Here is a 230686-nt window from a genome sequence, read left to right as displayed (position 1 = left end):
TTTGCGTTGCCTATCCGGGTATGGATGCTTTTTTTCCGGCTGACAAAATTAAATTGACTGGTAATCCGGTGCGTAGCGATATTCAATATGCCGACCAGCAAATCGATGCCGGACGTATATTATTTAGCCTGGAATCTACCCGACCAACACTGTTGGTTATCGGCGGTAGCCAGGGCGCGCGAACCCTAAATGAAAGTCTGGAAGCAGGTCTTCAGCGATTTGTTGATGCAGGTGTTCAGGTCGTTTGGCAAACAGGTCCTGCTTTCATCGAACGGGCACGAACGGCCATTGCAGCCACCGGATCGCCACTGATCAAAGCCTACGATTTTATTTATGAGATGGATAAAGCCTACGCCATTGCTGATGCGGTGGTGTCAAGAGCGGGTGCATTGTCTGTATCAGAACTTTGTTTGGTAGGCAGACCGGCTATTCTGGTACCTTTGCCCACGGCTGCTGAAGACCACCAGACAAAAAACGCAATGAGTCTGGTGGAACAGAATGCGGCCTTACTGGTCAATGACCGCACTGCTCGCGGAGAACTCATAACGGCAGCCTTGAATTTATTGAACAATCCAGTGCAACGGCAACAACTAAGTACAGAAATTAAGACACTGGCTAAACCAAATGCTGCCCGTGACATTGCAGAAGAAGTAATAAAACTTACCAAATAAGGGGAGTGGCAATATAGAAAAGGAAGCAATAACCCTTTCTATATTTCCTTTCCGCACGTATAGAATGACATTAGATCAGTTTAAGTACATTTATTTTCTTGGTATTGGCGGCATCGGTATGAGTGCGCTGGCCCGCTGGTTCGGCGTGAACGGGTATGAAGTAGCCGGTTATGACAAAACGCCTACTGCGCTGACGAACGCGCTACAAACCGAAGGTATGGCCATCCATTTTTTGGAAGATGTTGAGCAGATACCTGTTTCGTTCCGCCAAAACCCGGACGAGACGCTTGTCATCTATACGCCAGCCGTGCCAAAAACGCATCAGGAGTACATCTACCTGACCGAAAATGGCTTCACCTTACAGAAACGGTCGCAGGTACTGGGCTTGTTGGCGGGTCAGATGAAAACTGTTGGGGTAGCAGGAACGCATGGTAAAACGACAACGTCGTCGATGGTGGCTCATATCCTGCGTCATTCGGGCGTAAATTGTGCTGCTTTTCTGGGAGGAATCACCAATAACTATGGTACGAATTTTCTGCTCAATGAACCGGCCAGTGACCTTCGCTCGGTTGTTTGCGTGGTTGAAGCGGATGAGTTCGACCGCTCATTTCTGACACTGTTTCCGCATCTGGCAATTGTTACCTCTACCGATGCCGACCATCTGGACATCTACGGTGCGCATGATGCTGTGCTTGAATCATTTGGCAAATTTGTTGGTCAGATTGAGCCGGACGGAATGTTGTTCATGAAAAAAGGGCTATCGTTAGCTGATAAAACAAAAGCAACGGTTCGGCAGTATTCTCTTCAGGAAGGCGATTACTATAGCCAGAATCTGAAGATCGAAAATGCATCGTTTATCTTCGATTTAGTGCATCCCGAGGGCGTTATTTCTGGTATTGAACTGATCGTGCCAGGATTCCATAATGTGGAGAATGCTGTAGCAGCTGGCGCTGTGGCGCTCAAGTTGGGGGTATCGTCAGAGGCTATTCGAGATGCGCTGAACAGTTATTTAGGGGTTCGCAGGCGGTTCGAGTATGTGCTTAAAACGGATGAGGCTGTTTTGATCGATGATTATGCTCACCATCCGGAGGAAGTTAAAGCCTTTTTATCATCGGTTAAAGCATTGTATCCGGATCGCGAGCTGACAGCGATATTTCAGCCACATTTATTCAGTCGAACCCGCGATTTTGCTGCTGGTTTCGCCGAAAGTTTGTCATTGGCCGATAATGTGATCCTGCTGGATATTTATCCCGCTCGCGAATTACCGATCGAAGGTGTGTCCTCAGAATTGATTTTTCGCGATATTCGGTCTAAAAATAAACGATCAAGTACCAAAGCCGACCTACTCGACGTTGTGCGGGAAATGAAGCCTCCGTTACTTGTTACTATTGGTGCTGGAGATATTGATCAAATGTTACCAGCCTTGAAAAGTGTCTTAAAAGACCAATAGATAAAAATATCTGGATAACGACTTAGCTTATACACAGATGTTTTCTACCTTTAAATCAATCAAGAAGTGGTTGTTCGCAATCGGAGGGCTTTTTGTTCTATTTATCTTGATTGCTTTTACCGAAATTCGGCATAAGCAGAAACGAGTTAAAGCGGTTGTTGTTCATATCGATCAGGTCGATGGACATTCTTTCCTGACACGACGGGATGTTACAGGTTATCTGACCAATGGCGGAGCAGATCCGGTTATCGGTAAAGAATACACGGAGATTGACTTCCATCAATTGGAAGAGCGGTTGCGGCAACATGGTTTAGTCAGAGATTGTCAGGTTTTTCGTGATCTCACGGGCGACCTGCTCGTCTCGATCGAACAACCTCGGCCAGTAGCCCGTTTGATGGCTTCGGGTGAGGGCGTCCGAACGGTATCGGGACAATATGTAAGCGAAGAAGGACGGTTTTTTCCAGTTTCGATGAATTATTCGGCCCGCGTACCTATGTTAACAGGCAAATATTTTGCCAAAAATCGTTCGCTGGCGAGCGAACGGAATCGGCCCCTGCTGGAATTGCTGAAACGAGTCCATGACGATCCGTTTTGGCGAGCTCAAATCGCTGAATTATCAGTAGATGAGCAGGGGGAGGTGATAATGTGGCCGCAGATGGGCAACCACCAGATTGAAGTAGGACCACCAACCGATCTGGAGGCCAAGCTGAAGAAACTGAAATTATTTTATACGGACGTTCTACCGGCAAAAGGGTGGGACCGATACCGCAGGGTGAGCGTCCAATACAGAAATCAAATCGTGTGCGAATGACGACGACAAGCATTGGCGACAAAATTGTAGTAGGCCTTGACATCGGTAGCACAAAAGTATGTGCAGTGGCAGGCCGGGTAGTCCGAAATAACAAAGATCAGGAAACGCTCGAAGTGCTGGGCGTTGGAGAAACACCACTGGCAGATGGTGTTACCAAGGGATCGGTGGTGAATGTTAATAATACGGTGAGTGCTATTCGGCGGGCTGTAGCAGAAGCATCGAACCAATCGAATCTGAATATCCACCTGGTTAATGTAAGCTTTAGTGGAGCTCATGTTTTATCTGTCAAATCGAGCGGCAGCATCACTCGTTCGTCGTCGGGCGATGAAATTCAGGTTGAGGATATTGATCACCTGCTTAGCGATATGTATCGCACATCGATTCCGGCCGATAAAGAGATCATTCATGTGCTGCCAATGGATTTTGTGGTCGATGGCGAAACAAACGTCAATCAGCCCGTTGGTCGGAATGGCGTTAAACTTGGTGCTGATTTTCAGTTGATTACGGCTCAAGCAAATGCGGCCCGGAATGTTCGCAAGTGCATCATGCGGAATAATCTTCAGCAGGAAACAATGATGCTGTCCCCTCTGGCATCGGGGCTGGCAGTACTGACTGATGAAGAGAAAGATGCTGGTGTTGCGCTGGTCGATATTGGAGGAGGAACTACCGAACTGGCTATTTATTATCGGGGCGTATTACGGCATGTTGCGGTATTCCCCTGGGCAGGTAATAGCCTGACTGCCGATATTCAGTCGGGTTGTAAAATCATGCCTGACCAGGCCGAACAACTGAAAAAACGGTTCGGTAATGCTGATCCATCTGAATACAACATTAATGAAGTGGTGGCTGTGCCTGGTTTGAGTAATCGCAAACCGAAAGATGTTCTGCTAAAGAATGTAGCCGTCATAATTGAAGACCGGTTGCGTGAAATTGCAGCTCTGGTGCAGGCTGAGGTCATTCGGGCCGGGTATGAAGGTAAATTGCTGGCCGGTATTGTGCTGACTGGTGGAACTGCTCTTGTGCCAGGTGTTGAACATATTTTCAGCCGTGTAACCGGTACAGAAGCAAAGGTTGGCTATCCAGAACATCTGGAACCCAACGGGCGGGCCGATTTAGTGGGTGATCCCGCTTATGCGACTGCCGTTGGTCTGGTATGGGCAGGCTATAAAACTATAGACAACCGCATCTCGTTCATCAGCGATCCGGCTCGGGCAGCATATATCGAAGAACAAACACCTGCACCTGTTCGGCCACCTTATCACAATCCAGTACTAAGCGGTCGTGATAAACCACTCGAGAAAGAACCGCCTAAAAAGGAAAAAGGATTCTTGAGTTGGCTTAAGGAAGCGCTACAGCCAATTCGGGGTAGCGAAACCGACCCTTATTAGCGGGTTAGGGCTCAACCGGTGTCAGGCCGGTTTAATCGTATACAGGCAGTTTTGTTAATTTACACAAAAAGACACCACCGAATAAGATGCTTAGTCAGGGCTATAGATTCGAAATACCAGACGATAATCCAACAATAATCAAGGTTGTGGGCGTAGGAGGCATGGGAGGTAATGCCGTCAAGCATATGTACAACCTGGAAATGAAGGATGTAAACTTTGCTGTTTGTAACACGGACCGGCAGGCGCTTATGAGTAACCCTGTGCCAACCAAGTTACAACTGGGCGATGGGCTGGGCGCGGGAACGGAGGCTAAGGCTGGTGAAGATGCTGCTCGTGCTAGTATCGAAGAAATTCGAAACCTGCTGGCTCCGCCTACCAAGATGGTGTTCATCACGGCGGGTATGGGTGGTGGTACGGGTACGGGTGCCGCTCCCGTAGTGGCCGAAGTGGCCCGCGAAATGGGATTGTTAACGGTAGCCGTTGTAACCGCCCCCTACTACTTCGAAGGCACAGATAAGAAAGAGCAGGCTCGTGAAGGTATTGAGAAGCTTAAGAAAAGTTGTGACACCGTGCTGGTTGTTCTGAACGATAAGCTGGCCGAATTGTATAGCGAACTTACTTGGACGGATGCCTACGCTCATGCTGATGATGTATTGGCTAACGCGGTGAAAAGTATCGCTGAAATCATCACAACACAAGGTGATATCAACGCGGATTTTGCCGATGTTAAGAAAGTCCTTGAAGGAGCCGGTCAGTCAGTGATGGGATCTGCCGAAGCGGGTGGCGAAGATCGGGCGCTTAATGCTATTGAAGCAGCCTTGAATTCTCCCTTGCTCAATGACCATGACATTCGCGGAGCGAAACGTATTCTGCTTACGATTTCGTCGAGCCGGGAACATGCCATGAAGCTGAAAGAGCAAATGGCTATCTCAGAACACGTTGCCAAGAAGATTCAGGCCGAAGCCCGAATGTTTAAATTTGGCGCTATTACGGATAAAAACCTGGGCGATAGTTTGCGGGTAACAATTATTGCGGCTGGTTTCGATAGTACGAATGCACTGATGGAGCAGCTTAAAGGACCAACGAGTCCTGAAGCTGAGCAGCAGCCTGAAGTGGAAGAAGTTTCGGAGCCTGACACAACACTTGTCGATGTTCTGGATCAGGAGTTGCCAGCAGACGAATTAGTGCCTGTTGAGAGCGAACCCGAGGAAACTACACCTGAACCGGTAGGGATTACCACAAAAGTTGATGAACGTCAATTGACGCCTACAGGGCTCAATGGGGCAACTATCGTTCGCCCTGAACCGATAAATGGCTTCCGGCCAACCCATGATGACAATGGGGGTACGCTGGTTATGGATGACGAAGAACGGCATGATGATGCTGACCTGATTAAACGCACAATTGACGCGTTTGTTAAAGGGCAGTATTCGGCTTCTGATCTTGATCGCCCAGCGTTCGAACGGAACAAAACCGTGCTTTACTCAACACCGATGTTGCCCGAAAATGAATTCGTGCGCTCGAAGTTGAATGATTAAGCAATCTTATCTTTATACAAAAAAGGGCTTCCATCAGGAAAGCCCTTTTTCTTTGCAATAATTAACCAAAACAGCGAAAGGCAAGAGCCTGTGACCTATACGGACGTAAAAACTAACTTACTGGCCCATGCTGACCCCGAACGGGCAAAAACTTTGGCGTGGTTTTTTAAAACCAAGCCCGGTCAATATGGAGAGGGCGATCAATTTCTGGGGCTTTCTATGCCGCAGCAACACAGTATAGCCAAACAATACCTGCGTCTTCCAATGGATGATGTCGAACAATTACTCCGTGAACCATTTCACGAAATGCGGATGACCGGGCTCTTGATCTGGGTCTATCAGGCCAGAAAAACAAGTTCGATAGAACAGGAAGTCCTGATGGATCGATATGTGGCGAATCGACGTTACATCAACAACTGGGATCTGGTTGATGTCACTTGCCCGCATCTTGTTGGTCGGCCCTTGCTCCAGAATGATCGGTCTGTCTTGTATGAACTGGCTCAGGAAGATCATTTGTGGAGTCAGCGGATTGCTATTGTTTCGACAATGGCTTTCATTCGGGCGGGTCAGTTTGCCGACACATTTGCTATTTCGGAGGCTTTATTGGCCCATAAACACGATCTGATTCACAAAGCAGTGGGCTGGATGCTACGTGAAGTTGGTAAGCGTAATGTAGATGCACTGGAGGAATTTTTGCACGATCATGTTCATCAAATGCCTCGTACGGCACTACGCTATGCCATCGAAAAATTTGAGCCAGCCCGACGAAAGTATTATCTGACCTTATAGATGGGAGATTGGTCAATGGTCTTCGTATCTTTACGCCCCATATTGGCACTGTCAACTAAAAACCGGCCTGTCTGACAGCAGGCTATCAACTGTAAACTTAGACTATGTCTTGGTTCGTCCGAAAAGATAAGGGTATTCAAACCCCGACCGAAATGAAACGGGAGGCTCCCGACGGTCTGTGGTATCAATGCCCAAACTGCAAAAAAGCAATGCATACCCGTGAGCATAAGCTCAATGCATACACCTGTGTTCATTGTAATTATCACGAAAAAATTGGCTCAGAGGCCTATTTTTCTATCCTGTTCGATGATAACGAATTCACCGAACTCGATGCGAATATGACGTCTGCTGATCCACTGAAATTTGTCGACACAAAAGCCTATCCGGATCGGGTAAAGTCAACGATCGCCAAAACGGGGCTGAAAGATGCTGTTCGGACGGCCTATGGCCCAATGAATGGTAGTACGGTAACGATGGCGGTCATGGATTTTAACTTTATTGGCGGTTCGATGGGATCGGTCGTTGGCGAAAAAATTGCCCGCGCCATCGATTATGCCATTAAAAATAAGACGCCTTTCCTGATGATATCCCGATCGGGTGGTGCGAGGATGATGGAAGCTGGTTTTTCGCTCATGCAAATGGCCAAGACGTCCGCTAAACTAGCCCTGTTATCGGAAGCTAAAATACCTTACGTGTCGCTACTGACAGATCCTACAACAGGTGGTGTTACTGCGTCCTATGCGATGCTTGGCGATTTTAATATTGCCGAGCCAGAAGCGTTAATTGGTTTTGCCGGGCCGCGTGTTATTCGCGAAACCATCGGTAAAGATCTGCCCAAAGGTTTCCAAAGCGCTGAGTTTGTTCTGGATCATGGCTTTCTCGATTTTATCGTTGATCGGAAAGATTTGAAAGATAAATTGACGAACCTGTTCAGAATGCTTCAATAGCGTGGAGCGAGGAGCTCGGGGCAGAACGAGTTATTCCGCCCCGTGCCCCATGTTCCTCGCTCTCTGCTTATGCGCCTTGTCTCCCATCCGGTTTTATGTAATTACTATGTGACGTACCGCTGTAACGCCACGTGTAGTTTTTGTGATATATGGGAGCGGCCTTCACCTTACGTTACGCTGGATAACGTGCGTGACAATCTGCGTGATCTGAAGAAACTGGGCGTCCGGGTAGTTGATTTTACAGGTGGCGAACCTTTGCTTCACCGCCAGTTACCCGAACTACTCCAGGAAGCGAAGCGGCTTGGTTTCATCACAACTGTAACGACCAACGCCCTTCTGTATCCAAAATACGCCGATCGGTTGCGGGGATTGGTCGACATGCTCCATTTCTCGCTCGATTCGCCCGTGGCTGAAGAGCACGATCAGTCGCGGGGAGTGCGGTGTTTCGACAAGGTGATGGAGTCGATTGTCCTGGCTCGTCAACTGGGTGAACGTCCTGATATTCTATTCACCGTATTTGATCGGAACATTCAGCAAATCAGGCAGATGCACGAGGAAATTTGCCTGCCAAACGATCTGGTGCTAATCCTGAATCCTGTTTTTGACTATAATGCGGTTGAAACCGGTTCCCGTTTGTCTGATCAGGCGCTGAGCGAGTTATCGTGGTGGGGCAAACAGAAAAACGTTTACCTCAATGAAGCGTTTATCCAGCTTCGACTCGATGGGGGCAACCATATTGAGGCCCCTATCTGTAAAGCGGCCAGCACAACGATCGTTATTTCTCCTGAAAATAAATTAGTGCTGCCCTGTTATCACTTAGGTCTGAAAGACTTCGCCATTGATGGTCGTTTGCATGACCTGTACCGTTCCGACGAAGTTCAGAAGTTAGTAGCGCTGGAAGGCCGATTACCTGACTGTGAGGGTTGTGTGATTAACTGCTATATGCAGCCGTCATTTGCCGTTGAGATGAATAAATACTGGTGGAAGGCTTTGCCCAGCACACTCAAATACAACTGGGTAAAAGGTACCTGGAAACAATTAGTCTAGCTATTTTTCAGGATCTTTTGGATCATCGATTGCCTATCAACGTCGGCTTGCAGTAGATAAACTCCGGGCAAGACTCCCATTTCAATGGCTAAGTAACAGGCATAAAATCGTAAACGGTAATTCACTACTTTTCGCCCATGTTTTACACCGTCGATCAAACCGCTCAACTACCTGTCAACGGCTTTCGTTATCTACTGACATCGCTCGATGACCATGTGCTGACGATAACGCTTAACCGGCCAGAAAAGAAGAATGCCCTGAACCCGGCTATGCTGAACGAACTGGCTTTTGCGCTTACCCATGCCCATCATAATACAGCCGTTTGGCTAGTTGTTCTGGCGGCTGCAGGCGACACGTTTTGCGCCGGTATGGATCTGAAAGCGTTATCGGTGGGAGAGGTGGAACAGGCTACTGTGCCTGAACCGTCGGAGCCGATTCGGTTAGGAGAGCTACTGGCCGACCTGCACAAGCCATGCATTGCCTGCATACAGGGACCTGTTTATGCGGGTGGTTTTTTGCTCGTTGGCGGCAGTACATATGCGATTGCGGCTGAATCGGCTACGTTTAGTTTGCCGGAAGTTAAGCGCGGATTATTCCCGTTTCAGGTACTGGCTGTTCTGCTTGAGATTATGCCTGCCCGAACGGCTATCGATTTGTGTTTACGGGCCCGAATACTGTCGGCTTCGGATGCGCAGGCGTTGGGTCTGGTAACTCATCTAGTGCCATTCCCTGGATTGGACGCTGCAACTAAAGAATTGACCCATGAGCTGAAGCAGTTCTCTCCAACGGCTATGCAGTTTGGCCTGCGAGCTTATCAGCAACTAAAAAACCTGCCGTCGAATGAACAGCAGGCCTATCTGTACGAGCAATTTCAGCAGCTTCAGCAGACTCCCGATGCCAGAGAAGGAATGGCTGCTTTTCTGGAAAAACGAAAGCCCAACTGGCAGATGTAGGCTCGCTATGAATCGGTCTACGGACAGCCCTGCTTTCTTCGGGTGTCGATAATGTTCTGAATTTTCCAGATGCCTGCCATTTTTACCAGTGTAAACGCATTGACTCCGCAGTGACTTTGCTGCCCATTGTAGTAAAACGAGTAGGGCGTCCAGGCGGTGGCCAGCTCACCATCAATTTTGATATCCATGCCGGATAGCCGCTCATCCAGAGCGCCGGGTTTTGCCTTCCCGACCGATGATATAAATTTACCAATAGCGTCGTCCTGTACGGATACTTCGCCCTGCTTATTGACAACCGTTTGTAAGCGGGCACCCGGTGTAAAGATGAGCTTTATCATTGTCGAGTCGGCTTTTTTCATACCCTCAAACAATTGATTGACAGAAGCCCGAACAGCCGCTTCATCAGTACTGGATGTTTGGGCGATGGCCGGACAAAAAGCAAGGGTTATCAGAAGTAGCAGTACAATTTTCATAGGACGAAAGATAGAGTCATCATTTTGGAATAAGCTGTGCCACGGTTTGGAACCGTGGCACAGCTTATTCCAAAACCTGGTTAAATATACTGATTAAGAATCATTTCGTATAGCTCCTGCTTGCCGCTGAGCTGTTTAGGCTCGCCATTGGCCAGGGCATACGCCCGCAGGTCGTCCAGAGTTAGCTCGCCCTTTTCAAAACGAGCACCCTCCCCGCTGTCGTAGCTTGCATACCGATCGGCCCGCAACTGCTTGTATTTTGACTTGCCCAGAATGGCTTCGGCGGCAATTGCTGCACGCGCAAACGTGTCCATACCGCCAATGTGAGCAATAAAAATATCCTCCAGATCCGTCGAATTTCGGCGGGTCTTGGCGTCAAAATTTACGCCACCTGATTTTAAACCACCTGCTTCCAGAATCACCAGCATGGCTTCGGTCAATTCATACACATCCACCGGAAACTGATCGGTATCCCAGCCATTCTGGTAGTCACCCCGGTTAGCGTCAATCGATCCGAGCATGTTGTTGTCAGCGGCTACCTGCAACTCGTGTGCGAAGGTATGGCTGGCTAAGGTGGCATGGTTTGTCTCGATGTTCAACTCAAAATCATCCTGCAGGCCAAAACGGTTCAAAAAGCCTACGACCGTGGCTGCATCAAAGTCATATTGGTGTTTCGTGGGCTCCATCGGTTTAGGCTCGATGTAAAAAGCACCTTTGAAGCCCTGCTTACGGGCATAGTCGCGGCTGATTTGCAGGAATTTGCCCAGGTGCTCCTGCTCCCGTTTCATATTGGTATTGAGCAGAGACATGTAGCCTTCACGACCACCCCAGAACGTGTAACCCCGGCCACCCAGCTCAATCGTTGCGTCGATAGCGTTCTTCACCTGCCAGCCTCCGTGCGCCAGTACATGAAAGTCTGGATTGGTCGAAGCACCATTCATGTAGCGTTCATGAGAGAACAGATTGGCAGTACCCCAGAGCAGTTTAACGCCACTCGCGGCTTGTTTCTGTTTGGCATAATCGACAATGGCACGGAAGTTCTTCTCGAAATCAGCATTGGAGTTGCCTTCGGGAGCCACATCGACATCGTGGAAACAGTAGTATTCCATGCCGATTTTGGTGATAAACTCAAAGGCTGCATCCATTTTGTCGTGGGCAGCTGCGAGTCGATCCGCGTTCTGGTCCCAGGGAAAGTGTTTAACGCCGGGGCCAAACGGATCAGCGCCAGTTCCGCAGAAGGTATGCCAGTAGGCGGTAGCAAATCGGAACAAATCCTTCATGGGTGTTCCGAGGATGGGCCGGTTAGCGTCGTAAAATTTGAAGGCTAGTGGGTTGTCGGATTCGCGACCTTCGTACTGGACTGGTTTTTCCAGAAATGGGAAATACGTTTTTTCGCCAAGGGTTAATTTTGTACCAGACATACTTATAGGGTTTTGAAACAAATAAAGTCCCAAAGGTCAGTAGCTCTTGGGACTATAGCAACTATAGGAAGACTGGACTTTCAGGTTTCTTATTTACGCGCTAAATCCAGATATTGGTAGAAATTAATACTCGACTAATGTGCTTTATTCGTCAGAGGTTTTGCTCTTTCCGGCGTCGGTCATGGCACGGCTGGGCTGACGTGTCATTTTTTTGATATACTCAACCCGGCGGAAACGTAATGCACTCCAGTCATTGTCAATCGCGATCATCCGAACACTTTCAAAACCGAGTTTACCCAGTGTGGTCCAACCGGTGTCCCGATTGAAGTCACATGTATACTTTTTCGATGAGCCTTTCGGGTAAGCGAACCATAGCAGGCCATCGCCCTGAATTTTTTGCGCTACCAGTTCGCTGATTTGATCAACTTCCTGCTGCGTTTTTACAAAGGCAATGAGGAAACCACCCTCCCGAATTTCCTCCGGATTCGTAATGATAGCGCCGAATGGCCGCATCGTATCAACAACGGCCGCAAACTCTTCAGGAGCGTTGATGACCGTAATTTCGGGCTGGGATTTATAGTTGAGTTTAGCAAAGGTGGGGTGCATGACGATGTTCGGGAATGATGACTACTCAGTAGGCAGGTTTATATAAAATCCGTCTGGTTTTTTGAAGGATACGGGCAAGGTATATGTACCATTGAACTGAGAAAATACCTGATCGCGGGGGAGTATTTGCACATCTGAAGCCCAAAACTTTGTATCGATGTGAAACTCACTTTTAAAGTCTTTATCGGTAGAAAGCGTTAGATAATTCCGAAACGTGAGCGGAGATTGGGGCGCAGGGTACTTATAGTTGCTTATAACGACTGGTTTTTTACGACCAGGATTCCACGTCGGTTTTTCTTCTATAAGTTCCGGTGTTCCGGGCAGGCTTAATATTCCGTTTGGGTATACGACAAATTGCTGTTTACTGACCTTCGTTTGAGGAGGGATAAACGTAATTTGTTCCTCTTTGGAGACTGTGCCCTGAATGGAAGAGATGGAATAACGGCTATATCGAGAACCATAAGTAGACTCTGTCAAATCAATACTGGCGACATCGTGCCAATAATCCAGTTTTTCCTGCCCAATGATAAATGATGAGCGTTTCCAGTCAACGTATAAAGGTTGATTTAATTTATTGACCAGTGAAATATTCATTTGCCCACGTTCGCTCGAAAAACTATAACGCAGTGTCAGCGTGTCATTGTCCAGCACTAAACCTTCCTTGTCGGGTTGGACATTTGAGCCCCGTAGCGTAACAACTTGGATCTTAGGAGTACAGCTTGACACAACAGCAATAAGCAAGACAAAGAAAGCCGACAATTTCATAAATAGTATTTTTATGTTACGGTGAAAAACAACTATTAATCATTTTGATGTAATACCTCCAGCCATCGTTCATACGTATCGCGGTAGGCTTCCTGCGCCCGCATGTCTGGCTCGATGGTGCGGACAACGTGCAAACCGGCAAAGGCTTCAGTGGCATTTTTATAATAACCCAATCCTATACCGGCTCCGCGGGCTGCGCCTTGTGCGCCATCGGTGTTGTAAAGTTCGATAGACGCACCGGTCAGGTTGGCGAGTGTGTCGCGGAAAAGAGGACTCAGGAACATATTGGCCTCACCCGCTCTGATCGTTTGCAAACCCACACCAACGCTCTCCATGATCTGGATGCCATAATATAACGCAAATACTATCCCTTCCTGAGCGGCACGGATGAAATGCGGTAAACCATGCCGGGTTAATTGCAGACCATGAAATGAAGCGCCTAAATCGGCGTTTTCAAGAATACGTTCGGCTCCATTGCCAAAAGGCAGGCATAGTAACCCGTCAGCGCCGATGGGGGCTTCATGAGCCAGAACATTCATCTCATCGTAACCAATGCTGCGACGTAATACCTGGTTGCGTAGCCAACTGTTGAGAATGCCAGTTCCGTTAACGCACATCAACACACCATAACGGGGTGTCTGGGCCGTGTGGCTGACGTGCAAAAAGGTGTTGACCCGCGATTTTGAATCGTAGCTAATCTGGTCGCTGACGCCATAAACGACACCTGAGGTCCCGGCAGTGGCCGCAATCTGACCTGGCTCCAATACGTTCAGCGAGAAGGCATTGTTGGGTTGATCGCCAGCGCGATAGGTAATGGGCGTTCCGGCAGAGAGACCAAGCTCGGCTGCTGCCGACGCACTTAACTCACCCTGCGGAGCAAAGGTTGGTTTGATCGTTGGAATTAGACCTGAATCGAAGCCAAAATAATCGAGTAAGAATTTGGCTGGCTGATCGTCCTGAAAATCCCAGAACACGCCTTCCGACAGGCCCGAAGCCGTTGTTACAATATCACCAGTCATACGGGCCGCCAGATAATCGCCAGGAAGCATAAATTTATGCATCTGAGCGTATACATCGGGTTCATGAGCTTTCACCCAGGCGAGCTTGGCCGCCGTGAAGTTGCCGGGTGAATTGAGTAGATGTTGAAGGGTACGATCATGGCCAAGATCATCGAACGCACGATTGCCAAAAGGAACCGCCCGGCTGTCGCACCAGATGATGGATGGGCGTAGAACCGTAAAGTCTTTGTCGACAACAACCAGTCCGTGCATCTGGTAAGAAATACCGATGGCTTTTACGTCGCCGGGTTGAACATTGGCTTTTTTCAGAACAGCTTTACTGGCCAGACAGGCGTTTTTCCACCAGTTTTCGGGTTGTTGTTCGGCGAAACCCGGCTGAGGAGCTTCGATTGCCATTTCGGTTTCAGGAAAAAAAGCAGAAGCAACGGCAGTACCGCTTTCGGCATTAACTAAACACGCTTTAACGGACGAACTGCCCAGGTCGAAGCCAAGGAAATACATAAGGTATGTGATTGAGAGGGCTTATCTAATTTGTTTTGTAGTTGGTGAACAATCGCCTATCCAACTCTCGCACAACAAAGATTGCCAATGAGTTTATTTCTTAAAGGTTCTTGTCTGGATTATTTCTAATATCCTGCTAAAATAATCCTCAGGAAGCATTTGACAGTGAGGAATGGCATTGAGTCTGGTTCTATTTTTAGTGAGGTACGTTGCATAGCAATGAGCCGACAGTGGAACGGGAAAGCCAGGTAAGTCAGTGGTATAAACTGTGTTTTTTGTGAAAACGTCTCTTTAATAAAAGCTCAATATACTTTTTTCGTATCGTTCAGGCAAAGCGCGTTTTGGGAGGCAAGTTTTATTGAAAGATGCAGCAGCGAGGCTCCGCTTCCTCAATCTACCAGACTCCGTTCGAAAATCACTGCTGCTTTTCGTTTCTTTGTATCCTGAAACAAGATGATTTGCGCCTATGAGTCCGGTCCTGGATATGACCATTGACGAACTGTTCGACCAATTCGATAAACTGCGCGTCCTGATTATAGGCGATGTAATGCTCGATTCTTATGTGTGGGGGCATGTTGAGCGCATTTCGCCCGAAGCGCCTGTGCCTGTTGTAACCGTCGACCGGCGCGAACTTCGGCTCGGGGGAGCCGGTAATGTGTTACTGAACGTACAGGCATTAGGCGCCGAAGCGATCATCTGTTCGGTCATTGGAACCGACGAACCCGGTGACCGACTGATTGGGCAACTCAATGAACGAAAGCTTAACTGCGATGGACTCATCCGTAGTAACGACCGAATTACAACGATTAAAGAGCGTATTATTGCCAGCTCTCAACAGGTCGTGCGGGTCGATACAGAGACCGATAGATACATCACCAGCGAGGAACGGAATCAGTTGATCGCCAAGGCTAAAGAGCTGATCCCAACCTGTCATGTTATTATTTTTGAGGATTACGATAAAGGGGTATTGAGTAAAGAAGCCATCGCTGAAATCACTGACTTTGCCAATGAGCAGGGAGTGCCCACGGTGGTTGATCCGAAAAAGCGAAACTTCCTGTCCTACCAAAACACGACCCTGTTTAAGCCCAACCTGAAAGAACTACGCGAAGGATTGAAACTTGAATTCGATGTAGATAATGCCGAAGAGTTTCAGGCGGCTGTCGAAGAATTAAAAGACAGACTTAATGTAAAGGGAGCCTTAATTACGCTTTCTGAGCGAGGTGTATTTATTGATTTCAACGGCGAAAAACGCCAGTTGCCAGCGCACATTCGTAAGATTGCCGACGTGTCGGGAGCGGGCGATACGGTCATCAGTATTGCCGCCTGCTGTGTGGCTTTGAAGCAATCGGCCAGTATTATTGCCGGATTGTCGAATCTGGGCGGTGGACTGGTTTGTGAATCAGTAGGTGTTGTACCGATTGATAAGGCCCAATTGAAAGAAGAAGCAAAAGAGAGCTTATAATGTAAAGGCTTTCGCTTCGAGCCGTGCCACGGGATCCTACTTGTGATAACCACCGTCCGCAGTTGCGGTGGCAAGGCTCGAAGCGAAAGGCCTGAATGTAAGTTGTCCAAGAAGTCGCCGGTTAAGCTGTAGAGCAACTCATTGTCTACACCTTAACCGGCGTTTTGCCAGGTTACATTTCTTTCACTGCATCAACAAAGCACCGCGCTTTGTCGGGGTCGGTGTCGGGGTAAATGCCGTGCCCCAGGTTGGCAATGTAATGCTGATGCCCAAACGAATTGAACATTTGCTTCACTTCAGCCCGAATCTGGGCAAAATCGGCGTAAAGCACACAGGGGTCGAGGTTACCCTGAAGGACACGGTCCGGAATTAACTGACGCGATTCATGTGGGTCCATGTTCCAGTCCAGGCCGACCACGTCGCAACTCAACTGCCCAATATCATGCCGGGCAAAAAAGGCTCCCTTGGCGAAGACTGTTATTGGGACATCCGTTATCAGATCGCAAATCTGTTTGATGTAAGGCAGAGAGAAGGTACGGTATTGTTCTGGCGACAGAATGCCCGCCCAGGAGTCAAAAATCTGAACCAAATCGGCTCCTGCCCGAATCTGAGCCTGCAAATAACCAATCGTACTGTCGGTAATTTGCTGAAGGAGTGCGTGGGCGAAGTCGGGATCGGTATAGAGAAGTTTCTTGGCAACCGAAAACGTTTTGGAGCCTTTTCCTTCGGTCATGTAGCAAAAAATGGTGAAGGGCGCACCTGCAAAACCGATCAGCGGAACACGCCCATTCAGCTCTTTTTTTGTCAACTTGATGGCATCCAATACGTAACCCAGATCACTTTCGGCATCGGCAACCCGCAGACGGCTCAAGTCGGTCATCGTGCGGACAGTTGATGGAAACACTGGCCCCCGACTTTCGATCATCTCATACGGAAGTCCCATCGCTTCGGGCACGACCAGAATATCGGAGAAAATAATGGCAGCATCTACGTCGAATGCATCGACCGGCTGAATCGTCACTTCTGCGGCCAGTTCGGGGGTTTTCGCCAACGTAATAAAACTCCCGGCCTGCTCCCGAACAGCCCGGTATTGAGGCAGTACACGGCCTGCCTGCCGCATCATCCAGACCGGAACTCGTTCCGTCAATTCACCCCGAGCAGTACGGAGTAGCAAGTCATTCTGTAAAGTCATGGTGCAAAGATAGTCCTGAACAAAGATGAGTTAATCGTTGATCGATTGAATATTGCTCGATTACTATACATGTAGTAGATTGCCCATTATTTCACAATATTTCCAAATTTTTGAAATAATGGGAAAAATAGAACCGACGCCAACCTATAAATCATATATAGAATACTTTCAGGACTTTATTAAAAAAGGGCGTCTAGATGCTCATGCAGCGCTGTATCAGAAGGGTATTATTCGAAAAATTAACGATGACTATCTGTATTGGAGCGATGTAAAATATAAGGTTCCGGTTGAATATAAAGATGTCTTGACACCAATAGATCTTTGGTCTATTGTTAAGGAAGATCGTTTCCATAATAGGCGTTATTTCGAAGTTGGCCACGAAGGATTCTATTTTACAAAGACAGATTCGCTGGAAAAGCAATTACACGAGTTTGACCTTCATCTGGCGGGCGCATCTGGTAAACAAACAAAGGCTGCTAGTGAAGTGGATAAACACCATTATCTGATTGGATCAATCATGGAGGAATCGATTGCATCCAGCCAGATCGAAGGGGCTATAACATCACGGATAGTAGCTAAAGAAATGCTTCGCAAAAAGCGCCCGCCAAAAAATATGTCGGAGCGAATGATTGTCAATAATTATTTAACCATTCAACACATTATTGACATAAGAAAAGATTCTTTAACCAGTAACAATTTAATGGAATTACATCGGCTAATGACGGCTGATACACTAGACAATCCGGAAGAATCAGGTCGAATTCGATCACACGATACTATTTATGTGGTCGATGCTATTAATGGAGATATTATTCATACTCCTCCCTCTCATTCATCACTGCCAACATTTATTGATGATCTATGTCGGTTTTTCAACGATGAAACACCTGATTTTTTTGTACACCCAGTAGTTAAAGCGAGTATTATCCATTTCTTGATTGGCTATTTTCATCCGTTTACTGATGGCAATGGTCGAACGGCCAGAGCCTTATTTTATTGGTATCTGTTACGCAAGGGCTACTGGCTAACCGAATACTTATCTATTTCCAGAGTCATCATGCAGTCAAGAGCGCAGTATTACCGGGCGTTTCAGTATACTGAAGCTGATGAAAACGACCTTACTTACTTTGTACTCTACCAGGTAAAAACGCTTAGTCGGGCGTATGATGAACTGAAGAAATACATTGATCGAAAAAATCAGGAAAAACGTCAATTACTCATTCTGCAACGCCAGGAAAAGTTATCGCCCCGTCAAGCCCAGATTGTTGAATGGCTAAGGCAAGATCCTAACAGTATATTGTCTATCAAGGAAGTAGAGACACGATTAGGGGTTTCAAATCAAACTGCCAGGAATGATATTCGTATGTTAGTGAAGGCAAGATTTCTGGAAGAGTTGCCTATCAATAGTAAAGAAAGGCATTACATTCGGGGAGAACGTTTAACGGGGGAAGTGTAACTTTGCCGTTAAAATGTCTTTATGCCTTCTATTTTTATCGATGCCGAGCGTCTGCGCGACCTGAATAGCGGCCTTGGGCAGGTATGTCTGCATCTTGGCCATGAACTTGTTCGCCAGCGCCCCGACTCATGGAACATAACGTTTCTGGTACCGAAAGGCCAAAGTGGTGTTTTCGGAAATGCGGTAAATTATATCGAAGCATCCTGGCGGCAGAAGCTATGGATTTCCGGAAACTATGATGTCTGGCACTGTCTGCACCAGGATTCGATGTATTTGCCATTGCGGTCAAAGCTGATTCTGACAATTTATGACCTTAATTTTCTGGAGCGGGCTGATTATTCCGTCGATAAAAAAGCGCGTAAACTGGCTCGTCTTCAGCGTAAAATAAACCGGGCAGCGTTGTTAACGGCTGGATCGGCCTACACAGCCTCGGTCGTGCGGGAGCATTTGCGGATTCCGGAAACATTGCCACTTAAAGTCGTCTATACTGGTGTTGCTGTCGATCCTGCTAAAACACCAACTGAACTACCATCCGATTTAGCCATTCGCTCCTTTACCGATTCGCCCTTTTTTCTATTCGTGGGTGTTATTCATCCGAAAAAAAACGTTCATACGCTGCTACCGTTACTCGAAGCTTTTCCCGATTATCGACTCGTGTTGGCTGGGCCCGACCGGCATCCTTACGCGGAACACATTCGCGAACAGGCTCAAAAACTGGGTCTTTCCGACCGCCTGCTGATGCCCGGCCCAGTGGATGAAGCGACCAAATTATGGCTCTATGAACACTGTGAAGCGTTTTTGTTTCCGTCGTTGTCGGAAGGGTTTGGCTTGCCCGTTGCCGAAGCCATGACGTTTGGGAAACCCGTATTCATTTCCAATCTGACGAGCTTACCCGAAGTTGGGGGCAAAGAAGCCTATTACTTTGAAAACTTCGAACCGGAAAATATGGCTAAACTCATCCATGATGGATTGCATGATTTTGGGCAGAATGAGCTTCGGCAGGAGCGATTACGCAAACGGGCCGCCGGATTTAGCTGGCCAGCCGTGGCCGCAGAGTACTGGAAGTTGTATGAAGGGTTGATAGCTGGAGATAGATTACCTTTGCATAACCAATGAAAACATATCTTCGCTTACTCTCGTTTGCCAGGCCGCTGGGTCGCTTCCTGACGCCATTTGTGCTGACGTCGCTGATGTCCAGTGTGTTTGGTGTTTTGAATTTTGCCCTCCTCATTCCGTTGCTGAGTACCCTGTTCAACCAGGTCGATACCAAACAGATGCAGCAACTATTGAGCCAGCCAGCGCCCTCGCTGATTTCAGTGGTTACCTCGCCAGCCCGTGTCTTTAATTACTATTTTGCGCAGGCTTTTTATACATACGGCCAGGTCGGTACGCTTCGGTTCGTTTGTGTCGTTATTGTTCTGTCTGTATTGTTCAATAACCTGTTCAAATATTTGTCGGTACGGCAGCTTGAGTCCTTTAAGGTACGGATGGTGGCTAAACTTCGGGAAGCTGTATTTGGGCAGACACTCCGCTTACAACTTGGGTTTTTCTCCAATGAGCGCAAAGGAAATCTTATTTCCCGCATAACGACCGATGTACAGGAGGTCGAAAACTCCATTGCCAACACACTCTCGGCGGCTTCGAAAGAAGTGTTTTTGCTGATCGGATACATCATTGCCCTGTTGAGCATTTCGGTCAAACTGACTCTGTTTGCTATCATCGTGATTCCAATTTCCGGCGGTTTTATTGCTACGCTTGTTCGTCGGATGAAACGTGATGCGCAGGAAGGCCAACAGCGATTAAGTAGTCTGGTGAGCTTACTGGACGAAACCTTCGGCGGAATGCGGGTTGTTAAAGGGTTCGTGGCTGAAGGGTTCATTCTGGATAAGTTTCGGCAGGAAAACGAAGGGTACCGACAGGCTGTTCGGTCGCTGGCCAATCGGCGCGAATTGGCATCGCCGTTTTCGGAAGTGATGGGCGTTGCCGTCGTTGCTGGAATTTTGCTCTATGGCGGATCATTGGTACTTAATGGCCAATCGGATTTAACCGCTGCTGAATTTATCTCCTACATTGCCATTTTCTCGCAGGTGACACGTCCGGCTAAAGACATCTCCAATGCGTTTAGCGGCTCGCAGCGAGGGCTGGCTTCGGGCGAACGCGTTCTGGAGTTGATTGATACGCAGCCAACTGTTCGGGATAAGCCGGGTGCGGTAACTCTGAACAACTTTCAGAAAGAAATTTCGGTCAGGAATGTGTCGTTTGCCTATAACGCTGATACGCCGGTTCTGCGGGACATAAGTTTTGATCTTTCGAAGGGAAAGACGATTGCGCTTGTTGGATCGTCAGGGGGCGGGAAGTCGACCATTGCTGATTTAATTCCTCGATTCTATGATCCAACGGCAGGTCAGATTCTGATCGATGGCGTGGACCTGCGCGATTGCACCATGGAGTCGTTGCGGACACAGATGGGCATAGTAACCCAGGAAAGTATTCTGTTCAACGATACGATTTTCAATAATATTGCATTCGGTAGTGCGGCCACTGAAGACGAAATAATGGAAGCTGCCCGGATCGCCAATGCGCATGATTTCATTATGGCTCAGACGAATGGTTACCAGACTATTATCGGTGACCGCGGAGGGAAACTGTCGGGTGGACAGCGGCAACGCATTAGTATCGCCCGTGCCATTCTGAAAAATCCACCAATTCTGATTCTCGACGAAGCGACATCGGCTCTCGATACGGAATCGGAAAAACTCGTTCAGGAAGCCCTGACCCGCCTGATGGCCAATCGGACCACACTCGTGATTGCGCACCGACTCAGTACGATTCAACACGCCGATGAGATTCTGGTCGTCAATCAGGGACGTATTGTTGAGCGTGGTCGCCATGACGAATTACTGACACTCGACGAAGGATTCTACCGGAAGTTAAGTACGATGCAAAGCGTTTAAATCTGTGTGATCTCTTTTGCTGCATTTTATCTCCATTGTTCTGTTGTAACAATCGGTTAGAGACGACGAAAAACTGCATTTTGCGCGTATCAAATAGTATAATTTTTTTCTGGTAATCATTACTGAGCGGTTGTTTTTAGGCCACTTGCTCAATAACTCCTCCAAAGGTCTCCCGACGGCAGAAAAAGCAAATCCATTGAGCCTGTTTTCGAGTAGTTAGTGCAGCTTCTCGACGGTCGGGAAGTAACTCCACTAAACAATAAAAATGCTCAATGGAAAAACTACAAAATGACCCAACGGCAACTCCGCAGGGCCTGACCGGTAAGGCATCGGCAGCTTTAGGACGCCGTGTGTTCATGCGCTATCTGGGCGCCACCGCAGCGGCTGGTGTTGTATTAAGTGCTTGCCACGATCAAATTGTTGACCCAACCGTTGCCACAGGCTCAGCTCGCGCTGGTGAAGCAATCGACTTGGGCGACATTGGTTCTAAGGACGTGAACGTATTAAACTATGCTTACGCGCTGGAACAATTAGAAGCCGCTTTCTACACCCAGGTAATCAAGACGCCTTATTCAGGAATCAACGGGTATGAAATGGCGATTCTGAGTGATATCCGTGATCATGAGATCGCTCACCGTGAATTATTCAAGGCCGCTTTGGGGAGTGCTGCCATTCCGGGTCTGACCCCGAACTTCAGCAGCATTAACTTTGGTAGCCGGGCATCTGTACTTGGCACCGCCCGTGTTTTTGAAGCAATCGGTGTTTCGGCCTACAATGGAGCTGGAAAGTACATCACTACGCCCGATTACCTGCTGCTGGCTGGTAAGATTGTGTCGGTAGAAGCTCGCCATACGGCAATTATCAGTGAGCTGGTGAATCCTCAGACGACCTCTTTTGCCGGTGACGATATCGTTGCAGCAGCATCTGGTCTGGGTGAGGCACGGACACCGGAAGAAGTTCTGTCTCTGGTTCGGCCGTTTGTTCTGGAAATTATTAATGGTAAAAACGGACGTCGTGCCTAAACATAAACAGCCATGAATCTACAAAACATACTTACTGAAATTGAGAAGGTTGATGCTGACGTGTACGAACGGCTTGACCATGTATCGCGTCGTCACGTTTTCCATAATTTCCTCAAAAAAGCACTGACAGGTGTTGCACCAGTAGCCTTTGGAGCCATTCTGAACAAAGCCTATGCGCAAAGCAGCGTTGTTACAGATGTACTCAACTTCGCGCTGACGCTGGAATACCTCGAAGCTGAATTCTACAATCGGGGTCTGGCCTCGCCAAATCTGATTACGGGTATGGAAGGCTGGAATACCTTCCAGCAAATTGCCAAACACGAAAATGCGCACGTTGCCTTGCTGAAATCAGCGTTGGGCGGTGCAGCTATTCCGAAGCCTAATTTTGATTTCTCTGCCAAAGGAGCCTATCCTGATACGTTCTCGAACTATCGGACTTTCATGGCTCTTGCCCAGGCATTTGAAGATACCGGTGTTCGTGCTTACAAAGGCCAGGCTGGTAATTTGATCAGCGCACCGGATATTCTGACTGTAGCTTTGCAGATTCACTCTGTAGAGGCTATGCACGCAGCTAAAGTTCGGTATCTGGGTGGCAGCAGAGGCTGGATCATGGGTGCATCTGGTTCGCCATCAGCTGTTTATTCCGGTGAAGATGTACGCGTTGAAGGCGGAGTCGATGTTGTCAATCTGACCGGGCTTGGTGTCGATCAGGTTACAGGGGCATTTGATGAGCCACTGACGAAAGAGCAGGTGCTGGCTATTGCCACTCCGTTCTTAGCGTAAGTAAGTGGAGTGAATAGTTGGGTAGTTGGTGAGCAGGTTTCCTGATCAATCAACTACCCAATTGTTTTTTTACAGGTTTTTGATCGTTGGTTCCGTCCAAGGTTTTTATATTGACAGAATAACCGTGCATGGGCCAGACCCGGCTTTATTGGACAGGAGCAACCGTAACGCTTTTTAGCCTCATTCTTGAGCCTTTCTCAAGGTTATTCTGTGGATTGAGCAGACAGATTTGATTAATAAGGCCGCTCCATCCCGAATGACCACTCAGATTAACTTCATAGGTTCGGAATTGACCATCACCCACAATTGGGAAGTCGATCTGCCGATCCGGACCATCAAGAAAATCGTAATCTTCAGGCTTCCGCCACACCAGTCGGGCTGTAGTCGCTTTTGTCGTGAAAGCGGCCTGAATATAAATTTTAGGAACATCGGTCGGCTTCCAATAAACAAATGGACTGCATACCCGGAAATTCGCTTTGGTCGTGTCGGCGCGTTGCCAGTTGACATTCAATTCATTTTGAATAGGCCATCCTTTATCGGTTACGTTGTAGTAAAACCAACCCTGGCGATCCTTGGTAAACTTAAAGTTCGGAACCGTTTCCGGGCGTGGCTGGGCGTAGGCGTACTGCCGGATATCGGCCAGCGTTCCAAGGATAAGTGTATACTCGAACTCATAAACGCCATTGTGATCTATTTGCAGGAAGGGGTCGGCATTCATGTAATAGCTGGTCACATCAAATTCTTTCCCGACATGCCCAGAACCGAAGCCGTTCGTTTTGAACCGGAACTGATTTGGCTGGTATAAGCCTACACCCCGTCCTTCATCGTTGAGCAGTGCGGTCCAGTTTTCGGTGGTATAATGACTAAGCATCTCAAGCTTTGAGAATTCGGTTACGGCCCCATTGGTAAACGGCTGTGTACCCGTGTAGGTAACCATGCGATACCAGGGAGCATTTAGGTAGACGCAGGGCATTTCCTGGGTTCTGCCATCGTATTGAGCCGTATCGGCACGATTGATCGTACTGCGGATTTTCACGTGTACAGTATTGCCCTGAAGCTCAATCCAGTGTTCCATAAAGCAATCGGCCGGTTCGTCAAAGAGCGGCCAGATAAGCGGAATCGTCTTAACATAGAGCGAATTCTGCCCTTGCTGATAACTGACAATACGAGCCGGGTGGTTGTAATAATCGCCTGTCTGAACTGGGTTCCACCCCAGGTTGCGCCAGAAATAAACGGGATCTTTTCCGTTCACTGAATAGGGGAAAGGCCCGCCATAAAGTGCAGTTTGTAATTGCCGACCCCAATCATAGTTGTTAACCATGTTTTCCGAACTGCCTGCTTCGGAGAGATAATTGATAGCCCCGCCCATGTTCAGATCGATTGCCACCCGAACTTTATCATTACCGATAAATAGTCGATTCTGCGCAACGGGCTGGGTTTGTGGCGGTAGATTCCCCGGATTGGTAGGTGTAGTAGGAGGGGTATAAGGAGCTGTTGCTGGATACTCGCGTACACAGGTAAAAGCCAGCATGCTAACCGCTACACACAGGAAATAAAGGTAAAATCGAGTTCGGAACATATATTAAAAACTTGTTAATCAAAAATACGAGCCTACCCGACGTTTTCCAATTATTATTATTTACTGACCTGCCAATTTCGTTGCGCTAATTGGTACCTTGATGCAAAAAAATAGCGTCTGCTGAAGCTGAACCTAAGTCATGGCCATTTCGTAGTTGCCGGAATACGAGTGACCTATATCGAATAATTATATCGAATCGGCCTATTTCTAAAATTCCCCTTTTCCATTCCCGCTGAAACCCCTAATTTTGCAGGATTTTTGACCACCCCATAACGGATTGGTTGTCAATTAGCCACAGTTCGTCAATAGTTAATCGTTCATCATTCATTCGGGACCGCCCACGCGGTTCATTGTCCCGCTGAAAAATGCCCAAAAACGCTCAAATCCGCTCGGTTCTTATTATCGGTTCTGGCCCTATCGTTATCGGACAGGCCTGTGAATTTGATTATGCCGGTTCTCAAGCGGCCCGTTCTATTCGGGAAGAAGGTATTGAAGTTGCATTGATTAACTCCAATCCGGCTACCATCATGACCGACCCTATCAACGCCGATCATGTCTATCTGCTGCCGCTGGAGAAAAAGTCCATTGTTGAAATCCTGAAGAAACATCAGGAAATGGGACGGCCCATCGATGCTGTTTTGCCGACGATGGGTGGCCAAACGGCGTTGAACCTGGCTATCGACTGCGAAAAGGCTGGTATCTGGGAGAAGTTTAATGTAAAAATTATCGGTGTCGATATTCGCGCCATCGAGACGACCGAAGACCGGGAGAAATTCCGGTTACTGATGCTGAAGCTTGGTGCAGGCGTTTGTGAAGGACGCACCGCCCGGTCTTTTCTGGAAGGGAAAGAAATTGCACAGGAAATAGGATTTCCACTCGTTATCCGGCCATCGTTTACACTCGGTGGCACGGGGGGCGGCTTTGTTAATCATCCTGAAGATTTCGATAAGGCACTCACCGCCGGTTTGCACGCATCGCCTGTTCATGAGGTGCTGGTTGAGCAAAGCGTGATGGGTTGGAAAGAGTATGAGCTGGAGTTGCTGCGTGATAATAATGGCAACTTTATCATCATCTGCTCCATCGAGAACTTCGATCCAATGGGTATTCATACCGGCGACAGCATCACTGTTGCTCCGGCCATGACCCTGCCCGATACCCTCTACCAGAAAATGCGTGATCTGGCCATTCGGGTAATGGCCGGTATCGGACAGTTTGCGGGAGGCTGTAACATTCAGTTTTCGGTGAATCCGCAGACCGACGATATCATCGTTATCGAAGTAAACCCACGTGTTAGCCGATCGTCGGCGCTGGCGTCGAAAGCAACGGGTTATCCGATTGCCAAAATTGCCGCTAAAATGGCCGTTGGTTACAACCTGGACGAGTTGATAAACCCAATTACGGGCACGACATCAGCGTTTTTTGAACCTGCTATCGATTATGTGATCGTGAAAGTGCCGCGCTGGAATTTCGACAAATTTCCGGGTGCCGACCGTTCATTAGGTCTGCAAATGAAGTCGGTTGGTGAAACAATGGGTATTGGCCGTAATTTCCAGGAAGCCCTGCAAAAAGCCTGTCAATCGCTGGAAATTCGCCGGAATGGTCTTGGCGCCGATGGCCGTGAACTGACCGACCGCGATGCGCTGACCCAGAGTCTGGCTCATCCGAGCTGGAACCGTCTGTTCCACATCTACGATGCGTTCAAAGCCGGTATGTCTTTCCGGACTATTCAGCAGCTAACCAAAATAGATCCGTGGTTTCTACACCAGATCGAAGAGTTGATTGAGCTGGAGCGCGAGATTGAACAGTACGATCTGGATGATCTGCCGCCAGAACTGCTTCGTATTGCCAAGCAGAAAGGCTATGCTGACCGCCAGCTTGCTCACCTGTTGCAGGTGAAAGAAAGCAAGATTTATGACTACCGCCAGACGCACAATATCCGGCGCGTGTTTAAATGCGTGGATACCTGTGCGGCTGAGTTCGAGGCAAAAACGCCCTATTACTACTCAACGTTCAACAACCAGCTGCCGATCACAACCGACCGGCCGGAGCCTGTTTCTGATTTGCCGGGTAATGAATCGGTTCGGAGTAATCGGAAGAAAATTGTCGTGTTAGGTTCGGGACCAAACCGCATTGGGCAGGGCATTGAGTTCGACTATTCCTGCGTGCATGGCGTGTTGGCCGCTAAAGAAGCGGGTTATGAGACGATCATGATCAACTGTAATCCGGAAACTGTCTCGACCGACCCCGATATTGCCGATAAGCTGTATTTCGAACCTGTCTTCTGGGAACACGTTCACGCCATTATCATGCACGAACAGCCCGAAGGCGTCATTGTGCAGCTAGGCGGCCAGACGGCGCTCAAAATGGCCGAAAAGCTGACTCGCTACGGTATCAAGATTATCGGTACCAGCTGGGAAGCACTCGATCTGGCTGAAGATCGGGGCCATTTCTCCGATATGCTGCGCAAACTCGATATTCCGTATCCAAAATTCGGAACAATTCGCGAGTCGGAAGGAGCCATTGAGCTATCGCGGGAGCTTGGTTTCCCGCTCCTGGTTCGTCCAAGTTATGTGCTTGGTGGGCAGAATATGAAGATCGTCATTAACGAGAACGAGCTGGAGCAGCACGTGATGAAGATTCTGAAGGATATTCCGGACAATAACATCCTGCTCGATCACTTCCTGGAGAATGCGATTGAAGCTGAAGCCGACGCAATCTGCGATGGCGAAGATGTTTATATTATCGGCATCATGGAGCATATCGAACCGGCTGGTATTCACTCGGGCGACTCCTACGCGGTTTTACCAACGTTTGACCTGAGCGAGAATGTGATCCGACAAATTGAGGAGCATACCAAAAAGATTGCCGTTGCCCTCAAAACGGTTGGGCTGATCAACATCCAGTTCGCCATTAAAGACGAAGTAGTTTATATCATCGAAGCCAATCCGCGCGCGAGCCGGACGGTGCCGTTCATCTGTAAAGCGTATCAGGAACCTTATGTCAACTATGCAACGAAGGTGATGCTGGGCGATAAAAAGGTGAAGGATTTCGACTTTAAGCCGGTGAAGAAAGGCTACGCGATCAAGATTCCGGTATTCTCATTCAGCAAATTTCCGAATGTGAACAAGGAACTTGGCCCCGAAATGAAGTCGACCGGTGAAGGCATCTACTTCATCGATGATCTGACGGACGATTATTTTCAGAAAATATATTCCGAACGGAATCTGTATCTGAGCCGGTAAAATACATACGGCTTGTTTGTTAGGGTGTCAGTTTCCTAAAACTGACACCCTATTTTATTGTAGCTTTTTGTACATGACGGACTATTCTTCCGCGACTTTAGTATCGAAAAAGCCAGCTGCCCTCTACGCACACTCTGTCTGGTAAGCTGCCTACGTTGCGCACAAAAAAGCCCAACCTACTCACGCAGATTGGGCCGATAATTAATAGTTGGATTATGTCGTTAGAAACCCAGGCCAACGGCGAAGCCGCGAACCGATGGGTTGCCTGTGAGATTAGCGTTGAATGATGCGGCCCCTGACGACAGGTTGATCGTATAGACTTTAGTCGAACCGCCCGAACGCAGCAGCGCATAACCCATGTTCGAGGTACCACCGATATCGAAGCCGTTACCTCCTTCGATCTCAACACCAAGCGAACCAACTGGCACCAACGTTCCATTGTTGGGAGGTGTCTGCATCACTAACCAGGCACTGCCTGTACGGGTATCAATGTCGTAAAGGGTTGTTGCCGTTGAGCCTGCGAAGTTGTTTGTATAGGCGGCTGCTGTTACGTTTGGTGAGCCCTGTCCTGACGCAAAAGCCAATGTGCCATCCACACCGACTACGGTTCCATCATTAGGATTGAGCCGCAGATCCTGACCATTGAAACCGACAAGCCGGATACGGTCAACCGTCGGGTTGAAATCAAATCCGAAGTCACCTCCTGCACTTGGAATCGCTGGCGTAAATGGCCCTGAACCTACTACTGTAGCGGCACCATTCGAGGTGTTTATGGTATAGAGACGACTTGTGCTTCCCAGCGCAAATAACTGCCCATTGGCTGGTCTGAAATCAATTCCATACAACGTCTCACCGCCTTGTAATCCCGTAATGGCTTTGGTCACGGACGAGCCTGTCATTGGATTGAAGATATGCAGTGCATTGGAACCATCGACGGCGTAGGCAACCGGCTCCGTTGGAATAGCTACTCCAACAATACTGGTTGAGCCTGGCAGGTCGCCTAAACGCTCGGCACGGCCGCTTGCCAGATCAATCTGATAAAGTCCTTGCGTAATGCCGCTAATTAAGGTTGCAATGGCACTGCCATCGGGAGCGATGTCGAAGCTACCCGTACCGGCAATGTCAATACCCAGTGAACCGACCTCTGCCAGCGTTCCATTATTGGGTGGGTCCTGGCGATACAGCTTGTCGGTAATGGGGTCAATGTCATATAAGGTTGTCGTGGTAGATCCCGAACGGTTGTTGGTGTAGGCAACTCCCGAAACGGCCACATTGGCTACACCATTGATGGAACCATCAACAATCATTACCGTTCCTGTCTCCGGATTTAAGCGCAAATTCTGCCCTTTATTCGTAACAAGCCGAATTCGATCAACTGTTGGGTTAAAATCAAAGCCAACCACATCGCCGTTAATACTGGGTGAGAATGCGACTGATCCCAGGGCTGTAGCCGCGCCATTGGCCAGATTAATGGCATAAATTCTGCTACCGTTGCTGACGCCATATAACTGACCCGTTGCTGGCCGGAAGTCAATGGCTACCAGCCGTTCGTTGTTTTGAACACCTGTTATACTGATCGTACCCAGATTGACACCAGGGTTCTGCGTATTTAGTTTCAACAACTGATTGTTGTCGGTTAAGACATAAAACATAAAATCAGCAGACAGACGGGCATTGGCAGCAGGGAGGCCACTTTGCGGCTCTAGCTGTGGTTGCATATTCTGACAGGCGTTGAGGGTCAGTAGCGTACCCAGAGTTAGCATACCGATCAGAGAACGGAGCGATTTTTTATAAAGCATGGCTGTTGATTGTGGAAAAAAGTTTCATAGACGTGTACGTAATAAAAGCCTATACGCTCGTACAGGCTGAATGGATTTCGGCGAATTAAAAAAAGATTAAAATTGTATCCAGTGGCCTTTTGATGTACTTATTTTTCGATTAAAAGGAGTGATTTTAAGTGTACTAACGGATAACTATTTTCTAAAGGCCAATAAAAAAGCTTCGCTGTCTGAACAGCGAAGCTTTTTTATTGGCATGCTTTTTCGGTGGCTCTACCGCCGATACCGACTACGATATTCAGGACCAACACCAAAACCATAGCCCAGGGTTAAGGTAATTGTCGAATTGTATATGTTTTGGCCTCCAATGCCACCTGAGATTGGCTGGCTTGTTACATCAGCCAGGCCATAGGTGTACCGAGCATCGATCAAAAAACGTTGCCGTTCACCCAGACCAGGGAAGTTTAGCTGAAAACCGGCAAATAAGCCAAGATCGGGATTATTGAACGCTTCTGAGTTCGTTACATCGGGCTGGGTTGATCCGCCGATCTTTTGATTGACTCGTTTGGCGCTTAATGGTATCGCCAGCGTTGGACCGAAGAAAATATTAGGCCGGAAATTGCCGCTCAATGTCAGAAAGTAGCGTAATGCCACCGGAATTTCCAGATAATTAATTTGCTGTTTCAGTTCAACGGGTACGTTTCCTGGGTTGACTCCCGTGAATTTACCACCGCGCTGAGAATATAATACGTCGGCGGAGATGCCGAAGTGATTTAATGAACTGTACATCAGAAAAGCCCCTGCTACAAGACCAGGAGTCATTTTGTAGCCGTCCACATCACCCCGCAATGTGGATAAATTCAAGCCAACGCGCGGCCCTGCGCTGAAACGTTGCTGTGCGTAAGTAGTTGATAAGCAAGTTAAAAGGGCTACGCATGGAATGGCGAGTGAACGTAGCGAAATTGAGCGAAACATAGACTATAGAATGAGTTGTTATGCCGGGTTAACGTCCTAACTTTCCTAAATGTTTTACTCTATTAAACTACTTCTTATGTTCCGGTTTTACATATCCGACCTAAGATGGGGTTTTATTGAGAATTAACTGTAAAAATTCATGAGCGTTTTCACTCGATAAACTATTTTTTCTTTCTTTTCTGACGAACATGATCTCGCTCATCGGCCTATCTTCAATGATAAGAATAGGCTTGAAGAGGTGCCATCTGCGAGTTTATGTGCCTGATTTGTAGTGTCGTTTTAGGTTTGTTATTCGGTTTCTGTCTGGTCGGATGCTTGGCTACAACGAATATGATATAAATGGCTACGGCCAGCATAAGCAGAATGGCAGCAGAAGTTGTGGCTATCCACAGCGGCCAAAGCCTTTTTTTCGTCGCCGATGCGTGAATACGCTCTTGAAGCGCATCTCGTAGGTTCGCTAGTTGTTGTGTTGTTGGTGTGGCGGTTTGCTGCATCGCTTCTAAACCGGCCAGGGCATCGGCATAGAAGGGGTCTTCGAGCAGTAACCGCTCGACCCGGTGCCGGGCAGGACCATTCAGCCGTCCGGCCTGATAGGCTCGCAAATCGTCAAAGGTCAATTGGTCATTCATGTTGGTAAGGCAAACAGGCGTTCCAGATTACTTGCTCATACAAAGTTTCAGCATTCGTCGGCCGTTTTGCAAATAACTTTTCACTTGCTTGAGGTCATATCCCGTCAGGTCAGCGACTTCCACATAACTTTTTTGGTCAAGATAAAATAAAGTCAGGCATGTGCGCTGTTCGCTCGGTAACGTTTGAAGACACGCTTCCATTCGGCTGAGATCTTCTTCAAGATCAAGCGTTCGGTTGTCCGACTCATCCGTTATAGTTGCCGTAACCGGATTATCGTCCATATCATTGTCTGCGGTTAGGCCGGTTAGCTGAACTGCTTTCGGGTGTGCCTGATTTTTGCGTAACTGCATCAGGCAGTAGTTCCTGGCAACACTGTGTAGCCACGACTGAAACTGTTGTACATCATGTTTGCGCAGATCCGTAATTAACTGCTCAAAAAGGTGCATAACGGCATCTTTAGCTTCGTCTTCGTCGCGCAGATAGTTATAACAGACGGCATAGACCAGTTCCATATGTCGTTCATACAACTCCCCAAGCACGGATAAATCACCCGTGGCGCGGTAAGCCGCAACATACTCCGCATCGGTAGTAAGTCTTGATTTACGAAACCGTTTGAGAAACATAGACCTAGTTGAACGATATAATGCTGTCGATGCCGTCTATTAATTGCACATCTATAAAACGGATGTAATACTGTCCTAAATTCCATACAGGCCTGAAAACTTTCTTTGCTGGATGGTGCGTAGCAGCCATCCGTGACCTAATCCCAAAAAGCTAAACCAACTGCTGGCTTAAGCTCAGAGAAAAAACAGATGAAGAGGGTAAGTGCTAGCTGGTATTTGCCCGGCCCGGTTTCCGAAGGCAAGCCTGAGCACTTGATAGATAACCCGCCTGTGAAATAACCTTCTCGGTATGGCATTCGTTGAGTATAGACACAAATACTCAATGTTATGAAACGGATCGTGTTTAGTACCATCCTGTTATGCGCTGGCTTAACAGCTAGCGTCTACGCGCAAAGTAATCAGTCGCCGACCTTACAACAGACTACATCGACGGAGGATAATCGGCAGGCCAATCCGCCTAAACCAAGGCTAAAAAAGGTAAGTGCCCAGGAGCAGAAAGAACTGGAAAAGGGCATGGACACCACTTTACCCAAGAACCGCACTAAGCCTGACCGGAAGCCACGCCGACTTCGGCCCGATTCACTCCGGCGGGGAGGAGCTACACGTGTAGATACGATTCGGTAACGAAAAGCAACCACATGGTTTGTTCCGACGATCAATTCGTGAACTGCTAACGCAACAGAGCATATATTCCCAAACAGACCCTGGCTAAAACAGTCAAACAAATTAGCTGAAACAGAGTCGTGTTTAGATAAACCAGTAAAACGTTATGATTAAATTGATGATCGGTGCCATACTGATAACGGCCACAACGTTGGCCCAGACGGCCCCACAAGCAGCAAAAAGTAGCTCGACGAAATCCGTATCCGCTTCAACGGCCACCAGGCCATCGAAACAAACGGCGACATCGGCTAAATCGACAACGAAAAGTAACTCTACGTCTACGGCGGCTGATGCCTCCCGGCGTTCCTCGAAACCAATACCAAAGCCGTCGTTAAGTGATAATCTGGAGAGTAAAGACAACGCTATTCCCAGCTATAAGAAAGCGAAGCAGGCCGGGGAGCACAAAGTCAAACCCAAGTTTTCGCCACGCCGAACGGCATCGGGTGCTCGTCCAGACACGATGAATCGCAGGAAACAGTAAGAAAATAATCAGGTAGCGTGGCCTTGTGGTCATGCTACTTTGCTAAAAGCCCTGTAAGGTTTTGTATGGTTAAGAGGACGTAGTTTTTCATGGTACTTGTTGTTTACTCATAAAGCTTACGTTAAAGGTTCAGGACCCAGTTCCGTATCTGGGCAAGCGAACCTGCGAAGAAACCCGACGGACTTTTGCCCATCCCTGGTCGGTTAACGCGTTTAATTGTACAGAACAGAAAATATGGCCAGGGTATCTGCGTAAATGCATTTCGACGGTTGAGTCGTCGAGCCACGTTACGTCTGATGCCGACCAGGGATCGCCATTGAGATTAAACAGCTCAACGTCATCACTGACCCGAATCAGATAAGGTTGATCGACCCAGTGACTCATTTTTACCTCATAGCTACCGATTGCCACTTTAAACGTTTTTTGGGGAGAAAATAGCTCTTCCAGCATAATGGTGTTATACTACTTATTGGTATTGGGATATGTCTGTTGAAACTTGTCGTCGGGTGTTAGTTGATAGATAAGCGTAGCGATTTTGGGTTTACCATCTTCGTCATACGTTTCTGTTTTTACAATTGCTCGTTGCTGTTGCGGAAGCCACCGGGTTTCGGTTTGTGTCATTCCTTCGGCATTGTCATAATACACTTGCAGTTTATCGAGCTGCTGTTGAGTTGATCGATTGACGGTGACGAGCCATCCAATGGTTTCATTCGAATAGAGCCGGCTAAACAGGATAACATATGCCTTGTTGGTAGCAGCCAGCGTATCGGCTTTATAAACGGGCTTTTCTGGTTCATTATCCGTAAAGCTTTTTACATCATCGCGGGTAATGGCCTGATCTGTCGGATTGAACCGTGTGCCTTCGTTCAGCCTGGCTTCCGCGATAAGAATGGTATCGGCAGGGGGGGGTTTGTCTGCCGTGTTAGTGGTCAGTTTGTCGGTCGATTGACAGGCCGAACTGATTAAGCTGGCTGTCAGTACATAGCAAATTGTCGGTAAATTCATTGTAATACAGTAGTTAAGGTGCTCTGGAGTATGGTTTGACTGGTTACTGTATCCAGTTTAAGAATTCGGTTGACCTGACTATCGTCGTCTACTTGACGTTCGGGCACGTAGTAAATTCGTACGATTAACCCGTTTTGGATCGGAAAATGGTGAGCCTCAGCGTTGTGAAACCCGGCCATTTCAACCAGTCGGTGGTAACCAAACTGAACCGTATCTACCCGAAACGATTCATAGCTGTAGCTGCGATGGGTGTCTTTTTGATACCAGTCTTTCCGCCAATAGCCCATTATTTTACCCTCTGACACCTTACATTCAGGAGTCGATAACTTACTGACCAGACGATGGTGGTCCCAGTAAGGCATGACGAGCGTAAATAGAATAAACAGCAGGGTAAATGCCAGCAAACTGTACCGTCCGGAGGGCGAGTTTGTCGCGAGGAAAACGAGGAAGGTGGCTATAAGCAATCCAGCAGAAATTCCCAGAAAGACTCGGTCTATTGGTGGCTGACCCGCTATTGAATAAACGGTCTTGTAAGGCATGTGTCAACGATTGGTATGGCTATTAAAACCTTCAGCTATGACAAAAAAGCCTCGATAATGCTGCATTGAGTCATGAGTTTCCTCACTATTCGGGAGCACACTGGGCAACCATAAGGTTTCGCCCTGAATAATCTGGCAGATAGCCCACACGACAGTAAAAGCCAGTAATGGATAAGCCAGGCAGTATAAAAGGAACCCCATCCAGAACGGCATGCCGCTTTGTTTTACAGGCTGGGTTTTGTAGCCTAACCAGGTTAGTAACGAGGTCCGGAGATTTAAGAAATACAATTTCATTGTAACGACTTTCTGCAAAGGGACGATGTGGTAAACGGTTGTTATTGAGGTGCAAAGTTGGTTCTGACTAAGCTGTTTGGCCAATTTTATCCGTGTAAACAGCACGAATTTGTCAATGAAACGTAGGGGATTGTCAATGAGTCGTTTCGACGGAAAGCCATTCGCGGGCAATGGCGAACGGTTGGTTCGCCAAAAGCAACGTTTCAGGCGATTATGTTTGGTGAAGAGGGGGTATGAGCTGGTTTTTTGTGGTGTAGTTAAACCAGATAAATGTACTCATGAACCCATTTGCCCGAAGGCTAGGCGCCGGATTCGGTCTACTTGGCATCGGTTTATTGACCGGTGCCTTTTTCAGCTATAGAAACATAAGACAATGGCTCAGCGATACCGATAAAGCGACTGGCCGTGTGATCGGTCTCGATAAACGGCAGTCTGTTGATCGTTTCAATGATCGTGATAGTTATTCTACGGCCTATTACCCAGTTGTTCAGTTTAGTGGTCCATCCGGTCAGTCAATCACATTTCGCTCATCGGTTGGGTCGTCGTCGCCCGATTACCAGATTGGCGAGTCAGTATCCGTCTTATATGACCGGCAAAATCCAGATAGTGCCCGAGTTGATGCCTTCATGAGCATTTGGCTGGTGCCGCTGGTTCTGGGTGTTCTTGGCATCGTTTTCATGATCGCAGGCCTTTCACTGTCTTTCTTCAACTCCGTAACCTATGTGTACACAAATGGAGCCTGGCATCGGCATACACCGTAGGAACACTCCTTGTTAACTGGTTAAAGTAGCTTGTTGGGTTTCTATAAATTCATTATCAGTACTATGAATCTTCTGCTAAAATTTATTTTCAGTGCCGCCCTGGCTATAAATGGGTTGATTGGGGTATTTTATTTTATTATGACGTTTTACTCAATACTATTTCCACCAGGGCCTGCCTACAGGAGAGGTGACAGTTTGATTTTTCTGGCAGGCTGTACTGGTATACTGGCGCTGCTGGCCTGGGCTTATTGGCTGACTATGGTTCAGGGAAAAGTTGGGTTCGGCTTTGCTGTTTTAGCGGGATCGTACCTGTGCTGGCTGGGCGTACTGGTTATAGGAATGGTGTTTAGTAAAGGCGGTACCTGGCAATAAATCCGTTAGCGGGCTTTTTCACGTTTGCGTGCCTCCCGCTTTGCCTTGCGTTCAGCCTTGCGCTCTTCTCGTTTCTCTTTTTTTTCAGCTTTGCGTTCGGCCCGCTTCGCTTTGTAATCGTCTTTGAAGTCCTTGACGGCATCCTGCAGGGTAATAGTATTATCGAATTCACCCTTGAAGGCTTCAATATAAGCGTTCCGTAGCACACCGAAGATAGTAGGCCAAATGGCGGTCTTAATTTCTTCAACCGTACCGTTGAGTGGAATTCGTGTTGCCACCTGATCGTGCTTCTGATTCTTAAGCACAGCGGTTCCGGCCTGTGCGACCAGTTCGGTGAAGAATTTTCCAACCGAGCGACCTTCGTGTTCATTGATCTTGAAAATTTTCATGCCTTTTGTCAGCGGCTTCAGGTAACCATTCAGCTTGCTGTCGAGCATGGCCATTTCGCTGTAAACGCTCATCGTTCCCTGTTCAAAGTCGAGGTTGGCATATTCGCGGGCTAGTGGATTGATTTTTACCAGCTGTAAATCGCTAAAACGAAGGTTGTAATCAAAATCCGGGACAACTTTCAACAGGTTCATGTTAGCGCTGAAGGCCATGGAGCCACCATAGCCCGGTACATCGCCCGAAGCCACTACCGGAGAGGGTAGTTTTTTGTCTTTATCCTCCACATTGCGAATGTTTCGGATTTCACCCTGAAATTTTTTGAGGGATAAATCAGCGCGAGGCTGGGTAATTAAACTTGTCAGATTAATCGTGCCGTCGATAACCGCGAATCGGTTTATGCTGATCGGCAGTAATTTTTTCAGGAAAGCTGTCCAGTCGACCTCGGCTCCGGTCTGATTGCTCGCTTCATTGTCACTGAAGGCAAAGTTAAGTTCTGGATTATAACACTCGACTTCGCTTACCAGCCTACCTCGAAACAGTGATTTCCATTCAACGGATAAATCGGTTTTCGGAATAAAAACAAAGGGTTCTTTGATGTTGCCGTTGATCTTGCGAACCCTCAGATCATCGATCTGGTAAGCGCCCCGAATCAGCTGAATATCAATATCTTCGACGTGACCGGTATACCCGCCCATGTCGGCTAGTGTTTTATTGACATACCGCAATACAAAATAAGGCAGCAGTAAGCGGGCGATGATCAGCAGGACAACAAGTGCTAACAGGATCTTTGTAGTGCGTTTCAAAACGTTGCGTAGTTGATATAACGTTTTGATAAACAAGCAATCTGGCTGATTGTTAGTTGATATGAAAAGGCAATTAGGTAATCAAGGCCATCCGAATGATTGGACAATTGAGGTTTTAAACCTTTCCAGCCAGTCGCAATAGATCCCCTGATTACCCAATTCTCTTCACTTGACAATTATCGACTACCGGCCATTCGGTGAAAATTTCCGACCGTCCAGTGTAGTGTATTTAAAGTCGGTTGATCCTTCGAAACGGGCGTCATCGAAGTTCGTCCCACGTGGCAGATGGGTATATTTAAAATCAGCGGAGCTGGTGAAGCGAGCCTGCCGAAAATCAACGCTTTCGTCAAATTTTGTGTATTTGAAATCAGCATTTCGTTCAAAAACGACTTTTTGGAATGCCGAAGACTCGTCAAACTTCGTGTACTTGAAGTCAGCATATCCTCTGAAGGTCGATCCGCTGAAGTCGGCGGCATTGTTGAATTTGGCGTATTTGAACAGCGCAATTTCGCGGAAGGTATTGCCCGTAAAAATAGCCCGCTGCTGGAAATGGGAGTATTTGAACGTGGCATCGTCGTCGAAAGTACAATTCTCGATGGTTACGGCTTCGTTAAAATCGGCATTATAGACTGTATTGTTTCGATTGATGAGCCGTCTTTCTTCCGTCTCATCGGTGTGATAAGCAAGAAATTTGCCTTTAAATGTGCAGTTTTTGAATGAGATCGGCGATTCGACGGTACTCAAAAACTCCCGAGAATCGCCTTTCCAACTACCTTCCCTTACTTCCTTCCGATTAGCTAAGTTAGTCAGATCAAGATCGCCGGTTATGGTTGCGTTCTGGTACGAAACGGTTTCCTTACGGTTGATTTTGGCAATTATGTCTTTAGCATCAACGGTCGTTTGGGCTAGCGCGGGGGCTAGTGCGACGACTGTGAGCAGGAGAGAGGTTACGAATGTTTTCATGATGTGATTTCCGGAGTTGTGTTTTGGTAAAGATGCAAATGCCGTTGAGAACGTTGCGTGGGCACAAAAACTATTATACATGGCCGGATCAGCTACACATCCCGGTTGCCCGAAACCTGGCTTGAACTCATTCGGTTTTGATTGTCTTGATTAAACTCGGTTGACTCAATGTACTAAAAAAAAGAACCCGCCAGCTTTTGAGGAAGCTGGCGGTTATTAATGGGGATGATTTCTGCAATCTGAACGTCGTGTAAAGGCTAGTCCAGCCACATAACTTTCTCATATGCAATCTCATAGTCCATTTCTTCGAGCGGAATCAGTTCGGCAAAATGACCCGTTTCATCGGTTCGGACGGCGTTCCAGCAGCCCGACGCATCGCGTAGCAGGAGTCGGTAACCGTATAGTGGATGCAACGTACTGCCATCGGTGCGATGATCCCAACCCGTTTGCAGCTCAATCGCGAACGCGATCCGGTCCATAACCTCATTCATCTGTCCGGCCAGACTATCAACACCGTCCAGTTCTTCAATCCACAGCACTAATCCGTCAGTCCCCCAGTCGAAGTTGAGGGGAGTGGGCGTTAGGGTGATAATGGAAGCGTTCATATCCGTTAAGTTTTTAATGTGTAGTTGCCTGTATGTGTCTCAGGCCGTTTTTAAAAGCATCTGTGCCGGAGATCCGTTGCCGGTCGACAACTGGCTAGTAGTTGCAACAGATTGTTCTTCGCGCCATTTGCGCAGCCAAAAGCGGTATTTTTTTCGGCCGTAGTCCATAAAGCCAGGTATCGACGTGGCATCGACGGCAAAAAGCCGGTGAGGGCGTTGCTTCATCACCCCTATGAACACAAACCGAAATTGACGGGTCGAGGCCCATTCGGCCAATTCGCTATGACGAGCGTCGGCATAGCGGAGGCTGTCGATATAAAAAGCCGCCTGTCGGTCATAATCGTAGGTATAGCACGATTCCAGAAACTGCGATTGCGTGCGCGCCGATGTTGTTTTTATATCGATAACCAGCGCATTCCGGCGTTTTGGACTTGTATAAACCATATCCAGCCTTGCTTTGCAGGCAACACCGGTTGTAGGTTCCGTAAAAAGTACCACCCGTTCCCGCTCCGATTGCCGCAGGTAACGCCGACAGAACGTATCCTGTTTAATGGTACGCATCAGGGTATTTAGCTGCTCCGTTTGCGCTGGCCCCAGCGTATCATGGTCGACCATATCGGGTAGAAATTGCTCCAGTACTGTGCCGACCGTTTCGGGTTCCAGCAGGTGCTGGTGAAAGGCACGTCCAAACACTTTCGTCTTTTCGGGGATAAACCGCGCCGACGGAACCGACCAATAGCCCAGATGCTCTTCTTTGAGTCGAGTCAAATCGGAATTCGATACGCGCATCAGAGCGCGATAATCGTCGCCGGGGCTAAGGAGCGGCTGTGGTATGGTGATTAGCTGTTGAGAAATCATTCAGAATGGTTGATTGGATACTGTAAATGAGGTGATTGAGTGATTTATGGCAAATGCTGAGGCACGATTTACCATAAATCACTCAATCACCTCTTGCAAAGGCGTACTAGACTTGTCCAACTGGCAGTAGCCGAAGGTCGGCTTCGTCAGCTTCTTCGGTTAGATTAGCGAATGGGTTATAGTAGTTCATTGCCGTCTTGATGTTGGCAATATCGGTCAGGGTTTCCTGCCGGAAGATTTTGACGTCAGCCGCGAACTGTTTCAATTCGCTGGTTTTCTCGACATCACCCATTTTATAGGAGAACGTGGCAATGTAATAGACGCCTTTAGGTTGAATTTTAGCGTTCTCCTTCTTTTCGGCAACAGCCGTAATGACCACATCGGCCAGCGTCAGGTCGTCGTAATAGAGTGGTTCGATGAGCCGAAAAATATTGTCGACCGAGTATCCGTGAAAAAGGACCGCCGAAACACAGTTTTTATCGTCGATAAAAAAGATTTCCGCCCAGTTTTTGGTACCCATGTTCAGAATGTTGTCGGTAAAGATCCGCCAGGCGATCGGCTGAAAGGTCAATGTGCGTCCTAACTTCTCGGTGCCGTTGATGTTAAACACACCCTCTTTGGCATCAAATCGATACTGACGCGGGTGTCCCTCCAGATATTTATACTTATTTATGACCTCATTTGTGAGTTCATGAATCTTTTGATACGGTTTCAGGGCGTTACCGCTTTGATTTGTCTCGATTTGGCTTTTGTTTTGTGTGTTCATTAGTATTTGTTGTTTACTGTTCAAGCAGGGGGCCCATTTTGCGGTCCCTTTTGCCTTTTTAAAGGAGGTGTTTACTGGTTTAAAATTACACAGTTTTGCGTAAAAAGCAAACCCATTCTGTAAGTATTTTTAAACGGTATTCGTGTCGGAAATGAGCTTGTCTTGGCCTGTTTTCTGCGTGTTTGCTCCACTAATTCATAGGCGTTGCCTTTGGTTGAATTTTTACATGGATTTGTGTAAAATCTACCCTTTTCTATGACTATCCATCTTCGTTTGCAGCAGCTGATCGATACGCTTGATATCAGTGTACTTGAATTTGCCCGGCAGTTGGGCGAGCATCGGGGCGAAAAAGTTTATCATATTTTGCATGGCCGCCTGAAACCACGCTTCGATACGCTCGAAAAAATTCTGGTAGCCTACCCTCAGGTTAATGGCGACTGGCTATTGAGGGGAGAAGGCATGATGTTTAAAGCCCTTAATTCACCATCGGCTGCCATTACAACCGAAGAGCGATTGAGAAACGTGGAGTTTTTACTTTTTCAGCTTAATGAACGCATGGCGTTACTGCAGCAGACAAACGACCAATTAATGGCCGAACTATTGACTCTAAAAAGCCAGTCGATAGCCGGGTTTAAAACAAACCAATAGCTGTAGCCTTTGCGGCTGCCTGTTTCGCCTGACTAAACAACCTAATGCCATTTCGGGTTATATGTTGAAAAAACACGTAACGTTATGGCAACGACATCACCATTCGATCCCGATAAAGTTGATCCCGAGTTCTATTCGCATGACCCTAACCAGCATGGTGACTCTGATTATGGTCGCGAATCGGAAGGCGTCGGTACAAATGCCTACAAAGACTCAACGTCGGGTATGGACATGGATACCGAAAATATGGAAATTACCCACGATACGCGCGAGGCTAATCTCGGTGTAGGCCGTGTGGGTGAACCGAAAGGCGATAAATACGGAACCACGGAAGAGTGGGACATAGAGCCTGAACTGATTAACGATCCGAAGAAGCCCGAAAGTAAAATGATAAGCGACGAAGCGGCTGACAAACTAAGCCAGGTAGCCGAAAATCCGTCGGATGATGCACTATTTCACCGGGCAGATGCCACATACCTCGAAGAAGGCGATAACCCCAATGAGGGCTATGATCCGCACAATGTCGGCTATGATGGCAAAGACAAGTCGAATTCACAATAAGTCTGATAGTACAGTGATTCAACCAAGGGAGCGATCGGTTATTGACCGATCGCTCTTTTTATTGATGGGGTAAATGGTTATATCGCCGTTATGAACAGAATTCTTTTGTAAACTTGCTTTTCAATTAAAAAGTCGCCGGGTAAATTGCCCGCCCCACAGTCTTGCTTATCGAAACCCGTGCCTATGCCCGGGCGGGCCTGCTTGGCAACCCGTCTGATGGCTTTTTTGGCAAAACCATTGCCATTACCGTTCGCAACTTCGGTGCGTCCGTAACGCTTTATCCATCGCCGGAGCTGACTATTGAAGCGCAACCGCAGGATACAAACGTTTTCCGGAGCCTTCATCACCTGCGCGATGCCGTTAGTACGCTCGGCTATCATGGCGGTGTTCCTCTGTTGAAAGCAGCCATCAAAAAATTCGCTGAATATTGCGAAAGCGAACAGATCCGGTTGCCGAATCAGAATTTTTCGATTCGCTACAGCACATCTATTCCACGACAGGTTGGGCTTTCTGGCTCCAGCGCGATTATCGTCGCTACGTTTCGGGCGTTGATGCAGTTCTATAATGTCGAGATTCCGTTGCCGATTCTGCCTAATCTGGTACTAGCAACTGAGGCCGACGAACTGGGCATCACGGCTGGCTTGCAGGATCGTGTTATTCAGTGTTATGAGGGTTGTGTTTACATGGATTTTGACCGGGAAACGATGGAGCGCCAGGGCCACGGTCAATACGAACCGATCGATCCACACCAACTGCCTAAGCTGTACATCGCCTACAATACCGATCTCGGTAAACAATCGGGACGGGTCCATAACGATGTGCGGTCGCGTTGGTTGAAAGGAGAGCCTCTTGTCGTCGAAACGATGAGCTCGATTGCCGATGTTGCCCGCCAGGGCCGGGAAGCCTTACTTGGGCAGGATATCAAATCATTAAACGAGCTGGTCAACCGTAACTTCGACCTGCGCGCTCAGATTTATACGATCAGCGACAGCAACCGGAGCCTGATCGAAACGGCACGTGCCTGCGGAGCTTCAGCGTCTTTTACCGGTTCGGGTGGTTCAATTATTGGCCTCTACCGCGACGATGCCATGCTCAACCGGCTCTTTATCGAACTCAGAAAAGTGAATGCCCGCGTTATAAAGCCTTATGTAGTTTAATTGTGAATGAGCCAATGAGTGATTGAGTGAAAATATATGCGTCAGCTGTTCACTCAATCACTCATTGGCTCATTCACTCATTCAAAAATGATAAAGAAAGCCGTTATCCCCGCTGCCGGACTTGGAACCCGGTTTCTACCTGCCACCAAGGCTCAACCTAAAGAAATGCTGCCGATCATCGACCGACCTACGATTCAGTATGTTGTTCAGGAGGCTGTCGATTCGGGTATCGAAGATATTCTGATTATTACCGGGAAAGGTAAACGCGCCATTGAAGACCATTTCGATCGCAACTTTGAACTCGAAACCCGGCTTGAAGAAAAAGAAGATCAGTTGCTTCTGGACGAGATGCGCCGGTTGTCGGACATGGCCAATCTCCATTACGTTCGTCAGCGTGAACTGAATGGCCTTGGTGATGCCATTCGGTATGCCAAGCATCATGTGGGTAACGAACCCTTTGCTGTTCTCCTGGGCGACACCATCATGGACTCGGTGATTCCGGTTACGCAGCAATTGATCGATACGTATGCGCAATATGGCGGATCGGTAATTGCCGTTGAAGAAGTGCCCCACGATAAGGTTAATCGCTATGGAATTGTTGGCGGCAAACCGTTGAATAACAGGATTCTGGAACTGACAACGCTCGTAGAAAAACCAGCTATTAATGAAGCGCCATCGAACCTGGCCATTGCCGGCCGTTATGTACTGACACCGGAGATTTTTACCATGCTGGAGCAGACACCAGTTGGAAAAAATAACGAAATTCAACTGACCGATGCGCTTCTATTGTTGCTTAAACGCGAGAATCTCTATGCGCATCGGATCGAAGGAAAACGCCACGACATTGGCAACAAGCTTGATTTTCTGAAAACAACCGTTGAGTTTGCGCTTAAACGGCCAGAGTTCGCCGATAAGTTTCGGGCATTTCTGAAGGAGATTGTTGGTAACGATTGAGGTATTTTTTTACGGCCAATGCCTTTTGGTATACAGTGGTATGTCACGACAGATTGTCGTTGTTTTTTCGTTAATAGTTTGTTTCAGTAAAATTCAACCAATTCATTTATCATGAACTACCTGCGCTTATCTGCGGGCCTGCTGGCCCTCGCGCTAACCTTTAACATACAGGCCGAAAATCTTCCGGGAAAGGGGAAGTGGGAGACGCTTTTTGATGGCAAGGATCTTAAAGGATGGCATACATACCTTAAATCAGGTCAGCCTGTTTCCGACAAGTGGGGTATTGACGATGGTGCTATTCACCTGAAAGCAGGAGGTGCCGGAGATCTTGTAACGGACAAAGAATACGGCGATTTTGAACTGGAAATAGAGTGGAAAATTGCCGAAGGCGGCAACAGTGGCATTATTTTCCACGTTCATGAAGATCCTCAGTTTAAGGCTACCTACCAGACTGGTCCTGAAATGCAGGTTCTGGATAACGAACGTCATCCAGATGCCAAACAAGGGCGCGACGGCAACCGGACGGCGGGGTCGCTTTATGACCTCCAGAAACCAGTTACGCCTGGTGCTGCCAAACCTGCTGGCGAGTGGAACAAAGCCCGACTGGTTATTCATAACGGGAAAGCCGAACAATATCTAAACGGTAAAAAAACAGCCGAATACCCCACCAGCGGCCCGGAATGGGACAAAATGGTATCGGAAAGCAAGTTTAAAGGATGGCCGGGCTTTGGTAAATATTCTACCGGCCACATTGCCTTACAGGACCACGGCAACAAGGTTTGGTACCGCAACATCCGGATTCGCGAATTATAATTATTGCAGAAATGCAATACCTTGCGTTTCTGCAACTAAATCCTAAACCACTATGACCACCCGCCGAACGGCCTTGAAAACCCTGACTGGTAGCGCACTGGCGCTGTCGTTGACCGATTCTTTAGCTACTTCTATGACTCAATCCGACGCTGCGGCTCCCATGCTGAAGGGCCGTATTAACCACTCGGTTTGCCGGTGGTGTTATAGCAAAATCCCGCTGGATGATCTTTGCAAAGCGGCTAAAGAGATGGGGATCACATCCATCGACCTGACCGGACCTAATGAATGGCCCGTATTGAAAAAACACGGCCTGACATCGGCGTTGCCGCAGGGAGCAGGAAAGGGTATTCCTGATGGATTTAACGATCCTAAATTCCACGACGAGCTGGTAGCCAGTTATGAGGCTATTTTTCCCAAGCTTAAAGAAGCAGGATTAAACACTGTGATTTGTTTTTCAGGAAATCGCCGGGGCATGAGCAACGAACAGGGCCTCGAGAACTGCGCGGTGGGCCTGAAACGCCTGATGCCAAGTGCTGAGAAACATGGTATTACCATGATCATGGAACTGCTCAACAGTAAAGTCGATCATAAAGATTACATGTGTGATCATACCGCCTGGGGCGTAGATCTGTGTAAACGCGTCGGTTCCGATAATTTCAAGTTGCTGTACGATATTTACCATATGCAGATCATGGAGGGCGACATCATTCGTACCATCCGTGAGCATAGTAAATACATTGGTCATTATCACACGGGCGGCAATCCTGGCCGAAATGAGATCGATGAAACGCAGGAGCTTTACTATCCGGCAATTATGAAGGCCATCGTGGATACAGGGTTCAAGGGCTATGTAGCCCAGGAGTTTATTCCGAAACGCGATCCGCTAACGAGCCTGAAAGAGGCCGTTCTGCTGTGTGATGTGTAGCGGGTAACCACGAAACGAGTTAAACTGGTAAAGATAGGGTTGGGTAAATGGGCCAAAAATCAGGAACCATTTACCCAATTCCTTTATTTACCCAATTATCTACTAACTGATTAGCTGATTTGGAACCCGTCGATAGCCATTTGTTTCTGATTGTCGGAGCCGCTTTGTTTGCCATCGGACTCGCCGTTGTGTTGCTCAAACGACACGCTATCGTCGTGCTGATGGGTATCGAACTGATGCTTAATGCCGTCAATATCAATCTGGTTGCCTTCAGTCAGTACGACCCCGACCGATTGCAGGGGCAGATGCTGAGCCTGTTTGTCATGGTAGTGGCGGCTGCCGAATCGGCGGTGGCACTGGCAATCGTGTTGCAGGTTTATCGGCATTTTCGCACGGCTCAGCTCGATGAGTTGAATGAAATGAAGAACTAGGACGTTGGGAAAGAACTATTGGACGAACAAGCGAACGCCCATAGTCAACGATCCAATAGCGCTATACATGAATTCTCTATTTGAACCGATTATCGATGGTATTCTGGCTGAAGGTTACGGCATTGTCGATAATTTTTTGACGGCTAACGAAGTATCAGCCCTGGCGAAACGACTTCATGAGCGCAGGGAAGCTGGCCAATTCAGAGCGGCTGGAATTGGAAATCAACAGAGAACAGTTGAAAACACGATCCGGGGCGATGAGATTCTGTGGCTCGAAGAAGCTTCGGCTACACCGGAAGAAACCATGTTTCTCCAGCGTATCGGCGAGTTTGTGGAGTATGTAAATCGGACCTGCTACCTTGGCCTGCGCGATTACGAATTCCATTATGCACTCTATCCTCCCGGCACTTTCTATAAGCGTCACCTTGACCAGTTCCGGAGCGATTCGCGCCGACGACTCTCTGTAATCTGCTACCTGAATACCGACTGGCAGGAAACAGACGGTGGGCAGCTGGCTTTATTTCTCCCTGAATCAGATGGCTCTACCGAGCACGAACTAACCATTCAGCCCATTGGCGGGCGGCTGGTCTGTTTTGAAAGTGGTCGGCTCGAACACGAGGTCCGGCCTGCCGGTCGCGAGCGGCTAAGTGTAACGGGTTGGTTGAAAACGGCCTGATAACCGATGCGGGTTTAGCCTCAGCGCTTGAGCATTTTGATCAGAAAAGAAGGTACGAATCGCCCCATTCGCCGAATCGATAAAGGAATAGTAAAGCGTTTGGGATACCCTTCATTATCATAGGCTAAAGTCTGGTCGAAGTATTTATTATCAATAGTCTGACCGGTTGCGATATTGGTAATCTTGCGAATGTAGAGTTTGTCAATCGTAGCGTCGGAGCGTAAAGGGGTGTAATAAACGCAGTTTTCGAAGAAATAATGGGTTACCTGACTATGGCGGGATGAGCCGGGTGTGAGGATTTTCTCGCCCCCGTGTAATAGATTGGCCGACCAGATGATCGCCTTACCTTTGGGCATATTCAGCGTCTCTTTTTTCAGGCCATGCGCCTGAATGATTTCGTCCAGCCTTTCTTCGTATTTTTTGTATGTACCGCCATAAATCTCCTCTACCGTTTGCGCTTCCGAGCCTTTCAGGCCCATATCAATCAAGTCGTAGAAGGGTAATTTATGACTGCCAGGGTAATAATGAAGCGGTCCATTATCAGCACGAACATCTTCCAGCGCAACCCAGACACCACACATAAAGCGCTGGGGAATGGAATTGAAGTGAATCGAATCGGAGTGCGTGCGCTGCTGAGTGCCAACCGGAAAATTGAGGGTCTGGAATGGAATTGGCTCGCGACGATAGAGTACCCGGAGCATTTCCATAATTTTAGGTGCCGTGGCAATGGTTCGAACGGCCGAAACGGTCTTCCAGGCGTCCTGTTTCCGAAGTTCGTTACCGTAGAGCGGTTCAACTTCCCGGCGGGCCTCATCAAGCACTGATTCATCAATCTCCGGATCAAAAATCAGATACCCGTCTTCGGCATATCGGCGAATCTGTTCGGCAAGTACGGGGTCGAGATTGACTTGTTGTAATTCCCTGTTGAAAAAAGGCGATTCAACCCAGGGGAGATTAATGGTTTGGGCAGTAGTCATAATAAGGTAGGGATGGGTTTTTTTTTACAAATATGCCTAAAAAGCTAATATGGTTTACATGGATAGTAATTTGCTTCCCCACGGGATAATGGGGATATTTGCGGCCAATTCTGACCAATAACGAATGCCTGACGACACTCCCCAACTAAGTTCCCTGCTGATGATTGCCTTACTGGGGCTCCCCTTCGCCGGATTTCTGGCGTTGACGGGCCTAAGCCGACTGGTTTCGGGTAAGCTGGCAATTCTGTCGACAGGAATTGGCCTGCTAGTGTCGGTGTTCCTGGCGGCAACAATGCCCGAACAAGCGGTTACGATCCAGACCGACTGGGCAACGGTGTCGGGTGTATCGTTTGGCGTTAGTTTCCGGCTGGATGTGCTCAGTGGGCTTATGCTCGTAGTAGTCCATTTTGTGGCTTTACTGGTGCAGGTATATTCGCTCTCCTACCTGCATGATGAACCGAAGCTATCCCGCTATTTCGCTTACCTGCAATTATTTATCGGGGCCATGCTGGGAATCGTCCTGGCTGGTAATCTGCTGGTAATGTATGCCTTCTGGGAACTGGTTGGTCTGGCGTCTTACCTGCTGATTGGCTTTTATGCCGAACGCCCTGCCGCATCGAAAGCAGCTAAAAAGGCTTTTTTGATGAACCGTGTGGGCGACATCGGTTTTTTGCTCGGTATTTTCCTGACGTACTATTATTTCGATACACTTGAATTTAATGCTTTATTGGCCAGTGGCATACAGGCCATTCCGCCAACAGCTATCGGTTTATGCCTGTTTATGGGTTGTGTTGGAAAATCGGCACAATTTCCGCTGTTGACCTGGTTGCCCGATGCCATGGAAGGGCCAACACCCGTATCGGCCTTGTTGCATGCCGCTACGATGGTGGCGGCTGGTATTTTTCTGCTGGCCCGAATTCATCCACTGCTGTCACCGGATGCGCTGGTTTTCATTGCGGTCATTGGCACCACAACAACCATTTGGGGTGGCTATTCGGCTGTTTTTCAAACCGACATCAAAAAAGTGCTGGCCTTTTCAACGGTCTCACAACTGGGTCTGATGGTGGCTGGTATGGGTACCGGCAATGTTGGTGGAGCCATGTTCCATTTGCTGACTCATGCATTTTTTAAAGCCGGTTTATTCTTGAGCGCTGGCGCTGTGATTCACGCAGTCAACACGCAGGATATGCGTCTGATGGGCGGCTTGCGGAAGGCGATTCCAACAACATTCATTGCCTACACGGTTTGTGCGGCAGCCCTGGCTGGATTGCCTTTCTTTGCCGGATTTTTATCGAAAGAGGCTATTCTGGGCGGTGCTTTTGGCTGGGCCAATGTACAGACCAATAAACTGGCTTATCTGGTGCCGGTACTTTTGGTAGGAACTTCTGGTTTGACCGCTTTATACATGGCTCGTCAGTGGCGGCTGATTTTTTTCGGCGAATACCAGAACCGGTCCGAGCCAATAACGCACGTTCATGAACCAGACTGGCTCATGCGGGGACCAGTCGTAATTTTAGCCGTGTTGTCTGTATGGTTCTGGTTTGCCCTAAATCCGTTATCGGGGCATTCGAGCTGGTTTTTCCGGTTAGTGCCCGTAGCAGAAGAAGCGGCCAGCTGGTGGCTGGCTCCGGTTTCCATTAGTCTTGTACTGGCGGGCGGCTGGTTTGGCTTTCAGATGCGTGAACCCAGTTATACCCGAAGCTATGTGCGTCTTTCGCTTAAGTATGGTTTTTTAGATACGGTTTACCAATACTTCATTATTAGGCCGATACACAAACTGGCGCTGCTTCTCAACCGTACCGATCAGCGTGTGGTCGATGGAGTCGTGAACGGTGCAGGTGTGACAACGGTGGTTCTGGCGCAGATTACGCATGTCGTTGATCGTTTTGGTGTCGACGGCATTGTGAACAGTGCTGCCTGGTTGGCCGGTCAGGCCGGACGGTTAACCCGCTCCGTTCAGAATGGGCGTGTGCAGTCGTACATTACGGCAGCTGTAGTGGGCCTGCTGGTGTTGCTTTGGTGGATTTTGTAACACGGGTTGAAGCCCGCGATTTAGGTCAATGACTGCGGATTCGAATCCGCGCTACGTATGGTTCTTTCGTTACTTATTTTTCTGCCGTTGGTTGGGTCTTTACTGGTTGCATTGCTGCCCGCGAGTCAACGAACGCAATTTCGGTTAATTGCCCTGATCGTTACACTGGCTAATCTGGTGCTGGCGGGCGTTGCTTATTCGCTTTTCGACACAACGATAGGGGGCTATCAATTACTGGAAAAAGCGGACTGGATTACCTTGCCGCTTGGCAACTTAGGTATTGCATCCATCGACTATTTGGTTGGTGTCGACGGCTTTAGCCTGCCATTGGTTATTCTGTCGGCAGTGGTTATGGTTATTGGTGTGGTGTCATCCTGGAACATGACGAACCGCCTGAGAGCCTATTATTCGCTCTATCTGTTACTGACCGGCACCATCATGGGCTGTTTTGTGGCGCTTGATTTCTTCCTGTTTTTCCTGTTTTTCGAATTTATGCTCCTGCCGATGTATTTTCTCATTGGCCTGTGGGGCGGACCGCGCCGGGAGTATGCATCCATCAAGTTTTTCCTCTATACACTGCTCGGGTCATTGTTGATCTTACTGGTCATGATCGGCCTATATCTGTCGGTTATGGACCCTGTCAGTACGGCAGTTGCCGCCGGGCTGATTCCTGATTCATTGACCGTGACCGATGATACCATCCGGATGATTCAGACCTATCTCCAGAATGGACAATTGAATCCGGGCCAGATCGTCCATACGTTCGATATGCGTTTTCTGGCCGATGGAGGCAATTATCTACCAGACGCTTTTCTAAATCCGGCTTCTGAACCAATCGTGATGGGAATTCCGGGCCGAATGCTGGCATTTTGGGCGGTATTTATCGGTTTTGCGATCAAATTGCCTATCGTTCCGCTACATACGTGGTTACCGGATGCCCACGTAGAAGCTCCCACGCCCGTATCGGTTGTACTGGCGGGGGTTTTGCTTAAAATAGGCGGTTATGGTTTCCTGCGTATTGCCTGGAACTTCTTTCCCGATGGGGCGGCCGAATATGCGCAGACACTTGCCATGTTGGGCACCCTATCAATTGTCTATGGTGGATTAAATGCGCTGGCACAGACCGATGTCAAGAAGCTGATTGCTTATTCATCGGTGTCGCACATGGGATTTGTCTTGCTGGGTGTGGCCTCGTTAACGGCGGAAGGCATTAACGGCGCTATTTACCAGATGGTAAGCCACGGAATTTTATCGGCTATGCTCTTCCTGATCGCAGGCGTTCTATATGACCGCACCCACGATCGCCGGATCGATTCGTACCGGGGGCTGATGCAGCCGATGCCGCAGTACACGACCCTGACGGCTGTGGCTTTTTTCGGATCGCTGGGTTTGCCGGGATTTTCGGGGTTTGTTGGTGAGCTGTTTACGCTGATGGGCAGCTTCCAGTCTGAGTGGTTACCTGGCTGGCTTACCGCTGTTGCGACTACTGGTATTTTACTGGCCGCTGCGTATTTTCTCTGGACACTCCAGCGTATGTACTTTGGTCAGACCTGGGTGCGTCCCTTTGAGAGCCAGCAAGGTACGTCAACTGTGTTGACCGACCTGACTGCACGCGAAAAACTTCTGCTTATTCCACTGGGCCTGATGGCGTTAATTTTGGGCTTATTCCCGAATCTGGTCTTTAATCTAAGCGGTGCAACAGTAGCACAATGGCTTGTAAGATTCGCTGTAGAATAGGCCTTATGTAAGAAAAAGCCTACTTTCCGGCATTGTAATCTGCCACCAGATCAATAAAAGCGAGACTGATTTCCCTCAGATGCGGATTCGCATGGTATTTCGCTAATCACCAACAAACTGAAAATCATAGTTAGCTGGCTGCTGCTCCACGTTCGTCACGTCTACGCTTTAATTCAGCAACAGCTGCCTGAATTGTTGGGTCGGTATGAGATGTCCTTTTACGCCTGCCGCTTATCAGCAATGAGCCGTTCTATAATCGATACGGTTCGCTGATGAGGTGTTTGATCCGTTGTTGATTGATCTTGAGTTTTCATCTGCCTAGGTTGATTATCAGGTGAAATTGCGGGTACTAATGCCAAAACGGTTGATTCCCCGGCTTCGGTCAACGTCCATACTTTCTCTTCCGCGCTACTTGCCAGACTGCGCCAACCAATCCAACTAATGCCAATGGACCGAGTAAATTAAGGACCTGCCAGCCAGTGCGGTTGGCATTAACGCGAATTTTGTCTAACGGACGGAGCATGACGGTGTGTGCACGGGCGGCAATAACACCATTCGGATCAACCAGGTAATCAATCGCGTTAAGGGCAAAATCTTTATTGGCAAACGTGTTGCGGGTGAACCTGTCGAAACCCAGCGGATAAGGCGCATTTCGCTTAAAATCAACATCGTTGACAATCATGTCGCCATCGGAGCAGACCAGCACCCGAGAGGGTACACCGACCGCCTGGAAACCATTGGAACGCGCATCGCCCGGTAGAATCCGGTTTGTAAACAACGATTGGAATTTTCCTTCGAGCAGACAGCCAATGATCTGAACACCGTCGTTATAGGTCTTTGGATCGGGCTGTTGCCGAGCTTCGTTGTATGAGATTAGGGCAGGTGCTTTCAGAATTTTAGTGTACTGGGATGTAAGCAGAAGTGGAGTTTTTTGGATGCCTGCCGATTGCACGGTGTCGAGTGTGCTGATAAATCGACCGAGCACAGCATCGAGATTGCGTACGATCGGGTTTCCGCTCGTGCCAAAATTGTTGAGCAGCGGATAGAACCGCCAGGGAACCAGCTGAACATTAGGCTTGTCGCCAATATTGCCTACGTTGAGCGGAATGGGAGCACAGTAAAAATCTTTCACCACATCGCGGTTAATGCGAACCCCCCACCGGAAAAACAGATCATCGAGGCCAAGGTTAATCGGCTGAGCATAAGTGCCTTCGTTGTTTACGCTGTCTACGCGTTGTCCATCCACGAAAAACAAAGCCCGCCCACCTTTCACGACAAACTGATCGAGTTTAAAGATTTCGTCTTCCGAAAAAGGGCGATCGGGTTTCGGAACCAGCACCGCATCCAGGTTGGCAATGGGTCCTGGTTTAGTCATATCAATGAAAAACAGGTCGTAGTTTTCCTGCACAGAAGCCAGCAAATCAGCGAAACGTGAGGGCGGAACCTGCGTATGTCCGTAAAGTAACCCAACGCTTCGCCGGTTGCCTTCGGTCTGGGTTAGTTTTCGAATCGCGGTAGCCAGCTGAAACTCAACACCTTCATACGACTGATTCAACTGCTCTTCTTTAGAGGCCGTTTTGTTTCCTTTCAGCAACAGTACTCCGGCCTCTTTTCCTTTATAGGAGACAACGACGCCCGGAAATACCAGTTTTTCGGTACGCTTGCCCCCTTCATTAGCCACCAGATTGGTTGGTAACAAGCCCCGTTGCTGGAGCTTGTCAATCAGTTTATTCTTTTCTTCGACGCTGGTAAGATCGTCTGGGTCGATGAATCGATAAGTGATCTTTTTTGCGGCTTCAGCCTGAAATTCGTCGAGCGTTTCGCGAACCGCATTTTCGAGCCGTTTGAAGGCTGGGGGAAGATCGCCGGTCAGGTAAACGTCTACATGAACGTCGTCGGGCAGATTGGCCAGCAGGGTTTGGGTCGCATCAGATAAGGTGTATCGTTTTTCCTGCGTCAGATCAAGCCGGAAAAAGACAAATGCCGATAAGGTATTAATGGCAACGAGGGCCGCAATACTAAGAAGTGTGCGCAAAGAAGCGGATTTCATACTGGACTATAACGAGCAACCGGGCTTATAAAGTCTTTTGGTGAGAAATGCCCGGTCTTACTGGATTTAATTCAAACGGTGAACAGGAATAGTCCGCAGGATTTCCTGGGCGTCCGTTTGGGCAACGGTAGGGCTTTCAAGTGCTGTTGGTTCGATTCCCAATTCCTTCATGAGCCGATACTGCCGGGCTTCCAGAAAGGTCAGCCGCGACACTACTTGATTCAGGCGGGTTGTCTGCTCATCCTGTTTGGCCTGCAGAAGAGCAACCTTACGTTCCAATTCATCAATGCGCTCGTGATCAGTCATAGTGGGTTGTTATTTACGGTCAATTTTACGTGAATTTGGCCAGAAAATGAAGTCTTTGCATTTATTTTTCAAACCCAACGCAACCCTTTTTTGAACCATTCCGTATTGACGACTGAACCGGTTCAACTGTTCTATTTCTCATCTTATAACACAGTTGATACAATGAAATCATCCGTTTACAGTAGTCGCCTGTTGGCCCTAACGGCTTTAGTGGTAGTTGCCTTGTTTGGTTGTAGCAAAGACGACAACACTCCTGCAACCGAGCCTGATTTGGGATTGGGAACAACCACACTCGGCAAGGTACTAACCGGTGAAGGGGGCAAAACGCTCTATTTCTTTGCAGCAGATGCTGCCGGTGACGCTAATTGCTCGGGAGCCTGTAAGGATAACTGGCCCGTGTATTATAAAGAAACGCCTACGTTGGCCAGTGGACTGAAAGCTACTGACTTTGCAACGATTACCCGTGCCGATGGAGCCAAACAAACAACCTTCAAAGGCTGGCCACTTTATTATTTTAAAAATGATGCCAAAGCCGGCGATGTTGCCGGTGAGAATGTTGGAAATGTCTGGATGGTAGCCAAAACTAATTATACTGTCATGCTTGCCTCGCGGCAACTGGTCGGAAATGATGGCAAAAGCTATACATTTGATACAAAAGAAGGTACGGGTAATTCGCTGTTTTTGACCGACAGCCTTGGTCGTACGCTCTATGCATTTGCCAGTGATAAAAAGAACGTAAACAAATATACCAAGGCCGATTTGAGCAATAATCCTACCTGGCCAATATTTGAAACATCGGCTACGATTGGCGAAATTCCTTCGGCACTTACAAAGAATGATTTTACGACTATAACATCGTATGGAAAAACACAACTGACCTATAAAGGATGGCCCCTCTATTATTTTGGTGCCGACCAGGGTCAGCGAGGTAGTACAAAAGGAGTAAGTGTGCCAAAGCCTGGCGTTTGGCCAGTGGTCAATGCAACATCACCTGTAGCGCCGAATAGTTGATTGTTGCCTTGGTTTGGGTTCTCGATTAGTACCTCGTAAATCCAAAACCGCTTCGGCGGTCCGGCGTAAACCCAAAAATGTAAGCTTATACTTTGTCCAACGCGTCGAACATACCTGCACTGCCTGAACTGCTGGCTGGTTGCCTCCGCAACCACCGGCGCAGTCAGGAATTGCTTTACCGGCAATTCTATGGCTATGCTATGAGTGTTTGCCTAAGGTATGCACCCACTCGTGAGGGAGCGTTGGAGGTATTGAACGATGGTTTTTTGAAAGTATTTACTCGATTGGATCAGTATGAACCGACTCAGCCATTTAAGGGCTGGTTACGACGCATATTGATCAATACTGCGGTAGATCACTACCGGCAGGAAGTGCGACATTTTTACCATGAAGACGTTGATCAGGCCGATCAAATTGCCGTGACGGACTCGTCGGATGCATATAGTCAGCTGGCTCATGAAGAATTGATGAGCCTGATTCAGCGGTTGTCGCCCGCTTACCGATTAGTATTTAATTTATACGTGATCGACGGATTTACGCATGACGAAATTGCGGCTCAGCTTGGTATCTCAGTCGGCGCTTCGAAGTCAAATCTGGCACGAGCACGGGAGAATCTACGCCAATTATTGAAGCACTTTAATTACGATGAGTATGCAAGAGCTAACCGATGACCAATTGGACGGACTCTTCAGAAAATCGACTGAAGAGTCCGATACCCCATATGATCCGGCGGCTTGGGAGGCCATGAAGGATAAACTGGATGACCGTGACCGGGCTGCTTTATGGAAGAAATGGTTACCCTGGGGGGTGCCTCTTCTGCTGTTATTGTTGATAGGCGGAGTGTGGTTTGTTTACCAGAAAGAGCCTTCTGTTGGTACAAAATCTGTCGCGGAACGGGTGGCGAAACGCAATACTGCTCCAACGCTTAATCCGAAACAAACCACGCGGGCTGAAGCCGCCCGATCAGCCGATGACGAGTCTGTGACAACAAAGCCGGAAGGAGCAGAAACGTTTTCTACAGTCGCCGGTTCAACACCGACAGTGGCAGCAGAAAAGGCAGCTTCTGAACGGACCAGCCCCGCTGTACGGGCCGACAAGCCAGCATCAGCGTTAAGTATAAATACTGGCGCTGATGCAACAAAAGGCCCGGTGGCGTCGTATAGAGACAAAACGGATACTGAGAATTCAAATCCAGTAGCAGCAGTTGTAGCGACACGTTCAGCCCGTTTGGTCGCCCGGAATAATCGTCGCTCCGGGGTACTTCGGAAGCAAGGGAAAGACGTGTCAACGCGATCGGGCAACAAACCGGTCGCTTTAGCTAAACGCGATTTTTTTCCTGCGTCAACGTCTGCCTATGTCGTAAATTCTACCGGTTCTTTACGTAAGCAAAGGGCAAAGAACGGTGGCGAAGTAGTACCAGTTGATGGTTCGAATAGTACGTTAAACACGCCAGTTGCAACGGTAGCTGAAACCACTGAGAATGCGCCAGTTACATTGCCATCATTAACCGAATTGTCAATTCGGCCGTGGCAATTGATAAAGCTGCCAGGACTGGCAAGCCGGGAAATTACTCAACCAGAAAAATCGGAGCCGTTAGCTATGCCTAAAGTAACGCCGGTATCATCGCGAGGGCTAAGTGTTCGGGTGGCGGTTGCTCCTGACCTGAGTTCGATTGGTTTACAGAACTTTTCCCGGCCGGGTACTAATGTTGGTGTCATGTTGGAGTATCGGCTGTCACCGCGCTGGAGCGTTCAGACGGGCGTGATCCGGAGTACCAAAGTTTACAAGGCGACCTCGTCACAGTATGATGCCGATGCCGAATACTGGAAAAAATTTCCGGCGAAACCAGGCGGTATCAGTGGCCAATGTAACATCCTTGATATTCCAGTTAATGTCCGGTATGACATCGCCCTGCGCCCTCGGTTGGATAATCGATTGCAGCCAAGTCGTTGGTTTGTAAGCGGTGGAGTAACATCATACATCATGCTAAAAGAGGATTATACGTATGAAAATTATCCTCCCCATACCTATAATGTTCCGTCGCAGTGGAGTACCAGTTCTGGCGGCTACGGGTTTAGCCAGCTAAATCTGTCGGCGGGTTATGAACGGGCCGTGAGTCGACGGCTTTCATGGCAGGTAGAGCCATTTATGAAAGTTCCTCTGAAGGGAGTTGGTTTTTTTAAGATTGATCTGTTAAGTACCGGAGCGTTCCTATCCCTGCGGTATAAGCTTTAACTTTTCCAGGCAGTAAACGAGTACGAGTAGTAGTATCAAACGTCATTCAGTGTAGCTACATTAAACAACCTACAAACAGATGAATAGCAATCCAACGACCGACCAAATGAAGCGTGGTGAATTTTTGCGGAGCCTTGGTATGAGCAGCGCAGCTCTAATGGCTTTTTATTGTATGGGTACGGGACTAACAGCCTGTTCCAGCAAGAGCGATGATCCATCACCGACTCCGGGTACGCCCACGACAAGTTCTGGTTTAACCGGTAACGCCGAAACAGCAAAAGGCGCCATTAACTTTACGGTTGATCTGACAAACGCTGATTTTTCTAAACTTAAAACAGTAGGTGAGTTTGTGAAAGTGGGTAATGTGTTGATTGCCAATACTAAAGGGGGTAAGTACGTAACTATACAAAGAGACTGTACGCATGAGCACCAGGATCTGGTTTCATACCAACTGGCATCCGATAATTTTTATTGTAATGCTCATGGCTCAACGTATGCTACAGACGGAAGTGTAACCGTAGCTATAATTTCCGGCCAGGCTGCTATGAAATTGTATAAAACGACACTCAGTGCTGACGGTAACAAATTGACCGTTACGGCTTAACTACAAATTCCCGTTCAATGAAATACTTTTTTGTTGCCGTACTCCTATCGTTCGGGATTGGCTCGTTGCAAGCTCAGGATTCGACGGCGGTGAAGACGAGTGTAGCTGTCGATACATTGTCGCCCAAAGATAATAACGCTGCCGACGCACTACTTGCGGGTTTGGCCGATTCAACCGATGCCCAGCCGTTGCTGCCCCGAAAAATGATATTTACACAGCGGGTATTCTGGGGTCCCAAAGGTTTGTTGAGAGCCATGAATGTGGCCCCTCTAACGCCCGAAGGGCGAGCCAACGAACTAAAAGTTCGGCGGACGATGCTGATAACGCACCAAATCGGTGGTTTTGTTACATTGGCCGGGTTTATAGCGCAGGGCTTGCTGGGCGCAAAGCTCTACAATGCGAAAGGGCAGGAGTATGTCGATACAAAAAAGTGGCATGAGCGCTCGGCTACGTTTATCAACATTGCGTATGGGACCACCCTGGCTCTATCCCTGACGGCTCCACCACCGGTAGTAGGAACCAAGAAAGGGTTCACCTCGATCAAACTGCATAAATACCTCGCCATCGTTCACCTGACGGGTATGGTTGCAACAAATATACTGGCCCATATGATTGAGGATCATCCTGATCTGAAACCCTATCACCGGGCGGCTGCTTACGGAACTTTTGGAGCCTATGCCGCTTCAATTGTTTCACTTACATTCTGATTTCGGTACTTGGTGAGCAGGTGAATGGGTAACTGGGTAGTTGTCGGGACGAGAGGCTATACATACCTTTTACACCACAATTACCCACTTCCTTACGTTCTCCATTGCTATTTCCCTTAATTACCAATCCCCTACAATTATGAACTATCCAGTTACTCGTGGCTATTGGCTAGCCATACTGATTCTCTGCGCCTTTGTGAGTCCAATGGCTAAGCGTAAACTTATGGCCGACAAATCGCTTTCGACAGTTACCTATGCGGCCAAACATCCGCTTCATAAATGGGAAGGGGTCAGCCACGACGTCAATTGTGCCGTGATCTATAATGATGAAGCGAAACAGCCCGAAAACGTAGCTGTCTCCATTAAAGTGTCTTCATTCGATAGTGATAACAACAACCGCGACTCGCACGCCATGGAAGTGCTTGACGGGCTGAAATATCCGAATGTAACCTTTGTCAGCTCTGACATTAAAGCGGGCGAAGATGGGGCATTGACGGCTAAAGGTAATCTGACATTTCATGGCGTTACGAAGCCAGTTACTATGCAGGTTAGTCGGAAAGATGCTGGTGGAAAAATGACACTGACTGGCGAATTCCCGGTCAATATGAGCGATTATTCCATTGAACGCCCATCGCTTATGGGCATGAAAACAGAGGACGGGATGCTGCTCAAATTTACGGTCGTATTTACACTGTAACTATACCGTTTGTTTACCATCATATGGCCCGGCAGGCAAGTAATCTATATGCCTAACAACTATCAGTAGCGTAAAGGCTCAAACGAAACGATCGCTGCCAATCCAAAAGCCTTTTCAACGTCAGGGCTTTCGTCAGGAGCCGTATCAAACGCAATGTTGTTCCCGACGAAAGCCCTGAAAATATAGGTTTTCCTTGATTTGAGAACAAAGGTCGAACATACACCTTTGTCGTGTTCACTTTGCTGCCGGGAAAAATGCATGCGCGGATCAAATCATCAACAGGAAACGCAAGATACCAGACAACGATCCTGATGCTGGGCCTTAATTAGCGAATCGACCTGGCCTTTTTTGATCTATTATAGGACCTAGGTTGGTGGTAATATCGTCTTGCTCGAACTAGTTGTTGCTTGCGTTGAAAGCTTTGGGTACGTTTTCTCTGGAATAGATCCTGGTCATTAATCCTACTTATTGGCTTCACGTGCAATGCCATAAGCTTTGATTTAGCTCGGATGGGTGTACTGTCAGTTATTGACTACAAAAACGGCCTGTCCCGATGATCGGAACAGGCCGTTTTTATAAAGCGATTACGCATCAAAGCCTGTAGAAACCGTAAGTTCTTTCCAGCGCTCCAGTTCTTCCTGAACCGCACTTATTTTCGCATTGGCCATATCATACGCGTCCTGGCCAAGGAATAAATGCACGGGTGGATTCGGTTCGGTAGTAATCTGAATCATAGCCAGTGCTGCCTTTTCCGGATCGCCCTGCTGATTTCCGTTCAGAACATGCTGGTGAAGGTGCTGCGACTCCCGAACTTCCTTATACGCGTCGATCTGGTTTTGCGAAACACTCATCGATCCAGCGGTCAGGAAGTTCGTTCTAAAATAGCCAGGTTCAACAATCGTGACATGAATCCCGAAAGCTTTGGCCTCAGTTGCTAACGACTCCGAAAATCCTTCTACCGCAAACTTCGTGGCGCAGTAGATGCCCCATCCGGGAAAGGAGCCGAAAAAACCACCAATTGACGAAATATTAAGGATATGGCCAGAGTTCTGTTGTCTCAGAAAAGGCATTGCCTGCCGGACCACATTCAGGGAGCCAAATACGTTAACCTCGAAATTGTCGCGGGCTTCCCGATCCGTCAGTTCTTCAACACTACCCGATAAACCATATCCGGCATTGTTAACGACCACATCCAGCCCGCCAAAAGTGCGAATTGTGGTGTCGATAGCCTGCCGGACGCTGTTTTCATCGGTAAGATTCACCGCTAAAGGCAGGAAAGAAGCTGTCGTATTGCCAACGGCGTCGGCAAGCTCCCTCTGATTCCGGGATGTAGCCGCTACGGCGTATCCCTGCTGCAATAATTTTTGTGCCAATACGAGTCCCAGCCCTTTGGAGGCACCGGTCACAAACCATACTTTTTTAGTTGCTGTATCCATGATTGATTTTGTTCAGAGACAAGATCTGGCAGTTGTGTTACCTGTACTTAACTGTCTTTTACTGGTGCTCACAACGTGCAGCTTGTGTAGGACAAAAGTAGAACCGGGCAACAGAATGAGGCTTACCTGAATCAAACGGATACTTGCGCAAATCAAACAATTATTTGCGCGACAGAAAATAGGTGTTTTTAGTCAAAAATACATGGAATAGCCAGTATCAGCCAGGTGCTGTGAAATAATATACTGAAGTGCCAGCTATAACATAGCTAAGTTAAGCCGTATTTAGCCTGTTCTATTGCAAAATCCAAGTATATGGAAGATTGGCCCCAAGGAGGCTAACTAGTCGTTACCTGCTCACGATTTAGTCCACGTCTGGCCAAGACGGCACTGATAAGAATGAGAACAGAGCTCAATACGAACGGTGCACCAGGGAAATAAACGGGAGCAGTGGTTGCGGTGAAGAAGGAAAACAGGTTTGTCATAATGAATGGACCAACAATAGATGTCGTGCTGGTCAGGCTGGTCAGGGCGCCCTGTAATTCACCCTGTTCATTAGCTGGAACCTGATTCGAAATGATACCCTGTATCGATGGCCCGGCAATACCGCCCATTGCATACACAGTCATAAAAGCAAACATCATCCAGCTCTGATTCGCAAAAGCAAACAGAGCGAAGCCAATGGCGCTGAACAGCATACCGACATAAACCGACCGTTGCTGACCTAATTTAGGAATAATGATCCGGCTTAGGCCACCCTGCACGACAGCAAACGATACACCAATGGCGGCCAGTGATAAACCCACGGTTTTTTCATTCCACTTGAATTTTTCCATCGTGTAGAACGTCCAGGTTCCCTGTACGGCAAATCCAGCAATATAAACCAGAACCAGCGAGGCAACTAAACCAAGAATGACAGGATATTTTCCTAATCGCGCCAGTGAACTGACCGGATTCGCACGTCGCCAGTCGAAAGGTCGACGATGCTCGACGGGGAGTGATTCCGGGAGGATAAAATAACCGTATAGAAAGTTGACCATTGTTAGTCCCGCCGAAACAAAAAACGGCACTCGCGGTCCATACTGTCCAAGAAATCCACCAATGGCAGGACCTAGAATAAAGCCAACACCAAACGCTGCTCCGACCAATCCGAAGTTCTGCGCCCGTTTCTTGGGAGGGCTAACGTCGGCAATATAGGCGGTTGCGGTCGTGAAGCTGGCTCCCGTAATACCCGCCAGTATTCGGCCCAGAAATAGCCAGCCAATACTGGGTGCAAAGCCTTGAAGGATATAGTCGAGGCCAAAACCAAAAAGGGAGAATAAAAGTACGGGTCTGCGTCCGAACCGATCGCTCAAACCACCCAGAATCGGTGAGAAGGCAAACTGCATGAGCGCATAGGAAGATGTCAATAAACCGCCCCAGTGCGCTGCCTGGCTAATATTACCATGAATCAGTTGCTCAATCAGTTTCGGGAAGACTGGAATAATGATACCTAGTCCCGTAACATCAATCAGGAGCGTAATGAAAATGAAAATAAGGGCCGGAGCCGTACGTTTGGGGGCCATAAAGAATAATGAATGGTGAACGATGAGTACTGATTCAGTACTCATCGTTCACCATTCCCGTTACGCGTATGTATTCAGCATAACTGGCATTACCAGCATCAGAATGTCTTCGTTTTCTTCTTTATCGGCCGGAATCAGCAGACCCGCGCGGTTGGGAGCCGATAGTTCAAGGGAAACCATTTTTGCGCTGAGGTTGCTCAATACTTCCGACATCAGTTTGGCGTTGAAGCCAATCTCCATCGGTTCGCCATCGTAGTCGCAAAGGAGTTTCTCATTGGCTTCGTTGGAGTAATCCAGATCTTCGGCCGAAATGGTCAGTGAATTTGCTTTGAGCGACAGCCGAATTTGATGGGTAGTCCGATTGGCGTAGATCATGATCCGTTTCAGCGAGTTAAGCAGATCAGTCCGGCCGATGGTCATTACATTCGGATTGTTGGTCGGAATCGCGTTTTCGTAATCAGGAAAACGCTCATCGATCAACCGACAGATCAGCTGGGTTGGTCCGAACGTAAAAGATGCATTCGCCTGGCTGAATTCAGCCGTGACCGGAACGTTGTCGGGTAAGGATGCTTTCAGCAACTGCAACGCCTTCCGTGGGATAATGATCGATGAACTGGACGATGCGCCGAGGTCAGTCCGACGGTAGCGAATGAGCCGATGCCCATCGGTAGCCACGAAGGTGGCATTTTCAGGACTCAGTTGCAGATATACCCCAGTCATCGCTGGACGAAGATCATCGGTGCTAGTTGCAAAAACCGTATTATTGATCGCTCCCAGTAATATGTCAGAAGACATCTCAACAGACATGCTCTTGTTGACAGTCGGTAGTTTGGGGAAATCAATCGGGTTTTCACCCGAAAGTTTATAGCGACCATTGTCGGTCAGAATTTCAGTTCCAAATGTCTCTGTATCAATATTTACCGTTACGGGCTGTTCGGGAAGGCTACGAAGTGTATCGAGCAACAATTTGGCCGGAATGGCAATGGCTCCGTTCTCGGAGGCATCGACCGGAATTTCCGTTGTCATGGTCGTTTGCAGGTCCGAAGCGGTTACGGTCAGCGTACCATCGTCAATGCGAAACAGGAAATTTTCCAGGATCGGCACAATCGGGTTAGTTGCCACGACGCCGTTAATATTTTGAAGGTTTTTTAGCAGTACGGACGAGGAAACGATGAATTTCATGGGCCAATCGTTTAAGGGCAGTTCATAAATAGATGTAAAGACAAAAGTAGCAAAAAATGTGGACTGTCCGGCGGGTTTTTGTCAACGGGTATAAAGAACCTTTCGATGGTAAAGGGTTGTTGCAAAGAAAATGGTGAACAGTCAATAGTATGCGATTTTATGGAATCATGGCACAACGATGATTCTCGGCTTATACGCTTCTGATTGCAAGCTGTATATCAATTCAACAGGACGAATGGAAACTGAGATTATTAACCGTGTTGCTACAAGTGGCCTTGTGTCGCTTGATCTGGAATCGTTTTATCACCCTGGCGAACGGGTTGTCTATGATTTGAAAGATAACCTGTATATGGGGTTGATTCTTAAGGAGAAAGACTTTCGGGCTTTTCTGAAAGAGCACGACTGGAGCCAGTACGACGGCAAGAATGTAGCCATTACCTGTACCGAAGATGCGATCGTGCCAACCTGGGCTTATATGCTGCTGACGATCCAACTGCAACCCTTCGCTAATACGATTGTCTTCGGAAATCTCACCGATCTGGAAGAAAAGCTCTATTTCGATGCTATTGCGCAGATTAATCCTGACGATTACCGGGATGCTCGTGTCGTTGTAAAAGGATGTTCTAAAGTTCCGGTTCCAACGGCTGCATTTGTCGAATTAACTCGTGTATTACGCCCGGTCGTGCAAAGCCTACTTTTTGGCGAACCATGCAGTACCGTACCCCTTTATAAGCGCCCAAAAGCATAAGCTGTATACGGAGTTTTTTAGGAGCTTATCAGAAAGCCTTTTAGTTAATCTACTTGCTGGTAGAAGGTCTATTTATATGGAAATTAAATTTGTATAAAAGTTACATAATCCCTTGCCAGGTTAAGTCACTTATTTATCTTTGCTAGTCGAATAGTCAGTTTTTATTGACTACTGTGCTCGTAACCACATCGACTTTGTAACGATAAAAGCCTGTAATGAAGCAATTACTGTCAGCGAAGGTTGCTACTCGATTTGCCCCTCGTTTGGTTGTCCTGCTGGTCGACCTGACAATAACTGTTTTATCGTTCATCTGCGCCTGGGCCTTGCGATTCAATTTTGCAATTGAACCGGCTAATTGGCATTGGAATCACTTTTGGGGTTTGCTGTTTTGCCGATTCTTATTGTTCCTCTGGATTCGACCCTTTGCGGGCGTTATACGACATACCGGGATAGAAGATGTGCAATTGATCGGGCAGGCCGTTACGCTTAGTAGCCTACTGGCTGGCCTTGGCTCCTATAGCCTGAAAGTGATTTACAGTGATCCAAAGCTCTATATTCCAGCTTCTATTTTAGTCATTGACTATTTTATTAGTATCGTACTGCTGGTCACTATTCGGTTCACTACCAAATACCTGTACCAGTTATTGATCACAAGGCCAATCAGTAAATCGCGGCCTGTACTAATCTATGGTGCAGGTGTGATGGGTATTCATACGAAAGGCATTCTGCAACGTAATCCCGATTATCGTATTCTGGGATTTATTGATGACAATCCAGCCAAAGTTCAGAAAACGGTACAGGGCGTACCCGTATTTAATCCGATTCAGGCGGCTACCCTGTTTCTCCGAACGACGAACAGTCCCGAAGTAATTCTGGCTATTAACAACCTGCCAGCTAACCGCCGAAACGAGATTGCCAATTTTCTACTTCGTTATCAGGTTGTTGCCAAAATGGTGCCGTCAACGCAGAACTGGATAAATGGGCGATTGAGCACTCGTCAAATCCGCGATGTTCAAATCGAAGATTTGCTGGGACGCCCAGCCATCCAGCTAAACAATGACGCCATCGGCAAACAGATTCGTGGACAGGTCGTGCTGGTGACAGGGGCAGCAGGATCGATCGGTAGTGAGCTGGCTCATCAGTTAGTAGCCCATAGTCCGCGCGAGCTTATATTGCTGGATCAATCCGAATCGGGGTTGTATAATCTGGTTTTCAAACTTCGTAAAGAGCCGGGGAACTCTATTCAGGGCCTTGCAATAAGGAGCCAGATTGCCGACGTAACTGACGCAGGGCGGATGCGTAAATTATTCGAACGATACCAGCCTGCGTTTGTCTTCCATGCGGCCGCTTATAAGCATGTGCCGCTCATGGAAGAACATCCTTATGAAGCAATTAAGGTCAATATAGTGGGTACGAAAATCATTGCTGATTTAGCGGTGGCCTTTAACGTACGGAAATTTGTGATGGTTTCGACGGATAAAGCCGTTAACCCGACGAACGTAATGGGAGCGACCAAACGCTTTGCCGAACTGTATGTACAGAGTTTGAATGCTAGCTCGTCCACTCATTTTATCACAACCCGATTTGGTAATGTGTTGGGTTCCAGCGGATCGGTAGTGCCGATGTTTAAGCACCAGATTGAATCGGGAGGCCCGGTTACGGTGACACATCCTGATATCACTCGGTATTTTATGACCATACCGGAAGCCTGCCAGCTGGTTCTTGAGGCCGCTGCAATGGGTAGTGGCGGAGAAGTATTTGTATTTGATATGGGCCAACCCGTTCGCATTGCTGATCTGGCTTTTCAAATGATTCGTTTGTCGGGCTACGAAGTAAATAAAGATATTGAATTGCACTTTACGGGTTTACGACCGGGCGAGAAGCTGTACGAAGAATTGCTGAGTGCCAGCGAAGATTGTTTGCCAACCCATCATCCAAAGATTAAAATAGCCCGTCTTCAGCCGCTCGATTCGGCTTTATTGCAAAAATCTATGGCATGTCTCGCGGTGGCCCTTAGGGATGCTGATGATATGACATTAGTTGGCATTCTGAAAGAGCTTATTCCTGAGTATATCAGCAATAATTCGCCGTTTTCGAAGCTGGATGAGTCCGGGCTTAAGGTAAATTCAACATAATACTCTTCGTAATCTGTTGGGCTTATTAACCTGAATAACTACCTTACTTCGCTGCTGGCGGAGTTTTTTTGTGCCTTTCGGACTCAATAACTACCGTCTGAAAAAGTTTGGCTAGTGTTTTCAGGTACATTTAGGATATTCGTTTTTAGTTCTGTAATGCCAAATCTTCATTCCCTTTCAGTATGCAACTCGAAATTCAAGGTCTATCAAAAACATATGCTAACGGTGTTCGGGCGTTAAAAAACGTCTCGCTGACTATTTCGCAGGGCATGTTTGGCTTACTTGGCCCAAACGGTGCGGGTAAATCCTCACTGATGCGGACGATTGCAACGCTACAGGAAGCCGACAGTGGTAGTGTACGACTTACGGGCCTGACCGAAGATCTGGATGTTTTGACCCAGAAAGATGCTGTGCGCCGGGTGTTGGGATACCTGCCGCAGGAATTTGGCGTTTATCCACGCGTAACGGCCGAAGCAATGCTCGATCACATCGCTTCGCTCAAAGGAATTGCCAACGGTCGTGAACGGAAAGAGATTGTTGAAGGGCTTTTGCAGAAGGTGAATTTATACCAGGTTCGCAAGAAGAATCTGGGCACTTATTCGGGCGGGATGAAGCAGCGTTTTGGCATTGCGCAGGCATTGATCGGGAGCCCACGACTCATTATTGTCGATGAGCCTACCGCTGGGCTTGACCCCGCCGAGCGGAATCGTTTTCATAACCTGCTGTCTGAAATTGGCGAAAACACAATTGTCATTCTATCCACTCACATCGTTGAGGATGTAACGAACCTTTGCTCCGATATGGCAATCATATGCCTCGGCGAAGTCGTTGCTACCGGCGATCCTAATGATTTAGTGGCTGATCTGAAGGGGAAAATCTGGCAGAAATTTGTTGAAAAAACTGAAATCGATTCCTACCGGCAATCCCACCGGGTGATTTCAACCCAGCTCAAAGGCGGTAAGACCCGTCTTCACGCTTATAGTGACCTGCCGCTGGCTGATTTTGAGCCGGTTGCTCCGGATTTAGAAGATGTCTATTTCGCCAAGATTACAGAAAAGATGGATGTAGTTACGGTTTAGTCGTAGCTATCTCAAGATCTTGACTATGCGAATACAGAACCACTTCAGAATAATCTTGACGAAGTGGCCCGGCTATTGACGGCTTACTATAATACCGTTGAAGCTAAACGATAACTGATTCTCCCTACTCCTATTACTCGTTTCTACTACTTATAGACTAGCCATGTTTACCGAAATCTTCCGCTTCGAACTAGCCTACCGGTTAAAACGACCCGCCACTTACCTATACGCGCTTATTCTGTTTCTGTTTACGTTTCTCTTTGTCATTTATGGTAGTGGCCCGGCATCGGAGAAAACGAATGTCAACTCACCGTATGCCATCAGCCAGTTTGTAGTTGTATTGACCATTTTCGGGATGCTGATCGCATCGGCGATCATGGGCGTGCCAGTCTACCGAGACATCGAGCACAATACGAAAAACTACTTTTTCAGCTTTCCAATTACCGAGCGGGGCTATTTGCTGGGCCGTTTTTTGGGCTCATTCGTTGTCTTATTGGGCATAATGGCTGTCGGTATGCTGGGCATTGTTATTGGTTCGTTGTTAGGACCTGTCTTTAATCTGGCAGACAATACCGAACGTTTCGGACCTATCCGGTTTCGTGATTATGCGTATCCATTCATGCTGTTCGTCGTCCCGAATATGTTTCTGGTCGGCAGTGTCTTCTTTGGGTTAGTAGCTTTTTCCCGGCAGATATTCACGACCTACGCCGGTAGTATTCTTCTGTTTATCGGTTACCTGTTAGGGTCTACGCTGTCGCAGGACCTGGAGAATAAACACCTTGTCAATCTACTTGATCCATTCGGATCATACGCCTACGATGCCGCTACTAAATACTGGTCGCCGGTAGAGCAGAACGCGCTTTTGGTGCAACTGGAAGGCGATCTGCTAACCAACCGACTTATTTGGGCAGGTGTGGCACTGCTGGTGTTTATCCTGACGATAGTGCGGTTTAGCTTTTCGCGCTTTCTGGCCGTAAAGCTGGGTCGGGCGTCGTCACGTCGGGCGTCGTTACGCAAAAAAGGAAAAGCCAGTGAAGAAGACGAGGTCGTGCCATCGCTGGCAAGTTTGCCCACGCCAAAGCCTGTTTTTCAAACCGGAGCTTACATCAGGCAGATGTTTCGGCAAGCCTGGTTGGAGTTTGGCAATATTGTTCGGGACCCCTATTTCATTGCCATTCTAATCGGTGCCGTTTTGTTTCTCTTTTTAGATGGCTGGTTTGGCGCACAAATATTCGGTACCTCGTCGCTGCCAACGACTTACGCAATGCTCGAAGCACGAAATGGCACCTTTTTCTTCTTTGTACTGATCGTCCTGATTTTCTATACCGGCGAAGTCGTTCATCGGGATAAGGTGGTTCATTACGATACAATTGCTGACGCGCTGCCCGTACCCGACTGGATGAACTACGGGTCTAAGCTCCTGTCGATGATTTACGTTTGCTTGCTGCTCTGTACCCTTATCATCGTGTCAGGCGTGCTCAATCAGACGGTTAAAGGGTACTTCAACTACGAACTGCCGCTCTATTTTCGGGATGTGTACGGCGTTGCTTTCACGCAGTATTTTCAGTTGGTGATGCTGGCGTTTTTTGTCCATACAATGGTCAACCAGAAGTTTGTGGGCCATATCGTGACATTAGCCGTGTATGTCGTGATCTGGGCTGTGCCACAGTTTGCCGAGTTCAACTACCGGTTGGCAATTCCCTTTTCAGGCGGCACCGTTCAAATCTCAGACATGAACGGTTTTGGCCATTACCTGACCGCACTAGCTTCATTCCGGCTGTATTGGTATGCCTTCGGAGGTGTACTTTTAGTCGTTGCCCTGTGGTTCTGGAACCGGGGAGCCGATACGAGTCTTAAATCGCGCTGGCAACTGGCCCGGCAACGAATGGGCCGGATTTCGATAACGATGTTTGCTCTTCTTTTGCTCGCGTTTGTGAGTATGGGTGCGTGGATATACACCAATGTCAGCGTTAAAAACCGCTATTTATCGGCCGATGAGCAACGCGAGCAACAGGCTACATTTGAGAAAACATACCACAAATACCTTGATGTGCTGCAACCGAAAATCACCGGTGCAAAAGTCAATGTTGATGTATTTCCGGATGAATTCAGAGCGGTTGCTTCGGGGGCGTTTGTGATGGTTAATAAAGGCGACCAATCAATCGACTCACTGCACCTGACTCTTCCGGCCGATAACTTTCACCGGCAGTTAACCAAACTGCTGGTCGATGGTAAAGCTCCTGCCTTGGTGCTGAATGATAGTAAGTTAGGTTATTATATTTATCGTTTGCCGAAGCGCCTGAACCCCGGCGATACAGCCCGGATGGACATGGCTGTGACGGGACAATACGTTGGTTTCAGCAACAGTGGCGATAGCCGCGATGTTCTCGCCAACGGCACATTCTTCAATGTGAGTATCTTTCCTGGCTTTGGCTACAATGAGGGATTTGAGCTGACAAGCGACAAATACCGGAAGAAATATGGATTGCCCATTAAACAATGGACAGTGCCTGCTCAAAACGATCCGCGCGGTCTGCGTGATTTCCTGTTTACCGATGATGCGGACTGGGTCACTTTCGAAGGAACCATCTCGACCACGCCCGATCAAACCGCTATTATGCCCGGTCGGTTATTGAAAACCTGGACGTCAGCTGGCCCGGACGGGAAACCACGAACGTATTTTAACTACAAACTACCCGGTTTTTCGGACTATTTCTTTAGTATGTGCTCGGCGAAATATGGGATCAAACGCGATACGTGGAAAGGGGCCGATGGACAAACGGTGGCTCTGGAAGTCTACCACCATCCGGGTCACGACCGCAACCTGGATCGCTTCATCGCCAGCATGAAAGCATCCCTGAGTTACTACACAAAAAACTACGCTCCATATCCCTATCCGGTTTTGCGGGTGCTGGAGTTCCCACGGTATGCTTCATTTGCGCAGTCGTTTCCGACAACCGTGCCTTATTCGGAAGAATTTGGTTGGGTTGGCGATTTTCGCGATCCGAACAAGACCGATTATGCCTATTATGTAACGGCTCACGAAGTGGCGCACCAGTGGTGGGGACACCAGGTTATGCCCAGCCGGACTCGCGGTTCCAATCAGATTTCCGAAACAATGGCCGAATATTCGGCCCTGATGGTGCTAAAAGAGCGGTATGGAGCCGATGCCATGCCGAAATTTTTGAAGTATAGTCTTGATCAATACCTGCGGGGTCGATCCAATGAAGACAAGTTCGAAGCGAATATGCTCGACAACGACACCCGTTCGTATATCTGGTATAACAAAGGCTCGATGCTGATGTATGCCTTGCAGGATTATATTGGCGAAGATCGGGTCAATAAAGCCATGAACGACTACATGAAAGCGGCTCGTTTCCGGCAGAAAGCGCCGTTTACTACCTCGCTGGAATGGTATGGCTTTCTCAAATCGGCCACACCCGATTCGCTGAAGACCTGGCTGACCGATAGTTTCGAGAAACTGACCCTCTATGACAACCGCATCACCAAAGCTGAAGCAAAGCCTTTAGGAAATGGGCAATACCGTGTGAAGTTGTATGTTCGTTCGGCAACGGAATATTACGACAAAGCGGGTAAAGAACTTTCGAAGGGCAAAGGTCCGGTCATTGTCGATGTCGCCGTTCTAACCGACGACAGCAAGAACAAAGATGGTCTGACAATGAAAGTACCTTTGTTTATGCAAAAACGTAGTTTGACACCGGGCGAACACGTTATCGAAGTGACTGTGAAGGGAAAACCAGTCAAAGCAGGTATCGACCCTTATAACAAGCTGATCGACCGCGTATCTGACGATAATCTGGTAACTGTAGATTTGCCATAGACCATGAAAAATAACGTTGTTGACATTCGTTCGATAATTACCCGAAAAGGGGTTTATGGGCTCACTGGTCTGGTTGTTTTGGTTATAGCTCTGCTGGCGCTGACACCACCCGACTATTGGCGTCCACCAGCTGATAGTCGGATTCCAGCGGGTGATCTGGGAAAGCAGATCCGGTATGGTCGCGAGTTGATTGCCCATACGGCGAAATATTTAGGGCCGAGCGGATCGGTCAAGCATCTCTCCAATGGCATGAATTGCCAGAATTGCCATCTTGAAGCTGGAACAAAAGTGCTGGGAAACAACTATTCGGCTGTCTTTTCAACTTACCCGAAATTTCGTGATCGCTCGGGTGCCGTCGAATCTATTGTGAAGCGGGTATCCGATTGTTTTGAGCGTAGTCTGGGCGGCAGAGCCCCTGATAGCACGAGCCGTGAGATGAAGGCTATTGTGGCTTACATCCAATGGCTGGGTTCCGACGTTCCCAGGGGGCAGCGACCCGATGGAGTGGGGCTGGCTAAGTTGGCCTATCTGGATCGGGAGGCCGATTCAACAAAAGGTCGTGTGGTCTATGTGGCTAAATGTCAGGTCTGCCACGGTGTAAAAGGTGAAGGTATTAAAGTGGCCGGTGCTTCAGAGTATGTGTATCCGCCGATGTGGGGCCCGCATAGCTATAACGACGGCGCCGGGTTATACCGATTGTCGAACTTTGCGGGTTATGTCAAAAACAATATGCCTTTTGGTTCCACGTATGCCAGTCCGCAGCTAAGCGACGAAGAAGCCTGGGATGTAGCGGCTTTCATTAATGCTATGCCCCGGCCACATAAAGATCAGAGTAGCGACTGGCCCAAGGTAGCCAGCAAGCCCGTTGATTTCCCATTTGGTCCGTATGCAGACTCATTCAGTGAACGGCAACACAAATTTGGTCCCTTTCTGCCGATTGCCGATGCGCGAAAAGTGAAGTAGCTTTACCAACGCATTTGCTGGGAACCAGACCAGGATCCGGCTCCCAGCAAATATGCTGTTTACTCAAAATCAAAAACTAATATCATGATGAAATTGACTTATCTGTTCATGCTGGCTTTCCTGAGTGCTTTAGCTCCAGCTATGGCTCAAACAAACGAAACCGGTGTGTTCCATGGAGCTCAACCAACAAAAGACCGATATCGTGCTGTTTACCAGCTCAATACCGCCGATACCGCCGTTATCCGGCATGCATTGGCCAATATTCAAAATGCGCTGAACGACCCACGCCTGAAAGGTAAATTAGAGGTCGAACTTGTAGTATACGGCGGAGCGGTAGCTACATACCGAAAAGACAAGCCGTATTTTGAGAAAGAAGTCACAAGCCTGCAAAAACAGGGAGTCATTATGGCTATGTGCGAAAACACCATGCGGATTCGGAAAATCAGCCGCGATGAATTGTTTCCCATCATTAGCTATGTACCAACGGCCAACGGCGAACTCATCATCCGCGAACAGGAGGGTTGGGCTATCATTCGTCCGTAACATTGGCCATGCTCGATTTTCGCCTGAACGTCTTCTATACGGTTGCCAAACGGCTTAGCTTTACCAAAGCGGCTGCCGAACTGTACGTGACGCAGCCCGCTGTAACGAAACATATTCAGGAGTTAGAACACCATTTTGGTACGGCTCTATTCGATCGGAGGGGTAATCAGATTAGCTTAACGGCAGCCGGGAGTTTGCTGCTTCGTCATGCCGAAACCATTGTGGCCACCTATCGCCAGCTGGAATTCGACATGAACGGACTCAAAGGTCAGCCGGGTGGAACGCTTCGGCTTGGGGCCAGCACAACCGTTGCCCAATACGTCATTCCACCCGTGCTGGCTCGTTTTCACGAGCATTCGGCCGACATCACCATTTCGCTCCTGAGCGGTAATACCGAACAAGTGGAACAACAGTTACTCCACAATGATATTGAACTGGGTTTGGTGGAAGGACGAACGCATCATAGTGATATTCGATACACGCCCTTTGTGAAAGATGAACTGGTACTCGTCTGCCGGGCCGACCACCCGCTGGCCAACCGCGATGAGATTACACTCGACGAATTAAGAACGGTTCCTATCCTGTTGCGGGAACGGGGATCGGGTTCGCTGGAAGTCATCGAACACGCGCTCAGGGGCGTGGGGCTTCGGCTTACTGATCTAACCATCGAAATGCAACTGGGCAGCACCGAGAGTATCAAGTCGTATCTGGGTAGCTCGCGGTGTATGGCTTTCGTGTCGATTTTTGCCGTGCAGGACAAAGTACGCGCGGGCATCCTAAAAGTGCTTGATGTACAGGGTCTTGCTATTCACAGGGAGTTTTATTCGATTCAGTTACAGGGCGTTAGCGAAGGGCTGGCCGATACGTTCATGCGATTTGCCCGTCAGCATTACAAGCGGTAAACCAACAGACGAAGTGCCTGGGACAGGCAAAAAACGAACCCTATACCGCCCTATTGAACCCGATACAACCATATTCGCCAGTAGCTTTCCGGCTCATCAAATACTTTTTCCAGACGTAGTCGATTTTGAGCTGCGTTGAGGATCGGTACCGCCGATACGACGTATTCACCATCAAGAGCTTTCAACGCATCAGTATCAATCTGGAGATGACTAACCGACTCGGTTTGGGTTTTGCCGAACAGATAGTTCATGCCTAGTTCAGCCGTGTAGAGGTAAACACGGCAGGCATACGCATCATAATAAACCCGCATTTGGCGGGTACCTTTGGCCAGTTCAGCCGCAATGATCTTCCGAAAAGCGTGTTTGTAAGGAAGAGGATAATTATTCTGGTAACTATCCAGCGTATAAAACCCATTGAACTGTGCAACCGATGGATGCATGCCGAGGCAGATTACCCGGTAGTCGGCCTGCGGTCGATGGATGTAGTCGCGAATTTGGGCGAATTGTTTTTCCGCGAAAAAGGCCCGGAAGGATGGATGCTGCGCTTCTGTGACAAACCCAGCCAGCTTGCCGACATTAAGGCACCATTCTTTGTTGGCCACGATCATCAGCAAGAGCTGGCCAGCCAGAACCAGACGATTCCAGCGCCCATTTGCCCTGAATTGCTGGAGGGATAAAGCCAGCAGGCAAAACCACAACGTAGGAAGCAGGAAATAGAAACGATCGAACTGAAAAACCCGGAATTTCATTCCCAGTGAACCATCGCCGAGCCATACGATGAGGTAATGATAAAAGCCATGAATCAGGCAGAAGACACCAGCGATGATCAGCAAACTCACGAGCCACCAAACGGTTCGACGATTATGCCGCTGAAAGGCTCGCCATGCCGCTAAACCGCTTACCGCTACAATGCCCAGCGTTAGAAAGGCGCCCGTATTGAACATAGGCCAGACAAACAAATCGGCACTTCGGCGAAGGCTATCCAGAATTTTCATGGAGCGGAGTTGCGCATAATCGAACTCAACCCGTTCAGAAACGTAGGTCTGATTGAGAAACGCATAAATCAGCTCCCACTCACTGGCCAAATATACCATCGACAGTAAAGCCAGCCCGAGCAGGAACGGCCAGTTGACCATTCGATGGCGGAACTGGCTTATCAGCCCAATTACGCCCAAGGCTATGCAGATAAATAAGCCAGCCCAGACAAAAAAGGAGTAAAACGGAAAGAGAACAATGATCAGCCAATCGGTCCAGCGGCTTGTTTGCGTCAGCAGGTTCAGAAAGGCGAACAGGAGTAGTGGTTGCCCGCTGACCGATGCACCATGCACGGTGTAGCAAGGTACTACTGCGAACAAAAAGGCGATAGCGACTCGTGTGAAAGCCCACTGATGAGCGGGTAAAATATGTTTCTTCAGCAACAGGTACATGCCCCAAAAACCAATACCGTGTACGGCGGTAAAATTGAGGACCTGTGCCGTATAAGGCGGAAATAGCCAGAACGAGAGCACTTCAAGATTCAGGCCCGTACGGAAAGCCGAACGGGGAATACCCGTGAAATTCCCGCCACTCATCGCGTTCGGAATAACTGTATTTAGGTCGAAATTGAAGGCCGTGCCAGTAATCTTCAGAAGATACAGATACAGAAAATCGCTATCCAGATTATCGTGAATAGTTAAATGAGCACCTTCGCCGAGCCAGACATACGGAAAAACATAAAGCACTAACAGGCCAATGGCCATTCGCAAATACGTCTTTTCGGATGAAGCAGTGGATGAGTTGACAAGTGAAAGAGGAAGAACAGGCATAACGCAATTTACGAGTCCAAATCTGCTGGATTATTAAAAATCCGGTGCGGGTTCGAAAAACGAAATTACTGAAAATCGCCGAGAGGTAGGGAATCCTGCAAAGCCGTTGGGGTTTTTCGTAATTTTACCGGTAAACCCAATCACCATGCAAACATCTTCTCTTGTAGCTATAGTGGCCGGTCTGGTATTAACTACCGGATCATTGCAGGCCCAGACCGGATCTGCAAAACAAACAGCTTTGCGCTCTAAGGCCCCGTTAGCAGCTAAACTGCCTGAATTCACTATTTCACGGGCTGAGGTTGAGAGCCATACCCGCTTTCTGGCTTCCGATGAATTGATGGGGCGCCGAACAGGTGAGCCTGGTAATCAGGTAGCAGCCCGTTACATCGCTGAGCAATTCCGACAATTAGGTTTAAAAACTCCTCCCGGCCAAACCGATTATTTTCAGCAAATTGGCCTGGAAAAAGTGAAGGCTGCCAGTAGTGCTACCTTGATCATGGGTAAAGATACGCTCCGGCTGGGCAAAGAGCTGGTCGTTATGGCGGGCGGCCCGACCAATGTATCGGGTGAGGTTGTTTATGTTGGCTATGGCCTTACCGATGGTGAGGATGGCTACAAAGGACGCGATGTAAAAGGGCGTATTTTAGTAGCACAGGGCGGGTCTCCTGATGCAAAAGGACCGGGCGAAATTTTTCGGGCTTCGGCCGAAAAGCGTAAACTGGCTACCAGTAAAGGAGCTGCTGCGCTAATCGAACTCTACAGTGAATCCATTCCCTGGGGTTTTGTGAACCAGTATTTCAGCCGCGAGCAGGTTTCTATTCCAGTGGGAGAGAGCGGAAGTACTCCCCTGGCACATGTATGGGTTAATAACGCCAATAACCAATACAAGCAATTAAAAGAGGCCGGTCAAACGGTTATGTTTCGAACCTCGGGTCGACCGCGAACGTCGGTGTCATCAGCTAATGTGGCTGGCATTATCGAAGGCACTGATCCCAAGCTTAAAAGCGAATACGTCATCTTGTCGGCCCATTTTGACCATGTAGGTGTTGGCAAACAGGGCGGCAGTGCTTACCAGCCCAGCGATAGCATTTTTAATGGAGCAAGGGATAATGCATTCGGAACAGTCTCTATCCTGGAAGCAGCCAAAACACTTTCGCAGCAACGCCCGAAACGGTCGATTCTGGTGCTTGCACTAACAGGCGAAGAAGTTGGTCTGCTTGGAAGCCGCTACTACGCCGAACATCCATTGGTACCGCTCAAACAAACAATTTTCGATCTTAATACCGATGGCGCCGGCTATAATGATACCACGATTGTTTCGGTAATTGGGCTGGAACGAACCGGCGCGAAAAACGAAATTGAAACAGCCGCGAAAACATTCGGTCTGGGTGTATTTGCTGAACCAGCTCCCGAGCAGGGCTTATTTGATCGATCAGACAATGTTAATTTTGCTGCCAAAGGAATTCCGGCACCTACTTTTTCGGCTGGCTTTAAAGCCTTCGACGAAGCCATTGGGAAATATTATCATCAGGCTATCGATAACCCCGAATCGCTCGATTTTAACTACGTTCAGAAATTTTGTCAGGCGTTTGCTTATGCGGCCCGTTTGATTGCCGATCGGCCAATGCGGCCACAATGGTCGGCGGGTGATAAGTATGAAGCGGCCGGAAAAGCCTTGTATGGACAGTAGTTGGTTCATAGCTGAACGGCTATTATCCAGGTAAACACGTCTCGACCGATTAACCTGAATAAAAGCCGTTCAGCGTAACAAAAAACTAAACGACCCGCCCCAGCGTTATTTTACTATTAACAATACTCGGACATGCTGTTTAAATATCTCTTCATCATCACCCTTGTTATTCTGTTCGTACCGCCCGTGCGCCGATTTGTCTTTTATCTGCTGGTCGGCCGGCAGTTAGTGAAGCAACAGAAACAACAGGGCAACGGCCGGGGTGGTCGCCGGGAGGGCGAAATTCGGGTAGAACCCCGACCTGGAAAAGACTCGGGCTCTCGCTATACGGGTGGTGAATACGTTGACTACGAAGAAGTTAAGTAGTTAATTTTCTTTTTTATATTTCACGGCAAGGCCAGTCATTACATAGCCGTTGTCGGTTGTCGATGTGTAGTACGTATATCGAACGGCTACCAGTGCGTCTGCACCAATCTTTTTCGCCTGCATTGTCAACCGTGCCAGCATTAGTTCTTTCTGCTGCACGTCATTTCCCCGACTGAGCATCCGTTGATTCTCCGATTGCCGCTGAGTCAGCGGTACTTCTCCTTTCAATTCCAGATCCTGTAGCGGATCAAATGGTCGTTCAGGTCGTTGATCTTCATAAAATACGTCAACGGGATAGTGATTCTTATGCTGCAGGTACACCATAGGCTTAAAGCAGCCCGTCATACTGACTAGTACCACGAATACGAATACGTTTTTCATAAGTATCTGTGTTATTGATCCGTAAAGAATCCAGCTTTTTTTGTTGAAGAACGAACAGATGGATCAATAACTGTAAACCACGTTTTGCAGGTAGAAAACCTTTTACTGGTACAACCCATTCAAAAGAAATTGCAGACAAAATAAATAAAAAATACGGCCCATGTTTACAATATGAGCTGATATGTATTTTGTTTTTAGGAGATATGCGGATCAAAATGTATAGTTATAGTAGGAAAGATTAATAAAGTAGGTAAACTGTTATAAATCAGGAAAATAAAGAGCGGATACAAATACTTTACGGCTGATCATTCCAGGTAAGCTCAAGTGGCTTTAATCCTGTCCCCAATACCCTGTTGATAGATTCCTTCAATAGATCGCTCTGCCAGTGCTTGTGATTTTTTATCAAAAATTTCTTGGACAGGTTTCAAATTTACAATTATCTTTGTTGCTAAGATATTTAGCTAATAAGATATAATATGGATGAGGACCTACTCAAACAGATCAGAAAACTGAGCCAGCAGTATGCATACACCTCCATTCAGATGCACGAAGCCGTTGCCCGAAAAGCGGGGCTTTCAGGAACTGACCATAAATACCTGGGATTTTTAATGGAAAAAGGGCAAATGACGGCAGGAGAGCTGTCGACCTTAACAGGTCTGACGACGGGTGCGGTTACCGGTTTGATCGACAGATTTGAAAAAAAAAACCTGGTGAAAAGACAATTTGCTGAAGACGACAGACGGAAGGTCTTCATTGTACCAAACACCCCAACTATAATGGCACTCCTGGTACCACTCTACAAAGAATTCCGAAGCAAGTCAGAAAAATTGATCGCTTCATTTTCAGACGAGGAAGCCAAAATCATTGAAGCCTACTTTTTGAAAGCAATTGACATCATGAATGAGACGACGAATCAACTCAACAACAAATAATTGCAGAAAAGTATAAAAAATGAAAAATATGAACGCCTTCATACTTGGTTTTCAGGAAATCGATAAGACAAAACTTGCATTAGTCGGCGGTAAAGGTGCGAACCTGGGGGAGCTTAGCAAGATTGAGGGAATACTCATTCCGGATGGGTTTTGTATTTCTACGGAAGCCTTTGAAAAAATTATTGGGGAAACATCGTCGATTAACGAATTACTGGATCAGTTATCGCTGCTGAAGGTGGAAGACCGGGATAGAATCGGTGAATTGAGCACAGAGATTCGCAGAACCATCGAAGGAGTTGCTATTCCTCAAGGCATTCAGGAAGAAGTTACTCACTTCCTTTCCAGGCTTGGTGAAAAAACTGCCTATGCGGTACGCTCCAGCGCAACGGCAGAAGATTTACCGACGGCCTCTTTTGCCGGCCAGCAGGATACGTATCTGAACATTATCGGAAAAGAAGCCATCCTGAAGCACATCAGCAAGTGCTGGGCCTCTTTATTTACCGAGAGGGCTGTCATGTACCGCCTTCAAAATGGATTCGATCACCGTAAAGTCCAGCTGTCTGTGATTGTTCAGCGGATGGTCTTCCCGCAGGTGGCAGGCATTTTATTTACGGCCGATCCAGTTTCTGGAAATAGAAACGTGTTATCCATTGATGCCAGCTTCGGACTGGGGGAGGCCCTGGTCTCCGGACTTGTCAATGCTGATCTCTATCAAGTTTGCAACGGCAAGGTTATTGATAAGAAGATAACCACCAAGAAATTAGCTATTTATGCCTTACAGGAGGGCGGTACGTACGAACAGGCCATTGAGCCTGAGTTGCAGAACCGGCAGGCACTGACGGATGAGCAGATTTTACAGCTCGCGCGTCTGGGTAGAAAAATCGAAGAACATTTCGGAAGCCCGCAGGACATCGAATGGTGTTTGGCGGATGATTCATTTTATATTGTCCAGAGCCGCCCAATCACAACGTTATACCCGATCCCTGAAGCGAATAATCCCGAAAATGCCAGGCGTGGCCCGACCGAGCCGGTGCGCCGGTGCGACGACCCGACCGAGCGCGGCCCGCACGTCTTTGTATCGGTCGGTCATAACCAAATGATGACCGATGCCATGAAACCATTGGGATTGTCTTTTTTCCTGTTAACGACCCGGGCACCCATGTACACTGCTGGCGGAAGGTTATTTGTTGATGTTACAGCTATGCTGACTTCACCTGTCGGTAGAGAAACTATAGTAAATGTCACCTTGGGGAAATCTGATCCACTCATGAAAGATGCACTTACAACCATCATAGAGCGGGAAGATTTTATCAAATTGTTGCCAGATGATAAACCGGGACCAAAGCCTGGTAAAAGCAGCCAAGGTCGTTCGCATACGGACTTTCAAATACTAAAAGATTATGACCCAACAATCGTTTCGGATTTGATCAGGCGTAGTCAAACATCGATAGACGAGTTAAAGCAGAACATCCAAATGAAATCAGGATCGGATCTGTTTGATTTTATCCTGGGAGATATCCAGCAATTAAAGCAGACCAGTGCTGATTCACAGAGCTTTGGCGTGATTATGACGGGCATGAATGCTTCATCCTGGATCAATGAGAAAATGAGTGAGTGGCTGGGTGAGAAAAATGCAGCAGATACGCTTTCTCAATCTGCGCCCAACAATATCACTTCGGAAATGGGGCTTGCACTTTTGGATGTAGCCGATGTGATCCGTCCTTATCCGGAAGTAATTAAGTATTTACAACGGGGCGGCCTTCCGTGGGGCGGCCTTTCGCAGATAAAAGACGATAATTTTCTGGATGAACTGGTTCAGTTTGAGGGTGGACAGGAAACACGGGATGCTATCGCTGCTTATCTGGACAAATACGGAATGCGCTGTGCTGGAGAAATCGATATTACCAAAACTCGCTGGAGCGAGAAACCAACGACACTTGTTCCTGTCATTCTTGGTAATATCAAAAACTTCGAGCCGAAGGAAAGCAAGCGGAAGTTTGAGCAGGGACGACAGGAAGCTTTGAAAAAAGAGCACGAGTTATTGGGTCGATTAAAGCAACTGCCCGATGGTGAACAAAAAGCCAGCGAAACGAAACGAATGATCGACCTGATCCGGAATTTTGCCGGCTATCGTGAATATCCAAAATACGGCATAGTTAGTCGCTACTTCGTTTATAAACAGGCTTTGCTGAACGAAGCTGAGCAACTCGTACAAGCCGGCGTTATTCAGGAAAAGGAAGATATCTACTACCTTACTTTCGATGAATTTCGTGAAGTCGTCAAGACCAATACGCTGGATTACCAGATCATTAACCAGCGAAAAGATGAGTTCAAAATCTATGAAAAACTAATTCCACCGCGTGTGATCACGTCTGATGGTGAAATCATAACAGGCAAGTACAAACGCGAAAATCTCCCTGCCGGGGCTATTGTCGGTCTGGCTGTTTCGTCCGGTGTTATCGAGGGACGAGCCCGTGTCATCGTAAATATGGAAGATGCTGATCTGGAAGAAGGAGATATATTGGTCACCGCGTTTACGGACCCTAGCTGGACACCCTTGTTTGTATCCATCAAAGGTCTGATTACCGAAGTGGGTGGACTGATGACTCACGGCGCCGTTATCGCACGTGAATATGGTTTACCGGCAGTTGTTGGCGTAGAAAATGCGACTAAGCTGATCAAAGACGGGCAACGAATCCGGGTGAATGGAACGGACGGCTATGTAGAACTACTTTAAAAGGGGGAGGTCTTATTAATCCGTGACTTAGTCAGTAAAGCAATCGATGTGGAGAAGTATCGTATTTAGGCTTCTTGATCCGCATAGGTCAGGTTTTTCAACCTGACCTCACTCAACGGGTTCAAACCCTACTCATACATCAGGAAAGTCCTGCCAGAACTTCGGCTATAACACGTGGATAATGCGTGTGCTCAAGTACCTGAACATTCCGGGCTACATCATCCGGCGTGTCTGTTGGTAGGACCGGACAGCTAGCCTGGTAAATGACCTGGCCTTCATCATATCGTTCATTTACGTAATGAATCGTAATGCCGGATTCGGTTTCACCAGCCGCTACGACCGCTTCATGAACAAAGTGGCCATACATTCCTTTTCCACCAAATTTAGGTAGCAAAGCCGGGTGAATATTAACGATTTTATTGGGAAAGGAACGAACTAAATCGCTCGGCATCAGCCACATAAAGCCAGCCAGGACGATGAGGTCGATTTCCTGATTGATCAGGAGTTGCGTGATTTTATCCGTTTCATAAAATGTTTTCCGATCAAATAACAAAACCGGAATATGAAGCCGGCGGGCCCGTTCGATAACCCCCGCTTTGTGATTGTTGGAGACAATCAGCGAAACGTCTATGTCAGCATTGTCAGCAAAATAAGTTGCAATTTTTTCGGCGTTCGAGCCGGAACCGGAAGCAAAGAGGGCGATGCGTTTCAAGGTTATACTGAATAATGGGGCTTTTTCCGGGAGCCGAGTCACAACTCATACGGGAATTATGGTTAATCGTAGCGCAATCCCCGGCGAAAGCCCTGTACGTAATGGCCGGTAAAATTATTCATTATCTAGTGTACATTATTCATGAATTATTCAGCCTGCCATACTTTTGCCTATTTTTGTGAGTACTCGCCCGAATCCGATGCTGGCAACAAATCAACTCACGTTTGAATACGGTCCTGCGAAACAGTTCGCATTTCCGGATGTATACTGCGCTAACCGCGAAGCCCTTCTGATTCTGGGGCGATCCGGTACGGGAAAAACAACCTTCCTGCACCTACTGGCTTTACTGCTTCGACCAAAGGGCGGTTCGGTCGTTATTGACCAGACTGACCTGACGAAACTGAGTCCAGCCGAAACGGCGGCTTTTCGGGCCAAGCACGTTGGTATTATTTATCAGAAGCCTCATTTTGTCAGTTCGCTGTCGGTACTGGATAACCTGGTATTGGCCAACTATCTGGCCAGTAAGCCGCAGGACAAAAACCGCGCCCGCGATCTGGCCAGTCAGTTAGGTTTTGGCGATCAATTGCCTAAGCAAACCCATCAGTTGAGTCAGGGTGAACAGCAGCGGGTCAGTATTGCGCGGGCGGTCATGAATCAGCCCGATATTATTCTGGCCGATGAACCAACATCCAGCCTCGACGATGAGAACACCGCACGGGTCGTAAAGCTCCTGCGCGAACAATCGGAACAGATCGGTGCTAGTCTGATTGTTGTTACGCACGACCAGCGCCTGAAGGATGTATTTCAGAACCGGGTAGCCCTTTGAGTTTAACGTTTACCGTAACTTATATAGCCTAATGCGCAAACTTCTGCTTGTTTTCCTGCTCATGCCCTTGCTGACAATGGGCCAAAATCGCAAGAAAAAAGACTATCTCGTATCGCTCAATACCCGGTTTGGCACCATGCGGCTCGTGCTGTATGACCAGACTCCGAAACATAAAGAAAACTTCATTAAACTCGTTAATCAGAAATTTTACGATAGCTTGTTATTTCACAGAATCATCCCAATGTTTATGATTCAGGGAGGTGATCCGAACTCGCGCAAGTCGCAGGCCGACGAACCCTTAGGTATGGGCGCTGTAGACTACAAAATTCCGGCGGAGTTTGTGCCGGCGCTTTTTCATAAAAAAGGCGCGCTGGCTGCTGCTCGTGATAATAACCCCGAGAAAGCATCAAGCGGTTGTCAGTTCTATGTTGTGCAGGGACGTGTCTGGAACGATGAGGATTTTCAGAAGCAAATTGCCCGGATTCAAACAATGAAAGGCCGTTTGCCAACCGATGAGCAGAAAAAAGTGTATCAAACGCTGGGGGGAGCTCCACATCTGGATGGCAACTACACCGTGTTTGGCGAAGTAATTGATGGGTTAGCTGTAGTCGACAGCATTGTTAAACAGCCTCGTAATGAAATGGATCGCCCAAATCAGGACGTTCGCATGAGTATGACTGGTTCCTGGATAAAGAAAAAAAAGATTAAAAAACAGTACGGCTATCAATACTTGTAGAGACGTAATTTGCGTCTTACCTGCGTCAATTCTAAAACGTACCGGCAAAGCCATTTAGTCAGAAGACTGCGCTGGCAGACCGGTCTCTACACAGAAAATTATGAAAAAACGAATTCTTCTCACGGGTGCCAATGGTTTACTGGGGCAAAAATTGGTCGACTTGCTGGTGCAGCAGCCGGATGTCGACTTAATCGCTACGGCACGCGGTGGTAATCGGCTGCCTTATTTAGAAGGCTATACCTATCGCTCAATGGATATCACCAACCGTCAGGAAGTACATGATGTGATCGGTGATGTGCGCCCGAACGTAGTTATCCACGGAGCCGCCATGACGGATGTGGATAAGTGTGAAATTCAGAAAGATGATTGCTGGGCACAGAACGTTCATGCCGTTGAGTATATCATTGAAGCCTGCCGGGCCATTGATGCTTTCCTGGTTCACGTGTCAACCGACTTTATTTTCGATGGAGAGGCTGGCCCCTATGACGAAACGGCCGAAGCTAATCCAATTAGTTTTTATGGCTGGAGCAAGCAGGCTGGTGAGTCGGCAGTGAAACATTCGGGTGGGTTGCGTTGGGCTATTGCGCGGACAGTACTCGTATATGGTATAGCTCACGACATGAGCCGCAGCAATATCATTTTATGGGTCAAAAAGTCACTCGAAGATGGCAAGAACATTAAGGTCGTAACGGATCAGTGGCGTAGCCCGACGCTGGCCGAAGATCTGGCAATGGGTTGCTACCTCATCGCCGATAAAGAAGCAGCAGGTATTTTCAATATTTCGGGCAAGGAGGTACTGACGCCGTATGACATGGCGATTAAAACGGCCGATTATTTCGGATTGGACAAATCGCTGATCACGCAGGCCGACGCATCGACCTTTACACAGATTGCCCGTCGTCCTCCACGTACCGGATTTATTCTCGATAAAGCGCATACGGTACTGGGTTATGACCCGCATACATTTGAAGAGGGTATTGCCGTTTTGGCTAGCCAGTTAAAGCAACCAGCGTGAGTCAGGTAAAGATTTATGGTGTTCGGGAGCACTTATTGCCCATTCGAGACCAGCTTTCGGAGGTGGTTCATTCGTGTGTGGTAGACGCGCTACAGTTTCCTCAGAATAAGCGCGCACACCGATTTTTCTATCTTGATAAAGAGGACTTCTTCATGCCTGCAACGGCTTCAGAACGCTATGTTATTCTGGAGTTTATCATGATGGAAGGACGTACTGTTGAGACCAGGAAAAAGCTGATTCATTTACTCTATGAACGCATTGCTGAGCAACTAGGATTAGCCGTAACCGATCTTGAAATCTGTATTCTGGAAAGTCCGGCGCATAACTGGGGCTTTCGGGGTTCGACTGGTGATGAGATTAAGCTGAATTACAACGTGACTATTTAACGAACGTGATCCTACACCTGAAAGTTAAGCCCGGCAGCAAAGTAGACCAACTGTTCTATGACGCTGCCGGGCTTCTTATGGTTAAAATAAAAGCGCCTGCTCAGGATGGCAAAGCCAATGCCTACCTGATCGAATTTCTGGCTAAACAATTTGGTATCGCTAAGTCAGGCATAACCATCGTAGCTGGATTTTCAAACCCGCACAAACGGATTGAGGTAGCTATCAATAATGAGGATTATGAACAGTTACGGGAGCAGATTTTAAGGAAATCCTAGTTTTATTGTGCTCGCATCGAATAACTGATCCGATGTTGAACGGAAGCCGATAGCTCAGATTTATTGATTTTGCCGGCACTGGCTGACAATTCATCACATCGACCATGGCAGGAGGGAAATTGTTTTATGTAATTGGCCCATCGGGGTCTGGTAAAGATGCGTTGATGACCTATGCCCGAGAGCAGGTAGCCGGTCGATTACCAATTCTGTTTGCTCACCGTTACATTACGCGCCCGATGGATGCCGGTGGCGAAAACCACGTTTGCCTGACGCAGTCCGAATTTCTTAACCGTCGGGAATTAGGCCTGTTTGCGCTCGACTGGCAGAGTCACCAGAATTTTTATGGCATTGGTATTGAAATCACATCCTGGATGAGTACGGGGGCTAATGTCGTTGTCAACGGCTCACGGAAATACCTGCCAACAGCCAGCCAGCGTTTCCCGGAAATGCGGATTATTCTAATCGACGTGAGCCCCGATGTACTGCGGCAGCGACTAACCGACCGAGGCCGTGAAACAACAGAAGAGATCAACGCCCGGATCGAGCGCAATCAGCAGATTCCACCGGTTCATCATCCGAATTTATTGATACTCAACAATGACGCATCTCTGGTCGAAAGTGGAGCAAGGTTTATTGATATGCTGACTAGTTGATCTGAACGGTTTCTGAATCGACCGATCTGCCCGTAGATTAGTACTTTCTTACTACCCTTCCAGTTGTCTGGAGACCTACCCCCAAGCAGGTCTCCAGAGAATCAGAAACGAGCGGGATTTTCCTGAACGGGAATTTTGATAAAACTATCGGTAAACCACTCAATCGTTAAGGGGGAACCGGCATCTCGGATCGTTTCCTGGCTTACGTCCTTGCCGGTGCCGTAATTGATCTGGGCAAAGGGGTTTTTGTCGATATTTAAAACGACGAGCAAGCGGCTTCCCTTTCGCAATTGACGGCTGACCAGTCTTGTTTTCGAAAACGGAATGGTTTCCATAACGCCGGGCTTTAACAGATTTCGATGGCTCGCATCTCGGGCATAGCTTGCCCTGCCTAAATAGTACGACAGCTCGAAAAACTCACCCTGCGGTGTCACTTCGTAAAGTACGACACCTATATCCATGTCTTTTTTATTAATGATCGCTTTCAGTTCTCCCGAAAACAGTCCATTGATGGAAACCTCTTGATCGAAAGGATCGCTGATAAAAAACAGGCCGTTGCTCCGGTTTAGTGTTTTTCTGACGATCGGGTCTGGATAGTAATCATTGTTCCAGGTAGTGCGGTCGGCCAGGTCAACTTCCTGTTTAAGTGCTCTGGGTATTTTGGGCTTTTGCCTGGTCAGCCGATAATTGTCTCCGTCTTTCTGATCTGTCAGATAAAGTATCAGACTCGTGTTACTCATTTTTTCGATGGATGGCGCATGTTGCCAGGCATTGGCTCCCATAACCTCATAATTGATCCTGTCTTTCAATAGAGCTGGTTTTTGGCCACCCTTAAGCACATAATTCAGCCAATTAAACGTAATTTCTTTCGTATCGATCAACGCAACGGGGTCTACGTTGTACTCACGCAAAACGGGCAGTCCTCCCTGTTGTGCACCAAAATGATCGTAAGGGCCAATGATCAGGTAATGATCAGCATTGGGCTTGTGTTTAAAGTGCTCGGTGACGTAGTGCAGAGCCGAAATCTGTCCGTCGTCGTAATAACCCGTAATGCTCAATACCGGAATCGTAATATTGGCAAACTCTTTTCCATACGGTACCATGCCTTGCCAGAACGCATCATAGTCAGGATGCTTCAGCCAACGCTGCAACCACGGGTTAGGCGTTCCGTCAATGCTGTCGATCTTACTATATGCGGCACCGGTCTGATACCATTGGTTGCGCATCCGGCGCCATCGCTGATTGTCGTTATTCACCTCATTATCGACGTACTTATTATTCGTTACATAAAACGCCCACTGATAATTGGCGTTCAGAAATACGTTATTTTCCATCGGCAAGCCCTGGCCCGGAATGGCCGCTACATAGGGCACGATCGTTTTTAAGGCCGGATGCAGGTACTTCGTCGCTGCCCACTGGGCGAAACCAGAATAACTGCCTCCATACATACCCACCTTTCCATTACTCCAGGGCTGCTTAACGATCCAGTCAATCACCGAATTAACGTCTTTGGCTTCATGTTCATAAGGCGCTACCGGATCTGGACTGAGTCGTTTTCCCCTGGCATCGGCAACGATCCCCACGTACCCTCGCGCTGCTGCATATTTTGCTTCAGCCAAACTTCGATCTGTATTCGAATAAATAAAAAAGAGCAAGGCCGTGGGTTGAGGAGCCGTAATCCCTCGTTTACGAACGACTACCGCCGATAGCGTTGCTCCATCCTTCGTTTTAATCAGCACGCTGTCGTCACGAATAAACCGACGCTCTTCATCAGCCTTTACCACTGGCAGGGCAATAGCCTCAATCTGTTTATAGACCTGTAAGGTGTTATAGCTACTACAAAGCGCTATGGCTTCGGACAGGGTCAGGCTATCCTTTTTTGCCGTCGATAAATGATTGTTCAGGTCATTCTGCAAGCCAATGATCCCATCCCGGCTACTAAAAGCCGTTGAAATAGCGACTGCTCTTCGATCGTCCAACCCTGCAAAAAGGGTAGTCAACCTCGGTTTGAAATTTGTTCCAAAACTGGCTCCATTCTGCCTTTGCCTTAAACGGGCTTCGGCAAATAATTCATATTGTTTAAAGAGTAAGTCGGCGAAGGTGTCTTTTGACCGCAACCGCAAGGATGCAATGCTCTTTTGGGCTTCTGCGTATTGACCGGCGACTAATTGCAGACGGAAAACAGCATCAAAAAAGGCCTTTTGATCTGCTTGTGGTTGATAACTGGCTAAAACTTTTCTGGCTAGTTCGGGCATCGCCTGAGCAACGCCAAGGCTGTCGGACGCGTTTACCGCTGCCAGGGTAAAGAACTGTGCCTGGCCTATAGAGGTCAGGAGAAGACATAGCAATCCCATCATGAGTTTTTCCTTCATGTCATTTTTTAGTTTACCGATTGGCTTAGATTTTTCCTGCGTTTTTTAGCCGGGCCGATTGACGTTGCGAAACCTTCAGCGTTTGCCCTGTCGTGAGCGTAATCGTTAGTCGGCTATTTTCAGATGTATTGATCGTTTGGATAAAATGCATGTTGACCACCTGTGCCCGGTTGATCCGGAAGAACATAGCTTCGTCCAGTGTTTTGACGAGCTGGTTCAGTGAGCGTTTCAGCCAGACCTTTTTCTCCTCAAAAAATAACCGGGCGTAATTGTCCATCGATTCAATCAGGTAGACTTTTTCCCACCGGATGAAATGATATTGATCGCGGTCTTTTACGAAAATCTGCTTGTTTTGGCCCGAAAAAGCAGCTTTCATGGTCAGTTTAGCGATGGCCTGTGCAAACCGTTCTGCCCGGATTGGTTTCAACAGGTAATCCAGTGCATTCACATCAAACGCTTTTATGGCATACTGATCAAAGGCCGTGACGAAGATGACTTCCGGTACATTATCTAAAGCTTGCAGCAATTCGAATCCACTCCGTTCGGGCATCTGGATATCTAAAAACAACAGATCCGGGTGTTTATCTTCGATAAGCTGTTGTGCTTCATCGGCATTTCGGGCTTCACCAATACAATCCAGTTCGGGAAAGCCAGCGATCAGCCGTTTGAGCTCCATTCGGGCATGACGCTCATCATCTATGATCAGTACGCTTATCTTCTTCATGTGATTGGTATCCGTACAATCGCTGAAACAATTCCTTCCGGTTCGTTCAGTAAGTGCAAATTAGCTCTGTCATTAAAGGTCAGTTGCAGTCGTTCCTTTAAATTGGCAATCCCTAAGCCGGTTATGGGTATACGCGCGTCGAGACGGCCCGGATTTTGGACCGTGATCGTAAGAAATCCGGCTTCTTCTGAGAGCTGGATACGGACACAACCTCCTTCTTTCCGCGTGCTTATTCCATGCTTAATCGCATTCTCTACCAATGTCTGAATGGATAAGCGCAGTATCCGCACCGATGTCAGGCTATCATCCATTTGCACCTGATACGTCAATCGTTCTTCGAAGCGAAGTTTTTCCAGTTCCAGATAATCCATCACCAGGGTGAGTTCATCTTTTACCGAAATAAGTACATCATCCCCAGTATACAGCCCCGTACGTAGTAAATCTGATAGCAGGTCAATAGCCCGCCTGGCTGACTCTGGTTCATCAATGACCAGCGCCTTAATGGTATTCAGCGAATTGAACAGTAAATGCGGGTTAAGCTGAGCCGAGAGGTTATTTAAACGGGCATCCCGGGTTGTGATTTCCAGTCGGGCCTTCTCTCGGGTTGATCTGACTTCCCGTTGTGCATAGTGGTATAAATGATAAGCAAGCAGCCAGATGGACATGAGCCGGATACCGGCAATAAAAATCGCTACTCCATTAAGCTCAATAAACAGAGGAAAACTTTGAACCGGGCCAGTTTGAAACCACAATCGGAATAAAAAGATTTTAGCCGCAGTAACTACCAGATATACAAATCCCAGGACAAAAACGGCTGGGATTATCCGTTTGAGCAACGGATTGATTTCCAGGTCTGTCCATCCGTGGCGTAACGCGAAATTCCGGTACAGGTGCGTAATCAGACTATAAGCCGCAACATCCGTTACAAATTGAAGAAGGCCTAACGCAACGTTGAATGTCCCGCCTGTGATACCGGTATATCCCCAATAAAGGGCCGCCAGCGACCAACCGGCCAATTGACATTTCCAGTAAAGAGATAATCGATTTTTCAAGGGGTAGCTGCTATATTTAGTCAAAGCAACAAAATCTGTCGGCAATGATAAAATAAAGTACAGGAACGCAGCATTTTGGGGATGAACGTCAGTTCTGGCGAGGTATACAATCAATGAAGATTGATTTATAGACTGCGCGTACAACCTATGAATGCCCAGCATCACTATAAAAAGCAGACTCGCGGTAATGGTTAAATGGCTACGTTTCATTGGGTATCAACTTCGTTTATGTGGGTCGATCATGAAGCCAAAGTTAGAATGCCGAAGAAAAGCCAATGGTCAAACTTTGTGTCAGGAGTGGCTGGCTTATTAGGTAGTGAGTAGCGTACTAAATCCGGCTATGTAATTAGTCTTACAAGACGCAGTCAGAGAGGCTATCATTAAGGGTTATTTAGGCCTAGTAGTCTGAATTCCAGATATTAACTGACCACACCCTCAAAAGTATTCCGTTCGTATAAAAGAGGTGACTAACTTTAATACACTATCAATACTAGTAAATCGACCGTCTAAAAAGACAATGGCTATGCGGACTATTTCGCTTATTTTCTTACTGGTTGGAGCACTTTGGCTTCCCTCTCGGGCACAGCAGTCTCACCTTGACTCAGGTTCTACCCAGAATCGCCCAATCTTTACCGTCGTCGAACAGCAACCCGAGTTTCCGGGGGGTATGAACAAATTGATGCAGTATTTTCGGACCAATCTGCGTTATCCGGAGGCCGCCCGAAAGGCCAGAATTCAAGGCCGTGTCTTCATTACCTTTATTGTTTCTGAGGATGGGGCAATTCAACAAGTCCGTGCACTAAAAAGTGTTGACCCTGATTTAGATGCCGAAGCGGTACGACTAGTCCAGAGTATGCCGAATTGGATACCCGCCAGGCAGCAGGGACGATCGGTAGCTTGTCGTTACAACCTTCCCGTAAATTTTGCATTATAAGATTAAGTGTTCAATGTTAAAATGATATTGCACTGGTATACAGCGTAGATTAGTAGAAAAGAATGGTGTTACTTGCTGTAATTTGTTCAACCAAATCGCTGCTCCAGCCACCGAACGGCAAAGGGAACGATATCGGCGGCAGAGATTAGAACGGAGGGGGCGGCACCAATGATTCCTTCATTTCCACCCTTTGTGGCCAGAAACTCTTCGACAATGGTTTTGAAATAGTCAGCTTCGAGGCCATCGACTACCGGATCGACTGTATCGAATTCTTCAATCATACGCCAATCAACGTGGCCATTAATTTGTAGTGGGACCTCCATTCGGCGGATATGTTTGCCCGGTATCTGAGCCAGGTGCTCGGCATGATGAAGCAGGCTCATCGTATCGAGGGGTGCGCCAATCATCAGAACCTTCCCCGATATAGAGACCAGCTTTGCAAAGGGCGAACCCGGCCCATATCCGTAGTCGAGTGGATGATCAGCAATAAACCAGCTGGCCCGTCCACCAATGGCGACGACTGATGCGCCCGGATTTAAACTGCGCTGAGCACCAGGAGTTGTGCGGACAAATTCAGCAAAAGCGCCATGATCACGGCTCGCTCTGGAATATAGAGGATGAAAAGGAGGAATATCTGGTTTAAGCGCATTCGGTACTCGTCCCGTCTCATCGAGCGCATTCTCATGCTGCGAGTCCCAGTTAACGTAACAAAGCAGCGTACCTTCACTACCAATTACATCCAGAATGGCCCCAATCAGTGCATCTGGGCCATTAAGCATTGGTCCCACCGAACGTAAGCCAGCATGCACCATAACAGCATCTCCAGCGTGTAGCCCAATAGTCGTTAACTGTTCGCCAAGTAAGCGACGTGTCCAGTAAAGGCTATTTCCAACCAGTAGCATATAAAACGCTCTAGATTAAACCGCATCAACCGGCTCGGCCATTGTTTCGGCGGCTTGTCGGCGTGGAATGTAGTGTCGGAAAAAACTACTGACTTTCATTTGCAGAACACCGAAAACTGCCTCCTTGAAGATTTTGGTAGACATTTTAGAAACGCCCTTTGTACGGTCGGTAAAAATGATGGGCACCTCTTTAATTCGAAAACCGTACTTCCAGCAGGTGAATTTCATTTCGATCTGGAAGGCATAACCGACAAATTTGATTGGGTTGTGAAGAATCACTTCCAGTACATCATGACGGTAGCACACAAAACCTGCTGTTGGGTCCATAATCGACATGCCGGTAATGAACCGCACATACACGCCGGCAAAATAGGACATCAACACCCGCCCCATTGGCCAGTTGACAACGTTAACCCCACGAATATAGCGAGAGCCAACAGCTACATCCGCGCGGTCGGGCCCTTCATCGGCGCAGGCATGATAAAGCTTGATAAGGTCATCGGGGTTGTGCGAGAAGTCGGCGTCCATCTCGAAAAGATATTGGTAACCCCGTGATAAGGCCCATTTAAACCCATCGATATACGCCGTGCCCAGGCCGAGTTTACCACGCCGTTCGAGCAGATGCAACCGGGACGGCGAACCACTCCCATTATATTCCTCCTGTAAATCACGAACGCGCCGGGCCGTTCCATCGGGTGAGCCATCGTCAACGATCAGTAGATCGAACGGCTCTGGCAGTGAGAACACTTTACGGATAATAGCTTCAATGTTCTCAATTTCATTATAAGTGGGAATTACTACCAGACGTTCTTTCACGACCTATTGAGTGGGTTAGCAAGTGGCCAATATCGGTACTATTACAACAACGATATTGGTAGTTTTTGTACAAAATAACTATTAAAATTTGTTAATCAGTGATTTGCTGCTCAATTGATTAGCCAGTTGCCGGGCTTTACCAAGACAATCGGAGAGCGAAACACCCTTATACCAATTGGCACATACCAGCAACCCATCTTTCTCAACAGCTTCAGCCTGCTGCTTTACCGCCACTATCCTGGAATCATACTGCGGAATGGCTCGTTCCCAGCGAGTGAGAGCTCGAAAAACAGGTTCTTTTGCCGTTATTCCAAAACTGGTACTTAATTCCTGATGAACCTTTTCGAACAGTACGCTATCGGGAAGGCGAGCGTTGCGCTCACCCGACTGGCCACCCACCATTGTCGTAATCAGTACTTCATCGTCGGGGCAACGACCCTCAAAAATGGAACTGCTCCAGATGTGTCCAGATGCAAAACGACCCTCGACTTTTGGATTCAGTCCACCAAAACCGTTTAGAGGATGCTGAACATCAGCCCGTTTATAGACCGAGTGAATGGCGGTCATGGGTGGGTATTCGACCTCGCGAAGCGCAGCTGCAAAATCAGGGTAGGTAGCTGCTACCAGTCGGGAGGCTGCATCAGTGCCAATAGCCAGTACCAGTGTATCAACGGTTTGGGTGCCGGTTGCTGCTTCGACCTGCCAGCCGTCGCTGGTTCGGGTAATACGCTCGACCGGGTCGTTGAGCGACAGATTAGTGAGCCGGTTGGCCAGGGCGTTGGGCAATGCCTGCATGCCATCCCGGAAACTGAACGACTGGCGACGTCCAGCGGCCGATTGATTTTTTATCAACCCCCGCAGTACCGATCCATACTCTTTTTCATAGTGCAGAAGTATTGGAAATGTTTCGGAGACAAGCAGATGTTCGGGGTCGCCCGCGTAAATTCCGCCAACAAACGGTGCCAGCGCATAATCGACAATCTCATTGGAAAAACGGCGCCTGAAAAATTGCGCTAATGTTTCTCCTTCGGGCGATTTCGTTTTGTTGTTCCGCTCGCGTAAGATAGCCAGTTTGGTTTTCCAGCTAAAAAAATTGCCGAACAAAAGCGATGGCGGACCTGATGGTAACTGCCGGTACTGACCATCGCGAAAAATATAGCGCGCTTTACTGACGGGTTTACTGAACGTCAATTCTGGCGTGATGCCCAGTTTGTCGAGCCAAAGCAATAGATCAGCGTCGCCAAGCAACGAATTAGGACCTAACTCGCGCAGATATTGTTGTCCTGTTGGTCCTGTTGCCCATTGTGAGCCAATGTAGCCACCGGCTCGTCCGGCTGATTCCCAAATGTGATAGTCTATACCTTGCTGCTGGAGTTCATAGGCGAGTGCAAGCCCCGAAACTCCTGCGCCGATAATGCCAATAGTCATGAACGGGTTGGTTTTTTTGAGACTTCCGTTTTCTTTTTCAGGTTATCGACTACCTGCTTATAGATGGCTTCCATTTCACTCGGGTGCGATGAGTAATACGTATAGCTTTTCGTATAGGCCGCTGTATCTACCTTAAATTTCCTGAAAATCTGATTTTCCAGATGCTTATACGCTAAATTGGACGAATCGATCGATCGAAGCCCCAAACGGCTGACACGCGATTCGGCCATATGTACTTCGGTCAGAATATCGGCCATACGATCCTCAGGAATTAGATTTTCCGGGCGTTTATCTTCGGCGGACTGGCAACTCGGCAACAGTCCTATACCAAGCATTGCCAGGGCCATCCAGATGGTTTGTTTCATCAGATGCCAACGCATAGTTTTAAGCGTTAATTTTGTAAGATAATCCGGCGTGTCAAAGTTCGGGATTGGTTGTTAAAATAACATAACGCCTAATTGATATGGACGAGTTCTTGGCCCGGCTACGTAATTTCGATATTCAGATCCGAAAGGCAGTCAACTCGCAGATGCGCGGTAGCTTTCGATCAGTTTTTAAAGGATCAGGACTGGAGTTCAGTGATTTACGTATCTATCAGTACGGCGATGATGTGCGGGCTATCGACTGGAACGTGTCGTCAAAAGGGCACGGTACGTTCGTAAAAGTATTTCGGGAAGAGAAAGATCAGACCGTTTTTTTTGTCGTCGATGTTAGCGCATCACAGCAGGTCGGCCCGCAGCACCGGGCTAAATTAGATGCCACCAAAGAGGTTTGTGGTGTGCTGGCCATGTCGGCCATTCGCGAAGCCAGCCACGTTGGTTTATACTGTTTTTCGGATCAGAAGGAGCGATATATCAAGCCGTCAAACAGCTTAAAAACGGGTTATCAGTTGATAATGAGCCTGTTTAAGTTACAGCCAGAGTCGGCCCGCACTAACCTGGCTGATGCGTTGCTGTTTACGCTGAACTGTCTTAAACGCCGTAGTGTCGTTATCCTGCTCTCCGACTTTATCGATCAGGGTTACGAACATAATCTGAAGGCACTGGCAAGAAAACACGATTTGGTCGTTATTCATTTTTATGACCAGCGCGAGGTGAATTTACCCCGGCTTGGTATTATTCCGGTTCACGATACCGAAAATGGCCGGACGGTCTGGCTCAATACCTCGTCGGCCTCATTCCGAAACCGTCTGCGCGAAACGTTTCAGCAAAACCAAGCCCGGCTGGAGCGGCTTTGTAAACAATTTAATGCCAATTATCTGGTGCTCGATTCGCAGGAAGATTTTATACCGAAGCTTATTGACTTATTTCGGATCAGAAAGTATCAATGAATTCTGACAAAGGCAGATTAGTGGCTCATACAATTCGATTACTTAGTATTCTCTGCCTGTTTACAGTGTCGTTGTGGGGGCAGCCACCTGCGAAACCAGCGCTAAAAGGGCAATTTCTGGACGATAGTATTGAAATCGGACGGCCGTTTCGCTATGCGCTTACCTATCGACATCCGCCATCGGCTGAGGTCCTTTTTCCCGACACATCCCGGCATTTTCTTCCATTTCGAGTGAAAGAAATAAGCGTTTCGCCGACGCAGACAACGGGCGAAGGCCTTGCTGCGATTAGCCGCGACAGTGCCGTTTATACGCTCATTTCGTTTGAAACTGATTCAGTTCAATTATTGCAGGTACCTATTCGATTGATTAATGCCAGTGATTGTACCTACCTGACCACTCAGGTCGATACCGTATTTTTGCGTTCGAAACTTATATTGCCGGGCGCGGGTACCGCGCCGACCCAAAGCCTGACCCTGGCGTCACAAACGCAGCTGGCCCGCTTGCAACAGCAGTTTAATTATCCGGTTTTAGGTGAAGTTCTGCTCGTGGCAACAGCATTATTAACGCTGATCTATCTGCTGTTTGGCCAGTCGATTCGCCGACAATTACGTATCTATCAGCTTTATCAGCAACATAAACGGTTTTTGCGGAATTATGCCCGGCTAAGTCGAAGCTTAAATGCCGATACAGCCCCCGAAAGTGCTAATCAGGCCGTTATTCTCTGGAAAACATATCTGGAGCAACTGGAACGACAACCTTATGCATCGCTGACAACCCCTGAAATTGCGGATCGCACCGGCGACGATCGTGTTGCCGATGCGCTGCGGGAAGCCGATCGTATGATTTATGGCGGAACGTTTTCGGCACAGTCGCCGGATGCGCTGCGGGTGTTGCGCGATGTCGCTAGTCAGGCCTATCGTCGTCGTCGATATGTCATGCAGACATCGTCAGTACCTGCCACGTCAGCAACGTTGTCAGAGAACGCGGAGTCGTCAACTTTTTCGTAACATGGAACCCTGGTACTCATTTCACTGGTTTGACCCGGATCTATGGGCGCAATTTCGGTTCACTAATCCGTTGGCTCTTTACCTGATTCCAACGATAGGGTTACTATTGGCAATACGGTACTACCTGCATCGGGGGGGACAACAACGCCTAAACCTGTCGCTGGGGTCGATAGGGGGGCGGAGTCAGGCTGAGCGGCTTAACGAGAATGCGGTTCGAGCCAATCAGATTCTGATTAGTTCGTTGCGATTTCTGTTGCCCGGTAGCATCTTAATCGCCATGAGTCTTTTACTGGTAGCCCTGGCGCGGCCTCAGCTTGTGGAAACGCATCGTGTGGAGCAGTCAGAAGGAATTGATATAATGCTGGCTATGGACGTGTCGTCGTCTATGACCGAAACCGATCTGCCGCCCAATCGTCTGGCAGCAGCTAAACGGGTTGCCCAAACGTTTATCAATGGTCGCAAAAGCGACCGCATTGGTCTGGTTGTTTTTGCCGGAGAAGCGTTTTCTTTGTGCCCACTCACGACCGATCATGACTTGCTGAAGCAGTATTTAAGCGAACTTGACGACAAGATGATCGACGCATCGGGTACCGCCATTGGCGATGCACTGGCTCGTTGCATTAACCGGATGCGCGAATCTGGTGTGTTAAGCCAGGATTCAACGCAATCTGTAAAGAAGCGGAGTAAGATCGTGATTCTGATCAGCGATGGTGATAATACGGCTGGTAACCTCGATCCCATTACGGCAGCTCGGTTAGCCAAAGCGTTTAATATCCGGCTTTATACCATTGCTGTTGGTCGGGTTACCCGTTCCGGCACGTCGGCTTCGACCATTGATGAGGGTATTCTGAAAACGATTGCCGGTATTGGCAGTGGCAGTTTTTTTCGGGCAATCGATGCCGGTCGATTGCGGTCTGTTTTTGCCCAGATCGACCGCCTGGAAAAAGCGCCTGTTCGAATGCTGGTCTACGAAGATGTACAGGATTGCTATCGGGCTTATTTATACTGGGCCATCTCATTTCTATTGTTTGCATTGTGTCTGAAAACCACCATTGTCGGAAATATACTGGAAGATTAATTCGCTGTATTCGGTATGCCGTTGCAAACCATAAGCCGAATGTTGTAAACCGAATCGCATATGCTTAAATCGTATTATAATGCTGACGCAATCGAAGCTGGGTTGGATGAAGTTGGGCGCGGCTGTTTGGCTGGTCCGGTAGTAGCTGCTGCGGTGATCTTACCCAAAGACTATACGCATCCGATTCTGAACGACTCTAAACAACTGACCCGCACGCAACGGGAAACACTCCGCACCGACATAAAACGCGATGCGCTGGCGTGGGCAGTGGCCGAAGTTTCGCACGAGGATATTGATCGGATTAATATTTTGAAAGCGAGTTTTCTGGCCATGCATCGTGCCGTCGATGCGCTTGTGATTCAACCGGAGCATTTATTGGTTGATGGCAATCGCTTTGTACCGTATCCGATGATTTCGCACACGTGCATTATAAAGGGCGATGCTCATTTTCTGTCGATTGCAGCTGCTTCAGTGCTGGCCAAAACCTACCGAGACGATTTGATGGAGCAACTTGGACTGGAGTTTCCTGCTTATGGATGGGCCAGGAATGTAGGTTATCCAACGCCTGTTCATCGGGAGGCTATCCGGAAGTTCGGGCCAACGAAATACCACCGCATGAGCTTTCGGCTTTTATAAGTTTGGCTTGTCGTTTCAGTCTGGTAGTAGATTGCCACCCCAGATAAAGTTTCTAAAATCGCTGGGTGCCGGATGGCGGCCAATTAGCATCAGGTCGGTTAGGCCAATGCTAGCTGCTCTTTTTTGCAAGGTTGATCGATCACTCAATGTTGGTGTCTCTTTTACTTCAACAGCAAACTGTCCATTCAGAATAAAATCGATTTCCTGGCCTGTTTTACGTTGATAGAATTGTACCTGCCCTAACCAGCGTAATTGATTGGCAATGGCATTCTCAAAAACCTGACCACTATTCAGGTGGGCCAGTTGATTTAGCAGACCCGTATCGGCAAGATACAGTTTGCGTTGTTGAGAAATCTCACGACCAGTATTTCGGCTAAAGGCCGGTACACTTTGGATGAAATATGTATACTCAAGTAGTGTCAGATAGTCTTTAATTTTATTTCGATTAATACCCAATAAGCTCCCTAACTTTTGGTAGTCTATTTTACTGCCCGTATGGGCTGCTATCAATCTTACAAGCCTTACCAGGTCATCGCTGGCCGAAAAATCAGATAACAGGCGAATGTCTAACTCAATATAGGCATTAATAATGTCGCTCAGGTAGCTAGCTTTGTCCGAATCTGTATCAGCCAGTGCAACCTCGGGGAAACCACCATATCGAAGAAATTCTTCGTATAACTCTTTGTATTTCAGGTAGTAGCTTTGCTGGTATGAGTGCCGGATAAATGGTTTTAGCGTTTTTGTATCTATTCCCCGGAAGGCAACAAATTCAGCAAAATTGAGGGGAAACATCTCGAAGATTCGCTTTCGTCCAGCCAGGCTTTCTGAGAAGTGATTCTTCAGGTAGTATGAACTGGACCCTGTCAGTAAAAATTTGATAGTGTAGGTGTCATATAGGTATTTAATAACGCTGGGGGCGTTTCTGACCAGTTGAATTTCGTCAATCGCTATAACGGCAGGTTTTGTCAGATCCACACCCTGAACCTGCAAGTCCAGCTCAACATCACGATACATGGGTTGATTTAGCAAATATCGGTTTTCTGCTTTTTCCAGATCCAGAAATAGTTTGTTCGTATGAGGAACCTGTGCCAAGAGATGACGTACAGCCGTTGTCTTACCAACTCGGCGCATCCCTGTGATAACAGTAGCTTGTTTCTTTGATAAATGATCTTCGAGATCTTGATATAATTGTCTATAGATCATAAAGTATTACTTTGTGTTATTATTCTATGCACAAAGTAATACTTTTTAGCCATTATTTGCTTTGTCGACAGATATATGTTTGAGAAATAGCCTTTAAAAACAAAATAAAAGGAAGTGTTCCAACGAAGTACCACCGCATGAGCTTTCGGCTTTTATAAACAAAACCACCGCTCATATCGCAGTGGTCTTGTTCTTCTATGCCTTTATGTCGGTTTACTTGAGCCAGAATTCATCTTCGTGCGCTACATCGGCAGAGTATACTTTAGCCTTGGTAATCTGGCCATTTTCAACCGTGTAGACGTCGATGTTGTCGACATCGAGTATGCCGCCGTTAGGCTGAACTGCTTTCCAGTGTACCAGGCAGGCAACGCTATTTCCGTTGGCCGTAAGAACCTTCACATCAGTCAAGGCCAGTGTGTTGGATGATACGTCAAACATGCCGCCTACCATCTTAAAAACCTCTGCACTCGATTTTTTTGTGCCGGAGAAGCGGTTGTTGCCGGGCTGACTCCATTCGATATCCGGGTGTAAAGATGACGCCAGTTTTGCCTGATTTCCCTGCTGAACGGCGATTAAAAAATCACTGACTACCTGCATTGATTGCGTTTCCATAGTTTTTTTGTTTGATTGGTTTGTGGTCATCTGACGATCGGATTTTGTTGGATTTTCAGTGGCTGATTGAGGTGTTGCGGAATGACTCAGAGCGATCATTAGTGCTAGGGCGATTGTTTTCATGTCGTTTTTTTGACAAAGGTATTGGGGCATCTACGGGTTCGTTTTACCTTCGAACGCCAACCAATTACCATTTCACGACACCAGGAAATTCATGGTCAGATATTTCAGTAACTTTACTTCATGCAAGACTATCAGAAACTTTTAGCGCTCAACCTGCTGGCCTATGCCGTTCAGAAGAATACATCTGTCGACGAGTTATGCAGTCAATCAGGGTTGGAAATAGATGATCTGAGAAGCGAAACAAAAGACCAACTGACTACCGAACAGGTCAATAAACTCTGGCTTAATGCCACTGATCTGAGCCAAGACCCCTTATTTGGTCTTCATTTTGGTGAATCACTACAGGCGACAGCGCTGGGGGTTGTAGGCGAACTAATCCGGCATAGCCGCACCATTGGCGAAGCACTGAATCACGCTGTTGCTTTTGCCCATTTGATTACAGACGCATTCGTGATGGAACTGGATCAGTCCAATCAGGCGGTTGCCATTCGATTTATTCCGAATGAAGAACGTCGACGTGAATCGCCGGTTGCTTTTCGGCAGAAAATGGACTTTTTTATGGCCTTTACGCTCCACGAGGTCGATGGGCTGATCCTGCGTAAAATGCAGTCGATTCGGGTAATGCTTCCGGTTGAAGGACCTGATTTGCCGGAATATGAACGGGTGTTGCGTTGTCGATCAATTCAGAACAGTAGTGCGTATCTGATCGAGTTTGATCATAAATACTGGGATGAGCCTATTCTGACGGCTGATTATGAATTACAGGGGCTACTGCTCCGGAAGGTGAGTGCCATGAATGATGCGTTCACGAATACAAAAGCACTCAGTGAGCGAATCAATAAATTCCTGCTTGCGAATGCTTATCTGGGGGTTCCTACCCTTGACGCCATTGCGGCCAATTTGAATGTAAGCAGTCGGAGTTTGCAGCGAAAACTACAGGAAGAGGGCGTAACCTATCAGCAACTGACCGATTCAATCCGAAAATCCTTAGCCTTGCATTATTTGCAATCGGGTCATTACCCCGTTAAAGAAGTGTCGTATATACTGGGCTATAACGAGTTGAGTGCGTTCAATCGGGCGTTCCGGCGCTGGACCGGGACAACGCCGGTTAGTTATCAACGGGAAATAAAGCAGGTGTTATAGCGGGTAAGCTCATCGTCGCAACAGAGGTATTCAAAAACTGTCTGTTTAGCTATCACCAGGCTTTTCAAATCCTGATGATAGACCACCTCCGACTTAGGCGCCTTGAATTGAATCGCTGATGCGATAATTTACTTTCCCGCTGTAACCCGCCGTCTCTACCGATAGACGACGGTCTATTGATAGAGACGGCGAGTATAAACCGTTGCACGCCAAAATCGGCTTCAGAGAATTGTCAATCTGATACTAAACCAATTCCCGCTGCTCTGCACGTTCACGCAATTTCGCCGTCGGGCGGAAACGCTCGCCATACTGGTCGGCGAGTCGATCGCAGGTTTTTATGAACGTGTCGATACCCACGAAGTCTACAAACGACAAGGCTCCACCCGTGTAGGCTGGGAAACCCCACGCCAGAATTGAACCCAGATCGGCGTCTAACTTCGTCCGGACAACGTTTTCCTCAGAACACCGAATCGCTTCAATAGCCTGACGGTAGAGTAAACGGGTTTTTACTTCATCGAGCGAGGGTTGCTGATCGGTCAGCGGAAACAAATCGGTTAGACCATACCAAATATGCTTTGGCTCTCCTTCCGGATAGTCATAGAACCCGGCTTTCGCTTTTTTACCAGACCGTCCCAAGTTAACAAACTGCTTTGCAACCTGATAACTCGTGTCATCTTCGCTTAAGAATCCGTCTTTTATCCCCTGATCTGCAATTTTGTAGACCAGGTCCAGGGAAACTTCATCTGTAACGGCCAGCGGTCCGACTGGCATTCCGGCGACTTTTCCACCATTTTCGATCAGGATTGGATGAACGCCATCTTTGAGCAGTTCCATCCCTTCGCTCGAATACGTACCGAAACAGCGCGACGTATAGAACCCTCGTGAATCATTGACCACAATAGGTGTTTTTCGGATTTTTCGGGTGAAATCGATGGCAACGGCCAGCGCGTAATCGGAGGTCTGCTTACCCATAATGAGCTCAACGAGCATCATTTTGTCGACGGGCGAGAAGAAATGAATACCGATGAAATTGGCTGGATTAGCCGATGCCTGAGCCAGTTCGCTGATGGGTAGGGTAGATGTATTTGAACCAAAGACTCCCCCGGCTGATTCATCAGTAGCGACCAGCATAGGTTCCGCTTCTTTCGTTACCTGCGCTTTTAAGTCGCGGTTTTCAAACACAGCCTCGATGATGAGATCACATCCCTGTAAGTCCTCAACATTGGCAGTAGGGTGGATCAGATTGAGGATTCCGTCAACTTTCAGCGGGTCTACTTTACCGCGTTCAACGCCTTTTTTTAGCAGACTTCGTGAGTAATCCTTACCCTTTTCGGCGGCTTCAACCGATACATCTTTGAGAATGACTTCGATGCCTGCCTGTGCAGCTACATAGGTAATGCCGGCGCCCATCATACCTGCCCCCAGAATGCCCAGTTTCTTGACATCTGTTTTGGGTATGTCTTTAGGCCGACTGGCTCCTTTATTCGCTTCGTTCATTCCCAGAAACATCGTCTGGATAAGATTCTTGGCCACTTTTGATGTTGCCACCTTCACAAAATGCCGCGCTTCGATCGCTAAAGCCCGGTCAATATTGACCTGTAAGCCTTCGTATACACAGGCCATGATTTCGAGTGGAGCGGGGTAATTACCTTTGGTTTTATCCATCAGCATGGCCGTTCCTGCCCCGAAAGTTTGTGCACCAACAATACTTTGAACGTTACCGCCCGGAACCTTGAAATTGTCTTTACCGACAATCTTGCCTGTCTTGCGATCGATTTCATCCCAGGGTTTGAGTGGGTTGGGATTAGCAGCAATCCAGGCATGCGCCTTCTCCAGCATTTCGGCCGGGCTGTCGGCAATGTCGTCGACCATACCGAGTTTTTTTGCCTCCTGAACACCTACTTTTTTGCCTTCCAGAATCAATGGCAGGGCTGCCTGCATACCAATCATACGGGGAAGCCGTTGTGTACCCCCTGCGCCGGGTAACAAGCCAATGGTCACTTCGACTAAACCAATTAATGTTTTCGGATTGGTTAAGGCAACGCGGTAGTGACAGGCCAGACAGATCTCGTAACCTCCTCCGAGCGCTGTACCATTGATAGCCGCAACAGTTGGCTTGCCCGATGTTTCGATACGGCGAAACACACGGTTCAATTCCGACGAGACTTTCAGCATCTGGGCCGGATCTTTATCATTATTGCGAAGGATCATTTTCAGATCGGCACCAGCCACAAACTCAGGTTTGGTCGATGTGATGATAATGCCCTTCACCGACTCGTCGGTAAATGCCTGTTGTAAAGCCGCTTCAAACTGAGGGATTGATTCGTCGTTGAGGACGTTCATTGGAGTCGACGTCATTTCCCACGAAATGATAGCCACGTTCTGGTCAACAGTGTAATAGATCATACAAAAGTTCTTTTGTAACTTTACTCAATAAATAATGCTGTTTATGGGAGCTATTCGACTCATTCAAAAGCCGGAAAATGGTCAATTAATTATTAACGTACCAGACGAAATGCGTGATCAGGCATTAGTTATTGAATTTCATCCAGTACGTGAGGAGCAAGTACACGGGCAAACACTCGCTGAAGCGGCACAAGCTTTTTTTGACAAGTTACCCGCACCAGATCCCAGCTTCAATTGGGATGACTTAAATGCCTATGAACAATAACATCTTTTTGGATAGCTCTATTCTGGTTGAGTGGGCAAAAAAAACAGAGGTTGAGCTATTCAACTATTTGTCATCAGCTACTAAGTTCAATCTTTGTATTAATCAGATCGTATTAAGCGAATTTACTTATTACTGGCTGGCCATTGAGGGGAAGAAAGCGCCAGTAACATTAAAGCGTGACAGCACTATCCCACTACTTGTTACAGCTCATAGTCCAATAAACCTTCTGTCAAAATTTACCTTTCTGGAGCCGGGTCACACTGTTATTCCGCTTTATCTGCGCTACATGGAAAAATACAACCTGCTTCCAAATGATGCGCTAATTCTGGCAACCTGCAAACTCAGTAGCATTGATTGGATTGCCAGTTACGATGGTGATTTCGAAAGCGTCTGCCGCGATGAAGGCATCCAACTCATTCGTTCGGTTAGCGATATCGCTTAATTAACCCGTTCGAAAATTGTTGCAATGCCCATGCCGCCCCCAATACAGAGCGTTGAGAGACCAAACTGTTTGCCGGAGCGTTCCAGTTCATCAATGAGCGTAGCCGAAATAATGGCTCCGGTTGCGCCCAATGGATGCCCTAAGGCTATGGCGCCACCGTTGACATTCAACTGGCTATGATCGACGGCGAATTCGTCCATAAAGAGAAGCGGTATAGCCGCAAAGGCTTCATTGACTTCGAACAGATCAATATCACTGATGCTCATGCCCGCTCGTTTAAGCACTTTACGGGTAGCCGGAATTGGGCCCGTGAGCATGATGGTTGGTTCAGAACCGACAACGGCAAAGGCTTTAATGCGAGCGCGTGGCTTCAGGCCCGATTGTTCGCCAAAGGCTTTGCTACCAATCAGAACACCGGCGGCTCCATCGACAATCTGAGATGAATTACCGGCGTGATGTACGTGATTGATTTTATCGAATTGGGCATATTTGAGTAGTGCCAGGTTATCTAAACCAATTTGGCCCATGCTTTCGAAAGCGGGTTTGAGTTTACCCAGACTCTCGGTGGTTGTGCCGGGCCTAACGCCTTCATCCCGATCAAGAACGGTGATGCCAATCTCATCTTTAAGTGGCACGAGTGCCTTATGAAAGCGATTATCAGCCTGTGCTTCTACTGCCCGACGGTATGACTCAGCCGCAAATGCATCGACGTCTGAACGCGAATAACCGTATTTAGTAGCTATCAGATCGGCAGAAATGCCTTGTGGCACTATGTTATGACGAGCCACAATCAGCGGATTCATGAACAACGCCCCTCCGTCGGAACCCATTGGCACCCGTGACATCGATTCGACGCCACCGGCTACAATAGCATCGACTTGCCCCGACATGACATAAGCTCCGGCCATATTGATAGCCTCCAGCCCCGACGAGCAGAACCTATTGAGCTGAACCCCCGCTACTGACTCATCGTATCCGGCTTCAAGGGCGGCAGTACGGGCAATGTCGGCACCTTGCTCACCGATGGGGGTAACACAACCCATAATAACATCGTCGACGAGCGACGTATCGAGTTGATTGCGGTCGCGCAGTTCGCGCAGGACACTCGTGAGGAGTTGAACAGGCTGCACATCATGCAGCGAACCGTCGCTCTTGCCTCGCCCACGAGGTGTTCGAACGGCATCATAAATGAAGGCTTCAGCCATAATCCTGTCGAAAAATTAGTATGCTTGCATACTGGTTTTTGGTCCGGCAAAAGTACGGGCAAAAGCTGAATACGGCAATTTGTTTGGGTTAAAATGCAAATCTCTCTTTTAAATGAAGCCCCTCTCCTTTTCGTATTCTGATTTAGTCATCCAGAATACGAAAAGGAGAGGGGCTTTTAGAAAGTCTCCTGTTGATTTATTTGTCGAGAACAACTGTCTCGCCAATCAGGTAGGCACCCGACTCGGTAGACAGGTTGTAAACGTTCTTTACGGATCGTACGGATTTCTCCACCCGAACAACTTTATACGCTGAAACGCCAGTAGTTGTAGCATCGTAGCGGTATAAAATCTCACCAGCCTCTACCTCTCCCAGGGCTTTCCGGCCTGTGGCAGTCAGGACCGGGTGGTTAGCCGTTGCTTCAAGCAATGTTGGCGCGGTTAGTGCATTCCGATTGTCAGCAGTCAGGTCATTAACAGAAGAGAGCCACACGCCAGCCAGCGTGAAGTCGCCGTTGTGGGCGTCTACTTTCTTTACGCGGGTAGGCGTGAGGTTTTTTGTTTTCGCATCGTAACCCAATACGACATCATCCATTTTTACGTCACGAATGGCTTTCGAAGACCCATCGGCCAGCGTTACGGGAGCGTCGGGCGCAAAGCAGAAATTGTATTCTTCCTTTTTCTTTCCGTCGCCTTCTTCTGATTTGCCACCGCCACCAGATAGTAAGCTGGCCATTTCACGTGACAGCACAAAGGTGAGTGTTGGCATCAGGCCAGCCTCTTTTTCGCCAACATACTTGAGGTCGTCGATGTAAGCGTCCCATGCTTTACGATCAGCCGATGCGCCGGGAATCACAAATGATTTTACGTCGCCCGATTTCTCGTTTTTGTAAATGGCCAGGAGACCCAGTTCTTTCGTATCGGCGGCAGTAAAAACCTTATACAAATAGATCTTGCGCGTTATTCCGTCGCTGAATGCAAAAACATAGGCAGGGCGTTCCTCATAACGGTCCAAAATAAAACCACCCGATTTGAAGTAGGTGTCTTTATCCAGATTGGCAACTTTTATGGCCTTGATGGCAGTCAGTTGCTCAAGAGTCATGCCCGGCGTGGATGCGCTGGCGGTTGAGGCTGTCTGGGCTGAAACGCGTTGACTAAGCAGCTGCGTGGCAGTAGCACAACAGAGGAAAATAAGAATCGAGAGCAGGTTGTGTTTCATAAAGATAATTTGGGTCAAGCTCCTACTTGGCCCGTTTTGTAAGTATACTTTTCATTTGCCAAGCAGGAGTAATGCGCTATAGCGGCTTGGACCAGACAAATTTACTTCTTCGTGTATTCGCCCACCCGTGCGTGAATCGCTTCGACAGTACGGTGAGCAGAGGTGAATGCTCCGGCCATCCAGGCGGTTAAGTAGGTTGTGTGTTCGCCAGCAAAATAGATATTGCCATCTGGTTCTATAAGTGCTGGATAATATTTCTTCCGGGTTGCATCGTCGTAAGTAGCCCAACCACCCCCGCTATAGGGAACACGATGCCAGGCCAGTGAAAATGAATTATCAAACTCCGTCGGATATTGTGGGTGGATTTTGACACCTTGCGTCAGGGCCAGTTTTTCGCGTTCAGCAACGGATAGAGCTCCTACCGCTTCTGCCCGACTATAGAAATTATAATAACCGATCAGGACCCCTTTTTTGCCCTGGAAGCCGAATGACGGATACCAGATCTGGTTAATATCCATGTTGGTGCGCGAGATACCCCCATAAATCCAGTCGTCTTCTTCCCAGAATCGTCGTTTAAATTGAAGGCCTATTTTACCCGTTTTGATATAAGGCACAAAATCAGATGCCCGTTTCACTGTACCCGACAGATCCGATTCGATGTTTTTCAGCATGGGTAAAGGGAGCGTACAGACACAGAATTCACCTGTAACTTCCACCGGTTTACCGTCTTTCTGGTACACGACCCGGACACCCGTTTCGGTTTTACGAAGTTCTGAAACGGGCGCGTTAAAGATAATTTTACCCGTCAGTTTTTTCTCTAGTGCTTTCGGAATGGCGTCCATACCGCCAACGGGCTGAAGCAGCGTTGTTTGCTGTTCGTAAATATAGTCGCCAACGTTATAGAACACCGGTTGCATGAACCCCGAACGAAGCAGATCGGTTAGCCCGAAAGGATCCGTAACGTTGCCGGGTTTGTGGCCTGCGCCGGGATGATCTTTAGTCTTATAGCCGCGCCGGTTGGTGCCTTTGTAAAGGTGAGCTGTATTCAAATCACCTTCGTTTTTCAGGAAATCAACCAATTTCTCAATGTCTTCCTTGGTCAGCTGCTGGTCCAGCGCCGACTGATCCAATGCCTTGGCCAATAATTCGGCTGTATAGCCGCGCATGTCGTTGTGGTATTCCTTGATGCGTAACCGGCGATTTGCCAGATCGCCCGTGCCGCCGTCGTTATAGAGGTAAGCTGCTTCGTTGTTGCCATTGAACATTTGCAAAGGCACGCCTAACTCCCGGCAATAATGAAGCGTAAGCTGATGATGGTGCGGAATTCGGGCTGCGCCACCATTAAAATAGAGCCCTTCTTCAAATGAACAGGTTTGGGCGGTACCACCATGTAGTTCAGTTTCCTTGGTACCACCTCTGATTGTCCAGACGCGGCCACCGGAGCGGGAGCGGGCTTCCAGAACGGTACAGTCATAGCCTAATTTGCCGAGTTCGTAGGCAGTAGCCATGCCCGCTAAACCTGCCCCTAAAATCACTACTTTTCGACCTTTTCCATCACTCTGCCGACCGTTTGCTGGCAGATTTAACGCCGACGCCGGAGCGGGCTGAAGCATTCCCCACGCCAGAAGACTAGCGTAACTCGCACTCGTTGAATTAATAAAGTCTCTTCTCGTCATTCAGTTGATGAATAATATACCATACAATGGACTTCTGACGATCCATTGTATGGTATTCATTAGTCTACCCCACTACTTTTTTGAATCCGTCCATAAACATGACCATTTCCTCCATAGTCCCAACGCTCACCCGGCAGTAAGGCTGCCCGCTGAACTCGCGCGTTTGAATACCGATGCCGTTGGCAAACATTTGGTTTTCGAACGTTTTGGTTTTCATACGAATTGGGAACAGGATGAAATTGGCCGATGACGGAATTACCTCATAGCCCATATCGGTCAGGGCTTTGGTCGTGTAAGTCCGGGCTTTGGCATTTTCGGCGCGACAGTGATTCTGCCAGTCCTTATCCTTATAGCTGGCGATTCCGGCCATAAGCGTAGTGATACTGACCGCAAACTCGCCATTGGTATAGGCATGAAGCGTTTTCAGCATATCGGGTTGGGCAATCGCGTAGCCCAGACGAAGACCCGCAAAGCCGTGGATTTTCGAGAAGGTACGGGCCAGAATCACATTCAGACCATCAGCTACTAGTTTACCAAGTTTTGGCCGATCGGCTGGTTCGTAGAAGTCAATGTAAGCTTCATCGATGAACACAGGGACTTTTGGCGCTACTTCGCGGCAGAAGGCTTCCAGTTCAGCCGTAGGAATAATAGTACCGGTTGGGTTGTTCGGGTTGACGATATAGACCATTTTTACGTCAGGCGTGATGTTTGCCTTGATCGAAGGGAGGTCAAACTTGTAATCTTTCGTCATGGGCATGGCCTTGATCTTGGCGCCAAACTTTTCGGCACGCTGAAGCAGATCGTCATAGGTCATGGTGCTGGTAAGAATGGTACCGCCCCCTTTGGCAAAATGGTCGGCAGCGGCCATCAGAATATCCGACGATCCGGGAGACATCATAATATTTTCCGGCTTCACCCCTTCGTCGGTCGCGAGAAGTTGTTTCAGCTGGCTAAACTCCATCCAGGCATAGCGATTACCGATATCGGCAGCTTTTATCAGTGCTTCTTTAGCGCTGGGTGCAATGCCGAGCGGGTTCTCATTGGCGAATAACCGTGCCCGTAATTTGGGCATGTCGGGTGGAGTCGTAAAGGCAAATTCATTTGTGAATGCTGACTGGGCCTGTTCGGCGGTCGAGGCCGCTTCAGCGGGAGCGAACCGACTCAGACTGAGCCCGGCCGTCATCAAACCGCTGGCGCGAAGCCAGTCCCGACGAGTAAGTTGTGAAGACATGATAGTGGCTTTTATTGTATTTATCTACGATAAAATAAAAGTAAAGCAAAATGTAAACCCTTAGTATATAGGGTGTTGTGAAAGTACGAATTAATACCTAAAAAAAGTACCTTTGATCCGAAAACGCCTTTAATTTTATTTTAACAAATTCTTTGTAAGCAAAATTTATATGCTGGTAATTTGATATTTGCCAAAGGAATACTGTCAATTGGTTGCGCTTTCGGCATGCGTGAACGATTTAGTGAACGGCATGGGTGATTTGTTTATGGTACTTGTTAACGGCGGAAAAACTAATCCGCTGTCTTAACGAAATTCCACTCTTTAGTAAAATCCGTTTTCATTGATCCTTTGGGGAAAACATGATGCGTATTTGCCCAGGCAGACCACTGCTGATCGAGCTTTTTAACCAGATCTGGGTGGTCGGTAGCGCGATTGTGCTGTTCGGTTCGGTCGGTTTCCAGATCGTATAACTCCCAGGGAGCACCAATGGTCCCAACCGCTTTCCAGTTGCCAAACCGGATGGCCCGGTGATTTTCGTGCTCCCAATACATGTACTCGTGCGGCTGGCGGGCCCCTTTCGTAAGTACCGGCAAAAGGCTTTTTCCCTCGATCGCGTGAATCGTTTGGCCTTTCGCTTCCGTTGGATATTTCGCTCCACTTGCCTCCAGGAAGGTAGGCATAATGTCGATCAGATAACCCGGTGTCGACGTAATGCGGCCTTTCTTGCCTGTCGTACCCGCAGGGTAATGAATAATTAGTGGAGTCGCAATACCGCCTTCGTACGAAACATGCTTAAATCCTTTGAAAGGTGTATTGGAGGCATTCGCCCAGACGCCCCCGTACGATATGGCACCGCCTTTGGCCGGGTCGTTGATTTCAGTTAAAGCTCCTCCTCCCAGGACACCCCCTTCCTGACAGGCGCCATTGTCGGACAGGAATACCAGTAACGTGTTCTCTAATTTACCGGCCTTTTTGAGATAATCGACCAGCTTCCCGATATTCTGATCCATCCGGTAAATCTGAGCGGCATACACTGCCATACGATAATCCATCTCCCGTTGTTTCGTGGTATCCTGCTCGGCCCAGGCCGGGTAAATTTCCGGACGGGCAGAAAGCCCCCATTTTTCAGAGGCAATGCCTTCTTTGAGCTGCTTCCGGAACCGTTGTTCCCGAAGAGCGTCCCAACCCTGCCGATATTTTCCCCGGAACCGTTCAATATCCTCCGTCAAGGCATGCAATGGCCAGTGGGGCGAGGTAAAAGCCAGATACAGAAAAAAAGGCTGCTGGTCTTTCTGCTCGCTTAAAAATGTAATTGCCTGGTTTGTAAAAGCGTCGGTCGTGTAAAAAGGCTGGCTTACTTTGTCAATCGGTTCATTATCCAGCCAGATACCACGCGGCTGTATCGGGTCGAGATAACTACTGGCGCCTGCCAATAAACCGTAGTATCGGTCAAAACCCCGCTGACGTGGGCGTAAATCAGGGGTGGCTGAACCCAGATGCCATTTGCCGGCCATATAGGTATGGTAACCAGCAGGCTTTAACACTTCTGCTAACGTAACGCAGTTGCGATTGATCTCACCCCGGTAACCGTAAACGCCGTAATCGTAGTCGATGCGATTGTTCGGCTCTTTGGTCATGTGACCAATGCCCGCCTGATGCTGAAACAGCCCCGTCATCAGCGATGCGCGGGTTGGGCAACAGCGAGCCGTGTTATAAAATTGGGTGAATCGGACCCCCTCACTGGCAAGCTTGTCCAGGTTTGGCGTTGGAATTTCAGAGCCGTAACACCCCAGATCGGAGTAGCCCATATCGTCGGCCATGATCAGAACGATATTGGGTTTTTCGGCAGCTTTTTTCGCCACTACTTTGCCGGGTGGTATTGCCCCCAGCCATAAGAATGCAGATGAGATTATTGCCAGGATAAGAGCTTTCTTCATGGTTTGACAGGAGAATTCGTGGTGGCTGAAAAATCGACGGCCGTTTTCCGGCGCCATTCCCGTAATTGAGCAACTAATTGAGTCCGTTGGGCCGGTAGCTTTTCCGATAAATCCATTTGCTCACCAGGATCTTCAGCAAGGTTGAAGAGTTGAATCTGGCCGTTATCGAAGTAGTCAATTAGTTTTAAATCACCAATTCGAATTGCCCCCGCAGAGCGCCCACCCAGAAAATGGGGCTTGGGTAGTGGATAATGCCAGTAGAGCGTTCTGGAAAATGGCGCCGAACTGCCTTTCAGTACAGATACGATGCTGATACCGTCAACGGGTTGATCTTTAGCTGGTTTGATCGAAGCAAGTTCCAGTAAAGTAGGGTAGATATCCAGCGTATTGACCACCTGCGTTGAGACGGCCCCTGTGGGTATTACCCCTGGCCAGGATACGATGAGTGGCTCCCGAATGCCTCCTTCAAATAACTCCGATTTGCCACCCCTAAGGGGCGCGTTCGACGTTACATTCAGCTCACCGCCATTATCGGATGTAAACAGAATCAATGTATTGTCCTTCAGACCTAGTTCGGTCAATGTAGCGATGATTTTCCCAACGCCATCATCAATACGTTCCAGCATGGCGGCTAACTCCGGGTTATTCTGTTTCGTGTCGACGCCAGCCTTCTGTCGGTATTTCGCTACGTCTTCTGGCTTGCCAGCCAATTTAGTATGGACCGCGTAATGCGACAGGTACAGGAAAAATGGACGTTTCTGATTGCGATTGATGAAGTCAACAGCTTCCTGATTCAACCGGTCGGTTAGATACTCGCCTTCGGTTCTGGCCTGAACATCGGGCATGAAAAAGTACGGATGAACGTAATCGCCGTTGGCGATATAGCCTGTTTCGGAGCAGATTACTTCATCCCAGCCGTGTTTAGCCGGTTCACCTTTTTTCTTCTTGTAATCGCCTGTGAGGTGCCATTTGCCAATCAAGCCGGAATGATAGCCTGCTTTCTTAAGCTGTTCATTGATAGTTACGTAGTCTGGCGACAGAAACTTTTCGTCTTTGGCATCCAGATAATCGGTGATGCCGACGCGTGCCGGATGCTGACCCGTCATGAGCGCAATGCGCGTGGGTGTGCAAACGGGCGCGGTAGCATATGCCTGCGTAAAACGCATCCCATTAGCAGCCAGGCGATCCAGGTTAGGGGTTTCATTGAAGCGTGGTCCGTCGTTACGATTTCCGTAGCAACCTAACTCACTCCACCCCAGGTCATCAGCCAGAATCAGGATGATATTGGGGGGCGTTTTTGTTTTTTGAGCGAAACCAGATAACGCCACCAGAAGGCAAACGAGGAAAGGAACAACCTGTATCATAAATCGAGTGCTTTTTTACCTTGGATGAACTTATCGGCTATGAACCCCTATACAACGGAATGTTTTGAATGGCTCTTAAACTTGCGGCCTGGTTCAAAAATCAATAAGGCTCCATTCGTTATGGTTTTTTGGTATACATACTATCAATCGCGGCTCCTGCATCGCCCTGCTGCTTCATCCATTCCTGAAGCTTCTGGTTGTACTGACGTATACGATCCTGATAGGTTGGGTCGCCCGCCAGGTTATTGAGTTCCCATGGATCGCTCTGCGTATCGTAGAATTCAAGGGCGGGACGTTTCTCAATTCGCTCGGTGATTCGTTTTGCCTGCGGATCGGCTTGTTGCTGGTCAATCCAGGAAAACCAGACCGAATTGCGATCTTTCTGTCTGGGATTCATCATAAAGCGGTTATAATACGCCTGATCAGGTGTCAGATTCAGAATCAATTTATAGCGGGTATCGCGAATGCTACGGATTGGGTAGGGATTACCCTCCGGTATGTTGTTGTGAATGCCATAAGCGTACTGTCGGGAGCCCTTGCTTTTTCCCTGTATGACGGGCAGGAAACTCCTGCCGTCCAGTCCGGAAACTGGCTTTCCACCTGCCAGATCGATCAAGGTTGGGGTAATGTCTTCGTACTGAACGAGCGCGTCCGTTTGGGTAGCGGGTTTTACTACGCCGGGCCATTTAATGAGCATCGAACTTTTCTGGCCGACGTCCCACAGGTTCCATTTGGCACCCGGAAACTGGGCGCCCTGTTCGCCCAGAAAGACGACGATGGTGTTTTTGTCCTGACCGGTTTCTTGCAATAATTGGGTAATATCACCAACCTGATTGTCTAGCCGCCGGACTTCGGCCAGGTATTTGACGAACTGATTCCGTGTTACTTTGGTATCGACCCAGTTTTTTGGAAGAGTGAGTTTGTTCGGATCAAATTCGGTCGTATCGCCAACGGTCCAGGGCGTGTGCGGATTGATGCTCATGACAAAGAGGCAATACGGCTGGTCGTTTCGGGTAATGTATTGCTTCACATCGGCCAGCTCATAGTCGTCGGTCGGAGATACGCAATCGGGCTCGAAGCCTTTTATAATCTCGAATGGGAAAACCGATTTGGGTTTTGTACTATGATCTTTGCCGGTTAGTGCGACCCGATACCCAAGATCGGCAAGATAGTGTCCTACGCTTTTTAGCTTGTCATAAACGGGTTTATGATTCTGGAAAGATCCATGTCGAACGGGATACAAACCCGTAAACAGTGACGCGCGCGTGGGTACACACATGGCTTCGGAGGTGTAAATCTGATTGAATTTCAAACCCTCTTTGGCTAGCCTATCGATATGGGTGGTGTTGAGATTTTTGCCACCGTAGCAACTCAATTGCTGACTATCCAGATCATCGGCCATAATGATAATTACATTTGGTTTGCTCACTGGACGCTGTTGAGCGAATGAATAGACTCCGAACCTGATTAGCAGCAGGATAATAGTGATAGTATTTTTCATGTTACTGGCCCATTTTCAGATAGGATTTCTGCAATTTATCCAAATCAAAAGGACTTTAATGATTTTACTGAAAAGACAACAACACGTTATATATATCCGCGACGAGCGTTAAATTGAAGCAGGAGGGGAGTAAATGGACGATCAATCACCCCTACATTGGTAAGCGCCAACGCCGACGATCAGTGGTCTGAACACTAATCGTCGGCGTTGGCGAAGGCAAGCGGTTTTTCTCCCTTGCCATTCATTGATTGTGTAATTCGGAGATGCCCGTAAAACTCAATTTATCGGGGACCCTGTTGGCACATCGGTCGTTTCGGTCCATGCAGAGGCTGTGCCAGACTCATTATCAGATTGCGACGGCGCAGGTTGCACGGGTCTTTTCCGAAACCAGTTGGCGAGTGCCGAGCCCGTTACATTTTGCAACGGTCCAAAAATAGCCGACGCCAGCCCGACAGTGGCGACTTTTCCCATTTGCAAAGCCAGCCCCGTGGCTACCCCACCATTCTGCATACCCACCTCAAACGCAATGGTTCGACGGTCTTTTTCGGGTAGTCCAGCGAGCAGGGCTGTTAAATAACCAATACTCAGGCCAATTATATTATGCAAAAGGCAGGTAATAATCAGCAAGCCACCGACCTGTAACAGATTGTCTCGTCCAGAAGCGGTAATGATGACCGTGTTTATGATAATACCCAGCATAGCGGCAAACGATAGACAGTTTTCGATCATTGCCCGGCTAATACCTGGCCGCTTTTTAAGGATAATGGCCAGAAGCAGAGGCAGTCCGTAAAACCAGAAAAATGACGTAGCCAGTCCTACCAGGAAATGGCCGATTGGTTGTTTGACAATGAGCTGAAGCAGCACATTGGTCAGGCCAATAATTCCGGCAAACACAACGAGCTGAATGGTTTTAGCCCGTTGCGTTGCCTGAGCATAGTAAAACAGATTGAAGATGAACCCCGCCACGATCGGGATGATGATCATATTTGTGATGTCGATCATCATATGCGCAATATCGATCTCGACATACTGCCCGCCAAGCCATTTCATCAGAAACGGGGTAACAAAAGGCGACAATATGGTCGAGCAAGCCCCAATAGTAACAGCCAGAGCCAGATTCGCGCCTGACAAATAAGACATTACATTGGAGGCCATGGCGCTGGACACGCACCCGATCAGAATTACGCCCCCGGCAATTTCGGGCGGAAAATCAAAGAGATGGGATAGCGAAAACCCAACCAGCGGCATGATAATGAAATGACAACCGATGCCAATGAAGACGCCCTTCGGCATTTTGATCACCCCCTTGAAATCATCGAAACTCATGTGCGCACCCATGCCAAACATGGTCAATTGCACAAATGGAACGATCAGTCGCTTGAGTTGAAAATCCCCGACGGTAAAGAAATAGGCCGGATAAAACATGGCCACACTAACCGCAGCCAGAATCCAGATCGTATACGAAAACCCTTTCAGGGAAGAGAAGCCACGAAAGGCAATGGCCAGTAAAACCAGAGCCAGCACGAGTAGCGGCCCAATTGGAAACGGACTACCTGCCAGCGTGAGTACACCTGTGCTCAGCAGTAGCAGGCTAGCCAGTGTCAACAGAATCGAGGAGAAACGCATAGGGATGAGGAGTCAGGCCAGCGAGCGAGCTAGTGGCTAATGAGGTTAGCAGGAGCCATTGGGTACTCATGACAGAGGTAACAAATGCGAGGTTCGTCTTCGTCGATTTCCGGAAATCGAACGCCGTAATCGACCAGAAAAACGTTGTCGTTCAGGTCATCGCAAACGCTCGAAATCTCAGCACTGAGCGTATAACCAACCCCGTCGACTTGCCAGCCCGTTCCTTCTTCGCCCCAGAACTGATGAATTGTTCCAGGATGAATGGTCAGGCTTTCACCCGGTCGCAAGCGAACAATATCGCCCGGTCCTAACCGACGCGAGCACCCGTCGACCTGTGTTATAAAGGTTTTGTTGGACGGATTACCCGCTGCATCAGCTTTGGTCAGTTGAACCAGTACATTACCGCCCGCCCGGCAGATGATATCCTCTCGTTTCGAACGATGAAAATGAGCCGGAGCGCGCTGATTTTCCGGGTCGATTAACCATTTCTCGGCATATTGTTTCGGATAATCTGCCAGGTTCAACCGGCCATTACGAACGGTGAACAACGTCCGGCCAATGTTGAAAAAGTCTTTACTGCCAAAATCTGTTACATCCCATCCCAGCATGCAATCCCGGATTTCGTTGTAGTCAGCTCCGACTTGCTGCCAGTGCTCAACGGACCAATGGGCAAAGGGCGGCAGATGCATCCCGAAATGAGCAATAACAGTTTTCGCCGTGTTGATGCTGGCGTTAACAGTGGATCGTTTTAACTGCATAGACTTTATTTGTTAGAGGTGATTTTTAGAAAAAGCGATGCCTGTCCTCGTCTACAGACGGGGTTGAGGGCATGAAAAACAAATTGAGAAAAAGGTTAGCTAAGTAAGAAAACGGGCATGTCCGTCGATGAGACTTTACTAAATGCCAACCTATCTAAAGGGAACGTTTGATGAGTTTCGGCCTCAATGATCTGATAGCTTTTTTTGTGCGTTATAGTTTCCGATGGCTTCTGAAATGGTCAATGCCCGATTATAGACCGAAGCCTGTGAGATTTGCCCATCAAGGGAAGTGCCCAGGGTCAATTGTCGGGCACCCACCACCGATTTCAGGTAGGGACTAAACCGACCCCAGCCAAACTGCCTGGTATCGCCCCCATCGTTCATAATGCCATCGACCACAAAGGCGATAATTTTAGGACCTCCATCGACAATGATACTGACATAATGAGGCTGATTCGCCGTTAACAATCGTTCGTCGCAGGCCCAGGATGATTGTGTGCGCCCATCATTCAGCACCAGCTCAATCGTTTTTTTGTCCGTTGTCTGCACATACCAGCCTTTGCCAGTGCTGTCGCGGGTGTCGGCCAGTAGCTGGTTGGGGGTTAATTTTTTCAGGCTAAACGCCAGATCGACGGTAAATCCGTTGGGAACACTCATGCCCGGTTGCTCCAGTTTTTTCGTGTCGCGTTTGTAAAACTCGGGCAAAGCTGGAGCCGCAACGGTTTGGGGGAAGCTGCCCTTCTGATAGGCCCAGTTAACGGTCAGTCCGTCGGTTGCTTTGTTCCGGTTGTCGAATTGGCCCCAAAGTTTGGTCAGTAGGTTCTCATTGATTTTATGGACTCGGGCAATATCCTTCTGTGTTTCGGTAATGTAATACGCCCCTTTGTCTTCAACCAGATCGGGATAACTCATCCGAATCAGCGGGTCGTCGTCATACAGCAGAATTTCGGGTTGTGTCCACCGAATGATTTTTCCTTTGGGTGAATCGGCTTCGATGCCACCTATAACCCAGGCTGGATTACGGTCTTCGTAGGCCATCGTTCGTCGGTTCGGATGGTCGCGGATGAAGTGCCCGCCGTGATTGTGAAACCAGTACAGAAACTTCCCGTTTTCACATTTCCAGGCAAAATTGGCCGCTCGCGGATGCTTGACCAGACGACCGTTGGCATAACGCAAGTACTGCGGACTATCCCAGGTATGTCCGCCATCCCGACTATAGGTGTAAACCGGGTGCCCATCTATGGTTCGATAAACGCAATAGAAAGTACCGTCGCTCAGGACGGAGAAACTCTGTTCCTCGGCAATTGGTCCGCCTATGTTGGAAGGAGTCCGTAAACCTATATCACCATCGGGCAGGGTGGTCCAGGTTGCCTTTGCCGGATCTGTTACGGTCAATAAATCAGGGCTACGCAGCAAGGCTCCTTCGCTCGATGTGAAAAAACCAACGCCAAAACCGCCGACCTTATGAACGGGAACGAAAGCCGCTCCCTTGTCGACAAAAGCCCGGCCGACATTCCAGAAATACTGAATCTTGCCCTGATAAGGGTTTTTTCGATCAATCTCGAAATTGCGAATGGGAATCGTCACCCGCTTATCTGACCAGCTTTTGCCGTTATCGTCGGAGTATTTGAAGACAAAATAACCCTGGCTATCTACCCGTTTGACCAGTCCGTCCTGATAGGGTGGGTTGTCGCCTTTTACAGCCCGGATGTTATCGGTATTGTGGTTGTAAAACACGAAAATCCGGCCCGATGACCCTTTAAGCAGCACCGCGTAAGACGCTTCGGGACCATCGCCCGGTTCGACATCGCGTCGGTCGATCCAGGTTTTACCCTGATCGAGACTTCGTTGCGTAATAATATGCTGACCTGTTGCCCCTTCGTGACCCGATCCAGTGGTTAGTACGCACAGCCACGCTCCATCGTTTGTTTTTACGATATACGGCTGGTCGCTATAGGTCTCGTCGGGGATAATGGTTCCGGTTGAGATGTGCCGACTATCCTGAGCATAAAGTGGCCCAGAAAATTGGGTAGTCACACTAATCAGAATGGTTAGATAAGCACATACGTTTCTTGGCAGTACACGCATGAAATTCGCGGTTTTTAGGGTAAAGTCTTTGAATGGATGGCTCACAGTTAACGGGGTTTACTGGCGTTGAAATTAGCGACGGCTTCGCTGGTGGTCAGATACCGCTCATACAGTTTCAACGCATTGACCTGTCCGTGCAGACTGGGTGCCAGTTGCGCTTTCCGGTTTCCATTGACGTCCTCAAGCTGTGGGTTGAATCGACCCCAACCGTATTGACGAGTAGTTCCTCCATCGCACAACGTGCCATCAACGACTACCGTGATGATGTCAGGTGCCCCATCGACTATAAAAACAACATGCTGAAGCTTACCTACCCGTAAACTGCCAGGATCTGTATCCCAGCCTTCTGTACGAACTCCGTCAGACATGAATAAACGGAGGGTTTGCTGGTCGGTGGTAGTGATCCAGATGCCTTTTCCCTGCTGATCCCTGCTGTCGAACACAATCTGGTTCGCCTGCAGGTCATTGAGGGTCAGCCATAAATCCAGGCTAAAGCCTCCGGTTTTCAGGTTGGGTATCGTTGGTATCCGAATCGATGTATTGGATTTGGCGGCTGTCTTGTTCACAACCAGGCCATTTCGCGTCAGTGCGGTCGTTGTTGCCTGCTTCCATAGACCGTCCAGCAGGCTGTAATCAATCCGATGGACGCGTCCTTTTACCTTCTGGGTCTCGGTCATCCAGTACTTGCCGTCCTGTTCGATCAAATCGGGATAGCTCATGCCTCGGCCTTTGGGATCGTTATCGTAGAGCAGGATTTCGGGTTGGGACCAATAAATAAATCCATCCTTTTCGACCCCTCCGCTGATCCAGACCGGATTACGACCGGTATAATCCTTGCCACTATGGTTATGGTACCAGAACAGGAATTTTCCATTCTGGCATTTAAACACCCTGGGGCAGGCTCGGGGATTCTTCAGAATTTTTCCGCCGGGCGTATACGAAGCGGCCTCGGGCATAGTCCAGTTATGACCGCCATCCCGGCTATAGGCATGAGCCGCGAAACCCTGCGTAGTCCGATACATGCAGTACAAATCGCCTTTGCTGAGGCTAACGATATTTTGCTCTTCCTGAACAGAGCCAAACGCCGGATTACGAAGGCCCTGGTCCCCGTCTGGCAGCATTTGCCAATGCAGTTTCGTGGCGTCTTTCTCGGTATCGATATTGTCGGATTTGAAAAACCAGCCTTCGCCCAGATCCTGCTGGAATTTACCCAGCTTGGTAAAACCGAAATACATAGTTCCGCCTACTGCAATTGGCTTCGCTATCCCCCAAAGTAATTGCACTTCGCCTTTCCAGTCGTTATTGAAATCGACCGGCGTTTTTCGAACGGGTAATCGGTATCGCTCCGACCAGGTCTGCCCGTTATCGTCCGAGTATTTATAGCAATACCAACCGAGTTCACCTACTTGTTTTAAGGGCTTGCCGTTCAGCGAATTGATGTTGTCGCCATTGTAATCGTAGAAGGCATAAACTCGTCCATAGGGCGTTACATACGGCATGGCCCACGAAGCCAATGGCCCCGTACTGGGCTCGATATCAACGGGGTTCGACCAGGTTTGCCCCTGATCGGTACTGGTTGTCGCTACCACATGCTGACCGGGCCTGCTTTCGCTGGCCGATCCAGTTGTAAACAGACAAAGCCAGTTTCCATTCGGCAGAACCGATACGTAAGGCTGATCCATATAGCCATTTTCGTAAATGGAAAACCCCAGAGAAATGTCCCGCTTATCAGGCGTTTGCGCCTGTAATGAACGGCCTAAAGTCACCAGACAACACAATAACCATAGCGTATTACAGGCTTCTTTCAATTTCATACCAGGCAATGGTTTAGAGGAAAATTCTTACTCATTTGGATAGCTCCTGATTTGCTCCCCTCTCCTATAGCAGGAGAGGAGATTTTTTACTTGGGATCAATAGCCTGGATTCTGGGGCAGCAAATTCGGATTCAATTGAATTTCAGTGTAATAAACGGGCATCAGCGCTTTTTTATCGACGCCCAATACAGCTTTTGCCCGCCCGGTTCGAAGCAGGTCGTACCACCGATGTCCCTCAAAGCAGAGTTCAACAAAACGCTCCTGCTCAATGGCCAGCAGAACAGCATCTTTCGACGTAGCTGTGGTATTGGCCAGTCCGGCCCGATTCCGAATCCGGTTAACCAGCGCGATGGAAGGGGCAGTCTGACCTAACTGCGCCAGTGCTTCAGCCTGCATCAGAATCACATCGGCCAGCCGCAGGAAAATAAGATTGCTATCACTATAGCGGGTGGTTCCTACCACTGTTCCCAGGTATTTGGCCACAGTAGGCAGGTTGGGAAACTGATCGGTGGCTGGATCGCTGGTATAAAAACTGGCTGCTTTTCGAAGATCACCCGACTCAAAAGCATCGACCAGCTTTTGAGTCGGAATCACGGTCTGGTTTCCGCCCGTTGTCACTTTACTGCTACGGGGCAGGAAATAGGCCGAAAGGCCATTCGTTTCCTGATTGTTGTAATTGTACTGGAGTTCGAAAATGGATTCACTGGTGTTTTTCGTTCTAAAAATGGTGCTATAGTTGGCTCCTGACACCAGGCTATAGTTTGCATTGGCAATAACCTTGGCCGCGTAATCGGCTGCCAGTTGCCATTCGTTGGTCTGGTTATAGGAACTCCGCCAGAGATAAACCTTCGTCAGCAGCGCCTGAGCAGCTCCCTGTGTGGCCCGCCCTCTCGTTTCAATCGTCGATGCGTAAGTAACCGGCAGTAATTTCTCGGCCTGTTTCAGATCGGCAATGATCTGATCCTGTATTTTATCGGCAGGTGTTCGGGCAGGCTGTAAATTTTTATCCAGGGAAAGCGTTGGCTCCAGCACCAGCGGCACAGCCCCCCACAAGCGTACGAGATAGAAGTAATTAAGAGCCCGCAGAAAATAAGCCTCACCCATAATCCGATCCCGAACGCTGGTGATGGTTGGACTTTTAATAGCAGGCACCTGGGCCAGCACATTGTTGACTTTGTTGATTCCTGAATAGAAACGACTCCAGGTCGCATATCCACTGCTGGTACTGATGTTGTCGTTCTGGAAATCCAGTACTCCTCCATCGGTAATACCAATTTCATTGACCGGTACCCGAAGATTATCCGCCCGTGCATCTCCCCAGGCAATATGCCGGACATCGTCGCCCTGCAAAGCATCATAACCGGTAATGATAGCTGCTTCGGCATCGGCAGCATTCTGGAAAAAAGAACTTTGAGTCAGGGCGCTTACCGGCACCTGATTGAGAACATCGGTGCAGCCTGCAACCAGAATAACCAGTGTGATTATCAGGATGCTATAGATTATTTTTTTCATGAGTAAGGTCAGGTTTAGAGCCCCAGATTCAGGCCAAAGGTGATTGTGCGTACCATCGGATAGGTGCCCAGGTCGATTCCCTGAAGTAGTGGTAAGGTGCTTCGAAAGTTCACTTCGGGGTCCATGCCCGAGTAGTTGGTGAACGTGAACAGGTTTTGCCCGGACACATACAGTCGCAGGTTATCAATCTTAACCCGCTTGAGCAGGGCCGATGGAAAGGTGTAGCCGAGTGTGGCAGTTTTCACGCGCAGATAAGAGCCATCTTCGACCCACCGACTGGAGGCAAATCCGTTCCGGCTAATGGTACTGGGCGTGCCGCGGGGAACATCCGTAATGTCACCTTCTTTGCGCCAGCTTCGCAGCACTTCGGTCGTGGCGGCATTATACACGAAACTGCGGTTCGAAGCCTCACGGGTCTCGTTGAAGATGTCGTTGCCGTATGACCATTGCATAAACACCGACAGATCGAAGCCCTTGTAGGAAAAGTTATTTGTCAGGCCACCGATGTGCTTGGGATTCGCATTGCCGATGATGGTCCGGTCAGCGTCGTTGATGATGCCATCTCCGTTCAAATCCTTGTAAATCATATCCCCGGCCACATAAAATGGGCCCGACGCACTGCCATCCCGCATATTAGCAGCTTTAGCCTCTTCGGTGGTAGCATATACCCGACCGGTATAGACCTGCCCGAATAAGACGCCGATCGGCTCGCCTACCCGGCCAAGACCCTGGGGGGCTGTTCCGTAGAAGGTCGCATCGGCACTGGTCTGGATGATATCGGCATTGTTGTTCGATAAGCTCAGAATCTTGTTTCGGTTGAAAGAGATATTGAACGCCGTACTCCAGGTAAAGCCCCCGGCACCACCCACAATATTCTGACTGGATATGCTGAATTCCAGTCCTTTATTCTGGGTATTACCTACGTTTTGCAGGGCAGAACCAAAACCCGTAGTTGTGGGTAGGTTCACGGATAACAACAGCGCATTTGTCTTTTTTAGATAGGCATCGGCCGTCAGATTAATCCGGTTATGAAGGAAAGAAACATCCAGACCAATATCGGATTGGGTAGTCGATTCCCAGCTGAGGGATGGGTTCGGAATAGCTGACAGCGCGATCCCGGCTTTTCCAAGGTAGTTACTGCCGGTACTATACAAACCCTGTGCGCCAAAATCACTGATAGACTGGTTGCCGACAACACCCATGCTGGCGCGTAATTTCAAGTCGCTGATAAACGGAACGCTTTTCATAAACGACTCCTCCGAAATACGCCAGCCAGCCGAAACAGACGGAAATAGACCGTACCGTTTGTCGGCTCCGAAGCGGGACGAACCATCCTGACGCACCGTAGCCGCCAGGAGGTATTTATCGTTGTAGCTGTAATTCAAACGCGCAAAATACGAGACCAATCCCCAGGACGATTTACTACTGGAAGCACCCGTTGGGCTGGCCGCTGCGTTCAGCGTGGTGATGTTATCGGTTGCACCCTGGCTGGCAGCCGCCGACAGGTTGAAACTTTTTGATTGCTGCACACTATACCCCAGTAAGCCCGACAGGCTGTGCTTCCCAATGGAATGGGTGTAGTTCAACGTGTTTTCGTTGACCCAGGTAAATACATCGCCATAAGACGCCGTACCCGGACGGGCCGATCCCCCCTGAATGGTACTGGGCGTAAACCGTTCGTCACGAGTGCCCGCATAATCGACGTTGAGTGTCGAACGCAGGGTTAGGCCTTTCCAGATATCGTAGTTGCCGTATACATTCCCCACCAGCCGATTGCTGACAGTAAACCAGGAAGTAAGCATTGCCAGACCTACCGGATTAGGCCGTTGAATCTGATCAAGGTAAGTATACGAACCATCGGGGTTATATACGGGTGAGAAAGGCAGATTCCGCATGGCATTCGGTATGATTGCATTGATATCGTCGCCTTCGGGAACGCGGTCGCGTTTGGCGGTAGAGAGCAGAATGTTAGCCCCTGTTTTAAAGCGGGCCGAAGCCTGGTGGTCAATGCTGAAGCGGCCCCGATACGTATCATAACCCGAACTGACGATGACCCCTTTCTGATTAAAATACCCCAGACTGGCCGCGTAGGTTGTTTTCTCATTTCCACCCCGTAATGACACTTCATAATTGGAAACGGCCCCCTGTTGGTAGATCTCGTTCTGCCAGTTGGTATTATACAAGGCAACTCCATTTCTAAAAAGTGTGTCCAGGCCCAGCCGTACTTCGGGAACTCCGGCATTAGCCACGGCATTCAGGATATAATCACGCTCCTGATAGGCATCCAGCATGGGTACGGTCTTTCTGACATCCATAAAACCGGTGTAGGTACTCAGCCCAACCGATGTTTTACCCGATTTTCCGCGTTTCGTCGTCACGATAATAATGCCATTGGCTCCCCTGGCACCGTAAATAGCTGTAGCGGAGGCATCTTTCAGCACTTCCATCGATTGAATGTCATTCGGATTTACGACGCTGATATCGCCCGTAATGGGTACGCCATCAACAATGTAGAGTGGATCATTGCCTGCATTCAGCGACGTAACTCCCCGGATCCGGACATTCGGGGCTGCACCGGGGGAGCCGCTGTTGTTGGTGATCTGTACCCCGGCAACCCGCCCCTGTAAGGCTTCGAGTGGACCCCGAACAGGCAGATTCTCCAGTTCTTTTCCCTTTACGGACCCCACCGATCCGGTCAGATCCCGTCGTTGTTGGGTGCCATAGCCCACTACAACCACTTCGTTTAATGCTTTCGTGTCGGCCTGCAACACGACGTTAATCGTTGTTCGGCCATTACTAATCGATACTTCCTGTTTTTCATAACCTACCGAGCTGAATACCAGCGTAGCATTTCCATCAGGAATACTGAGACTGTATTGACCGGACTCATTGGTTGTTGTGCCAATGGTTGTGCCTTTTACGGCAATCGTCACGCCCGGTAAGGTCTCGCCGGTTTCGGTGGTAACAGTTCCTTTAATGGAAACGGCCCTGGGCGACATTCCTGGTGTTTCGTTTGCTATCAGCTTTGTACTGACAGTTAGTAAGGATAAAAAAAGGAATACCCATCCTACTTGTTTTAGAGATTCGTTCATGAGCATATAAGGATTGGAATAGTTATATTGTACAGATCTTTCGTGCCAGATAGAGGTATTTTTTGCCAGCATTAGACTGCTCTCAAACAGCAGGTCTATTTTCTGAACTACCCTTGAATTTATAGGAATTAGTGGCGTGATAACAAGTAGAATTGGCTGTTTTTGAGGTTTTCTTGTGAAAAAACGTTACCGGTAACGTTGTCGGAAATAAAATCGGAACGCTTAACTAGTCAGGGGAAATGATGGATTTGTAACTGGCGGTCTTTCGTCGGTTCAGGTTAGGTTTTTTTCAGCGCATTTTCAGGATAAAGGCTTATCGCTAAAAAATACAATAATGAATAGGCTAAACGCTTTGATCGGATTGGTTGAGCTATGAGAAGTAAACAACCTACTATCTGGGATATTGCTATTAAGCTCAATGTCTCCATATCGACTGTTTCCAGAGCCTTACGCAATGCGCCCGACATTAATCCAGAAACCAAAAAGGCTGTTCTGGATCTGGCGCATCAGCTTGATTACCAGCCGAACACCGTTGCTGCCAGCCTGCGGAAGAACAAGACGGATATTATTGGGGTGATGGTGCCTGAATTCGTTCATGCCTACTTCCCCAATGTAATTCTGGGGATTCAGGAGGTGGCCAATGCGACTGGATACAAGGTAATGGTGATGCAATCCAGCGAATCATTAGACATTGAAAAGCATAATTTACAGGCCATGGTATCAAGCCGGGTCGATGGCCTGATTCTGGCCATTACGCGGGAGACGAATGATTATGAGCACATTGTAGCAGCCCAACGAAAGGGTTTGCCGATTGTGTTTTTTAATCGGATTGTCGATGAACTGCAAGGCTCCAAAGTAATGGTGGACGATTATAAAGGTGCATTTATGGCCGTTCAGCATCTCATTCAAACGGGTTGCCGACGGATTGCCCACCTAGCAGGCCCGGAAAATATGACCATCGGCCGGAATCGGCTAAATGGGTATCTCGATGCCTTAAAAGCGCACCAATTTCCCATTGATGAATCGTTGATTATGCACTGCGATTTTGTGGAAGGGCGCGCCCGACGCTGCACACAGTTACTGCTGGATATGCCCAACCGACCCGATGCGTTGTTTGCCGTCAATGACCCAACGGCTGTGGAAGCCCTTATCTGTATTCAGGAAAACGATCTGTCCATCCCGAACGACATCGCGTTAGTTGGCTTTTCCAACGCTCCCCACAGTACGTTTGTCACGCCACCGCTGACTTCCGTTGTGCAGCCCATTCACGAAATCGGGCAGTTAGCAGCCCAGTTATTACTACGGCAAATCAATGCTCCCCAACAATTTATACCCGAAACGCATGTGCTGGATACCACTCTGGTAATTCGTAAATCAACGCGCGAGTTAATATAGGTTTATGGCACCTTGGCGAATAAGTCGTTTAATCCTTCACTCATGCTCGGGTGCGTGTAAATTGTATCCCGCAATACGGTATAATCGAATCTGGCACGCATAGCCAGTTGAACCAGATTGATCAATTCACTCGAGTTCGCACAAAGTAAACTACAGCCCAGAATTTGATCCGTATCCGCATCGACAATGCATTTTAACAGCCCTTCCGTTTCATTTAAAATCTGAGCGCGTGTGATCGAAGCGGCCGGTAAAGTGGCTATTTTGATGTGATACCCTTTTGCTAAAGCTTCGTGTTCGCGCAGACCGACATGAGAAAAGGGAGGGCTGGTAAATAAGCTGAATGCTACCAGGTTGCGATCAAGCAGCGTATGCGGCTTATAGTTAAAGAACTGGCTCCGGATGATTCGATAATCGTCCAGGGATACATACGTAAACTGGGGTCCACCATTTACATCGCCAAGAGCCCAGATATGCGGAACGTTGGTCTGTAGGTATTCATTAACCCGAATATACCCTTTCGCATCCATATCTACACCCGCTGCCGATAGATTCAATCCTTCTGTATACGGCTGTCGGCCCGTAGCCACGAGAATAGCGGAGGCCTGAACTTCCTGTCTGTTACCTGCCTGGGTGTGATAGACAACCGTGTCCTGACGATCTCCGTCGTCGGGGGTAATTTCGTCTATGTTTACTGCCTGCTCGATCCGGATGCCTTTGTTCACAAGAACAGCCATGACCGCATCAGCCATATCCCGATCCTCATTCGGTAAGAATTGGGTAGATCGATCCAGAATGGTCACCTTCGAGCCGTATTGGGCGTACATACTGGCAAACTCCAGCGCAATATAGCCTCCACCAATTATAACCAGCCTGAGAGGAAGCTCGGTCTGCTCGATGAGGGTTGTACTGGTAAATACCCGCTGGCTTTGCTGAAGGCCTGAAATAGCCGGAATAATCGGTTTAGCGCCTGTGTTAATAAAAATCCGCTCGGCTTCGATAAGGATATCTTCCTGGGTATCCGTAAGTCGAACAGAGACCTGATTGGGGGACACGAATGAGGCTTTTCCGGTGATCACCGTGGCATTGGGTGATTGGTCGACCAGGTTGAAATTTCGTTGCCGAAGCGTTGCGGTCAGTTGATCCTTTTCATGAATCGATTCGGCATAGGGCTTGCCTAGTTCGGCATTATGGACAAGAGATTTGGTGGGTATGCAGGCAATATTGATACAGGTGCCCCCATACATGAGCGGAGACTGTTCAACCAGCGCCACCTGCCAGCCTTGATTGGCCAGGTAAGCAGCCAGGGTCTTGCCCCCTTTCCCAAAACCAATGATTAGTGCGTCGTACGAGCTATGGATTGATTTCATCACTGACAGGATTTTAGTAAACGAAGTACGAACAATTGCCTTCCGGGCCACTTCTATTCCGCTCGTAAGACTTTCGAGTGGATGGTATTAAAAAATTGAGGAGTTAGTCCCAGAAAGGTAGCGATGTGTTTCTGGGGTATGCGATTGACCAGTTGCGGATACTGCTCACGGAAGTGGACATACCGCTCCTGACCACTCATGGACAACATCTGCAAACTTCGCAGATGCTGACTAACCAGCGATTGCTGATAGGACAGCCGGAAAAACCGTTCCATGGCCGGGGTTTTTCTCATAAACTCCTCCAGGTCCAGATGACTGACCTGATAAAGCTCCGAATCCTCAACGGCCACGATATTCACCAGGGAAGGTGCGGCATGGGTACGGCTATACAAATCGGAGATCCACCAGTCCTCGATCGCAAAATAGATATTATGCTCAAGGCCCCTGGTATCCAGAAAATAAGTCCGCAAACAACCAGACTTTACGTAATATTCATGCTGACAAACAGTACCCGCCTGTAAAAGGGTCTCTTTTCGTTTGAGGCTTTTGACGGTGAACAACGTGCAAAATTGTGTTTCTTCCTCCTCAGTTAGTGCCGTATAACGCCTGACGTTTTCCAAAAGACTGTTGACCAACATGACAGTAAGATTACGAGTAAAACCCACAAAAATCGCACATCCCGCTTCAGCAAAAAACTAAGATATCTTAATTTTTTTCTCCCAGACAAGCCCGTGTTTTGTGAACAAATCCCGGAAGTTCATGATACAGCTAAACGAGGGTCGTCTGGGCTTTGAATCACTTGGAACCCTTTATCCCCCGGCCAACAACATTCGTCGAGCCGACATAACGCTTGCCGGGGTCGCCTGTAGCTGGTTTTTTCCGGTCAATGCCCCTGACCATGAAATTATCTTTTTTATTCATGGGGGTGGCTTTATTTTTGGATCGATCAACTCCCACGCTGCCCTGGTGAGTCATCTGGCCCAGTATCTGAACCGAAAGATTCTCCTCATTGAGTATCGGCTGGCACCGGAGAATCCCTTTCCCGCCGGTCTTCAGGATTGCGTGGCTGTTATTCGAACCTTCTGCGATCGTTACCCAACAGTTAACGTTGGCCTGATTGGGGACAGTGCCGGGGGAAATCTGGCGATGGCAACACAGCTTGTCTTACAGCAAACAAAAAGATCCCTACCGCACTACAGCATCCTCATTTCACCCTGGGTGGATTTACGCTGTCAACTGCCAAGTTACACCCGCAATAAAGCTCTCGATACCATATTATCGGGCGAATTCCTGCTGGAAGCCGCGCAGTTGTATGCACCTTCCGCGTTGGATAACCCCTTAGCCTCTCCCGTTCTGGGTTTGTTTTCCGGCTTATCATCGGTGTTGATCTTATGCGGCACTCATGAAATTCTGGAGGATGATTCTATCCGCCTGCATAAACGGTTGATCCAGGCAGGCGTTGAAGCCCAGCTACAATTATTTCCAGGTGAGCAACATGTATGGCCATTCCTGGATATTGCCACGAGAGGAGCCCAGGAAGCCCTGGCACAAATGGGCCGATTTGTTACGAAAAATGCAGCGAATAATGCGCTGAAACTGGAATAGTATCACCGATCACTAGTTAGGCTATTGGCCGGGATGGGTAGTATGGAACACGCGATGAACGCCAATGGCCTGAAGTTCCTGGTTCACGTTCCTGAATAGGAATTTTTTCGGTTTAAAAGCAATCTTAAGTTGAATAATGACACAATTGATCTCTTTATAACAACCATGACAGTGAAGGAACAACCGCACGAAACGACTGATCAGCAGTCCATTCGGGCTTTGATCGATGCCTATGCCCGCTATGCTGATCGCCGGGAAACCCAGCGGCAGGCAGAGCTTTTTACGGATGACGCAAAGATCGTAATCTATGAGAGTGAACCGGGTCAACGGGAGCCGGTTACAACCATACAGGGCCAACAGGCGTTACTGGCTGCCTTTGCTGACCTGAAAACGTATGATGTGACCCAACATGTTAATGGTCAGCATACTGTAACACTCGATGGTGACCAGGCCAGGGGTGAAGTCTACTGTCTGGCACATCATATCTGGCTAGAAAACGGACAGCGGATATTGATGGTCATGGGCATTCGCTATTACGACATGTATGTGCGGAAAGAAGGGCAATGGCTCTTTGCTGAGCGGAAGCTCATCATTGACTGGACGGATAAACGACCTTCCAGTCCATCGTAAGTTAATTCATTCAGAAACATGACTTACTTTGGCTAAAAAAGATCGTAATTGAAAGCTAATCATTTTCTCATTTTGACTACAAATCCCCTCAATTAGACTACAGCTAACGAATTAGATAGCCTGACCTTTGACGTATCATTAAACGTTATAAAACATGATACATCTGAATGAAAAGGCAAGCCTTCAAACTGAGGAAATTCCTGTAAAATCGCCTAAAGTCTGGTTCATCACGGGTGCTTCCCGCGGGTTTGGACGTGTGTGGGCCGATGCTGCCCTGAAGCGTGGCGACAAGGTGGCGGCTACCGCGCGCAAACTGGAAAGCATTGCCGACCTGAACGAAAAATATGGTGAAGCCGTGCTTACCCTTGAGCTTGATGTGACCCGGCCCGAGCAGGTAAAAACAGCCGTAGAGCAAGCTTACGCTCACTTCGGCAGGCTTGATATTGTTTTTAATAATGCGGGCTATTCACTGGTTGGCACCATAGAGGAGGCCAGCGCGGATGATATTCGTGCCCTTTACGAAACCAATATCATTGGGCCGGTTTCTGTTATTCAGGCGGCCTTGCCGTTATTGAGAAAGCAGGGCCGTGGGCACATCCTCGGCACATCGAGCAATCTGGGTCATGTAACCTTACCGGTGATCGGCTACTACGCTTCGTCAAAATGGGCATTTGAAGCCATCCACGAAAGCCTGGCTGAGGAAGTTAAATCGTTCGGGATTAACGTAACCATCATCGAACCGGGGGCCTATGCCACCGAGTTTGGAAGTCAGGAATCCTTGAAGTTCGCACAAGGCCTAGACTTCTACACTGATTTTAAGGCGCAGTTTTTCGAGCGGTTAAAAAACCTGGAAAAAGGTGATCCGGATGCAACGCCTGAAGCACTTTTCAACGTTGTTGATGCAGAAAATCCTCCGTTACGGTTCTTTCTGGGCAGCCATAACTTGCCCTGGGTGCGCCAGGCCTATACGGAGCGATTAGCTACCTGGGAAGCGTGGGAAGAAGTTTCCAATTCAGCTCAGGGTAATCCGGATAAGGAACTCGCAACCAGTGAAATTGCTTGATAAAACAGCCATGATAACCGATAGTTAAACGAGTATCGGTTATCATTTTTTATGTACTGAGCGATGAACAAAGAAGAAAATAGCCCCAAAAAAATTGAATCCCTGGCCGATGCGCACCGGGCCTTTGGTTTACTTAAGCCGCAGCACCCATTAGTTAGTTTAATCAACGGTTCCTATACGCAGGTCGATGAGTCCAGAATTCCCCACCATCATGTGCTGGGCTTTTATAAAATAGCTTATAAACCAAAACTGAACGGCAAATTAAAGTACGGCCAGAGTTATTATGATTTTGACGAAGGTGGTTTATTATTCGCTTCTCCAGGCCAGGTTATCGGTAGCCATGACAACGATATCAGCGCGTGTTCCGAGTATACACTGCTGATTCACCCGGATTTCTTTTTAGGATATCCTCTGGCCAAAAACATCAGACATTATGGCTTCTTCTCGTATGCCACCAATGAGACGTTGCATCTTTCGGAAGATGAAAAAGTAACGATCTTTGAGATCTTTAAAATGATCGAAAAAGAATTGTCCAGCCGGATCGACGATTTCAGCCAGGACGTTGTTATTTCTCAAATTGAGTTGTTGCTGAATTACGCGAATCGTTTCTACAAACGTCAGTTCATTACCCGCAAAGCGGTAAACCATGATCTTCTCCAAAAACTGGAAGAGATATTGGATCAATATTTTACCAATAAAACCTCGTTAAGCCAGGGATTACCTACGGTTGGCTATCTGGCAGAACATGTAAACTTATCGCCAAGTTATTTAAGTGATATGCTGCGGTCCTTGATCGGGCAAAATGCCCAGCAGTATATTCATGATAAACTGATTGAAAAGGCAAAAGAAAATCTGTCTACTACCAATTTAACGGTACAGGAAGTGGCCTACGCTTTAGGATTTGAGCACTCACAATCTTTTAGTAAACTGTTCAAAACGAAAACGAACCTTTCACCATTGGCCTTCAGACGTTCGTTCAATTAAACAGATTTTCAACCATTGTTCCCAGTTTATGATTCGTCTGTATGGCTACGTCTCGCCCCAGTATACCGGCCCGTTGTGCTAAGCCGGTGGAGCGGTTACATGGCCCAAATGAGTATGAATCCTGGCGAAAAACGCGCGCAAATAATTCGGTAAACTGAGTCAGGTAAAACTAAGTGGATACAACATTTCTACTGATATAGGGCTGTCAGTAGTTATAATCTAAGTCGTCAATCCCTCGATGATCGTATAATTCAGGTACGTATTGCCCTCCGTCGTTAGTTGCCGGTTATCGGGAATCGGCTCAACGGCCATCGCCAATGGATTGTAGAGTGTATGCGGTCCTACCTAGTCCGACGGAAAGCGTATAATTACAAGCAAATCGTAAACGGATAAGGCAGGTGTCCACAGCCGGGCTGCAAAGACGGGACTCCTGCCATTCGCCCCCGCAAATCCGTTCAGGGCCGTTGGAAGATCCGTTGACTGAGTCAGAAATAAGTTGATGCCCGCTTTCAGCTGTCCGACAGTTGGGATTCAATATTGGAGCCTAGCGAATACCGTTTGAAAGCGGTGCCTTTGATGATACCATCGTTATTAATGAAGTTGCCCGACAGATAGGTATAGTTTAGAAATAATTGGCCTTTTCAGCAATCAACTTTGGCCTTTTTAACAAACTGATGTCCCATTTCATGATTGAACTTTGCCGTATCAACATGTCAATCATAAAATGGAAAATAAACAAACCGTATTGGTAACGGGAGGTTCGGGCTTTATTGCTTCTTATTGCATCATGGCTTTGCTCAGGGAGGGGTATAAAGTAAAAGCTACATTGCGTTCACTTAAAAAAAGCTGAATTGGTAAAACAAATGCTCAAGCAAGGCGGTCTTCATGCCGTTGGCGATTTATCGTTCGTGGAAGCTGATTTACAGAATGAATCAAGTTGGGAAAAAGCAATAGAAAGCTGCCAGTATGTTATACACGTCGCTTCACCAACACCCTATACGGAGGCAAAAACGGAGGATGATTTCGTTATCCCGGCAAAAAATGGGGTCCTTTTTGTGTTGCGGGCAGCCAAAAAAGCGGGCGTAAAACGAGTGGTCCTTACGTCGGCTTTTGGTGCTGTAGGGTTTGGTACCGTTAAAACCACCCTGTATACAGAAGAAGACTGGACAGTGTTGAACGACCCGACGAATAAACAAATGGCACCACTCCAGCGTGGCAATCGGCCGACCGAAGCCGCCAACTTCTTCGGGTCAGTGATGGCCTTAAATTCGTTGCCGGGCCGCCGGGCGGTAATTATCAGTAATTCCGTGGCGATAGCTGGGCCAATGCCCTTGACCGATTGCACATACCCATATAATTCTTTCAAATAGGGGTCATTCTCAATCGTAGTCGTAATCTCCGCTTGAACTTGTTTGATATCTTTAGTTAGCGCGTCTAAGGTTTTCTGACAAAATTTCTTCTGAGCGTTATGGTCTTTTTTAGAAATAAACCCATCCGAATCGGTCAGCGGAGACTGGAGCCGCATCGGCCTTTTGTCGTTTGTTCATTTTACAGCTCAGTTAAGGGCATTAAACCTATTTTAGGACATCACAAAAGCGGCCGGCCATCTTCTGGCTTACTTCCTCTAGAGTCAAGTGCCCTTTGGCGGCTTCGGGATGAGCCGTGATAAAGGCTTGCCAGATTTCTTGGGCGACTCCCCTAGAGTAGGTGGTTTACCGGTGGGTAGCTCAACGATAAAGTAAATCGAAAGGCGGGTTGGCGCTCACTGGACAAAAACCATTTTCTCCTCATCCTGTCATAAATTCACAACGTCCGTTCTGAATTTGTGACAGGATGAGGAAATTAACGAGCTTAATTTTCTAGCCAACAAGTCGTTCAATTTTATATAAGAAGGTCTTCCCTACCTACTTAAAAACAATAAAATGAGATTAATTCTAAACACCAATGGCTTGAAATAAGTAGTCTTTATACTAATATCCTTTGGGTGGCTCCACGTTTGGCAACCTAATAAAGCGCTCGTCTTGGGTTTGTAAGAACTGAACCAAACGGCTGGCCAGGTGGAAATTCCTAGACTTTGCCAATTTGCTGGCTTTTACTTATCCAATGTCCATCCTTTTAGTGGGCTTCTCCTAACTATAATGCTCGTAATGGATCGCATTAAACTCTTGTTTTTAGTCACCGCGCTGCTTTTGGCGGGGGCTCGGGCTGACCAACCGGCGGATCAACTCCTGGGCCGCTGGCAGTTCCCCGCTGGTGGCTCCAGCGTAGATATCTACCGGCAGGCGGGCCTCTACTTCGCCCGGGTAGCCCAGGTTGATCAGGCAGGCAAGCAAAACTTCGGTTTGGTAAAAGATTCTCTGCTAATTCGCAACCTGCACTATGATGGTCAGCTGTGGGCGGGCGGGCGCTTAATGCATCCCAAAACGGGCATAGCTTTACGGGTTGAGGTCGAGATGCTTCAGCCTGACGCCATCAATGTGACCGTTTACAAGGGTTTCAAATTCCTCAATCGACAATTCATCATGACCCGCCAGCAAACCAACAAGTCTTTGCCTGCAGCAAATTAAGAGTGATATGTTATCCGTATTTGTCTTTAGGAATAGGGTGTCATCCATCTCGTTGATCGTATTTTATCATTTATCCAAGCAGGCTGGACTCAATCCGCCTGCTCTCGCCAGGCCGTTCATGTATGAAGTATCGAAAAGAAAGAATGAGTAAGGAGTTTACCAAACACCTCCTTGATTTTAAGGGCAAGAATACCCCATTTCACATGGTGGTCCATCACTTCACCGACAAAGACAAGGGAGGGCCTCATTGTCACCCCTTCCGTTTCCGAACGCATATTCTGAACGGAGGTTACACCGAGCGGGTTTATCAAATCAGTGAACAGGGGAACTGGCATTATGCCGATGTGTTTCGAGCGCCGGGCACCACGCATGTTGTCGAAGCGGAGTGCATCCACGAATTAATCGACTTGCCCGCTGGGGAGTGTTGGACGGTGATGATTCCCGAGGAGAAGGTACGCGAACCCCGGTTTTGGCGGTTCACTCCGGAAGGGGCATTTTACCGGGTTTGGAACAAGCGAAAATGGATCAAACAGGCATCATAAACTTGGGCCTATAAACGAGACAAGGCAAGAAATACTGTCTATTTTTACACGGTCATTTTAACGACTACAAAATCCTGTATTGCCTACCTTCAAAGTATACAACCTGCTTTGTTGATCGCAACCATATCCTCTCACATTCACGCGTCTGACGCGCTACAATACCAATTCAATCATGAAGTTAGGTTACGCCCGAGTCTCTACGGCTCCGGCCGCCCAGCCCCGATCAAAACTGGGCACTTCAGCTAGCTGCCCTGAAAGCAGCCGGCTGCTCGAAAATCTTTTAGGACCAGGGTGGCGGACCACAAAGCCAGTGGCTCGAAAACCGAACAGCCTGAATTAAACCGCCTACTCGAAATCCTTCGAGAGGGGGACACGTTGATGATTTGGAAACTGGATGGCGCCGACCGCCCGGCGATTGGGCCGTGTTCCCTGAGTCACTTGATTGAGATCGTAACTCAGTTAGAGCAACAACACGTTGGTTGGGTTAGTAAGTTTAACCGATCATATTGTTCCTGCGCATCAGGATAAACCCACCCAAATCGCCTGGTTTACCTTCACTTCTTTAATTAGTCGTATACGAATTAAAGGCATGTTAAAATCGTATCGCCTTCTGATCCGAAACTAGTAGCTTCTTGGCTTATATCGCTGTCTATTTGCATTATTGAAATAATAGCCACGCAACTTAGGATGAAATTAACAGCCCTGTTTTGCCTGCTATTAAAATTATGTAGTTCCAGGACAAGTGGACTATACGAAAGGCTTATAATCCTGTAGGTATCTTCTCCAAAATCATTTTTACTATGAATAGAAACCTTTACCAAGCCGGCTTACTGGTTCGATTTTTTGACCGAAGCATTTACCCGGCGCTCGTCATAGTCCTGTTTGCGAACGTAGTAACTGCCCGTTCATCTTTTCCAAAACCCACAGTTGAAACCAATAAAGTTTTGCCATTAGCGTATCCTTATGGCAATCATAGTCAGGATATTGGTGTTAAAGGCAGCGTATCGGACGCCAAAGGAGATCCACTAACGGGCGTTAGTGTCGTCATTAAAGGAACAACGACGGGTACCATTACAGATGCAAATGGCAATTATACACTCAACGTACCCGATGGGAATGTAACGCTGGTCTTTTCGTTCATTGGTTTCACAGCGCGGGAAATTCCCCTCAATAATCAGTCGATCCTGAACGTAGTGCTTTCTGATGATGCCAAAGCATTGGAGGAGGTCGTCGTAACGGGCTATTCGTCGCAACGCAAGAAAGACATTACGGGCTCGGTGGCCATTGTCAAAGTGAGCGATCTCCAGTCGTTGCCCGCGTCGACGGCTGAAAATCAGCTACAGGGACGAGCCGCTGGGGTTACCGTTATCAGTAATAACCAGCCGGGAAGTGTATCGACGGTCAGGATTCGGGGGTTTGCGTCATTCACCGGAAACGACCCTTTGTATATTGTGGATGGCGTTCCAACTGGTTCGCTGTTAGGCATTAATCCTAGTGATGTGGAGTCGATGCAGGTGCTGAAAGACGCGGCTTCGGCCTCTATTTACGGCGCTCGTGCGTCGAATGGCGTCATTGTTGTCACCACAAAAAAAGGAAAAACAGGCAGTGCAAAAGTGGCTTACGACGTATCGTATGGCATTCAGGACCCCGGCAAAGGGTGGACCAACATGCTGAACCCACAGGAGTATGCTGATCTGACCTGGTTAGCCCTGAAGAACTCCGGCCAACCCCAGCAAAGTGTCCAGTATGGCAAAGGTGCTACGCCCGTCTTGCCCGACTATCTACTGGCAGGTACGGCATCCGGCCTGAAAGAAGGTGACCCAGCCACGAATCCTGCTCTGTATAATTTAAGCTACGCCAATTTAGCTGATGCGAATTATGCACCTTATTTAATTGTCAAAGCCAATAAGCAGGGGACAAATTGGTGGAAAGAAGTAACGCGTAAGGCACCCATTACCAACCATAATCTCACGGTTTCGGGTGGTGCACCCGACAAGAGCCGGTACTTGTTTAGTCTCAATTATTTCAACCAGGACGGCATTGTCATTGAGAATTTTTACAAGCGCTATTCGGCCCGCATCAATACAGAATTTACACTGAAAAAGAACATCCGTATTGGCCAGAACCTACAGGTCTATACGTCGCAGGCCAATACGGCAGCGAACAATACGGAAGCCAGTGAGCTAGCGCTGGCACGCTATATTTTGCCCATTGTGCCCCTCTATACGATTCGGGAAGGTGATTTTGCGGGAACAAAAGGCAACGGCTTGGGAACGGCAGATAACCCCGTAGCCGTTCGGGAGCGTACCAAAAATAACCGGGCCAATACGTTCGGTATTTTTGGGAACATGTATCTGGAAGTCGACTTCCTGAAGCATTTTACGGCACGTTCCAGCTTCGGCGGCAGCTATGGTACCAATGATTACACAAACTACCCGACCATTGAATACGAAGGTGCCGAGAATAATCGCAATCCGACACTGGCCGTTGGCTTTTTCAAAAATCGGTCGTGGACCTGGACCAATCAACTGACTTATAAAAACACATTCGGCGATCATAGTCTTCAGGTATTGGCAGGTACCGAAGCGGTAGATGATGCGGGCAATCGCATTGAAGGGTCGCGGAGTAATTATTTTCTGTACACCAACCTGAACGCCATTACGCTCAGTTCAGGCACTTCCAACCAGTTGGTGAGTGGTTTCCCGAATACGCCAGCGTCGTTATTCTCGTTATTCGGCAAGGTCGATTATGAGTTTAAAAACAAATACATCGCCAGCGTCATTGTTCGGCGGGACGGCTCATCCCGATTTGGGGTCGATAATCGATATGCCGTATTCCCGGCGGGTTCGTTAGGCTGGCGCATCTCCGAGGAAGCGTTTCTGAAAAACGTAACCTGGCTAACTGATTTGAAACTGCGCGGGAGTTATGGTCTGATGGGTAATCAGCGTATCGATCCGGCGAATCAATACACCCAGTTTTCAACCAGTAAAGGCGCTGCTTCCTACGACATTGGCGGGACGAGCACGACTCCTCAATCGGGGTATTACTTATCTTTCATTGGCAACAGCGCGGGCAAATGGGAGACCAACGTTTCGACGAATGTCGGCTTCGATGCTACGTTCTTCGGTGGTAAAACAGACATTTCGTTTGACTGGTATCAGAAGAAAACCAATAACCTCTTATACACCGTTGAACAACTGGCTACGGCGGGTGGAATTGCTGCTCAAAACCCGCCTTTCTTTAACGTGGGTAGCATGAAAAATACCGGGATCGATCTGGCTATTTCGCAACGGGCAAACCTCCGGAAAGTGAAACTTGATGCTACGTTGACGCTCACCACGTATAAAAATGAAATCACGAAAATTGCCGATGGAATCTCGTATTTTGATTATAACAGTCCACTGAATGAACAGAACCGCATCGGTGGCGTATTCACACGGAATGCGGTCGGCCATCCGATCAACGCTTACTTTGGTTATGATGTAATTGGCCTCTTTCAAAGCGCGGATGATGTAGCAAAATCACCTACGCAACAGAGTGCCGCCCCTGGTCGGTTTAAGTATCGGGATGCTAATGGCGATGGGAAAATTGACACCGACGACCGGGTATTTTTCGGTAATCCCAATCCAAAATTCACGTATGGCCTAAACCTGAACCTGTCTTACAAAGGGTTTGATCTGGCAGGATTCTTCTATGGCGTTCAGGGTAGAGATGCCATTAATTATGCCCGGTTCACAACGGATTTTTATTCGCAGGGTGTAACCAATAAAAGCAAAGAAGCGCTGTACAATTCCTGGCGGCCCGACAACCTGGGTGCCAAAGTGCCAATTCAGGAAACCGTTGGAAATTTTAGTACCAATGCGATTCCAAATTCGTACTACAAAGAAGATGCATCCTATCTCCGCCTAAAAAACCTAAGCCTCGGCTATACGCTCCCAACGCACCTGTTAAATACGATTGGGGTTGATCGGCTACGGGTGTATATCCAGGCCACAAACCTATTCACCATTACGCGCTACACTGGCCTGGAACCGGAAATTATCAGCACCGACGATCGGGCTGCGGGCATCGACGCGAACGCCTATCCGGCCGTCAAGCAATACCTTGTTGGGGCTAGTATCAACTTTTAATTACCTACTCAAATGCGCAAGTTATTATACACGTTTACTATTATTTGCCTGAGCGTCAGTGGGCTAATTAGCTGTGAGAAATCCTATCTGGATAAAAGTACATACGGTACCCTCGATGCTACATCCCTGGCCAACAAGAATGGACTTGAATCATTATTGATTGGCGCTTATTCGATGTTGGATGGTTACAGTGTCGGCACGACAACCCTTGGTTCCTGGTCAAGTGCGGCTTCCAACTGGGTGTACGGCAGTATTGCGGGAGGTGATGCACATAAAGGCAGCACCGGTACTGACCAGCCAGAAGTCAATGCGATAGAAGCTTATATCCCGATTCCGACCAACGGGTTTTTGAATGATAAATGGAAAGTGGTTTACGAAGGCGTAACGAGAGCCAATATTATCCTGAAAACAATGCCCGGCGCCCCGGATTTATCGGCTGAAGACCGCAAGCGAATCGAAGGAGAAGCCCGGTTTTTACGCGGTCATTATCATTTTGAAGCGAAGAAAATGTGGAATATGGTCCCGTTTATCGACGAGACGATGACTGATTTTCAGGTCCCTAACGTTAAAGTGAACGTAGCCAATGACCAGAATATCTGGCCTAAAATTCAGGCAGATTTTCAATTCGCTTACGACAATCTACCTGAGTTACAGGGGGCAATCGGTCGGGCAAACAAGTGGTCGGCGGGGGCTATGCTGGGCAAGTGCCTGCTCTTTCAGAAAAAATATGCCGAAGCTAAAGCCGTGCTGGAACAGGTTTACCAGCGGGGCGTAAATCCGTCGGGGGTTAAATACGGACTGCTGGATAAGTATCAGGATAATTTCAATGCTGCGACGAAGAATTCCAGAGAATCCGTGTTTGCGACCCAGAGTTCGGTCAACGATGGCGCTGGTGCTGCTAATGCCAACTATGGCGACGTATTGAATGCGCCCTACGGTGGTCCGTTCGATTGCTGCGGTTTTTTTCAGCCTTCCCAGGATCTGGTCAATTCGTACAAAGTTAGTGCGACTGGATTGCCTGATCTCGAAACGTATAATACCAATCCGGTCACCAGCGATGAAGGGGTTGCAATCACCGATCCGTTCACGCCCTATGCCGGTACCGTGGACTCGCGTTTAGACTGGACCGTTGGTCGCCGGGGAATTCCTTACCTCGATTACGGCCCCCATCAGGGCATTAGCTGGCAGCGCGATCAGGCTTACGGCGGCCCGTATAACACGAAAAAGAACGTTTATTACAAATCCCAAAAGGGAACACTGACGGATGGTTCGTTCTGGGCGAGTACCGTTACGGCCATTAATACGAACCTGATTCGTTTCGCCGATATCATTCTATGGCTGGCCGAATGCGAAGTTGAAGCAGGTGATTTAAACAAAGCCCGTTCCTATGTAAATGAGGTGCGCGCCCGAGCGGCTAAAACAAGCAGTTGGGTCATGAAAGATGGTACAACAACGCCCGCTGCCAATTATAAAGTTGGCTTATATGAGCAGGCATGGGATCAGGCTACAGCCCGAAAAGTGGTTCATTTTGAACGAAAACTCGAGCTGGGTATGGAAGGACACCGCTTTTTCGATCTGGTACGCTGGGGTGAAGCTGAAGCTACGCTAAACAAATATCTCCAGTATGAAAGTACGCTACGCACCTATCTCGCAGGGGCAAAATTCATGGCTGGAAAGAACGAATATTTTCCGCTTCCGCAGCGCCAGATCGATTTGAGTAACAACGTATTGAAACAGAATGCGGGGTATTGATCAGAGCTTCTGGAGCTGCGTGTTATTGTTCCAAAGTTGCTTGCGGAACGCCTGAGGATTGCAGTTTTTCAACAGGCGAAACTGTCGGTTGAAATTGGAGAGATTCTGGAAACCACAGTCGTAACAGATTTCAATGATGGATAGATTCGTATCTGTCAGTAGTTTACAGGCGTGGCTGATACGTAATTCATTGATCAGATTGACCAGCGTTTTATGGGTTCGCCGTTTGATAAACCGGCAGACCGATGGAACGGACATATTCATCAGATCGGCAATTTCGTGTAGGGCAATCCGGCGTTGGTAGTGTTGAGAAATATAGTCAAATACCAGGCTTACCTTCTCGCTTTCAACCGGATTGCTTCCTTCAATAATTTGGGTGGACAGGGTGCGTAAATGTGGCGATTCGGCCAGGGTAGTTAATATGTCCAGCAAAACCAGCAGGCGACGCATGCCCTCCAGCTGCGGCATCTCCATCATGCGGGCGATAACGTACTCTTTGGTGGGGCCCAGAATTTCGAGACCTAATGCAGCCCGTTGAAATAACTGTCGGACGGGTATCATTTCCTGAAGTTCCATGAAGGAATCGCCCAGAAAGTCTTCCAGGAAATGGACAATCACCGACTGGGCCCGGTGGTCTGCTGACTGCTGGTAAAAAACGGAATCGTTTCGGTAGATATGGGGTACGTTGGCACCGATAAAAACCAGATCACCATCGGTGAAATCGCCGATTCCGTTGCCAATAATGCGTTGTCCGTAACTTTTAACGACCAACACCAATTCATATTCCGGATGAAAATGCCAGGGCGTGGGGAAGTACGGAAAGTTGAAATTGTAAAGCTTAAACGAAGATCGCTCAGTGGCTGGCAGTTTTTCTAATAGCGCTTTCATAACCTGTTAAAATCGTATCGCCTTCTGAGACAAAACTAGGAGATTTTGTCTTTTGTTGGTGTCAATTTGCACTATTGAAATACTATTTTATCAATAAATAAAGAAATTTAATACCTCAACTTTATGTCAGTATATCAGTTGTCTGATGAACAGATTGCGCAGTACCATCGGAATGGTTATCTGATTGTCCCGGACTTGTTTTCGTCTGAGGAAATAGACCGGCTTTATCAGGTGGCCGTTGACGACAAAGCCATTTCCCGGAACTCATATGATTTAAATGATCAGTCCGGAAAAAAAACCAAACTCGCTCTCTGGTTCACGCCGGGAAATGATTTGTATAGCTTAGTAACCCGTAGCGAACGGATTGTGCAATCGGTGGACAAATTGCTGGATGGTTCGTCGCCGGTCTGTCATTTTCATTCGAAACTGATGCAGAAAGAACCTCGCGTAGGAGGGGCCTGGGAGTGGCATCAGGACTATGGCTATTGGTACAAAAACGAGTTTCTATTACCCGATCAAATGTGTTCGGTCATGGTTGCAATCACAGCAGCGACGAAAGAAAATGGCTGTTTGCAAGTCATTAAAGGCTCTCATAAAATGGGTCGGGTTGAGCATGGTTTTGCGGGCGAACAGGTTGGTGCCTCTCAACACTACGTCGATCTCGCTCTAAAAACGATGGAGCTTATTTACGTTGAATTAGAACCGGGTGATGTTTTATTTTTTCACAGCAACCTGCTGCATCGGTCCGAAGCGAATCTGTCCGAAAATGCCCGGTGGTCGCTTATTTCCTGCTACAATAGGCAGAGCAATATTCCTTATAATGAGTCCTCTACATCCTGCATTACTCCATTAAAGACCGTACCGGACGATGCGCTCCTGACCTGGCAAGTCTCGGGAATAACCGACCAGACAGATTTTCTAAACAAAGAAAATGACGTATCCTTGACATAGTTAAATATGCGTATCCTAGACCTAAAAGGTTTCAAAGATCTTATAGGTTTTACACCAGACCATTATTTCAATCGGCATCATATGGCAATCGCTATTCCTACTCAACTCGACACTGTAAGTCGTGGTACTCCCGTTTACAATCTTACGTATATCTATTTGGTAAGTACCGTAGCAGCCCTGGGTGGACTGTTGTTCGGCTTTGATATGGCTATTATTTCGGGAACTGTGCGCTTTTTCAGCGATTTTTTCCAACTGGATAACATCGAAACCGGGTGGGCTGTCGGTTGTATTAATCTCGGTTCTGCGGTTGGTGCATTGGTTGCCGGTAAGCTTAGTGATACGTTGGGTCGCAAAAAAACACTGGTTCTCTGCGCACTTCTGTTTGCCCTATCGGGCGTAGGTACGGGTTGGGCAACGGGTTTTACTATGTTTATTTGCTTCCGGTTGTTGAGTGGTGTAGCGGTCGGGGCGGCAGCATTGGTTTGCCCAATGTACATCGCCGAAACGGCACCTGCCCGTTTTCGCGGCCGACTGGTTACCGTTTATCAACTGGCGATCACAACAGGAATCTTGCTGGCTTATCTCGCTAATTACCTACTGCTGGATACTGGCTTAAACAACTGGCGCTGGATGTTCTCATCACAGTCATTACCTGCTATTTTCTTCTTTTTTAGCCTGTTTCTGGTAACTGAAAGCCCCCGATGGCTGATCCGAAAACAACGGATCGAACTCGCCAATCAGGTGCTGACCAAGATCGGGGGCGCTGATTATGCCAATCAGGAAAGCGAAGCAATTCGGCAAAGCTTCGCTCAGGAGATCAAAGAAAATAGTCGCGATCTGTTCAGTAAAGACTTGTTTGGCATTGTACTGATAGGGGTGGGAATTGCCGTTTTTTCGCAGGCAGATGGGCAAAATTCATTGTTTTCTTATGCCCCGGCCATTTTTCAGCAGGCCGGTATGGCCGAAGATTCCGCTTTTTTGCAATCGGTTATTCTGGGATTGATCAACTTCGTCTTTACTTTTTTTGCCATCGGGGCTATCGATAAAATTGGTCGCCGGTATCTACTGCTATACGGCTCCGCGCTACTTTGTGTGGATGCGCTGGCATTGGCAATGGCTTTTTATTTTCAATGGCCGGGCTTCTGGATTCTGGTCTTTGTACTGGGTTTTATTGCCATCTATGCCGCAACGCTAGGGCCCGTTACATGGGTTGCTCTCTCCGAAATTTTCCCAAACCGGATTCGGGGTAATGCGATGGCGCTATCAACGCTGGCTTTATGGATTGCCAACTTCTTCACGACGGCTTCTTTTCCGGTGATGAAAACGTATCTGGGACTTCCTGCTACGTTCTGTATTCATGCAGGAATCTGCCTGATCTACTTTGTTTTTGTAAAAGCAAACGTACCGGAAACCAAAGGCAAGTCATTGGAAGAAATTGAACAATTGCTGACGAAATAGGGCTAACCCCACCTAACTAAGCCCATGAACGTTCATTTTTTCTGCCCGCGCTGGGGCCAGGAACACAAGCCCTGGAAAGCGTTTTTGCAAAGTGTAAAAGCGGCTGGCTATCAGGGTATTGAGGCTAGTATGCCAGTTGAAGAGAGGGAAAGAGATATCCTGTTAAACGAGCTCGCAAAACAGGGGCTTCAGTTTATTGGCCAGCACTGGGAAACGGTCTGTACTAATTTTGACCAGCATTATTGGGAGTTTGAGAACAGGCTTCAGGCATTGGTGGCCGCCCGGCCGCTGTTGATCAATACCCAAACCGGAAAGGACTATTACAGCATTGACCAGAATGAAAAACTGATCGAGCTGGCCGATTCGATTGCCGCTCAAACCAACGTACCGATCATTCATGAGACCCACCGGGGCAAGTTCAGTTTTGCGGCTCATATAACCCATACCTATCTCAGGCGATTGCCGAATCTGAGAATTACACTCGATATCTCGCATTGGTTCAATACCGCCGAAACGTTCCTCCATGATCAGCCGGAAGCGGTTGCACTGGCCATTTCCCGAACCGATCATATTCACTGCCGGGTTGGCTATACAGAAGGTCCGCAAGTATCTGACCCGCGCGCTCCGGAATGGCAGGAAGCGGTACAACACCATCTGGACATTTGGGATCGAGTGGTTGCCCTGCATCGGCAGAATGACCGACCCATTTGCACGTTCACCCCTGAATTTGGAGCGCCACCCTATATGTTTCTGCAACCCTACACGCGCCAGTCCGTGGTCAATCAATGGGACGTAAACCAGTATATGATGGAGTTTCTCCGCAAGCGGTATGAAATTTCCACAAACCTATAAGGTCTCTAAGATCTTATAGGTTTAAAAAGACCCTATAGGTTTGTTTTACTATTAACCTCACCGAATGAAGCCTTCCTTCCTCTTTTTCAAAAGCTGTTTATACGTTTGCCTGTTTCTCATCATATCCGGCAAGGTACTGGCCGGAACCATTTTCTCGGTGAAATCAGATGGTTACGAATTCTATTGGGACATCGCTAAAGATTCGGCCTTGCTCCGTAAAGAGAAACCAGTGCAGACACTCTGGAAAGGGAGCCTTTTGCCTGCGTTCTGGCTCCAAACCGAATCGGGGACGCGACAATACGTTAAGGCGACACTTGTTGATGCTGGTAATCTTCGGGAAAATGGGGGAATGGTTAAGCTAACTTTGGGTACGTTGGGAAACGGAAGCCTGGAAATTAACTACGCACAAGGTGTGATCCGTATTACGAGAGTAACCGTTGACTGGAACGGCACTCCCCCGAAATTGATTTCGATGTATTTCGGTACGTCGCTCATGAACGCCGAGGAGAAAGTTCGCGCGCCAACGCAGGAGTATCCGTTCTGGCCGGACTGGGAGGCCGCCGGGATATGCATTCCCAGTGCAAAAGGAAATCCAACCCAGAGCTTTTTTCGGATGTGGGATTTGGGCCATGCCGCATTACCACTGGGCAGTTTCGGACCGAGTTTAGGAACGCCCTACGCAGCCGCTTTCCCGCGTCCTTTCTACAGTTGCGCCATGGGTAACCAGCCGGGCTGGATTGTGCTGGGTGCCGGTAGTATACCCGATGCGGCTATGGTCTATAAAATACAGTCGTCAAATGGTTGTCTGCAGTATCTCTACCGGGAGGATTTGTGGAGTAAATCGACGGCTAGCCAACGGATTTGGAACGAACCGCTACGTATCACCTGGGCAGCAACGGCTTATGATGCCTATAAGGCCTATTTTGATTCGTTCGGGCCGTTTACATCGGCGCAGGGCAATCATCAACTCAACGTCTGGAATACCTGGGGCGACTTCAAAAATGGAGATTTCAATCTCAAGGCGATCACCGACAAAGCACTGGATTTTAAAGCCGATATCCTGGCGATTGACGACTCCTGGGAAAGTTCGCAGGGAAGTGGTATCTGGAATGAGCAGCGTTTTCCAAAGTATAAAGAAGACCTGGCTTACATTCGCTCTAAAGGGTTGAAAACCGGATACTGGCAAAATATCATCTGGTTGGGCGAACCAGAAAAGTTTGGTCTGACAGTTGATGATTTGCTCTGTGGAACCGATGGTAAACCCGTAAAAACCGCCTGGAATATGAATCCGCATGGGAAAGGCTTTTACTGTCTGGATCCCAGTTCGGCCAAAGCGGTGGCGTTGATTCGAAATCGGACGCAAACCATTGTCCGTGAACTGAAACCCGATTTTTTGAAACTGGATTTCGGCTATGGCATTCCCAGCCCTGATGTTGCTACAGCCCGAAATCCGGCTCTACGGGGCGAGAATCTTGCCTATGCACTTCTCAGGCTGGTGTCAGATGCGGCCCGTGAAATCAATCCGAACATCACGATTCAATACTATTCGATTCATCCCTTGTTTCGACCAATCCAGAATCTACTGGCACTCGATGACATGGGTGACGCGGGTGGACATGAAGTTGAAGGTCACGGACAATGGAGCATCTGGAGTTCGCTGGCCGGACAGCAGCGTATGGCCATTACGGCATCAAGCGGCTACGATTGGAACGCTGATGATGAGGTTTTACTCAATACGGCTATCGTTGGTGGGCAGAGCGCGGTGCTGCCTCGTAAACTGGACGACGGATCGCCGGTGCCGATTCAGAAAATCAGCAAACGCATGGCACTGGCGCTCTGGCACCGAACGAGCGTAGGCTGGACACCGTTGTGGCTCAATAGCCAGAAAGGTAGTTTGTCAAAGGAGCCTGCACCTATTTGCTGGGGTCGTCTGGAAAACAACCGGCTGACAGCGTTGGCGTTGCGAGAGAGCCCGGTTCCCTTTGACAAATCGGTTATTCGGAACATGAAGTGGCAGGGACGATGGGCCTTAATTTCGCAGGATGAGCAAAGTATTTTTGAGACAAAGAAACTAGCGTTGATTCCGTTTGAGGGTGAGGGTGGTTTTGTGGAATTGCCACTTGCAAAAAAGCCCGCGAAAGTCGTTGCCGTCATCAATAAAGCCGAAAAGCCATTTAGCGCATGGGAATGGAAAAACGGTTTGTTGATAATCAAGGACAGGAGTTTACAGGATAATCCATTACTGAATGGCTTTCTTGTCTATCAATAACCAACTATGAAAAGCATAATTTTCGCATGTTACGTCCTTGTTGCTACCTATGCGATCGGGCAACAGAAACCCACCCGGACCCGGCTTTTCGATTCGGATTGGCGCTTTTTGAAAGACAGCACGGTTCAGGCTGAACAAGCCACCTACAACGATGCTAGCTGGCGAAAACTGGATCTGCCCCACGACTGGAGCATCGAAGATCTGCCGAACCAGATCCCGGATCAGGTAGCAGGCCCGTTTTTACGAACCAGTGTTGGCAATACGTCCACGGGTTATACCGTCGGCGGAACGGGCTGGTATCGAAAATCCTTTACGCTCACTTCGTCGGAAAAAGGAAAGACGGTTCTGATTCATTTCGATGGCGCTTATACCGAAACGGATGTGTGGTTGAATGGCCACCATCTGGGCTATCATCCCTATGGATACACACCTTTCAGCTATGATCTCAGCCCTTACTTATCGCAGCCGGAAACTAAGAACGTACTGGCTGTCCGCGTAAAAAATATTGGCCAGAATAGCCGTTGGTATACCGGGTCGGGCATCTATCGGCACGTCTGGCTGACCATCGCTGATCCCGTGCATATCGCTCCATTAGGCCTAGCAATCACAACGACCCAGGTTACCGGAAAGTCAGCGCAGGTGCAGCTTACTACGTTGATTGACAATGCAAGTGGGAAGACAATGCCGATTGTTGTGCAAACTACATTGATTACCCCGAGCGGTAAACCCATAAGCACTACGTCCCGGCAGTCCTTAACCGTGATAGCCAACGGCAAAGGCGAGAGCAAACAGGTGTTAACGGTAACGAACCCGCAGCTATGGTCACCCGAAACGCCACACTTGTATAAAGCAAACGTAGTAATTCTGTCAGGACAGAAAAGGCTGGATAGCCTTTCCACCACATTTGGCATCCGCTCGATTGAGTTCAGTGCTAACCAAGGCTTTGTGCTGAATGGGAAACGCGTACTGTTGAAAGGTGGCTGCATTCATCACGACAACGGACCATTGGGGGCCGCAGCCATCGACCGGGCTGAAGAGCGAAAAGTAGAACTATTAAAAGCCAATGGGTTTAATGCCATGCGTACCAGCCATAATCCACCTTCCCCCGCTCTGCTGGATGCATGCGACCGACTGGGAATGCTGGTCATCGACGAAGCATTCGACATGTGGCAGCGGCCCAAAAAGCCACAGGACTATCACCGTTTTTTTGACAAATGGTGGCAACGCGATTTGACCGCGATGATTCACCGCGACCGGAATCATCCCTCTGTTATTCTGTGGAGCATCGGAAATGAAATCAACGAGCGTGCTGATCCATCTGGCCTGGAGATCACTAAAAGACTGGCTGATGAAGTGCACCGGTTAGACCCTACGCGTCCGGTCACCGAGGCACTTTGCGTGTTTTGGGAACATCCTGGCAAAGTCTGGGAAGATTCAGACAAAGCTTTTGCGCTGCTGGATGTGGGAGGCTATAACTACGAATGGAAGCACAATGAATCAGATCATCAGCGCCATCCTGAGCGGATTATAGTAGGTACGGAAACGTTTGCCAAAGAAGCGTTTGAAAACTGGCAGCAAGTCGAAAAGCACCCCTACGTCATCGGTGATTTCGTCTGGACCGCCATGGATTACATGGGCGAAACAGCAATCGGGCATACGATTGTTCAACCCAGGCCCGAGAAAGACAGCACGAAAGCAGTGTTACCGTGGCCCTGGTTCAATGCCTGGTGCGGTGATCTGGATTTGATAGGGACGAAAAAGCCCCAATCATACTACCGCGATGTCGTTTGGCGAAATCGTCCCATTGCGCTAGCCGTTCATAGTCCCATTCCCGACGGCATGAAAGAAACCGTTACGAATTGGGGCTGGCCCGATGAACAGCAAAGTTGGTCATGGCCAGGAGCCGAAGGCAAACCACTACAGGTACGTGTTTTCTCCCGTAGCCCGTTGGTCCGTCTGGAATTGAATGGCAAACTCATAGGCGAACAGCGTCTCTCCGATAGCAGCCTTACGGCTACATTCACAGTACCCTATGAGCCAGGCATTTTAAAAGCCAGCGGTTTTGAAAACGGAAAACCGACTGGCACAGCTGAACTACGAACTGCTGGAAAACCGCACCACCTTCGCTTAACTGCCGATCGATCGATAATTCGTCCTGATCGGAATGAACTATCTTACGTTACCATTGAAGTAGTCGATGAGCAAGGTATTGTGATTCCTTCAGCTGACCTTCTGGTTTCGTTTCAACTGGCGGGGGTAGGCGAGTTAGCGGGCGTAGCCAACGCGAATCCGACGGATATGAGTAGTTTTCAGCAACCTCAAAAAAAGACATTTCGGGGTCGATGTTTAACTATTGTTCGCCCTCAGGGAATTCCGGGAAATATTACGCTAAAAGCCAGTTCTCCCGATTTACAATCGGGGGAATTGATGATCATAGTCCGGTAATTAGTCCATAAAATCGGCAAGCTCAAATTTTGCTTACTTATACTGTTATAATATAAACCTGCTCAAATCGGAGCGCCTTTACCATTACACCCAAGGGCTATTTGCCTGAAAACAATTATGATTGCATTTGTATAACGCCATTGAACGTACAGATCTTGGTTATCCGTCAAATCGGACCTATTCATGAGCGATTTCAGTTACTAGTTAAAAAGGTAAGGGTATATCACTGAGTAGCACGTAGCGTCCCATTTGGTCAAGAAAAGAAGTGGACAATACTGTAGGAATCGTTTGCTAATTAATCCAGGCTGTACTTAATCCTATCGTTCTGTAATTTTGATGAATTACAGATTGCGCAGGTCATTCTCGCTCAGCCAGTGGCGAATACGCCCAAACCACACATCCAAGGTCGGCGTTTTGGCAAAGTTGTCTTCACTTATGGTGTACAAATGCATATCGGCTAGAATACCATGTTGTAGCAGGCCCTCATAAAATACAAGGCTATTTTTGACGGATACTCTGGGTCATAACCCTCATGCGTAAGGGAGGTCGATGGGGTTGTTCTATCGACATGCAACTCATTGGAATTCCTGCTGAAAAGCCCATAATACCATTTCGTTGCGGATCGATACTCCATTCTGTCGCACGTTGACGAGTCGTTTTCAGTGCCGGTTGAGCATCCTGCAAGGTTCAATTGACGGCTTGATCATCGTTTTTTCGCTGGGTATCCAATATTTCAGCAAAAAAGTCGCTTCACCCATTTTGTTAAACGCGTTAGCGATATCGAAGCCTTCCCGCTTCATCACCAGTGTCTCATAATCATCTCCTGGACAAACTAGTACTGCGATTCCATAGACTACTTAAAACTGCTATTTGGGTGTAAACACTTATCCCAGTAATCAAGGATCGAGCGTAACTGTTCTTGTAAACCCACAAAGGTGCGTTCTTTTTTAAAGTACCCCTGAATGGTCATACTGTAGGCCGTATTGACCAGACCCTGATCGGCTGCCGTGGTTAAAAAAACGAAAGGGATACATTTCAGTTTCAAATACTCATTCAAATCAATCAACTGGCGAAGTTCAATGCCGTTCATGGCCGGCATATTGACATCGCTTAGAATCACTAAGGGAGCTTCAGGGGCAGCGATTAAGTATTCAATTGCCATAACGCCATTGTTAAAAAAGACGACTGGATTCACAATGGCCAGGCTTTTAAGGGCTTCCTGAATAAAGAGTTGATCATCTTCATCATCTTCTATCACCAAAATGGGTGCTTTGCTCGTCATAGTTATCGATACATTAGCAGGCTCGTCAATTTTTACATAGCTAAGCCCTGACTATCATATACTTAGGTTGGATAATTTTTGTGATCCCACTCACGAACCAGTAATAAATCAAATGTATGTACGATTTTGGCCTGCTTTCCTGCTGTTAGCGACAGCCATCAGTCGATTCTGGGTGGGCATATCCTACAAATATACCAAAATACGGGTAGGCTGAGTAACCACCGCCTAATGGCCTTCACACCGTCTTTCTTGGTCAGGGGAGGCACTGGGAAAAATGCCTCATAAACCAGGTGCAAACTGGGAGTTTGCGACTACAAAATTGGGTAAAAAAGTCATCGTTTTTTATCAATAACAAAGCTCATATCGATAGTTAAAAGTTTGATTATTAATCAGTTAATTATTCATTATTTAGTTGGCATGATTTGAGTTTAAGATATGACGGACGGGTTTTTATCTTCAGTTGTTCGCTGCTTTTAGAGTAGCTCTACCATAGATCGATATCGTTTCACTCAACGTTAAAAAAAGAAAAACTTGGAAAGCTCGGTATTGAACCGGGCTTTTGTTTTACCCTTACTTTATAACCCAGATTACCATGAACGAACACCCCATCATTTTTATTGACGCCGATGATGATGATCATGACATGTTTAAACAAGCCTTGATGGAGTTAGCCCTACCTCATCCTGTAGTCGTTTTTTCCAACGGCCAACCCGCCCTGGACTATCTGAAGACAACAACTCAGATTCCCTTTTTGATTATTTCCGAAATCAGTATGCCGGGGATGAGTGGCCTGGAGCTTCGACAACAAATCGATCAGGATCCCGTCCTGCGCAAAAAGTGTATTCCATTCGTGTTCATGACCCACCCCGTTGAAGAACCAGTGGTCGAAGAAGCTTATGAATTAACCATTCAGGGATTATTTGAAAAGAAGTCCACTTACACTGCCTGGAAAACTCAGTTAGCATCCATTATTGCCTATTGGACGGAGTGCCATCACCCCAAACGTGCTACTCAGTAACGAGCATTTGCTGGTGAACACCTTCTGACGCTTTTTTTAAGTGAACGTTGGTTTGCCCATGAAGGCCATTTAAGGTTCACCATCTATGTGTTAAATGTTCATTTGCATAGAATGTAACTAGGCCTTTGCAAGATGAGAATGGTTAAAGAATGGTTACTCTGCCGGCTTACTCACTGGTCTAATCTTCGTTTTGGTCAGGTGGGGATGGTCGCAAAACGCCCTTGTATTGTCGCGATTGGCCTTCATAAACCTGCCTAACCTGAATTAATTTTGTGCAAACAGTAAACAACATGAGAAAGTTAGTTTTGTTCGCCCATATCTCCCTGGATGGTTTTGCTTCAGACATTGACGGCGGGCTGGGTTTTTTATCCTACAATGAGGAACTTCAACAATTCGCCCAAGAGCTGATAAAAACGGTAGGCGCTCCTGTCTATGGGAAGAATACGTATCAGTTAATGGCAGGTTACTGGCCCACCGTTTTGAACGATCCAAATGCGGACAAACATTCTCTTGATCATGCACGATGGGTGGAACAGATTCCCAAAATCGTTTTTTCAACCACATTAGCCAGTGCCGATTGGAATAATACGACGCTGATCAATGCCAATGTGGTGGAAGAGGTGAACGAACTTAAACAACAACCTGGCAAAGATCTGGTGATATTCGGCAGCCCTGGCCTAGCCAAAAGCCTAATGAATCTGGGACTGATCGATGAGTATAAATTGACGCTGCATCCGGTGATACTCGGGCAAGGTATCAGCCTGTTCGACAGCCCCACGCAAATGTGTTTATTGAAATTACTGGAATCAAAAACACTTGAGTCGGGAGTAGTGACGTTGCATTACGCGGCACGCTGAGCAGCTTACAAAAGCGCGTTAACTCATGCTATTCCTTCAGGTCTGTTCCTGAAAGAGGGCTCAAGACAATCAAGAAGGCTAACCGCTAGTAAAGCTCAGTCTTTATTTTCCGCCTGAGCCTAATGTTATACAGGTCGAGAGCCTGGTCGATGTCTTCGTCAGTATTGAATTCAGCATGCAGCATCCATTTTCGGTCTCCTACACTGGCTACCCCCTCTTCAAACCTGAGTTCCTGCTCAACCCATTCGGTAGATTCATTTATCAAATAGGCCTGATTCACAACGGCAACGAGTATAGCCGCTGTTTCATCAATGCTACCCGTTAAGGAAACCAACGCAAGCAACTTATTGGCGAGCCCGGCATAGTATAACCGCTCTTCTACAGAGTTGACATCAAGCAGCTTCTCAATGAGCCTTTTGGCATACTCGTTATCGATCGGTTGTAGTATCATGTTTTCGCTAGTATAGGCTACTTACCTGATTCCTGTAATTGCTCCTTTGCACCGGTGAAATTAATCACACACTTCGAAAAAAACAGGGCATTTTACGCTCTGTAGACGTGTTTTTGAATGAACTTTATTGTGCCTGAATGCTACGGCTAGCGAACAGTGGCTCAGGTTTCAAGTGGTGAAGCGTTTCAACGCCGGATTTGAAAACGACCGTATCAATTGGCTTAAAATTGAGCATTTCCTATTGACTGTATCCATTGAGCAATTGTTTCCCTTTCCCCACCATTACCGGCTGAACCACCAAATGAAATTCATCGATAAGGCCCGCTGCGATCAATTTAGGAAGCAGGCTTACACTATCAACTGAAATTTTATTGCCCGGTTGTTGCTTCAGTTTCAGGAGTACTTCGGCCGGGTTGCTATGAACAATTGGTGTAGTAACCTCCATCTGGTCTAAAGACTAGTTCAGACGGTGAAGACGCATTTTAAAGAAAACAAATCCAAGCAATAAAGGCGATCCCATGCTGACTAATTCTTCCCGCAGCATTTTAACCCGCTCTTTCGCTTCGTCAGCCCGCCTTAGTACTTTCCAGGAAGTGAGCGGTAAAAGAAACTAATTAGAGTAGGCACCCCTGAAGAAAACGCCATGTCATCTGGAGCGGAGTTGACACGGAAGAAATAAAAGTACAGCCAATTTATCCCCTGACTTAGGCACCGTATATTGCCCAATTTTCCTGCTAGTAATGAACAATAACCAACTTGGTACAAAGCCCCACTATCGACTATTAGATGGACTTCGGGGTGTAGCCGCTATAATCGTGGTGTGCTTTCACCTGACCGAGCCGCTGGCCAGCAGCCACCTTGACAATATTATCAACCACGGCTACCTGGCCGTTGATTTTTTCTTTCTGTTATCCGGCTTTGTCATTGGGTATGCCTACGACGATAGATGGGGCCAATTAACCATCGGCAGCTTTCTTCGGCGCCGGTTCGAGCGGCTTCAACCACTGGTTGTCCTGGGCATGACGCTGGGCGCCATAGGCTTTTACTATACTGACTCAACGATATGGCCGCTTATTCATACCGTTCCTGTCTGGAAGCTGCTTCTGGTTATGCTGATCGGTTATACACTACTACCAATACCCCTTTCGATGGATATACGCGGCTGGCAAGAAATGCACCCGCTCAATAGTGTTAGCTGGTCCTTATTTTTCGAGTATATCGTTAATATTCTGTACGCGCTGGGTCTTCGGAAATTATCAAATAAAGCCTTGGCTTGTTTTGTTGTACTTACCGGTGTTGTGCTTTTGCATTTTGCGGTTACCAACCCTAACGGAGACGTTACCGGTGGCTGGACACTCAATGCGGAACACATGCGTATTGGGATAATACGTACCCTATTCCCATTTTTTGCCGGTCTGCTTTTATCGCGTATTTCTCGGCCTGTCTCTATTAGTCACGCGTTCTTCTGGTGTAGCCTGCTGGTGGTAATTGTTTTGCTTATGCCAAGAATAGGAGGTGCAGACTATCGTTGGATGAATGGCTTGTACGAAGCATTTTGCATCATTCTAGTCTTCCCATTCATTGTCTACATAGGTGCCAGTGGTGTGGTGCATAGTCAAAGGGAAGCTAAACTTTGTCATTTTCTGGGTAATCTTTCTTATCCCTTATACACAACCCATTATGTGCTGGTCTATTTTTATGTGGCCTGGGTAAGCAATCATAAGGGCATTACGGTATGGCAGGCTTGGCCCTATGCCCTGCTCACCTTTTCTGGCGCTATCGTGTTGGCTTATGGCAGTTTAAGGTTGTACGATGAACCGGTACGAGCCTGGTTACGAAAAAAGCTGAAGTAGTGAACGTACAGTATGGTGTCAAAACGGGTTTCGATTGGTTTTTGAGAACGACAAATCTAAATGCTTACGACCACTTCCTGATGCGGGGCACCTGACTGATATGAACTTGGCCAAGTGGATTAGTTTGAGTAGGCTTTCTGAATAGAAACATTCGCCCGAAAGCTAAAATTCTTTACAGCCACATTCCACTAATAACGGTACGTTGTCAAATAAAAGTAGACAAAATCGGGAAGAAACAATTCAGTAATCGCACGGGCGACCCCGTTGTTTCAATCAAACACTGCGTTCAAAGGGAACTTCTTCAGCGTAACAGGCAAACTTTTTGGGATCACTAATCGCTTAACGTCTAATTGGTGACTCATACTGTGTGAGTATCTCTAAGTTATACGACTCATCTTAAAATCGTACAACGGCCCAAAACTAAAGGCCAAAGCGGCTATTTCATGGTCAAAAAACACTCCTCCGAAATTGGTCAGCCGTACCTATGTCCGATCAAAACAGCACTACTTCCTAAATCGATATAAATAGGGAGCGGTATTCGCAGCTCCCGTATATCGCTTGTGAAGACGTTCTAACACGTTCAGATCGAGTATTTTCTTTTGAAAATTATTGATGGGAAACGACCGGTCATAAACAGCTTCGTAGAGTTGCTGCACCTCGCGCATTGTAAAAGTTTCGGGCAGCAGATTAAAGCCGATTAGTTTTTGGTCTAGATTTTGACGTAACGTTTCGATGGCCATTGTGAGAATCTCACTATGGTCATGAATCATTTGAGGGATGTCGTTCAGATTGCGCCATTCCAGATACTCATCGAATTCGCCCGGTTGAGGGTTCACTTTAGCGATATCAACCAGTGCGTAAAAGCCAATACAAACAAACCGACTGGTTATCCAGTCTATGGCTTCTTCATCAAAGCGACCCTGGCCAAACTGCCGTAGATCCTCCCTCACTATTGGTCTGTTAGCACTTCTGATAATTCGGTTTTCGTCGCCAAAGACGTGAAATTGTTCCAAATAGATATGCGCCAGGCCGGTTCGCTGACGAAGTATACGCTTGGCAGCCTTGTCGATCCCTTCTGTTTTCAGAATATAGCCGCCGGGTAAAGACCAACTGCCTTCTCCAAACCTGAATTTGGAAATCAGCACGTTCAATTCGTTATTCTGATACCCAAAAACCACACAATCTATTGATAGGTGGGCTATATACTCGTTTGGATTGAATTTCTTCATGCGAATCGTATCCTATAGTCAAACGGCTCTAAAGATAGGGCTTGTCGAATTCGGTTCCACATCTTTATCAATAACTTAATCAATAAAATATAGTACTAATTTTTATTATCTTCTTTTTTTTAGAAGATAATAAAAACCGATATATTTGTCTGGTTCAATGACTTACAGTATTGTTAAACGAAAACTACATGATGGATTCTCGTCAATTATTGGCTTCGCCGTTTCGCTTCAAATGGTCGGCTTTTGTCATCGTCTGGGTGCTAATCTCCCTGAGTGCCGGAGCACAATCCAAAAAGGACACTACCAGCTATATTCAGACTCTTGACATCCGAACCGGGAAAATTGACACCGTGTTGGCCATCAAAGCCCATTTCGAAGCGCCCAATTGGCACCCGGACAACTATCTGGTTCTTAATAGTAAAGGGAAAATACACACCCTGAATTTAGCCTCTAAAAAATTAACGGAACTCAACACGGGTTTCGCTACGGCCTGTAATAACGACCACGGCATTTCGCCCGACAAAAAATGGTTAGTCGTCAGTCACAATGATAAACGTGACTCGTCGAAAAAAGCTTATAAATCAGCGCTATATGTACTTCCCGTTTCGGGCGGAGAGCCCCGGCGGGTTACGCCTGAAGTCCCCTCGTTCTGGCACGGCTGGAGCATGGATGGTAAGACTCTGGCCTACTGCGCCGAACGGAATGGTAACTTTGATATATATACCATCGGAATTGACGGGGGAACTGAAAAACGGCTGACCAGCACGGAAGGGTTGGATGACGGTCCCGATTACTCACCTGATGGAAAATATATTTATTTCAATTCTTACCGTACAGGGCATATGCAGATCTGGCGAATGAGGACCGATGGCACCAACCCTGAACAACTGACGTCCGACGAAAATTCGAACTGGTTTGCCCATCCCTCGCCCGATAATAACTGGATTGTTTACATCGCCTACACCTCCGATGAAAAGCAGGCTCATTTGTTTGGCAAACAAGTCAAGCTCCGGCTAATGAACCCCAAAACGAAAGCCATAAAAGACATTACGCCCGTCTTTTTTGGCGGGCAAGGCACAATCAATGTACCTTCCTGGAGTCCTGACAGTAGAAAAGTAGCGTTTGTCAGTTATCAGGTCAACTAAGTTTCAATTCTAAATTTCTTCTCTCATGAAAAAAGATAACTGGGCGGTATCCAGTCTGGCTTCTAGACGGCGATTTTTGCAACAGATTGGGGCAACCAGTCTGGTAGCCGCATCTTCGCCCTTGTCGTCAATGGCAGCGCAGGCCAAAGCCGAAGAACGCATCCTGCACTACGAAAAAACCATTTCGCCCAACGATAAAATTCGGCTGGGGGTTATCGGCTATGGCGTCCAGGGTCATTTTGATACCGGCACCGCCCTAAAAGTGCCGGGGGTTGAACTGGCCGGTATCTGCGATCTCTATACGGGGCGAATTGACAATGCCAAAGAACAATTTGGCACTGAACTTTACACCACTCGCAATTACAAAGATTTACTGGATCGACCTGACATTGACGCAGTGATTATTGCTACCCATGACGTCTGGCACGCCCGCATGACCCAGGACGCGCTGGCCAAAGGCAAGCACGTGTACTGTGAAAAGCCGATGGTGTATAAAATCAGTGAAGGCTATCCGGTGATCGCTGCTGCCAAAAAGGCGGGCAAAGTCTTGCAGGTTGGAAGCCAGCGGGTCAGCAGCATCGGCTATGCGAAAGCCAAAGAATTACTGGCTGCCGGTGAAATTGGCAAGCTCAACATGGTCAATGCCGTCTATGACCGGCAAAGCTCAATAGGTGCCTGGGAGTATACGATTCCGGCCGATGCCGATCCGATGACTACCGATTGGGAACGGTTTATCGAAGTGACGGCTAAAATGCCGTTCGATGCCAAAAAGTTTTTCTGGTGGCGAGCATTCAAAGAGGTAGGAACGGGTGTAGCGGGCGACCTGTTTATTCACCTGCTGAGTGGTACCCACTTTATGACGGGTTCAAAAGGCCCTAACACCATTTATAGCACGGGCCAATTTAGTTACTGGAAAGATGGGCGGAACATGCCGGACGTGATGTCGGGCGTCATGCAATACCCCGATAGTCCCGAACACGCTGCTTTTCAGTTGACGTTGCAGGTGAATTTTATCAGCGGTACGGGCGGTCAGGAAGTAATCCGGCTGGTGGGTTCGGAGGGTGTCATCGATGTGATGGGCAATAACCTCAGTGTCAAACATAGCCTCTTGCCCCAGGCACCTGGCTTTGGCGGGTATGATTCATTGTTTACCTTCTCAAAAAGTATGCAGGAGCAAATGCAGAAGGATTACGATGCCAAGTGGCCAGCGGACAAACGGAGACGACCCCTTCGAATGGATAGTACCTTTAAGGCACCGGAAGGCTACAGTGACCACCTGGATCATTTCACCAACTTCTTTGACGCGATCCGCCTGAACAAACCAGTTGTCGAAGATGCCCAGTTTGGTTTTAGAGCCGCTGCACCTGCGCTGGCTTGTAATGAAAGTTATTTCAGCAAACAGATTATCAATTGGGACCCTGCTACCATGAAACTAACCTGAGATTGAATGGAAATTTCAATCTCAGGTTATTGATATACAGTAGTGTAGGTAGAAGAACGCCAATCAGAAGAGTCGTATGATCCACGCTTGATTGGCGTTTTTTCTTAGGGATACCTCATAAGGTGAGGGTGTTCTTACCGGCTTTTAATGGGTACGATTTGGCCTTCCAGACAAAACTGCCCGTTGTTTTTTGGGGCAGTGTTACCTCAGCCTGAAGCTTCCCCTTTGCAACTATATAATTAACTGATAGCGTTCCATTGGGATGCGGTATCTCACCCCTGATGGTCTCGATGGCGCCTAAATGCGGGGTGATTTTCACTTTAGCAAACCCTGGTGCATCGCTGTCAATACCCAGTATTATCCGGAAGAATTCAATATTGGGACTCGAACCCCAGGCATGGCAATCCGAGCGGGATGTGTTTACGTCGGAGGTTTCAGCCCAGGTCGACAAACCCATGGCTAGATTTTCCCGCCACTTGCCCAGCCAGGTCAGGTAATCATTACCCATACCTGCTTTGGTCAGGGCCTGATGCAGATAAAACTTGTAATAAATCGAGGCTGGTGCCAGTGTCGTATCGCTCAGCATCGTCCGGGCTATTGTCAGGGTCTGATTAGGCGGAGTAATGCCCGTTAGAATGGCCAGCGAGTTGGCGTGTTGTGAATAAGTCTCTTTGTCTTCCGTGTCCGCATACAGATGACGGGTCGGGTTCCAGTACTTCCGCTGAATGGTCTTGCTAAGTTGATCAGCCCGGTTCAAATACTTTCGGGCCAGATCTTTTAACCCCAGATCGTTTTCCAGCTCTGCGGCCAGTCGATACGTCAATAATAAATGTAGATCCAATATAGCCGATTCCCCGTTTTTGCCGATGGGTGCCATGCCAAAATCCCAGCCTTTTCCCTGAGTCCAGTCGGTGAATAGCCAATAGGGAACGTTCTTTAGCGATCCATCTGGCTGTTGATAGCGCTCGAAAAACGAGAGGACCTGCCGAGCTCCGGGCAGTTTGTCTTTGATGAATAAGCTATCGGGCCGATACCGATAATAGTCGTGAAGCATGGCTACCCACCAGAGCGAGAAGGTCGGAATTTGCTGATGTAAATCGGTCGGATAGCGGCTCAAGGTAATCCCCTCAGCGATGCGCGAATGATCCATGAGGGTGAGCGCATACCGAACAAGCCGTTCATCGCCGGCGTAATAAAGGGATACCAACGCCTGAATCCGGGCATCGCCGATGTACTGCAACTGCTCATAATAGGGACAATCCATGTACGTTTCAAAGGCGCAGAGCCGGGCTGTTCGCCACCCAACATCGAGTATCTTACCCAGTTCCGGACTACTGGTCTGGAGTTTGGCGTTCGATGTAAATGGATAACCCGTAAATGTTCCGTATAAATCGTCAATAACCAAGGGGTCCGATTTTGTGTTAATCGTGAGACGTATATATCGATACGTTCGCCACCATAAGGGGCTATAAACCTGCCCCGCCGTACCGTCTGACAACAGACTATCCGTTTTGCCAATAAACGACTTACCCTCTACCTCATCCCGATTCCCTTTGGCAAGCGTACCCATGCGTCCGGGACCTGCAGGGGCATTGCGTCGGTTGTAGAGAGCCTCGGCATAGCCCATCGACAGCGTTGCATCCTTGCCACCACCAAACGCCAGCGTTGGATAGGCATTGGTCAAATACCCCTGGTCCAGCAGAATTGTGGCTTTCGTATTGGCCGGAATCGTAACCTTTTCGTTACCAGCTGGAAAACCCGTCGGTATCGTAACCCCTTCAGCCAGACGGACGGAGACCAGCCGCTGCTGGGTCATTTCCATTGAGGGAATCGGGGAGGGCACCAACATCCAGCCTGTGGAATTGACAGCCGCATCTTTGGTAAGACCGGGGCCAATCATTCGGGCCTTAGCCCAGCTCGCATCATCATAATTATCTTTCTCCCAGCCTTTTACGTGCTTATTCATGTCAACAAGTTCGGCAGGGCCCGCTACGTAATAGCCAGGCACGCGTACGGGTAGAGGTTGGTAGCTTTGGTCCTGAATCGTTTTCCAGCTATCGTTGGTATTTAGTATTTCTTCGGTTTCGGTGGCCCCCTGCAAAATAAAGGCCGTTAAGTAAGAGATCTGGGCTTCGGGTTTGGCCCGGCCATCGTTCCATACCACAGCTGCCACCGTATTTCGACCCGTTTGTAGGTAAGGGGCCAGGTTAAGTGTTTCAAAGTTCCAGAAATAGAGATCACCCCGGGCGGGTCCCTGGCCGACCTGCTTGCCATTGACGTACAGCTTGTAGCGGTTATCACCCGATACATGGACTAGAAACGAAGCTGGTTTTTGAGGCAGCTCAATAGTTTTCCGGAACTTGAAGACGCCATAATCTTTGAGACTCAGATCCGACGAGGCCGTAAAGCGGTTAATAGGCCGGCCGGGGCCGGTGATCCACTGGGCTTTCCAGGGTTTTTGCTGCAACTCTTCCCGAATAGACTGAGCGGTTAGACCGGGAAGTGCTGCCAGCGTTACTAAGAGCGAAAATAAACTATAAAAAAGAGGTCGCATTCGGTTGTTCGGATAAGGGGTAGGGAAAGCTGATACATCGTCTCGCTCATAAGTAGGCGCCCGCAGAATCGACGCTGATCAAGCCAGCTGTGATGAGTCTATAATTTACCGATTGACCGCCACATGGTCAGTTCCTGACTGTATCGGTTATCGATGACCTCACATTGCGCATCGATGCGCATCATCGGCCGGTCTTTGAGGTTATAGGCCGGCCAGGCGGGTACATCTTTAGCGGTTGGCTTGCCCGTGCGGGCGAAGGTGGTCCAAAGCTCAGCAAAATGACGAGAGGCCACAAAGCGCTCGGGCCGGTTGCCGCCAAAAAAGCTTTCTTTAGGCTGCGAGCCGTCGCGGGGTGGAATCTCGTTGTTGAACTTAAAGGAAATGTCCATGGCGTGGGGCGTGCCCATGGGATAGTCCGTGCCGGGAATGGGTTTCTCGGATTTATAGCCAAAGTTGTAAAGGTAGACCGGCGCTCCACCCTGTTTTACTTTCTTTTCGGCGATGTCCACCGATCCAAGCCCCATCATGGCAATGGAGGAAATGGCAATATAGAGCTGTGGAGCCGTCGCGTTGGGAGTCGCTTTTCGATACGCTTCGATAACTTTGGCCGTCTCCTGACCAAATTGCGGTTCGAGTCGCTTCTGTACCCCTTCGAAATCCAGCTTAGCGAAGTCGGTATCTTTCCGTTCCCAGGCGAAGAAGGTATATTCATCTTCGTTCCAACCCACCAGGAGCGGTTTATTACGGGAAATGGCCGGCGCTGTTGGGTCGAAGGGATGATGGGGCAGCGCTCCGCCATCGACTACCGGACCAAATCCACCGTAATTCCGGCGCATCATCCCCTGATTCTTATTTTTTTCCTGGAAGGGAGGTACAAACGGTAGCTTGTTCTGCATGGTCAGCAAGTCAGCCACCGGAACTTCCAGCAGCTTTCGCCAGTCTTTGGGAGCAATGTTGAGCTCTTTGAGCAGCATCGCGGTCGTTTCGGCCGCAACTTCTTTCGGAGTCATGCGTACACCAGGTCCGCTCTCAATAGAGGCTTTGTTGAAATAGGGAGCAGCCGAAGGCATAGCATACAGGCAGGACGTTTTGGCTCCGCCCCCCGATTCACCCCAGATCATCACATTGGCTGGATCGCCCCCAAACCGGGCAATGTTATCATGGACCCATTTCAGTCCATCCACGATGTCGAGCATTCCCATGTTACCCGACCCTGCGTACTCAGATCCTGCAATTTCGTCCAGATACAAAAAGCCCAGTAGACCTAGTCGGTGATTTGTCTCGACCACCACCACGTCGAAATTGCGCGCCAGGTTTGAGCCGTCCTGCCCACCGGCTGCGCCTGACCCGATCACAAAGCCACCACCGTGGCTGTAGAACATTACGGGACGCTTCCGATTGTCATTTGCCGGGGTCCAGACGTTTAAGAACAGACAGTCTTCAGACGGAGCCGGTTCATTTCGCCGGGGTGGTTGAATGGCCGGTGCGCCAAACTCCAGGGCATCCCGTACGCCGGTCCAGGGCTGCAGGGGCATGGGCCGGCGAAACCGGCGATCCCCCGAGATGCGGCCACCGTAAGGAATGCCTCGAAACAAATTGACCCCGTCTTTACGCATTCCCCGTATTTGACCATATGAAGTGTCGGTCACCACATACTCATCGGCCTTGCCCGTTGATGCAAAGCTATAGGGGGGTAAACTCATAGCTGCCGCCGTGAGGGCAAGCTGGCTGAGAAAATGGCGTCGGTCAATCGGAATCATAAGGAAAGGGCTTGAATTGGAATGAAGCTGAGTTTGTGTATTGAATAAAGCAAAAAGATAGAAAAATAACTGAAAAGTCTAATTATACTTTCTTACTTTGTGATTAGAAATACTTATCACTTTATCCAGTCGGACTGGTCAGTAGCCAACCTGCTTTATGGAATTGCGTCAGTTGAGATACTTCGTTGGTGTAGCTGAGGCACTGCATTTTGGTCAGGCAGCCAGGAAACTATGCGTGACTCAATCTGCCTTGAGTCAACAAATTAAGCTACTGGAAGCGGAGCTAGGAACTGACCTGTTCGTAGGCATCCAGCGCACAAAATGGCATAAAGTTGAACTGACGGAAGCAGGAACTCTTTTTCTGGTCGATGCCCAGCGTATTCTGCACTTGAGTGAGCAAGCCGTTCATAACATTCAACAGGTTGTAGCTAAACAGCAGCGTGTCAGGCTGGGCGTTTTCAAATTGATTCTGCCGGAACGGATTGTAGGCATGCTCGAATTATTTTCAGCCCACTTTCCCGCACTGGACGTTAAAATCGTGGAACTGGCAAATACCGTTCAGGTACAGGAATGGGTCGCTAATGAACAGATTGATTTGGGAATGACCGTGCTTCCTCTGGTCTGCGAAGGCTTATTGGCAACTCCCTATGCTGAAGCTGATTACACCATTCTAATGAACCGGGACCATCCGCTGGCTAACCAGACGGGCGTACTGCTGGAGCAGCTTCAAAACGAAAAGTGGGTTGACGTCGGACGGGATGCCGGGGTGTTTTTCGTGCAGGCGGAGGATATATGTCGCCTGGCTAATTTTAGCCGATCCAGCAATATTGTACAGCAGGTGCCTTCGTTTGACTTACTAAAGAGTATGGTTCGACTGGGAAAAGGCATTGCGTTTATTCCGGCTTCCCTGGATTTACAGCAGGAGCCCAATCTGGTGTCGATGCCCATTATCAACGCGGATGGAACGTCCTTCAAACAGATTGTTATCCGGCATGTATTGGTTCATAAATCGGAACAGCCTAAACCATTGGTAGAAGCGTTAGCAGGCTTGGTCAACTACTAAACAGATGCCTGAAAACGTCCACGCAGTGGACGTCCTGTTTTTCGAAGACATCAATAATCGAGGTCTATACGGGCACACACGACCCCTTTCTCAAATGGAATAGTTTGGCCGTTTCGAGTTGTCATGGGTATTCAATAGTGCTTCCACATTCGGATGATTTCCGGATAGGCCAGCGTTTTTTTTACTTCTTTTCGGCTTGCAACATTCCAATCTGCTCTAAGCTCTGCAACTATTTGGAAGCCGTACGACGGTCGATTTGTAGACTTACTAAACGGGTATTCGATTAAGACTTCCACTAGCTCTTTGCTATATCCTTTAGGTGCCTGGATTCGATCTTGTATAACTGTCTGGTTAAAAAGTAATTGTAAGCGGGTGATTTGGCTAATAGTTTGCTGAGCGGTCACTTTGACAGTCTGCAGGACGAGTACAATGGGGAAGGTAATACAGTTGGGCCGGTCTACAGCAGCGATATATCGGCCAATAAATCATGAAAGATTAGATAAAGAACATTAGTAATGCGTTCGGTGCGACCGTTTCTATAGTGGATGAATGATTCAAAACAGATAATACTGAATAGCCAACCTGATGAGCGTCGAACCTTCGTCAGGCTCTCAACTATTGAAGTACATTCCAGATTATGCATTAACCCATTGAAAATAGAGGGGTCATCTGGGAGCTTAGAGGTAACTTTCTAAGTATGAGTGCATTGATTAGGATAGCAAGATTTGGCAATAAACGGTTCAATCCTTTTAGTCCACCCAATTCAGAAAGAATAAACCCTACTGATCAATAATTTAGCCCGATTCAAGCTGAGTTAGTACCCAACATTTTCTATCTGCTTAACAATGGTTTAAGCCAGCTGGATACGCACGCCCTAACGTCTGTAATCAGGATAGACCCACCCAGATCTTCCAATTTAACTCTAGTTCTTTAGGAACAAAATACAATTATAACCCCCGTTTGTATGAATCGAACGTACTACTTTTTGCGCTTACCGCTTTTCGTCCTGACCCTGACGTTAGTGTTCGGCTTGGCTGGACCTATACAGGCTCAAACACGTGCCTTGATGGGAAGGGTGCTTGATGCCACTGAAAATAACGGTCTACCGGGTGTCAATATCCTCTTAAAAGGCACTGCCAACGGTACCACCACTGATGCCGACGGTAACTTTCGGCTAAGTGTACCAAATGGACCAGCGACGCTGGTTTTCTCGTCGGTGGGCTACGTCGGACAGGAAACCACAATTGGGGTCAGTTCGATCATTACTGTGACGTTACAGCCCGATGCTCGCTCGCTCAATGAAGTGGTTGTGGTTGGTTATGGACAGAAAACGACGCGAAAACTGACTGAATCCATTGGTACAGTACAGGCGCGTGACATCATTAAATTACCCGTATCCAGCCCGGAGGCTGCCATTCAGGGGCGTGTTTCGGGTGTTCAGATTACCAGTGTGGACGGAACACCGGGTGCAGGAGTGGCCATTCGTATTCGGGGAGTTAGTACCGTTGGTAACAACCAGCCGCTGTTTGTGGTAGATGGCGTTCCGATTGGTGATGGGACTAGCAATCAGATTAATCCCGCCGATGTAGAAAGCATATCTGTGCTAAAAGATGCCTCATCGGCGTCGATTTATGGATTACGGGCGGCAAATGGAGTTGTATTGATAACAACAAAACGGGGAAAACAGGGCAAGCCACGTGTGAATTTTGATGTTTACAGTGGGGTACAAAACTTTCCTAATCAGTTGGATATGCTGAATACCCAGCAGTATGTAGCACTGGCTACGGAGTCTATCAACAACGCCAATGCACAGGCGGGTCTTGTGCCGGGAAGCTCCGGCTACTTAGTATTGGCGCCCGATTTACGGCCCGGAAGCCCATACCTCAATATTGACAACAGCAAAGCCTGGCGCGATGCTGCGCTTCACAAGAATGCGCCGGTCAGGAATTATAACCTGTCACTGTCGGGAGGGAACGACGTGTCCAATTACTTCATCTCGCTGGGGTACTACCAACAGCAGGCAATGGTGAATAAATATGATCTGAGCCGGTATTCGTTCCGGGTCAACAGCGATCATAAAGTGGGTAGTCGGCTAAAGATTGGGCAGGCTTTAACACTGACGTACAACCATACATACCGGGGATCTAATGGCACTGGCGATGGCTTTATTTACGCCAGTACGACGAATATGCCGCCGATACTCAGTATTTATGATACCGATCACCGCATTCCTGGCAACCGATATGGCTATACCGGAAATTTGAACGTAGCGGGTTTTGTCCGGCTGAACAACATCGGTATCAACGCCGTCAACGAGAACCACGATTATTCTTACCGATTGCTGGGCAATATCTACGCCGAACTGGAAATTATAAAAGGCTTGAAATTCCGGTCGGTAGCTGCGGTGGACTATTCCCCGTACCGGCAAAGTTACTGGCGTCCCGGCTATACGGCTGCTGAATTGGGGCAGGAGCGGAATACGAATAATTACCAGGATGGGCGTGGTGAAGGTATCCAGCAGGTGTTTACCAATACGTTCACCTACAACGGCCAATTCGGCGGACATTCCATCAATGCGATTGCAGGTATGGAATACCAGGAAATAAAGAGTAATTATCTGGGATACACCGGTGCTAACTTTCAGAGCACCGACCCTAATTTCTATTCGAGTATTCAGAATCAGCAGGGTAACTCCAATGGGAATGGTGGATTTGCCTATAACAATGCTTCTTCGTCCCTGGGGCAAAAAGCCTATGCATCAAGGTTTGGCCGGTTGAGCTATGATTATAAGGATACATACTTAGTCACGCTGACGGCTCGTTACGATCAGTCGTCAAACTTCGCCCCGCAAAACCGGAGTAAACTTTTTCCGGCGGTGTCGGCTGCCTGGCGGATTTCTAACGAATCGTTTTTTCAGAATAAACTGCCCTTTGTGACCGACTTGAAGTTACGCGGTAGCTGGGGTCAGTTAGGTAATGATAAAATCGGATTGGATTTTCCTTACCTGGCTCGGGTGCAACAGGGACCTTGGTACACGTTGGGCACTGGTCAGTCATCGCTGAATGGAACGGGTATTCCGAATCTGGTGAACAGTGACCTCCGCTGGGAGATTAACGAAAGTACAGATGCAGGTTTCGATCTAACACTTTTCGGCCGCTTGAACCTGCTGGTTACCTATTATAATCGGAACACGAAAGATTTCCTGTACAGTTTGCCCGTCAACACGACATCTGGGTTTACGAGCATTCCGGTTAACCTCGGTCTCGTTAATAACCGGGGGCTTGAGTTTGAAACCAGTTACAAAAAATCCTTCAAATCGGGCCTGACGCTGGACTTCTTTGGCAACATAACTACGGTTAAGAATAAACTGGTGGCGTTAGCCCCTAATGTTCAGGAATTTGCCAGCGGAAATTATCGCACGGCGGTTGGTTACCCGATTGGGTATTTCTATGGCTACAAAGCAACCGGCATTTACCAAAATCAGGAACAGTCAAACGCAGCTGTTCCCGACGTAACGGTAAATAGGCAGAAACCCGTAGCGGGCGATATGATTTTCCAGGACAACAACGGACCGGGCACGAACGGCCAGCAGTTTAGCGGTAAGGCCGATGGTCTGATTACAACCGATGACCGGACTAATCTCGGCAAAACAATTCCAGACTTTTTCTACGGCTTTGGTGTAAATGCAAATTGGAAAGGATTTGACCTGGCCGTCATGTTTCAGGGTATATCTGGTAATAGTATTTATAATTCCTACCGGGCCGCCAACGAAACAATGGCAGGCTCTGGGAACAACCAATTAGTGAACGTACTGGGCCACTGGACGGGCGAGGGCACGAGTAATACCATTCCTCGGGCAACAGCTCGCGATCTCAACGGCAATGCCCGTTTTTCCAGTCGCTGGATTGAACCCGGTGGATTTTTGCGCCTGAAAAATGTGCAGTTGGGCTATACAGTGCCTAAGGCATTGCTCAACCGATTGAAAGTGGCCCAGACCGTTCGGGTGTACATAGCGGCCAGTAATCTGTTCAGAATCACCAAGTACACGGGCCTCGATCCAGAGGTGACCACGTTCAGTTCGCAATTGCAGGCTGGTACCGACAATGCGAACATGCCTCAGCCACGCACAGTACAAATCGGGGCTAATCTTACTTTCTAAGCGCAACTCTCCTATGAAACGATCTTATATTCTTACACTTCTGACCACGGTGTTCATTGCCGGACTGTTTTCGCAATGCGAGAAGAAGCTCAACTTGGCTCCACTGGGAGCACTCAATGAGGAAACCTATTACCAATCGACCGACGATTTTAAGGGGGCGGCTGTCCTGGCGTATTCGACGCTGCTGAATTATACCTACGAGCAATTTGATGCGGGCGGCTGGTTTAAAGGCACAGGTATGATTGATGACGATCAGACTAGTCATAACAATGGTGCCGATAACATTGAAGAGTTCAACTGGCGCTCGACCGATGGAACCTGGAGTGCGCTTTGGTCGAATACGTACAAGGGTATTCAACGAACCAATATTATCATCGAAAAGCTACCAGCCGCGAAGGGCGTGTCCGACTCTACGAAGAAAGTGTTTGAAGCAGAAGCCCGTTTTCTGCGCGGTTACTTCAACTTCTTTCTGGCGATTAACTGGGGAAATGCACCACTGATTACTGTCACTCCCCGTACGCTGGCGGAGACACGTGTCGGCAATTCACAGCCGGGCGAGTTATGGGATGCCGCCATCGCCGATCTGAAGTTGGCGAAAGCGGGGCTGCCCGTCAAATGGGACGACGCCAACAAAGGACGGGCCACCAGCGGGGCCGCTTCAGCTATGCTAGGCAAACTATTGCTATTTCGTGCCCAGTGGGAAAAGAAACCTGCACTCTATACAGAAGCAGCCGCTGAGTTTCAGGGCTTGGTTGGTAAGTATTCGCTGGTAAAGAACTACCTGGACAACTTCATGCCAACAACTGAAAATAATGCAGAATCTGTTTTTGAGGTTCAAATGGGTATTGGCGGTGTGAATCCCTGGCTCCCGGCTGATTTTGTATTCTCGAACGGATCAGCTGCTGGCACGGCACGGCTTATTTATTATCGGGCTGCCTGCGGTCCAAACAATGTTTGTGCGCCCGGAGCCGGAGGAACAGGCTATGGACAGATTGAGATCACAACGGGCCTTCAGAAAGAATTTGAAGCGGGCGATCCCCGCCGACAAGCCACGCTGTTTCTGGATGGCGATCCATATGATACAGGTACCAATATCGATGGTTCTCAGAAATGGGTCTACAGTAAAAACTGGACAATTACGGGTTCAACGCCCGCCAAATATGTTCGTAAAGATGTTAATATCGACTATCGATCGCCCTTGAGTGTCAATAACCAACGGACGATTCGCTACGCCGATATTCTGCTAATGCTGGCTGAATGTAAATTGTTGGGATCGAAAGATTTGGCGGGTGCCGTTGCCCTTATCAATCAGGTTCGCCAGCGCGCGGATGCAACCGGAAAAATACTTCCCGACGTTGCCGTTGGTACGGATGCCCAGATTTTCAAGGCCTTGATGCACGAACGACGCGTCGAGTTTGCTCTGGAAGATCACCGCTACGACGACCTTGTTCGTTGGCATCGGGCGGGCCTAATTAACATCAAAACCGATGTTGATTTTGGCCGAACCACAGCCAATACAAACTGGGCCGAAAAGAACTTACTAAAACCCGTTCCACAAAGTGAGCGCGATTTAAACCCAGCTATTCTGCAGAACACGGGTTTCTGAGTTAGTGTGGTTATTAATTCTAGGTTGGAGTACGAACAACAGGCCGGATTCCGGCCTGTTGTCTTAGTGGGCTAGCTGATTCTGGTGCCTTTGCCGGATTTGTCCAGTCATTTGACGAATCTGTACTACCAGTACACGAAAGGAAAGGAAGATATTTGTATCACTTTACCAAGATTTAGTTAAACAACATGATTGGTAAAGCTTGGAACGCTCGTCCGATAAAGCTGCTCAGAGAAAGCTGGCGTCAGTTCGGGAAGGCGTCACTTATCAAACCAAAAAGTATTCTCTGGTTGGAACCTCTGGCACTTTTGCTGCTTTTTGGGTTGCTTCTGGCGCTGGTCTGGATGGCTTTGTCGTAATACAAATTTCGTTTCATACCCTTATGAAAGACACCTTAATAACGACCGATCGGCAGCGGTCGCCGAAGTATTTACAAGTCGTTAATGCTGTAATTAGTGAGATCGAAGGTGGCTCGTTACGCATTGGAGATCGGTTGCCGTCGATCAATGATGCCTGCACCGATTGGTACCTGTCAAAAGACTCCGTAAAGCGGGCCTATGATACACTGTCGCAACTCGGTTTAATTACGTCGGTATACCGAAAAGGGTACTTTATTGCGGGTAAATCGAACCGCCGGATACAGAGAGTCTTGATTATTACCGGCCAACTAACCGAAAGCGTCAAACAACTCCACGACGCCATTGTTCGGCAGGTGGGCGGGAAGGCGCTCATCGATATCTGCACCTATAATTACCGGCAGGATTTGCTGGGTCAATTGATTGACAAGCACCTTGGCAACTACCATTATTTCTTATTGATGCCGCACCTGGTCGAAACGAATCCCGCGTCGATTCAATGCCTAAATAACCTGCCGGGTAACCAGTTGATCTTGGTTGGTAGCCAATGGCGAAACCTGTTGACACACGGGCATCAGATTTATTATGGTGGTCAAAAAGCCTTTTACGAAGCGCTGGAAAGTCAACTAACTGTTCTACGGAAATATAGTCAACTGAATCTGGTACTGCCGAATCTGGATTTCTTTGAAGCCGATTATATCCAGGCGTTTCAACAGTTTTGCACGCGCCACGATTTCAATTTTCAGCTACTCGACGAACTCACTGAGGCCGATATTTGCCTGCATCAGGCGTATTTCGTAACTGACAGCGCCGACCTGATTACGCTCGTGGATTACAGCCAGCAGCATGCCCTCCGACTTGGTCAGGACTTGGGCGTTGTGAGCTTAACTGAGAATGAATACACGCGACTTTTAGCGGGTGGCGTGTCGGTGATTTCGCATCCCTCGGCCGAGGTGGGCCGATTGGTGTCGCAAATTCTGGTTGGCCAACCCGGTCCCAGCCAACCGGCGTATTCCCTTCCTCTTCAATTACAATTCCGGGCTTCCTGCTAAGCTAATTTTATGGTCTATTTTTCGTGGTATCAGATCCGATGGTTGGTCATCGGTCTGGTTGGGTTATTTGGAAGTTGTACATCCAAAGAGAAACTATTCGTCCAGCGTAAATCATCGGAAACCGGTATTACATTCGCCAACCGGCTGACGGAAAACGACTCCGTGAATGTACTCTCGTTCGAATACATGTACAATGGAGCGGGGGTCGGTGTGGGTGATTTCAACAAAGATGGATTGGTTGATGTCTATTTTGCCGGTAATCAGGTATCGAGCCGGCTATATCTAAATCAGGGGGACTTTCATTTTAAAGATATAACCCAGCCGTCAGGCACAGGCACTACTGTCTGGTGTACGGGGGTTAGCGTGGCCGACGTCAATCAGGACGGCTGGCCAGATATCTATGTGAGCGTGGCTGGACCAACAAAAGACACCACCCAACGAACGAATAAACTCTTTATCAACAATGGTCTACAAGCTAACGGCACGCCTACCTTCACGGAACGAGCCGCTGACTATGGCTTGAATGATACGGGATACAGTACCCAGGCAGCCTTTTTTGACTATGACCGTGATGGTGATCTAGACTGTTATTTACTAACCAACGCCCTCGAAACGACGAACCGCAATACGCTTCGGCCCAAACAATTGGATGGCGAAGCGCCCAGCACGGATCGACTTTACCGAAACGATGGTCGAACACCGGGTGAAAAATCACCCCATTTTGTCAATGTATCGCGGGAAACGGGTATTCTGGCGGAAGGTTATGGTCTTGGTGTTTGTGTCAGCGATTTGGATGATAATGGTTGGCCGGATGTGTATTGTGCCAACGACTTTTTGTCGAACGATTTAGTGTGGCTCAACAAGCCGGAAACGGGCAAGCCGAATTTTTCTAATCAGGCGGCAACGTTGCTGAAACACCAAACCCACAACGGTATGGGCGTGGATATTGCCGACATCAACAACGATGCCCTGCCCGATATTGTCGTACTCGATATGCTACCTCCTGATAATTATCGGCAGAAAATGATGCTGCCCGGTTCAAACTACAACCGTTTTCAGATGGAGCAGGCACTTGGCTACCAACCCCAGTATATGCGCAACACGCTGCAGCTAAACCGGGGCATAAGTCAAACAAACGGTCAATCAACAGTAAGTTTTAGTGAGATTGGTCAATTGGCGGGAATCGAAAAAACAGACTGGAGTTGGGCACCGCTACTGGCCGATCTTGATAATGACGGCTGGAAAGATTTGTACATCACGAATGGCTATCGACGCGACGTTACCAACCTCGATTTTATCGTATTCAACCACGAGCAAGCGTCGTTCGGGACACCAGAAGCGCAGTGGAAACAAACAAAAGATGAGTTATATCGACTGCCTGATGTAAAGGTGTCGAAATACGCCTACCGCAATCAGGGGGGGAATCCAGCGGCATCGCTGACGTTTGAAGACGTCTCGGATGCCTGGGGGCTTAACCAGCTTGGTTATTCAAACGGAGCAGCTTATGCTGATTTTGATAATGACGGCGATCTTGACTTAATAACAAACAATATTGACGATGAAGCCTTTGTACTAGAAAATCGGCTTAATCAACATAGTTACGAAAAAGGCAAGGAGCATCACTGGCTTCGACTGACTATTGCTCCCGCACCGGGATTGCCCGTTACGATTGGCACCAAAGTCTGGTTATATACCGATGGCCAGATGCAGATGCAGGAGCTGTCGCCCGTGCGCGGTTTTGTATCTACCGTCGAAAACGTGATCCACTTTGGTCTTGGAGCTGCCAGCCGTTTTGACTCGTTGGTGATCCGTTACCCAAATGGCCAAAAACAAATTCTACGGCAGAGTGCAACTGATCGTATGCTTTCCATTTCGTACAAACCGGAAGGTGAATGGACAAGCCCAGCCACCGCCCGCCCACCTTTATTTACTGAGCTGACTGCTCAGCAAAGCGGCCTGATTGCTGCTCATCAGGAGAATTCAGTGGTCGATTTTAACCGGACACCTTTGTTACCGCATCAATATTCGAAAAATGGACCATGTCTGGCCGTTGCCGATGTAAATGGCGATCATCTCGACGATTTTTTCATGGGCAACGATTATGGTAAACTCTCAAACATTTACATGCAGCAGGTCAATGGCCAATTTATAACGGCAACCTTGCCCGGAAGTGATGCCTTTGAAGATATGGGCGCAGCCTTTTTCGATGCCGATGCCGACGGTGATTTGGACCTGTACGTAGTGAGTGGCGGGAGCCGTGAAGAAGGCTTATCCGTTGCTTATCAGGATCGCCTTTATCTCAATGATGGAGCAGCCAGACCAACGTTTCGACCCGCTCCGCCATCGGCACTGCCTACTACCAGGTCCAGCGGTGCCTGCGTTACGGTCGGCGATTTTGACGGTGACGGTGATCTGGACTTGTTTCGGGGAGGACGCATTATTCCCGGACAGTATCCTAAACCAGCTGATAGTTATTTACTTCGGAATGAAGGAAGTAAATCGGCTGGACCCAAGTTCACAGACGTGACTGATCTACTGGCTCCTGGTCTTCGCCAAGTTGGTTTAGTAACAGCCGCTCTTTGGACCGATACGGATAACGATCATCGGGCCGACCTGATGCTGGTAGGAGAATGGATGGCACCAACGCTGTTTCATAATGAAGGTGGGCGTTTGAGGATGAGAAAAATTGATGGACTCGATCAGGCATCAGGCTGGTGGTGTTCGCTGCTGGCAAAGGATTTTGACGGTGATGGCGACATGGACTTCGTAGCCGGTAATCTGGGATTAAACTGCAAATTCAGAGCGTCGCCAACGGAGCCGGTACGCGTGTTCGCCGATGATTTCGACCATAACGGTCGGCTCGATCCGATCCTGACATTCTATCTGAATCACGAACACGTTCCGGTAGCGCAACGAGACGTATTGATGGTACAGATTCCCTCCATTAAAAAGCGTTTTCCAACCTTCCATGACTACGCCAGCCACCCGTTCGAGGACTTATTCACGGAGGATGAACGGAAGTCGGCCTATGTTCGCGAAGCCCAGCAGATGGCCAGTTGTTATATTGAAAATAAAGGCAAGGCTGGTTTTGTTGTTCACCAATTACCCATTGAAGCCCAGATGGCCCCGATCTACGGGATTCAATCAGGCGATTTCACGGGCGACGGTCGGCTAGACTTGTTACTAGTCGGTAACTTCTATGGCGCAGAAACCATTGGTGGTCAGCACGATGCAGGAAAGGGGTTGTTGCTGTCGGGCGATGGTGCCGGGCATTTTCGAACAGTTTCAAATACCGGATTAGTTATCGATAAAGATGCCAAAGCCGTAGTTCCGCTTCGACGTAAAGACGGTTCAGTCTGGTGGTTAGTGGCAAATAATAATGGACCGTTGCAGGTTTGGCAACATAGTCAGGTTCAATGAATAATTACTTCCAATGAGAAATACCTCCTTTTTCCTTTTTATAACCCTTTTCCTAAACCTAACCGCCGTAGCGCAACAGCCTGATCCAACAGCACCCGATCATTGGGATGCGAGCTGGATTGGGCCTTGCAACACGTCCCTGAAGCGATATGGTGTTTTCCTGTTTCGTAAGGAGTTTACACTATCAGATAAGCCCCAATCATTCATTGTTCACCTATCTGCAGACAACCGTTATCAATTGTTTGTAAACGGCAAATCGGTGATATTGGGCCCCCAACGCGCCGACCCAGCGCACTGGCGATACGAGACGATTGATCTGGCTCCTTTTCTTCAGAATGGCAAAAATGTACTGGCCGCCTGGGTTTGGAATCAGGGGGAGCAAGCTGCCTGGGCGCAGTTATCACAGCAGACGGGCTTGCTAATTCAGGGGCATTCCAAGACTGAAGCTGTTGTCAACACGAACCACAGCTGGCGGGTAATTGAGAATATGGCGTATACACCACTGGCCAACGTAAACCACATTGTTGGGCCGTTTGATCAGGTCTTTGCGCAACGGTACCCCTGGGGTTGGGAGCAACCTACTTTCGCGGATGAGCAATGGCTACCCGCCTGCGAAACCGAACGGCCTGTTCCATTCGACTCGGCTGAAAAAGCCTCCCGAAAGTTAACTCCCCGAAATATTCCTCTCCTAGAAGAACGGCAACAGCGGTTCGCACGTATTCGGCGGGCAGATGGAATAAAGGTCAATATGGCTTTTCTGGAAGGGAATGAGGCAATTAACATTCCCACCTGGTCGACTGTTACGTTGCTTATCGACCAGGATTCCTTAACAACTGCTTATCCGGAATTACTGGTTAGCGGAGGACGGGGAGCTAAGATCACGGCAACCTATGCCGAAGCATTGTTCGACACGAAAAGCGGCCAGAAAGGGAACCGGAACGATGTGACGAACAAGCGGATCAGGGGCGATTATGACGTATTTCTGCTGGACGGGGAAGCAAAACGCCTATATAGACCGCTCTGGTATCGCACCTTTCGCTACGTTGAACTAACAATCGAAAATCATCAGAACCCGTTAACTATCCACGACTATTCCAGTCGATTTACAGCATATCCTTTCGTTGAAAAAGCCTCATTTTTCAGTAGCGATTCGTCTTTAGCGTCTATGTGGCGAGTGGGCTGGCGAACGGCCCGCTTGTGCGCCAATGAAACGTATATGGACTGCCCGTATTATGAGCAACTTCAATACATTGGGGATACCCGGATTCAGGCACTGATCTCGCTTTACGTGTCGGGCGATGATCGGTTGATGCGCAATGCCATCCAGCAATTTGCTGATTCCCAGATACCGGAAGGACTTACGAGCAGCCGGTATCCGTCGAATGTACACCAGGTTATTCCGCCGTTTTCTTTATTCTGGATCACAATGATTCATGATTATTGGATGCATCGCCGGGATGATGCCTTTGTTAAATCGTATCTGAATCAGATTCAGGAGGTGGTGCAGTTTTATGAGAAATACGTCAATAAACAGGGTATGTTGGACAAGATGCCGTACTGGAATTTTGTCGACTGGCCCAACGAGTGGCCCTGGAAAGGTCAGGAGGAACTAAGCGGGATTCCGGCGGGTGCGCTGGATGGCAATTCGGCTATTCTGACCCTGCAATACGTGTTGGCGCTACGTCAGGCAGCCGCTCTGTTAACGGCATACGGAGAGAAAACGGAAGCTATTCGCTACGCCCAATTAGCCAATAAATTGAGTCAGGACACCTATCAATTATGCTGGGATTCTTCCCGGCAACAACTAGCCGACACGCCCGCTAAAACTGAATATAGTCAACACGCGAATGTATTGGCAGTTTTGGCAGATGCCATTCCGAAAGTGCAGCAAGCAGCCCTACTCCAGCGAATTGTAGCGGATAAAACGATCATCCAATGCACAATCTATTACCGGTTCTATCTGAATCAGGCGTTCCTGAAAGCGGGTCTGGGGAGCCAATACATTGGTATGCTAACGCCCTGGAAGCAGATGCTTTCGCTAGGCCTGACGACCTTCGCCGAACGCCCGGAACCTACCCGTTCCGATTGCCATGCCTGGAGTGCAAGCCCGGTTTACGATTTTCTGGCAACAGTATGCGGGATAAAACCAGCAGCGCCCGGTTTCAGGCGAGTTAGGGTTAATCCGCAACTTGGGTCATTGACGTGGGTCTCAGGAAGCGTATCGCATTCGTTGGGCCTGATAGAAGTAAAGTTCAGCCAGAAGAATGGTGTGCTGACTGCCGATATCAAACTGCCCGCTACGTTGACTGGTGAGTTGGTCTGGAATAACAAAAGGGTCAAACTCCATGACGGCAGTCAGCATTTGGTTGTAAAATAGCCCCAATCTAAAATAGCCTCATTAGACTTTAGTAAAAGAACTCTTTCCTAGGAAAGAAACTCATAACCAACTCCATGAAGTTTGTTCAGTCCAGCATCCGAAGTGTAGCCTTGATCCTTTCTGCCATGATTCTATCAAGTAATCAATCAGCTGCCAATAAATCGGATTTGAAACCCGTTAACCTACGGACTGAATACAAAATAAATCCAGTCGTCGATGCGGCAAAACCGCGATTGAGTTGGGAATTAACATCGGCCATCAGAGGTCAGGTTCAAACGGCCTATCAGATTATGGTCGCGTCATCACCAAACTTACTAGCTACAGACACTCCTGATCTGTGGAACTCAACTAAACTGGCTAGCAATGCCACCAACCAAATAGAATATGCAGGCAAGCTTTTGCCATCAAGAACGGTCTGCTATTGGAAAGTCCGCAGTTGGGACAAATACGACCAAGCTGGTCCGTGGAGCGCGATCGCTGGCTGGGAAATGGGATTGCTGAATAAATCCGACTGGAAAGCGGAATGGATAGGTAATGATTTAAGGGCGTTAGGAAAAGGGAAAATCTATCATTTGCCACCAGCCCCTTTTTTCAGGCGGGAAGCACAATTTAAGGCGACAGTTAAACGGGCACGCCTATACGTTACGTCGCTTGGCTTGTACGAATTTCAGATCAATGGCAAGCGAGTTGGAACTGATTATTTCACTCCGGGCTGGACCGATTATAACAAGCGAGTCTATTACCAAACTTACGATGTTACGGCCGATGTGAAAATCGGTAAAAACGCGCTCGGGGCTATCGTTGCTGAGGGTTGGTATGCTGGCTATCTTGGCTATGCGCTGCTGGTCGGTAACCCGGTTGTGAAAAATTTCTATGGCGATGTTCCCTTGTTAAAAGCGCAACTGGAAGTCGAGTATACCAATGGCGAGAAAGAAACGATTGCTACTGATCAGACCTGGAAAACGAATCACGGGCCGGTCCTTGAAGCTGACTTGCTGAATGGCGAAACCTACAACGCCAATCTGGAATTTGCCAATTGGAGTAAAGTGGGTTATGCCGATTCGAACTGGAAGAATAGCACAATTTATCCCGATAAATCGGGGCGGAAAATCGAAGCCTATCCAGGATATCCAATTCAGGTTTTTCAGGAATTAAAATCGAAAACAGTAACGCCAAAATCAGGCGGTAAATACCTGTTTGATTTAGGACAAAATTTTGCCGGAAACGTACGGCTTAAGGTAAAAGGAAATAAAGGCGATACAATCACCTTGAAATATGGCGAAGTCTTATTCCCAAATGGGGAAATCATGACGGAGAACCTGCGCAAAGCAAGGGCAACCGATACGTATATACTCAAAGGTGATAAACAAGGCGAAACCTGGACGCCTAAATTCACCTATCATGGGTTTCAATATGTTGAGGTAGCGGGGTTCCGAACAGTACCGGGCCTAGATGCTATAACCGGCATTGTTCTGACATCCGCAACGCCCGAAACAGGGTCGTTTGAGACGGATAATAAACTGATCAATAAGCTGTATCAGAATATTGTCTGGACCCAGCGTTCCAATTATGTTGATGTGCCCACCGATTGCCCGCAGCGCGATGAACGGCTCGGCTGGACGGGTGACGCGCAGGCTTATATTCAATCGGCCACCTTCAATACCGATATATCGGCCTTTTTTACGAAGTGGCTGGTCGATTTGAATGATGCCCAACGGGCTGATAAGTCGTATCCAATTTATGCGCCTGCACCAAACGTTCGTAAAACCGATACGTATTCGCCCGGGTGGTCGGAGGCCGGGATTATTTGCCCCTATACGATTTACAAGACCTACGGTGATACCCGGGTGATCCGTGAATTCTGGCCAAATATGGTTGCCTACCTCAGGTTTATGGAAGCGAAGAGCAAAGGTGAGTACGTATATAAAGAGGCAAGTTTCGAAGATATTTCGCCCAAAGGTGGGTTTGGTGACTGGCTGTCTGTTGGCAAGAAAACGCCACCTGATATGCTGGCGACGATGTATTACGCCTATGTAGCTTCCATGATGGCTGAAATGGCCAACGCCATTGACAAGCAAGAGGAGTCAACTTATTATCATGGTATTTTTAACAAAATCAAACAGGCTTTTCTGGCACATTACACCGAAGAAACCGGAAAATTTAAAACAAATAGTGCCGCTTATGGCGATGGTGGCGGTTATGTCGATGGTCAGATGGGTTTTGACGGACACACGCAAACGGCTTATGCCAATGCGATTTACATGCATATGTTGAAGCCTGACCAAAATCAAAAAGCGGGTGATTGGCTGGTTGAGCTTATTAAGGCTAATAACAACAAACTCTCGACAGGCTTTTTGGGCGTAAAACCGTTGTTACCATCTTTATCAAGTACCGGTCATAGCGACGAAGCCTATAAATTACTGCTAAGTACCGAATATCCTTCCTGGGGGTTCGAGGTAGTGAATGGCGCAAATACCATTTGGGAGCGCTGGAATAGCTACATAAAAGGGAAAGGGTTTGAAAATAATGCAGGTATGAATTCATTCAACCACTACGCATTTGGAGCCGTCAACGAATGGCTATTTGGTAATGCGGCAGGGCTCAAAGTTGGTGAAGCAGGCTACCGAACCTTTACGATCAAACCTGAGATTGCAAATGAGGGGCTTAATTATGTAAATGCCACCTATCGCTCGATCAACGGGAAGATTGAATCATCCTGGAAAAAAGCAGGAAAAACAGTTACGTTGAAAATCACCGTTCCCGTAAATACAGTTGCTACTGTGTTTATTCCAACAACAAATCCTGCTTCCGTTGTGGAGTCTGCTAAAGAGGTGAAAAGTAATCCGGCGATTAAGGTGAAAGAGTTTAAAGACGGCTATTTATACGTAGAAATTGGATCGGGGACATATCAATTTATGTCTCAAAATTAGACTTTCACAACGTCGCCTTTATCCGGGTTCGACTTACTTTCCTGGAGATATTCTCCTGGCGGAACGCCAAACTCCTTTCGGAAGGCGCGGATGAAATAATTTGGGTCGTTGAAGCCAACCAGATAAGCCACTTCGGCTACCTGATGCCCGCCCGCACGGAGCCATTGTCGGGCACGTTCCAGCCGGATGCTTCGAATGAGTTCATTCCCGCCTTTACCGGTCAATGCTCTCAGCTTGCGATACAGTTGCGTATTGCTCATACCCAGTTCGCGCTCAAGTCGTTGTACGTCTAGATCAGTATCGGCGATGTGCGTTTCGATAAGCGAAAGTACTTTTTTGAGAAACAGCTCTTCGGCAGACTCAATCGGAAGGTCGAAGGGTTGTAGGTAGATCATCCGACCGTATTTCTCGCGTAACTGCTGCCGACTTTGAATCAGGTTTCTGGCCCGTGTTCGGAGTAAGTCCACATTGAAGGGTTTCGTTACGTAGTCATCAGCACCAACGCTCAGGCCCTGTAGCTTACTTTCTGTGCTTGATTTTGACGTTAATAAAATGAGTGGAACGTGGCTGGTTTTCTCGTTGGTTTTGATGGCTTCGCACAACTGCACGCCGTCCATGTCTGGCATCAACCAATCGCTAACAATGAGGTCCGGAACTTCCTTTTCGGCCTGCTCGAGGGCTTCTCTACCGTTCGTGGCTTGCAAAACCCGATAACTTTGGCTAAAACAATCACTTAGATAATGCCGCAAATCATCGTGGTCTTCTACAATCAAAACCAGCGGAAGGTCGCTGGAGTTGTTCACGGACGAGGGCGTTACTTCCGATGCAGTCTCTAACCAGATTGCCGGTTTGTCAGCTATTGGCACTCCGTCGACCGGGCGATTTGATAGCCAATCGACCGGGAAAGATATCTCAGATACGGGTAGATTGATTGTGAACACCGTTCCAACACCAAGCTGACTTTCGACCTGAATACTACCCCGGTGCAACTCAACTAACTCTCTTGTTAAGGCCAGGCCGATACCTGTACCTGCTTTTTTGAGCTGGTGCTGGCCATTCACCTGATAAAACCGGTCGAAAATATGCAATACATGGTCAGCCGAAATGCCAATACCGGTATCCTCAACTTCCAGTAATAACTCTGGCGATTCACCGACGTTACCAACCGCACATCGAATTGTAACAGTACCACCTTCGGTTGTGAATTTCAGGGCATTGGCAATCAGGTTATAAAGTATCTTCTCAACAATATCGGGGTCAAAAAAAGCGGGGAACGTAGCTAGTTCCGTTTCTACCTGCAAGGTTACGCGTTGCTGCACGGCAATTGGTTCAAAGGAACCCACCACTCGCCGGACAAACTCCAATATATCCTGCCGATTGATTTCAGGACGGAATGATCCTGATTCCAGTTTTGACAAATCGAGTAACTGATTAATGAGCCGCAAAAGCCGGTGGGCATTCTGATGCATAGTCTGGAACCAGAGACGCCGGGGATCAGGTGCCCGGTCAGATAAAAACTGCTCTAACGGGGTCATTATGAGGGTTAATGGTGTACGAAACTCATGCGAAATGTTAGTAAAAAAGCCAGACCGTAATCGATCAAGCTCCCTGGCTTTTTCGGTTTCGATGTGCTCAATTCTCAACTCGGTTTTATAGCTTTCCCGAATCTGAATCATCCGACGAATGAGCATCAAAAGACTGGCCACTAGGCCTGCATATAAAAAATAAGCCCAGTAGGTACGATACCAGGGCGGAAGCACTATCAGCTGAAGCACGGTCTCGGAGGCCTTTGCGAAGTCATCGGAGGTGGCGGCTTTCACCCGAAACAAATACGTGCCGGGGTCAAGATTGGTATAAGTCGCGGACTGTTGCGGGCCAACGAAGTTCCAGGCCTTTTCAAAACCGTCTAGACGGTATGCATATCGAATGTTCCGGTGTGCCTGGAACGCCACTGTGGCAAACTCGAACGTCATAACGGTCTGATCGTGCTGAAGGGTGATTGACTTCGTTTCTGGCAGATTGCGCGTAAGCGGAGAATCGGCTTCCCCCGGAACCACAGCGCGATTGAAGAGTTTCATGCCGGTAATGTAAACCGGAAATGGCTGGGCATTGGTTTCGAAACGAACGGGATTGAAAACCGTTAAACCGTATTTCCCACCCCAAAAAAGCGTACCGTCCGGGCTTTGACTTACGGCTTTTTCCGTAAAATCATTGCCTGGTAAACCGTCGCTTTTACGATATGTTCGCACCACTTGACCGGCTTCATTAAGCTGACAAAGACCGTCGTTTGTGGCCACCCATACGTTGCCTCTCCGATCCTGGCAGAGGCTCATGATGGCATCATTTGATAATCCGTTGTCGGTCGAAATCAACTCAAAACGCTGCCTGCTGGTATTGAACCGATGCAAACCGCCCAGCGTGCCCACCCAAAGGCGGTGTTGCCTGTCTTCCAGTAGGCAGGTCACATGACTATCGTCCAGGCCATCAGGCAAGGAAAAGCGATGCCGACGAATCAGCCCCGTGCGTCTTCGCCACTCAATCAAGCCTCGACCCAGTGTTCCAATCCAAAGGGTGCCGTCGCTTCCTTCCAGAATTGTCCTGAACGAATTATTGGTACGTGTAAACCCTTTTACCGGCTCGATCTGCCAGGTTTTAGTGTCCAATTCCCAGAGTGTCCCACGATTGGTTGCGACCCAGGCTTTGTGAGAATCGGTCGGAAGAACAGTGTGAATCTGCTCCGAATTTAACTGCGTCAGGTGGCGCAAAACCCGGCCTGTCTCGGTATCCACGACATCGGTGCCTTTGTTCCAGATACTAACCAGCAAGACCCGATTTGACAGGCTATTGATAAACGTAACGTCGTTTCCTGCCAGCGAAGTGGGGTCTCCGGGCCGATGCTTATAATGGTGATACGTGTTTGCTTTCCGGTTTAAATAAGTGAGCCCCTGTGTGCTTCCCATCCAGACATTGCCTTGTTTATCAGCGGATACCGACGAGATCTGGGGCGTCATCAGGCTGTTGGGCTGCCCGATCTGGTGAGTATATTGCTCAAATAAGCCGGGGTGGGCAAACAGTACATTAAGCCCACCTTCCCAGGTTCCCATCCAGATATTTCCCTGTTTGTCGCCCCGAACGCAGAGAATGGCGTGTGTGCTGAGGCTGTTGCGCACGGTTGGCTCCGCCCGATACTGCGTTGGTTGCCCGAAATCCGCTTGCGCCGATACCAGTACCCCATCGTCTGTACCTAGCCAGTATTTTCCCGTAGCATCTTCGTACAAACTCCGGGCGAAGTTCACACCCTCAATCGTTCCTTCCCGATAATAAATCGATGAGAATGATTCCTGCGCGGGGTTATACCTAAACAACCCCCACCCCTGTGTCCCTGCCAGTAGTTGGCCCCGGCTATCGCAAAGCAGCGTCATGATATTCCCGGTAGAAACGGTATTTCGGATCGGTAACTGATACATCCGCACTTGATAATCAGAAAGACGGATCTTCACTACAACGCCAGCTTCGTAGCCAATCCAAATGTTGCCGTCATGATCTGGGCAAACTGTAAACGGTCGTGTTTTGGGCAAGTGGTAATTATCCACCGATAACTGCTTAACCTCCCGCGTAGCCGGGTTAATCTGGAGAATTCCTAAGTCATTTGTTGTCGCCCAGATTTTACCTGATCTGTCCTGTTCCAGCGCCGTAATCGTAGCCGTCGACATATCGACGCCCGTTGATGTTCGGACTAAATGGTCAAAATGGATGCCCGTGCTGTCCAATTGCGATAATCCACCGGACCGTGTGCCCACCCACAGTCGGCCCTGTTTATCCTCAAAAAGACAAGTTACTTCGTTGCTGCTTAGGCTTCCGGGGTCACGCTGTGAGCGACGATACACCTGAAAACTTTGACCATCATAGCGATCCAGACCGTCAGCGGTTGCCAGCCATAAAAACCCTTTCCGGTCTTGCAATAAGTCATGAACGGTACTGTGAGAAAGCCCATCGCCAGTATTGAGCAACTGAAAGTTAACCTGTGCCACAGCGGGCAACCAAGATGTCATCAACCAACTGATCAGAAGGGCCAAAAAACCGAATTGCATCGTAGGAATATGTGGAATTTTGGCGTGAAAGACAAACTAGCAGTATCGGATGAGTCGCTCGTTTTCAGATCGTATCGTTAGCTATGTAAAAATACATCGGTTATCATCCATTAAGAATTAAAATATCGGAATTAAAGGTACCGGCGATCTTATTATTCACGATCAGGAAGAGGTATCATAAGAAACAATGGAACGTAACTTTTTTACTAGCCTTTCTACGTAGAATCTTAACCTTAATTTATTCGGACGTTTTTTTGAACGTGGATGGGTAGGGGAGGCTTCTGATTTTTATTAACTGTCAACTCATATTTTTAGCATACGCTGTATACTGCTTTATTCCGGTTATTCGTGTACGCAAACCCGTCGTTCATGACCATTTATCCGTACGGATAAATTTAACTGTTTACTTTTAAGGGATAAGCTCCATACCCTTGACCCACAGGTATACATGGTGTTTTAACAATTTGACGTAACTTGAGTAGCCTTTCCAGTCTACCCATGCTGAGTACAATAGTCCCGATAAAAATCCCCCTATTCATTTTCCTGCTGTTGATAGCCTTGTTTGCCTGTACACCCACCGATCATCAAAACAGTATGACCAGAGCCAATACCTTGCCCATACGTGTGGCCCCTGCCCACCCCAAACGCCGGTGTCGACAAGTGGTATGGCATGCCTATAACACCAATTATTACACCTATACGTTTGACTCCGGGCAGCGGCTAAGCCAGTCTTCAGCCGTTGAACACACGTTTAACCAGAAGGATTATCCCTTGAACCAGAACCTCATTTACACGAAGGCGGGCGTTCTGGACCAAGTACGCGATGAGCGTGGCTTCAGTCGATACCGTTACAAAAATGGAAAGCTGGAAGGAATCGACTTTTTTCTGGATGATCAGCTCATCTATCGCTATCAGGTCAGCACCAATGCGAAAGGACAGATTACAAAGCTAGTGGGAATGCCACTGAACGACAGTGGACTGACGGCTCACTCGACCCAATACCGGCTGGATGGTCAGGGGCGGTATGTGCAACTCGACGTGCGAAATGACCGGAACATCCTTTACTACCGGGTCATTCAGCGGGACTTCAACTCATCAGTATCCAGTCCTTATCAGTTGATACGGGGCGTGCCATATGATTTGAACCGCTACTCCTGGATTACTTGGGGAGAGGTGTTTCCCATCAGCAGCGAAGTAGCCCGGCACGTAGAAATTTACCGGTACGCGCCCCCCGAAACGCCCACCAAACTAATCAAACGGGCGGACGTGTCGGTTAGCTGGCGAACCGACACCCTGGGCTTCATAACCGGGCAGTTCAGCACTGATTTGCTGACGGGCATCCGGGATACCGTTTCAATAGAATACCTTACCTTTCCCTGATTCATGGCTGACCCTATCAACATCCTGATTATTGAAGATGAAGCGGTGCTCTCCATGGACCTGAGCGATTTGCTGGAAGAAGAAGGCTATTTCGTGATTGGGACGGCCAACAACGGCCCCAAAGCCCTTAGCTTGCACCAGCAAAACCGGCTTGACCTGGCTCTGTGCGATATTCATATCAAAGGCGGGTGGGACGGCATCGAAACGGCGGAACGCCTGCTGGCCGAACGGCCCATTCCCATCATCTTCCTGACCGCCCTGACCGATAAGGTCACGCTCGACCGTGCCATGCGGCTCTACCCGTCAGCTTACCTGATCAAACCCGTCACCGTACCCGGCCTGCGAGCCGCCATTGAACTGGCTCTGCGAAACTTTACCCAGTCGGTAACTACTCCGGCCGAACCACTGCCTTCCCTGACCAGTCTGCCTGCGCTCAAAGATGAAGCCCGGATTGAACCCATTCTGCGGATTGACGACGCGGTGTTTATCAAACATAAATACCAGTTCGTCAAAATTAGCCTCGATGATATCGACTATATTGAAGCCGATGGTTCCTATACGAGGTTAGTGACCGCCCAGCACCGTTACGCCCTGCGGCTGACCATTAGCCACGTGCTGGATCGCCTTAGCTTCCCCCGCCTGATTCGCATTCACCGCTCCTATGCGGTAAATCTGAACCGGGTGAGTACCTTCAATGAGCGGGAAGTGTGTCTGCCCGCGCTGAGCCTGCCGCTGGGCCGAATCTATAAGCCCGACTTTTTGCGCCACTTCGACATTCGGTAATCCTATGCGTACCGGTCTGTTCATTTTCCTGTTGTCGCTGGGTATCAGCAGTCGGGCACAAACCCTACCGCCGATTGATTACGATAGCCTCTTTCAACGGCGGATGGCGGGGTTGTCGCCTGTACAACGCTTTGAATGGACAAATAAGTATGTCATTTTTCTGAACGAACATTCCCGATTTGCCGAAGCCAGAACCTTATTACGGACTTCGTTAAGAGCAGCGCAACAGGCTCATTTAACCGCCTGGACGGCCCGATTCTACGAGCTGTCAGGGTATATTGAAGAGACCAACGGTAATCTAGTCAGGTCCGTTGATTTTTTCCTAAAGGCACTGGCTATCTACCAGGCCACCTATGCTTTTGAACAGCAACAACAACTGTGTGTTCATATTATCGGAGTCTATAGTAGCCTTCAGAATTTAGACAAAAGACAGGAATACAATCAGCAGGCGACTACGTTACAACGCGAGTATCATCAACTGTCTATGCTGCCGTTTATGTATGCAGATAAGGCTGATGATTTCGTAAATGCCGGAAAACTGGATTCGGCGCTGGCCTATGGTCGAAAAGCCATGACCGTTTTATGGGTGACCCGGAAATGGCAACAATTTTATAGTTACCTGGATGGCTACGGAGTGCTATTGACGGATGGGGGGCAGTACCGCGAAGCCGAAAAAACCTTTCGCCAGTGCCTGACCTACAGTCTCCAGCAGGGCGATAAGCGACGGGAACTCTACGAATACATCCACCTGCCCGAACCGTTGCTACACCTGGGTCGACTGGATGAAGCCGCACACTACGCGAAGCTGGCCCTGAGCCGGATCGAACTCGACCCCGAACGCCAGGATGAACACAGAATGCAGGTCTATGAGTCCCTGACACACATTGCCGAAGCCAGGGGCCAATACAAACAGGCCCTGGTCTACGAACGACTGAGTAATCAGTACAGGAATGCCGTGCTGAGCGTGGAGAAAAACCGGCAGATTGCCGAAGTAGAAACCCGCTACCAGACTGCTCAGAAACAGGCCCGCATCAACCAACTCAGTATTGATAATCAGCGTCAGTTAACCCAAATCAGTTGGCAGGCGGTTGGCCTGATTGCCCTGATTGCCCTGCTGGGCCTGGCTCTGTGGCAATATCGCGTCATCCGGCAGGTAAATGCCCGGCTGAGAACCACAAGCCAGGTGGTTTCCGAAAACAACCGGCAGATTAGCCAGCAGTCCGACCGGTTGGGCGTTCTGATGCAGGAGTTGCACCACCGGGTCAAAAATAATCTGGCCATCGTCTCGAGCCTGATGCGAATGCAATCGAAACGACTCGACGATCCGCGGGCCGTGCAGGCCGTACAGGACGGACAACGGCGGGTAGAAGCCATATCGTTGATTCACCAACAGTTTTACCAGAACGAAAACCTGGCCGATGTACCTATAAAAGCCTACGTGACCGAACTCACCGAGGGCCTCCTGGTGGGCTACGGTTTCGACCCCGACACCTTCGACTGTAAGGTTGAAGTAGCTGATATCCAACTCGATGTGGATGTGGCCGTGCCGCTGGGCCTGATTCTGAACGAAGTGCTGACCAATGCATTCAAATACGCGTATGCCAACGTAACCAAGCCGAGGCTAAGCGTTCGGCTCCAGCCGGTAACGGATGGCCCGGCAACCGGGTTACTCATCGAGGTCCAGGATAATGGTCCCGGACTGGAGGGTTCCGGTCGGACCGACGCTCGGCTGGAGGGTCCCGGTCAGACCGACACTCAGTTGGGCGGTGCAATCCCGGCTGTTTCCCGGCGAAAAGGCTCTTTTGGCCAACGACTGATTCGTGAACTGACCGGCCAGATAGGGGGCGAGATGAGCCTGACGACCCGGCACGGCACCTACTTTCGACTGTGGATTCCGACGCCGGCCTAAGGCCTCTGACCAGGTCGGGATTGGCCCGACATTATACCAGTTATAGCTGTTCTTTTTTTGGAAGCTGTTTAAAGTTTAGGGGAAATCCCCAAAGCCGTGTGAATTTTGAGGTGCGAACTTTCAATAAACACAGCCAGGTGATCATCGGCAAAGCTTTGATTGAAACCTGGATTTTGCTACATCTGACAATCGGACAACGTGGATTTGAAACAAGAGCCCCCCTCATCGAAGTCGTCGAATGCATTTTCTACCGATTGAAAACGGGCCGGGGCGCCGGTGCGATGCCAATGGTGATAATTACCCACCAAGCAGTTCTTTGGCGACAGCGTGCTTCTCTGGAATTCGGTTTTTTACTACTGCTACAAGTGGAGCAAGGCCGACTGCTGGTGGAAAATTCGGGTGAATTTATTAACCCAAAACCGACAGCATATGGACTTGTCAAGCATTGAATTCGAGGGTTGCCATTTGCCAGCTAAACGGGCCATCAGGGTCGAAAAGCCTGTAACACCACGAATGCCCTATTTCTGTCGGACAATCAGGATGTCATAGTAGCTATGTCTACTCCACAAGAAGGCCAGCATCATGACCTATTGAGATTCAGAGCCTGTTTGATGAGATCTGCACCCTTTTAAAAGAGGTTGGTATTAACCTTCAACATTTATTTTTGTATGCTGATTCTGGTTTTGACTCGTCAGGTTTTTGCTTGGCTGGGCCCAAGAAGAGATCATTGCCAATGTCAAAGCCAATGATCGGAAGCAGTCTGCCAAAATGGTGAGCATGTATTTGATGAGCAGCTCTACCATGATCGTTCGGTGATTGAGCCTGCTAATCCCTGAAGTGACGGAAAATTCAAAGCCTTGTCAGTGCTCTTCAAATTTTCCGTCACTCCATTTTATCGCCTTCTCAGTCATTTTCTTACGGAAGATCAAGCGTAAATCGAAAGTTTAAACAGCTTCTTGATTTACTACCAAAATCCGGTCGTTCATGTACCGGATTTTGTCGTTCATTCCCCTTTTTGGGCGGTGTGTAAGATTACCTGCCATTTTTACACACACGCTTTAGTGAAGGTCATTCTATTGGGATCATTTAACGGGACGGCTGCTCTCTGCTTTTGGCTTGCGATTAGAACACTAGCAAAACAACTATGGCCATGGAATTGCAAAACATACCCAATAGACTAACTCGAAGGAACTGGCTGAGGGATGCCGCCATCGTGACGAGCAGTGCTACGGTCATGCCCTCGTTTCTGACCAGCTGTACCGATCATCGCGTGGATCCAGGGAATGATAACCTTGGAGACGATCACTTTACGGGCGTGTCGCTACGCCTGCTTATGGAAGTGTAGGATGAACAGTCTGAAGGACACTCCTTCCCCGTCACTAGAGTCTGGTTTTACTATTGCTTCACCGCATTCAACCCATACCTGTCATTTCGCATTACTTATGTTAACAAACTCGTATTTATCCAAAGTCACCCTGCGCCTGAGTGTGGTCATGCTGGGTTCTGTATGGCTTACCGCCTGTTCGTCCCTGGTCCAGGACCATCTCCCACCCGCGCAAAGTAGCCAAAGCCGGGTGCAAAAAGCGGTTGATAGCGTGCGTACCGCTCTGGAAAAATCGCTGGCCAATTCGGTACCATCGTTAAACCTATATATCCAGACGCCTACCGAGAAAATCTTTGCCTCCTCGGTACCGGCAGGCATAACGCCTTATACGGAAAATACCAATTTTCGTTTTGCCAGTAATACCAAAACCTTTACGTCTACCGCAATTCTGAAGATGCAACAGGACGGCTGGCTGAATAGTAAAGCGAAAATCACCGACAATATCCCCGGGACCAACATGCCGTACGTGCCAAACACGCCAGCCTGGGATTTTCCCTATAAAAATGACATCACAATTGAACAACTGCTGCAGCATGGTGCTGGGGTTGTTGATGTCGATAATGATACCATTCCGGGGCAATTCAATCATCAAACCTATACTGCCTACACCCAGGGCCTTGATCCTGCCCATCAGTTCACGACCGAAGAAATGGTGCTTCTACTCACTAAGTTCAAGCTCTCTTACTGGGCACCGGGCACTGATTTTCATTACAGCAATACGGGCTATTCCATTCTGGGCTACATCATTGCCCGGGTCTATTCGCTGAAAACTGGCAACCCCAAGACGTATGATGACTACCTGCAGGATCATATTGTAGGGCCGGGCACGAAGGTGCCTCTGGCTCTTCGGTTTCCCGTCAGAGCAGACGACACAGTGTTACCGGCTCCCCGGGCAGAAGGCGTAGAACGGACACCCCAGGGGAAAACAATCATCTTCGGTGACTACAACATGAGTGCCCAGGTAGCGGAGGGTAACGGCTACGGTACGCCGGCCTTACTCAATACGTTCGTACGAACGCTGATGAAAGGCCAGAACGTATTGACACCCGAAACCGTGAAACTGATGCAAACCGATGTTAACCCGGCAAGTTCGAACCAGTATGCCCTGGGAAACTTCTACACCCCAAATCTGGGCTTTGGCCATAACGGGGAGCGCACCGGTACGCTGTCGCTTATGATGTATGATCCCGCAACGGACGTGTCGGTGGTGGCGTTTATTACACTAGTCGATAACAGCAAGGTGATTCTTAACAGTCCGGAAAGTACATTCTACAAAAGTTTCAATGCTATCTACGGCGCGGCTTACGGTGGCCGAGCGGCCTTAGGCTATCCAGGCAGGCCATAACAGGTAGGCCAGATACCATTAGGTTTGTCTGTAACCTGTAACAGATACATAATAAAGCGGGCTACCTGGACCATTCGTTATTGGATTTGACCCATTCTTTATCGTTTCCGGCAGGACTACTAACTACTGTTGGTGAGAAATGATCGGGGGGATAGCCAAAGTATAGGGGTAACGCAAAGCCGGCCTGATCGCAGGCCGAAGGGTCACAAAACAGATTATTAGCCATTTTACTTAACGCCCATTCCCATGAAACACCTGTCCATGTTTGCCCTGGTAGTCCTCCTCATCCTGGGAAGTGCTACGCTTGAATCCTGTGTTCAGGATCATCTACCACCTACCAATGTCCAGCCACAACTCCAGCAACTAACCGATAGTCTCTATCAGCACTTAAATCAGCAGCTGGGAATAGAGAAAAATAAAGGGGGCCTTTTTCTACAGGTCAACAGCCCGGCCGGATCGAATCTGGTATCCACTAATATCGAGTCTGGCGTACAGGCAAATTCACATTTCCGAATTGCCAGCCTATCCAAAATCTTTACGGCAGCGGCCATTATGCTGCTTGAGCAGCAAGGTAAACTGAACATTAACCAGTTTATTCCGGCTTATCTGCCTGCTACGCCCGCTTATGACATTCTCAATAAAGACAAGATCACCATTAAACAACTGCTCCAACACCGGGCGGGCGTGTTCGATGTGACCAATCAGGAAATTCCCGAAACCGTCAATCAGCCCTACGCCAAGAAAAACTACGTTTTTTATGTTCGGGAAGACCTCAAGCAGGATACTCACACCTTCACCTTCGACGAACTGGTGGGAGTGGTTGCCCAGAACAAGTTGTCTAACTTCACGCCGGGCACGACATTCGGTTATTCTAATACGGGCTATAACCTGCTGGGCAAGATCATTGAAATAGCCTCGGGCATGTCGTACAGCGAATTCATCCGGACCCAGTTTCTGGAGCCCCTGCAGTTGACCAATACATATGGTGTGTGGCAGGGAACCGATAACCGCATGAAAGATCCCTTTATTAACTCGTACCTATATGTACCCGGCCAGCCTGTGGAAGCTACGCCGGAAGACAACATGTCGATGCACGTAACAGAGGGCGACATGGTTTCAACGCCAGCCGATATCACCCGCTGGATCGAGTTATTGATGACGGGCAAAGCCGGTCTGACGCCCCAAACTGTAGCCAGGATGCAGGAGATGGAAGTGGCCGACGTATCCCACGGGGTCTATGGGTTGGGGATCACCTTCAACGAGGGCCTGGGCTTTGGTCATGACGGTGCTCATCTAAGTTTTGTATCTACGCTGCGCTATAACCCGGCTAACAAGACGACGGTGCTGATGGTCGCCAACTTTATCGCAATCGGTGGCCCACCAGCTAATCCTAATGCTAATTTCCTGGAAGTGGCATTCGGCGTACGGTACACCGCCTTACGAGCGGCCCAGATCGTGAATCGTTAAGTGCCTGGGTAAGGGTTTTCTCCCTACGGGCCGTTATTGACCATCTTTTAAAAAATCTAGCCATAAACCAGGATGACTACTTTTTCTTTTACGCGCCTGAGTGATCGGCTCAATTTGCTGCATACGACTACGGGTACCATTATTGTTCACCTTCTCCTGACGGGCGGGCTGGCCGGGTTGCTCTTTGGCTGTAGCTTCATTAACCTGGATGATCACCGTAATTCATTAGACCTTAAAGTGCAGCAAGCCGTTGACAAGGTACGATTGGAACTGGAAAAAAGTCTGGGCAATACGGTGCCTTCAATGAACGTGTATCTTCAGACACCTACCCATACGTACTTCGCGTCTTCAGTTCCTGCCGGGCGACAACCCCTCACCCCCACCACGGTATATCGTTTCGCCAGTGTCACCAAAAACTTTACTGCCACGGCTATTATGAAGATGCATCAGGATGGCTGGCTCGACTACAAAGCCCTCATCACCGGCCTGATTCCCGGTTCCAATCAGCCTTACGTACCGGCCAGCCCCGACTGGGACATTCCTAATAAGAGTCTGATCACGATTGAGCAGTTACTTCAGCACAGTGCCGGGGTCTACGATACGGATAATGATACCATTCCGGAGTTAAACAGTAGCTACGTCAATTATTATCTATCCCGGGACTCAACTCATCAGTTCACCGTCGAGGAAATGCTTAAACCGATCATCGATAAGAAAACCCGGGTGTCCAGCTACTTCGATCCCGGCAACGGCTATCACTATAGCAATACGGGCTACGTCATCCTGAGTCGGATCATCGAACGTGTCTATTCGCTCAAAAGCGGTCAGCCTAAAACCTTTGCCGATTATCTGTCTGACCACATCACCGGACCGGCTAGCCGGGTGCCTCTGCCAATTTCATTTCCCTACCAGGCTGGCGATATTCAGTTGCCCCAACCCAATGTAGCCAGCCTGATCCGGCGAGCATCGGGCCGGGTAGATGGCTTCGGCCCGGTCAACATGAGTGCGCACGTAGGCGAAGGCAACGGCTACGGCACCATGGCGGCCCTGAATACCTATGTGCGCTCGCTGATGCGGGGAGAAAATGTCCTGCAATCCCAGACGGTCAAGCTGCTGCAAACCGAGGTATCGACGGCTAATCCCAGTTATGGGTTGGGTACGTCCTATCGAATCAACCTGGGTTACGGCCATAACGGTGCCATTGCAGGCTACCTGACGACGGTGACGTACGATCCAGCCAGCGAGGTGTCGCTGGTGGCGATGCTGCCGTTATGGGATCTTACTCAGGGGCCGAATGGGGACACTACGTTTGAAAAATGCTTCACGGCGATGTATGACGCAGCCTATGCGGCCCGGGCGGCTTTAGGGTATCCGGGTAAGCCCTAGGAAGGCTTCTATGCACTCATCACTTTACATAAGTATTACTTTATAGCAAAGCCCATGAAACAACTATCTGGTCTACTCATTGCACTTATAGCCTTTTCTGTCTCGGTTCAATCGTGTAAAAACAAAGACGTGGATAAGGTAGATACGACATTAATTACGATCACCAACCCGCCCGTCGAAAAAGTGCTGACCGCCGATGAGCAGGCGGCTTTAACACCGGATGTGGTTATAAATAGCCTGAAAGATGGCAACAGACGTTTTGTTGCGAATGAAATTACGGCAAGAAATCATTCCGCTTTGGTGCGAAGTGCATCGGCGGGACAGTTTCCCAAAGCAGTGATTCTATCCTGTCTAGACAGTCGTATTCCTGTCGAGGATGTATTCGACAAAGGCATAGGCGATCTCTTCGTTGGACGAGTGGCCGGCAATTTTGTAAACGGCGATTTATTGGGCAGTATGGAGTTTGGCTGCAAAGTGTCGGGTGCTAAACTGATTTTAGTGTTAGGTCATGAATCTTGTGGGGCTATCAAGGCTGCTATTGATGATGTGCAATTAGGCAATATAACAGCTATGCTGGCTAATATTAAGCCTGCTGTTGTTCGATCACAGGATTTCACAGGAGATAAGACGTCCAAGAATGATGCCTTTGTGGAGTTAGTTGCCAAAAACAATATCCTGAATACGATTGAATCGATTAAATCGAGGAGTCCCATCTTAAAAGAGATGAGTGAGCAGGGGAAAATAAAAATCGTAGGTGCTTACTACGACCTGCATACAGGAGAGGTGATTTTTCTATAGAATGATGCCAATAGAACTTGATTAAAACAGAATCAATAATTACAACCATCTGTGGCTCCATATGAGCTGTGGTTTTCTGACTCTAGTGTTAGCACATCAGAACGAACAACCACTCCTAAGGAAGCATTGGACTTGCAACAAAACACTGGACAAATATCTAAGCAACTTTACGAACATAATAGGATTTTAGCTCTTCAGAGTGCTGAATGGCTGACATAGCGCCATTGTGCAGAAGAGCCTTTAAGGGTTTGTTGGCTTTATTGCTGGTTTTAGCTTTGTCCTATATTGACCCGACGAATACACAAAAGGTTGATGGTAAGCCTAATGCTTAAATTCATATAGGTTCCTGTTCTGCCCTCAAAGGGTAGCGGGGTCTGTACCGCATCGATAGGTCTACAACCTGGTTTTATGATTAGCTCGCCCCGCTACTTATTGAAAGGTCTTGGTTTTTAGCGACAAAGGCCAACCATGAATCTGAGTTTTGCCTCAGCAGCGAACCTAACAGTTTTTTGAGAGTAGGTATCGTCACGTAGCCTTGCGGATCTATCTTCCGAATAATCGAACCACCGAGTAGTTCTCAGGCTGATCGATAACGTAAGATTGTCGTTTCGGCCGAAGTCATCTGGCAAGGATAGCTGAAGTTGGCCGACAGACCTTTCCTATAAATGTAGTACTCTCTTATATCGGCCCCCACGATTATCGTGATGGTAACCACGGGCATCTCCACTGATTGCCGCTCACTGAATCTGAAACTAAGACACATTCGCCCGGCTCGATCTTCATTGATGCCCGTAATTACATTGTGGCCAAATATATTGGTTGGATCCGCGAGGTCTGGTTTATATACGGTAAATGAATAGCCATCATACTTGTTGAGGCCATCTCTTGTTCCCAGTCCGAGAAAGCCTTCTTTGGCCTGCCAGATTCAAAGTACTGTATTTTGAGAAAGTCACTGTTCGGCAGACAAATGGGAAAATCGGATAGCAATCGCTTGCGCCCAGCTTGTAATCCCCAAAACAGCCAGCTGACAAATCGAAACGATCAAGTGAATGCAGGCCCGGGTATCTATTTAACAGGGAGTAAAGTTGAAGCGGTCGATAGGAGCTGACTAACTTGATTGGAAAACGGCCACTTATACACTTTATGTTCATTCATGAAATTACGTGAGAATGACAGTACATCTGTTATAAAAAGGTGCGTTGTACAATCAAACCATACAAAGTGCGTAAGAGTTGAGAAGTGGGAGGACTTCAATGACAGCTTATATTTCAGTCAAAACTGGTTCATCGAACGGGCAAAACACTTCTTTTTACCTGAGGATATAGTAGCTATTTTAATTATTTGGTGAAGTTGGGCAGGTAAACCGTAAAGACTGATCCTTTTCCCGGCTCACTGCGCACCTGGAGAAAGCCCTGGTGATTGTCTACCACTTTTTTGCAGATGGCCAGCCCCATGCCGGTGCCTTCATATTGTCCTCGACCATGTAAGCGCTGAAACAACCGAAATATTCGATCCTCATATTTTTGATCAAAACCAATGCCGTTATCCTCAATAGCTATCGATATATAATAAGGGGGTGCAATGGGTACCAGCGTAACCGGAAGGTCATTCACAGCTATCGCAGTGGCTGTAATTTGGATAACTGGGGGATGATTAGGACGAGAATATTTTAACGCATTTGATACTAGGTTTTGAAAAAGCTGACGTAATTGGATCTCATTGCCCTGAATATCCCCCAGTAAATCAACCTTGATCGTCGCCTGCTTCTGCTGAGTGATGGCTTCTAAGTCACTGATCACTGCAGCTACCAGCTTGTCAAGATTCAGGTGTTTAAACGGTGTTTGAGTGGTTAGTCGGGAAAAGGCTAGCAGGTCTTTGACCAGGGCTTGCATCCGGCCGGCAGAAGCCTGCATGCGGCTCAGGAGTTCCGTACCCGCAGCCCCCAGATTTTTGCCATATTGAAGAACCAGTAAATCGCTGAAAGTCTGAATCTTGCGCAGGGGTTCCTGTAAGTCATGCGAGGCTATATAGGCGAACTGGGTCAGTTCGGCATTACTGCGATTGAGCTCACTAACGGTTATTTCCAGTTCCTTCTGGTATCTCTCCAGATTGGCTTTGGCCTGGATTAATTCCTGGTTAGCCTGCAAGGTTTGTCCGACAATTTTTTGTGCATCAATATTGACCACAAAACCTGTCCAGGCAGCTATCTTGCCTGGATCGCTTTTAATCGGTTGGGCCGTGAACAGGTGCCACTGATACATATCAGCTCCAGCCTGTCGTAGCCGGCATTCGTAGGTAAAGGGTAGTCCCTTGACTGCCTGCTGGGTCCAATGCTGCCAAAATCCAGCCTGCTCATCGGGATGGATAACTGTACTCCATTTGGTTTGGTTGAGCAGTTGTAGGGTAGCGCCCGTAAATTCATTGACCCAGGCATTGGCGTAGAGCAACTGACCCAATTGATTAGCCGTGAAGATCATCAATGGGAGTGAGTCAGTTACCCGCTTATAGTGCTGCTCACTGTCCTGCAAGCGGAGCGCCAATTCTTTTAACTGCTCATTTTTATGCTTGATCTCCTCATAGGCCGATACCGGCTGATCGGCAGTAAATTGGAACCGCCAGTCCGTAAACCGGGTAGGGTTTAGTTTACGGGAGGTTGGTAGGCTATAATAGACCGTGATTCGGCTGCCACTACCAGCATTGGTGATTTCCAGTTTTTCCACTAGCCGCTGGGCGTAAAGCAAGCCCTGGTTTAGCGGGTTAGCGACGACTAACTGGTCATCTTCGACGGCTGCTACTAACGAGTGGTGTTTGGGCGAAGCCAGCACGCTCAGGATTAGTACCGGCTTTGTTCCCTGCTCCATCGCGTACCGAGCCACTTCCGAGACGGCCGTGGCAAAAGTGGTCTGAGCCGCCAGAGACAGACCTGCTAATTCAGCCAGTCGCATACTCCGCTTATGAGCCACAATCAGGTCCATGTCGTTCTCCAGGGCAACGCGAATGAGTTCCTCCATAAAAACTTAGTTAACGAAACGACCAATAAAGACCGATGTGTCATCGGTTTGGCGGGCATAATCCTTGTATAACGCAGCGGCTAGAATAGCGAGGTCATACCGGTGAATCAGCGGATATTTAGCATGATCCCAGCGGGATTGCAGTCCATCGGAACACATCACGAGCAGTTGGCCCCGTTCAAGCGGTAAGACATGATCATGCATGGTGGCCGGTAAGTTTAACCCAATAATCCCATTATAAGGCATTAGATTCTTGGTAACCGACAAATGAAGAATTCGAGACGCTATATTCCCCACCCCACACCAGTTCCACTGGCGGCTGGTGACATCATAAACAACAACGGATCCCACCAATCCCCGGGTTTTGTTGACCGCCCGGTGCATATGCCGAATAATATCAACTGGGCGATGATCAGCGCAAAGCCGAAAGGCCTTGATAGCCTCCTGCACAGCTCGGTGAGCCTCTGGACCGTGGCCTAGCCCATCTCCCAGAAAAAGTTTAAGGTGATCAGTCGTTCTTTTGACGTAAAAGCCATCGCCACAGACCTCTTCGCCTGGCATGGGTACTAGCAGCGAGCGAAACTCAAAACCAGGTGCCGCGGCTATTTGAGGGTGTGTAAAAATGCGCGCCAACAGAATGGTGCCCCAGCCTCTCAGGGAATAGAGCTGGGCTTGATCAGCTAACCGATGAATCGCCCCCAACCCATTGCCTAGAGTACCTGTGGTGGACACCCCGTCCTGCATCATCCTGGCCGGATCGGCCATACCGGGTCCGCTGTCGATGCTAATTAGTTCAAGACCCGCATTTGCGGACGTGCGGAAGGGGCGAACCAGTAGATCACCTCCCCCGGCATGTTTAATTAGATTGGACACCATCTCGGCGACAATCAGGTCAATTTCATGCAATCGTTGGGTGTGAAAACCGATCTCACCAGCCATGCGACTGACTCCTTTTTTGATCAGGGCAAGGTAACTCCGATCCCGAGCCTGAAATCGTACGTGGGGCGTGTTATCCATTCTTCCATTTGACAATAGTGATTGTTGTGCCCTGACCAAGCGTACTTTGAAGAGTAAATTCATTCACCAGGCGTTTGGTGCCGGGTAAACCCAGTCCTAGGCTTTTACCCGTAGAGTAACCGTCCTGCATGGCTAAGGCTATGTCAGCGATACCCGGTCCCTGATCGGAAAAGGTGAGCCGGATACCGCTTTCGCGCCCCTTACTAATCACTTCAATCAGCACCTCACCTTTACCCGCGTAGCGAATCATATTCCGAAACAGTTCACTGGCGGCCGTGATGAGTTTGGTTTGATTAACCAGGCCCATGCCAATCTTGACAGCCGCTTCTTTGACCCGATTTCGAAAGGGAACCATGTCCTGCTCCCGAGTAATGGTCATCTTGTCCCTACTCAAGCTCATCCACATCGTCGTCGGCTGATTGAGTGTGCAGGCCATACTGTGTTTGTAGCAAGGCCATTCCGCGTTCAACATCCAGAGCGGTGTGGACTCCCTTTAGGGATAAGCCTAGTTCAATCAGCGTAATAGCTACAGCTGGCTGCATACCGACTACGACGGTTTCGGCGTCCAGCACCCGGGTCATGCTGGCAATGTTGCCCAAAATGCGGCCCATAAATGAATCGACGATAGAAACCGCTGAAATATCGATGAGTACACCACGGGCTCCGGTTTGGTAGACCATCTGGACCAGATCATTTTCCAGATTTAAGGCCAATCGGTCATAGAGATCGACTTGAATGGTGACCAGTAAAAACGATCCCATTCGAAGGATGGGGATTTTATCCATGTCCAAGCTGCATTAAAAAGCCTTTTTGTCCGACTCCAGTCGCTTGACAATCAGCTTGTTCATACTGAAGGCATGTTTGAGGGCGCTAGCCAGGGAAGCCTTGGTAACGATATTCGACAGATCGATGCCCAGATGGACCACGGTTTGGGCAATTTCAGGGCGGATACCACTAATAATGCATTCTGCCCCCATCAGCCGAGTTGCACTAACCGTTTTAATTAAATGCTGTGCGACCAGTGAGTCCACCGCTGGTACGCCGGAAATATCCAGAATAGCAATGCTGCTACCCGTATCAACGATTTTCTGGAGCAGGTTTTCCATCACAACTTGCGTCCGTGAGCTGTCCAGGGTGCCAATGATCGGCAGCGCCAAAACGCCTTCCCAAATTTGGATAACGGGAGTTGAGATATCACTTATTTCATCCGTCTGACGCAAAATAACTTCTTCGCGCCCTTTTATATACGTTTCAAACGTAACGACTCCAAATCGATCCAGCAATCGGTTGATTTGTTGACTAGCCGTAAAGAGTTGCGTCGGATCCTGGCTTAATTCCTGCTGAAGTAAGTCCATGATGGCGTCTTTCAGACTAAAGATATATAAGCCGGTTTCACTGGCAGAAAACCCTTGTTGAGCTCGTGCGATCGAAATACCCGACAAAATTTCGAATACTTCATCAAAAGCCATCGAATCTGGCTGGCTGATAGTTTCTTCAGTAAGCGCCTTACTTAAGGCTTTCACTAACTCTTCGGATTGGGAGCGTAGCTCCTCATTGGATATCAAATCATCTCGAAGTACATCCGAGCTTACTTGCTTTTGAACCCATAAATCGAGAAGGCGTTCTTTATTAGCTTTGAGAAGCTGGGGAATACTACTGGCCATTGGGAATTAATTGAAAGGATCAAAAGTACGAATGTATCAGATTATAAATAGTAATCCAGAAATAACGCTCTAATTTAGATCAAATACTGAAGGTAGGTGTTAAACGGATTGGGTAGTTTTGCCTTGATAAGGTACTGGTGGTGATTTCGAACTAACTGACCACCTGATTCCGCTAGCGGTTGATCAGGTGATTTCGGCATAGATTGACCACTTTATTTTTCTTTTCATCGCACAGCAGCGGCTGACCGTCGGCGACCCTGCAGCCAGTTACCTTCATTTCCAATAGGATAAAGAGGTGGGCACCGTGCGGGGAACCGCACGAGGCTAGCGACCGTGACGCGGTCAATTGGCAGCGGAACAGATAGTCTGTGGCAGCCAAATCTCCAGTGCGGGAGCATTATGGAAGAAATTTCGCTGTAATTCAGGATCTGACTTACAAGTTGTTGCATATTAAAGTACGAAACTTCAGGCAAATACTATTTCATAAAATGCCCATTCCTTGGAGCAGATGAATGAAGGTTCTAACGTCTTAGACAGGAGCGTTTGCAGAGAATGTAAACCAGAGGTTACTTCAAGACTTAAATGAGACTCTGGGCGTAACGTTTATTACTGTTTTCATGATTTCAGTACGTTTGCTACTACTATGATTCGCATAAACCAGTAAGCTGATTTGATTTATTTGAAGTAGCTACTCGACAAGAATAAACAGATTCATGGATACTTTTCCTCAGAGTAGCAACACAACTTTTGGCCTCCACGGCAAGAAAATAGTTAGTAGACGTTGCCAGATAGAGAATGTACACCTGAGTTTAACCGAAAAAATAATTAAGTATAACCCGAAAAAATGAAATCAATCCTAATTTATCTTATCCTCTTCTTCTCCGTACTGCAGGCATCAGCCCAGGCAACGCGAGAGATTTTTTTTGCCGATGTAACCATATATGTTGAGGGAGGCAAGTATTACCTTACCGGCTCAAAAGGTGGGAGCAGTGGGCCGCCGGGATTTGCCTTTTTAGAATCAAAGGACCTCAAAACATGGGCAGTGCCTGCGAACTCAACAGATTCGCTGGGTATGATCCTTACCAAAGGTGATCACACCTTCGGCACCAAGGGCTTCTGGGCACCACAAATTTTCAAAGATAAAGGCACTTATTATCTTACCTATACGGCCGATGAACAAACCGTATTAGCTGAGTCAAAATCGTTATTGGGCCCCTACAGGCAAAAAGAAGTTGGACCAATTGATGGGTCTGAGAAAAATATCGATTCCTATATTTTCAAGGATACCGATGGTACATATTACCTCTACTGTGTACGTTTTAATAAAGGCAATTACCTGTATGTAGCCGAGTTTGACCTGAAAACCGGCAAGATAAAACCCGAAACCCTGAAACGATGTTTTGACCAGACAGAACCCTGGGAGGCAACGCCTAATTATAAATCAGCACCCATTATGGAGGGCCCTACCGTTATAAAATTGAACCATAAATATTATCTGTTTTATTCGGCCAACCATTTCCAGAACATCGATTATGCAATTGGCTATGCCGTGGCCGATTCGCCCTACGGGCCTTGGATAAAATATAAAAATAACCCTATCGTTCATCGTTCTATAGTTGGCGAAAATGGGTCGGGACATGGTGACCTGTTTGAAGGGGTAGATAAGCAATTGTATTATGTATACCACATTCACAACTCATCCGATCAAGTAAGTCCCCGCCGGACACGCCTAGTGCCTGTGGTTAAACAATGGGATGAAAAAGCCGGTGTTTATACGTTTAGTGTAAAAGGGAAGGAGGTAATTGTACCAGTAATGGCCGAAAAGTAAGGAGCCTTTTATTGAGAATATTTTATTTATGACGGTTGTCTGGCATTTTCTTGAATCTAAATCAATCATAGAGTAATCCCCTTCTAAAAGTCTTATTCATCTAGGTACAAAAAAGGGTGGTGGCATCGTTTGTCACCACCCTTTTTTGTATGAGTTGCCCCGCATTAGTTGATCTGAGTTGGTGTCTTTGGCTTAGCTTCTTCCTTTTTAGGCAGTACAATGTGCAGAATACCATCCTCATACCGAGCCTGGATCTGCTCTTTATCGAAAGAGTCAGGTAACCAGAACGAGCGCGAGAAGGCATGGTAGCTAAACTCGCGTTTGGTGTATTGACCCGGCTCAGTTTTCTCTTGCTGCTGGGTCGATACCGTCAGCTTACCATTGTGTAAACTGAGCTTGAAGTGCTCTTTTTTCAGGCCGGGGGCGGCTACATCGATCTGGTAGCCATCCGTATCTTCCTTGACATTGACGGCTGGCACTAGCCTACCTACCCCACAGTTCACTAAGCGGATTAACGCCAGATTAGGTCGGAATGGGCGTCGAAAGAAGAATAAATGAACGTCCGATCCTCAATCTTTGAGCGGAACGCTTTTCGGGAGTACCTCATTATAGGAAAGACTCTATTTTTCAACCGATCACTTTTTGGGGAAGCTTACAGACCTGACTTTAAGGCAATAGCTTCGAGCCTTTGCAACTCTGATGAAAGTACAATAAATCAATTCGGTGATCTACCCCGTCGATCCCTATGCATTTTTGCCTGGTCATGAAGGCAAAGTCGCTTCTAAACTCGATGATAAATTTTTGTAGTTCTGATAGGATTGCATCTTCCAGGTCTTGTTCCGAGAAGTTATTCTCTAACCCTAAAAAATCAAGTACATAAGGATCTCGAAAAAAAAGTCAGGTGAGCGTTGATTCCCTTCTGGTCGATGAGCCAACTTTCACTTCGGGAAGTTGCGGAATCGCCGTACACGAGTGCTTTATGAGATAGACAGGCGGCCGTTTTTTCCATTAGAAGTAGGCATAATCGTGACGATTTTTACGGCCAGCTATTGAGCAGGGCGACCGGAGCTGTACCTTTTTGTCGATAGAATCAGGCGTCTTTCCTGTTGGATTCTCCAGCTCGTTTTAAGTCAATTTTAATCTTTTAGAAAGAAACGTGCAACGTTTTTCACCTACCCACGTCATTAGCGTACTATAAAACCAAGACATAAACCCCCTCGAATCCGGTAACGCTTATCGGTAATCCCTATGAAATCTTTTTTACTCGTTCTGCTCGCGTTTGCGTCGAGTATCGGCTTTGTATTGGCGCAACATGCTAAAGTTTCCGGTTTGCTCCTTGATTCAGTGGCCAACAAACCTGTTGAATTTGCTACGGTAGCTCTTCTGAAAGAGGGAAAACCTATTCAGGGCGTTACGACCGATTCCAAAGGAGCGTTTGTCTTTCAAAAGGCTCCCACGGGCGATTATTCCATTCAGGCTTCGTTTGTAGGCTATTCGCCAAAAACGGTGGAGAAAGTCACCGTTATGAACGGGCAGGATATTGAAGTTGGCGTCATTAAAATGGCGCAGACGGCTCAAAAATTAGCCGAGGTAACTATAACTGAACAAAAGGCTCTGTTTGAGGAAAAATCGGACCGAATGGTGTACAACGCCGAAAAAGACATCAGCATCAAAGGTGGCGATGCGACTGACGTACTGAAAAAAATTCCGTCGATAGCCGTTGATATTGAGGGCAATGTGCAACTTCGGGGCAGCTCCAACATCAAGGTGCTGATCAATAATAAACCGTCTAGTATTGTCGCCCGTAGTATTTCGGATGCGCTCAAACAAATTCCGGCCGATATTATCAAGCAGGTTGAAGTCATTACATCACCATCGGCAAAATACGACGCAGAAGGTACGGCCGGCATTATCAACATCATCACCAAGAAAAATTCAATACAGGGAACCAGCGGGTCAATCAGCCCTAATTTCGGTCAATGGAATAACTGGCAGAATGCTACGCTCAACCATCGGATGAAAAGTATATCGATCTCGGCCAATGGCGGTTATAGCGACTGGAAAAACAAACGGTATATCCAGCTATTACGGTCATTTTCGAATGGAGATACGGTCACCAATCAGAACCAGACCCAATGGATAACCGGTAATGGAAAAAACTTCTACGGTACTCTGAATATCGATTGGGATATCGACTCTCTGAATCGACTTGGCGCTGGATTAAACTATTACAATGGTGCGAACACCAACGGCTTCGACATCAATTTTCAGGAAATTAGTCAGAGCGTAGTCAGCCAGTATTTTCGTCGAGATATGAGTCGCACCTACGATTGGGCTGGAGCAACCATTAATCTGGACTATACCCGGTTGTTTAAAAAGCCCAAAAAAGAACTTACCTTCCTGATGCTTTATTCGTTTGAAGGCGAAGACAGCGATTACTGGTCTAATTTATTGAACCGGAGCAATTCGGTTTATTATCGGGAAAAGAGCTTTAACATCAGCAACAACAAAGAGGGCACCCTACAGCTCGACTTTACCAATCCACTGGATAGTGTAAGTACGCTTGAAATGGGTACCAAAACCATTTTTCGGCAAATATTAAGTGATTACCGTATTGCCAGTGCCCTTGACGGCTCAACGGATTTCAAAGATATCCCGTCGCTGGCTAACGTTTTCGATTATGCGCAACAGGTAACGTCAGCCTATGCCGTTTATAACCGGACATCAAAAAAGAAATGGGGCCTAAATCTGGGTATGCGGTATGAGCACACCTTTATTCAGGCAAACTTTCTGAATGGTACAGCCCCTTTTTCGAATAACTACGGTAACTTCATTCCGAGTATTAGCTTATCCCGGAGTTTACCGAAGGAGCAGAAAATTCGGATCAACTATTCACAGCGGATCCAACGCCCGCAGTTTTATTACCTCAATCCGTACGTTAACCAGTCAGATTCGAAAAACCTATACGGTGGAAATCCCTATCTGAAACCCGAATTAACGCACTCGATCGAAGCCAACTACAGCGTCTCAATCAAACAGACGAGCCTGAATGCTTCATTCTTTCTGCGTCAGACAAACAACGCCATCGAAGGCATCAATACGGTCGATAATGAAGGCGTTTTGAAACAGATATTCCAGAACGTAGCGCAGAATTCGGCCTATGGCGTAAACCTGAGCGCTAATACCAAACTGACGAAGCAATGGTCAATCAACGGTTCGCTGAACGTTTTTTACAACATCCTGGAAAGCACCGAACTAAATACACGTAATGCAGACTGGATGTACCGGATCAATCTGAATTCGAGCATTGATTTTGGAAAGGGTTATAAGGCCCAACTGTTTGGCTTTTATAACTCAGCCCGGGTTAACTTGCAGGGCACCTACGGCGGCTTTGGTTTCTACAACGTAGTGCTACAAAAGGAAATCCTCAAGAAAAAAGCTACGATTGGATTTGGCTACGACAACCCGTTCAGCGAAACAATCAGCTGGCGTAACGATTTCGTCGGGCCCAATTTCGTACAAACGCAGGATGTCGCTATGTATCGGCGGGGCTGGCGCCTGAATCTGAAATATGAATTCGGTAAAATGAACAGTAGTCAACGCCAGAAAAAGCGGATCAGTAACGACGACAAGAAAGCGGGCGAAGGCAATAACTAAGGTGAGGTAGGCACGAGTAAGGGCTCATATCTTAGCAAGTTGTAGGTATTCCTATACAAAATCAGCCAGGTAACCTTGGTAAAAAAGAAAGCGCCTTTCGAAAGATGGTCCATTTAAAAATTACGTCTATACTTTCGACGCATGGGAGGGATTAGGCCAGTATAAAAGTGAGTGCTAGGCAGGGAGATAGATGCTGAACGTCGCCCCCTGCCCTGGCTGACTACTGGCCGTAATCGCCCCGCCATGATTAACCACAACCCGCTCACAAATCGCTAACCCAATGCCCGTGCCAGAAAATTCATGCTTGCCGTGCAGCCGCTGAAAGACTTGAAAAATGCGGTCTAGATACTTTTCATCGAAGCCGACCCCATTGTCGATTACATTGATCCGGTAATAGGCTTTAGCCGTTCGCGTGGGTTTTACCCCAGACGGTAGCTCATTGCCCTCCACTATTTTCGTGGTAATACGGATCCTAGGGGCAACCGGAACACCAGTCTGATCCGTACGGCGAAACTTGAGGGCATTTCCGAGTAGATTCTGAAAAAGCTGGGCTAGTTGAAAGGCATCACCCTGAATGGTTGGCAACGGATCGACCTTCACTTCAGCCTTGGTCTCAGCCATGACAAGCTCTAGGGTATTCAGCACGTCATCAACGACCTCATTGAGGGGTACAAGCCTGGTAGGATCACGTTGCGTGGACAAGTGCGAAAAGTTGAGCAAATCCCGAATGAGGGTAGCCATGCGGCTAGCCGCTGACTGCATCCGCTCAATATAAATCAATTCGTCGGCCGATAAGGACGTTTGCCGGGCGGTGAGTAAATTTCCGAACTGTTGAATTTTACGCAGGGGTTCCTGAAGATCGTGCGAAGCCACATAGGCAAATGTTTGCAGATTGTCATTTGAACGCAAGAGAAGCTGATTGGCTTCTTCTAGTTCCTCATTGTTGGCCTCCAGCTCTTCATTGGCATTCGCCAGTTCTTCGGTGCGCTGCTGAACTTCATGCTCAAGGGCCGTTTGCAGTTCTCGCTGGAGGGTAATATCCCGAGCGGTTCCATTGAGACGAATAGCCTTCCCACTGGCATCAAACACCGTCTTGCCATGCGCATGCAGAACCCGTTTCTGACCCGTTCTGGGGTGAATGACGGTATAGGTTTGTTCGTAAATACCATCCGATTCGGGTAGCAGGGCTTGGGCCACAGCGGCAGCAACCCGGTCCTGATCCTCTGCCAATAGAATGGGAATCACCTGGTTATAGTCCTGTGCCCCCGGATCGTAGCCAAACCATTCGATCATCCGATCCGAATAGGTGAGTCCGTTGGTAGCCACATCGATACTCCAGGTGCCTAGCTGGGCCATCTCGACCGCCCCGCGCAGGCCAGCCTCGGTTTCTTCCAGCCGTTGTCGAGCCAGTACCTGCGCCGTTACTTCCACAGCCGTCTCCAGGATCGCATAGACCTCACCGGCTGCATTGACAAGGGGTTTTAAGCTAAAATCGAAATAGTACCTGCCAAACACGCCATCGATGGTCAAGTCGGCAGAGGCCCCTTTGGCTTCATAGGCTACACCCGTGGTGAAGACCTGATCGAGTAGCTGTAACGCAAACTGATCACCCGGATTGGTGAGCACTTGCCGGATCGGTTTGCCCAGAATTGATCGGCCTTTTCCAAAGTAGTTGATCATCAGTTCGTTGGCTAGCTCAATCACTAAGTCTGGACCTACAAATAAGGCCATGGCGACCGGGGCCTGCTCAATCAAGGCTTGCAGTTTAGCTTCGCTCTCGGTTACTTTCCGGCGAGCTACGACTTGGTCGGTGACTTCCACCGCTACTTGTAGAATGCCCCTGGTTACCCCATTCTCCGTCAGCGGCAGGTAACTAAACGTATAGTAACCCTGCACTAGTTTACCGTTTTTACGGAGCAGTGCGCCAAACTCCGAAACGGTAAAGGGAACACCAGTCCGGTACACGGTTTTGATAATCGTTTCGGCTGGTTCTCCCACTAATTCGGGTAGCACCTGAAACCAGGGCTGACCAATGATCGAAGGGGTTTTGTCCAGGATTTCCAGCACTTTGGCATTGGCCGTTTCAATGATCAGGTCTTCACCCCGCATGGTTCCAATAGCCACCGGTGCCTGCTCAAAAATGAGCCGATACTGGGCTTCACTGGCTTGCAGTTTTTGGTGATCGAGGACGGCACGGGTGGTTTCGGTACAGGTGACAAAGACCCCATCAATGTGGCCGCTATCGCCATAAGTCGGACTATAACTAAAGGTCCAGTAGATGTCTTCAATCTGACCGTTGCGATAGAAAGGAACCAACTGGTCCTGGAAGAAAACCGGCTCTCCGGTTTTCATGACCTGGTTGATGAGTGGACCGATAAAGTCCCAGATTTCCGCCCACATTTCAGGCCCTTTCTTGCCTTGGCCTGGATGTTTGCCTTCTTTTCCCAGGCTGGGACGAAAAGCATCGTTGTAAAAACAAATCAATTCCTCACCCCAGAACAGGAGCATGGGAAATGCGGAATGTAAAATAATGCCCAGGGTAGTTTTGAGGCTCTGTGGCCACTGATCGGGTGTGCCCAGAGCGGTTTTCGACCAGTCGTGATTTCGGGTGAGTTCACCCATTTCTCCCCCTCCCTGCCAGAAAGGGTAGTTATGATCAGGTGCAGCTGTTTTCACAGAAAAAAGGGCTGAGTTGTCTCCCGGAGCACGAAGTTAATTTGTCTTTACTATTCGCACTCGATCCGTTAGGGTAGCCAACTTGTCGTTACCAGATGTTCGATGCCTACAAAAGACTTACAAATATGGTTAAATGTTCGGCTCAACTGTATCTGGTTGTAGAATTGATACTGCCTTTAGTCTTAGTAAGCTTAATTAGGCTTGATGCTTTTGAGCAGTATAGCAAGGTACTCATTACTGATAGAAGAAATTTTTCTTGCCCCGCCCTGAAATCGAATGATTTTCCCGGGAATTCAATAGTCCCCGCACAATCATTCGATTTCAGGACAAGTCACCGATGTATATTGCTCATTTTGGACTAGTCTAGAGCTTCTCACAGGAGATGATTCAGTTTCGCTTCATAAAAAGCCGGGACAACCACAAAGAATCGGGACGTATAAAGCCGCTTCCAGTCATAATGCATGATGGTGCTTTGCAGGATGGACTTGTGCTTATCAATTAAGTTTTTGTTTCCCGATAAAAGCACTACCCATGCGGCAAACAGCGGTTCACGCATGTGTTTGTCTTCATAACCTCTGGCAGGCGATAAGTTCGACCATTCCTTCGCCTGTAGAAGGGCCAGGGCAAGAGTAGTGGCAATGTCGGGTTGCGGTTTCCATAAACTGTTTACCAGCCGCCAATCTTCATTAAAGCCGAATGCGTGTGCATTATCGAAGTTTTTATGCCGAGACAGGTGCAATGCTGCTTTTTCGGCGCTGATAAGCAACCCTTTTCTGAATTTTTCGCGCAGGTTCGGATCTTGTTCCAGTTCGACTAGCGCCTTTAGATTAGCCTGTGAAATGCCGGTGATCCAGAATTCGTTTTCGGTCTTATTTCCTTTTTCGGGTGCTGTCGTTTCGTAAGGAATTCCCTGTGCACATAGCTCCAGGCGAGATAGCGAATCACCTTCGGGAATCTCCTTCAATCGACGATAATAACCATCGAGCCACTTTTTATGCTGCGTAACATCATACAGGGCGCGGTAGATAAAGACCAACCGAACCGAAATTCGACAGCCTTTATCGGTCAGATTCCCGCGAAAACCATAGCCTTCCCGGTCGCAGGGGAGTTGCCAGTTCGTCTGTTCCAGCGCATCGCCCACGGTTTCCATCAAACGAATGAACCGGGCTTTTTCGGCTCGATCAGGAATGCCACTGTTGACGTAACGCCACATGCCATAAAACCAGGGGCCCGTTTGATCATCGGAACCGGCCACATGATGACTTTTACCGTCAGAAGCGACATCCCGGGCAATAAATCCAGGCACGTTCCCAACCGTTGCCAGTCGTACCAATCCGTCGGCCACTTTACGGGCTTCGCGTGCATCGACTTCCTTTCGGCTAATCTTCCAGCGATTGCAAAGCCCATCGAGGTAAATCCCATTGAAAAAGGCACCGTTTTCAATGGGTGACCACCAGGCCAGACCATTGGGTTTATCGGTTTTACAGTCGTCGGGAGTTGGCAGAAAATTGTTCCCATCCCGACCAGCATAGTCGTACAAAATGCCGTGTTGTGGACTAATAAACCGTCGGTTTATCTCCTGTAAAGCCCGTTCAACCTGATTTTGTACATCACTGTCAGCCTGGAGCGTGGAGGTTGATTGGGCCACTACCGAAGTAGTTATTAAAAAGCTGATTGCGAAAATCAGCACACAATTAGAACGTTTCATCGTGATTTCGGCGCGTTTTTTTGAAGGCGGAACCAGACAGTTTCGGCCGGAAAAAACTGAGAATAAGTCAGGCGGTCATACTGAAAATGGCCTATAGCCCCCAGCATTTCGGTGCGATAGGGATCAACTAGTGTCCGGTCGGGAGCCATTGCCACAATCCAGGCCATCCAAAGTGGTTCGCGTACAAGACTAAGTTCATAATTACGACGTGGAGATAATTTGACCAGTTCGGTAAGCTGTGTTGCTGATACAGTAAGGGCATCCTGCTCACTGTGTTGTGGTTTCCACCACTGATTCAGACTGCGCCAATCGTGCAGAAAGACCTTTCGGTCGTTGTTATCGAACAGATGCCAGCGAGCTACATCAACGACCGCACTACGGGCGCTGGCGTTTAGTCCCTGTTCATAGGCGGCACGCATAGCAGGATCGGTTTCCATTTCCCACAGCGCCCGCACATCCACCGTACTCGATACGCCCGTCCAGCGAAACTGCTTCGGAATGTCGAATAGCATACCGTCGGCACATATCTGAAGGCGACTGCGGTTGGGTTCTCCACCCGTTTCGTAGGCGGCTTCCCGATAGAGCTTATCCCATTTCGCATCGTTGGTTAATTGATGCATAGCTTTAAGGATGAACAGCAACCGGGGTGCTCCTTCCCAACTGAAGGTAGCGAATGTGTTTCGGTAACGGGCCGGTGAATACGCCGTTGTTGGCAGTCGCCAGCCTGTCGATTGAAGCACATTGGCCACCTCAACCATCTTGGCGATAAGCTGCTTACGTTCCTGTGGCTCAGGCAGGCCCGAATACAGGTAACGCCATAGCCCGTAAAACCAGGGGGAAGTCTGGTCATTCGAGCCCATCGCCGGGGGCGTTTTGCCATCTGTGGCCACACCCCGACCAATGAAGCCGGGCGTGTCGCCAACAGAGGCCAGAAATAGCAATCCCTGCGCTAACTTTCTCGCCTTGATTCGGTCGGTTTCCCGATGCCAGTACAGCCATCGCTGGCAAAGTCCGTCCAGATAGAGCCCGTTGAACATTGAGCCATTTTCCGTCGGCGTCCACCAACCCAATGCATTGGGTTTATTCAACAAAAACTCGTCTGCCGTGGGGCGGGCAAATTTCCCGGACGAGTCTGCAAAGTCGATGAGGATGTTGTGCTCATCGACGAACCGACGCCAGATTTCCTGGTGCGCTTTTTCCATATTCAGGCTGTCGCTGTCTCCCGAATGGACATTCCATTCGGGAGCTACTGGCAGTTTCTGGAATGAGCAAAGGCCAAGAAATAGGAGCAATGCGAGCGCAATTCCTTGTTTTGGCTGGCGCTGTCTCATTTCCAGTCCGGATTTTGTTCGAGTTTGGGATTCGCCCTGATTTCGTCCAGCGGAATGGGATAATAGCGATGTTTAGCCTGGGGAGTTCGTGTCGGATACACCTCATTAACGGCTTTCGGAATGACCGTCAGGAAGGTATTGGTACGGGTGAGATCGTACCAGCGATCCCCCTCGGCAAAAAACTCCCAACTCCGTTCCTGCAAAACGGCACGAATAAAATCGTCTTTGCTCAATCCCGCGGTAAGATTGGCCAAGCCCGCCCTGTTTCGAATGGCATTGATGTATTGATAGGCTGTTGTGGTTGGGCCGTTCAAACGAGCTTCAGCTTCGGAGGCAATCAGGTATAAATCGGCCAGCCGAAGCATAGGTACGTTGTTCCGTCCTTTCGCTCCAACTGAGTTTTTGTCCATGTATTTCTTAATCAATACACCTTTCACCGTATAAGGCGTGATGTCCTTTTGGGGAACCACTTTCCCCGCCACGCTGATGTAGGTGGTATCCATTAACTGTCGCCGTTTATCAATTGGATTGAATGAGTCAAAGAAGGCCTGAAACGCGAAGATGGAGCCGAATGTCATGTTGCCGTAATCCCGGCTGGCACTGTTGGCTGGCCCGCAGAAACCCATCAGGGTAGTACCTCGTGCTTTCGTGCTGTTATCGCCCTCGAAGGCAAACATGTTTTCCTGGCGAGCCAGATCTTCTTTTTCCACATCAAATACATCCAGGACATTGGCCATCAGCGAGTACTTCCCGGAATTGATTACTTCCAGTGCTTTCGCTTTGGCAGTGGCCCAGTCTTCGGCATAAAGCGCGGCCTTCGCATAAAATCCAATAGCCACTTCTTTGGATGATCGTCCTTTTATCGTTGCGGCTGAATAAGATGGCAGTCTGATGATCGCTTCATCCAGATCTTTATAAATCTGTTTGTACACATCGGCCCTGGGGCTTTTGGCAACCAGCGCATCGGTTTCACTTTTACTGGGTGATAACCGAATGACAACATCCCCGAAATTCTTTGTCAGTGTGAAATGATACAGCGCCCGAAGAAAGAGAGCTTCGCCCACAATGGCATTTCGGCGAGTAGCCTCCATAGTAATCGACGGTACTTTTTCAATGACCCAGTTCGCATTCTCGATGCCTTTGTAGCAAAACTGCCATAATCCGTAAGGGCTCTCGGCAGTGCGGCCAAAGCTTTTCGGGCCAGAATAATCGGTGTCGTAACTGTACAAGGCAAACACGTTCCGCCCCACAACGGGTTTGACCCAAAGTTGATCACCGGCAAAATCAGAACCAAAAACAAAGGGAGCCTGATCGAACAGGTCATTTATAGGGCCATAGGCTGCGATCAGGGCGGCTTCGGCATCCTGAGCGCTTTTGTAAAAATTCGTTGTGATCACGGAGGAATACACATCCTCGTCTAATTTTTGACAGGCACTGGAGCAGAACACCATAACCAGCGCCACCAGGATGGATTTTGAAAAATATCGGTTCATAAGGGTAGGTTTTTTTAAGGTCAGAAAGTACACTGAAGGCCGATTACGTATGATTTGGCCGCTGGGTAGGTGCCGTTGTCGTAAAACAGCGCATTCGAGCTCCCGTAATTGTTGGACTCTGGGTCCCAGCCCTGGTAGTTGGTAATGGTAAATAGGTTATTCCCGCTTACATAAGCCCGAATTCCCTTGCTGAATTTGACGCGGGGTATGTTGTACGCCAGCGTTAAATTCTTAACCCGGACATAGGAATTGTCTTCCACCCAGCGATCGCCAACTGGCAGGTTCGTGCCCTGGGCCGGTTTGACATACTCATTGTTGGGATTGGTAGCCGACCAGCGGTTCGCCATGCCTTCCAGCAGATTCACTTGCCCGGAAGGCGTCTCGAACGTGAAGCGGAATCCATTGAACAAACGACTGCCCTGTATGCCTTGCAGAAATCCGCTCAACTCGAAATTTTTGTATTTCACGGAGCTGGAAAAACCGAAAAAGTACTTGGGTTGTGCGTTGCCGACAATGACCTGATCGTCGGTGCTGATTTTACCGTCGTTATTGACATCTTTGATTTTAAACCCACCCGTGCGGGCATCGTAACCGGGCAAAAACGTTTCGCCGGTCTGGTTGATGCCATCCAGAATGTAGGTACGGTAAATGCCCAGCGGATAACCGACTTTCAGCAGCGAATAGCTCGACAAGGCCAATTCATTCTGAATACCATCCAGCGCCAGCACCTTGTTGCTATTGAACGTAATATTTCCCGAGGCTTCCCACTTGACAGTACCGGTTAAAATTTTGGCGCTAACTCCCAATTCAATACCCTTGTTTTCAATAGAGCCGTAGTTTCCCGTTATGGTCGTATAACCCGATGACATCGGTACGGCTTTAGTAAAGAGTAAGTTATCGGTGCGTTTGTGGTAATAATCAGCCACAACGGTCAGTCGATTATTCAGAAAAGCCAGGTCTAGGCCAATATCGAGCTGGGTAGCCTGTTCCCATTTTAGGTCAGGATTGGCAATGCCACTTGGGTTGATACCCGTCAGTACGGTATTATTGAAGTTGTAATTATAACCTTGTCCGCTCACCGTGGCCAACGACTGATAAGGCCCGATGGCTCCCGCATTTCCGGTAATTCCATAACTGGCCCGAAGCTTCAGGTCGGTGATAAAGGTTACGGGCTTCATAAAATCCTCTTCGATGATTCGCCAGGCACCCGATATAGCCGGAAAAAATCCGTATTTATTGTTCGCTCCGAATTTGCTCGACCCATCGACCCGAGCGGTCAAATCCAGAAAATACCGGTCTTTATAGCCATAGCCAATCCGGCCCAGATAGGAAACCAGATTGCTTTTGTTTCGGAAACTCGACAGTGCATACACGGTAGCGTTTGACGTTGACCAGTTCTCGGTAAAATCATTCCCAAAGCCGGAAGCCGTCTGGTTATTGTTCTGAAGTATCTCTGACTGAGTTCCATACACCACCGTCGCATTGATCGCATGATGCTGGCCGAACACGTTCTTATAGGTCAGAATGCTCTCGTGCAAGAGGGTTTTTACATAAGCGCTGTTGTTGCTGGCACTTCCATTAACGGCGCTGGCATTCCCAAGCGAAATCGAATCGACAATGGAGCGGGGCGAGTACAACTCCTGTAAACTGGAAGTCAGGTCGGCGTTGAAGCTGGCCCGGTAGGTTAGCCCTTTGGTAAGCGTTATGTCGAGGTATAAGTTGCCCAGAAGCCGGTTGCTATTCGTATAGTTCTTCTTGGCCAGTTCCCCCATTGGATTGACTGTTTCCCGATAGCGACCATTAAACTGATCCGCAAAGGAGTACACGCTACCATCAGGTCGGAACGGGAGCAGGGTAGGAGGAGCGGCCACCGCCCGGCCCAGAATTCCTTCGCGGGCACTGGTTACGTTCACGCCCGTTCCACCTGCATTGAGCCGATCTTCATCCGTGACAGTGTAATACAGGCTGGTGCCCACTTTGATTCGGTCACTAATGCGATGGTCGATATTCGCTCGGAAGGCATACCGTTTATAATCAGTATTTTTAATGATACCATCCTGACTGAAATAGTTAGCGCCCACCGCAATTTGTGTCTTGTTGTTACCACTGGTGACCGAGAGCTGATGATTTTGAATTAACGCTTTCCGAAAAATCAAGTCCAGATAATTAGTCCCCTGACCGGCACTGCCTGGATTTGGATAGATGACGGTAGGGCTATACGTATCGTTTTCCAGCTGGGCGAATTGCGTAGCATTCAAAATGCCCAATTTTCGGGTGGTTTCCTGCTGGCCCACATAGGCATCGTAAGACACATTGGTGACACCGTCTTTGCCTCGTTTGGTGGTAATCAGCACGACACCATTTGCTGCCCTGGCCCCGTAAATGGCCGTCGCCGACGCATCCTTCAACACCTCTACCGACTCAATATCAGAGGGATTTATCTGAGAAAGTGGATTGGCGGCATTGACCGCCGAGGTAGCCGATATCTGAATGCCATCGATCACATAAAGCGGCTCGGATGTTCCGTTGATGGAATTGGTACCCCGAATACGTACGCTGATATTGCCCCCCGGTGTACCTGAGTTCTGGCGCATGTCCAAGCCACTCACGCGCCCCTGAATTCCCTGGGCCAAATTAGCGACTGGCGTGACTTTCAACTCGTCGGCTTTGATTGATGCAATGGAGCCGGTTAAAGAAGTTTTCGTGCGGGTACCGTACCCTACGACAACCACTTCGCCCAATGCCTTGTTGTCGAGTGCCAGCTGTATATCGAAGGAGGTGCGATTTCCAATAGCCACTTCCTGAGGTACATAGCCAACAAAGCTGAACACCAGTATCGCCGAATTCGTAGGCACTGCCAATCGAAATGCGCCATTGCCATCGGTGACGGTACCACGCTGCGTGCCTTTCAGCAGTACACTGACGCCCGGCAACGTGACTCCTTTTTCGTCGGTAATAGTACCCGTAACGATCAGATCATCGACCCGAAGCGATTCGGTTGGAACGGGTGTATTGTCTACCCGCGATGTTTCTCTTCGTAGCACAATATAATTTCCCGAAATCTGATAGCTGATATTCAGCGGTTTCAGCAGCCGGTCGAGCACCACTTCGAGCCGGTCATTTGTGGCCCGAATCGACACTTTGTTCTCCGTTTCGATCAGTTGAGGAACGTAGGTGAACTTCACATTAGCCGCTTTTTCGATGCGACGGAGCACGGTTTTCAAGTCCTTATGATCGAATTGAACCGATACCTGCCGATTCAATAAATCCTGTGCCATTCCGTTTCGAGCCATCGTTAAGCCCGCAAAGACTACAGCCAGTATCAACTGTACACAAGTAATCTTCATGATTGTAGTAAGGGTAAATAACTTCCCAAGTTTTTTCATACTTTTAGCCTGGTTTTTGTCAATAGATTTTTGGAAACAATGGGCAAAAACAATCCCGTCCCCGCCTTTTTCAGGGGAGTTGCAAAGCCGGAAAAATGGAGAGGGAACGTTACTGAGGCCGGATCTCGGGACAATCATGGTTGCAACATGGTTAGCCCGCTGATCCGGTTCTTTTTTAGCAGTCAGGTTCAGATTTTATCATCCAGTCAGGGTTTAGGGGGGTCAAAAAAAGATTGATTTAGGATTTTGGCTGGCAACCCGGCCCGGAAATAATGACCTTCGTTCCCCAGACTTCATAGGTGGCCCCAATCGTCTGACAAATAATATCCAGCTTCCGAAAGAGCGGTTCATTACCCAACGGAGCCGTCAGGCTGCATTTCTCGAAGATGGCTGGATCATACTGGATGGATATGCCATACGACTCTTCCAGCTTGTGAAATACATCGGAAACAGCCGTGTTCTCAAATACGAAATACTGTTTGGTTTCGGGCTTTTTGACCAGTGTTGGCTCATCGACTAAGCGAGCCGTTAACCGTTCGCTGCCTTTATCGAATATCGCTTGCTGGTTAGGCGTCAACAAGAGCATACCGGCGATCCGTTGCTGATCTTCCTGCGATTTATGAAGGGCTTTTGCCGTAAAAACCGCAACTTTTCCCGTATGAACCGCTACCGTTATCTTCGCCATTTTTGGGAAGGCTTTAATGGTAAAACTCGTGCCGACCACCTGCGTGATCAGTCCGTTCGCATAAACCATAAACGGTTGTCTGGAATTTTTGGTGACCTCAAAAAAACCTTCTCCCTCAAGCCTGATTTCGCGCTTATCGGCCGAAAACGTCTTCGGGTAATTTACCCGGCTTTGGGGCTGTAAAACGACCTGACTGCCATCACTCAGCTTAATGGAGAGTGTATGATTCGTTTCGTTGACTTTGTCAATCCACTCCGCTTCTGTTTGAGATTTGGGCTGTATATAACCCATTGTTTTTTCAATCGTTTCGGGGCGCCTTGCAAACCACCAGCCGAAACCAACTAACAGAAGAATAGCGGCCGCAGCAGCCCATTGTCGCCAGTAGCCAATTCGATGGACTTGAGGCTCATCTACTAATTCGGTTGCATCATCCTGAATCTGTTGCTGAATCTTCGCCCAAATCTGGTTACCCTGTGCCTGCGTAGGCAAAACCTGCACCTGCTCTACGGCTTTCAACAGCGCTCTGGCCGCAACAACAACCGATTGCTTTTCGGGATATTGCGTCATGAAGTCCGTCCAGAATGCATTCGTTTCGCTATCAGGCTGCTGAAACCATCTTCGAAAGAAATCATCCTGAGCCAGGTCTTCTTCTGTATAGTCGTAGTAATTGTGCATTGTAATCGGGCAACAAAATGGCGAAATAGTACACGTTTATAGACAAGAGAGCGGAATCGCCAAAGTGTCCCCTCGGTTTTGAAAAAAAATTACGTCTGAGAAAAAAGATGGGAAAAGCTATGCCAATACCCAAAGTAGGAGTAAGCCCAGTAAGGGAGCCAGATAGGCGGCCTGCTCGCGCAGGTGAGTGAGTGCTTTGTGAAGCGTGTTGCGAACCGACTTTTCGGTAATACCCATAATCGCGGCTATTTCGTCGGTTTTGAAGTTTTGATAGAAGCGAAGGGTTACCACTTCCAACTGGCGTTGGGGTAATTGGGCAACCAGTTGCGCTAGTCGTTGTGTGAGCTGATGTTCCTGTTCCCGATCGGCCATTAACTGTTCAGATGATTGGGCGAATTCGGTTTCGGTGGCGAAGGCAATAGCTGAATCGGTACGTTTTTCGCGTTCGTTGAGATGGAAGATCTTTCGGCGAAGCGAACGGAATAAATAAAATTTGACAGAATCGACAAGAGAAAGAGAATGACGCATCCGCCATATATCGACAAACAAATCCTGAATGGCATCTTCTACCGAAGCTGCGTTGGGAATTACCCTGTACCCATAGCTGTATAAGATACGGTGATAGCGTTGGTATAACTCGGCAAAAGCATGCTGATCGTCCTGTTTTAGGGCGTTCCAGAGCAGTAAGTCAGATTGCCGGTCGATACTCAATTGATCAGGCGTAACGATTTAAATGGCTTAAAGTAAATTATAATTTCCATAAAATTATTAGAAATAATCATATTGCATGCGGCCATTTGCCAGTAACGACTATTAAAATTTGTATGCGAGGACTATAGCCGAATCGGAAGTTTGGTTGTGCTGCGTAAAATTGGCCACTACGTCTGGGGGGCAGTCAATAACTTCGTAAAGTAACTGCTCCTTGGCAGTCGCCAGACTCGATATACCACTTGTACCGGCAACTTTACGGAAAACGGCCTTACTGTCCGGCAAAACATCGGCAAGAGGATTACTCCTTTAGCTTTTGATAAATTCAGAAGGATTCTTGTGGAAAAACTCTTTAAAAACAACTGCAAAATGAGTTGGGCTCTCGTATCCTACCAAGCAAGCTGTTTCGGATATGTTGTGGCCTCCTTGCAGAAATTGTGTTGCTCGCAAAAGCCGGAATTGACGACCAAAGTTATTGATTGATAAATTGGTGATTGCCATCAATCTCCCGGCTGATTTTTCAATGGTAAGCTAAGGTCAGTGAAATTAATGGGTTTAGTAACAAAGTCAAATGCTCCCCGGTTCATAGCCATATAGATGTTGTTCATGTCGCCATAGGCCGATACGATGCCCGTACCAATGAGTATATTTAAGCCAGATATGAAATAAGGCTCATTTGTAGCGCAGGCCGTATTCTCTCCTTTTGGAACGGCATAAGAAACCAGTATACAGCCACCAAATCTGGATTTGTCCGTTCCGTTATCTTCAGTTAGAACGTGACTTGTATATCATTATTCGGTCGAGAATCGATAAAGCGATACTGGTTGCGGAAATCAGACATATACAGAATAGAAAGGTTATAATAGCCTAATATGTAGTATTTTAGCTAAAAAATTCATCTTTGTTGATTAAGATAGACAGACAATATTGTTCAATATCCAGCAAGCAGACATGTTGTTTTAGTCCCTTAGATAAATAACTTCATCGAGTAATTCTCAAGGTCAAAAAAGTATAAACCTCGTCAGGTCAATATCGACTCGTTTCATCGTTATAATTCGAACCTGGGGTACTACACCGATACTCGTTCTGCGATCTAGCGAGTAAGCTGATTATGGGTGTTCAGGGCATCGACAATGATTTACACCCGCGATAGTTCGGGAAGGAAACACCATGAGGGCTCCAACAAAAACACGTACAAGAGCCGTTTGGTTTTAGATTCTGGAGTGAAAGCTGCTATGTTGTACTCTTCGTTGATTGTTAAGTTAGCGGCCTCTTCAGAAGCTAGGCAGTGGCTCGTTTTATGTTGCTATTTTATAGACTCAGAAGGTAATAGCATGTTAAAATTGATCAAATATATTTCCTAGGCGAAAACATTTGTGATTCAGGTTAATTATAACTGATATCCATTCTTTTTTGTAAATTTTTCTACGATTATGAAAAATTCAGTTTTACAAATGTGGGCAGTTTTCCTTTTAATATGGTTAAGTATGACAAAGGGAAATACATTTGCTCAAGTTCGTATAGGTCCTGGTACGGGCGCAATTGATGGATCCGTGACCTTAGAAATTAAGTCAGGTCCTTACTCATCGGGTAATCCCTACAGGGGCTTGCTGGTTCCTACTCTAACAGCGAATCAGCGAAACCAAATTCAGAATCCAGCAACGGGTCTACTTATTTTTAATACTAATACTAAACAGATTGAAGTAAATACCGGGACAACAACGAGCCCTATTTGGACACCAGGTGGTATCACAGGTACAAGTAGCTCCTCTTCTGGGGCCTGGAGTCTGACGGGCAATGCGGGAACTGTAAGTAATACAAATTTCCTCGGTACAACGGACAATGTTTCATTATGGTTTAGAGTGAATAATCAAAATGCGGGAAGAATTGATCCTACACTGTTCAATGTTGGCTTAGGCTATTCAGCATTAAGTACTAGCACAACTGGTCAGGGAAATACGGCATCAGGAGCTTACACACTATATTATAATACTACTGGCGGTTATAATACGGCTTCGGGTTTTCAAGCTTTACACAACAATAGCTCTGGGTCAGGAAATACGGCATCAGGAACAATTGCTTTACTGGCTAACACAGTTGGTAACGATAACGCGGCCTTCGGGAGTACTGCTTTACAAAACAATACGACGGGTAGTACTAATGCTGGCTTTGGGGCTGGCGCCTTAAAACAAAATACCACTGGCAATTATAATACAGCCTCAGGAGCTGGGGCCTTACAGAATAATACTTCCGCCAACGGCAATTCAGCCCTTGGACATAATGCTTTGGCTACTAATACAACAGGCTATGCTAATATTGGAGTAGGGGAAGATGCGTTAAGTGCAAACGTTGATGGCCATGACAATGTAGCTTTAGGAACTGCTTCTATGACAAGTAATACTAATGGCATTGGTAATGTAGCCTCGGGCAATCTTGCACTAAGACTTAATACAACTGGTCAAAATAACACCGCGTCTGGGTTACTTTCCTTGCAATACAATACTATCGGTAGTTATAATACTGCACTGGGTTATAACGCAGGGCCTCTGGTTGCCAATGGAGGACTAACCAATACAACGGCTATTGGAGCTAATGCTATAGTTAGTGCCAGCAATCAAATTGTGCTCGGTGATAATAATATTACAGCCTTGCGGTGTAATGTGCAGACCATTACTTCGCTTTCAGATGTACGTATTAAAGAAAATATCAGGGATAATGTACCGGGTCTAAGTTTCATCACAAAGCTTACTCCTATTACTTATAATATTGACAAGGCCAAGGAGGCTAGACTGTTAGGCTATCCATTGGCTACTGTTAAAGAAGATAAGATACTTCATAGCGGTTTTGCTGCACAAGATGTTGAAGCGGCAGCAAAAGAAATAGGCTATGATTTTGAAGGGGTTTCCCAACAGGCAGATGGCCAATATTATACGCTGGGTTATACATTGTTTGTAATCCCTTTGGTTCAGTCCGTTAAGGAACTTAACACGGAAGTAGAAAATCTTAAAGCAAAACTGAAGGCGACTACGGCTGCTTATGATCAGTTATCAGCTCAAGTCAAACAGATGCAGCATTTGTTAGGCTTGGCAAAGACAAAAAATTGATAATCCTTACTGAAGCTATGGGCCACTGGCTATAATTCGTCCCGCATCTAGACATTTTGTTAGATATTAGCTTAAATTTGATAAGCTAGTTTAGACTATTCTATGAATATGGATACTAAATACTTATACTCTACTTTTCTTGCTGCGAGCTTGCTTCTGGGGGATATCAAAGAATTCTATGCACAAAATAATATTCAATTTACGAATCAGAATGCATTTTTAGGCAATCTGGCAGGAGCTCAGAATACTACTGGTATTAACAATGTATTTGTGGGGTACAATGCTGGTCGAAATTCTACCTCCGGACAAGCAAATGTCTTTCTTGGAAGCCTTTCTGGTCAAAATACCACTACAGGCAATGGTAACGCCTTTATCGGTTATCAAGCAGGATATTCTAACACAACAGGTGGGAATAATGCATTTATTGGTTTTGGTGCGGGACTGTCTAATAGTACAGGAGCCAATAATGCGTTTATTGGCTACCAGGCAGGGTATACAAATACGATAGGTATTGATAATGCGTTTATCGGTACCTACGCTGGTCTGTCCAACACAACGGGCAGTGATAATGCGTTTATTGGCCATGCTGCAGGCACTTTTAACACCACGGGTACAGGCAACGCTTTTGTGGGTACTTACGCGGGTTATGCTAACACTACGGGCACAGGCAACGCCTTTGTAGGGATTCGAGCGGGCCAAAATACAACGACGGGGGGAAGTAACACATTTCTAGGGGGCGGTGCAGGTTATGGAAACACTACCGGTAGACAGAACACTTATTTGGGGCAAAATGCGGGCTACGTAGGTAACAATTCGGGGATTAATAATGTCTTCATCGGCTATGGAGCAGGGGTTAATGCTGCCGCCACGGTAGTGAGTAATGCTGCAGCTATTGGTGCCAATGCCATCGTTAGCCAAAGTAATTCGATTGTGTTGGGGAGTACAGGAGTTAATGTAGGCATTGGGACAAGTGCTCCTAACAGTCGGTTGGAGATCACTCAAGGAACAGCCAATCAGTCAGGTATACGATTGACGAATCTAACCAGTAATTCCCCCGCCAGTGCAACTAATCAATACAAGTTTCTAACTGTTAATACACAAGGTGATATTATACTGGGTAGCTTAAATAGTTCGGCACGCGAGGGAGCGGAAGTAGAATTATGGCAAGCTAATGGAGATTATTTACAGAATGTTAATTCAGGTGGAGTGATTATTGGCCATGAGGTTAATAAGAGACCTGTGGGGTATAAGTTGTATGTTGAAGATGGAATTTTAACTGAAAAAATTAAGGTAGCCGTAAAAAATACTGCTGACTGGAGCGATAAGGTTTTTCATAAAGGCTATGACTTACAATCCTTAGACGAAGTTGAACGATATATAAAGATCAATCAACACCTTCCTGGGGTTCCTTCTGCTAAAGAAATGGTCGAGTCAGGCAATGACTTGCACAAGACCGATGCTAAACTCCTAGAGAAAATAGAAGAATTGACGCTATATATGATTGAACTTAAAAAAGAGAATGAGGAGCTTAGACAGCAAGTTAACGTTCTTATTAAAAACGGGGATAAAAAATAGGAGTTATTTTTTATCTCTAGTGGTCAAAACTTGTAAGTTCAGTATGCCGCTAAACCCGACCATCTCACACCTATGAAGCCAGAAAAGCATGTGCTGCCACAAAATCAGGCAAGACATAGTCTTTTTTACCTAATACGATCTACACAAAAAAGTCCAGGCCGCTTTCTAGAAAGCAGCCTGGACAGAAACAGGTGATAGGAGCTAGTACTTACTTCGCGGGTTTCTTGAAAATAGAGTCGTCTATCTTATTGTTCACCAGGATTTTGTTGGTAACCATGGTGAGCGTACCCATCTGTGGATTGCTTATTTCCATGGTGTTGGCGAATTTAATACCGTCAACATCTTTATAGTCAGAAAAAGAAATTTCGCCATCCTGACCGTTCATCGTCGATTTTACTTTGCTGACCAGATAGGTAGTGGCATCAATAAACTCATCGATTGCCTGGCCTTCTTTGGTGGTCACTTTCAGATGATAGGCATCTTTGCCGTCTACTTTCTCTTTGCCAACCAGTTCGATCTTGTTGCCTTTATCTTTATAATTAACCAGTGGTCCAAATGGATCGAGCTGGCTTAGTTGTTGCTTAACCTGCTCTGCGGGCATATCTTCGGGCTCACCCGTGCCCTGCATCATGGCTGGGCGGATCATCCAGCCCGTGGTGCCTTCTACAACCTGGATCATGGAATTGCCCATCACCGACGATTCTGTTCGCAATGCTTTTCCTACAGATACCGTCGTTTTGCTGGGAATTTCCATTCCCTGAACAGAAATCGAGCGTTCTGTAACCAGGGTAGTGACGCCTTTCAATTTATCGATACCGCCCAGCGCAGCAATATGTTTGTCTACAATTTCGTCCACCGTTTGGGCATATGTGCTGACTGAGACGAAGGCGGCCATGGCAACGGCCAGAAGTTTGTTAGTTTTCATTAGGCAAACGTAATTTTATTTAATTGATGAGGTAAGGTATGTTGATAATGGATATTTACCAAAGGCCGATGTATAAGTGGCTGATGCTGACCGGCTATGATAGGCATGAGCCTATCATAGCCGGTTATGACCTATTGCCGGGGCGTTCCACCGCCGGTGGGGCTTCCACCCGCTGGAGCCTGCCCGCTTCCATCACTTTTTACATCATCATTGTTTACTGATTTGGCTTTTTTACGTGGGGCATCCATCGTCATCTTACCAATTTTGTAGGTAAACGTCAGGCGAATGCCCCGGTTGTAGAGGTACACGTCGTTTACCTGATTGAATTGCGGTGAATTGAGTACGGTATGAATATTGAACCGGTTCGAGAGGAAATTTTCGGCCGCAATACCTACGCTACCTTTCTTATTGCTGAAATCTTTCTTGACGCCGATGGTATAGAAACCAAAGCCTCCCTGCCGTCCCTGCAACTGCACCTGCGATCCCTGCATAAATCCGAATGCCTGCGCTCCCCATCCATTTTTGAACTGTGCCGAAGCAAACGTACCACCGCCAACGTTAAAACCTGTGTTGGTAAACTCTGTCGATGCTCCGTCGCTACCCAATGTCTGGCCACTCAGGCTGCTGTAGAATATATTTAAAAATACCCCAACGTTAATTTTTGAGGTTACGGCTACATTGGCAAACGTGTTGGTGCCATACGTATACTGACGGCCAATGTTCTGATAACTAGTGATGATGGCTCCTGCCAGCGTGTCGGAAGGCTGTCTTACCTGTGTGATGGCATTGTTTGTTACGCGCCCAAAGAAAGTAGCATTGATGAACGTTTTCTTGATCGTTTTACTTAATCCCAACTCAAAATTGTTGGTCAGTTCGGGTCGTAAGGTTGGATTACCAACCGTAATGTTCTGCGGGTTGGCGGCATTGAAATTAGGGTTTAACTGCTGAAGGCCAGGTCGTTGGATCCGACGGTTATACCCTAGTTTTACTGTAGTACCTTTAATGGTTTTTGACGCGTTGATACTGGGTACTAATACGCCATAATTGCCAATGCCGAGCGTTCCTCCTTCTTTAGTACTGGCGTCGATAAAGGTATGCTCATAGCGAAGTCCTCCTTTGAACGTATAGCGTTGCTTGGTGGTGTAGGTATACGATGTATAACCGGCTGCAATGTTCTGGTGGTAAAGCAATTCGCCCAGCGTACCATTGTTTTCGGTAGTGAAATTACCCGTAGGACCAGCTAATAGGTAGCGATAATCGCTGTTGACCTGCCGGATTATACCTTTTGCGCCAAACTCAATCAGCTGATTTTTCTTGATCGGTGTCTGGTAATCGGTCTGTAAGGTGAATTCCTGATTGACGTTCTTATTCAGGTTCTGTTGACGACCGGTCAGCTCACCGGAGCCATTGAGCAAATCAGCGTCGAAGTTATTGGTCAGATCATTACGGCTGTAAAGGGTCGAAATGCTCCACTCCTGCTGAGGCTTAAATGTATGCAGGTAATCGACATTGGCATCCACCGTTCCCGAGAGATTTTTTGAATCTACGTTTCGATTAGAAGTCGAGCCGAGTGTGCCGTTCGTAAAAAGCTGGGTGACCAAATCCTGCTGGCTGATCATGTTGCGCACGCCATAACGAATTCCTGCTGTCAGACTTTGATTTTTAGCCAGATCATAGTCAAATCCCAGGTTGTATTGGCCAAACAATCCCTGACTTGTTCCATCGCCGGTCTGGCGGGTTAGCGTCGAAACGTTGTTAACCTGGCTGGTCTGGTCGAGGTTGGTTTTGGTAATGGTGTTATACATGGCTCGGCCAAAGCCGCCCAGCGTAAAGCCTGCCTTTCCTTTGCGGTAGCTGCCATTCAGCGACAGCATAGACCCACGGTTACCCACGCCCGAATCAACGTTAAGGTTCAGACCTTGCAGGCTGTTCTTTTTCGTGATGATATTGATAATGCCGCCCGAACCTTCCGCATCATATTTAGCCGACGGACTGGTAATGACTTCTACCGTTTTGATCTGGTCGGCAGGGATTTGCTTGAGTGCATCAGCTACACTGCTGGCAACGATCGTGCTGGGCTTGTTATTGATCAACACCCGAATGTTAGAGCTGCCGCGTAACGATACGTTACCGTCCAGGTCCACTGTGAGCAGAGGCACTTTTCGTAGGATATCGGTAGCGTCGCCACCTTTGGCTGTAATGTCTTTATCGGCATTGTACACCAGTCGGTCAACTTTTTCTTCAATCAGCGCGGCCTGACCAGTTACTGTTACTTCGGCAAGCGTTTTTACACTGGAGCTAAGTTGAATCGTTCCTAAATCCAGGGTTTGACCGTTGGCTAATGTAACATTCTCTATCGTTTTATTGCGGAAACCGACAAAGCTGACCAGCACTCTGTAGTCACCTGCTACCAGCTTTGCCAGGGCGAATTTGCCTTTTTCATCGGCTACCGTACCATCTATGGCTTTGCCTGTGGTTTTATTATAAAGGGCAATACTAGCGAATTCGACAGCTTTCGCTTGCGCTGAATCCATGACGGAGCCAGTAAGTTTAGCACTACCTTTGGGACTTTGGTCACCCGCAGTACCAGGCAATGCCTTTGTTTGAGAGGAGCCACCCATCGTCGGAAACTGAGCCCAGGCAGGTGTTAGTAAACTGGCAGCAAGTAAAGTTGTGATAAGTAGTAAAGTGTGCGTTTTCATAGAAATGTTCTTGGACACTACAAAGGTGTAACGCAGTCTTGACGCCCGAAAACAAAAGTGGATGAAGGGGGGAATCAATCGGATAGACACCGGTTTCTTACCGACGAACGGACGAGAGTCAATCGCTCAGACAGTCTTTGAGGGGTCAAACCCAACTGAAAGAGACAAAAATGGCCGATTAGCTTAACCCAGCTCTGGTTAGCAATATGTCGTTGATGCTATCCAGATTCAGGGTCGTTATTTGGCTGATTAATAAGCTATCATGCCTGATTTTATGGTTAAAAAGGCGTTCCCTGCCAGTACTGATCACAAAGATTGATAAATGCATGAAAATATTTTTTTTGAGGAAAGTAGATTAGCAGACCACCCCACTTTCTGTGAAAATCAGATATGATATTTGTAAATTGGGCTTATTGTAATGACAGTGATCGAGCCTTCTTATCAATTGAATTTTCTGACCAGTGTATATCCTGATAATGTTGAAATAGTTTTTAAGTTCTTTCCAGGGTTTGTATAGAGATTGCTGAAAAAGGTTGATATTTTTATTGCTGGTTGATTTTACTTTTTTAATGTAACCCTACTAAATAGTTTACACTAAACTTTCATTTCATCAGATGAAAGCAGCCTATTCGGTTTCTCTCTTTGTACAGGGCATGCGCATTGCTCTTGCCATTTTATTTGGTGCCTTGGTACTGGTTACTATGCTAATCCTGCTACCAGGCTTTATTTTGATTCTGGCGTTGAGCTCTTTTGATCAGCGACAGGAAATTCTATATGGCAATGAACAGGTAGCCTCTATTTTTTCAGTTGATTCAATACCTTCTTCCAATTAACCTATTGCCAGCGCAGTTTGCGTTGTTGAGTCGGTCCTCGACCAACAACGGTATTTAGCAAGAGCAGTTTTATGATTCCCTGAGCTATGTGTACTCTCTGCCCAATGTAGGTTTCAGTACCATAGTATTGGCGCTTGACGCCAAGCACGATTTCCCTCCTCGCTTTCCGGATAATCCTTAATATAGCGTCAAAACGGCCGTTCGCTCAGTCATCCTTGCTTTCCCACCATTCATCAAGTCGTTAAACCGTTCCGGTAGTTTGTAATGCATAGTACCATCTAGTGCCTATATCTTTGTTTCACCAATCGGGAATAACCCGACTAGATTTAAAACTGAAACAAAAAACACATAAATCATGAAAACGCTCATCAAACCTCTGCTCGTTGCTTTCACGTTAAGCTTAGTTACTTTTTCTGCTTCATTGGCCGACGTAAATCCTGGTAGTCGTCCAGCGGCCGTGGCAGCTTATAAAACCGGTATTTACTCGACCATGGAAGGAAAACTACAGATTGCTCTTGATAAAGAAACAGGCGGTGCCGTCGATATTCGGCTGAAGAATGCCGATGGAAAAGTCTTGTTCTACCAACGCGTTGGCAAGAATGAAAAAACGTCACGCATCCGCTTAAATCTGAATGAACTACAGGACGGCGCTTACCGGGTAGAAGTGACAAATGGCGTAGAAACGTCTACGCAAGTTGTCACATTATCGACCCAACAACCTAGCGCCCCCAGCCGCCTTGTCGCAATCAATTAAGCTTCAAACTATTAATCCTATAAAAGCAATGACCAGCCTCTGAGGAGAGGCTGGTCATTGCTTTTATGAAGCATCCTGCATAAAAATGTCAGGGTATGATGCGTTCATAAACCGGTTTCCCTTTATCCAGATCAACACCAAATATCTCTATATATTGAACATGCGGAACCAGGCGCGACTTAGGGTCAAGTTGGACAAATACTTTTTGTAAACGTGCTCGCTCACCATTAATTAGTGTCATCGCAATGGGCTTGCCCTGATGTCGAATAACCTGGAGCGGATGTTTACGAAACGCATTCAGATTGATATCGTAAGCATCTGGTCCAGCGGTTGACGGTTTATGCGTATAGCCATAGGCCATCTGCCATTGAATAGGAGACAAGTCTTCCCGCTGCCCCTTTTCGGCGTAGCGAATCCAGTAGACTTGTAGTGGTTTGTTCGGGTCGAGCTTTTTATTGGCGGACAGATTGGCCTCGTAGACAATAGTGTTATTGTCTTTACTTCGCTGAATATAAAACAGATGGTTAGCTGAACGATGAGGTTGTGGAAATGAATCGCTTAAAGCCTTTGCGGGTAAGTATCCGGCCAGAAAAAGGGTAGTTACGAGTATCCAGGAATGTACTTTTTTCATGGTGTATAGTGTTAATGTAATCATCGCAGTACAGCACGAAGAGGTGTATCATATCCCAAAATCGTTTATAAACCAAGTTGAAACGATACTTTGATAGCAAACGGCGTTACATTCGGGTTTTGCCGATAGGTCAGCCGGTGCAACGCTTCGATACGTAAGGATTTCAGGATATTCTCGAAGCCATACCCTACTTCCACATAAGGCGTTTGCTGCAATGAGTGAACTGGCGGAAGCCGCTTACCCTTACTATCCTGCGTGGCTATCAGCTTGTAATTAGCCTCACTCAATTGCCCCCACAGCACGTTGCCCGTCATAAATGTGCGCCACCCCCAACGCCGGATTATGGGTAGACGATTAGTCAGTAATCCTTCAAACTTGTGCTCAACGGCAACCGATACATAGCGGTCACTGACAAACTCTGCGTAGTTCATCAGGTTAAAGGCGTTCTTATTATAAAACGGCGTTTGGTTCCCTAAATGTACCTGAAGCAACAGATAGGGAATGGTTGAGGGGCTATATCCGGCCTTGATCGTGTATTGCGTGCGCCCGAAAAGACCCCAGCGAAGGGTGTGGTCAACCTGCATTTGCAGCTTATGGTAACCGCTAAAGGTACGGCTCTGAAATGAAGCAGTACCCAGCGTATAGCGTAAGGTCACAATGGGCGCCGTTTCGGTCGGGCGACGACGAATTCGGCGGTTTGTAACACGCCGGGCAGGTAACCGACCTGGTGCATAGCGAGTTTCCAGAAATAATTCCGAACTCCGAAGATCTGTCATAGCCGTTGCTAAAGGTGCTGATTCACTGGTCTGATTAATCGCGAAGGGGAATAACAGATTCA

The 230686-nt window shown here is 48.0% G+C and carries 187 protein-coding genes and 1 pseudogene (2 of these 188 cut by a window edge); 105 read left to right on the top strand and 83 right to left on the bottom strand.

Going from position 1 to position 230686, the window contains the following annotated elements; genetic code table 11:
* The 9 genes from murG to G8759_RS34835 all read left to right on the top strand — a co-directional run.
* Window positions 1-671, top strand: partial view of an undecaprenyldiphospho-muramoylpentapeptide beta-N-acetylglucosaminyltransferase gene (murG, locus tag G8759_RS34875; protein WP_167218333.1) — the 3' portion only. 421 nt of this gene lie to the left of the window's left edge; 671 of the gene's 1092 nt are visible here — the last part of the coding sequence; the start codon falls outside the window, past its left edge; the stop codon is at window positions 669-671.
* Between the two features lie 64 nt (window positions 672-735).
* Window positions 736-2121: a UDP-N-acetylmuramate--L-alanine ligase gene (gene murC, locus G8759_RS34870; RefSeq protein WP_167218331.1), complete on the top strand. Its 1386-nt coding sequence runs from the start codon at window positions 736-738 to the stop codon at window positions 2119-2121.
* A gap of 37 nt (window positions 2122-2158) precedes the next feature.
* Window positions 2159-2932: a cell division protein FtsQ/DivIB gene (locus tag G8759_RS34865; RefSeq protein ID WP_167218329.1), complete on the top strand. Its 774-nt coding sequence runs from the start codon at window positions 2159-2161 to the stop codon at window positions 2930-2932.
* Window positions 2929-4320 (top strand): cell division protein FtsA, encoded by a 1392-nt coding sequence (gene ftsA, locus G8759_RS34860; protein WP_197933072.1) that lies wholly within the window; start codon window positions 2929-2931, stop codon window positions 4318-4320. The genes G8759_RS34865 and ftsA overlap by 4 nt, the downstream gene beginning before the upstream one ends.
* Window positions 4321-4406: 86 nt before the next feature.
* Complete coding sequence (gene ftsZ / locus G8759_RS34855; RefSeq protein ID WP_167218327.1) at window positions 4407-5858, top strand: cell division protein FtsZ; 1452 nt, start codon at window positions 4407-4409, stop codon at window positions 5856-5858.
* Between the two features lie 90 nt (window positions 5859-5948).
* Window positions 5949-6647, top strand: a complete 699-nt coding sequence (locus tag G8759_RS34850; protein WP_167218325.1) for a DNA alkylation repair protein — start codon at window positions 5949-5951, stop codon at window positions 6645-6647.
* Between the two features lie 104 nt (window positions 6648-6751).
* Entirely contained in the window at window positions 6752-7594 is an 843-nt protein-coding gene (accD, locus tag G8759_RS34845; RefSeq protein ID WP_167218323.1) for an acetyl-CoA carboxylase, carboxyltransferase subunit beta, read from the top strand.
* Window positions 7595-7663: 69 nt separating this feature from the next.
* Complete coding sequence (locus G8759_RS34840; protein ID WP_167218321.1) at window positions 7664-8641, top strand: radical SAM protein; 978 nt, start codon at window positions 7664-7666, stop codon at window positions 8639-8641.
* A 137-nt stretch (window positions 8642-8778) separates the two neighbouring features.
* Window positions 8779-9594 (top strand): enoyl-CoA hydratase/isomerase family protein, encoded by an 816-nt coding sequence (locus G8759_RS34835; protein ID WP_167218319.1) that lies wholly within the window; start codon window positions 8779-8781, stop codon window positions 9592-9594.
* 17 nt (window positions 9595-9611) lie between these two features.
* Here the strand turns inward: G8759_RS34835 and G8759_RS34830 are convergent, their stop codons facing one another.
* The 5 genes from G8759_RS34830 to G8759_RS34810 all read right to left on the bottom strand — a co-directional run bounded on the left by G8759_RS34830 (window position 9612) and on the right by G8759_RS34810 (window position 14379).
* The gene (locus G8759_RS34830) at window positions 9612-10067 is read right to left on the bottom strand and encodes a nuclear transport factor 2 family protein (protein ID WP_162388735.1); all 456 of its coding nucleotides are present in this window, start codon (window positions 10065-10067) and stop codon (window positions 9612-9614) included.
* An 80-nt stretch (window positions 10068-10147) separates the two neighbouring features.
* Window positions 10148-11488, bottom strand: coding sequence for a xylose isomerase (gene xylA, locus G8759_RS34825; RefSeq protein ID WP_167218317.1), 1341 nt, complete (start codon window positions 11486-11488; stop codon window positions 10148-10150).
* A 144-nt stretch (window positions 11489-11632) separates the two neighbouring features.
* A complete protein-coding gene (locus G8759_RS34820) occupies window positions 11633-12094 on the bottom strand; it encodes a hypothetical protein (protein WP_167218315.1) in 462 nt (153 codons plus the stop codon).
* 21 nt (window positions 12095-12115) lie between these two features.
* Window positions 12116-12859, bottom strand: a complete 744-nt coding sequence (locus G8759_RS34815; RefSeq protein ID WP_167218313.1) for a hypothetical protein — start codon at window positions 12857-12859, stop codon at window positions 12116-12118.
* A 35-nt stretch (window positions 12860-12894) separates the two neighbouring features.
* Complete coding sequence (locus tag G8759_RS34810) at window positions 12895-14379, bottom strand: xylulokinase (RefSeq protein WP_167218311.1); 1485 nt, start codon at window positions 14377-14379, stop codon at window positions 12895-12897.
* A 466-nt stretch (window positions 14380-14845) separates the two neighbouring features.
* Here G8759_RS34810 and G8759_RS34805 point away from each other — a divergent pair, with 466 nt between their 5' ends.
* Window positions 14846-15841, top strand: coding sequence for a bifunctional heptose 7-phosphate kinase/heptose 1-phosphate adenyltransferase (locus G8759_RS34805; protein WP_167218309.1), 996 nt, complete (start codon window positions 14846-14848; stop codon window positions 15839-15841).
* Window positions 15842-16013: 172 nt separating this feature from the next.
* Here G8759_RS34805 and hemE read toward each other — a convergent pair whose 3' ends face one another.
* The gene (hemE, locus tag G8759_RS34800) at window positions 16014-17033 is read right to left on the bottom strand and encodes a uroporphyrinogen decarboxylase (protein WP_167218307.1); all 1020 of its coding nucleotides are present in this window, start codon (window positions 17031-17033) and stop codon (window positions 16014-16016) included.
* A 118-nt stretch (window positions 17034-17151) separates the two neighbouring features.
* Between hemE and G8759_RS34795 the strand changes: the two genes are divergently transcribed.
* From G8759_RS34795 to G8759_RS34775, 5 genes are all read left to right on the top strand, one after another.
* Window positions 17152-18489: a Fic family protein gene (locus G8759_RS34795; RefSeq protein ID WP_232074067.1), complete on the top strand. Its 1338-nt coding sequence runs from the start codon at window positions 17152-17154 to the stop codon at window positions 18487-18489.
* A 21-nt stretch (window positions 18490-18510) separates the two neighbouring features.
* On the top strand, window positions 18511-19605 hold the full coding sequence (locus G8759_RS34790) for a glycosyltransferase family 4 protein (RefSeq protein ID WP_167218305.1): 1095 nt from the start codon (window positions 18511-18513) through the stop codon (window positions 19603-19605).
* On the top strand, window positions 19602-21443 hold the full coding sequence (locus tag G8759_RS34785; RefSeq protein ID WP_167218303.1) for an ABC transporter ATP-binding protein: 1842 nt from the start codon (window positions 19602-19604) through the stop codon (window positions 21441-21443). Before G8759_RS34790 ends, G8759_RS34785 begins: the two co-directional genes overlap by 4 nt.
* A 272-nt stretch (window positions 21444-21715) precedes the next feature.
* Window positions 21716-22465, top strand: coding sequence for a ferritin-like domain-containing protein (locus G8759_RS34780; RefSeq protein WP_167218301.1), 750 nt, complete (start codon window positions 21716-21718; stop codon window positions 22463-22465).
* Window positions 22466-22477: 12 nt separating this feature from the next.
* Window positions 22478-23248: a ferritin-like domain-containing protein gene (locus G8759_RS34775; RefSeq protein WP_167218299.1), complete on the top strand. Its 771-nt coding sequence runs from the start codon at window positions 22478-22480 to the stop codon at window positions 23246-23248.
* Between the two features lie 145 nt (window positions 23249-23393).
* Here the strand turns inward: G8759_RS34775 and G8759_RS34770 are convergent, their stop codons facing one another.
* Complete coding sequence (locus G8759_RS34770; protein ID WP_167218297.1) at window positions 23394-24827, bottom strand: hypothetical protein; 1434 nt, start codon at window positions 24825-24827, stop codon at window positions 23394-23396.
* 365 nt (window positions 24828-25192) lie between these two features.
* Between G8759_RS34770 and carB the strand changes: the two genes are divergently transcribed.
* Window positions 25193-28069, top strand: coding sequence for a carbamoyl-phosphate synthase large subunit (gene carB, locus G8759_RS34765; RefSeq protein ID WP_167218295.1), 2877 nt, complete (start codon window positions 25193-25195; stop codon window positions 28067-28069).
* 221 nt (window positions 28070-28290) lie between these two features.
* Here carB and G8759_RS34760 read toward each other — a convergent pair whose 3' ends face one another.
* The 4 genes from G8759_RS34760 to G8759_RS34745 form a co-directional block, all read right to left on the bottom strand.
* On the bottom strand, window positions 28291-29868 hold the full coding sequence (locus G8759_RS34760; protein WP_167218293.1) for a DUF4394 domain-containing protein: 1578 nt from the start codon (window positions 29866-29868) through the stop codon (window positions 28291-28293).
* Between the two features lie 252 nt (window positions 29869-30120).
* The gene (locus G8759_RS34755; RefSeq protein ID WP_167218291.1) at window positions 30121-30822 is read right to left on the bottom strand and encodes a porin family protein; all 702 of its coding nucleotides are present in this window, start codon (window positions 30820-30822) and stop codon (window positions 30121-30123) included.
* A 212-nt stretch (window positions 30823-31034) separates the two neighbouring features.
* Window positions 31035-31451 (bottom strand): hypothetical protein, encoded by a 417-nt coding sequence (locus tag G8759_RS34750; protein WP_232074066.1) that lies wholly within the window; start codon window positions 31449-31451, stop codon window positions 31035-31037.
* Between the two features lie 27 nt (window positions 31452-31478).
* The gene (locus G8759_RS34745; RefSeq protein WP_167218289.1) at window positions 31479-32075 is read right to left on the bottom strand and encodes an RNA polymerase sigma factor; all 597 of its coding nucleotides are present in this window, start codon (window positions 32073-32075) and stop codon (window positions 31479-31481) included.
* A gap of 327 nt (window positions 32076-32402) precedes the next feature.
* Between G8759_RS34745 and G8759_RS34740 the strand changes: the two genes are divergently transcribed.
* Window positions 32403-32699: a hypothetical protein gene (locus tag G8759_RS34740; protein WP_167218287.1), complete on the top strand. Its 297-nt coding sequence runs from the start codon at window positions 32403-32405 to the stop codon at window positions 32697-32699.
* 145 nt (window positions 32700-32844) lie between these two features.
* Window positions 32845-33219: a hypothetical protein gene (locus tag G8759_RS34735; RefSeq protein WP_167218285.1), complete on the top strand. Its 375-nt coding sequence runs from the start codon at window positions 32845-32847 to the stop codon at window positions 33217-33219.
* A 129-nt stretch (window positions 33220-33348) separates the two neighbouring features.
* On the opposite strand, the gene G8759_RS34730 is transcribed toward G8759_RS34735, so the two are convergent.
* Genes G8759_RS34730 through G8759_RS34715 form a run of 4 tightly spaced genes read right to left on the bottom strand, consistent with a single transcriptional unit; the run spans window position 33349 to window position 35057 of the window.
* Window positions 33349-33669: a hypothetical protein gene (locus G8759_RS34730; RefSeq protein ID WP_232074065.1), complete on the bottom strand. Its 321-nt coding sequence runs from the start codon at window positions 33667-33669 to the stop codon at window positions 33349-33351.
* A 12-nt stretch (window positions 33670-33681) separates the two neighbouring features.
* Window positions 33682-34224: a hypothetical protein gene (locus G8759_RS34725; RefSeq protein ID WP_167218283.1), complete on the bottom strand. Its 543-nt coding sequence runs from the start codon at window positions 34222-34224 to the stop codon at window positions 33682-33684.
* On the bottom strand, window positions 34221-34763 hold the full coding sequence (locus G8759_RS34720; RefSeq protein WP_167218281.1) for a hypothetical protein: 543 nt from the start codon (window positions 34761-34763) through the stop codon (window positions 34221-34223). Before G8759_RS34720 ends, G8759_RS34725 begins: the two co-directional genes overlap by 4 nt.
* Before the next feature lie 3 nt (window positions 34764-34766).
* Window positions 34767-35057 (bottom strand): hypothetical protein, encoded by a 291-nt coding sequence (locus tag G8759_RS34715; RefSeq protein ID WP_167218279.1) that lies wholly within the window; start codon window positions 35055-35057, stop codon window positions 34767-34769.
* A 278-nt stretch (window positions 35058-35335) separates the two neighbouring features.
* On the opposite strand from G8759_RS34715, the gene G8759_RS34710 reads away from it, so the two are divergent.
* Window positions 35336-35818 (top strand): DUF3592 domain-containing protein, encoded by a 483-nt coding sequence (locus G8759_RS34710; protein ID WP_167218277.1) that lies wholly within the window; start codon window positions 35336-35338, stop codon window positions 35816-35818.
* Between the two features lie 63 nt (window positions 35819-35881).
* Window positions 35882-36190 carry a hypothetical protein gene (locus G8759_RS34705; protein ID WP_167218275.1) on the top strand — a complete coding sequence of 103 codons (309 nt, stop codon included), beginning with the start codon at window positions 35882-35884 and terminating at the stop codon, window positions 36188-36190.
* A 5-nt stretch (window positions 36191-36195) separates the two neighbouring features.
* Here G8759_RS34705 and G8759_RS34700 read toward each other — a convergent pair whose 3' ends face one another.
* The 5 genes from G8759_RS34700 to G8759_RS34680 all read right to left on the bottom strand — a co-directional run bounded on the left by G8759_RS34700 (window position 36196) and on the right by G8759_RS34680 (window position 40572).
* Window positions 36196-37380: a DUF748 domain-containing protein gene (locus G8759_RS34700; protein ID WP_167218273.1), complete on the bottom strand. Its 1185-nt coding sequence runs from the start codon at window positions 37378-37380 to the stop codon at window positions 36196-36198.
* Between the two features lie 183 nt (window positions 37381-37563).
* Window positions 37564-38343 (bottom strand): pentapeptide repeat-containing protein, encoded by a 780-nt coding sequence (locus G8759_RS34695; RefSeq protein ID WP_167218270.1) that lies wholly within the window; start codon window positions 38341-38343, stop codon window positions 37564-37566.
* Window positions 38344-38600: 257 nt separating this feature from the next.
* Window positions 38601-38948, bottom strand: a complete 348-nt coding sequence (locus tag G8759_RS34690; protein ID WP_162391188.1) for a hypothetical protein — start codon at window positions 38946-38948, stop codon at window positions 38601-38603.
* Between the two features lie 39 nt (window positions 38949-38987).
* Entirely contained in the window at window positions 38988-39806 is an 819-nt protein-coding gene (locus G8759_RS34685) for a PD-(D/E)XK nuclease-like domain-containing protein (protein ID WP_167218268.1), read from the bottom strand.
* A 106-nt stretch (window positions 39807-39912) separates the two neighbouring features.
* Window positions 39913-40572: a hypothetical protein gene (locus G8759_RS34680; protein ID WP_167218266.1), complete on the bottom strand. Its 660-nt coding sequence runs from the start codon at window positions 40570-40572 to the stop codon at window positions 39913-39915.
* A 255-nt stretch (window positions 40573-40827) separates the two neighbouring features.
* Between G8759_RS34680 and G8759_RS34675 the strand changes: the two genes are divergently transcribed.
* The 8 genes from G8759_RS34675 (at window position 40828) to G8759_RS34640 (ending at window position 46737) form a co-directional block, all read left to right on the top strand.
* A complete protein-coding gene (locus G8759_RS34675; RefSeq protein WP_167218264.1) occupies window positions 40828-41220 on the top strand; it encodes a helix-turn-helix transcriptional regulator in 393 nt (130 codons plus the stop codon).
* An 84-nt stretch (window positions 41221-41304) separates the two neighbouring features.
* Window positions 41305-41781, top strand: a complete 477-nt coding sequence (locus G8759_RS34670; RefSeq protein ID WP_167218262.1) for a hypothetical protein — start codon at window positions 41305-41307, stop codon at window positions 41779-41781.
* Window positions 41782-41942: 161 nt separating this feature from the next.
* On the top strand, window positions 41943-42938 hold the full coding sequence (locus G8759_RS34665; protein WP_167218260.1) for a mevalonate kinase family protein: 996 nt from the start codon (window positions 41943-41945) through the stop codon (window positions 42936-42938).
* An 87-nt stretch (window positions 42939-43025) separates the two neighbouring features.
* Complete coding sequence (gene galU, locus G8759_RS34660) at window positions 43026-43892, top strand: UTP--glucose-1-phosphate uridylyltransferase GalU (RefSeq protein ID WP_162391182.1); 867 nt, start codon at window positions 43026-43028, stop codon at window positions 43890-43892.
* A 111-nt stretch (window positions 43893-44003) separates the two neighbouring features.
* On the top strand, window positions 44004-44705 hold the full coding sequence (locus G8759_RS34655) for a 3-keto-disaccharide hydrolase (protein ID WP_167218258.1): 702 nt from the start codon (window positions 44004-44006) through the stop codon (window positions 44703-44705).
* A gap of 52 nt (window positions 44706-44757) precedes the next feature.
* Complete coding sequence (locus G8759_RS34650) at window positions 44758-45630, top strand: hydroxypyruvate isomerase family protein (protein ID WP_162391180.1); 873 nt, start codon at window positions 44758-44760, stop codon at window positions 45628-45630.
* Window positions 45631-45749: 119 nt separating this feature from the next.
* Window positions 45750-46061 carry an NADH-quinone oxidoreductase subunit NuoK gene (gene nuoK / locus G8759_RS34645; RefSeq protein WP_162391179.1) on the top strand — a complete coding sequence of 104 codons (312 nt, stop codon included), beginning with the start codon at window positions 45750-45752 and terminating at the stop codon, window positions 46059-46061.
* Window positions 46062-46128: 67 nt separating this feature from the next.
* Entirely contained in the window at window positions 46129-46737 is a 609-nt protein-coding gene (locus tag G8759_RS34640; protein ID WP_167218256.1) for a 2OG-Fe(II) oxygenase, read from the top strand.
* Window positions 46738-46757: 20 nt separating this feature from the next.
* On the opposite strand, the gene G8759_RS34635 is transcribed toward G8759_RS34640, so the two are convergent.
* Window positions 46758-47714, bottom strand: coding sequence for a phytanoyl-CoA dioxygenase family protein (locus tag G8759_RS34635; protein WP_167218254.1), 957 nt, complete (start codon window positions 47712-47714; stop codon window positions 46758-46760).
* A gap of 124 nt (window positions 47715-47838) precedes the next feature.
* Between G8759_RS34635 and G8759_RS34630 the strand changes: the two genes are divergently transcribed.
* Complete coding sequence (locus G8759_RS34630; RefSeq protein ID WP_167218252.1) at window positions 47839-49746, top strand: NADH-quinone oxidoreductase subunit 5 family protein; 1908 nt, start codon at window positions 47839-47841, stop codon at window positions 49744-49746.
* 57 nt (window positions 49747-49803) lie between these two features.
* The gene (locus G8759_RS34625; protein WP_167218250.1) at window positions 49804-51483 is read left to right on the top strand and encodes a complex I subunit 4 family protein; all 1680 of its coding nucleotides are present in this window, start codon (window positions 49804-49806) and stop codon (window positions 51481-51483) included.
* A gap of 382 nt (window positions 51484-51865) precedes the next feature.
* On the opposite strand, the gene gldG is transcribed toward G8759_RS34625, so the two are convergent.
* Together gldG and G8759_RS34615 are read right to left on the bottom strand one after the other, a co-directional pair.
* A complete protein-coding gene (gene gldG / locus G8759_RS34620) occupies window positions 51866-53533 on the bottom strand; it encodes a gliding motility-associated ABC transporter substrate-binding protein GldG (protein ID WP_167218248.1) in 1668 nt (555 codons plus the stop codon).
* A gap of 66 nt (window positions 53534-53599) precedes the next feature.
* Complete coding sequence (locus G8759_RS34615) at window positions 53600-53839, bottom strand: hypothetical protein (protein ID WP_167218246.1); 240 nt, start codon at window positions 53837-53839, stop codon at window positions 53600-53602.
* 162 nt (window positions 53840-54001) lie between these two features.
* On the opposite strand from G8759_RS34615, the gene G8759_RS34610 reads away from it, so the two are divergent.
* The 6 genes from G8759_RS34610 to G8759_RS34585 all read left to right on the top strand — a co-directional run bounded on the left by G8759_RS34610 (window position 54002) and on the right by G8759_RS34585 (window position 59093).
* Window positions 54002-54850: a hypothetical protein gene (locus G8759_RS34610; RefSeq protein WP_167218244.1), complete on the top strand. Its 849-nt coding sequence runs from the start codon at window positions 54002-54004 to the stop codon at window positions 54848-54850.
* Between the two features lie 92 nt (window positions 54851-54942).
* Window positions 54943-55521 (top strand): RNA polymerase sigma factor, encoded by a 579-nt coding sequence (locus G8759_RS34605; RefSeq protein WP_162391169.1) that lies wholly within the window; start codon window positions 54943-54945, stop codon window positions 55519-55521.
* Window positions 55502-57085 (top strand): porin family protein, encoded by a 1584-nt coding sequence (locus G8759_RS34600; protein ID WP_167218242.1) that lies wholly within the window; start codon window positions 55502-55504, stop codon window positions 57083-57085. Before G8759_RS34605 ends, G8759_RS34600 begins: the two co-directional genes overlap by 20 nt.
* A 79-nt stretch (window positions 57086-57164) precedes the next feature.
* Entirely contained in the window at window positions 57165-57689 is a 525-nt protein-coding gene (locus G8759_RS34595; protein WP_167218240.1) for a Rieske 2Fe-2S domain-containing protein, read from the top strand.
* A 17-nt stretch (window positions 57690-57706) separates the two neighbouring features.
* Window positions 57707-58396 (top strand): hypothetical protein, encoded by a 690-nt coding sequence (locus G8759_RS34590; RefSeq protein ID WP_167218238.1) that lies wholly within the window; start codon window positions 57707-57709, stop codon window positions 58394-58396.
* A gap of 139 nt (window positions 58397-58535) precedes the next feature.
* Window positions 58536-59093, top strand: a complete 558-nt coding sequence (locus G8759_RS34585) for a YceI family protein (RefSeq protein ID WP_167218236.1) — start codon at window positions 58536-58538, stop codon at window positions 59091-59093.
* A gap of 584 nt (window positions 59094-59677) precedes the next feature.
* Here the strand turns inward: G8759_RS34585 and G8759_RS34580 are convergent.
* From G8759_RS34580 to dnaN, 3 genes are all read right to left on the bottom strand, one after another.
* Entirely contained in the window at window positions 59678-60529 is an 852-nt protein-coding gene (locus G8759_RS34580; protein ID WP_167218233.1) for an oxidoreductase, read from the bottom strand.
* A 335-nt stretch (window positions 60530-60864) separates the two neighbouring features.
* Complete coding sequence (locus G8759_RS34575; RefSeq protein WP_167218231.1) at window positions 60865-62091, bottom strand: TCR/Tet family MFS transporter; 1227 nt, start codon at window positions 62089-62091, stop codon at window positions 60865-60867.
* A gap of 60 nt (window positions 62092-62151) precedes the next feature.
* Complete coding sequence (gene dnaN, locus G8759_RS34570; protein WP_167218229.1) at window positions 62152-63273, bottom strand: DNA polymerase III subunit beta; 1122 nt, start codon at window positions 63271-63273, stop codon at window positions 62152-62154.
* 235 nt (window positions 63274-63508) lie between these two features.
* On the opposite strand from dnaN, the gene G8759_RS34565 reads away from it, so the two are divergent.
* From G8759_RS34565 to G8759_RS34535, 7 genes are all read left to right on the top strand, one after another.
* Window positions 63509-64021 carry a DUF2480 family protein gene (locus tag G8759_RS34565; protein WP_167218227.1) on the top strand — a complete coding sequence of 171 codons (513 nt, stop codon included), beginning with the start codon at window positions 63509-63511 and terminating at the stop codon, window positions 64019-64021.
* Window positions 64022-64236: 215 nt separating this feature from the next.
* Window positions 64237-66156 (top strand): polysaccharide biosynthesis protein, encoded by a 1920-nt coding sequence (locus G8759_RS34560; protein ID WP_167218225.1) that lies wholly within the window; start codon window positions 64237-64239, stop codon window positions 66154-66156.
* 182 nt (window positions 66157-66338) lie between these two features.
* Complete coding sequence (locus G8759_RS34555; RefSeq protein WP_167218222.1) at window positions 66339-67235, top strand: ABC transporter ATP-binding protein; 897 nt, start codon at window positions 66339-66341, stop codon at window positions 67233-67235.
* A 163-nt stretch (window positions 67236-67398) separates the two neighbouring features.
* Window positions 67399-71076: an ABC transporter permease/M1 family aminopeptidase gene (locus tag G8759_RS34550; RefSeq protein ID WP_167218220.1), complete on the top strand. Its 3678-nt coding sequence runs from the start codon at window positions 67399-67401 to the stop codon at window positions 71074-71076.
* Window positions 71077-71079: 3 nt separating this feature from the next.
* The gene (locus G8759_RS34545) at window positions 71080-72039 is read left to right on the top strand and encodes a c-type cytochrome (protein ID WP_167218218.1); all 960 of its coding nucleotides are present in this window, start codon (window positions 71080-71082) and stop codon (window positions 72037-72039) included.
* Window positions 72040-72123: 84 nt separating this feature from the next.
* Window positions 72124-72582, top strand: coding sequence for a DsrE family protein (locus G8759_RS34540; protein ID WP_167218216.1), 459 nt, complete (start codon window positions 72124-72126; stop codon window positions 72580-72582).
* 8 nt (window positions 72583-72590) lie between these two features.
* Window positions 72591-73484 carry a LysR family transcriptional regulator gene (locus tag G8759_RS34535; protein WP_162384671.1) on the top strand — a complete coding sequence of 298 codons (894 nt, stop codon included), beginning with the start codon at window positions 72591-72593 and terminating at the stop codon, window positions 73482-73484.
* 50 nt (window positions 73485-73534) lie between these two features.
* Here the strand turns inward: G8759_RS34535 and G8759_RS34530 are convergent, their stop codons facing one another.
* Entirely contained in the window at window positions 73535-75289 is a 1755-nt protein-coding gene (locus G8759_RS34530) for a DUF6044 family protein (protein WP_232074064.1), read from the bottom strand.
* A gap of 145 nt (window positions 75290-75434) precedes the next feature.
* Here G8759_RS34530 and G8759_RS34525 point away from each other — a divergent pair, with 145 nt between their 5' ends.
* Window positions 75435-76979: a M28 family peptidase gene (locus G8759_RS34525; protein WP_167218214.1), complete on the top strand. Its 1545-nt coding sequence runs from the start codon at window positions 75435-75437 to the stop codon at window positions 76977-76979.
* A gap of 132 nt (window positions 76980-77111) precedes the next feature.
* Complete coding sequence (locus G8759_RS34520) at window positions 77112-77345, top strand: DUF4834 domain-containing protein (RefSeq protein WP_167218212.1); 234 nt, start codon at window positions 77112-77114, stop codon at window positions 77343-77345.
* Here G8759_RS34520 and G8759_RS34515 read toward each other — a convergent pair whose 3' ends face one another.
* A complete protein-coding gene (locus G8759_RS34515) occupies window positions 77346-77726 on the bottom strand; it encodes a YbjQ family protein (protein ID WP_167218210.1) in 381 nt (126 codons plus the stop codon). It lies immediately after the preceding gene.
* A gap of 476 nt (window positions 77727-78202) precedes the next feature.
* On the opposite strand from G8759_RS34515, the gene G8759_RS34510 reads away from it, so the two are divergent.
* Window positions 78203-78658 carry a MarR family winged helix-turn-helix transcriptional regulator gene (locus tag G8759_RS34510; protein WP_167218208.1) on the top strand — a complete coding sequence of 152 codons (456 nt, stop codon included), beginning with the start codon at window positions 78203-78205 and terminating at the stop codon, window positions 78656-78658.
* Between the two features lie 28 nt (window positions 78659-78686).
* Window positions 78687-81395 (top strand): phosphoenolpyruvate synthase, encoded by a 2709-nt coding sequence (gene ppsA, locus G8759_RS34505; protein WP_167218206.1) that lies wholly within the window; start codon window positions 78687-78689, stop codon window positions 81393-81395.
* 139 nt (window positions 81396-81534) lie between these two features.
* On the opposite strand, the gene purN is transcribed toward ppsA, so the two are convergent.
* Entirely contained in the window at window positions 81535-82107 is a 573-nt protein-coding gene (gene purN / locus G8759_RS34500) for a phosphoribosylglycinamide formyltransferase (protein ID WP_167218204.1), read from the bottom strand.
* A gap of 199 nt (window positions 82108-82306) precedes the next feature.
* On the opposite strand from purN, the gene G8759_RS34495 reads away from it, so the two are divergent.
* The 6 genes from G8759_RS34495 (at window position 82307) to phnN (ending at window position 85998) form a co-directional block, all read left to right on the top strand.
* Complete coding sequence (locus G8759_RS34495) at window positions 82307-82933, top strand: ABC transporter ATP-binding protein (protein ID WP_167219407.1); 627 nt, start codon at window positions 82307-82309, stop codon at window positions 82931-82933.
* A 31-nt stretch (window positions 82934-82964) separates the two neighbouring features.
* Entirely contained in the window at window positions 82965-83669 is a 705-nt protein-coding gene (locus tag G8759_RS34490; protein WP_167218202.1) for a peptidylprolyl isomerase, read from the top strand.
* A gap of 100 nt (window positions 83670-83769) precedes the next feature.
* Entirely contained in the window at window positions 83770-84684 is a 915-nt protein-coding gene (locus G8759_RS34485; protein ID WP_167218200.1) for an SDR family oxidoreductase, read from the top strand.
* Complete coding sequence (locus tag G8759_RS34480; protein WP_167218197.1) at window positions 84681-85070, top strand: tautomerase family protein; 390 nt, start codon at window positions 84681-84683, stop codon at window positions 85068-85070. Before G8759_RS34485 ends, G8759_RS34480 begins: the two co-directional genes overlap by 4 nt.
* A gap of 5 nt (window positions 85071-85075) precedes the next feature.
* Window positions 85076-85345, top strand: a complete 270-nt coding sequence (locus G8759_RS34475) for a DUF167 domain-containing protein (protein WP_167218195.1) — start codon at window positions 85076-85078, stop codon at window positions 85343-85345.
* Window positions 85346-85449: 104 nt separating this feature from the next.
* Complete coding sequence (gene phnN / locus G8759_RS34470) at window positions 85450-85998, top strand: phosphonate metabolism protein/1,5-bisphosphokinase (PRPP-forming) PhnN (protein WP_167218193.1); 549 nt, start codon at window positions 85450-85452, stop codon at window positions 85996-85998.
* Between the two features lie 101 nt (window positions 85999-86099).
* Here phnN and G8759_RS34465 read toward each other — a convergent pair whose 3' ends face one another.
* Genes G8759_RS34465 through G8759_RS34455 form a run of 3 tightly spaced genes read right to left on the bottom strand, consistent with a single transcriptional unit; the run spans window position 86100 to window position 90146 of the window.
* Window positions 86100-88370, bottom strand: coding sequence for a CocE/NonD family hydrolase (locus tag G8759_RS34465; protein WP_232074063.1), 2271 nt, complete (start codon window positions 88368-88370; stop codon window positions 86100-86102).
* A 25-nt stretch (window positions 88371-88395) separates the two neighbouring features.
* Window positions 88396-89094 (bottom strand): LytR/AlgR family response regulator transcription factor, encoded by a 699-nt coding sequence (locus G8759_RS34460; RefSeq protein ID WP_167218191.1) that lies wholly within the window; start codon window positions 89092-89094, stop codon window positions 88396-88398.
* Window positions 89091-90146, bottom strand: a complete 1056-nt coding sequence (locus G8759_RS34455) for a sensor histidine kinase (protein ID WP_167218189.1) — start codon at window positions 90144-90146, stop codon at window positions 89091-89093. Before G8759_RS34455 ends, G8759_RS34460 begins: the two co-directional genes overlap by 4 nt.
* Before the next feature lie 523 nt (window positions 90147-90669).
* Here G8759_RS34455 and G8759_RS34450 point away from each other — a divergent pair.
* Window positions 90670-91080 carry an energy transducer TonB gene (locus tag G8759_RS34450; protein WP_167218187.1) on the top strand — a complete coding sequence of 137 codons (411 nt, stop codon included), beginning with the start codon at window positions 90670-90672 and terminating at the stop codon, window positions 91078-91080.
* Window positions 91081-91166: 86 nt separating this feature from the next.
* On the opposite strand, the gene aac(3) is transcribed toward G8759_RS34450, so the two are convergent.
* From aac(3) to G8759_RS34430, 4 genes are all read right to left on the bottom strand, one after another.
* Window positions 91167-91982: an aminoglycoside 3-N-acetyltransferase gene (gene aac(3) / locus G8759_RS34445; protein ID WP_167218185.1), complete on the bottom strand. Its 816-nt coding sequence runs from the start codon at window positions 91980-91982 to the stop codon at window positions 91167-91169.
* Between the two features lie 15 nt (window positions 91983-91997).
* Window positions 91998-92798, bottom strand: a complete 801-nt coding sequence (locus G8759_RS34440; RefSeq protein WP_167218182.1) for a polyprenol monophosphomannose synthase — start codon at window positions 92796-92798, stop codon at window positions 91998-92000.
* Window positions 92799-92879: 81 nt separating this feature from the next.
* Window positions 92880-94226: a protoporphyrinogen oxidase gene (gene hemG, locus G8759_RS34435; protein WP_167218180.1), complete on the bottom strand. Its 1347-nt coding sequence runs from the start codon at window positions 94224-94226 to the stop codon at window positions 92880-92882.
* Window positions 94223-94606, bottom strand: coding sequence for a DUF4296 domain-containing protein (locus tag G8759_RS34430; RefSeq protein ID WP_167218178.1), 384 nt, complete (start codon window positions 94604-94606; stop codon window positions 94223-94225). The genes hemG and G8759_RS34430 overlap by 4 nt, the downstream gene beginning before the upstream one ends.
* An 83-nt stretch (window positions 94607-94689) precedes the next feature.
* Here G8759_RS34430 and G8759_RS34425 point away from each other — a divergent pair, with 83 nt between their 5' ends.
* Genes G8759_RS34425 through G8759_RS34410 form a run of 4 tightly spaced genes read left to right on the top strand, consistent with a single transcriptional unit; the run spans window position 94690 to window position 98277 of the window.
* A complete protein-coding gene (locus tag G8759_RS34425; RefSeq protein WP_167218176.1) occupies window positions 94690-95556 on the top strand; it encodes a DUF58 domain-containing protein in 867 nt (288 codons plus the stop codon).
* On the top strand, window positions 95553-96563 hold the full coding sequence (locus G8759_RS34420; protein WP_232074062.1) for a hypothetical protein: 1011 nt from the start codon (window positions 95553-95555) through the stop codon (window positions 96561-96563). Before G8759_RS34425 ends, G8759_RS34420 begins: the two co-directional genes overlap by 4 nt.
* A gap of 1 nt (window position 96564) precedes the next feature.
* Entirely contained in the window at window positions 96565-97641 is a 1077-nt protein-coding gene (locus tag G8759_RS34415) for a VWA domain-containing protein (protein WP_167218174.1), read from the top strand.
* A gap of 60 nt (window positions 97642-97701) precedes the next feature.
* Entirely contained in the window at window positions 97702-98277 is a 576-nt protein-coding gene (locus tag G8759_RS34410; protein ID WP_167218172.1) for a ribonuclease HII, read from the top strand.
* Window positions 98278-98292: 15 nt separating this feature from the next.
* Here G8759_RS34410 and G8759_RS34405 read toward each other — a convergent pair whose 3' ends face one another.
* Together G8759_RS34405 and G8759_RS34400 are read right to left on the bottom strand one after the other, a co-directional pair.
* The gene (locus tag G8759_RS34405) at window positions 98293-99408 is read right to left on the bottom strand and encodes an ATP-binding protein (protein WP_232074061.1); all 1116 of its coding nucleotides are present in this window, start codon (window positions 99406-99408) and stop codon (window positions 98293-98295) included.
* A 285-nt stretch (window positions 99409-99693) separates the two neighbouring features.
* Complete coding sequence (locus G8759_RS34400; RefSeq protein ID WP_167218167.1) at window positions 99694-100092, bottom strand: nuclear transport factor 2 family protein; 399 nt, start codon at window positions 100090-100092, stop codon at window positions 99694-99696.
* A 243-nt stretch (window positions 100093-100335) separates the two neighbouring features.
* On the opposite strand from G8759_RS34400, the gene G8759_RS34395 reads away from it, so the two are divergent.
* Complete coding sequence (locus G8759_RS34395; RefSeq protein WP_167218165.1) at window positions 100336-101358, top strand: AraC family transcriptional regulator; 1023 nt, start codon at window positions 100336-100338, stop codon at window positions 101356-101358.
* Between the two features lie 243 nt (window positions 101359-101601).
* Here the strand turns inward: G8759_RS34395 and G8759_RS34390 are convergent, their stop codons facing one another.
* Window positions 101602-103764, bottom strand: a complete 2163-nt coding sequence (locus G8759_RS34390) for a 3-hydroxyacyl-CoA dehydrogenase NAD-binding domain-containing protein (protein WP_167218163.1) — start codon at window positions 103762-103764, stop codon at window positions 101602-101604.
* A 43-nt stretch (window positions 103765-103807) separates the two neighbouring features.
* Between G8759_RS34390 and G8759_RS34385 the strand changes: the two genes are divergently transcribed.
* Together G8759_RS34385 and G8759_RS34380 are read left to right on the top strand one after the other, a co-directional pair.
* A complete protein-coding gene (locus G8759_RS34385; protein ID WP_167218161.1) occupies window positions 103808-104029 on the top strand; it encodes a hypothetical protein in 222 nt (73 codons plus the stop codon).
* Window positions 104019-104471, top strand: a complete 453-nt coding sequence (locus G8759_RS34380) for a type II toxin-antitoxin system VapC family toxin (RefSeq protein ID WP_167218159.1) — start codon at window positions 104019-104021, stop codon at window positions 104469-104471. The genes G8759_RS34385 and G8759_RS34380 overlap by 11 nt, the downstream gene beginning before the upstream one ends.
* Here the strand turns inward: G8759_RS34380 and G8759_RS34375 are convergent.
* The 13 genes from G8759_RS34375 to G8759_RS34315 all read right to left on the bottom strand — a co-directional run bounded on the left by G8759_RS34375 (window position 104468) and on the right by G8759_RS34315 (window position 125491).
* Window positions 104468-105676, bottom strand: coding sequence for an acetyl-CoA C-acetyltransferase (locus G8759_RS34375; RefSeq protein WP_167218157.1), 1209 nt, complete (start codon window positions 105674-105676; stop codon window positions 104468-104470). The genes G8759_RS34380 and G8759_RS34375 overlap by 4 nt on opposite strands.
* A gap of 196 nt (window positions 105677-105872) precedes the next feature.
* Window positions 105873-106892 carry a Hint domain-containing protein gene (locus G8759_RS34370; protein WP_167218155.1) on the bottom strand — a complete coding sequence of 340 codons (1020 nt, stop codon included), beginning with the start codon at window positions 106890-106892 and terminating at the stop codon, window positions 105873-105875.
* Window positions 106893-106993: 101 nt separating this feature from the next.
* Window positions 106994-108568 carry a flavin monoamine oxidase family protein gene (locus tag G8759_RS34365; RefSeq protein WP_167218153.1) on the bottom strand — a complete coding sequence of 525 codons (1575 nt, stop codon included), beginning with the start codon at window positions 108566-108568 and terminating at the stop codon, window positions 106994-106996.
* 64 nt (window positions 108569-108632) lie between these two features.
* Entirely contained in the window at window positions 108633-109799 is a 1167-nt protein-coding gene (locus G8759_RS34360) for a pyridoxal phosphate-dependent aminotransferase (RefSeq protein ID WP_167218151.1), read from the bottom strand.
* Between the two features lie 290 nt (window positions 109800-110089).
* Window positions 110090-111736, bottom strand: coding sequence for an arylsulfatase (locus G8759_RS34355; RefSeq protein ID WP_167218149.1), 1647 nt, complete (start codon window positions 111734-111736; stop codon window positions 110090-110092).
* Complete coding sequence (locus G8759_RS34350) at window positions 111733-113100, bottom strand: sulfatase (protein ID WP_167218147.1); 1368 nt, start codon at window positions 113098-113100, stop codon at window positions 111733-111735. The genes G8759_RS34355 and G8759_RS34350 overlap by 4 nt, the downstream gene beginning before the upstream one ends.
* Window positions 113101-113218: 118 nt before the next feature.
* Window positions 113219-114601, bottom strand: coding sequence for a sulfatase family protein (locus G8759_RS34345; RefSeq protein WP_167218145.1), 1383 nt, complete (start codon window positions 114599-114601; stop codon window positions 113219-113221).
* Between the two features lie 276 nt (window positions 114602-114877).
* Complete coding sequence (locus G8759_RS34340) at window positions 114878-116227, bottom strand: bile acid:sodium symporter family protein (RefSeq protein WP_167218143.1); 1350 nt, start codon at window positions 116225-116227, stop codon at window positions 114878-114880.
* 29 nt (window positions 116228-116256) lie between these two features.
* The gene (locus G8759_RS34335) at window positions 116257-116985 is read right to left on the bottom strand and encodes a D-lyxose/D-mannose family sugar isomerase (RefSeq protein WP_167218141.1); all 729 of its coding nucleotides are present in this window, start codon (window positions 116983-116985) and stop codon (window positions 116257-116259) included.
* Window positions 116986-117168: 183 nt separating this feature from the next.
* Complete coding sequence (locus tag G8759_RS34330) at window positions 117169-119118, bottom strand: LamG-like jellyroll fold domain-containing protein (protein WP_232074060.1); 1950 nt, start codon at window positions 119116-119118, stop codon at window positions 117169-117171.
* 2 nt (window positions 119119-119120) lie between these two features.
* Window positions 119121-120887 carry an exo-alpha-sialidase gene (locus G8759_RS34325; protein ID WP_167218139.1) on the bottom strand — a complete coding sequence of 589 codons (1767 nt, stop codon included), beginning with the start codon at window positions 120885-120887 and terminating at the stop codon, window positions 119121-119123.
* A 96-nt stretch (window positions 120888-120983) separates the two neighbouring features.
* Window positions 120984-122399, bottom strand: a complete 1416-nt coding sequence (locus G8759_RS34320; protein WP_167218137.1) for a RagB/SusD family nutrient uptake outer membrane protein — start codon at window positions 122397-122399, stop codon at window positions 120984-120986.
* Between the two features lie 14 nt (window positions 122400-122413).
* The gene (locus G8759_RS34315) at window positions 122414-125491 is read right to left on the bottom strand and encodes a SusC/RagA family TonB-linked outer membrane protein (RefSeq protein ID WP_167218135.1); all 3078 of its coding nucleotides are present in this window, start codon (window positions 125489-125491) and stop codon (window positions 122414-122416) included.
* 372 nt (window positions 125492-125863) lie between these two features.
* On the opposite strand from G8759_RS34315, the gene G8759_RS34310 reads away from it, so the two are divergent.
* Complete coding sequence (locus G8759_RS34310; RefSeq protein WP_167218133.1) at window positions 125864-126886, top strand: LacI family DNA-binding transcriptional regulator; 1023 nt, start codon at window positions 125864-125866, stop codon at window positions 126884-126886.
* A gap of 2 nt (window positions 126887-126888) precedes the next feature.
* Here G8759_RS34310 and G8759_RS34305 read toward each other — a convergent pair whose 3' ends face one another.
* A complete protein-coding gene (locus G8759_RS34305; protein WP_167218131.1) occupies window positions 126889-128253 on the bottom strand; it encodes an FAD-dependent oxidoreductase in 1365 nt (454 codons plus the stop codon).
* A gap of 53 nt (window positions 128254-128306) precedes the next feature.
* Window positions 128307-128891, bottom strand: coding sequence for a Crp/Fnr family transcriptional regulator (locus G8759_RS34300; protein WP_167218129.1), 585 nt, complete (start codon window positions 128889-128891; stop codon window positions 128307-128309).
* 121 nt (window positions 128892-129012) lie between these two features.
* On the opposite strand from G8759_RS34300, the gene G8759_RS34295 reads away from it, so the two are divergent.
* From G8759_RS34295 to G8759_RS34250, 11 genes are all read left to right on the top strand, one after another.
* Window positions 129013-129858 carry an alpha/beta hydrolase gene (locus tag G8759_RS34295; RefSeq protein WP_167218127.1) on the top strand — a complete coding sequence of 282 codons (846 nt, stop codon included), beginning with the start codon at window positions 129013-129015 and terminating at the stop codon, window positions 129856-129858.
* Between the two features lie 165 nt (window positions 129859-130023).
* On the top strand, window positions 130024-130488 hold the full coding sequence (locus tag G8759_RS34290) for a nuclear transport factor 2 family protein (protein ID WP_167218125.1): 465 nt from the start codon (window positions 130024-130026) through the stop codon (window positions 130486-130488).
* Window positions 130489-130642: 154 nt separating this feature from the next.
* Window positions 130643-131551 (top strand): SDR family NAD(P)-dependent oxidoreductase, encoded by a 909-nt coding sequence (locus G8759_RS34285; RefSeq protein WP_167218123.1) that lies wholly within the window; start codon window positions 130643-130645, stop codon window positions 131549-131551.
* A gap of 63 nt (window positions 131552-131614) precedes the next feature.
* Window positions 131615-132535, top strand: a complete 921-nt coding sequence (locus G8759_RS34280) for a helix-turn-helix domain-containing protein (protein ID WP_167218121.1) — start codon at window positions 131615-131617, stop codon at window positions 132533-132535.
* A gap of 724 nt (window positions 132536-133259) precedes the next feature.
* Window positions 133260-133385 (top strand): NAD-dependent epimerase/dehydratase family protein, encoded by a 126-nt coding sequence (locus G8759_RS35735; RefSeq protein ID WP_197933071.1) that lies wholly within the window; start codon window positions 133260-133262, stop codon window positions 133383-133385.
* A 13-nt stretch (window positions 133386-133398) separates the two neighbouring features.
* On the top strand, window positions 133399-133905 hold the full coding sequence (locus tag G8759_RS34275; protein WP_197933070.1) for an NAD(P)H-binding protein: 507 nt from the start codon (window positions 133399-133401) through the stop codon (window positions 133903-133905).
* 768 nt (window positions 133906-134673) lie between these two features.
* Entirely contained in the window at window positions 134674-135102 is a 429-nt protein-coding gene (locus G8759_RS34270) for a DUF2147 domain-containing protein (protein ID WP_232074059.1), read from the top strand.
* 122 nt (window positions 135103-135224) lie between these two features.
* Window positions 135225-135644: a hypothetical protein gene (locus G8759_RS34265; protein ID WP_167218119.1), complete on the top strand. Its 420-nt coding sequence runs from the start codon at window positions 135225-135227 to the stop codon at window positions 135642-135644.
* A 291-nt stretch (window positions 135645-135935) separates the two neighbouring features.
* Complete coding sequence (locus tag G8759_RS34260; RefSeq protein ID WP_232074058.1) at window positions 135936-136172, top strand: recombinase family protein; 237 nt, start codon at window positions 135936-135938, stop codon at window positions 136170-136172.
* Between the two features lie 272 nt (window positions 136173-136444).
* Entirely contained in the window at window positions 136445-139774 is a 3330-nt protein-coding gene (locus G8759_RS34255) for a SusC/RagA family TonB-linked outer membrane protein (protein ID WP_167218117.1), read from the top strand.
* Window positions 139775-139786: 12 nt separating this feature from the next.
* Entirely contained in the window at window positions 139787-141526 is a 1740-nt protein-coding gene (locus tag G8759_RS34250; RefSeq protein WP_167218115.1) for a RagB/SusD family nutrient uptake outer membrane protein, read from the top strand.
* Here the strand turns inward: G8759_RS34250 and G8759_RS34245 are convergent, their stop codons facing one another.
* Window positions 141527-142414 (bottom strand): AraC family transcriptional regulator, encoded by an 888-nt coding sequence (locus tag G8759_RS34245; RefSeq protein ID WP_167218113.1) that lies wholly within the window; start codon window positions 142412-142414, stop codon window positions 141527-141529.
* Between the two features lie 123 nt (window positions 142415-142537).
* Here G8759_RS34245 and G8759_RS34240 point away from each other — a divergent pair, with 123 nt between their 5' ends.
* The 5 genes from G8759_RS34240 to G8759_RS34220 all read left to right on the top strand — a co-directional run bounded on the left by G8759_RS34240 (window position 142538) and on the right by G8759_RS34220 (window position 150389).
* Window positions 142538-143365 (top strand): phytanoyl-CoA dioxygenase family protein, encoded by an 828-nt coding sequence (locus tag G8759_RS34240; RefSeq protein WP_167218111.1) that lies wholly within the window; start codon window positions 142538-142540, stop codon window positions 143363-143365.
* An 81-nt stretch (window positions 143366-143446) separates the two neighbouring features.
* Window positions 143447-144823: a sugar porter family MFS transporter gene (locus G8759_RS34235; protein WP_167218109.1), complete on the top strand. Its 1377-nt coding sequence runs from the start codon at window positions 143447-143449 to the stop codon at window positions 144821-144823.
* A 24-nt stretch (window positions 144824-144847) separates the two neighbouring features.
* The gene (locus G8759_RS34230; protein ID WP_167218107.1) at window positions 144848-145675 is read left to right on the top strand and encodes a sugar phosphate isomerase/epimerase family protein; all 828 of its coding nucleotides are present in this window, start codon (window positions 144848-144850) and stop codon (window positions 145673-145675) included.
* Window positions 145676-145739: 64 nt separating this feature from the next.
* Entirely contained in the window at window positions 145740-147944 is a 2205-nt protein-coding gene (locus G8759_RS34225) for an alpha-amylase family protein (protein WP_167218105.1), read from the top strand.
* Window positions 147945-147950: 6 nt separating this feature from the next.
* Entirely contained in the window at window positions 147951-150389 is a 2439-nt protein-coding gene (locus G8759_RS34220) for a glycoside hydrolase family 2 TIM barrel-domain containing protein (protein ID WP_167218103.1), read from the top strand.
* An 853-nt stretch (window positions 150390-151242) separates the two neighbouring features.
* On the opposite strand, the gene G8759_RS34215 is transcribed toward G8759_RS34220, so the two are convergent.
* On the bottom strand, window positions 151243-151671 hold the full coding sequence (locus G8759_RS34215; RefSeq protein WP_167218101.1) for a response regulator: 429 nt from the start codon (window positions 151669-151671) through the stop codon (window positions 151243-151245).
* Between the two features lie 592 nt (window positions 151672-152263).
* Between G8759_RS34215 and G8759_RS34210 the strand changes: the two genes are divergently transcribed.
* Together G8759_RS34210 and G8759_RS34205 are read left to right on the top strand one after the other, a co-directional pair.
* Complete coding sequence (locus G8759_RS34210; protein ID WP_167218099.1) at window positions 152264-152689, top strand: response regulator; 426 nt, start codon at window positions 152264-152266, stop codon at window positions 152687-152689.
* 290 nt (window positions 152690-152979) lie between these two features.
* A complete protein-coding gene (locus G8759_RS34205) occupies window positions 152980-153546 on the top strand; it encodes a dihydrofolate reductase family protein (protein WP_167218097.1) in 567 nt (188 codons plus the stop codon).
* A gap of 85 nt (window positions 153547-153631) precedes the next feature.
* Here the strand turns inward: G8759_RS34205 and G8759_RS34200 are convergent, their stop codons facing one another.
* Both G8759_RS34200 and G8759_RS34195 read right to left on the bottom strand, forming a co-directional pair.
* Window positions 153632-153997, bottom strand: a complete 366-nt coding sequence (locus G8759_RS34200; protein ID WP_167218095.1) for a hypothetical protein — start codon at window positions 153995-153997, stop codon at window positions 153632-153634.
* A gap of 238 nt (window positions 153998-154235) precedes the next feature.
* Entirely contained in the window at window positions 154236-154442 is a 207-nt protein-coding gene (locus G8759_RS34195; protein ID WP_167218093.1) for a dihydrofolate reductase family protein, read from the bottom strand.
* 295 nt (window positions 154443-154737) lie between these two features.
* Here G8759_RS34195 and G8759_RS34190 point away from each other — a divergent pair, with 295 nt between their 5' ends.
* Window positions 154738-155850 (top strand): acyltransferase family protein, encoded by a 1113-nt coding sequence (locus G8759_RS34190; protein ID WP_167218091.1) that lies wholly within the window; start codon window positions 154738-154740, stop codon window positions 155848-155850.
* A 503-nt stretch (window positions 155851-156353) separates the two neighbouring features.
* On the opposite strand, the gene G8759_RS34185 is transcribed toward G8759_RS34190, so the two are convergent.
* Window positions 156354-157079 (bottom strand): NUDIX hydrolase, encoded by a 726-nt coding sequence (locus G8759_RS34185; protein WP_167218088.1) that lies wholly within the window; start codon window positions 157077-157079, stop codon window positions 156354-156356.
* 188 nt (window positions 157080-157267) lie between these two features.
* Here G8759_RS34185 and G8759_RS34180 point away from each other — a divergent pair, with 188 nt between their 5' ends.
* Together G8759_RS34180 and G8759_RS34175 are read left to right on the top strand one after the other, a co-directional pair.
* Window positions 157268-158224: a TolB family protein gene (locus tag G8759_RS34180; protein WP_167218086.1), complete on the top strand. Its 957-nt coding sequence runs from the start codon at window positions 157268-157270 to the stop codon at window positions 158222-158224.
* 25 nt (window positions 158225-158249) lie between these two features.
* Window positions 158250-159665: a Gfo/Idh/MocA family protein gene (locus G8759_RS34175; RefSeq protein WP_167218084.1), complete on the top strand. Its 1416-nt coding sequence runs from the start codon at window positions 158250-158252 to the stop codon at window positions 159663-159665.
* 115 nt (window positions 159666-159780) lie between these two features.
* Here G8759_RS34175 and G8759_RS34170 read toward each other — a convergent pair whose 3' ends face one another.
* Together G8759_RS34170 and G8759_RS34165 are read right to left on the bottom strand one after the other, a co-directional pair.
* On the bottom strand, window positions 159781-162219 hold the full coding sequence (locus tag G8759_RS34170) for an alpha-L-rhamnosidase-related protein (protein WP_167218082.1): 2439 nt from the start codon (window positions 162217-162219) through the stop codon (window positions 159781-159783).
* A 98-nt stretch (window positions 162220-162317) separates the two neighbouring features.
* Window positions 162318-163979, bottom strand: coding sequence for a carboxylesterase/lipase family protein (locus G8759_RS34165; protein WP_167218080.1), 1662 nt, complete (start codon window positions 163977-163979; stop codon window positions 162318-162320).
* A gap of 157 nt (window positions 163980-164136) precedes the next feature.
* Between G8759_RS34165 and G8759_RS34160 the strand changes: the two genes are divergently transcribed.
* The 8 genes from G8759_RS34160 (at window position 164137) to G8759_RS34125 (ending at window position 180942) form a co-directional block, all read left to right on the top strand.
* On the top strand, window positions 164137-165042 hold the full coding sequence (locus G8759_RS34160; protein WP_167218078.1) for a LysR family transcriptional regulator: 906 nt from the start codon (window positions 164137-164139) through the stop codon (window positions 165040-165042).
* A 964-nt stretch (window positions 165043-166006) separates the two neighbouring features.
* Window positions 166007-169201, top strand: a complete 3195-nt coding sequence (locus G8759_RS34155; RefSeq protein ID WP_167218076.1) for a SusC/RagA family TonB-linked outer membrane protein — start codon at window positions 166007-166009, stop codon at window positions 169199-169201.
* 13 nt (window positions 169202-169214) lie between these two features.
* Window positions 169215-170807, top strand: a complete 1593-nt coding sequence (locus G8759_RS34150; RefSeq protein WP_167218074.1) for a RagB/SusD family nutrient uptake outer membrane protein — start codon at window positions 169215-169217, stop codon at window positions 170805-170807.
* A gap of 188 nt (window positions 170808-170995) precedes the next feature.
* Window positions 170996-171166, top strand: coding sequence for a hypothetical protein (locus G8759_RS34145; RefSeq protein WP_167218072.1), 171 nt, complete (start codon window positions 170996-170998; stop codon window positions 171164-171166).
* Window positions 171167-171189: 23 nt separating this feature from the next.
* A complete protein-coding gene (locus G8759_RS34140; RefSeq protein ID WP_167218069.1) occupies window positions 171190-172215 on the top strand; it encodes a GntR family transcriptional regulator in 1026 nt (341 codons plus the stop codon).
* 9 nt (window positions 172216-172224) lie between these two features.
* Window positions 172225-175635, top strand: a complete 3411-nt coding sequence (locus G8759_RS34135; RefSeq protein ID WP_167218067.1) for a CRTAC1 family protein — start codon at window positions 172225-172227, stop codon at window positions 175633-175635.
* Between the two features lie 13 nt (window positions 175636-175648).
* The gene (locus G8759_RS34130) at window positions 175649-178012 is read left to right on the top strand and encodes an alpha-L-rhamnosidase-related protein (protein WP_167218065.1); all 2364 of its coding nucleotides are present in this window, start codon (window positions 175649-175651) and stop codon (window positions 178010-178012) included.
* Between the two features lie 74 nt (window positions 178013-178086).
* Window positions 178087-180942: an alpha-L-rhamnosidase gene (locus G8759_RS34125; protein WP_167218063.1), complete on the top strand. Its 2856-nt coding sequence runs from the start codon at window positions 178087-178089 to the stop codon at window positions 180940-180942.
* On the opposite strand, the gene G8759_RS34120 is transcribed toward G8759_RS34125, so the two are convergent.
* The gene (locus G8759_RS34120; protein WP_167218060.1) at window positions 180939-184994 is read right to left on the bottom strand and encodes a hybrid sensor histidine kinase/response regulator transcription factor; all 4056 of its coding nucleotides are present in this window, start codon (window positions 184992-184994) and stop codon (window positions 180939-180941) included. The two genes, G8759_RS34125 and G8759_RS34120, sit on opposite strands and share 4 nt — an antisense overlap.
* A 537-nt stretch (window positions 184995-185531) precedes the next feature.
* On the opposite strand from G8759_RS34120, the gene G8759_RS34115 reads away from it, so the two are divergent.
* From G8759_RS34115 to G8759_RS34080, 8 genes are all read left to right on the top strand, one after another.
* The gene (locus G8759_RS34115) at window positions 185532-186413 is read left to right on the top strand and encodes a hypothetical protein (protein ID WP_167218058.1); all 882 of its coding nucleotides are present in this window, start codon (window positions 185532-185534) and stop codon (window positions 186411-186413) included.
* 3 nt (window positions 186414-186416) lie between these two features.
* Complete coding sequence (locus G8759_RS34110; protein WP_167218056.1) at window positions 186417-187196, top strand: LytR/AlgR family response regulator transcription factor; 780 nt, start codon at window positions 186417-186419, stop codon at window positions 187194-187196.
* A 4-nt stretch (window positions 187197-187200) separates the two neighbouring features.
* Window positions 187201-189105: a histidine kinase dimerization/phosphoacceptor domain -containing protein gene (locus G8759_RS34105; RefSeq protein ID WP_167218054.1), complete on the top strand. Its 1905-nt coding sequence runs from the start codon at window positions 187201-187203 to the stop codon at window positions 189103-189105.
* A 98-nt stretch (window positions 189106-189203) separates the two neighbouring features.
* Window positions 189204-189554: a hypothetical protein gene (locus tag G8759_RS36130; RefSeq protein ID WP_232074057.1), complete on the top strand. Its 351-nt coding sequence runs from the start codon at window positions 189204-189206 to the stop codon at window positions 189552-189554.
* Window positions 189555-190547: 993 nt separating this feature from the next.
* Complete coding sequence (locus G8759_RS34095; RefSeq protein ID WP_167218052.1) at window positions 190548-191834, top strand: serine hydrolase domain-containing protein; 1287 nt, start codon at window positions 190548-190550, stop codon at window positions 191832-191834.
* A gap of 246 nt (window positions 191835-192080) precedes the next feature.
* On the top strand, window positions 192081-193301 hold the full coding sequence (locus tag G8759_RS34090; RefSeq protein WP_167218050.1) for a serine hydrolase domain-containing protein: 1221 nt from the start codon (window positions 192081-192083) through the stop codon (window positions 193299-193301).
* A 72-nt stretch (window positions 193302-193373) separates the two neighbouring features.
* Window positions 193374-194687 (top strand): serine hydrolase domain-containing protein, encoded by a 1314-nt coding sequence (locus G8759_RS34085; protein ID WP_167218048.1) that lies wholly within the window; start codon window positions 193374-193376, stop codon window positions 194685-194687.
* A gap of 54 nt (window positions 194688-194741) precedes the next feature.
* Window positions 194742-195485, top strand: a complete 744-nt coding sequence (locus G8759_RS34080; RefSeq protein ID WP_167218046.1) for a carbonic anhydrase family protein — start codon at window positions 194742-194744, stop codon at window positions 195483-195485.
* Window positions 195486-196822: 1337 nt separating this feature from the next.
* On the opposite strand, the gene G8759_RS34075 is transcribed toward G8759_RS34080, so the two are convergent.
* The 5 genes from G8759_RS34075 to G8759_RS34055 are packed head-to-tail and all read right to left on the bottom strand — an operon-like array spanning window position 196823 to window position 201177.
* A complete protein-coding gene (locus G8759_RS34075; RefSeq protein WP_232074056.1) occupies window positions 196823-198496 on the bottom strand; it encodes a sensor histidine kinase in 1674 nt (557 codons plus the stop codon).
* A gap of 6 nt (window positions 198497-198502) precedes the next feature.
* Window positions 198503-199513 (bottom strand): ATP-binding SpoIIE family protein phosphatase, encoded by a 1011-nt coding sequence (locus tag G8759_RS34070; protein ID WP_167218044.1) that lies wholly within the window; start codon window positions 199511-199513, stop codon window positions 198503-198505.
* Entirely contained in the window at window positions 199506-199919 is a 414-nt protein-coding gene (locus tag G8759_RS34065) for an anti-sigma regulatory factor (RefSeq protein WP_167219401.1), read from the bottom strand. Before G8759_RS34065 ends, G8759_RS34070 begins: the two co-directional genes overlap by 8 nt.
* Window positions 199900-200298: an STAS domain-containing protein gene (locus tag G8759_RS34060; protein ID WP_167218042.1), complete on the bottom strand. Its 399-nt coding sequence runs from the start codon at window positions 200296-200298 to the stop codon at window positions 199900-199902. The genes G8759_RS34065 and G8759_RS34060 overlap by 20 nt, the downstream gene beginning before the upstream one ends.
* Window positions 200299-200310: 12 nt before the next feature.
* Window positions 200311-201177: an STAS domain-containing protein gene (locus G8759_RS34055; protein ID WP_167218040.1), complete on the bottom strand. Its 867-nt coding sequence runs from the start codon at window positions 201175-201177 to the stop codon at window positions 200311-200313.
* 844 nt (window positions 201178-202021) lie between these two features.
* Between G8759_RS34055 and G8759_RS34050 the strand changes: the two genes are divergently transcribed.
* Window positions 202022-203005: a glycoside hydrolase family 43 protein gene (locus G8759_RS34050; protein WP_167218038.1), complete on the top strand. Its 984-nt coding sequence runs from the start codon at window positions 202022-202024 to the stop codon at window positions 203003-203005.
* Between the two features lie 164 nt (window positions 203006-203169).
* Here the strand turns inward: G8759_RS34050 and G8759_RS34045 are convergent, their stop codons facing one another.
* On the bottom strand, window positions 203170-203484 hold the full coding sequence (locus G8759_RS34045; RefSeq protein ID WP_167218036.1) for an Hsp20/alpha crystallin family protein: 315 nt from the start codon (window positions 203482-203484) through the stop codon (window positions 203170-203172).
* 187 nt (window positions 203485-203671) lie between these two features.
* Window positions 203672-203836 (bottom strand): PDDEXK nuclease domain-containing protein, encoded by a 165-nt coding sequence (locus tag G8759_RS36125; RefSeq protein WP_232074333.1) that lies wholly within the window; start codon window positions 203834-203836, stop codon window positions 203672-203674.
* A gap of 417 nt (window positions 203837-204253) precedes the next feature.
* On the opposite strand from G8759_RS36125, the gene G8759_RS34035 reads away from it, so the two are divergent.
* Window positions 204254-206662, top strand: a complete 2409-nt coding sequence (locus G8759_RS34035) for a TonB-dependent receptor domain-containing protein (protein ID WP_167218034.1) — start codon at window positions 204254-204256, stop codon at window positions 206660-206662.
* A gap of 174 nt (window positions 206663-206836) precedes the next feature.
* Here G8759_RS34035 and G8759_RS34030 read toward each other — a convergent pair whose 3' ends face one another.
* The 10 genes and pseudogenes from G8759_RS34030 to G8759_RS36120 form a co-directional block, all read right to left on the bottom strand.
* Window positions 206837-209284, bottom strand: a complete 2448-nt coding sequence (locus G8759_RS34030) for a PAS domain-containing protein (RefSeq protein WP_167219400.1) — start codon at window positions 209282-209284, stop codon at window positions 206837-206839.
* A 427-nt stretch (window positions 209285-209711) separates the two neighbouring features.
* The gene (locus G8759_RS34025) at window positions 209712-211046 is read right to left on the bottom strand and encodes a hypothetical protein (RefSeq protein ID WP_167218031.1); all 1335 of its coding nucleotides are present in this window, start codon (window positions 211044-211046) and stop codon (window positions 209712-209714) included.
* Entirely contained in the window at window positions 211043-212377 is a 1335-nt protein-coding gene (locus G8759_RS34020) for a hypothetical protein (protein ID WP_167218029.1), read from the bottom strand. Before G8759_RS34020 ends, G8759_RS34025 begins: the two co-directional genes overlap by 4 nt.
* Window positions 212374-213870 (bottom strand): RagB/SusD family nutrient uptake outer membrane protein, encoded by a 1497-nt coding sequence (locus G8759_RS34015; protein WP_167218026.1) that lies wholly within the window; start codon window positions 213868-213870, stop codon window positions 212374-212376. Before G8759_RS34015 ends, G8759_RS34020 begins: the two co-directional genes overlap by 4 nt.
* Window positions 213871-213890: 20 nt before the next feature.
* Complete coding sequence (locus G8759_RS34010; RefSeq protein ID WP_232074053.1) at window positions 213891-217217, bottom strand: TonB-dependent receptor; 3327 nt, start codon at window positions 217215-217217, stop codon at window positions 213891-213893.
* Window positions 217218-217494: 277 nt separating this feature from the next.
* Window positions 217495-218616: a FecR family protein gene (locus G8759_RS34005; RefSeq protein ID WP_167218021.1), complete on the bottom strand. Its 1122-nt coding sequence runs from the start codon at window positions 218614-218616 to the stop codon at window positions 217495-217497.
* Between the two features lie 117 nt (window positions 218617-218733).
* On the bottom strand, window positions 218734-219327 hold the full coding sequence (locus tag G8759_RS34000; RefSeq protein ID WP_167218018.1) for an RNA polymerase sigma factor: 594 nt from the start codon (window positions 219325-219327) through the stop codon (window positions 218734-218736).
* Between the two features lie 102 nt (window positions 219328-219429).
* Complete coding sequence (locus G8759_RS33995; protein WP_167218016.1) at window positions 219430-219609, bottom strand: acyclic terpene utilization AtuA family protein; 180 nt, start codon at window positions 219607-219609, stop codon at window positions 219430-219432.
* 24 nt (window positions 219610-219633) lie between these two features.
* Window positions 219634-219825: a helix-turn-helix domain-containing protein gene (locus G8759_RS33990; RefSeq protein ID WP_167218014.1), complete on the bottom strand. Its 192-nt coding sequence runs from the start codon at window positions 219823-219825 to the stop codon at window positions 219634-219636.
* A 17-nt stretch (window positions 219826-219842) separates the two neighbouring features.
* Window positions 219843-219956, bottom strand: a pseudogene (locus G8759_RS36120) (adenylate/guanylate cyclase domain-containing response regulator); the annotation flags it as partial.
* Window positions 219957-220757: 801 nt separating this feature from the next.
* Between G8759_RS36120 and G8759_RS33980 the strand changes: the two are divergent.
* Together G8759_RS33980 and G8759_RS33975 are read left to right on the top strand one after the other, a co-directional pair.
* Entirely contained in the window at window positions 220758-222428 is a 1671-nt protein-coding gene (locus G8759_RS33980; RefSeq protein ID WP_167218012.1) for a tail fiber domain-containing protein, read from the top strand.
* Between the two features lie 102 nt (window positions 222429-222530).
* Window positions 222531-224003 carry a TMF family protein gene (locus tag G8759_RS33975; protein ID WP_232074052.1) on the top strand — a complete coding sequence of 491 codons (1473 nt, stop codon included), beginning with the start codon at window positions 222531-222533 and terminating at the stop codon, window positions 224001-224003.
* A gap of 208 nt (window positions 224004-224211) precedes the next feature.
* Here the strand turns inward: G8759_RS33975 and G8759_RS33970 are convergent, their stop codons facing one another.
* Together G8759_RS33970 and G8759_RS33965 are read right to left on the bottom strand one after the other, a co-directional pair.
* Window positions 224212-224928 (bottom strand): outer membrane lipoprotein-sorting protein, encoded by a 717-nt coding sequence (locus G8759_RS33970; RefSeq protein ID WP_167218009.1) that lies wholly within the window; start codon window positions 224926-224928, stop codon window positions 224212-224214.
* Between the two features lie 131 nt (window positions 224929-225059).
* Complete coding sequence (locus G8759_RS33965) at window positions 225060-227630, bottom strand: TonB-dependent receptor domain-containing protein (protein ID WP_167218007.1); 2571 nt, start codon at window positions 227628-227630, stop codon at window positions 225060-225062.
* Between the two features lie 614 nt (window positions 227631-228244).
* Between G8759_RS33965 and G8759_RS33960 the strand changes: the two genes are divergently transcribed.
* Together G8759_RS33960 and G8759_RS33955 are read left to right on the top strand one after the other, a co-directional pair.
* Complete coding sequence (locus tag G8759_RS33960; RefSeq protein ID WP_167218005.1) at window positions 228245-228463, top strand: hypothetical protein; 219 nt, start codon at window positions 228245-228247, stop codon at window positions 228461-228463.
* Between the two features lie 355 nt (window positions 228464-228818).
* Window positions 228819-229217: a T9SS type A sorting domain-containing protein gene (locus G8759_RS33955; protein ID WP_167218003.1), complete on the top strand. Its 399-nt coding sequence runs from the start codon at window positions 228819-228821 to the stop codon at window positions 229215-229217.
* Window positions 229218-229305: 88 nt separating this feature from the next.
* Here the strand turns inward: G8759_RS33955 and G8759_RS33950 are convergent, their stop codons facing one another.
* Window positions 229306-229848 carry a DUF4833 domain-containing protein gene (locus G8759_RS33950; protein WP_167218000.1) on the bottom strand — a complete coding sequence of 181 codons (543 nt, stop codon included), beginning with the start codon at window positions 229846-229848 and terminating at the stop codon, window positions 229306-229308.
* 65 nt (window positions 229849-229913) lie between these two features.
* On the bottom strand, window positions 229914-230686 hold the end of the coding sequence (locus tag G8759_RS33945; protein WP_167217997.1) for a DUF5686 and carboxypeptidase-like regulatory domain-containing protein. 1825 nt of this gene lie beyond the right edge of the window; the window shows 773 of its 2598 coding nt (coding positions 1826-2598); the start codon falls outside the window, past its right edge — the gene reads right to left on this strand; its stop codon occupies window positions 229914-229916.

Source organism: Spirosoma aureum (assembly GCF_011604685.1).
In the GTDB taxonomy this organism is placed as follows: domain Bacteria; phylum Bacteroidota; class Bacteroidia; order Cytophagales; family Spirosomataceae; genus Spirosoma; species Spirosoma aureum.
Note: the sequence above shows the minus strand (reverse complement) of the source record. Positions and strands in the feature narration are given on the sequence as shown.

What these genes read in the sequence shown, in the direction of transcription:
- murC (WP_167218331.1), top strand. Translation starts at nt 736, where the DNA reads ATGACATTAGATCAGTTTAAGTACATTTATTTTCTTGGTATTGGCGGC.
- G8759_RS34865 (WP_167218329.1), top strand. Translation starts at nt 2,159, where the DNA reads ATGTTTTCTACCTTTAAATCAATCAAGAAGTGGTTGTTCGCAATCGGA.
- ftsA (WP_197933072.1), top strand. Translation starts at nt 2,929, where the DNA reads ATGACGACGACAAGCATTGGCGACAAAATTGTAGTAGGCCTTGACATC.
- ftsZ (WP_167218327.1), top strand. Translation starts at nt 4,407, where the DNA reads ATGCTTAGTCAGGGCTATAGATTCGAAATACCAGACGATAATCCAACA.
- accD (WP_167218323.1), top strand. Translation starts at nt 6,752, where the DNA reads ATGTCTTGGTTCGTCCGAAAAGATAAGGGTATTCAAACCCCGACCGAA.
- G8759_RS34840 (WP_167218321.1), top strand. Translation starts at nt 7,664, where the DNA reads ATGCGCCTTGTCTCCCATCCGGTTTTATGTAATTACTATGTGACGTAC.
- G8759_RS34835 (WP_167218319.1), top strand. Translation starts at nt 8,779, where the DNA reads ATGTTTTACACCGTCGATCAAACCGCTCAACTACCTGTCAACGGCTTT.
- G8759_RS34830 (WP_162388735.1), bottom strand. Translation starts at nt 10,067, where the DNA reads ATGAAAATTGTACTGCTACTTCTGATAACCCTTGCTTTTTGTCCGGCC.
- xylA (WP_167218317.1), bottom strand. Translation starts at nt 11,488, where the DNA reads ATGTCTGGTACAAAATTAACCCTTGGCGAAAAAACGTATTTCCCATTT.
- G8759_RS34820 (WP_167218315.1), bottom strand. Translation starts at nt 12,094, where the DNA reads ATGCACCCCACCTTTGCTAAACTCAACTATAAATCCCAGCCCGAAATT.
- G8759_RS34815 (WP_167218313.1), bottom strand. Translation starts at nt 12,859, where the DNA reads ATGAAATTGTCGGCTTTCTTTGTCTTGCTTATTGCTGTTGTGTCAAGC.
- G8759_RS34810 (WP_167218311.1), bottom strand. Translation starts at nt 14,379, where the DNA reads ATGTATTTCCTTGGCTTCGACCTGGGCAGTTCGTCCGTTAAAGCGTGT.
- G8759_RS34805 (WP_167218309.1), top strand. Translation starts at nt 14,846, where the DNA reads ATGAGTCCGGTCCTGGATATGACCATTGACGAACTGTTCGACCAATTC.
- hemE (WP_167218307.1), bottom strand. Translation starts at nt 17,033, where the DNA reads ATGACTTTACAGAATGACTTGCTACTCCGTACTGCTCGGGGTGAATTG.
- G8759_RS34795 (WP_232074067.1), top strand. Translation starts at nt 17,152, where the DNA reads ATGGGAAAAATAGAACCGACGCCAACCTATAAATCATATATAGAATAC.
- G8759_RS34790 (WP_167218305.1), top strand. Translation starts at nt 18,511, where the DNA reads ATGCCTTCTATTTTTATCGATGCCGAGCGTCTGCGCGACCTGAATAGC.
- G8759_RS34785 (WP_167218303.1), top strand. Translation starts at nt 19,602, where the DNA reads ATGAAAACATATCTTCGCTTACTCTCGTTTGCCAGGCCGCTGGGTCGC.
- G8759_RS34780 (WP_167218301.1), top strand. Translation starts at nt 21,716, where the DNA reads ATGGAAAAACTACAAAATGACCCAACGGCAACTCCGCAGGGCCTGACC.
- G8759_RS34775 (WP_167218299.1), top strand. Translation starts at nt 22,478, where the DNA reads ATGAATCTACAAAACATACTTACTGAAATTGAGAAGGTTGATGCTGAC.
- G8759_RS34770 (WP_167218297.1), bottom strand. Translation starts at nt 24,827, where the DNA reads ATGTTCCGAACTCGATTTTACCTTTATTTCCTGTGTGTAGCGGTTAGC.
- carB (WP_167218295.1), top strand. Translation starts at nt 25,193, where the DNA reads ATGCCCAAAAACGCTCAAATCCGCTCGGTTCTTATTATCGGTTCTGGC.
- G8759_RS34760 (WP_167218293.1), bottom strand. Translation starts at nt 29,868, where the DNA reads ATGCTTTATAAAAAATCGCTCCGTTCTCTGATCGGTATGCTAACTCTG.
- G8759_RS34755 (WP_167218291.1), bottom strand. Translation starts at nt 30,822, where the DNA reads ATGTTTCGCTCAATTTCGCTACGTTCACTCGCCATTCCATGCGTAGCC.
- G8759_RS34750 (WP_232074066.1), bottom strand. Translation starts at nt 31,451, where the DNA reads ATGAATGACCAATTGACCTTTGACGATTTGCGAGCCTATCAGGCCGGA.
- G8759_RS34745 (WP_167218289.1), bottom strand. Translation starts at nt 32,075, where the DNA reads ATGTTTCTCAAACGGTTTCGTAAATCAAGACTTACTACCGATGCGGAG.
- G8759_RS34740 (WP_167218287.1), top strand. Translation starts at nt 32,403, where the DNA reads ATGAAACGGATCGTGTTTAGTACCATCCTGTTATGCGCTGGCTTAACA.
- G8759_RS34735 (WP_167218285.1), top strand. Translation starts at nt 32,845, where the DNA reads ATGATTAAATTGATGATCGGTGCCATACTGATAACGGCCACAACGTTG.
- G8759_RS34730 (WP_232074065.1), bottom strand. Translation starts at nt 33,669, where the DNA reads ATGCTGGAAGAGCTATTTTCTCCCCAAAAAACGTTTAAAGTGGCAATC.
- G8759_RS34725 (WP_167218283.1), bottom strand. Translation starts at nt 34,224, where the DNA reads ATGAATTTACCGACAATTTGCTATGTACTGACAGCCAGCTTAATCAGT.
- G8759_RS34720 (WP_167218281.1), bottom strand. Translation starts at nt 34,763, where the DNA reads ATGCCTTACAAGACCGTTTATTCAATAGCGGGTCAGCCACCAATAGAC.
- G8759_RS34715 (WP_167218279.1), bottom strand. Translation starts at nt 35,057, where the DNA reads ATGAAATTGTATTTCTTAAATCTCCGGACCTCGTTACTAACCTGGTTA.
- G8759_RS34710 (WP_167218277.1), top strand. Translation starts at nt 35,336, where the DNA reads ATGAACCCATTTGCCCGAAGGCTAGGCGCCGGATTCGGTCTACTTGGC.
- G8759_RS34705 (WP_167218275.1), top strand. Translation starts at nt 35,882, where the DNA reads ATGAATCTTCTGCTAAAATTTATTTTCAGTGCCGCCCTGGCTATAAAT.
- G8759_RS34695 (WP_167218270.1), bottom strand. Translation starts at nt 38,343, where the DNA reads ATGAAAACATTCGTAACCTCTCTCCTGCTCACAGTCGTCGCACTAGCC.
- G8759_RS34690 (WP_162391188.1), bottom strand. Translation starts at nt 38,948, where the DNA reads ATGAACGCTTCCATTATCACCCTAACGCCCACTCCCCTCAACTTCGAC.
- G8759_RS34685 (WP_167218268.1), bottom strand. Translation starts at nt 39,806, where the DNA reads ATGATTTCTCAACAGCTAATCACCATACCACAGCCGCTCCTTAGCCCC.
- G8759_RS34680 (WP_167218266.1), bottom strand. Translation starts at nt 40,572, where the DNA reads ATGAACACACAAAACAAAAGCCAAATCGAGACAAATCAAAGCGGTAAC.
- G8759_RS34675 (WP_167218264.1), top strand. Translation starts at nt 40,828, where the DNA reads ATGACTATCCATCTTCGTTTGCAGCAGCTGATCGATACGCTTGATATC.
- G8759_RS34670 (WP_167218262.1), top strand. Translation starts at nt 41,305, where the DNA reads ATGGCAACGACATCACCATTCGATCCCGATAAAGTTGATCCCGAGTTC.
- galU (WP_162391182.1), top strand. Translation starts at nt 43,026, where the DNA reads ATGATAAAGAAAGCCGTTATCCCCGCTGCCGGACTTGGAACCCGGTTT.
- G8759_RS34655 (WP_167218258.1), top strand. Translation starts at nt 44,004, where the DNA reads ATGAACTACCTGCGCTTATCTGCGGGCCTGCTGGCCCTCGCGCTAACC.
- G8759_RS34650 (WP_162391180.1), top strand. Translation starts at nt 44,758, where the DNA reads ATGACCACCCGCCGAACGGCCTTGAAAACCCTGACTGGTAGCGCACTG.
- G8759_RS34640 (WP_167218256.1), top strand. Translation starts at nt 46,129, where the DNA reads ATGAATTCTCTATTTGAACCGATTATCGATGGTATTCTGGCTGAAGGT.
- G8759_RS34635 (WP_167218254.1), bottom strand. Translation starts at nt 47,714, where the DNA reads ATGACTACTGCCCAAACCATTAATCTCCCCTGGGTTGAATCGCCTTTT.
- G8759_RS34630 (WP_167218252.1), top strand. Translation starts at nt 47,839, where the DNA reads ATGCCTGACGACACTCCCCAACTAAGTTCCCTGCTGATGATTGCCTTA.
- G8759_RS34625 (WP_167218250.1), top strand. Translation starts at nt 49,804, where the DNA reads ATGGTTCTTTCGTTACTTATTTTTCTGCCGTTGGTTGGGTCTTTACTG.
- gldG (WP_167218248.1), bottom strand. Translation starts at nt 53,533, where the DNA reads ATGAAATCCGCTTCTTTGCGCACACTTCTTAGTATTGCGGCCCTCGTT.
- G8759_RS34615 (WP_167218246.1), bottom strand. Translation starts at nt 53,839, where the DNA reads ATGACTGATCACGAGCGCATTGATGAATTGGAACGTAAGGTTGCTCTT.
- G8759_RS34610 (WP_167218244.1), top strand. Translation starts at nt 54,002, where the DNA reads ATGAAATCATCCGTTTACAGTAGTCGCCTGTTGGCCCTAACGGCTTTA.
- G8759_RS34600 (WP_167218242.1), top strand. Translation starts at nt 55,502, where the DNA reads ATGCAAGAGCTAACCGATGACCAATTGGACGGACTCTTCAGAAAATCG.
- G8759_RS34595 (WP_167218240.1), top strand. Translation starts at nt 57,165, where the DNA reads ATGAATAGCAATCCAACGACCGACCAAATGAAGCGTGGTGAATTTTTG.
- G8759_RS34590 (WP_167218238.1), top strand. Translation starts at nt 57,707, where the DNA reads ATGAAATACTTTTTTGTTGCCGTACTCCTATCGTTCGGGATTGGCTCG.
- G8759_RS34585 (WP_167218236.1), top strand. Translation starts at nt 58,536, where the DNA reads ATGAACTATCCAGTTACTCGTGGCTATTGGCTAGCCATACTGATTCTC.
- G8759_RS34580 (WP_167218233.1), bottom strand. Translation starts at nt 60,529, where the DNA reads ATGGATACAGCAACTAAAAAAGTATGGTTTGTGACCGGTGCCTCCAAA.
- G8759_RS34575 (WP_167218231.1), bottom strand. Translation starts at nt 62,091, where the DNA reads ATGGCCCCCAAACGTACGGCTCCGGCCCTTATTTTCATTTTCATTACG.
- dnaN (WP_167218229.1), bottom strand. Translation starts at nt 63,273, where the DNA reads ATGAAATTCATCGTTTCCTCGTCCGTACTGCTAAAAAACCTTCAAAAT.
- G8759_RS34565 (WP_167218227.1), top strand. Translation starts at nt 63,509, where the DNA reads ATGGAAACTGAGATTATTAACCGTGTTGCTACAAGTGGCCTTGTGTCG.
- G8759_RS34560 (WP_167218225.1), top strand. Translation starts at nt 64,237, where the DNA reads ATGAAGCAATTACTGTCAGCGAAGGTTGCTACTCGATTTGCCCCTCGT.
- G8759_RS34555 (WP_167218222.1), top strand. Translation starts at nt 66,339, where the DNA reads ATGCAACTCGAAATTCAAGGTCTATCAAAAACATATGCTAACGGTGTT.
- G8759_RS34550 (WP_167218220.1), top strand. Translation starts at nt 67,399, where the DNA reads ATGTTTACCGAAATCTTCCGCTTCGAACTAGCCTACCGGTTAAAACGA.
- G8759_RS34545 (WP_167218218.1), top strand. Translation starts at nt 71,080, where the DNA reads ATGAAAAATAACGTTGTTGACATTCGTTCGATAATTACCCGAAAAGGG.
- G8759_RS34540 (WP_167218216.1), top strand. Translation starts at nt 72,124, where the DNA reads ATGATGAAATTGACTTATCTGTTCATGCTGGCTTTCCTGAGTGCTTTA.
- G8759_RS34535 (WP_162384671.1), top strand. Translation starts at nt 72,591, where the DNA reads ATGCTCGATTTTCGCCTGAACGTCTTCTATACGGTTGCCAAACGGCTT.
- G8759_RS34530 (WP_232074064.1), bottom strand. Translation starts at nt 75,289, where the DNA reads ATGCCTGTTCTTCCTCTTTCACTTGTCAACTCATCCACTGCTTCATCC.
- G8759_RS34525 (WP_167218214.1), top strand. Translation starts at nt 75,435, where the DNA reads ATGCAAACATCTTCTCTTGTAGCTATAGTGGCCGGTCTGGTATTAACT.
- G8759_RS34520 (WP_167218212.1), top strand. Translation starts at nt 77,112, where the DNA reads ATGCTGTTTAAATATCTCTTCATCATCACCCTTGTTATTCTGTTCGTA.
- G8759_RS34515 (WP_167218210.1), bottom strand. Translation starts at nt 77,726, where the DNA reads ATGAAAAACGTATTCGTATTCGTGGTACTAGTCAGTATGACGGGCTGC.
- G8759_RS34510 (WP_167218208.1), top strand. Translation starts at nt 78,203, where the DNA reads ATGGATGAGGACCTACTCAAACAGATCAGAAAACTGAGCCAGCAGTAT.
- ppsA (WP_167218206.1), top strand. Translation starts at nt 78,687, where the DNA reads ATGAACGCCTTCATACTTGGTTTTCAGGAAATCGATAAGACAAAACTT.
- G8759_RS34495 (WP_167219407.1), top strand. Translation starts at nt 82,307, where the DNA reads ATGCTGGCAACAAATCAACTCACGTTTGAATACGGTCCTGCGAAACAG.
- G8759_RS34490 (WP_167218202.1), top strand. Translation starts at nt 82,965, where the DNA reads ATGCGCAAACTTCTGCTTGTTTTCCTGCTCATGCCCTTGCTGACAATG.
- G8759_RS34485 (WP_167218200.1), top strand. Translation starts at nt 83,770, where the DNA reads ATGAAAAAACGAATTCTTCTCACGGGTGCCAATGGTTTACTGGGGCAA.
- phnN (WP_167218193.1), top strand. Translation starts at nt 85,450, where the DNA reads ATGGCAGGAGGGAAATTGTTTTATGTAATTGGCCCATCGGGGTCTGGT.
- G8759_RS34465 (WP_232074063.1), bottom strand. Translation starts at nt 88,370, where the DNA reads ATGAAGGAAAAACTCATGATGGGATTGCTATGTCTTCTCCTGACCTCT.
- G8759_RS34460 (WP_167218191.1), bottom strand. Translation starts at nt 89,094, where the DNA reads ATGAAGAAGATAAGCGTACTGATCATAGATGATGAGCGTCATGCCCGA.
- G8759_RS34450 (WP_167218187.1), top strand. Translation starts at nt 90,670, where the DNA reads ATGCGGACTATTTCGCTTATTTTCTTACTGGTTGGAGCACTTTGGCTT.
- hemG (WP_167218180.1), bottom strand. Translation starts at nt 94,226, where the DNA reads ATGACTATTGGCATTATCGGCGCAGGAGTTTCGGGGCTTGCACTCGCC.
- G8759_RS34430 (WP_167218178.1), bottom strand. Translation starts at nt 94,606, where the DNA reads ATGCGTTGGCATCTGATGAAACAAACCATCTGGATGGCCCTGGCAATG.
- G8759_RS34425 (WP_167218176.1), top strand. Translation starts at nt 94,690, where the DNA reads ATGGACGAGTTCTTGGCCCGGCTACGTAATTTCGATATTCAGATCCGA.
- G8759_RS34420 (WP_232074062.1), top strand. Translation starts at nt 95,553, where the DNA reads ATGAATTCTGACAAAGGCAGATTAGTGGCTCATACAATTCGATTACTT.
- G8759_RS34415 (WP_167218174.1), top strand. Translation starts at nt 96,565, where the DNA reads ATGGAACCCTGGTACTCATTTCACTGGTTTGACCCGGATCTATGGGCG.
- G8759_RS34410 (WP_167218172.1), top strand. Translation starts at nt 97,702, where the DNA reads ATGCTTAAATCGTATTATAATGCTGACGCAATCGAAGCTGGGTTGGAT.
- G8759_RS34405 (WP_232074061.1), bottom strand. Translation starts at nt 99,408, where the DNA reads ATGCGCCGAGTTGGTAAGACAACGGCTGTACGTCATCTCTTGGCACAG.
- G8759_RS34400 (WP_167218167.1), bottom strand. Translation starts at nt 100,092, where the DNA reads ATGGAAACGCAATCAATGCAGGTAGTCAGTGATTTTTTAATCGCCGTT.
- G8759_RS34395 (WP_167218165.1), top strand. Translation starts at nt 100,336, where the DNA reads ATGCAAGACTATCAGAAACTTTTAGCGCTCAACCTGCTGGCCTATGCC.
- G8759_RS34390 (WP_167218163.1), bottom strand. Translation starts at nt 103,764, where the DNA reads ATGATCTATTACACTGTTGACCAGAACGTGGCTATCATTTCGTGGGAA.
- G8759_RS34385 (WP_167218161.1), top strand. Translation starts at nt 103,808, where the DNA reads ATGGGAGCTATTCGACTCATTCAAAAGCCGGAAAATGGTCAATTAATT.
- G8759_RS34380 (WP_167218159.1), top strand. Translation starts at nt 104,019, where the DNA reads ATGAACAATAACATCTTTTTGGATAGCTCTATTCTGGTTGAGTGGGCA.
- G8759_RS34375 (WP_167218157.1), bottom strand. Translation starts at nt 105,676, where the DNA reads ATGGCTGAAGCCTTCATTTATGATGCCGTTCGAACACCTCGTGGGCGA.
- G8759_RS34370 (WP_167218155.1), bottom strand. Translation starts at nt 106,892, where the DNA reads ATGAAACACAACCTGCTCTCGATTCTTATTTTCCTCTGTTGTGCTACT.
- G8759_RS34365 (WP_167218153.1), bottom strand. Translation starts at nt 108,568, where the DNA reads ATGACGAGAAGAGACTTTATTAATTCAACGAGTGCGAGTTACGCTAGT.
- G8759_RS34360 (WP_167218151.1), bottom strand. Translation starts at nt 109,799, where the DNA reads ATGTCTTCACAACTTACTCGTCGGGACTGGCTTCGCGCCAGCGGTTTG.
- G8759_RS34355 (WP_167218149.1), bottom strand. Translation starts at nt 111,736, where the DNA reads ATGAAGAAAGCTCTTATCCTGGCAATAATCTCATCTGCATTCTTATGG.
- G8759_RS34350 (WP_167218147.1), bottom strand. Translation starts at nt 113,100, where the DNA reads ATGATACAGGTTGTTCCTTTCCTCGTTTGCCTTCTGGTGGCGTTATCT.
- G8759_RS34345 (WP_167218145.1), bottom strand. Translation starts at nt 114,601, where the DNA reads ATGAAAAATACTATCACTATTATCCTGCTGCTAATCAGGTTCGGAGTC.
- G8759_RS34340 (WP_167218143.1), bottom strand. Translation starts at nt 116,227, where the DNA reads ATGCGTTTCTCCTCGATTCTGTTGACACTGGCTAGCCTGCTACTGCTG.
- G8759_RS34335 (WP_167218141.1), bottom strand. Translation starts at nt 116,985, where the DNA reads ATGCAGTTAAAACGATCCACTGTTAACGCCAGCATCAACACGGCGAAA.
- G8759_RS34325 (WP_167218139.1), bottom strand. Translation starts at nt 120,887, where the DNA reads ATGAAATTGAAAGAAGCCTGTAATACGCTATGGTTATTGTGTTGTCTG.
- G8759_RS34320 (WP_167218137.1), bottom strand. Translation starts at nt 122,399, where the DNA reads ATGAAAAAAATAATCTATAGCATCCTGATAATCACACTGGTTATTCTG.
- G8759_RS34315 (WP_167218135.1), bottom strand. Translation starts at nt 125,491, where the DNA reads ATGAACGAATCTCTAAAACAAGTAGGATGGGTATTCCTTTTTTTATCC.
- G8759_RS34310 (WP_167218133.1), top strand. Translation starts at nt 125,864, where the DNA reads ATGAGAAGTAAACAACCTACTATCTGGGATATTGCTATTAAGCTCAAT.
- G8759_RS34305 (WP_167218131.1), bottom strand. Translation starts at nt 128,253, where the DNA reads ATGAAATCAATCCATAGCTCGTACGACGCACTAATCATTGGTTTTGGG.
- G8759_RS34300 (WP_167218129.1), bottom strand. Translation starts at nt 128,891, where the DNA reads ATGTTGGTCAACAGTCTTTTGGAAAACGTCAGGCGTTATACGGCACTA.
- G8759_RS34295 (WP_167218127.1), top strand. Translation starts at nt 129,013, where the DNA reads ATGATACAGCTAAACGAGGGTCGTCTGGGCTTTGAATCACTTGGAACC.
- G8759_RS34290 (WP_167218125.1), top strand. Translation starts at nt 130,024, where the DNA reads ATGACAGTGAAGGAACAACCGCACGAAACGACTGATCAGCAGTCCATT.
- G8759_RS34285 (WP_167218123.1), top strand. Translation starts at nt 130,643, where the DNA reads ATGATACATCTGAATGAAAAGGCAAGCCTTCAAACTGAGGAAATTCCT.
- G8759_RS34280 (WP_167218121.1), top strand. Translation starts at nt 131,615, where the DNA reads ATGAACAAAGAAGAAAATAGCCCCAAAAAAATTGAATCCCTGGCCGAT.
- G8759_RS35735 (WP_197933071.1), top strand. Translation starts at nt 133,260, where the DNA reads ATGGAAAATAAACAAACCGTATTGGTAACGGGAGGTTCGGGCTTTATT.
- G8759_RS34275 (WP_197933070.1), top strand. Translation starts at nt 133,399, where the DNA reads ATGCTCAAGCAAGGCGGTCTTCATGCCGTTGGCGATTTATCGTTCGTG.
- G8759_RS34270 (WP_232074059.1), top strand. Translation starts at nt 134,674, where the DNA reads ATGCTCGTAATGGATCGCATTAAACTCTTGTTTTTAGTCACCGCGCTG.
- G8759_RS34265 (WP_167218119.1), top strand. Translation starts at nt 135,225, where the DNA reads ATGAAGTATCGAAAAGAAAGAATGAGTAAGGAGTTTACCAAACACCTC.
- G8759_RS34255 (WP_167218117.1), top strand. Translation starts at nt 136,445, where the DNA reads ATGAATAGAAACCTTTACCAAGCCGGCTTACTGGTTCGATTTTTTGAC.
- G8759_RS34250 (WP_167218115.1), top strand. Translation starts at nt 139,787, where the DNA reads ATGCGCAAGTTATTATACACGTTTACTATTATTTGCCTGAGCGTCAGT.
- G8759_RS34245 (WP_167218113.1), bottom strand. Translation starts at nt 142,414, where the DNA reads ATGAAAGCGCTATTAGAAAAACTGCCAGCCACTGAGCGATCTTCGTTT.
- G8759_RS34240 (WP_167218111.1), top strand. Translation starts at nt 142,538, where the DNA reads ATGTCAGTATATCAGTTGTCTGATGAACAGATTGCGCAGTACCATCGG.
- G8759_RS34235 (WP_167218109.1), top strand. Translation starts at nt 143,447, where the DNA reads ATGGCAATCGCTATTCCTACTCAACTCGACACTGTAAGTCGTGGTACT.
- G8759_RS34230 (WP_167218107.1), top strand. Translation starts at nt 144,848, where the DNA reads ATGAACGTTCATTTTTTCTGCCCGCGCTGGGGCCAGGAACACAAGCCC.
- G8759_RS34225 (WP_167218105.1), top strand. Translation starts at nt 145,740, where the DNA reads ATGAAGCCTTCCTTCCTCTTTTTCAAAAGCTGTTTATACGTTTGCCTG.
- G8759_RS34220 (WP_167218103.1), top strand. Translation starts at nt 147,951, where the DNA reads ATGAAAAGCATAATTTTCGCATGTTACGTCCTTGTTGCTACCTATGCG.
- G8759_RS34215 (WP_167218101.1), bottom strand. Translation starts at nt 151,671, where the DNA reads ATGACGAGCAAAGCACCCATTTTGGTGATAGAAGATGATGAAGATGAT.
- G8759_RS34210 (WP_167218099.1), top strand. Translation starts at nt 152,264, where the DNA reads ATGAACGAACACCCCATCATTTTTATTGACGCCGATGATGATGATCAT.
- G8759_RS34205 (WP_167218097.1), top strand. Translation starts at nt 152,980, where the DNA reads ATGAGAAAGTTAGTTTTGTTCGCCCATATCTCCCTGGATGGTTTTGCT.
- G8759_RS34200 (WP_167218095.1), bottom strand. Translation starts at nt 153,997, where the DNA reads ATGATACTACAACCGATCGATAACGAGTATGCCAAAAGGCTCATTGAG.
- G8759_RS34195 (WP_167218093.1), bottom strand. Translation starts at nt 154,442, where the DNA reads ATGGAGGTTACTACACCAATTGTTCATAGCAACCCGGCCGAAGTACTC.
- G8759_RS34190 (WP_167218091.1), top strand. Translation starts at nt 154,738, where the DNA reads ATGAACAATAACCAACTTGGTACAAAGCCCCACTATCGACTATTAGAT.
- G8759_RS34185 (WP_167218088.1), bottom strand. Translation starts at nt 157,079, where the DNA reads ATGAAGAAATTCAATCCAAACGAGTATATAGCCCACCTATCAATAGAT.
- G8759_RS34180 (WP_167218086.1), top strand. Translation starts at nt 157,268, where the DNA reads ATGATGGATTCTCGTCAATTATTGGCTTCGCCGTTTCGCTTCAAATGG.
- G8759_RS34175 (WP_167218084.1), top strand. Translation starts at nt 158,250, where the DNA reads ATGAAAAAAGATAACTGGGCGGTATCCAGTCTGGCTTCTAGACGGCGA.
- G8759_RS34170 (WP_167218082.1), bottom strand. Translation starts at nt 162,219, where the DNA reads ATGCGACCTCTTTTTTATAGTTTATTTTCGCTCTTAGTAACGCTGGCA.
- G8759_RS34165 (WP_167218080.1), bottom strand. Translation starts at nt 163,979, where the DNA reads ATGATTCCGATTGACCGACGCCATTTTCTCAGCCAGCTTGCCCTCACG.
- G8759_RS34160 (WP_167218078.1), top strand. Translation starts at nt 164,137, where the DNA reads ATGGAATTGCGTCAGTTGAGATACTTCGTTGGTGTAGCTGAGGCACTG.
- G8759_RS34155 (WP_167218076.1), top strand. Translation starts at nt 166,007, where the DNA reads ATGAATCGAACGTACTACTTTTTGCGCTTACCGCTTTTCGTCCTGACC.
- G8759_RS34150 (WP_167218074.1), top strand. Translation starts at nt 169,215, where the DNA reads ATGAAACGATCTTATATTCTTACACTTCTGACCACGGTGTTCATTGCC.
- G8759_RS34145 (WP_167218072.1), top strand. Translation starts at nt 170,996, where the DNA reads ATGATTGGTAAAGCTTGGAACGCTCGTCCGATAAAGCTGCTCAGAGAA.
- G8759_RS34140 (WP_167218069.1), top strand. Translation starts at nt 171,190, where the DNA reads ATGAAAGACACCTTAATAACGACCGATCGGCAGCGGTCGCCGAAGTAT.
- G8759_RS34135 (WP_167218067.1), top strand. Translation starts at nt 172,225, where the DNA reads ATGGTCTATTTTTCGTGGTATCAGATCCGATGGTTGGTCATCGGTCTG.
- G8759_RS34130 (WP_167218065.1), top strand. Translation starts at nt 175,649, where the DNA reads ATGAGAAATACCTCCTTTTTCCTTTTTATAACCCTTTTCCTAAACCTA.
- G8759_RS34125 (WP_167218063.1), top strand. Translation starts at nt 178,087, where the DNA reads ATGAAGTTTGTTCAGTCCAGCATCCGAAGTGTAGCCTTGATCCTTTCT.
- G8759_RS34120 (WP_167218060.1), bottom strand. Translation starts at nt 184,994, where the DNA reads ATGACATCTTGGTTGCCCGCTGTGGCACAGGTTAACTTTCAGTTGCTC.
- G8759_RS34115 (WP_167218058.1), top strand. Translation starts at nt 185,532, where the DNA reads ATGCTGAGTACAATAGTCCCGATAAAAATCCCCCTATTCATTTTCCTG.
- G8759_RS34110 (WP_167218056.1), top strand. Translation starts at nt 186,417, where the DNA reads ATGGCTGACCCTATCAACATCCTGATTATTGAAGATGAAGCGGTGCTC.
- G8759_RS34105 (WP_167218054.1), top strand. Translation starts at nt 187,201, where the DNA reads ATGCGTACCGGTCTGTTCATTTTCCTGTTGTCGCTGGGTATCAGCAGT.
- G8759_RS34095 (WP_167218052.1), top strand. Translation starts at nt 190,548, where the DNA reads ATGTTAACAAACTCGTATTTATCCAAAGTCACCCTGCGCCTGAGTGTG.
- G8759_RS34090 (WP_167218050.1), top strand. Translation starts at nt 192,081, where the DNA reads ATGAAACACCTGTCCATGTTTGCCCTGGTAGTCCTCCTCATCCTGGGA.
- G8759_RS34085 (WP_167218048.1), top strand. Translation starts at nt 193,374, where the DNA reads ATGACTACTTTTTCTTTTACGCGCCTGAGTGATCGGCTCAATTTGCTG.
- G8759_RS34080 (WP_167218046.1), top strand. Translation starts at nt 194,742, where the DNA reads ATGAAACAACTATCTGGTCTACTCATTGCACTTATAGCCTTTTCTGTC.
- G8759_RS34075 (WP_232074056.1), bottom strand. Translation starts at nt 198,496, where the DNA reads ATGGAGGAACTCATTCGCGTTGCCCTGGAGAACGACATGGACCTGATT.
- G8759_RS34070 (WP_167218044.1), bottom strand. Translation starts at nt 199,513, where the DNA reads ATGGATAACACGCCCCACGTACGATTTCAGGCTCGGGATCGGAGTTAC.
- G8759_RS34065 (WP_167219401.1), bottom strand. Translation starts at nt 199,919, where the DNA reads ATGTGGATGAGCTTGAGTAGGGACAAGATGACCATTACTCGGGAGCAG.
- G8759_RS34060 (WP_167218042.1), bottom strand. Translation starts at nt 200,298, where the DNA reads ATGGATAAAATCCCCATCCTTCGAATGGGATCGTTTTTACTGGTCACC.
- G8759_RS34055 (WP_167218040.1), bottom strand. Translation starts at nt 201,177, where the DNA reads ATGGCCAGTAGTATTCCCCAGCTTCTCAAAGCTAATAAAGAACGCCTT.
- G8759_RS34050 (WP_167218038.1), top strand. Translation starts at nt 202,022, where the DNA reads ATGAAATCAATCCTAATTTATCTTATCCTCTTCTTCTCCGTACTGCAG.
- G8759_RS34035 (WP_167218034.1), top strand. Translation starts at nt 204,254, where the DNA reads ATGAAATCTTTTTTACTCGTTCTGCTCGCGTTTGCGTCGAGTATCGGC.
- G8759_RS34030 (WP_167219400.1), bottom strand. Translation starts at nt 209,284, where the DNA reads ATGGGTGAACTCACCCGAAATCACGACTGGTCGAAAACCGCTCTGGGC.
- G8759_RS34025 (WP_167218031.1), bottom strand. Translation starts at nt 211,046, where the DNA reads ATGAAACGTTCTAATTGTGTGCTGATTTTCGCAATCAGCTTTTTAATA.
- G8759_RS34020 (WP_167218029.1), bottom strand. Translation starts at nt 212,377, where the DNA reads ATGAGACAGCGCCAGCCAAAACAAGGAATTGCGCTCGCATTGCTCCTA.
- G8759_RS34015 (WP_167218026.1), bottom strand. Translation starts at nt 213,870, where the DNA reads ATGAACCGATATTTTTCAAAATCCATCCTGGTGGCGCTGGTTATGGTG.
- G8759_RS34010 (WP_232074053.1), bottom strand. Translation starts at nt 217,217, where the DNA reads ATGAAGATTACTTGTGTACAGTTGATACTGGCTGTAGTCTTTGCGGGC.
- G8759_RS34005 (WP_167218021.1), bottom strand. Translation starts at nt 218,616, where the DNA reads ATGCACAATTACTACGACTATACAGAAGAAGACCTGGCTCAGGATGAT.
- G8759_RS33990 (WP_167218014.1), bottom strand. Translation starts at nt 219,825, where the DNA reads ATGGCAATCACCAATTTATCAATCAATAACTTTGGTCGTCAATTCCGG.
- G8759_RS33980 (WP_167218012.1), top strand. Translation starts at nt 220,758, where the DNA reads ATGAAAAATTCAGTTTTACAAATGTGGGCAGTTTTCCTTTTAATATGG.
- G8759_RS33975 (WP_232074052.1), top strand. Translation starts at nt 222,531, where the DNA reads ATGAATATGGATACTAAATACTTATACTCTACTTTTCTTGCTGCGAGC.
- G8759_RS33970 (WP_167218009.1), bottom strand. Translation starts at nt 224,928, where the DNA reads ATGAAAACTAACAAACTTCTGGCCGTTGCCATGGCCGCCTTCGTCTCA.
- G8759_RS33965 (WP_167218007.1), bottom strand. Translation starts at nt 227,630, where the DNA reads ATGAAAACGCACACTTTACTACTTATCACAACTTTACTTGCTGCCAGT.
- G8759_RS33960 (WP_167218005.1), top strand. Translation starts at nt 228,245, where the DNA reads ATGAAAGCAGCCTATTCGGTTTCTCTCTTTGTACAGGGCATGCGCATT.
- G8759_RS33955 (WP_167218003.1), top strand. Translation starts at nt 228,819, where the DNA reads ATGAAAACGCTCATCAAACCTCTGCTCGTTGCTTTCACGTTAAGCTTA.
- G8759_RS33950 (WP_167218000.1), bottom strand. Translation starts at nt 229,848, where the DNA reads ATGAAAAAAGTACATTCCTGGATACTCGTAACTACCCTTTTTCTGGCC.